Below are 230,686 nucleotides of genomic sequence, written 5' to 3'. Positions count from 1 at the left end.
ACTTTGCTAATACAGTTGCCATTTTGTATTGGCGAAAAACAAAAAACAAAAAGCAACTTCGTGATTGCTATAACTATGCAAAGCAAATGGTAAAACAACTGCCTGATCCCGTACCGGCGGGGGAAGATCCTGTTAAGTTTTTTAATGAGCATTACCAGGAGTTGGGTGCCGACCCTTATAAATATGGCTACTACCAGTTTGCACAGTTTGTTGAAATTTATGGGAACAAAACATTAAAAAACTTTGATGAGTTTATCAGAGAATTCCTGGCTAAATAATTTGAAGTAATTGTTAGGGGTCAATGGTTAATTGAAGATCTTGCTTCTATGTATTCACCTTATGGAACAGGCCTGGTGAGTAGATGCATCAGGTTGCACTGGTTACCACAGCGGCTGTTACAGCAGCTTGTGTTGCGGCCGAGGCTGCCGCAGCCGATTCGTTTGCAACGCCGGCCATACTAATAAAATTATAACCCCATCCTTTCAGTTCGTTTACCCAAAGCAGTGAGCCATCTTTTGCACTTAAGCAAAACAAGATGCCTGATGTGGCAATAAAGAGTTTATCACCTTCAACAGAAATTTGTCCGTAGTTATAGCCGTTGCTGTTCTTATGATATTCTTTCAGTTTAATTTCCCATGCAAGCGAGCCATCTTTTTTATTTACAGCGCCCACTCTTCCTTTCGACAGGATGTATAGATGATTAAGAGGTTTCATGTTTTCGTTTTTATAAAAATAAGGAAATGTGGTGAGGGAAGTTATGGGTTAAGAATTAGGGGTTGTGAGTAGGTCATTAGCCGGTAGTTTATATCCGATAGTTAAGAGCCAATAACATTCCTTCATGGGAACATTTATATTCGCAATGTATATCGCTATCAACATTCATCTACTAAAACAATCACATGAACATACTCTATAAATTTGATGTTGTACCAACACCCGAGCAGGTAATAGAGTTGTACGATGCAGCAGGGTTGCCGAGGCCAACAACAGATAAAGGGCGCATCCGGAAAATGTTTGAACAGTCGAACCTTATTGTTACTGCCTGGCACAATGCTGAACTGGTGGGCGTTTGCAGATGTATCACCGATTGGGCATGGAGTTGCTATCTTGCTGATTTAGCTGTGCATCCCGAACATAAAAAATCGGGAATAGGAAAAAAACTTGTTGACCTCACAAAAGAAAAAGTAGGAGAGCAGGTAATGATCTTACTGCTTTCAGTACCTACTGCCATGGAGTATTATCCGAAAATTGGATTCATCAAAGAAGACAGGGCATTTGCCATATTCCGAAAGAAATAAGAGGGAAGCGCAGGTATAACCGGCAAAAAGCAGCGGGTACTTCCACAGGTTTAAATGTCGTAACTTAACAGTAAAGCAACTGGCATGAGAAAGATCGCTACCTGTGCTGTTGGTCTCTTTCATTTCTTAATTACAGCAAAAGAATATACAGATTGCAGAAGCGTTGAGCTTAGGTATTCGAATTGCTGCAGGCACCGATCTTCGTTATACCAATAACGAACTTTCCATGGCAGATAAAGCATAGTATTTACAAAAAGCAGGGCTGTCTCCAATGAGTGTTGTGTAACTGATCACTTCAGGTTCTGCTACCTGGCTTGGCATTCACAAACGAACAGGCGCTATTAAAAAAAGGACTGGAAGCCGATATCGTTATCGTTTCACAAAACCCATTGCTATCGTTGGAGGCACTCAGCGATATCCGCATGATTGTGAATGATGGAAAAATAGTTTTCAGCAAACTGGATTAACTGATATGCAACGCAGAAAATTTATAAAAAATACAAGCGCTCTTGCTTTCGGTATGGGTGTGTTTGGCAGCATCAATTTTACCGAAGAGGGATTTGTTGGCGATACCCCAACTACTACAGATATTTTAGGTCCGTTCTATCGACCGGGAGCGCCAATCCGTAATAACTTAAATCCAAAGGGGTTTAGCGGCGAAGCATTACACTTGTCGGGAATCATTTACAAAGAAGATGGAAAAACTCCTATGCCCGGCTGCTTAATAGAAATATGGCAGTGCCAGGCCGATGGTTTATACGATAATGTTTCGGAAGAATATGCTTACAGGGCAAGTCAAAAAGTTTCAACTGATGGGAAATATGAATTCATCACAACGAAACCGGTGGCATATCCTGTTGAAGAAAATTCAACCATCTTTCGACCGGCGCATATTCACATGCGTATTTCTGTCAGGGGTATGCAGGATCTCATCACACAAATTTATTTTACCGGTGATCCGCATATTGAAGGCGATCCAAGTACAAAATCAGCATTGGCTGTGAACCGCATCTTATCTGTTCGAAAAAGAAACAGTACCGCAAGTGAAATTAAGTTTGATATTGTTTTGAAAAAGGAATACCTGCCTGCTGATGAAGTATTTCAGAGAGTGTGTGGCGTTTATAAAATGAACAACAATTCGATGATGGAATTTTATCGTGAAGGCGATCTGTTATTTTACAAGATCAACAACCAAATATGGGGTGGTTTATCTTATGCAGGTAACAATACATTCGTGGGTGGCGTTAACGATACAGAAGCCCGCTTTGAATTGCTGCCGCAAGGTAATGCAAAGGTTCAGTTTCACTTTATCAGGAGAAGAAAAACTGAACTGGAAGGAATGAAATTTGTTAAGTATGAAAAACCACAATGAACAAAGTGGTAATACTGCGTTATGAATGCAAACTATTTATTCAGTTTTTATATGATAACGAATAATATCCTGTAGTGCAGCAGTGGTAAACGGCTTTTCGAGCCATGCATCGGCACCGGCTTCCTGTGCAAGACTTGCAAGATTGGGAGAAGCAGAAAGCATGATCACCGGAATGGTTTGTGTTTGGGGATCGGCTTTAAGCTTGCGGCAGATTTCCAGACCGTCGCTGCTTCCTAATTGCCGGTCGAGAAGAAATACTTTGGGAAAGGGTTTTTTAAATGGAATAAGCTTGCTGGTATCGGAGTGAAAATCCAGTTCATAGCCATCGGCTGTGAGCAATAACTCCAAAATTTCATGAATGCTTTGGTCGTCGTCAACAATTGTAATCTTGTGTTTCATACGATATTAACAGGAACGGTAATCAACGGGGGACGTCGCCCGTTTTTTAATTCATCATAATAACTTACCACGAAGGTCCTTTATTGTTCCATAAATCTATTCTTTTGTTTTATTTAAGAGTTAAGGTACCCTTGAATTTGTTCTACAGAATATGTGTACCCCAATCGGTTTACAAAAGATTAATTACGATTATCAGTTAATATTTTGCGCAGGTAAAATTGCACAAACGCATCCATAGAGTCGGTGCGTTTTAAATTATCGGTATAGTTCAATGGTTTTATGATAAAGCCGGCAATACCCATTGCTTCAGCAGCTGATCTGTCGCTTTCATCCGATGAAGTGGTCATGATAAACACTTTCATGTTTTTGAGCCGCTCATCCTTTCGCAAGGATTTCAAAAATTCAAGTCCGTTCATTTTGGGCATGTTTAAATCGAGCAGAATAACATCAGGCGTAAGCATTTCATGTCCCTTCAACACTTCAAGCGCTTCTTTTCCATTATAGGCAACATGCAATTCGTAAGGGCGCTCGAATTTTTTTAACGAACGTTGCACACTTATCACATCCAGCTCATCATCTTCCACCAATAAAATAATATTCTTCTTCATGGTTACATGCGTTTGTGTTTGTTCCAGGTAAAGATAAATTCTGCACCATTCCCAGCAGTTGAATTTAATTGGATGCTGCCATGTTGCTCATCAATTATTTTTTTTACGATGGCCAATCCCACACCCGTACTTTCAATTTGGTTTTTCTCCCGAAGTGTCTGAAATATCTCAAATACTTTTTGATGGTATTCGGGATCAATGCCAATACCGTTATCCTTGATGGAAAACTCATAATGACCGGGAAACTCTTTACAGCTGATAATGATATGACCATTTGCCGGGTTGCTGTACTTAATTGAATTGCTGATTAAATTGGTAAACACCTGTTCCAGTTTAATGGGTTCAGTATACAAGCTTGGCAAATTAATGAGCTCCACTTTAAACTCCCTTGGAATAAAACTATCCCGTATATCGCTTACCATTTTGTGTACATCAACCTGCGCCGTATTTGTTTTTTCACTTATTCTTGCATAATCCAGTAAGCCATTGATGAGGTCTTCCATTCGTCTTGTTCTTTGCTGTATAATGCCGAGGTAGTTTGTTAATTCAGGCGTTAATTGTTTCTCCAGGTCTTCCTCTATCCATTTTACCACATTGTGTATTCCTCTAACGGGTGCTTTCAGATCATGCGATACAACATAAGCAAACTTGTCGAGCTCGGCATTTCTTTTTTCCAGTTCATAAATATTCTTCTGTAGTTTTTCCGACATGATGTTTAATGAATTCGATAAGCCCGTTAATTCATCGTTACGATTATCGGTTACTACTGTGAATTGTCCTTTCGAAATATTTTCTGCCTGCTGAACCATTGACCTGATTCTCTTTGTAATAAGCATGATAATATAGATGGCACTGATGGCACTAAACAAAACAGTAAGCGTGATGAAAATAAACGAAAACGTATGCGTGCGGTTAATAGAAGCGATCAATTCATCGGCACGTGTATTTCTTATTTTGTATTCACTTCTGTCGAAAGCAGCAAACAATGTTGTAATTCGATCATTCAGCTTTTTACCTACTTTGTTTTTGAATTTAGTATCAAACAAGTTGTTGTATAATAATTGCGACTCGGCCGAAAGCCCTTTTTTTGAATTGATCAGAGCATTGGCATATGATACCCATGCAATGTGTAAATTGTAAATAGAATCGAGTAAAGCTGTTTGCGCAGCATTTCCTTTGATATAGTTTTTTTGATTGATGACAAATGGCGTTACAGTCCGAAGCCCTTTATTGTAGTGTTGAAGAAACGTTGTATCGTTGGTAAGCAAAAAACCACGAAAGCCGCTTTGCATTTCAATAATTGTTTTGTGTATCCGGTTAGAGTTCCTGATAATGGCTTCTGATTTTGAAAGGAATTGCGTGTTGCGCTCCACTTTTTTTGTGAGCCTGTAATTGAGATACCATTCCACTACCGAAAAAAGAAGCACCGTGCCAATGGCCAATAGAATTTGAGTTGATAGTTTCATTTGCAAACACCTGGTATAAAAAGTAATGTAGTTTGTTTCCTCAGCAGGAGCAAACAAATCGTTTTTTATAAAGTTAATAAGGTAACCATGAAAACGATGCTGCAACATTCAACTACTTACCAAAAACTCCATTTGGCACCAATACCAATATTAAGGATTTCATAAAAACGGATACTCTTTGTATTGTTTACATAACTTACAATATCCCTGTCGGTGCTGCCCAGTTCGTAATACAAACCGAGTCTGTTTCGTTTTATTCCGCCCCCAACAAATAAACCAATATGTGCTGCCGTAGGGAACCCATAATATTCAAATGCCTCTTCTGAAAAATCATATTGTTTTCCAAATGCGTAATTCACAAGGAAACCGGCAGTAAGTAAATTATAAGTCGTTTTTTTGTGTTCCAGGGAAAGAGGCAACCATGTTAATTTGCCCGTAACCGAATGAATGTTGATGCCGCCGATACGTTCGGGCACATAGCCATAATAAACATCGGCCTGCAATTTCTTTTTTGCAAATTCATAACCAGCACCCGCCGATAAAAAACCAATGGAGCCTGCAAACTGCAGTTTGACATAATGCGGTGCAATGCCTGTTTTCTTTTTTGCTGTTTGTGCCGTTACACAAACGGGTAATGTCAACAAACAAAATATAATGAACCGGGGCAGCATTAATAAAATGTTTCGGTTACAGAAGTTTTTTTACTGTTCACCGTTATTAATGCATAACTACGTTTCTGCGAAGCTGCAACAACAAGGTAGGGCGGACCGCTTTCATAAGGTTGGAGGTACCGGTATTTATGTTCGTGCCCATGCATTGATAATCTTGTTTTTGGTTGCGCTGCAAGTAATGCTGCGTAATCATCTTCAAGGTTTGTGTCATAATCAATACTGAATGGTGGCACGTGTGAAAGAATAAATATGTTTTCAGCATCTTCATCATTTAACTGCTGGCGCAACCAGCTGATATCGGGAAGGCTACCATTATAATTTACTTCTCTTGAATTGGTGTTGAGCAAAATAAATTTGTTGCCGCTGTAGCTGAAAGAAAAGTTTTCGGGCCCAAACATCTCGGCAAAGATCGTTCGTCCGTTGGCCTGCATATCATGATTGCCGATGACAGCTACATAAGGAATTTTCAAACGACCAAATTTTTCAGCTATCCAGTTAAATTCTTTATTCAAACCAAAATCAACAAGATCACCAGCGATTAATACAAAGGAAATGCTGTCGCTTGCATTCACGTGGTCAACAAAATCATCCACTTCATCGTAAAAGCGTTGTGTATCGCCTAAGAGTATAAAGTTGAATGCCTGTTTTTGCGGGAGAGCTTTTATTTTTTCAATATTACGTGCGTTCAATTCTTTTTGTTGCGGCCGTATTTCATTTGGATGAAACATAAAGCGCTTGCACGATAGAAACAAAAGCAATAGCGGTAAATAAAGTAAATGTGTCTTCATTAGCAACTTGTTAGCATAAATAATCTTGCAACATGCATGCCATACAGGTTATCAGCAGCTGGCGGTAGTATGTGCCCGGATGAAAAAAAAATCCCGGTGCCATCATTTGAGAGCACCGGGCTACCAATAATATTTCCTGGCCGTTGCTTAAGAATATTGTTGCTTTGCATTGCCTTTCATTGTAGCAAGCTTTTCCTTTCCTTCATTCAGCAATTCGGCTGAATCATCTTTCACTTCTTCGTATTTGTTCACCACATCATCTTTTACACTACGATATTTATCACCAATACTTCCTTTGAACTTGCTCAATTGATCATTAATTCCATTCATTAAATCGCCGCTGCGTTTTGAAATTGCTTTTCTTGTTTCTGAACCTCTGTCGGGCGCAAATAAAATTCCTAATACCGCACCTGCTGCAGCGCCTACTAAAAAGCCGGCAACTAAATTCTGTGATTTCATAACTGATTAGTTTAAATGTTTATAATAGTGTGTAGTTAAAAATGAAAAAGTCGATAATTGCTTTTGCATAGATGCGACCCAGTATTATAGCTACATCTAACTAAATCCAAATGTTATGCCATACCAGTAAGGCGCTGTTGCAACGAAACATTGCTGTGAAATTTGATGGAGTGTGGTGTAACTGCCCCATTTTTGTGGTTGATGCATCCAGCAACGCATAAAAAAGCCGGCCTGTGAGCAGGCCGGCGTACTAATTGATTCTTATGCCTATTTACGATTACGACAAATCAAAACGATCGAGGTTCATCACTTTGCTCCATGCAGCTACAAAATCGGTTACAAATTTCTCTTTTGCATCTTCTGAAGCATACACTTCGGCCAACGCACGCAATTCTGAATTGCTGCCAAAGATGAGATCGGCACGTGTAGCGGTCCATTTTAAATCGCCTGTTGCACGATCGGTTCCAAAGAAACCTTGTTGTACAGGATCGGCTGCTTTCCAGGTAGTGCCAAAATCAATGAGGTTGGCAAAGAAATCATTGGTTAGCATACCTGCTGTATTTGTAAACACACCATGTTTCGAATTATCATAATTGGTGTCGAGCACACGCATACCACCAAGCAGAACCGTTAATTCAGGTGCTGTTAATGTTAAGAGTTGTGCTTTATCAACCAGCATTTCTTCCTGTGTTGCAGCTGCACGTTTCATATTATAATAGTTCCGGAAACCATCAGCAGCGGGTTCAAGTACCGCAAATGACTCAACATCTGTTTGCTCCTGTGTTGCATCGGTGCGGCCGGGAGTGAAAGGAACTTTCACGGTGAAACCTGCTTTTTTTGCTGCTTCCACAACAGCTACACAACCTCCTAATACAATCAGGTCGGCTAATGAAACTTTTTTATTTCCTGTTTGTGCATTGTTGAATTCTTTTTGAATTGCTTCTAATGCCGCTAACACTTTACTCAACTGCGCAGGATTATTTACGGCCCAATCTTTTTGCGGAGCAAGACGAATGCGTGCACCGTTGGCGCCACCACGTTTATCGCTGCCACGGAATGTGGAAGCAGATGCCCATGCTGTTGATACCAATTGTGAAATGGTTAATCCAGATGAAAGGATTTTCGATTTCAATGCCGCAATATCATCTTCGTTAATCAATTCGTGATTAACGGCAGGAACAGGATCCTGCCAGATCAATTCTGCTGCAGGCACTTCTGGTCCGAGATAGCGGGCTTTTGGTCCCATGTCACGATGAGTGAGTTTAAACCATGCTCTTGCAAATGCATCTTCAAATGCGGAGGGATTTTCAAAGAAGTGACGGGAAATTTTTTCGTATGCCGGATCAACTTTTAATGCAAGATCAGTTGTGAGCATAAATGGTGCATGACGTTTTGTTGCATCATGTGCATCAGGAACGGTAGCATCAACATCACCTTTGGGTTTCCATTGTTGTGCACCTGCCGGACTTTTTGTTAATTCCCATTCATATGTAAAGAGATGTTTGAAAAAGTCGTGGCTCCATTTTGCAGGAGTAGTTGTCCAGGCACCTTCCAAACCACTCGTGATAGTATCGGCACCTTTTCCTGAACCATAACTGTTACTCCAGCCGAGACCTAACTGCTCAATACTTGCACCTTCAGGTTCTGCTCCAACATGATCGGTTGTTGCCGCCCCATGTGTTTTGCCGAAGCTGTGACCACCTGCAATCAACGCTACAGTTTCTTCATCATTCATTGCCATGCGGCCAAACGTTTCACGAATGTCAATTGCTGCAGCTAGCGGATCAGGATTGCCATCTGGTCCTTCCGGGTTTACATAGATCAATCCCATTTGCACGGCACCTAATGGATTTTCCAGGTTTCGTGAATGGATCTGTCCATCTGCATCATCATCGGCTGAAAGCACCGCATGATCTTCCACCACACCCGGCGATCCTTTTGCATAACGGATATCGCCACCCAGCCAAGTTTTTTCACTTCCCCAATACACATCTTCAGCAGCTTCCCACACATCTTCACGACCGCCGGCAAAACCAAATGTTTTAAAGCCCATTGATTCAAGCGCACAATTGCCCGCAAGAATCATGAGATCGGCCCATGAAAGTTTTTTACCGTATTTCTTTTTCACCGGCCAAAGCAACAAACGTGCTTTATCGAGATTGGCATTATCGGGCCAGCTGTTGAGTGGTGCAAAACGCTGCTGACCTGCACCGCCACCACCACGACCATCACTGATACGATAGGTACCTGCGCTATGCCATGCCATACGGATGAAAAACGGACCATAATGACCATAATCTGCGGGCCACCAATCTTGCGAGGTGGTCATCAGTTCAAAAATATCTTTTTTAACGGCAGCAAGATCGAGGCTGTTAAATTCTGCTGCATAGTTAAATGACTCACCCATTGGATTTGAAAGGGGAGAGTACTGGCGAAGAACATTCAGCTTTAACTGGTTTGGCCACCAGTCACGGTTTCTTGTGCCGCCGCCTGCTGTTTGCTTTAATGCGCCACCTTGAAATGGACATTTTGCTTGCGATGTGTTATTGTTCATAATGTAACGATTGATATAAGACAATGATGATTTTATCCGTTTGGGCCTCAAAACTACAGGAGTGTTGTTAATAAGTCAAATTGATTATTTTTATGATCATATAGTTTTTGTCTATGACCTTAATACAGCTCGAATATATTGTTGCGCTGGATACGCACCGGCATTTTGCAGTGGCAGCGGAAAAATGTTTTGTTACCCAACCCACGCTGAGTATGCAGATACAAAAGCTGGAAGAAGAATTGGGGGTGAAGATATTTGACCGTACCAAGCAACCCGTTATTCCAACTGAAGTGGGTGCCGGCATTATTGCGCAGGCACGTGTTACGCTACGTGAAGCGAATATGATCAAACAACTCATCAACGATCAGAAGGATACATTGTCGGGTGAGTTGCGTATTGGTATTATTCCAACACTTGCACCGTACTTGCTGCCTTCCCTTTATAAATCGGTGCGGGAAAAATATCCTAATCTCCATCTTGTGATTAAAGAATCAATTACGGAAGATGTGATTTTTGAATTAAAAAATAATCGTCTCGATTGTTGCATTGTAGTTACACCGTTAAAAGATGCTGCTATAAAAGAGTATGTGCTTTTTTATGAAGAACTGTTTGTGTATGTGTCAGCTAAAAATGCGCTGAGCGATAAAAAATATGTGTTGGCGAGTGAGCTTGATCCAAACCAGATGTGGTTGCTCGAAGAAGGTCATTGCTTTCGTTCTCAGATACTGAATTTATGCGAGCTACGTAAAAGCAGCGATTTTAATTTCAAATACGAAACAGGAAATATTGAAACACTGAAGCGCATGGTGGATAAAAGTGATGGCATTACCATCCTTCCTGAATTAGCGGTAATGGAGTTTGGCAAATCACAATTAAAACTGGTGAAGCAATTGAAGCGGCCAAGTCCTGCACGTGAAATAAGTCTTGTTACTCACCGGGATCATATCAAAACTAAACTCATTAAAACAATACAGGAAGAAATATTAAGTATCGTACCTGTACAAATGCAAAAGCTGCACAACAAGAAAGTAGTGGAAATAAATTATTGATGTATCGCTGCATCATTTTCAAGCGTGGATAAATGCCGGTCATGCTCATTTGCTGGTTTCGGGAGAAGAGACTATCTTTTGCTTACCAACCAAAACTTCTTCCCATGCAGCGTTATAAGAATTTACACAAGTGGATGATCGTACCCATGATTTTTATGCAACTTGGTATTTTCAGAGATTATTGGGGCGATTTTACTGACAATGCATGGGCTGTGCATGTTCATTACTGGACGGGCACGGTTTGGTATCTCTATCTTATTTTTCAGCCTTACTGGGCCACGCATGGTAAACTAAATCTTCATCGTACAAATGGTATCATCGGTATGTTTATCGCCGGTGGTGTTTGCTTAACAGCTTTAGGTATGATGCACAGAGATATTGCAACAACAGAAAAATATGCACAAGATCCTTCACGATTTGGGCCTTTTGAGCCATGGTTCTTTTTCGGCGTAGCGGCCGTGGAAATAGTGATGATGACTGCCTTTGGTTTTGCTATCATTAAAAGTATTATTCACCGCAAGCAAATAGAACAACATGCATGGTGGCTTATAACCACGGTATTTTTAATTATGATGCCGGCACTTGGCAGGGGAGTACAGAATGTGCACATCGGCATGAATATAAAGAAATGGCCCAACGTTGATATTATGTCTTCTTTGTATGTTACGCAGGCCATTATTGTTGGCATGTTGCTTATTGCAGCATGGAAATATGGTAAGCTGAAACATCCTGCTACTTATCTTGCCTTAGCTGTAAACATCTTTATCTTATTTCTTGAACCGATCGGCAGATCAGCTGCGGTGCAGCAGTTTTTAAAAACAATGATCAAGGGATGATAAGAATTCTTGTACTGGTTGCATTGATTTTTGTGTATGCATGTGGTAATGCAAACACTGACAATACTGATCAGCCAATACATTATACGCTGGATGAAGCATGGCCCCAGTTACCTGCAGGTTATGCATTTGGTCAGCCAACAGGTGTGGGTGTTGATAGTAAGCAACATGTTTTTGTTTTTCACCGGGCCGGCAGAAAATGGACAACAGCTTTTCCTGAAACCTTTATTGATAAGAATACGATACTGGAAATCGATGGAGAAACAGGAACCATCATCAATGAATGGGGAGATAGCTTGTTTATTATGCCGCATGGGTTAACGGTTGATAAAAAAAATAATATCTGGTTAACTGATGTGGGGCTGCAACAGGTATTTAAGTTTAGTCACGATGGGCGGTTATTGATGAAACTGGGCATTGCCAAAACCGAAGGAGATGATTCATTACATTTTAATTTACCAACCGATGTTGCTGTTGCCGATGATGGTTCTTTTTATGTAAGTGATGGTTACGGCAACAGCAGGGTGGTAAAATTTTCGGCTGAAGGAAAATATTTGTTTCAGTGGGGCAAGCCCGGGAGCGATGAAGGTGAGTTTGATATTCCTCATGGTATTACACTTGATAAAAATGAAAACGTGTATGTAGCCGACAGGCAGAACAACCGCATACAGGTGTTTGATAAGAATGGAATTTTTCTACGGGTGTTAAAGAACAAAGATTCAGTACCACAACTTCCTTCTGTTGCCATTGATAGTTCTCAACAGATTTACGCTATTGATTTTGATTACGTCATTACTACCGATATTGGTAACAAGGGCTCAAAAGTTTTTCTATACGATTCATCAGGGAATGCCAGTTTTCAATTTGGCAGTACGGGTAAAAATAAACGAACGGCATCCTGGTTTCATGATCTTGCTGTTGATAAACCGGGCAACATTTATGTCGGTGATATCAGGAATGCAAAGCTATTGAAGTTTAAAAAGAAGTAAACTTACCTAATAAATATTCACATTGATTACAGACAGCAGCTTGCCCAAAACATCATCAATACACAATGACTTTTATATTGCTAAAAGTTTGTTGTATGATAAATGTGGGTTTGAGTTAACTGAGCCAACAGCGGAAAAGGAAAGCTATGAATACGGTGCCTGTCGTTTCAAACTTAATGGTAGCGAAATCAGGTTCAGAGTTTCTAAAATTACGCCAACAAAAGACGGACAGTTTGTAACCATCTGGAAGCGGGATACGCATGGTTTAACGCAACCATTTCATGAGCAGGAAGATTTTTCTTTCCTCATCATTTTTTGCAGGAACAACGAAAATTTTGGGCAATTTATATTTCCGAAAAAGGCGCTGGCGGAAAAAGGAATTATTACGGGAAGAGGTAAAAAAGGAAAGTGCGGTATCCGTATTTATCCACCGTGGGACAAACCAACAAGTAAACAGGCAGAAAAAACCCAACTATGGCAAACAAATTATTTCATCCGTACTGATAATGCTCATGAGATCGATTTAGAGCTGGTAAAGAAATTACTAGGCCTAAACATACCTGCATCAAACATCAATTAATTTTATGACGGCTTACTTTTATTGAGTCGCAAATAAATCAAAATATCAAATCATGAAACAATATCGGTTTTTATTTATTCTTTTCATGTTGATTAGTGTACAACAGTTACTGTTTGCGCAATCAAAAGCCAAACCTGTTTACGTTATTGTTCATGGAGCATGGGGTGGCAGCTGGGCATTTAAGAAAGCAGATTCATTAATGACGGAAAGAGATGCTGTCGTTTATCGTCCTTCATTAACAGGTCAAGGCGAACGTGTGCATCTTGCGTCACTTGAAGTAGGATTAAATACGCATATCAACGATGTGGTGAATATGATTCTCTTTGAAGATTTGCACAATGTGATATTGATCGGGCATAGTTATGGAGGTATGGTGATAACCGGTGTGGCCGATCGTGTGCCGGAACGTATCAGCAAATTAATTTACCTCGATGCATTTGTACCGGAGCATGGCGAAAGTGTTGTGAGTATGCAAGGTGCACGTGCCGATTGGGTGATGAAGATGGCAAGCAATGGTTATTTAATTCCTGCCTGGGTGAAATCCGACCAGGCACCGCCGAAAGATGTACCACATCCATTAAAAACATTTACTGATACGATTTCGTTAACTAATACGAAACGTTTGAATTTGCCAACGACTTATATACTTACCGTGGCAAAAGGAGCTGATGCTTCAACCGATGATTTTGCGCCGCAGGCCGAACGTGCAAAGAAAAAAAGCTGGCCTGTTCTGCAAATGGAAGCCGATCATAACCCGCAATGGTCGGCAGTAAATGCACTGGTTGACCTATTATTGAAACTGGGGAACTGATTTTCCTGTAATGTCTGTTTTGTTTTTCATCGTTAATGTTGCAAGTTGTGCAGCCCATTGCTTTGCCCGTTCTGTTTCTCCTTCTTTCAACGGGCCTTCTTTATCGAGCACAAAAAATGTGTCGGCAGTAAGAATCGTTGCGCCTTTTTTCGCCAGTGCATTAGCAATGTGTTTTGCAGCATAGCCCAAAAACTTAATGACAAAGCGAAGGAATGTTTTTTGCCCGGCTTGCGGAATGCCGGTATCAAAAGCTGCAACATTTACATTTTTTAATGAGCCCGAAGGTAGCAGGTTGAAAAAGCTTTTTATTCCTTCCGATGGCCTGCCGGCGTGTGTAGGAGAACCCGCCACGAGTAAATCAACAGCCTCAAGATCTGCTATCGAAAATTCTTTCACAGACATGATGCGTGTTTGCTGTTCAGCAAATCCTTCTGCAATTTTTTTTGCAATGATCTCTGTATTGCCAAACAGTGAATCATACACTATAAGGACTTTCATACCATTTGTATTTAAGTACAGCAATGTAAACTGATAAATGATCCCGGCCAATGACTGCCATCAATGCTAACGGTGATAGCTGTTCACGAGTTTGGGCTAAGTTTCATTTTGAAGGAGTGTAATACGGAAATGTAAAATAAATTTTAGTTATCTTTTCTGCCCGATTCACGTTTCTCCGTGCCGTTGAAAGAACTACCATCACATTGTTAACGATATCTATGTTGTCTATGACTCAATCACCGGGAATCAAATCGATTTGCCATCAATCGTTGTTACGTTTGTTTGGAGAAATGAATGATGATCAGCTCGACTACATTTTAAACGTCACCAGGATACGTGAGTTTGAAGCGGGGCAATACCTGTTTCAGCAAAACGAAAAAGGACATTCTTTTTATATTGTTTTATCAGGTCGTTTTCGTGCAATACAAAATACGGAAAATGGAATTTTAATCCTGGGCGACATTTCTTCGGGCGAACCGATTGGTGAATTTTCATTGTTTACCCGTGAGCCACATAGTGCGTCGGTAGTTGCCTTGCGCCGTTCACTTATTCTTCAGCTGGAAGATGATGATTATAAAACGTTGGTGCAACAGTTTCCTGCATTTGCTAATACGATCACGAAGTTTATTATTGAGCGGATGCGTCGCAACAGCCATCAAACAAAAATGGATGCAGCGCCAAAAAATATTGCTGTTGTCAATCTGCAACCGGTAAATGATGTAAGTGCTTACACAGCATCTATTGAACAGGAGTTGAAGAGAATGGGATTTGGCATCAGCATTTATGATCATACTTTTCATTCAGGTAACGATCATCACCTCACGTTTGATGCAATGGAGAATCAAACGGGACTGAATTTTCTTGTATGCGATGTTGAAAATTCTGAATGGGCACGACAGTGCATTGCGTATTGCGACCTTGTAATTGTTGCAACCGATTTTAATGCAGATAATGATTTGTACGAAATAGAAAAGGTTTTGCATTTGTATTCAGACAATGTGATGAATAAAAAGATCTACCTGTTATTACTTCATGAACAACAGGCAGCTTTTCCGTCTAATACAAGACGTTGGTTTAATAGTCGCTCTGTGAATTTGCATTTACATATGCGAAAAAACCACGGAGCTGATACACGCAGGTTTTGCCGCATAGTTACTCACCAGGGAATAGGGTTGGTGCTGGGTGGCGGAGGAGCAAGAGGTTTTGCCCACATAGGTGTTGCAAAAGCATTAATTGAAAGTGGGGTTGAATTTGATTTTATTGGTGGCACCAGCGCAGGTGCTGTGTATGGTGCAGGTTTATCTTATCTCGACTTCGATTTTGAAAAAGCTGCGGCTATGTGCAGGCTGGCGGCCGATAGCAAACTCACTTCAAATGATCTCACGCTGCCTATCGTTTCACTGATGTCTGGTAAAAAAATCCGTAAGTTTTTACATACCATGTTTGGTGAATCGCATCTGGAAGATCTGTGGGTAAGCACCTATTGCGTGTCAACTAATTTTTCAAACGCAACATTAAAGGTTCACGACAAAGGTTTAACGCAATTGCAGGTGGCAGCAAGTATGGCAATACCGGGCGTGTTTCCGCCAGTAATCATCAATAAACATCTGCATATTGATGGCGGTGTAATTGATAACCTTCCTGTTGAAGCGATGCACAAAAAGCCCGTGCGACATATTATTGCTGTTTCATTGTCGGCAGAAGAAACAGCAATGATCGATCTGCAGGAAGTGCCATCATCGTGGGAATTATTCTGGAGCAAATTAAAAAACACCACCAACTTTCAATTGCCGGGTATTTCATCCATTTTAGTAAACAGTATTACCATTAACAGCAGGCACAGGCAGCAGAGCAGTAAACCAAACGTATCGGTGTTTCTTGAACTCGATCTGAAGAAATTTAAATTTTTAGATTGGAACAGTTGGGAACAATTGGTTGAAAAGGGATACACTCAAACAAAACAAAAGCTGGAAGAAACAGCGCAGGAGATGCAGTTCTGGAAATGAAATGATCTGCTATAGAAATTAGAAAGCGGGTCTTGTAAAACAAAACCCGCCAGATTTACCTTTCCTTATTCCATATTTTACTGTTTAGAATTTATTCATGCATTACCATTACAGGCACGTCGCTGTGAAATATTAATTCTTTTGTATGACTGCCTGAAAAGATTCTTTCGATGAGGTTGTGTTTTTGTGGAACCACAAGCAATATTTCAATGCTGAATTTATTTGTATACTCATTTAGTCCTTCCACCATATCTTCTTTGTCGATGAAATGATATTGTGGATGGTATTGCTGAAACATTGATTCTACCAGGCCACTTTGAAAGGGCGTATCATTAGTCCATTGCCTGTTCTTAAAATCAACATTCAATACATGTAATCTTGCACCGGTTGATTTTATAAGATCACTTACAATGCTGTCAGGTATTGTGTTCACCACATCCCTGAAATCGGTGGTCAATCCAATATCATTTATTCGTGTGAACACAGCATTTTCAGGAACGATCAACACAGGAACTTTACAACTTTTAGCGACAGCAAGTGTATTGCTTCCAATGTATTTTTCTTTTAATCGCCCTGCACCGGTAATACCCATTACTATAAATGCAGCCTGCATGGCATCGGTGAGTGAAGTGATGACATCAACAAGGTCGCCATCGAACATCATGTGTTCTACTTTTATCAACGGTGCCAGTTCCGAAAGTTGGCTGCCTAATAACTCCAGTTCTTTCTTCTTGATCTCACGCATGCCTTCAGGTGATACTTCAACGCCTTGATAGAGCGGATAAAGCAAAGGTTGCTTATAGGCATGAATCAGGATAAGTTTACCACCAACCTGTTTTGCATATTGCAATGCATAGGATGCTGCGTTAAGCGAAGTGGATGAGAAATCAACGGGGACAAGAATCGTTTTCATACACCATGATTTTATATCATAAATGTATTTCGCAATTCCCGTTTTGCCAATGACAGGTATCAGCCGCTATTGAACCGAACGTCATCGTCGTAGCTGATGGGCTTGCCAGCCCTGCATTTCAAGCTGATGCGGCGTTTTTATAGTACACCTTTTGTTGAGGGTAAATAATTACTCAGCGGATCACGCTTTACCGCCATACGGATAGCTTTAGCAAATGCTTTGAAGATCGCTTCAATTTTATGATGCTCGTTATCGCCGTGGCATTCAATATTAAGATTGCATTTTGCAGCATCGCTAAACGATTTAAAGAAATGGAAGAACATCTCTGTTGGCATTTCACCGATCTTTTCACGTTTAAAGGTTGCATTCCAAACAATCCAGTTACGGCCACCAAAATCGATGAGCACTTTTGCATCTGCTTCATCCATGGGTAATGCAAAGCCATAACGTTCCATACCACGCTTATCAGCAAGCGCTTTTCCAAATGCTTCACCCAATGCAAGACCAGTATCTTCAATCGTATGATGCTCATCGATATGAAGATCGCCACTGGTGGTAATATTGAGATCCATTTTGCCATGACGTGCAATCTGGTCGAGCATGTGATCAAAAAAACCAAGACCTGTATGAATGTTGGCTTTACCGCTGCCATCAACATTCAATTCAACACTAATCTTTGTTTCGTTGGTATTACGTTCATGTGTAACCGTACGCAAACCAAGTTTCAAAAATTCATAAATATCTTTCCAGTTGGGTGTTTCTAATGCAATGGTTGACTGGCGCAGCTCTACTACCTTATCCTGTATTTCAGCGGCGCCTAGATTAGCATCATTATTCATCCAGATAGCTTTGCAGCCCAGGTTCTTTGCCAATTGCACATCGGTGATGCGATCGCCAATGACAAATGAATTTGCCAGATCATAATCCTTGTTGTTGAGGTATTTAGTAAACATACCAGTGCCTGGCTTGCGGGTGGGCGCATTTTCATGCGGAAAAGTTCTGTCAATAAGTACATCATTAAACACAATACCTTCATTCGCCAAACTTTTTACGACGAAACTGTGTACTGGCCAAAAAGTATCTTCAGGAAAACTATCGGTACCCATTCCATCCTGGTTAGTTGGCATTACCAATTCGTAATCTAACTCTGTTGCAATCTTGCGTAGGTAAAAGAACACATCAGGATAAAACGAAAGCTTATCAAATGAGTCGAGCTGATATGTAGGAGGCGCTTCATTAATAAGTGTACCGTCTCTGTCGATAAATAGAACTCGCTTCATGTTACTTATTTGATTTTTGCTCTGGCCACTTTTACTTCTGCGGGTGTAACAATACTTGCCTTATTGCCGAAACTATTACGCACATAAGTTAATACGTCCGCAATTTCCTGGTCCTTCAAATGTGGTTGCGAAGGCATTGGATTGAAGTAGGTTTGTCCATTCACAACTGTTTCTTCATCGAGTCCAAGCAGGATAATATTAATGAGTTGGGTTTTGTTGCCCAATACCTGTTTGGTTTTTGTAAGCGGAGGATTCATGCCGGGCATGCCTTTTCCATCGGGTTGATGACAATTTAGGCAATATGTTTCATATACTTTTTTACCACGCTGTATCGATGATTTGAGATCAGGCTGCTGCGTGTGGAATGCAAATGCAGTAACAGCAATCACTAAAACAATTAAACTCTTCTTCATGTACTATTTTTATTTCGGCTTTAAAGTTAACGTTAAACGATAAAATTCTGCAAAGCATTGAGTAATTCATCGTTTTCTTTTTCGGTTCCTACAGTGATGCGTAGAGAACCTTCGCACAAAAGAACTTTGCTACGATCACGTACAACGATCTGGTTTGCGAGCAGGTATTCATAAATGCCCCTTGCATCAACCACTTTTACCAACAGAAAATTTGCATCGCTGGGATATACTTTTTCAACTACTGCAAGCTTTGGTAATTCAACTTCCAGTCGCTTGCGTTCTTTCACTAATTCTTTGATCATCTCGTTCACATCTTCCACATTGTCCAACGCTTTAACCACCAGTTCCTGCACAGCTTCGCTGATGTTGTAAGGTGGTTTGATCTTGTTATAAACGTTGATGATCTCTTCACTTGCAAATGCCATACCTAAACGCAAGCCAGCAAGTCCCCATGCTTTGCTGAGTGTTTGCATCACTACCAGGTTTGGATAATCGGCGAGCAATGTTACCAATGAACGCTGACGGGAAAAGTTGATATATGCTTCATCCACTACAACAATTCCATCAAAATTATTCAGCACCATTTCAATATCAGCAATATTAATACTGTTGCCGGTTGGATTATTAGGCGAACATATCCAGATGAGTTTAGTATGCTCATCCACCAATGTTTCCATGTGTGCAAGATTCAGTTGAAAATCATCAAGCAACGGAGCTTTGCGCAATTCTATATCGTTGATGTTTGCACTCACTTCGTACATGCCATAGGTAGGCGGACAAATGATGACATTATCAACACCGGGATTACAAAATGCACGGTAAAGAAGATCAATACATTCATCGCTTCCATTACCAATGAATATTTGTTTTAGCGAAACTCCTTTGATAGCCGACAACTTTTCTTTGATCTTTTGCTGCTGCGGATCGGGATAACGATTGTACCATTTCACTAATGGAGAACCAATGCTGTTCTCGTTTGCATCAAGATACACTTTTGCTTCACCGTGAAATTCATCACGTGCAGAAGAGTAGGGTACAAGGGCTTTGATATTGGAGCGGAGTAAATTATTTAAATCGAAACTCATGATAATATTGTGAATGGTCAATTGTGAATGGTGAATACAGTAACCGTATAGGGCATTGCTAACTTAGAACTTACAACTCATAACTTTACCTTCTAACTCTAACCGCATTTGCATGCGCCTCTAATCCTTCCGCTTCTGCCATCAGTTCTACTGCTTTGCCTATTTGATGCAAACCTTCCTTACTTAGCTTTTGGAAGGTGATCTTTTTTACAAAACTATCAACGCTTACACCGCTGTACGCTTTTGCATAACCGTTTGTTGGTAAAGTATGATTGGTACCGCTTGCATAATCGCCCACACTTTCAGGTGAATAGTTACCAAGGAAAATGGAACCAGCGTTGATAATCTGTTCAGCAATTGCTTCATCATCTTTACAACTGATGATCAAATGCTCGGCTGCATATTCATTTACCAACTCGATCATTTCATGCAGCGTTGGCACAACGATAGCTTTGCTGTTATCCAATGCTTTTGCTGCAAGTTCTTTTCGTGGTAATGCTTCAAGTTGTGTGTTTGTTTCTTTCACCACCGCATCGATCATTTGCTGCGAAGTGCTCACCAGCAAAACCTGCGAATCAATTCCATGTTCTGCCTGTGATAAAAGATCGGCCGCAACAAACGAAGCATTAGCAGTATCATCGGCCATTACACATACTTCACTTGGTCCGGCGGGCATATCAATGGCAACGCCATCTTTCTGCACCAGTTGTTTCGCAGCAGTTACATATTGATTACCTGGTCCGAAAATTTTATAGACCTGTGGTATAGTGCGTGTGCCATATGCCATTGCAGCAATGGCTTGCGCACCACCTGCTTTAAAAATCTTTGTGATGCCCGCAAGTTTTGCGGTATACAAAATAGCCGCATTGATCTTTCCGTCTTTTCCCGGAGGTGTGCAGAGGATAATTTCTTTGCAACCGGCAATCTTTGCAGGTATAGCCAACATTAAAATAGTTGAGAACAGGGGAGCTGTGCCACCGGGAATATACAATCCCACTTTTTCAATAGCCACAGTTTTACGCCAGCAAACAACGCCTGGCATAGTCTCTATCTTTTCAATTCCGCTTACCTGTTTGCTATGAAATGTTTCAATGTTTTGTTTTGCAATTGCAATGGCTTCTTTCAATTCATTGCTCAATGAAGATTCAGCCGCTGCGATTTCTTCTTTAGCTACCTGTAATTCGGTGACCGTAACTTTATCGAAGATGGTTGCAAACCTGCGCAGTGCCTCGTCGCCACTTGCTTTTACTTCATGCAGGATGTTTACCACGCTTGCTTCCAGCGACGATGCTTCAATAGCCGGCCGCTTTAACAATTTGCTCCAATCACTTTTCTTCGGATGTTTTATGATCTGCATTTCTTTTTTTCAATTTCAAATTTCCTAATCTTCCAATTTTCAAATTCCTCTTACATCACCATCTTCTCAATCGGCACCACCAATATCCCTTCAGCACCTGCGGCTTTCAACTGTTCAATTTTTTCCCAGAACTCATCTTCACTTAAAACACTGTGGACGCTGCTCCATCCACCTTCTGCCAATGGTAATACCGTTGGGCTCCGCATGCCCGGTAATAAAGCAATGATCTCGTTCAGCTTATCATTTGGTGCATTCATCAGCACATATTTATTGCGCTTTGCTTTCTTCACTGCTTTTATGCGGAACAATAATTTATCAAGCAGTATCTCTTGTTCTTTGTTGAGTTTATTGTTCTTGATCAATACAGATTGTGATTGCAGAATGGTTTCGACTTCTTTTAATCCGTTCATGAACAGGGTAGAGCCGCTGCTTACAAGATCAACTACCACATCAGCCAATCCAATGCCCGGTGCAATTTCAACACTACCACTGATTTCGTGCACTTCGCCATTGATGTTATTCTTCTTCAAAAATTCATTCACTAAAAAAGGGTAGCTGGTGGCAATGCGTTTGCCATCGAGACTTTGGACACCTTGATACGTTTCGCTTCTGGGAATTGCCAGGCTCAAGCGACATTTACCAAAGCCGAGCTTCTCAACAATTTCAGCTTGCTTATTTTTTTCGAACAAAACATTTTCACCCACAATACCAATATCAGCAACGCCATCTTCCACATATTGCGGAATATCATCATCACGTAAAAAGAATACTTCCATCGGGAACGTATCGCTTTCTGTTTTCAAACGGTCTTTTACATTGCGTAATTCAATGCCGCATTCGTTCAACAGTTTTACTGAATCATCATACAAGCGGCCGCTTTTCTGAATAGCAATTCTGAGCTTCGATGGCTTTTCTGCATTACCTCCGCTTATTTCGCTTAGTGGAGTGTATTTTTTTTCCTGCATCATATAATCTTTGGTCGTTTGTTCGGTTGAGTTAAGGCAATAAAAAAAGGCCTACTATCCGTAAGCCCCTTTTACAATATTGTTGAACACAATACACATCTGGCTTACCGGTTAGGGCAAGTATGGTGATGATGTGTATGAATGTTTGAAATCATGGCGCAAAAATAAGGGCAGGAAATGAAATCACAAATAATTTGTTGAATTGTTTATTGTTCACGATTGTTAGTAAGAGTCGCATGAAAGAGCAAACAATTTGTTGAGCGGTTGTGGAGATTGACAGGCTATCTGTACATTCGAAATTCCTGAACAAACAGTCATTTGTACACGCTTTTCTTGCAAATGATCGCATCTGTAATCACTAAATAAAGTACGCATGAGAAAATTATCCCTTTTGTTCGCATTAATTATTTCGCTCAACCTGTTTGCACAGGATGCAGTGAATTATCAACTTCCTCCTAAAGACATTATGGACCTTGCTTTGGCAAAACCTACGCCCACTGTAAGTGTCGATAGTAAAGGTCAATGGATGTTATTGATCGAACGAAACATGTATCCGTTGGTTGATGAGTTGGGCCAACCCGAAGTGAGAGTTGCAGGCCTACGTATCAATCCTGCAAATTTTTCGCAAAGCCGCCAGAATTACATCAACAACTTTACGCTGAAGAATATTGCATCAGGTAAAGAATACAAAATCTCAGGTTTGCCGGCTAATCTTTTAGCGAACTCAGTATCATGGAGTCCGAATGAAAAAAAGTTTGCATTCACTAACAGTACTGGTTCAGTTGTAGATCTGTACGTGGTTGATATTGCAACGCAAAAAGCAACCAAAGTAAACAAAACAGCATTGAATGTGGTGTTAGGTGGTGCTTTCAGTTGGATTGATGATAATACCTTGCTTTACAAAACGGCAATAAAATCTCCCGCTGCAATGCCAAAGCGTCCTATTACACCAAAAGGACCTACTGTGCAGGAAAGCTACGGCAGTGCATCGCCACGTCCTACTTTCCAGGACATGATCAAATCTCCCTATGATGAGCAATTGTTTGAATTCTTCGCAACTTCACAATTGGTGAAAAATGTAAACGGCGTTGAAACAAAGATCAATCAGCCTGCCATTTATAGTTTTATCAGCGCATCTCCCGATAAAAAATATTTGTTGGTTCGCACTATTACAAAACCATTCTCGTATGTAGTACCTGCAAATGGATTTAGCACAACAGTGACTATTCATGATGCAAATGGAAAGCTGGTGAAAGAGCTGGCGAAAATTCCTTCATCTGAAACTGCACCAGGCGGTAATGATAATGTGGCTGATGTAATGCGTAGTATTGAATGGCGTGATGATGAAGCTGCAACTATTGTTTGGTGTAAAGCTTTGGATGGTGGATTGATCAAAAACACTGCAGAGTTTCGTGATGCGGTGTATGCATTGGAAGCACCATTCACTTTGCAACCGAAAGAATTGTTTAAAACAAAAATGCGTTACGGTGGTGTTACATGGGGCAACAGCACATTTGCTATTGTACAGGAAATGCTTCGCAGTAAAGTGATAGGCCGCATGAATCGCTGGAATCCTTCAACAGGTGAAATGGAATTGTTGATGGAACGCAGCATGACAGATCTTTATAATAATCCCGGTTCACCCATAACAGAAAAAAACAGTTATGGTCGTGATGTGGTAATCCCCAAAGATGGTAAGTTGCTAATGAATAATACAACAGGTGCATCGCCTAAAGGTGATCTTCCGTTCCTCGCATATTTTGACCTGGCGACAAAAAAGAACGATATTATCTGGCGTTGCAAAGAAGATGAGTACGAAATGGTGATGGAAGTGCTCGATCGTAATAGTTTAACTGTTTTAACACGCCGGGAAACACAATCTGTTGTTCCTAACTATCACATAAAAACATTAAAAGGAATTGTGCCGGAGGGTGGAAAGCAGATCACTGATTTTAAAAATCCTTATCCGCAACTGGAAGGTGTAAGTGTTCAAAAGATCTCCTACAAACGTGCAGATGGTGTTGACTTAACAGGCAATCTCTACTTACCAAAAGGGTATGATGTAAAAAAAGATGGACCATTACCTGTGTTAATGTGGGCTTACCCACGTGAGTTTACGAATGCACGTGATGCAGCACAGGTGCGTGGATCAAAAAATACATTTACCCGTATTGGTTGGGGCGGACCTATTTTTTGGGTAACACAAGGTTATGCAGTTTTGGATAATGCTGAAATGCCGATCGTCAGTACAAACCCCGATAAAAAACCAAATGATGATTTTATTGAACAATTGAAATTAAATGCACGTGCAGCAATTGATAAATTAGCAGCAATGGGTGTGGGCGATAGTACACGTGTGGCAGTGGGCGGGCATAGCTATGGTGCGTTTATGACGGCGCATTTATTGTCGCACACAAACTGGTTTAAAGCCGGTATTGCACGCAGTGGTGCATACAACCGTACATTAACGCCATTCAGTTTCCAGAACGAAGACCGTACGTACTGGCAGGCACCGCAGTTGTATTTTGATATGAGTCCTTTTAGCTATGCACAAAAACTTAAGACACCGATCTTACTGGTGCATGGTGATACAGATGATAATACAGGAACTTATCCAATTCAGAGTGAACGTATGTTCCAGGCATTAAAAGGTAATGGCGGCAATGTGCGTTATGTAAGTTTGCCTTACGAAGCACATGGCTATCGTGGTAAAGAAAATATTCTGCACCTTTTGTGGGAAGAACATATGTGGCTGGAGAAATATGTAAAGGGAAAGAAGTGATGAATGATGAAACCACCGAGCGAAGTCGAAGGGTGGTCCAGTTCATCGAACGTAGTCGAGATGGACGTTGATGAAAGTTAAAATTGATTCGGGCATGAACGAAAGTTTGTGCCCGATTTTTTTTGTCGATACCGCAAACGTTTTCAATGATGAAAATCAGTTGTTCAACAGAAAAAACTTCACCGCCATCATCTCAACCTGTTGTTATTTCATGTTTCAAACAATTAACTTTACGCCCGACTCTTAACAACTATTGATTATGAAACAAACGATTGGCTGCATTGCAGCATTGCTGTTCCTGTGTGTGTATGCGGTTGCACAGGAGCTGCGTTCTCCCAACGGAAATTTAGTTTTACAGTTTAATGTAACAGGTACAGGTGCACCACAGTATCAGCTTGCATATAAAAACAAGGAAGTAATTAAACCGAGCACACTTGGCCTTGAATTAAAAAACGACAAGAAATCACTGCTCAACGATTTTGCAATTGCATCTACACAAACTGCTACGTTTGATGAAACTTGGCAACCTGTTTGGGGCGAAGTAAGTAACATCCGCAACAACTACAACGAACTGGCAGTAACACTGCAACAAAAGGAAACCAACCGGCAGATGATCGTCCGTTTCCGTTTGTTCAACGATGGGTTGGGTTTCCGTTACGAATTTCCTTCGCAGAAAAATTTCAATTACTTCGTCATAAAAGAAGAGCATAGCCAGTTTGCAATGGCGGGTAATCACATTGCCTGGTGGATCGCTGGTGATTATGATACACAGGAATACGATTACACCCGTTCACGTTTATCGGAAATACGTGGATTGATGAAAGGATCTATTTCAAGCAACGCATCGCAAACTCCTTTTTCACCAACAGGTGTACAAACAGCATTGATGATGAAGAGTGATGATGGCTTGTACATTAATCTGCATGAAGCAGCACTCATCAATTATTCCTGCATGCATCTGAATCTTGATGACAAGAATTTTGTATTTCAAAGTTGGCTTACACCTGATGCAGTTGGTGATAAAGGTTACATGCAAACGCCTTCTACATCACCCTGGCGTACAGTCATCGTAAGTGATGATGCACGTGATATTCTGGCATCGAAGATCACCTACAACTTAAATGAACCAAGTAAGATCAAAGAAACTTCGTGGATAAAACCGGTGAAGTACGTTGGTGTGTGGTGGGAAATGATCACCGGTAAAAGTGCATGGTCTTACACCAACGATTTTCCTGCAGTACAATTAGGAGTAAGCGATTTTAGCAAAGCCAAGCCGCATGGTAAACATGGCGCCAATACAACCCATGTAAAAGAGTTAATTGATTTTGCAGCACAACACGGTTTTGATGGTGTGCTGGTTGAAGGCTGGAATGTTGGTTGGGAAGATTGGTTTGGACAGTCGAAAGATTATGTGTTTGACTTTGTAACTCCCTATCCTGATTTTGATGTGATTGGTATCCGTGAATATGCAAAATCAAAAGGCGTGAAAATGATCATGCATCATGAAACATCTTCATCGGTTCGTAATTATGAACGACACATAGATACTGCTTACAAATTCATGAAAGCAAACGGCTACGATGCGGTGAAGAGTGGTTATGTAGGAAACATTTTACCAAGAGGTGAACATCATTATAGTCAGTGGATCGTTAATCATTATCAATACGCTATTGAGCAGGCTGCGAAATACCAGATCATGGTGAATGCACATGAAGCTGTTCGTCCAACAGGTATTGCACGCACATGGCCCAACTTAATTGGTAACGAAGCTGCACGTGGTACAGAGTTCCAGGCATTTGGTGGCAGTAAACCAAATCATGTAGCAGTACTTCCATTTACCCGTTTAATTGGCGGACCAATGGATTACACACCCGGTGTTTTTGAGATGGATATCAGCAAACTGAATCCTGAAAATAATTCGCATGTAAATAGTACGCTTGCAAATCAATTAGGCTTGTATGTAACCATGTACAGTCCTTTGCAAATGGCGGCTGATCTTCCAGAAAACTATATGCGTTTTGCTGATGCATTTCAATTCATTAAAGACGTTGCTGTTGACTGGAGTGAAAGTAAATATCTCGAAGCAGAACCAGGCGCTTATTTGACTGTTGCCCGCAAGGCAAAGAAAACTGGACAATGGTTTTTAGGAAGCGTAGGAGGTGAGGAAGCACGCATTTCGAATATTGCATTTGATTTTTTAGAGAATGGCAAACAGTACATCGCTACAATTTATGCTGATGCACCTGATGCGCATTACAAAACAAAACCGCAGGCTTACAACATCAAAAAAATAGTGGTTACAAATAAATACAAGCTAAAACAATTTGTTGCAGCAGGTGGTGGTTATGCCATCAGTTTTGAAGAAGCAACACCGGAGATGATCAAAGCGCTGAAGAAGAAAAAATAGTGAGAAGAGGAGAATTATAATAACTGGTTAAAAAATGTAGTTGCTGTTTTCAATTGACAATGCAATCATCTTATTCCGTAAATTTGATATTCACCAAAGAAAAGGAGGTATTCATGATATCTACAGATCAATCATGGACGCCATCGGTTATTATCGGGTAACCGGGCTTCTCCAACGAATAATCTGGGCTCGAAGAGAGCCAAAGCCATCAATACATTTGGTGGCTTTTTTATTCACTTTAATAGTTAGTGAAAGTACAAACTTCTGTAGTAAAATTAATCTTCATCGCTATCAACGATCTTTTGCACACGACCAATTTGTCCATCTTCTAAACGCACTTTAATACCACGGTGATGTTTCGGTGCACTGGTGAGCAAATCTTTTACAATGCCTTCCGTAAGTGTGCCTGTGCGTTGATCTTTTTTTAGAATGATGAGTACCTGCATACCGGGTTTTATGTTGGAGCGGATTGTTCCTTGCATATTGTTCGAAGCGTCTATTAGAAGTTAAAAGTGTTGCAAGGTAGCTTTTAAAAAAGAAGCCATGCTATTAGCATGGCTTCTTTTTTAATTCGTCATGAATGGTTATTGATTCTGACTTGTATTTGGATTTGCCTGAATTTCAGTGATGGGAAGTACAAACTCCCATAAATTACTACCGGCTGGCACTTGCATTAAACCACCAGCGGAGGCGGGAACATAATTAGGAACGAGTGTTCTGTCGAGAGGCAGATTCAAACGTTTAAGATCAAACCATCTTAATCCCTCAGCCCAAAATTCTACACGACGCTGGTTCATTATTTCATCGATCAAAGCCTGCCCACTGTTCGTACTTAAAACATAGCTGGGATCTCTGTTTACCGCAAGTGTGTAAAGAGCTTGTCGTGCTTCTACTTCCTTACCGGTTGTTCTGGCATATGCTTCGGCCATTGTCAGGTACATCTCAGCAAGACGAATATATGGCACATCCCCAATGGTTGGCAGAGTCCGGATTTTGAACTTTCTGCTCATATAGGGAGAGTGAGAGTATGTTGAAGCAGGGAGAGGGAAATTTGCAGATGTAGGATTTGGCTCCCACATTTTTTTGCGCACGTCGGTTGCAGTAATTTGATTATACAAAGCAGAGTTTATACGTTTCGGTGTGCCTCTCACGTAGGTAGTATTTCCATCCCATGAAATTTGTCCGAAGTAAGAACCAAAGGTATCGCCCTGGTCATCTTGAACATAGGCACCCCACAGCCATTCGGGATTAGAAAGATCATTAAACCCGGCTTGGTAAGTAGCGTTGCTCATTAGTGAGTGACCACCTAAATCAATAACCTGTTTAGCAAAAGCAGCAGCATTTACGTAATCCTGCATCGTCAATGCAACTTTAGCTCTGATCGCTAAAGCAGCCTTTAAACTTAAATGAGATTTCTGTTGAGGGCCGCTTGGCGGTGCTGACGCTAAACCAAATGCCGTAACTGCATCAGCAAGATCCTTAATTATTTGTGTATACACCTGTTCCACACTGGAACGTGGAAGTTTCGTATCTGTTGCGTTAAGAGGCATAGATACACCGGGTTGTGTATTTTGAGAACCTGCGGCATATCTTTTTGCATAGATCTGCACCAGGTTAAAATAGCTCCATGCCCGCATGGTAAGTGCTTCGGCTTTTAACCTGTTTTTGTCAGCTTCAGGACCAGTTGCATTACCAATATTATCGATTATGCCATTTGCATTACCAATACAACGGTAGTATAATCGAAAGGGATATTCTACATACAAGTAGCTAGAATTTCTGTGATTTACCCATCCGCCAGTTCCATTTCCTGGGGTATACCAGCTAGCTACAGCCTGGTGTACATCTTCTCCCATAAAATCAAACATGAGCATAATACCACCTTGTCCCGGCTGGTTTTGTGCACTATAACGGGAGTAGAGATACCGATAAATTCCATTAATTACGTTTGCTGCATTTCCCGTTGTGGTAAAGATGGCCCCTTCATCAACACTACCTGTCGGGCCCACATCAAAATAATCTTTCTTACAACCTATGAGAAGGCTAAAAAGAGTAATTGCTATTAATATTTTTTTCATATTCCTTAATTTAAACTGAATCTTAATGTTAGAAGTTAATACTTACACCTGCGTTCACTAACCTGTTTGGAACATAAACCGGACTATTAGTTCCATTGAAACTCTCAGCAGGATTCATGCCTCTGCGCTTCGACCAAAGTTGAAGATTTTCACCACCAACATAAAACCTTGCCTGGTCAATACCTATTTTTCCCAACAGTGCCTTAGGAAGCTTGTAACTTAACGTTAAGTTGCGAAGATTCAAATACGAAGCATCGATCAGGAAGCGATCTGATTGTGAATTAAACTGAGATGTTTTATTAATATCTAAACGTGGGATATCTGTAACATCACCTGGTTTCTTCCAGGCACGTAAGTTATCTGTGTGCAATGAACCACCATAGCTAATAGCCAGCAGACCGGCATAGTTTCCATCATAAAACTTACCTCCAACCTGGTAGTTAAGCAAAAATGACAATGAGAAATCTTTCACAGAGAATGTACTTTGTATTGATCCAAAGAATTTAGGAATTGCAGTTCCTGCATAGTCAAATTTGGCATTTGTTGGATTGAAGGTTAAAGTGTCTCCTTTTGCATTAACCCGATAATCTGATGTTGTGCCGGGTGCAGCATAGAATAAACCAACACCATCTGTTGGATCCACACCGTACCATTTCCTTAAATAAAATGCAAAGATGTCTCTGCCAACTTCCAGTCTTTTAGTTCCGCTCACAATTGTTGGAGTAGCAGAGGGCAGTTTTGTGATGGTATTTTTGAGCGATGTGAAATTTAATTGCAGATCCCAGTTAAAAATTTTGGTTTTTACCACATCAAGATTTAATTGCACTTCAACGCCCTTGTTTGACATTGCACCAATGTTTTCGGTTTTTGAAGTAACGGGCGCTGATAAACCTTGAGGAACACCGAACAATAATTCAGACGAACCACGGTCAAAATATTCTGCAGAACCAGAAATGCGATTATTTAATAGACCAAATTCAATACCTACGTTCAGTGTTTTGTTTACCTCCCATGTGAGATCGGGATTTGGTACAGTTGCAAGTAAAGCCCCCGGTTCAGAAGCATTGTTCCATCCCAAGCCATACAATGCCTGGTATTCATAATATGAATCCAAAGCATCGTTTCCTACTGTACCATACGACGCTCTTAATTTAAGGTCGCTTAACCATTTTACATTACTCATGAAAGCCTCACGCATTACAGACCATGAAACGCCTGCGGAATAAAAGTTGCCCCAGCGGCTTTGCGGTGAAAATCTTGATGAAGCATCTCTTCGATATGATAAATCAACAAAATATTTATTATCAAATCCATAGTTGATTCTTGAAAGATACCCTTCTCTTCTCAACCTATCCAATTGACCACTGGCGCTAGCCAACGTTACAAAGTTTGATAATTCGATGTTCCCGTCAAGGTTCATACCTCTTCGTGATCCACTGAATGTTTCGTCGATGTTTTGTTGCGATTCATGACCAAGTAAAACAGACACATCGTGTAATCCAAACTTTTGGTTGTAATTAAGAAGTTGGTTATAGGAAATTGTTTTGTATTCGTTAGATGAACTGCTTGAAGTACCACCAGCTGTTACACCGTCACCAACAATTCTGTTCTGAAAACTTTGGCTACGGAAATTATTTAAATCAATACCGGCGTTAGCAGTAAACGTAAAGTACTTCAAGAATTTTGTTTCAATATAAGTTCTGGCAATAGTACTGTTACGCTTTTCTCTTCTTTCATTTAGTAATGTTTCATAGATGATATGACGACCGGGTGAAGCTCCTGATGGTCTGTTAATTGAACCCGGGTGGGCACCGAAGTCATACCAATGGTTTCCAAACGCATCCATAATTGGAGCACCTGCATTTGTGTATGCATGAACTGGATAAATAGGTCCCATACCTCTTGCAAATACAAAAGGGTTAATAAATGTGTTTGAACCGTCACCAGCTGCCTGGTTAGTATTTACAATTGCACTTGTTAAGTTAATACCCGTTTTCAACCAATCTTTTACCTGTGTATTTATGGCTAACCTGGCGTTGATTCTTTGGAAATCGGATTTAATAATAAATCCATCGTCTTTCAAATAGTTTAAAGAGAAGTAATAATCTGATTTGTTCACTTTTGATGACAAACTAAAACCAACTTCTTTTCGCATTCCATTTCTTTCCAGCGGACTGTACCAGTCAAAATCGTTGTAAACTAATCTGGCATTGGGATTCATTTTTCCTGTTACGTCCACAATTTGGTTATTGGGAACACCAAATGGATTATAAATTAATTGGGATGCAATTGTGTTAGTAGCATTTTGCGATGCAACAGCTTCGGTTTGGCCTGTACCTGAATTTGGAAACATCAATCCATGTTTCATAGCTTGCCACATTAGCGGATAATAATCAAATGCCCCTACACGGTCATATTCCGGAATACCTCTGCTTGAAAAACCGGTATTAACAAACACATTTACTTTTGGGGTAGCTGCTTTACCTTTTTTTGTGGTGATCATAACTACACCGTTGGCGGCACGAGCACCATAGAGTGCTGTGGAAGACGCATCCTTTAATAGAGTTATGCTCTCTATATCATTCGTATTGATATCGCCGATATAACCGCCATAAGGGAATCCATCAACTACATATAGCGGACTCGAACTGGCGTTCACTGAACCAAACCCTCTAATGCGTAGTGCTGCTGAGCTACCGGGCTGTCCATTGCCGGAAGTAGCGGAAATACCGGGGGCAGCACCTGCAAGTGCTTGGGAAATATTAGTGGTCAGTCTCGATTCAAGTTGTGCTGCACCTATTTTCGAAACCGAGCCGGTAATAGACTCTTTTTTTTGTGTGCCATACGCAACAACAACAACTTCTGACAATGCTTTTGCAGTAGATACAAGAGCAATGCTAATGTTATTTTTTGTTCCAATAGATATCTCCTGACTTTCGTAATCGAGCAGGGACACAATCAGTGATTTGGCACTTGATGGAAGGCTTAACCTGAATGTGCCATCGCTGGCAGTTGTAGTTCCAAGTGTAGTACCTTTTACAACAATTGAAACTCCACTAAGAGGGGCGTTGTCTTTTTCATCTGTTACTTTTCCTGTAACAGTTTTTTCCTGGGCTGTTATGTATAATGCACATAACAGCAGAGAAATCAGCAGTACAAATTTTCTCATGCTAGTTTGGTTTAAAAAATAAAAAAATTAGTAGGGGAGTTTCGATAAGGCCATTCAAATATTATGGAAAGCAGTAATTGCAATATATCTTCTTTTGTGAAACCGGCAAAGAAGAATGTATAAACGGCGATTGATAGATAATCTTTTTTAAAGGAAAGCTGCGTGGGCTCTAACTTTTTTTAAAAAAAAATCACACTCGGGAAAGGATTTTCACACGAATGAAATTGAATTCTTCCTTCACTGGCTTGAAATATAAGTTAAGGGTGTCTTCAATCACCAGCATAAGCGTTGCGTTGAATTTATACTTTGGCTAAGTGCGAAATATTTAAACAATCAACGCTTTCTCACTCCGGCCATCCACTCTTATCAATATTAGGTATAATGCGTAGTGCATTTTTGTAATACACTTTCTTTAAAATGGAATCGGGCAGGCCCATGCCATACATGGCCCAGAAGGCATGATACTTTTTGTGATAAGGAAAATATTCGTCTTCTGTTTCTAGCACTCGAAAATAAGTGGCATACTCAGATGGCACCCAACTGTCTTTTCCAAACAAAATGCGATCCTGGTATTTTGTAAAGAATGCTTTGGCCGCTTTTGGTTGTCGACCGAGTTCAGCAATCACTGCCCCAAATTCAACAACAACATTTGGCATGGCATCAAGAATGCTGCTGAGTTTTTGAAGATCGTTGGGATACCATCCAAAATGTGCAGCAATGAAAGTTGTGTTCTTATGTTTCCTGAAAAGATTATGTTGCTCACTGATCAACGTTTCCCAAGGCACAGGATTATCAGCACCACGTTTACGATTTGGATTAATGATCAACTCCAGCCAGCGTTCATTGCTATTATCTAATGGATCCCAAAATGATTTTGGGTCGGCTGTATGAATGATCACCGGTATTTTTAGTTCACCAGCTTTTTTCCAAACTGCATCCAGCCTTGCATCATCAACAGGAACACGATTGCCATTAATATCTTTCACGCTAAAACCAAGACTCTTATAGATTTTTAAGCCATTCGCCCCATTCTTCACATCTTCTTCTAATTGTTTCGCTGCCTTTTCGCCCCAGCCAGCTTCGCCCACGCCTTTAAAATCTACATTCGCAAAAACAATAAAACGGCCAGGCTTATTTTGTTTGGCATTGTCAACAGCTTTTTTCAATTGATCCCCAGTGCCACCACTTAAATTTACCATTACACGCATGTTGAGTTTATCCATTTCCACGGTAAGTGTATTCAAATTCATGGAAGGCATTTGAAATTGATGATTGTGCACATCTATAAAAGGAAATTTCGATTTCGTTAGCGGGTGTTGAGGTACAACCAGGGTAGAGGGCGGATTATAACTTTCAAAATCAATTTTCTGTTGGGCAATTGCAATGGTGGTAAACAATAAATTGCCGATCAGGAAAAACTTACGCATGCTGATGATTGTTTTTGTGCTTCAAAGAAAACAACTAATCGCAAAGCCTTGTTTCCGCTTATCATTTTTTAACAGGCAAAAAAAAGCCCGGACGCAAGCACCCGGACTTTATCAATCAATCATTAGCAACTTATTTTGCCATAGCTGCATTAATTGTTGCACGATCGAGATACTGAATGACACGATCAATTTTATCATTTGCATTAAAGTGCTGAACCGTATGTATCGACTGTATCATTCTTTTTCCTGTTTTATATCTTGCATTTACATTGTACCAGCCAAGGAGCCAAATACCTGCTTCTTCATTGGCCTGGGGTTGATTTACTTTCACAGGCAGCCATATATCATTTGAAAAAGTAATTGAGTCAATGGTATTTGCTCTTCTGTCCTTCCAATACTGAACTACAGCTGTTTTACCTACAATACTATCGCCGTTGTTCCATTGCCAAACAATATTATCGGCCCAGTTATTTGCCCAGGAATCAATGTCGCCCGAAGCCATACTCGCTATGCCACTTTTTCCGATGGCCATATACCTGGTATCAGCAAATTCAGCAGGTTGTGTTGTTGCGTTAGTGGTATCGGCAGAAGTTTCTGCAGTTTCTTCCGGTTTGGGATTGTTGCAGGCAGCAAACAAAAGGAACGACATCATTCCAACAAGAAATTGTTTCATGTGTGATTGTTTTAAAATGTGAATGAAAAGGGCAGAACAAAAATGTGGTTCACATTGTGCGGAAGAGATAAGAAAGCTACTCAATAAAAACGGCATTGTCAACAGCAAGTTTTTCTTTCATAACAACTACAAAAAATCACAAGGAGGTAATGTAGAATTTTAAAAAAAAATAAGCTGCCTTACATCAGTTTATAGTAACAATTCAGTAACCGGCAACTGACGGTGGTAAGTTTTTTTCTTGCGAACAATCATTCTTTGACCAACAGTACCCATCTACTTTTACTTCCGTAATAAATCAAACACACCAGAGGACAAAGCGATTGCCGATTCTTACGCTATTCTACCTCTATAAAATCTTCAATCATGGCAACTGTAAAAAAAGCAAACAAGTATGTTTATTTCTTTGGCGGCGGTAAGGCCGATGGTAATGAATCAATGAAAAATTTACTAGGTGGTAAGGGTGCAAACCTGGCGGAAATGGCGGGCCATCCTAATCTTCGGTTACCTGTACCTCCAGGGTTTACTGTTACTACCGATGTATGTACTTATTACTATAGTAATAAAAAAACGTATCCCAAAGTATTGAAGGAACAGGTGCAGGATGCGTTGAATAAAATGGAAAAGCTTACGAGCAAAAAGTTTGGCGACGTAAAAAATCCGTTGCTTGTTTCTGTGCGTTCAGGTGCCCGCCGCAGTATGCCGGGTATGATGGAAACTGTTTTGAATGTGGGGTTAAATGAAAATACAATTAAAGGTATTATTGAGCAAAGTGGCGATGCACGTTTTGCGTATGATGCCTATCGCCGTTTAATTATGATGTATGCTGATGTGGTAATGGAAAAAGCAGGAGGGGTTGAACCAAAAGGTGGCAAAGGAATACGCAAAGTGTTAGATGAAAAACTGGAAAAAGTAAAGCATGCGAAAGGATATAAATCAGATACTGATCTTACAGTAGATGAACTAAAACAACTGGTGAAAGAATTTAAAGCAACGGTTGCAAAAGTATTGGGCAAGGCTTTTCCTGAAGATCCTTATGAACAATTATGGGGAAGTGTTGGCGCTGTCTTCAGCAGCTGGATGGGAAAACGGGCAATTGAATATCGCCGCATCGAAAAAATTCCTGACGAGTGGGGCACTGCTGTAAACGTGCAGGCAATGGTGTTTGGAAATATGGGAGATGGAAGTGCAACAGGTGTTGCCTTCACCCGCAATCCCGGTAATGGTGAAAATAATTTTTATGGAGAATACCTGGTGAATGCACAGGGTGAAGATGTGGTTGCCGGTATCAGAACTCCGGCGCCAATCAATGATTACTCAAAGAATGGACAGAGTGAACATTTTACAACACTTGAAACATTGATGCCTTCTTTGTATAAAGAACTTGATGGTTATCAAAAACGATTAGAGAAACATTATAAAGACATGCAGGATATTGAATTTACTATTGAGAATGGTAAGCTGTATATGTTGCAATGTCGTGTGGGAAAGCGTAATGGAATTGCGGCAGTGCGCATGGCAATGGACATGTACAAAGCAAAAACTATTGATGCTAAAACTGCTATCCTTCGTGTCAGTCCAAATCAATTGGTGGAGTTGCTGCTGCCTATGCTTGATCCAAAAGCAGAATTGGTTCAACCTGTTATTGCAAAAGGATTACCTGCTGGGCCGGGTGGTGCAAAAGGCCGTGTGGTATTTACATCAGAAGATGCCGTTGAATGGGCATCACGTGGTGAGAAGGTTATTCTAGTTCGTGAAGAAACTTCACCCGAAGATGTAGACGGCATGCATAAAGCGCAGGCAATTCTTACAACCAAAGGTGGTATGACATCACACGCTGCACTTGTTGCACGTGGATGGGGCAAATGCTGTATTGTGGGTTGTGGCGATATTGAAATACATGCCAACACAAAAATGTTTCATGCAAAAAATGATGTCACTATCAAAGAAGGTGATTGGATCAGTTTAAACGGAACCAAAGGTTTGGTGTATGAAGGAAGTATGCCATTGGTTGATATCGACATAGAAAAAAATCTATCCTACAAAGAATTGATGAAGCTGGTTGATAAGACCAAGCAGATGGGCGTTCGTGCTAATGCTGAAACACCCAATGATGCTGCAACAGCTTCTAAATTTGGCGCAGAAGGGATTGGCTTGTTCCGTACGGAACATATGTTTTATGGAGAAGGTAGTGAACAGCCGTTGTTTCAACTGCGAAAAATGATTGTGAGTAAAACGGAAAAAGAACGTCGTGAAGCACTGAATGCGTTGTTTACTTATGTGAAAAAAGATATCAAGAATACATTGGCAGTAATGAATGGCCATCCTGTTACCATTCGTCTTCTCGATCCACCATTGCACGAGTTTGTTCCGCATGATGCAGAAAAACTCCAGGAGTTAAGTAAAGAACTGGGCATTCGCATGAGTGTGTTGAAGCGCCGGGTGTTGGCTTTACATGAAAATAATCCAATGCTTGGTCACCGTGGTGTGCGTTTGGGTATCAGCTATCCCGAGATCACAGAAATGCAGATACGTGCCATTTTTGAAGCAACCGTTGAGTTGTTGCGCAAGGGAATAAAAGCGTTGCCCGAAATTATGATCCCCGTAGTTTGTGGTAAACATGAACTACGTCACCAGCGTGAGATCGTAAACCAAGTGCATAAAGAAACCTGCGAAAAAATGAAGGTGAAAAAAATACCTTATCTCTATGGAAGTATGATAGAAATTCCACGTGCTGCTTTAAAAGCAAACAGCCTGGCAACTGAAGCCGATTTCTTCAGCTTTGGTACAAACGATCTTACACAAATGAGTTTTGGTTTTAGTCGTGATGATATTGGAGGCTTCCTTCCAAAGTATCTCGATCTGAAATTATTGCCTTATGACCCATTCCAAACGATCGATCAGAGTGGAGTAGGTGAGTTAATTAAGATTGGAGTAGATCGTGGCCGTTCAGTTAAACCTAATCTTAAGATCGGTATTTGTGGAGAGCATGGTGGCGATCCTGACAGTGTTGTGTATTGCCACAAAATGGGTATGAACTATGTTAGCTGTTCTCCTTTCCGTGTGCCGATTGCCCGACTTGCAGCTGCACATGCCGCATTAGAGTTCCCCCGAAAAAATTAAGCTATGCAGAACTATTATTGATTATGACCCTAAAGAAAAAGGCCACCGAATTGGTGGCCTTGTTTTATTCGTTTAATTGAGTTGATCTTTTATGTCTTCCATATCAATTCCCATATGGCTTTCGTTGTAAATACATTTGCCGTTTTTGATCACCAGTATTTGTGGCGATTCATGCTCAACCGCAAAACGTTCAGCAACAGAATTTGATAAAGGCCGGTAGGAGAGCAGGTCGAGATAATAAAACTTCGCATCTTCAGGTGACGAAGCTTTTTCAAGCCGGTTCTTTGCAACTGAACTTATGCTGCAACGTGTGCTGTGCTTAAAAATAACCTGTGGCTGATTTTTGCTTAATGCAATAATCTCTTCCAGTTCTTCCTGCGAACGTAAAGGAATCCAATTCATACCGCAAAATTACGGAATGTGTCTCAGGCTCTGAAAGGTTTGTTACTTGCGCTTGTGGGACAACCCATGCCACGTTTGCTGCTGGCACATGAAGTGAAAACGAAAGCTGCAATTACAGCTACAAGAAGAGAGATCATAATTTTTTTCATAAATAAAACGGATTTTGAGAGCCGTAAAATTAATCAAGTTTCCTGAAAAAATGAGATTTTCATCCACATAACGGCAAACAGCCTTATTTCAGTATAAATCGATGCCTTTGTTTTAGTTACTTTTGTTGCATGAGTCAACAGATTTCCATGGGTTTCGACGCCAGCAACCAAAACGGCAGTACTAATATGAGTTTAAATTTGAAACGCCCTTTGGCGGTGATTGACCTGGAAACCACCGGTGTTAACATCAGCAGCGACAGGATTGTAGAAATAGCCATCGTAAAAATAATGCCCGATGGTACCCGCCAGGTAAAGCGGAAGCTCATTAATCCTGAAATGCCCATTCCTCCCGGCTCAACCGAAGTTCACGGTATCAGCAACGAAATGGTGAAAGATGCGCCCACGTTCAAGCAAGCAGCCAATGAAATTAAAATGTTCATGAGCAATTGCGACCTGGCAGGATATAATTCAAACCGTTTTGATATTCCATTGCTGGTAGAAGAGTTTTTGCGTGCTGGATTGGATATTGAATTGAACGATCGCTCTTTACTGGATGTGCAACGGGTATTTCATATGATGGAGCAACGCACCCTTAGTGCTGCTTATAAATTTTATTGCGATAAAATACTGGAAGGCGCTCATAGTGCTGAAGTAGATGCACAAGCAACATGGGAAGTATTGGAAGCGCAGGTTAAACGTTATCCGCAAATGGGTGCCAGTGTTGATGATATTGTGAAGTTTACAGGCGAAGACCAGATCGTTGATTTTGCCCGCAGGTTTGTAATGGAAAATGGTGTTGAAGTTTTCAATTTTGGAAAGCATAAAGGGAAGCCGGTAACATTAGTATTAAAGCAAGAACCTCAGTATTATGATTGGATGATGAAAGGAGATTTTCCGCTGCATACCAAACAGAAGCTCACAGAAATTTTAAATCGCACCCTGTTAAAAAAGAACTAAACGTACCTGTGCAATAAGAAGTTTTGTTGAAGGTTTTTGAAATCAACTAAATTGCAACGCAAACATTCAGATTGGAAAAACTAGTTATCATACCCACATACAATGAAAAGGAAAATATTGAAAATATTATCCGGGCCGTTTTTGGATTAAACGAAGGCTTTCATGTATTGGTGATTGATGACGGTTCGCCTGATGGTACTGCACAAATTGTAAAGCAATTACAGTCTTCTTTTCCCGGTCAACTATTTATTGAAGAACGTAAAGGTAAACTGGGTTTGGGCACTGCCTATATTCACGGTTTCAAGTGGGCCATTGAAAAAGGTTACAAATTTATTTGTGAGATGGATGCTGATTTCAGTCACAATCCAGTCGATCTCCCACGTTTGGTTGAGGCTTGCAAAACAGGAGGCGCCGATCTTGCTGTGGGCAGCCGTTATGTGCAAGGAGGAGCAGTTGCCAACTGGCCCCAAAATCGTATTCTCTTGTCAAAGGGTGCATCACTTTATACACGCATGATCACCTGGATGCCAGTGATGGATCCTACAGCAGGTTTTGTTTGTTACAAACGTGAAACGCTGGAAGCATTGAATCTTGATGGGATCAACTTTGTAGGTTATGCATTCCAGATTGAAATGAAATTTGCAGCCTGGAAATTAAAATTCAAGATCGTTGAAGTTCCCATCACGTTTGTTGATCGTAAGTTTGGCGCAAGCAAAATGAACAAAGGAATTGTGAAAGAAGGAATTCTTGGTGTGCTGAAACTCCGCTGGCAAAGTTTGTTCAAAGATTACCATGCAAGAATGAAAAGCAAAGGAGAGTCTTCTTCAAAATTTTCAGATGAAGTTGTAGCACAAAGTAAATTGTGATCTCTCATACATGCACCCCACCACCAAAGCTTTTCTGCAATTACATGCTGCTGTTTTCTTAGCTGGTTTTACAGGTGTACTCGGGCGGTTAATTGAGTTGAACGAAGGTTGGCTGGTTTGGTACCGGATGTTGCTGTCGGCATTCATCTTGTTACTCCTTTCTCTTTTCCGTAAACAATCCATAAAAATTGAAAAGAAATATTTGTTTCAATGCATTGGCATAGGAGCAATCATTGCTTTGCATTGGGTGTTTTTTTACGGGAGTGTAAAGTATGCTAATGTATCTATTGCTTTGGTATGTTTTGCAGCCACAGGTTCGTTCACCGCTTTTCTTGAACCATTGATTTTAAAAAGAAGGGTAGACCTTGTTGAAGTACTACTGGGCTTATTAGTATTGCTCGGCATCTATTTAATTTTTCATTTTGATGCACAATACAAGATCGGCGTTTTGCTAGGTGTGGCAGCTGCTTTTCTTTCAGCATTGTTTCCCATTTTTAATAAACAACTTATACAACACATACCAGCCGATAAACTTACGTTTTATGAATTGAGCGGCGGCTGGTTGATGTTGAGTTTGCTGTTGCCTTTGTATCTTCAAATTTCTCCTGCAGCAAACCATATTCCTTCCATGAATGATTGGTTTTGGTTGCTCATGCTTTCTTTGTTCTGTACAGTGTTGGCGATGCAATTATCAGTAAATGCTTTAAAGAAAATCTCCGCATTCACTGCAAATCTCACTTATAATCTTGAGCCTGTTTATGGCATTGCATTAGCATTCTTATTGTATCATGAAGAGAAAGAATTGGGCGATGGGTTTGTGTGGGGCATCATGCTCATTGTTGCCAGCGTAGTAATCCAAACTTTACGTGTTTGGAGAGAAAGAAGGGCTATGAAATAAAGTATGAGTTAAGAGCTCTGTGTTTATAATGCTAATCTCTTGTCCTCTGGGGCAAAAATAAGAAAGATACTAAGCCGGGGAATTTGTTTCCAACTTTGCACCTCCTATTTTCAAAATCAGAATTCAAGAATAAATCCAATGGTTGGTGTTACACTTGCATCATTGTTTTTCAGAATTACCGGAATTGCATTGCTGCCATCAAAGGCAATTGGTTTTCCATTTGTAGTAGCAAAGCCACTGTTATCAGGTGTACGTTGGAATGTGTATTGTGGAAACGCCGGACTTTTAGCGACATACCAATTTGTTACATCTAGAAATACATCCAGCGTTAAACGTTTAAAATTCCACTTCTTATCAACACGCACATCGCTTGCATTAAATGAGTTCAAACGGTTTTGATTTAATCTTGCATAATCAAGAATGCCTTCACCCGTGCTTAAATAATTCTGCCTGCTTGCTGTTTCATTAAACGGCGTAAATGGTGCGCCACCCTGGTAGCGGAATTTTAAACCAAGCTCCCAGTTACGTGGAAATTTATAGCCCCATGTTATGCTTAGTAAATGACGGTTGTCCCAGGCACTCGCCACATATTTTTCATTTGCACCACTAAACTGGCTTACAAAAAAAGTATAACTGAAAACTCCATAGAAACGCTTTGTCAGTTTTTGTTGCGCAAAGAATTCAACACCATACGTTCTTCCTTTGCCCGTACTCAACACATCTTCGTTACCAAGAATATTAAAATCGCCGCCTTTATTCGCAAGATTAATTCCGTCACGTACACTCACCGGCATATCGCCATATTGCTTATAAAAACCTTCCACTGTAAAACGTGTAGTGTTCTTCGGTAAATATTCAAACCCTATTACATAATGATCGCTACGTAAATATTTTGCATCACGGTTTACATAATTGCTATTGTTGTCCTGGAATGCAAGTATGGTGTAAGGAGCTAAACGATAATAACGACCAACGCTTGCATTTACCGTCCACTGATCACTTACTACATAACTCAATCCCACACGTGGACTAAATGTTTGAAATAAATTCATACCCTCATCTGTAAATGTATTGCCATCCATACGTAAGCCCGCATTTACCACCAAACGTTCATCAAAGAATCGTTTGCCGGCCTGAACAAATGCACCCAACTTTACAAATGCTTTTGATGTATTAAAATTTACTTTCAATTCCGGTTGCACAAGATTTCCCAATGTATCTCTTACTTCAGCACGTATACGTGCAAAACCTTTGTTGCTAAAGTCAGGATTTTGCACAACAGCGCCATAACTCAGCTTCCATCCATTCAAAGTCTGGTTAACATCAAACCGTAATTTATTTTCTGTTTCGTTTGATGTTATATCAAGCGATTGCTTTGCCGGAGTAGGGTTGAGGTTATCTTCAAAACGTGTGATATTGTTGTTGAATGCATTTCGGCTGAGTGCAAGATTCCAGAAACCATTCCTGATGGTACGCTTCAACGCAGCTCCCACGGTGTAATTCCATTGATTGATATTAGGATTACTGTTGAGGATATATAATTTTTCGGGAGTAGCTTCTGAAGGTGCGGCGAAACTAAATTCATCAATGGCTCCAACACCCAGCAAAGTCAACGTTGTTTTCTTATCAAATTGATGAGTGACTTTATATTGAAAATCCCAATAGTTCGGACGAATGGGAAGATCCAAAGCTTTAAATAAAAACTGCAGGTAGCTGCGGCGTGCACTCGCAAGAAAAGTTGTTTTCTTATTGTTACTCAGTGGTCCTTCTAATGTTGCGGCAAGTTCAGTTGCACTTAAACGTACATTGCCTTGCACACGGTTACTGTTTCCTCTTTTTTGTTTGAATTCGAATACGCTGCTCAATGCATTATCGTAACGTGCATCAAATGCTGATGAGCTAAGTTTCACATCTTCTATAAAACTTACGTTGAGAATACCGGTTGGTCCGCCACCAGCGCCTTGCGTGGCAAAATGATTAATAACAGGAATTTCAATTCCATCTAAATAAAAAACATTTTCACCGGGTCCACCGCCACGAATGATGATATCGTTCCGAAAACCGCCGACACTACCCGCTGTTCCACCAACACCGGGCAGGGTATTGATCACCCGGCTGATGTCGAAATTGCCGCCGGGATTTGCTTTAATCTCTTCTGTTGTTAACCGCTGCACACTCAACGGTGTTTCAAGCGTAGCCACTTTGGCTGTGCGTTTGCCGGTAACAGTAATTTCGCCAATTGATTTTATTTCTTCTTCCAGTTCAACCATTACGCTTGCTTCGTTACCGGAGGTTAGAACGATGTTGTAAATGGTGTAGGGCTTATAACCAACTTTCGAAAACGCAATGTTGTATGTTTTAGGATCGATATTGCTGATGCGGAAACGACCAGCTGAATCGGAAACAGAGCCCCATTCAGTATTTTCAACTTTGATGGAAACTGCATCGAGCGGAAGTTGAGTGGATTTGTCGATAATGGTACCAGTTATAACACCTTTATTTTGTGCGAAAACAGGATAGGCAGAGAGGACGACTAGGAGCAAGCTAACAATAAGTCTATTCATAAGTTTTATATTCCGTTGGTGTAAAACAAGAATACGGCTTAATTGTTTAATTTAACTTGACGAACTTTAAAAATTACTGCGCATGAGAAATTTCATCTGTATTCTTTTACTTGCAGTGCCCATTTTCAGCATTGCACAATCTAAAAAACCTCTTGATCATTCTGTTTACGACCGTTGGCAAAGTGTGCAAGGTGCACAACTTAGTGATGATGGTAAATGGGTGGTCTATTCGGTTAACCCCCAGGAAGGTGATGGCGATATGATCATTCAATCAACTGATGGCAACTACAAAAAAACAGTAGCCCGTGGTTACAGTTCCATTATTACGAATGATAGTCGTTTTGTAATTTTCAAAATCCGTCCATTATTCAAAGACACCCGTGATGCACGGATCAAAAAGAAACGTCCGGATGATATGCCAAAAGATAGTTTGGCCATTGTGGAATTAGGAAAGGATAGTGTTTGGAAAGTGGCCCGTGTAAAAACATTCAAAACACCAGAAAAAGGAAATGGTTGGGTTGCTTATCACCTCGACAAGGCATTACCTGAACCACCAAAGCCGGCAGCAAAACCAGATTCGCTCACGCAGATCAATAAAATGGTTGCCATGGCCGATTCGCTAATGCGTGTGGCAGACAGTTTAAAAAACAAAGCGGCCGAAGCAAAAACAAAAGGTTTAAATGTATTACAGCCAACAAGAGCCGGGGCAAGACCAACAACCCGCCCGGCTGCCGAACCGGTTGAAGAAGGTACGGAGTTAGTTGTACGCAATACACAAACAGGCGAGGAGAAAAGATTTAAACTTGTTAACGAATATTATTTCAGTGAAAACGGGAATGTATTGTTGATTGAAACGTCGAAGAAAAATGCTGATACATTAAGTAAACCTGCAGTGTTGTGGATGAATACTGCCACAGGAAAAGTTGATACTGTATTCAAGGGTTTTAATGATGCAAAAAATTATGCCATGGATGCGGCGGGTACACAAGTTGCATTTGTTGCCGAACGTGACAGCGTGAGCAAAGCGTTACGTAAGTTTTATAAACTCTGGTATTTTAAAACTGGTATGGATAGTGCCCGTTTGCGTGTTGATCAGTCAACTGCATCTGTAAAGACGGGACTAATGGTGAGTCCCGATTATAGTAATAAATTCAGCAAGAAAGGTGATCGCTTGTTTTTTGGATTGGCGCCCATCCGTCAGCCAAAAGATACCAACCTCGTTGATTTTGAGACTGCACGATTAGATATCTGGCACTATAATGATCCTGAACTTCAGCCGCAGCAATTATTACAGGTGCCAAGTGAAATGCGCCGCAGTTATTTAACCGTGTTGCATGGCGACGCTTCAGCAGTTACTCCCTTAGCAAATGAAACAATGGAACGTGTAGTTACTACTGATGAAGATGATGCAGATGTTGCCATTGGTTACGATAGCAAACCTTACCGTAAGCAAAACCAGTGGGAGCAGCATAACTACAACGATCTGTATTTAGTAAATGTTAAGTCGGGAGAAAAAACATTGATCGGTAAGAAGATCCGTAGTGGTGGTATTTCACCAAAAGGAAAATTTGTTGCCTGGTTCGATTGGAAAACACATCAATACATGGTATATGAAGTGGCAACAGGTAAAACCATTGTTGCAACAAAAGATATTAAAGTGCCATTGTTTGATGAAGATGATGATCACCCGGATGATCCGCCACCACATGGCGTAATGGGATGGCATGAAAATGATGCTGCATTGTATGTGTATGATAAATTTGATATCTGGAAAATCGATCCAACAGGAAAAGAAAAACCTGTTTCAATTACAAATGGTATCGGTCGTAAAAAGCAATTAACTTTCCGCAATACAGAGCTTGACCGTGAAGAGCTTTTTGTGAAAGACGGGCAAATACTATTGCTGAATGTGTTTGATAATAAAGAAAAAGGAAACGGTTGGGTAACGCATAAGCTCGGCAGTAGTTTTAATCTCAACGAATCAATTGCTGTAACATACCCAATTGCGGTAAATGCATTTTCAACAATGAAAGCAAAGAACAGCGATGCATTGGTTTACCTTGCAATGACACCACAAATGAGTGGCAGTTTGTTTTCAACTACATTGAGTGCAGCACAGGATCATAAATCAGCAAAACAATTGAGTTTTATCAACGAACAACAAAAAGATTATAACTGGTACACCGTTGAGTTGCATAAATGGAAAATGTTTGATGGTAAAGAATCGGAAGGTTTATTATTCAAGCCTGAAAACTTCGATCCTAATAAAAAATATCCTGTGATCTTTTATTTCTACGAACGTAATTCTGATACACGCTATGGTTACCGCACTCCGGCTCCAAGCGCATCAACCATCAACATCGCTTATTTCACCAGCAATGGTTATCTCGTATTCGATCCAAACATTTATTATAAAGATGGAGAACCTGGTGAAAGCGCCTATAACTCTGTTGTAAGTGCAGGTAAGTACCTTAGCAAAATGAAATTTGTTGACAGCACAAAAATGGCCATCCAAGGACAAAGCTGGGGCGGCTACCAGGTTGCTTATCTTGTTACACGCACGAAAATGTTTGCAGCTGCAGGAGCAGGTGCGCCGGTTGCAAATATGTTTAGTGCTTATGGTGGTATACGTTGGGGAGCTGGTATCAGCAGGCAGTTTCAGTATGAGCGTTCACAAACACGTTTAGGTGCAACACCTTGGCAACGTCCTGATCTTTATACCAAGAACTCTCCATTATTTAAAGCTGATAAAGTAACAACGCCTTTGCTGTTGATGCATAATGACAAAGATGGTGCAGTACCCTGGTATCAGAGTATTGAATTTTTTACGGCATTGCGTCGTTTAGATAAGAAAGCATGGTTCCTGCAATACAACGATGAAGATCATAACCTTGTTGAGCGCAGAAACAGAAAAGATCTTTCGGTTCGTTTGAGCCAGTTCTTTGATCATTACCTGAAAGGTGCTCCAATGCCAAAATGGATGGCAGAAGGTGTGCCCGCAACAAATAAGGGAATTGATTGGGGATTTGATATTGTGAAATAACAAACAGAAGAGATAAAGAAAGGCCGGAATTATGTCCGGCCTTATTATTTATCTTGTCTTGCATAAAATGAGCGGATGTTACAAAAGCCCAAGCTGTCATATTCTATTTCTACAAGTGTTTTGTTTTTATTGATAACGTTAGAAATTCTTTTCACCACTTTTTTTCGCTCAACAATTCTTTCACCGGTTTGGAATGGTTTTTTTCTTTTCCTGTTATCGATGCTCATCGGTGTGTATCCATTAATCATTCATACAAAAACTCCAATTAATAAAACTTCTTTAAGTAAAAGATCAAAAGAGCGGCTGAAATATATCTGGTGGTCTGCTATTGCTGTAGGTTTGGTGTTCTGGGCAAAAAACCTGAACCAGTACCCGGTTAGCATAAAGGATTCGGATGTTATTCCGCAAATAGAAACACTCGTTAAACGCCATCAGCAAGGAACATTTCCCTATCGCATCATAACAGAATGGGGCTACGATTTTTTTCCCACTTACTTGCCGCTTACATGGGGGCCATTTCATTTGACAGAGTTCATGCTGATCGATTACCGTTACCTTGTATTTGCAGGATGGATGTTGCTGTTGCTTACTTTTTCACAAAGATTACTGCAATCGTGTGCCGATGATGTTCTGCATTTGTATTTATTTGTTTTGTTACAATTGATATTCTGGGGCTATCTGTTGTATGCCGATCTATCGCTGATGCGTACGGTGGAGTTGTTGATAGCTGTTTATTACGCCTTCTTTATTTTTAGTTTAGAAAAAGGAAAATGGGGGACGATGGGTGTTGCCTTATTAGTTTGCCTCTTGTCACGCTATTCATTAGTGTTATGGTTGCCCTTTTTCTTTCTCTTATTATGGAAAGAAAAAGGCCTGGCTGTTGTATTGAAATGTCTAGCTGTTATTTTAGTCGGCGTACTCATGTTATATGTTATTCCTTTTGTGAGCAGTGATATGGATATATTTTTTCGTGGTGTAAAGACATACACTATTGCCGGGCTTGGCGAATGGATAGGACAGAGTTGGCAGGCTCCAGGTGAAAAACCATTTCAACTTTTCAGGGGAACAGGGCTCGCCGCAATGTTTTTTGAAAGCTCGTCGGCGCCAGTTGAGCAAAAGCTGGAACGGTTCAAACAAATTCATCTATGGGCTTCACTGCTCACAGTAGTTTTGCTTGCAGCATGGTATTATTTAAAACATCGTAAACAAAAAATGCCGTTGCAATTAGTTGCTGCGGCATCATTGAAAATTTATTTAGCCGTATTTTATGGCTTTGTGTTGATCCCTTATGTTTACCTGTACATTGTTCCACTCATTAGTTCTGTATTTGTGCTGTATTATATCAGGCAGCACTCAGGAACTTCACAAAACTCCGCTTTGCAATAGGCAATAACGTTTCTTCTACCGGGTATGAAAGATTGGTTTCGATACTGTAAACTGCAGGATTGGGAAGTTCTGTTTTGTTGCGGATGAGTTCGCTCTTGATGTTCTCGTACGTATTGGCGAGAGTACTCATCCATGTGTCAACTAAATTTGTTTTTAAAGTTCGGTATTGTTCATCATGGCGTTCAAAAAAGCTGAGCCGGTATTGATACACTTTTGTTTGCCTGGCCATGCTGTTACGCAGAAACAAATAACCTTCAGTTGTATCTAAGGGAATAATCCCGATTGGGGTAATAGAAATACTTTGCTCCACCATTTCATAGATCTCTGTGCCATTAGTAATGGTGGATTTCATGGTGGCAATGGAATAATGCATAATGGTTTCAAGTTCCTGCATCAGTTCGTCATCTTCAATCATTTGTTCATATAGTAACTGAAGCTTTTCAATCTGTATGCCTGTCAGTTTTTTCGGAAACTGTTCCTGCAGGTATTTTTTATTTTCCCTGAAGGCAACAAGATTATTGTAGTGAAAGATCACATCGGCCAGTTGCGGGTAAAGCCTTGCCTCGTTAAAATGTTTATTAACTTCCTGCAGGTAGGCAAGCAGGGTATATTTTTTCAATTCAAAATCAATGAAGCCATCGGCAAACCAGGTTTCGGATAAAGTCTTCATATACGAGGAGTTTTTACTGGGTTTTTGTTCCTTAAATTTACAAAACAGTTTCAATAATTTAAAACCTTCTGTTTATGTCAGTTGCCCGCAAGCAGGTGTTGTCAACAATTTTAACGATCAGTTTCATGCTTATTTTCCTGTCAGCATGTAATCGTAATACTTATTACATCGTTCGGCATGCAGAAAAAGCAAATGCAACAGCTAACATGAGTAGCGATGTACCGTTAAGTGCAGAAGGGGAGCAGCGTGCTCAAAACCTGAAAACATTATTACAAGGCAAATCGTTTACTGCTATTTTCTCAACTCCTTACATCCGTACGCAGTCAACAGTTAAACCTTTGGGTGAAGCTGAAGGCATAGCAGTGCAGTTGTATTCGCCAAGAGATACCGTAGATAAATTTATTGATCGGGTAAAAGCGATTAAGAAAGGAGACGTATTACTTGTTGGGCATTCCAATACAGTTGATGACCTTGTAAACAAATTAATGGGTGAAACATTGTTAACTGATCTTGCAGAAACAGAATATGATAATTTGTTTATGGTGAAACGCAAAGGGAAAAAGTACAGTTTCGAACGCAAAAAATATTAAGGAATAGAATTGCGCTTGTTACAGTGGCCTAACCATTCATGTTATAACTTCTAACTGTAATGGCCACATTAGTAAAAATCAATAAAATATTATTGGGCCAATTTATAGCTACAAAACATCGGTTTTTGCTCTAATCGGTTGAGACTAAAGACTTCCAAAAAATCTACTTGTCAGGTTATCATTTACTTGCCGGTGATACGGTACTGTATTTGAGTATTTTTATTCAGGGAAATGTTTTTTTCGTGGTGTTTGAGTAGCAAGATCAAACTATATGGCTAAATTTTGAATCTGGAATGATAAGTGCACAATCCGTCTTTAAAGAAGAATCTTAATCCGCCAACCATCGATCTAATTTAATTCCCATTTTTTTTACTGATGTATGATGTGTCTGGAGTTTCATAAACTGAAGCACCAATGCATTATAATTATGAACTTTTGAAAAGTTTGAGCGTTGTTATGCAATGCCTGTTTTGAAGTTCAATTAAAAAGCGTTTTAAATTATTATCGAAATATCTTAAAAAAACCAACATGATCTTTTTAAAATTCCGTGCCGGCTTAGTAGCCATGCTCAGTCTTGTACTCTTGTTCACTGCTTGTAAAAAGGAAGTATCTAATCAATCGAATGAACAATTGCAGCCACAACAAACAAGGGCCAGTGGTGCAGTGGAAGATGATCCAAACGTGGTTAGCAAAATCCCTGTGATCATGTCGTCACAATTGCTCAAGAGAGTAACAAGTGATCCTTCTTTATTATCAGCTGCTTTCAAAGGTAAACCCGGTGGTAGTGATGCAACACCTCCAACAATCAGCATCACTTCTCCTGCAAGCGGAGCAACTGTTTCTGGCACTATCAATGTTACAGTAAATGCAACCGATAATCGTGCTGTCAGTTCTGTAAGCCTGAGTGTTGACGGAACATTTGTTGGCAGCAGCAGTATTTCTCCCTTTACTATTTCATGGAATTCAGCAACCGCAGTTAACGGAACGCATACATTAACTGTTACTGCAAAAGATGCTGCAGGCAATAGCGCCTCAGCTTCAAGAATTGTAACCGTAAACACAATAACAAATACGGATGTAACAAGTCCAACAATAACTATTACTTCACCTTCCAATTCGGCTTCGGTTAGCGGCACAGTAGATATTTCGGCAAGTGCATCAGATAATGTTGCTGTCAGCACAGTTAAATTCAGTGTTGATGGAGTAATGGTTGGTAGCGACAATAGTTCACCTTATAGTTTTTCATTAAATACAAGTTCCATTGCTGCCGGTATTCATACGATAACAGCAAGTGCATATGATGCTGCAAATAATAACGGCTCACAATCTATACAAGTAACCGTTAACACAACAGTTATCAATCCTCCAACTCTTCCTACAAGTGCCCAATTGGTGATGCCGCCTGTAAAAAACCAGGGTGGAGAATTTTCTTGCGTTGCATTTGCTGCAGGATATGCTGCAAGATCTGCGGAACAGTTTTACAAGACTGCAGCATCAGGATATAATTTTTCAACCAATGTGTTCAGTTCTGAATTTTTATATAACCAAACTAAGTTTGGCGATTGTGGAGCGGGAACTAGTGTAACAACAGTGCTCGAATTTTTAAAGACTTATGGTATTTGTAGTGAACAATCGATGCCATACAGCGATTTAAATGGATGTTCACTTTTGCCTAACAGTAGCCAATCAGCAGAGGCTACTAATTTTAAAATCAGTTCTTATTCGGTAATTTCTAAATCAGATGTAGCAGCTATTAAAACAATGATTGTAAATAAGCATCCACTCATCTTTACCGTAAATCTTGATGCCAGTTTCACCAATGCGCAACCGGGCTTTATCTGGAAAGCTTATTTTGGTGCTGCCGGTTTTAGCCATGCCTTAGTGATTTGTGGATATGATGATGCAAAGCATGCTTTTAAAGTAATGAATTCATGGGGCACAGGTTGGGCCGATGCTGGTTATTCATGGATAGATTATGATTTCCTTGCACAAACAGGTGGCATGTGGACTTTTGTTATTAATAATTAGCACAAGTAGAACTTTATAAAACGATAACAGGTGCTGATAAAAGCACCTGTTGTCGTTTAGTTTAATTTGTTTTGACATTAAATGTTATCTCTGGTTGATCAGTTTGCCGGATATTTTTTGGTCACCCACTCTAAAAATATAGATAAGGTTTGCTCTTGCTGTTCCTGGAACAACATACTCTTTTGTAAATTCTCTTCCTGCCTGAACAAATCCTTCAAAAACAACTCCTATTTTTTGACCTTGCATATTGTATAATTCCAACACGCCCATGCCTGAAACACCTGATACAAGATTGAACCTGATCTTATCAATGAATGGATTTGGAACTGCTTTCACTTTAGTTGGAGATTCAAGAACTATTCTGTAGGTCTCATCTGTTTTAGGAATTACAGGATCAGTGATTGTGGAAGTAACTTTATCCAATACAGCTTTTGATTCTGTAATAGTGGGGGTTGTGCAACTATTAGTGCTGCCAGCACAATCTGTAGTACCAGTACAACTACCAGTTACGGTAGGATTGCTTACTGTTACTAAGAATCCACCACCAAGAGCAAGTCCTGCAAAGTTTAACGTACCTCCATTGCCAGCTTTTGTTGTGTTGTAACCTGAAGAAGAATTAGGCTGTGTAACGGTATAACTCCAACTGGCGTTTGAATTGGGTATATCGATACTAAAGCTTTGATCTGAACATCCCGGAGGATTATAGATAGCAGATACAGTTGGTTTGCCAACTACATCAACCTCATATTCGCAATCAGCACTAGTGAAAGTTTGTCCATGCTGGTTAGTTACGGTTACTTTCACTACAAAGTCACCTGTGCCCGCTGTAACTGTCACTTGAGTAACATTCACGCTGCCACTGGTGATGGTTGCATTTGCTGCTGGAACAATGGACCATGTGTATGTTAATCCTGCTTCTGGGAAAGGATTTTTAGCCGCTAAAATAGCAGAGCTATAAACAAGACCTGTGGCTCCTTCGCAAACAGAACCCGGTCCTGTAATGTCACCAGGGCAATTTCCACCGGCTGAAACATTTATAAATACCAGGTCGGTTGCTTCGCAACCATTGCCTGCAGATATAGCAGTTACTTTAAATGCGTAGAGACCTTCAACATAACCGCCGCCACCTGCTGTTGGAGTGAATGTTGCACCCCCAGTGCTGGTATTTGCATTTGATAAGTTACCGCTGGTTGCGATATTACCCGGAGCCTCTGTTTGGCTGGCAACTGTCCATGTTAAACTGCTGAACAGAAGATTATCCTGAGTGCCGTTCAAACTGCCAAAAGCTGTTAAGGCTGCGGTTTGATTTATCAGGTTTCCGTTAATTTGGTATGGAGCCAAAGCCGTAGTTGTTCCGTTTCCACCAACCTGGCCATCTACTGATGCTGCATCGATCCTCGTTGCTGAAGATTGTTCGCATGTTGTACTACCGCCTGCACCTGTTACGCAAGCACCTATACGGAAGCTTCCTTGAGTAAATGCAACACCATTGGCTGGAGTAATTGAAATGCTGGCGCTACCGCTCGCATCAGCTAAAACTGAATAAGTGCTGCTGCTGCAATTACCAACAGCAGTTACATCATTGGGCAGTTCAGCGCCGGCTGTATTGGCAGTGAAATAAAATTTAACGGTTGCATTTGCTGCATCAGCACTTGTATAATTTACAGTAAAGCTTGTTGCAGTAGTAACACATCCTGATGATCCATTAGAAAGACCGCATTGAGGAGCAGGAATCTGAATAGCATTTGACATGATCTGGTTGTCCTGGCTACCCATAGACACGCCTGCTTCAGGAGCGTTATCACTTGGGTCATCCACATCGTCAAATCTTAAGAGTGTAACATGGTAAGGAGCACCACTGATGCTGCCTGCACCATTTCCAGATCCATAACCGCAACGACCATTGCCTGGGGCAAGTCGTGTAGCAAAACGAATCATCACCTGGTCAGATGTAGATTCCCATGTAAGCAAGTACTCCGCATAATCCTTACCGCTACCTTGGTAGCCGGTGAATGTTACATTCGCATTTGCAATGTCAGCATTTCCTCGAATTTCAATTGTGCGGTCTCCGTATCGAACGTTTGCTTCGTTAAATCTTTTATAGGTTTCAAAGCAGGTAATATTATCGTCAACATTTGGTGCGCCTATTGTTGGCTTTCCAGGATTTCCGATGACATCGGGAAAAGATGCTGTTTTGACTTTATTACCGGTAACAGCACTCAGTACCCCACACGCAGTTTTTGCCACAGCACTAAATGCATCACCGCATTCCTGGTTGTGCAAATTTTGTAATTCATTAACCGTTCCGCCAATGTCCTCTGCTGTTCTAAATGCCTGCTCCCAGGAAATTGGAAAGTCGTATGCATGCTTACTTCCTTTGCTTGATAAAATCTGGAAACGTATTGAATGTTTACTCTTATTACTATTTGCATTATTCGGAAGGATGCCGGTGAGTACAATTCTTTGAGGCACGCCAATGCCTTCCCAATAGTCGGTATGTGTTGAGTTTAGAGAACCATTTACCCAATCGATGAGGTAAAGCTTGGCGCCATTCCTGTCATTTTGCGCCTGGTGAAAATCAACTGTTGTAAATCCCTGGCTAAACGATGAAGAAATAAATAGAAGATTGATGACGAAGAAGGGAAGAAATGTTTTTATAGCATCCGCAAAAATATTTTTCCATTTAGATCCCTGGGCGTTAGCTGGTAGAATTAGGTTACACATAAATTTGATTTAATGATGTGAAGAAAGTGTTCTGTTCCGGTTGTTGAATAAACGATTCATGCTGAGTGTACAAATAAGTATCCTGCTCACTGCATGTTATGCTGTGAGAAATTGTTTGTCCAGATCCGGAGTAACAGTAAGGAGCAGCAGTCAGTTGTTTTCAGAAGTCGGGCATAGCATTACCCTTAGCAATTCATGATTTAATGAATGCTTTCTGAAACATCACATGTTGGTTGCGTTTAACTGATGGTGGTTACTGCAAGATGCGGCTTGAAAAAGATATAATGTGCATTGGGTTTGGTGTTAAGTGGTTAAAAAAAATGTGTGATGGTTTTTATAGAACAGCCGAATGATCTTTTGTACAAAAAAATAAATACAGCATCAATAACAATCACGGAGTACGTAATCAGTTATCGTTTAAAAAATCAATGAATAAATTAGAACCAAAGCACGGATAGAGGTTGACAGGGGGTATATTATTATGCAGTTAGGAGAGGGCGTTGATTAGAGAAGGTATTCAGTGGATATTTTACAACTGGTTTTGGGAGACTAACTGGATACACAAAATACAAGCTACTTATTAAAAATGCAAGCCTTTTTAAAAAAATATAGCTCCAAGATTAAACAAAAACTGTTGCAATATTTACTACAAAAAAAAATGCCGGTTGAATTGAACCGGCATTTTTTTTACGTATTGATCTGTTTACAAATCTCTGTCAGGATTAAAGTTCTGCAACTCATTTGCCACGGCAGTTAAAAAAGTTGCACCAAGGCTGCCATCAATAATACGATGATCATAACTCATGCTTAAATACATCATGTGCCGAATAGCAATACTGTCACCCATTGGTGTTTCAATAACCACAGGGCGTTTTTTAATAGCTCCAACAGCTAACACTGCAACCTGCGGTTGGTTAATAATAGGAGTTCCCATCAAGCTTCCAAACGTTCCAACATTGGTTAACGTAAATGTGCCACCTGTTGTATCATCAGCTTTCAGTTTGCCGTTGCGTGCACTGTCAGCCAGGCTGTTCACTTGCTTGGTTAAACCAACAAGATTTAACTGGTCAGCATTTTTTATTACAGGTACAATCAGGTTGCCGCTTGGTAAAGCTGTTGCCATTCCAATATTGATATCTTTTTTTACAATGATTCTGTCGCCATCCACAGAGCTGTTAATGAGCGGATATTTTTTAATGCACTTTACAATTGCTTCAATGAATAACGGAGTGAACGTAATTTTTGTTCCTTCTCGTTTTTCAAATTCTTTCTTCATCTTATCACGCCATTGTACAAGATTGGTAACATCGGCTTCGGTAAAACTTGTTACATGTGGGCTGGTGTGCTTGCTTTTCACCATATGATCGGCAATAAGCTTGCGCATACGATCCATTTCAATGATCTCTACATTACCACTATAAACTGTTGGTGCCATTGATGGGGCAGGAGCAGCCTGTTGTGTAGGTTGTTCAACTCTATTCATCGGCACCACTAATACTTCCTCTTTATTTGCAGCTTGTGCCGAATAGCTCGGAGTTCCAGACTTCCTGCTGCTTACATATTGAAGAATATCTTTTTTAGTAACACGTCCTTCATTTCCTGTACCTGGAATCTTTTCCAATTCGGTCATGCCAATTCCTTCCTGCGCAGCAATATTTAATACTAGGGGAGAATAAAAACGAATGCCATTTGTGGCTGCACTTACTTTAGCGCCTGCAGGTTGATAAGGAATATTTTCTTCTTCCACCAATTCAGCTTCTGATTCAACAACCGGCGTATTTGTAACAGGGGTTGAAATCGTTGTTTCAGCAGCACCGGTTTTAATTCGTGCAATCACCGCACCAATTGGCACTACATCATTTTCATTGAACAGAACTTCGCTTAATACGCCTTCAGCAGTGCTGGGCACTTCACTGTCAACCTTATCCGTTGCAATGTCTAAAACAGTTTCATCCATTTTAATACTGTCGCCCGGCTGCTTATGCCAACGCAAAATGGTTGCTTCCATAATACTTTCACCGAGCTTAGGCATTACTAAATCAACTAAAGCCATAATAATTTGATGTTTTTATTTTTTTGTTGACCAGCAACTGAAATTCTGTTCGCCTTTGGTTGCGTCGCACACTTGTACAACATTTCATCCTTCGGCTAATCTGGACAAACAATCGTTAATAGGCGTCAAAGGTAAGGATTGGAGACTTATATATCCGTCCCGGCATTAATAAACTGGAACAACATGAGCAGGGCATTTGTAGCAGTTAATTCTATATTTTTTAAACGGTCGAACCTGAAATGTAATTTTTTTGCGATCATGTTTTCTCTGGAACCAACAGCCACCCAAACTGTACCCACAGGTTTGTCTTCCGTACCACCACCGGGGCCCATAATACCGCTGGTGGCAATACCATAATCGGCGGTTGTTTTATTTAAAAGTCCCTTCAACATTTCTGTAACCGTTTCTTCGCTCACCGCCCCTTTTGTTTCAAGAGTGGAATGCTGCACACCCAACACATCTTCTTTTACATCATAAGCATATGCAACTACGGTTCCTTTAAAGTACGTTGACGAACCCGGAATAGCTGTTATTAAATGAGCAATATAACCGCCACTACAACTCTCTGCTGTAGCCATGCTTTTATTTTTACTCATTAACAGTTTTCCAAGCGCCACCTCAAGCGAAATATCTTCATTAACAATAAGCCATTCTTTTACCTGCATCTGCAATTCAGCAAAAAGCTGATCAAGTTGTTTTTTCAACGCATCATTGTCAGTACCGGTGGCGGTTAAACGTAAACGCACCATTCCGTAATTGGGCAGGTAAGCCAGCTTAATATCATCAGGGAGTGCTTCTTCCCACGCATTTATTTTTTCCGCAAGAAACGATTCACCTATTCCTGCTGTAAGTAATGTACGATGCAGTATAGATGGCATTGTGTACTCACGTTGGAGTAATGGTAATACTTCATCCTGCATAATACCTTTCATTTCATGCGGTACACCTGGCATGGAAATATAAATGCAGTTTCCTTTTCGGAAGAGCATACCCGGTGCAGTGCCACGTTTGTTCATGAGCACGGTACATACGTCAGGTACTTCTGCCTGTTTCATGTTGCGTTCAATAATGGGGCGGTTCAATCGACGAAAGATATTGGTCACATGTTCTAGCACTATTTCATCAACCACCATCTTGCCGCCAAAGTAATCACACAGTAAAGGTTTAGTAATGTCATCGGCAGTAGGTCCGAGTCCGCCAGTGATCAAAATGATTTGCGCCGATTCGCTTTCTTCATCCAATGCCTGCCAAATATCTTCTCTTGTATCACCAACAGCTACACGACGTTTCACCCACACACCGATCTTATTCAACTCCTGCGCCATCCATGCACTGTTGGTATCAATCGTTTGTCCAATTAATAATTCATCTCCAATGGTAATGATGGAGGCGTAGACTGCTTGTTGCTGCATGAAATAAATTTACAGTTTAAATCAGTTGAAATAGGGGGTAAGATGACTTGCCAACTCTTGCGGCATTACAGTTCGAGCCATTGTTTTCGCATCCAGGAAATACAATACAACACGTCCAATGGTCAAAAGTTTACCATCTTCATTATATACTTCATGATGAAACTCGATGCGGTGATCCGCAGGTAATTCACGCAATTGGGTTTTGATCGTTAGCAGATCATCATACTTTGCAGGCCGGAGAAATTTAGTATGCAGTTCTACGATCGGCATCACAACTCCCATTTCTTCCATTTCCTTATAGGTGATGCCCATCTCACGAATTGCTTCAGCTCTTGCCACTTCAAAATACTGGGCATAGTTACCATGATACACCACATTCATCTGGTCGGTTTCAGAATAACGCACCCGTATATTGGTTTCACTGTTAAACATGGTTTCTTTTATTTGATCATTCCATCAACACTTGCTTTGCCCGGTCCGCATAACAGGATAGCAAAGAAACCTGTTAAATATAACGCCGCCACTTCGCCTTTTGCAAACAAGGCACTGTTATGGGAAACAAAAAAAGCATAACTCATAGCAATAATGATGGGCACTACGGTGAAGCGTGTAAATAATCCAATGGCTACAAAAATGGAACAGAAGAACTCCGCAAAAACAACTAACGCCAGTGTGGCCGTACTACCGATTCCAAAGAGATCTACAAAATGATCCTTCCTGTCTGCAAAGTTTACGAGCTTGTCGTAACCATAGTTTACACAAAGGCTAATTCCGAAAACAAGCCTCAATAATAAGAATGAAATGTTAAAAGCAGTGGCGGAGTAATTAATAGATAAGAGTTTCTTCATGTGTCCGTTGTAGTTTTAGCCGCAATGAAAAATGAATTTTTCATTGCAGTTCGTTTCAAGAATATTGATTCCAGGTTGCGAAATTAACGGAACATCAACTTTTATCCACAAAAATCTGGAATGGTGTTTGAAAGGAAAAGGACAATTTACCTTTAGCCCGACGAACGAACTTAAAGCGACAGGTTAAAAATATTTACCAACGATGAACGTTTACCCGGCAATGAACAACCGCATTACTTACATTCTTTCGTTCCTGCTCTTGTGCGTTTCTGTGCAAGTGGATGCACAGGTAACAGCAATTAATAACGATCCCAACGCAAAGTTCAAACAGGCCCAGGAGTATTTTTTAACTGACCAATACAGTTTGGCCATGCCACTGTTACGTGAGTTAAAGCAAGATGTGCAAAGCTCTACTATTCTAAATGCAGGCATCCAGGTGCAGGAGATTGATTATTATCTTCTCGCTTGCGGCTTACAGCAAAACGATGAAAGGGCAGTGCAACCTAGCCGAGAGTTTATTACTGTGGTGCATAATATGCCACGCACACAGCAATTGAGTTTTCATTTGGCTAACTATTATTTCCGTAAGCAACTGTTTACAGATGCATTGGAGTTTTATGAAAAAGCAGAGATTGCCAGCTTAAATAATGAACAGATAGCTGAATCAAAATTCAGAATGGGGTATAGTTATTTTCATTTGAAGCGTTATGCGCAGGCGAAGCCATTGTTCAACAGCATTCGCCAGATGCCTGATGATAAGTACTACCTCGATGCAAACTATTACTATGGGTTTATTGCGTATAACGATAAACAATACAATGAGGCACTGGGAAGTTTTGAAAAAGTGAAAGATCATCCTGAATATGGAAAGATTGTTCCCTTTTACATTGCTTCTATTTATTATTTCCGTGGAGAGAAAGACAAGGCCATTAAAATTGCAGAAGATGCTGTGAAGCGTCCCAATATATTATATGACCTTGAAATGAAACAATTACTTGGTCATGCTTACTTCGAAAAGAAAGATTATGCACGTGCACTTCCTTTACTTGAAGCGTACGTAAACAAAGCGGAGAAAGTAACCCGCCAGGATTTGTATGAACTCAGCTATAGCTATTATCAAAACAATCAACTGGCAAAAGCCATTGAAGGTTTTAAGCAGTTAAGCGGTAATGAAGATTCTCTCAGCCAGAGTGCTATGTATATGCTGGGCGATGCTTATTTAAAAACGAATCAAAAAGAAAATGCACGAAATGCATTTGCATTTTGTGCTGCAAATAACAGCAATCAGCAGCAACGTGAAGTGTCACTATTCAATTATGCAAAGCTTTCGTATGAATTGGGCTACCAGGGTGTAGCCATCAGCGAATTCAAACGCTTTTTGAATGAATACCCACGCAGCACATATAGTAATGAAGCAAAGGAACTGTTAGTTGGCTTGCTCACAGGAACGAGTAACTATAAAGATGCCATTACCTTAATGGAGTCGTTGGTTGATCCTTCAGAAGCGACAAGGAAATTGTATCCACGTATGTTGTATGGTCGTGCTGCAGAGCTGATCAATGATGGTCAGCTGAATAAAGCGGATGAACTCCTGGATAAAATCTTAAAGGATAAATACAATGCACCTGTTCTTCCGTTAACAAATTACTGGAAGGGGGAAATTGCGTACCGCAATGATCGGTTGGATGATGCCATTCGTTTCTATGATAAATTTTTGCAAAGCGGAAACCCTGGCATGGGCGAAGCAACGGTGAAAGAAGCCAACTACAACATGGGTTATTGCTACCTCCGTAAAGAAAACTTTTTAGTGGCGCAAGGATTTTTTCAAAAAGCACTTGGCCGTGTAGCGCTTAATTCAGCACCAATCGACCAGGATGCACATATCCGTTTAGCCGATTGTTATTTTATGCAGAAGAATTATTCTACTGCATTAAATATGTATCAAAAAGCAATTGACTATTCGTGGCCCAATGCAGATTATGCGCTTTATCAAAAGGCAATGCTTACAGGTATCAACAACAGTAAGGGAAAGATCGACCAGATGGGCACCTTGCAGCGTTTGTATCCACGCAGCAACCTTGTACCCGATGCCAATATGGAAATTGCAAAAACATATATGGCCGATGAAAAATTTCAGGCAGCCATTCCATTCCTTACTAACGTGATTAATGCACCGCAGAATACAGGTTATAAGCAAACGGCATTGTTGCAACTCGCCGTTTGTTACAGCAACCTTAATAGGAACCAGGAAGCATTAGATAGCTATAAAAAATTATTACAGCAATATCCTAACAGTGAGGAAGCAGCTTTTGCATTGGAAAACATCCGTGCTATTTATGTTGAAACCGGAAGGCCACAAGAATACGAAGCTTTCATCCGTTCAACCGGTAGAAATGTTTCAGCCAGCGAAGCGGATTCATTAGCCTATGCAGCTGTTGAAGTGAAATTAGAAAATAACGACTGCACTGGTGCTGTTGAACTGATCAATAGTTACCTCACACGTTTCCCCAATGGTGCAAATGCACTGAATGCATACTATAACCGCAGTGAGTGTTATATGCAGCGCAAAGACTGGAAGAGTGCTTTGCCCGGTTATGAATATGTAGCTAAACAAGGTAACAGCCAGTTTGCAGAAAAGAGTGCGTTGATCGCTGCACGTTCTTATTATTTCGAATTACAGGATTATGCAAAAGCGCAACCATATTATGAAATACTGCGTACGGTTGCCACAACAGATGAAAGCAGGTTGGAAGCATTGCGTGGCTTACTTCGTTGTCATTATCAACTGAAAGAATACAAACAAGCTGCCGATGTTGCAAAAGATCTACTGGTAGCTAAAGGAGCAGGTAATGATGACAAGGCATTATCAAATCTCGTAACAGGACGTAATCATCAACTCAATAATACATACGATCTCGCCATTCAATCGTACCGTGCAGTGGTAAATCTTAACAAAGGAGAGTGGGCGGCAGAAGCGAGATATGAAATTGCTAAATGTCAATTCGATTTAAACAGTCTCACCAATGCAGAGAAAGCTGCATTTGAAGTGATCAATAAAAGTGGATCGTATGATTTCTGGGTAACAAAATCATACATTTTGCTGGGTGATATTTACCTGAAACAAAAAGATTACTTCAATGCAAAAGCAACTTACCAAAGTGTGGTTGACAATGCCACCAATCTTCAGTTGAAACAAGAGGCTCAAACAAAGCTGCAACAGGTGACAGAAGAAGAAAAGCGTAATTCAAAAATTGAAGGATAAGAAGAAAGTACGAGATACGATTGAACAACGAACAAACATGCACATGCGCAGATTAACAATATTCACGTTTATATTTAGCAGCCTTGGTTTTTATGCAGCTGCACAGGATACAACAAAGAAGCAGTCGATTGAAATTGTATCGGCATTTAAACCTGTATTGAAAAATGCAGTGAAACTTAATTTTAATGCCACTCCTCCTGCTCCTGAAACAGGTGCACCTAATCTTGCCTACAATATTCCTGTACAGAATTTATATTTTAACCTGCAGCCGGTTGGGTTGAAGCCAATGTCGTTACAAATTGATTCTGCAGGGCAGGCGCATAACAGCAATTATATTAAAGTTGGATACGGTAATTATAATACACCGCTGGTAGATGCAGGGTTTACGCTTGGGGATGGAAAGAAAACAAATTTCACGTTGTTTGCCAATCATCTTTCACAAAGAGGCAAGCTGAGAGTGCAACGTTTCAGCAACACATCGTTTTCCGCCAATATCAATTCAATCGTAAAGAATGTGGAAGTATATGGCAAGGCAGGTTATCAAAACCAATCTTTCTATTTGTACGGTCCCGATCCGGCATTTATCAATTCGAAAGACGATTCATTAAAGAAGCCTTATCAAACCATCAACATCCGTGCAGGTGTGCGCAATGCGTTTGTTAATCGTTTCGGCATTAGCTATAATCCCGATCTCAATATTAATGTGTTTGGCGATACCCGTTCAACTGAAACAAATGGTGCACTCGATCTGCCGGTTGAAGTAAGGTTTGGCAACAGTTTTGGTTTATTGGTGCGTGGCAATGTTGATCTCACAACTTACACTCCCACAGGTGCGGAAACATATACAAACAATGTTTTCTTTTTAAACGCTGCAGCGATGTTAAAAACATCGAGGTTGTTTATTAAAGGTGGTATTCGTCCAACATGGGATCAGGGTAAATTAAATGTGTTGCCCGATGTATTGGTTGATGTTCATTTACAGGAAAAGAAAATCATTCTTACTGCTGGCTGGACGGGCTATGTGCAAAAGAATACTTACCAGGCATTAGCTTCCAAAAATCCATGGATTAATCAGCCATTATCACAATTCAATACACGCATCACTGAATTTTATGGAGGTTTCAAAGGCACGCTGGTTAATTCATTTAATTACCGTGTGCAAACAGGTTTCCTCGAATATTTGAGTTTACCATTATACAGCAATCATGTGCATCCCGCTTTATTTGAAGTGCTGCGTGAAGGAAAGCTGCAGGCATTGCATACACAAGGCGAAATAGGTTTTGTGTTACAGGATCAGTTTAACGCAAGTGCTAAAATGGATATCTACAATTTCGTTAACCAACAGGATGAGAAACGCCCATGGCATTTTGTTCCCATTGAATTAAGTGCTGCACTTCGCTGGCAACCCAGTAAAAAGATTATGGTGAAAGCGGATCTTCTTTCATGGCAGGGTCCGGTGTACCGTAAAGATATGAGTGGAAGCGCTGAGCGTTTGCGTGGTGTTTTCGATTTGAATGCCGGCATGGAGTTTAAAGTACATCCGCACATTAGTGTTTGGGGACAATTCAACAACATCTTCAACAATACCTATCAACGCTGGAATAATTACCAGGTTGTTGGATTTAATCTACTTGCGGGAATTAGACTTACTTTTGACCAAAAGCAACAATAAGGCATGGTTGATTTGGTAGTACGTTATCTTTCTTTTCAAAAAAAAGTTTCCCTGCAGGGCATCGGTACTTTTTCAGTTGAGCAGTTGCCCGCACGTCTCGATTTTCCCAATCGCCTTTTGTATGCATCTGAATACATTTTGCATTATTCGCCCTCCACAGTGGCTGCACCTGATGAACGTTTTGAGAGTTGGCTGCAACAGGAAATAAAGATAAGCAGGGATGAAGCAAAAGACCTTCAACAAAACCTTACTGCAGACTTTGAACGATCGTTAGCAGATAAAGGGCAAATGACGTTGAAAGGTCTTGGAACTTTTACAAGAGATGAACAGAAACTGCTACAATTTTCCTCGCACTACGAAACAGTTAAGGGAAATCCCGTAACTGCAGAAAAGGTTATACGTAAGAATACTTCGCATTCCGTACTCGTAGGTGAACAGGAAAAAACAAGCGAGGAGATGACAGAAATACTAAGCACCAGTAAAAGGAAAACCCTCAATCTTTGGTGGATGATTGCGCTGGCATTGTTCTTGTCTGCTTTAATTGCTATTTTGTACTTCGCTAATTATTCACCGCAATGGAGCAAGCAGGGCAATAACCAAAAACTAAAAGTGAACGAGGCGCCGCCATTGCATAAAATTCAATAATCCATGACCCAGAAACGAACTGCCCCAATTATGAATCTTGAGAAGATGAGTTATGCTAGTTGCCCGGTCTGCAAAAATGAATCGATCAAACCAATATTAACAGCAAAGGATTATACTGTAAGTGGTGAAACATTTACCATTGCCGAATGTGGTATGTGTGGTTTGCGATATACGTTGAATGCTCCATCAGAAGAAAAGATCGCTCCCTATTATCAATCATCATCTTACATTTCACATAGCAATACAAAAAAAGGACTGATCAATCTCCTTTATCATGGCGCACGTTTTTTTACGATGATGTCGAAAGAAAAACTGGTGAAGAAAGCTGCCAAACGCCAGGTAGGAATGTTGTTGGATATTGGAAGTGGAACAGGAGTTTTTTTACATACCATGGAAAAGGCAGGATGGAACGTTGTGGGTTTGGAGCCTGATCCTGAAGCAAGGAAACAAGCAATCAAGAAATATAATTGTGATGTTTATCCTTCCGACGAATTGTTTCGGTTGCCCGATCAGACATACAGCGTTATCACGATGTGGCATGTGCTTGAACATGTTCACCAGTTAGATGAATATGTTGAGCGTATGAGAGAATTGCTGGCTCCAACTGGCAAACTCATAATTGCTGTACCAAACTATAAAAGTAAAGATGCTGCTATTTACAAAGAATTTTGGGCAAGCTATGATGTACCCCGCCATCTTTATCATTTCTCTCCCAACTCTATGCGTATGCTCATGAAACGCCATGGTATGCGTGTAATCGGTACAAAACGTATGTGGCTCGATAGTATTTACATTTCACTGCTCAGTGAAAAATATAAAGGAGGCTTTTTCTTAAAAGGAATCTGGAATGGTCTTTTGTCGAACATCAATGCCTTCATGAAGAAAGAGCAATGCAGTTCACTTGTTTACATTATTGAACGGGAAGATTAAGTCAATTACTCATCGTCTTCGCCCACGCCTTCCGGCACGTGTAGCAAAACTTTATCGATTCGGTGACCATCCATGTCAATGATTTCGAATGTAAATCCTTTCCAGTCGAACTTATCGCCTGCATTAGGAATACGCTCCAGTTCATGCAAAATGAAACCGGCGAGTGTATCAAACTCCTGTTCACCTTCGTTCATCCATTCAGTTTTTTCGAAGCGTGAAAGGAAGTTGTAGAAAGGGATTTGTGCATCAATAAGGTAACTGCCATCGTCACGTTTAATAATTTCGTAATCGTCCTGGTGCGGCTCGGCAATATCACCCACTATAGCTTCAAGAATATCGTTGAGTGTGATCATTCCTTCAACACTTCCGTATTCGTTAACGATAAAAGCGCTATGAATCTTTCCTTGTTTAAATTTTTCCAGCACCTGGTAAGCCGAGTTATTCTCGGGAATAAAAAGGGCGGGCTTCATCAAATCTTTAAATAAAGTAAAATCATCAGACACATACATGTCTTTAATCGAGACAAAACCCTTTATGTTATCAAGATCCCCATCACAAATTGGATAGATGGAGTGGGGTTGGTTGATGATCTTTTCTTTGATGGAGGATTCGTTATCGTTCAGATCGAACCAGATTATGTCGTTGCGATGCGTCATTAACGAAGTGATGTTTCGGTCGCCCAAATGAAACACACGCTCAATGATCTCCTGTTCTGCTTCTTCAATAGTGCCTTGCTCGGTTCCTTCACTAATAATAGCTTTAATCTCTTCTTCCGTTACATGATTATCCGAAACTGTTTTCACATTGAATAAACGAAAAATGAGGTTGGTGCTTTTGTTTAAAAACCATACAAGCGGATGAACTGCTTTTGCAAAAAACTTCATCGGCTTGGCTACAGCCATTGCGATTTTTTCTGCATTCATCAACCCAATACGTTTTGGAATGAGTTCGCCTAATACGATGGAAAGAATCGTAACGATCACAACGATAATACCTGTTGCAATGCCTTCGGCATATTCACTTAAAAAAGAAATATTCGCAATTACGGGAGCAAGGTCTTTTCCAAATTTTTCACCTGAATACACACCCGTAAGAATTGCAATAAGTGTAATGCCAATTTGGGCCGCCGATAAAAAAACTTCCGGATTTTCTGCAAGTTCCAACGCTGTGCGTGCACTACTGCTGCCTTTTGAAGCAAACATTTCAAGGCGGGAACGGCGTGCCGAAACCAAGGTGATCTCAGCAATTACAAATAAGCTGTTGAGAAAAATGAGAACGAGTAGTATAAATATTTCCATGTCGTGAAAGCACAAAGATACAATCCTTTGATTAAGTGCCCGTTTTGATGAAAATACGCAACAATCAGTTAACCTGAAGGCCTCCAAATTGTTTGTTGAAAATAATGGCTGTTCTGTGACCAATAACTAAACCCAGCAAGCCTCCGCCTAATACATCGAGAGGGAAATGTGCACCTACATATACCTGGGCAAAGCTCACGATTGCTGCCCATGCAAATACAATCCAGATCCATCGGTTGCTGAATTGTTTCATGGTCATAAACAGGAACATAGCTATACCGAAATGATTGGCGGCATGTGATGAAACGAAGCTATAACCATAACTGCAGGGTATGAGCATACGCACCGTTTCTGATGCAACAAGATCAACGCAGGGACGTGGCCGTTCAATTAGTGCTTTAATAACCGAAGAACTGATAAGGTCGGTTAACGCAAAGGTGGCAAGAAAGAACAGCACCCACCACCATACTTTTTTTTGAAAATTGACAAACACAAATACAAATAAGAACAGGTAAACCGGCACCCACAAATACTGGTTACGGATAAAGGGCATCACCGCATCAAACGCATCATTACTCCACCTGTTATTGATGTAGTAGAAAAGGGAACGGTCCAGTTGTAAGACTGACTTAAGCATGGTATTGCCAAACGTACTGAAATTTTTCATTCATCGAATACACAATTAATGATGAAAAAATTCCCTGTGCGCCACTTTTGTAAAAAATAAATAGTAATGCTCAGGGGAAATATAACAAACCGTTTATGGAATAAACCTTTCAGCAAAGGAATTCTTTCTACTTTTGCGCATCGCTTAAGGAAATTATGGGTCATCGCTTTCAATTACCACCAACATCCCGTTGGGTGTTGCGCTTGTTTATCTTCTTCATGCTGCTGTTCAGCATCATGCGTGTATGCACCTTTTATGCGTTCCGTCCCGATGCAGTTTCATTTGCCGATGCTGTTCCTTCCTTTTTAATGGGTATGCGTTTTGATTTACGTTGGGTGTGCATTTTACTTGCACCATTGCTCATTGCTGGTAGTTTTAACCGCTTTTCACCCTTTCAAACGGCCAGAACTAAACGTTTCTGGATAGTATATCTCGTGGTAGTTAGTAGTTTTCTCTTATTTTTCTTTGGTGCCGATTTCGGACACTTCGATTATGTTGAAACAAGACTGAATGCAAGCGCACTCAATTTTATCGAAGACTTTACGATATCGATGAATATGCTGTGGCAATCGTACCCGTTGTTCTGGATATTTCTTGTACTGTCGGTAGTGATCTATGGTTTATATCGATTCTTTCAACGTAGCCATTCAAAAGTGAATACCATTCAGCATCCGTTTAAACCAATGCGTACGGTGTGGATGATGTTACTTTTGATTATTGGTGTGGCAGGCAGCAACCCTGCAAAACCGCTGACATGGAAAGATGCATTTAAGCTGGGTGATAATTTTAAAGCTTACCTGGCATTAAATCCTTTGGAGAATTTTTTTACAACCCTCCGGTTCCGCAAACCTTTTACTGATGATGGAAGTGCAAAGGTTCAGTTTGATGCAATGAAAGAATTGCTGCAGCTTCCCAAAGAATCGGCGATGCTTAATTTTCAACGTAGGGAAGTTTTTGCCGAACCGGCAAAACCAATGAACGTTGTGCTGGTGATTTGTGAATCACTGAGCATGTACAAAACAGGATTGAGTGGAAACCCGTTGAATACAACTCCTTACTTGCAAAAGCTTGCAAATGAAGGCTTGTTGTTTGAAAGATGTTTCTCCCCGCATTTTGGAACAGCGAGGGGCGTGTTTGCCTTATTGAGTGGTGTGCCCGATGTGCAGTTGAGTAAATTTTCAACGAGAAATATTGAAGCCATTGATCAGCATACTATTCTTAACTCATTCAGCAACCATGAGAAGTTCTATTTCATTGGTGGTAACAGTGAATTCAATAACTTTAAAGGATTGTTGGTGAACAATGTGAACGGACTTCATTTGTATGAAGAGGGAATGTATAAAAGCCCCAAGTTTAATGTGTGGGGCATAAGTGATAAAAACTTATTTAAGGAAGCCAACGAAGTGTTATCGCAACAAAAAACTCCTTTTTTCAGCATTATTCAAACAGCCGACAATCACCGTCCGTTTGTTTTACCTGAAGAAGATACAGGGGCTGTTGCAGCAAAACAGGTTGATGAATTGCAGTTGAAAAAATATGGGTTTGATTCGCAGAAAGAAATGGAAGCCTTGCTGTATACCGATTACAGTATTCAGCAATTCATGGAATCGGCGAAGCAACAACCATGGTTCAACAATACGCTGTTTGTGTTTATTGGCGATCATGGTGTGAAAGGGAATGCCACGGCTTTATATCCTGATGCGTGGACCAACGAACGTTTGACCGATGAACATGTGCCGTTGTTATTTTATGCACCGGGTTTCATAAGACCTGAAAAGCGTAAAGAAGTGGTAAGCCAGGTAGATGTGTTGCCGACAATTGCCGGTTTATTGAATCAACCTTACACTAATAGCACTATTGGTCGTGATCTGTTGCGTAAACCTGCAGGGAAAGATTTTGCTTTTATTATTCATCACGATGAGGCAAAGATCGGCTTGGTAAATAACGAGTTCTACTATATTCTCAATATGAATTTGCAAAAGGACACGCTTGTTCCTTTGCATTTTAATGCGCCATTGCTATCACAAGAAAAGTACGAGCATACCAAAAAACAAATGGCGGTGGAAACCATTGCGCTTTACGAATCATCACGCTGGATGTTGTTGAATAACAAGAAGGCGAGTGTGAAGCCCTAACTGTTACTTCATCTTCTTCGCAATAATGATCAGCCTTGGTGAATTAGTTACATGGTAAGGCTCAAAATGATAGTCGCCGAAAACTTCCTGCACCTGCAGATCATAAAACGAAAACATATCGTTGAAATCACCTAAAGAAAATTTGGCTACTTTTTCCGTAAACTCAAGCGGCTCTTCCAGGTTGGCTTCATCTTCCACGATGATCTTTTTATAAAAATGCGTTTCATCAAGCCAGCGGGTGATGTTAAAAGTTACATCATCTTTCTGAATTTCACTTTTATACTGCAAATGGTTTTCAACATAATGCGCATTCAGGTAATCGATCACAAATGTGCCGCCGGGTTTTAATGATTGTGCAATAGTGCGAATGGCATTATCATGTTCACGGCGTGTGCGAAAGAAACCAAAGCTGGTAAAGAAATTAAATGCATAATTGTAATAGTTCATCCGAAAGGGCAAACGCATATCATGTACAAAAAATTCCAGCTTTTCATTTTCGAACTGCTTTGCTTCGATAATGCTATCCTCACTAATATCAATACCTGTTACCGTGTAACCTTTTGATGCAAGATGAATACTGTGCCGTCCACGACCGCATGCAACATCTAACATCATTGCATCAACTGTAGGATGAAGTTTTAATAAAAGCCGATCGATAAAGGCAGCGGCTTCTTGTTCGTCACGTTGAAAATATAATTGATGATAGTAGGGGGAATTAAACCAGTTACGATACCATGTTGTTTGATTGTTCAATAGTGTTTCCATTGTTCTTATCTCTCTCTTAAAGTTACTATTTCTTGTTCGTCCAGATATTGTTTAATTCTTCGGGTGTAAGTACACCTTTGTGACGCCACACTTCTTCACCCTTTTTTAAAAGAATAAAGGTTGGTAAACCCTCCGCATTTAATTCTTTCATGAGGTTAGTATGAATACCACCGTCAATTTTTAAAAATGCGATTTCTTTATGCTGTGCCAGGAAATCATTTACAACCGGCTCCATTTTGCGACAGGGTGGGCACCATTCGGCGCCAAAATCAACCAGCACATATTCTTTACCCGCAATTTGTTGTTGATAATCGGCAAAGCTCATTTGTTTTACATCGGGCATGCCTTCAACCGGCTTGCCATTTCTTTTCCAGCCGGCGAAACCCGATTGTAACTCCATTACCTCGAACCCTTTTGCTCTTAACCATTGAGCGGCTGCACTGCTGCGTGGGCCACTGAGACAATAAACATAAACTGGTTTCTGTTTATCGAGTGAGGTGGTTCGATCAGCAAATACCTTTTCATCGTTCCAGTTTGCCTGTAGAGCATTTTTTATATGACCATTACGGTATTCGCTCGCCGTACGCACATCAAGCAACTGTACAGCACCTTGATGCAGATCTTTTTCAAATTGGTCGGCTGATAATTCCTTACCTGTTTGTGCACCGCTGCTGCAACTCACCAACAGAAACAATAAAGCGATAATACCTAAACGCATCTCTTTTTTTTGCAAAGCTACGGTCAAATATGCGTTTATCCGTTTCAAAAGCATGATACAAAAACTAAAGGCCAAATCTTTACCTTTGCCGCCGTCAATGATAAAAACGATAGTTGAATTTATTCATTTAGTGATCGACTGGTTTTACAAGCCATTCAAAAAGATCATGCCTATTCAAACCTTTCGTTACGCAGCATGTGGTGGCGGAAATACGGTACTTGATATCCTGTTGTTTTATATCAGCTACAATTTTATTCTTAATAAGGAAATGGTGCATACGCCATTTATGACGGTGAGCCCGCATATTGCTGCATTCTTAATGTCGTTTATTGTTACGTTCCCTGTTGGTTTTTTCCTGAGCAGATACGTGGTGTTTGAAGGAAGTGCGGTGCGTAAACGTGAACAGTTGCCCAAATACATGATCGTGGTGGCAGGCGCTATTGTGTTGAATTATTTTTTCCTGAAAATATTTATTGAAACTTTTCACATGTATGCTACGCTGGCGAAGATCTGCACAACGTTTTTTGTAGTGGCATTCAGTTATTTTTCGCAGAAGTATTTTACGTTTAGGCCCCCATCCGACTTCCCACAGTAGGGGAAGCCATCTCGTCACAGCCCTCGCTTATCATCCAATCAAATTAAATGTTGTATTTTTTTGATGGAAGACATTCATAAAGCTGATGAGGAAGATAATATGTTTGTTTATTTACTGAAGCTCCGCCTTCTCTCTACCGGAGAGAAGGAAGGGATGAGAAGCTGTAGTTTTAAATACTCGTAAGAATATAATACAGCATAAAAAAGCAGATCACTAATTTCAGGAAACTGCCCGCAAGAAAGCCAACAAAAGAACCCAGCGCTGCTTTAAATGCAACATTTGAATTTTGCTGAGCGATCATTTCACCAACAAATGCTCCCACAAACGGACCGATGATAATTCCCCATGGTCCCATCCAGAACGCAGCAAGGAAACCAAGTGTACAACCCCAAATGCCATACTTTGTTCCTCCGAATTTTTTAGTGCCCCAGATAGGAATAACATAGTCGAGTATAAGCGATACCACAACTATGGCCGCCCAGATCAAAAGGAAATTCGTTGAAAAAGGCTTATCATCACGAAGTTGTTGCAACAGCAGGCCAACATAAGCAATAGGCGGACCGGGAATAAGCGGAAGAACACTCCCGGCAATTGCTACAAGTGCAAGAATAACTCCGATGATGATCCATAACCATTCCATGAACTAAAGATAAAATCATCTCAGGGATTGTTATGGAAGTTAATTTGAAGGCAGATGAATCACTCCAAATCAGTTAGATGACTTGCTGCATTGCAGTAAAAGTGTGCGACGCAAGGAACGATGCCATTTGCAAAACAGCTCACCCAATCATCTGTTTTAAACCCTTATTTTTGTTCTAACGATTAAGCTAAAATAACTGTATGAGTATAGATAGAAGAATATCAACGCTGGACGAATTTACTATTCAACAGCTACGCAACTTTCCACAGGCAACGGGTGAATTGAGTAGCCTGCTTCGTGATCTTGGTCTTGCTGCAAAACGTGTGAACGTGGAAGTAAATAAAGCAGGACTTGTAGATATTTTGGGTGATCATGGAAGCGTGAATGTGCAGGGTGAAGATGTAAAGAAGCTCGACATTTTTGCAAACAACCAGTTTATGAAAGTGCTGCAGCATGGTATTAGTTGTGCAGGTATTGGTAGTGAAGAGCTGGATGATATTGTGGTGTTTGATGATGAGATCAGCAATAATGCAAAATATGTGGTGATGTTCGATCCGTTGGATGGCAGTGGCAATATTGATGTGAACATTTCTATTGGTACTATTTTCAGTGTGTATCGTCGTGTGAGTGAAAGAGGGAAGCCTTGTACCAAAGAAGATTTTCTGCAAAAAGGACGTAACCAGGTAGCGGCGGGCTATATGGTTTATGGCAGCAGTACAATGATGGTGTATGCAACCAGGAGAGGCGTAAATGGATTTACATTAGATCCTTCAATCGGTGAATTTTGTTTGAGTCATGCGGATATTAAATGCCCACCAACAGGAAATATTTATTCGGTAAATCACGGTAACTTTTTCCGCTATGAAAAAGGAGTGCAGGAATACATCAATGCCTGTCAGAAAAAAGATAAATCAAATGGCGGTCCATATACGCAACGTTATATCGGTAGCATGGTAGCAGACGTGCATCGCAGTTTGATCAAAGGCGGCATCTTTATGTATCCCGGAACAATTGATCGTCCGGCGGGCAAGTTGAGATTGGCCTATGAATGCAATCCGTTTGCATTTATAATGGAAGTGGCGGGTGGCAGAGCAACAGACGGAAAAATTCCAATACTTGATGTGCAGCCAACAGAGCTACACCAACGTGTACCAATGTTTATTGGAAGTAAGAATATGATGGATGAATTAGAAACTTATTACAAATAATTGATGTAATTAGTCTTTACATCATGCACAAAAAGTACGCATACTAAAATAAGATGCAGAAAAAAATTATTGTGGTTAAGGATTTAGTGAAAAACTACGGCAGTTTCAAAGCAGTAAAAGGCATCAGCTTTGATGTGTACGAAGGAGAAATATTTGGTTTGCTTGGACCCAACGGTGCAGGTAAATCAACCACGCTTGAGATCATTGAAACATTGCGTGAAAAAACAAGCGGTACTGTTCGTGTAAATGGTTTTGATCTTGATATGCAGGCCAACGATATTAAACAAATCATTGGTGTACAATTACAAACATCAGGTTACTATCCAGGGCTTACATTAGTTGAATTGATACAGCTTTTCAGTGGTTTGTATAATCGTACTCTTGATGCTATGGCATTGTTGAAAACAGTAAATCTTGAAGAAAAAGCAAAGGCGAAATTTAAAGAGTTGAGCGGTGGCCAAAAACAACGGTTTTCTGTTGCTACCACACTTATTAATGAACCAAAGATTGTTTTTCTTGATGAACCAACAACTGGTCTTGACCCACAGGCCAGGCGTAATCTTTGGGATCTTGTGCGCAATATCCAGTCAAGAGGCACAACGGTGATCATTACCACACATTACATGGACGAAGCTGAATATCTTTGCGACCGTGTTGCCATCATCGACAGTGGTAATATCGTTGCAATGGAATCGCCTTCCAAACTTATTGATCATTTGATCGAAACAGGTTTTGAACGACCAAAGCAAATGAAGGCAGCCAATTTAGAAGATGTATTTATTTCTTTAACCGGTCATGCTTTGCGTGACGAATAAATTCTTAATCACTTAATCACATGCGTATTCTTTCTCTAACAGTTTTATCATTATGCTTTGCAATTGCAGCTGCAGCACAAGGCACTAAACCACCTGTTAAAAAAACAACCACTACCACAAAACCAACAACAAAGCCAGCGGTTAAACCTGCAGCAGCAAAACCTTTATTGCGTAACGGGCTCGATAGCTTAAGCTACGCCATTGGTTTAAACATTGGCGGCAATATGCAGGCGCAAGGTATCGAGAACATGAGTTATGTGGCATTGAACAAAGGCATAGCTGATGCGCTGAAAAATAATCCAAACCCATTAATGGACGCAAATACTGCAAATATGACTATACAACAAAAATTACAGGAGTACATGGCGAAGAAGAACTCTGCTGCAAAAGAAGAAGGAAAAAAATTCCTTGCTGAAAATAAAAAGCAGCCGGGCGTTGTTGAGTTACCAAGTGGTGTTCAATACAAAATCATCAGGCAGGGCACAGGTGCAAAGCCATTATTGGAAGATACGATCGTTGCACACTACAAAGGAACTTTGCTTGATGGCAATGTATTTGACGAATCGTATGGCCGTGGTGAACCAATTGTTTATCCATTGAATCAATTAGTTGATGGCTGGAAACAAGTGTTGGTATTAATGCCCGTTGGCAGCAAGTGGCAATTGTTTATTCCAAGTGATTACGGGTATGGTGAGCGTGGAAGCGGAATGATCCCCGGAGGTGCAACACTTATTTTTGATATGGAATTGCTGGAAGTAAGACCAGTGAAAAAATAATAAAGAAGCTGTTAGCTACTAGCCATAAGCTGCTAGTGGCTAACAGCTAACTACTAAAAGCTTTTCAAATGGATCGACGTTATCCCATTGGTGAATACCAGCCAGCTCCTTTCAGTGAAGCATTGAAAGAAGAACGATTGGCAGATATTAAATTTTTACCGGGCTTGCTTGAACAGGCCATCGAAAATTTAGATGAAGCACAGTTGGCTACTCCTTATCGTGACGGTGGGTGGACTTTAAGACAAGTAGTGCATCATGTAAGCGATAGTCACCTGAATGCATTGAGCCGTTTGAAGTTTACACTTACGGAAGATAATCCAACTGTAATGGGTTATGATGAAACGAAATGGGCAGAAACTGCGGAATACAATTTATTACCGGTGAATGTTTCGCTTACAATGCTTCATACCATTCACGCAAAGTTGTATGCATTATTTTCCACGCTTACAGACGAGCAGTGGAAAAGAACCTATATACACTCTCAATCAAAAAAACAATTTGATCTTTGGTATTTGCTGGGCATGTATTCATGGCATGGCAAACATCATGCAGCACATATTACTTCGTTAAGGGAAAGAAAAGGATGGTAAGAATAGTTCATGGTTCATAGCTGATGGTTCATGGCTTTAAGCATGTTTCACTATGAACAATGAACTATTAACAATGAACAAATCATGAACTGGAAAACGATCTCTTCAAAATATTTATTCAAACGAGATTGGCTTACGCTGCGTGAAGATGTGTGCGAACGACCTGATGGAAAGATCATTGATCCTTACTATGTGTATGAATTTCCTGAATGGGTGGCTGCTTTGGCACTTACAAAAGATGGAAAAGTGATCATGGTGCGGCAATACCGTCATGCATTGGGCGAAACGATCATGGAATTGCCTGGCGGTTGTGTTGATGCTTCTGATGCTTCATATGAAGATGCGATTGCAAGAGAGTTGCTGGAAGAGACTGGTTACCGTTTTGATAAAATTGAATATCTCTGTAAAACATCAGCCAATCCATCTACAAATAATAATTTACTCAGGGCTTATCTTGCCACCGGTGGAGAAAAAGTTACGGAGCAAAAATTAGATGATGGCGAGGATATTGAAGTGCATCTGTTGAGTATAGATGAGGTAAAACAGCTTATTCGTGAAAACAAGCTGATGCAAAGCATGCACACCACAGCATTGTTGTTTGGATTTGAAAAGTTAGGTGAACTGAAATACTGATGCCACTTCAGACGAAATTATTTTTACCGCAGAGAAAAGAGAAAGCAGAGTTTGCGTAGAGAGATTTGTCAATTGTCTATTGCTCATTGCTTATTGCAAGAACATCAACTTCCCCAACAAGAAACACACTTCCGCAAACTAAGATCAAGTCATCTTTTGCTGCATGCTGCAAAGCCTTACTGATAGCAGCGTTTACGTTTTCATATGCTTCTCCTTTAAGATCAAATGCAGCAGCTTTTAATTTAAGATCGGGTTCTGGTAAAGCTCTTGGTATATGTGCTTTTGTGAAATAATATTGTGCATCAGTTGGTAACAAGCTTAATACCTTTTCAACTTCTTTATCTTTTACCATACCGATAATGATGTGCAGTTTGTTGTAGCTGCTTTCATTAAGTTGAGCCACAATGTGTTTTATACCATCCTCATTGTGGCCAACATCCATTACTAGTGTCGGATTTTCATGAACAATTTCCCAACGACCATGCAAGCCATTGATTTGTTTGCTTGTTCTTAAAGCGGTTTGTATATGTTCTTCTGAAATGTTCCAGCCTTGTTGCTGCAGTTGCCGCACAGATGAAAGTACAGTAAGTATATTTTTTGTTTGATAAACTCCGGGAAGATCTAGCGTATAATGAAATTTGTTTTTTGTATTCTGCTCTTCCACATCAACTTCCAATTTATGAGCTATTGTTTTTTTATCATTTACTTTAAATTCATCATAAGCAAAATGCAGGGGCGCTTGCATGTCCTTTGCTTTTTGTACAAACACGGGTTTTGTTTCAGGCACTGTCTCTCCAACTACCACCGGAATTTGCTGTTTAATGATACCTGCTTTTTCTCCGGCAATTTTTTCAAGTGAATCGCCCAGTAGGTTCATGTGATCCCAGCCAATATTTGTGATCACCGATAATTCAGGTGTAATAATATTGGTACTATCTAAACGTCCTCCCAATCCCACTTCAATAACGGCAATGTCAATATTTTCATCAGCAAAATATTCAAATGCCATTGCAACGGTGATCTCAAAAAAAGATGGCTCTATTTCATCGATCAATGATTGTACCCGTTTAGTGAAATCAATTACGTATTGTTCGGCGATCATTTCACCGTTCACTTTAATACGTTCTCTGAAATCATGGAGGTGAGGAGAGGTATATAAACCTGTTTTATAACCGGCTGTTTGCAAAATAGCCGCCAGCATATGACTTGCCGAACCTTTTCCATTGGTACCGGCAATATGAATGCTTTTAAATTTTTTTTGCGGATTATCTAATGCATCGCACAAGGCAATCGTATTATGCAGATCCTTTTTTATGGCAGCAGCTCCTATGCGACTAAACATCGGCAGCCGGGTAAAGAGATAATCAATTGTCTCCAGGTATGTCATGCAGCAAAGATAGAAGTTGCATGCACTTGTTCGTAATCATGCACGAGGTAAAGTGAAAGCAAAAGTACTTCCTTTGCCAAGTTCGCTTTCTACATGTATATCGCCGCCATTTTTCTTGAGAAATTCTTTGCAGATCATTAGGCCAAGGCCGGTTCCTGATTCGTTGGATGTGCCTTTGGTTGTGAAATGTTCATCGCCAAACAATTTGTTTTTCGCTTCCTCACTCATACCCGTGCCGGTATCGCTAACTAAAACTTCAATCAGCTCATCATCTTCTTTTACATCAATAATTACCTGGCCTTCTTTTGGTGTGAATTTAATGGCATTGCTGATAAGATTCCGCAGCACTACTTCAATCATTTCTTTGTCGGCATAGATATAAACAGGTTTGTCGGCTTTTGTGGTCAAATACACCTGTTTGTTTTCAGCTTGCAGGCGAACGATTTGTTGCACATCGTGAATCAGTTTGTTCATATCGATCAATTGGGGAGAAAGTGATTCACCTTTCAACTGGCTCTTTGCCCATTGAAGTAAGTTCTCCATCAAATCGGTTGTGTAATGAAGATCTTTCACCACATCAGGTATCAATACTTTTATTTCTTCTGCAGGCAAATCATATTGTTCAACACTTTTAAAAAGGTTACGCAGCCCGTATAGAGGTGTGCGAAGATCATGTGATATTACAGAAAATAATTTCGACTTCAGATTGTTTAGCTCCGCCAGCTCTTCTTTTTGTTTTTCAATTTCCTGGGTGTATTTATACAACTCTTCATTACTATTCAATATCTCCGTTTGGTAATCTTTATTTTCTTTCTTGATCAGAAACAAACCAATAAAAATTAATGCGACCGATAGTACGTGGTTAAATACATAGAAGGGATAGTTGATATCCTTCATTACAAATTCATAATTCTGCTCAATAACAAATACAGCGAAGTAACTGATGAGTGAGAAGCTGATTGCTAATAGAATTAACCGAAGGTTCTGCAAAAAGAACACAGCAAAAACAGCGTAAAGAATAAAGAACAGCTCAATACCCACATCAATACTATCCATATATACAAGCGATGTAATAGAAGGGTACAAAATAAAATACCAGACCATTGCAAAGTTGTATCGGCGATAATAGTTGGCAATTAAAACAACCAAACTGATGAATGCGGGTGATGCGGCAACGATCCATGCTATGGCCGGTAAATAACCTTTGTTGAGAATTGCCAGCAACGGAATAACAATGCCCGTGATGAGTCCAATAAAATTGAGTGTGTTGAATATGCCTAAACGGCGTGCAGCATAACCATCAAGTTCTTCTGTGTATCCAATTTTTTTAATGCGACGAAGTGTATCAACCAACAACGATAACCTGACCATTTTCATAATCCTGCGCTTTTAAAGGGAATAGATAATAACTGGTGGTGTTTTGATCAGTGTCAACTTGGGATAGGAGAATTTCGCTGGCTATGAACATAAACATACGTAGTTAACATACGATACGGATGTTCTGTTTATTTTTTAGTGATGAATAGTGAAAGAAACAGTTGAAGAATGGGGTTTTGGTTGTATAAGACGGTTTAAAATGAAAACGCATCGTGTGTAATACCAAACGATGCGTTTTAAAATTAAAAATATCTTGTTTAATCGTTTACTTTAAAATTGAACTGAACAGTAACTGTTGATTCCTGGGCTCCTTTATCGAACTGGATATTGCGTAGGTATTCAATGATGGCATTTGCGTATGCCTGGCTTACTGAAGTTGAACGTGGGCCAATGCGAACGAAAGTACCACGACCTTCCGGCGACACTTTAATTACAGCATAGATGGTAGCTTTTTCAAGATCACCAGCGAAAGAATAATATTTAATAATCTTACGATTACCGCTTGTTACTCTTGGTCCACCGGAACCGTTGCCACCATTACCATTGTAATTATCACTGTTAGGATTTCCACCAGCTTTACCCTGGTCGCCGGTGCCACCGGCAATACCCTGGTTACGGCTGTTGTTATATTGATCTGAATTATTTCCACCAGTACCTGTCCCGCCACCATAAACCGCTTTTGGTTTGGGTGGAGCTGGTTTGGGATTTACAACGGTAGTAGTTGCCGGTTTTGTTGTTGTAACCGGTGGATTGTCTTTCGGAACAACCTTCGTTGGCTTTGTTACTTTAGCAGGTTTATTTACTTCCGGAGCATCTTCATCATCACGCTCACTCAATTCTTTTTCTGTTTCTTCAACAGCTGCCGCAATTTGTTGTTGAGGAGGGGTAGTGGTTGTTTCAGGAATAGCTTCGGGAGCAGGCTCATCAGGAATAAGCGGTTGCACATCACCAAAACCAATATCACTGTTGCCAAGATTTACTTCAATGCCTTCTTCAACAGGCGGAGGTGTTGGCCCTGTCATTGCAATGGTGATCACAAAAAATAAGATCAGCAATACTGCATGCACCACAAAGGTGATAGCTGCTGCTTTGTATTTTTTCTGTGTGTCTGCTGCCTGCATGGTTGAAATTTGATACATCGAAATTAACTCTTTTACCCCTAACGATGGAAAACCATGCCACATTGCATATGAGTTGTGAAGCTTTTATGAAAATGTTAGCAGTTGACGATTAACCAATTCTCTTGTAGAGAGAATAAGGCAGCCACTTTAACACCCATGCAACCAGCGCCCAACGTTTTGTTACCTGCACTCTTCGCTTCTTGTTTTTGATGGCAGCAATCATTTGTGTAGTGGCTTTTTCGAGAGGCGCCGTCCAGAATAACTTGTTGCCTTTGGCCATATCAGTAAGAACAAAGCCCGGTTGAATATCGGTGATGTGAATAGGTAATTTCATACGGTAAACTTTTATGCGCAAAGCTTCCATATAACTGCTCATGTAAGCTTTACTTGCTCCATAAGCGGGTGCCCAACTGTTACCACGATATGCAGCTATTGATGATATGGATGCAATTTGTCCATGTCCTTGTCTCACAAAATAATTAAATGCATAATTGGTGGTTTCTGCAAAGCCATTTACGTTGATGAGTGTGGTTTTTTTATCCATTTCCCAATCGAGTTCCTTACTTGCTTCGCCATAACCACTGTTGTATATAAAAAGATCCATGCCTTGCAACTGATCAATTAACTGCTGAAGGTGAAGAATGTTTTCTTTACCTGTTACATCAAATGTGGCAGTGAAAGTTTGCTGCGGATATTTATGTTTTATTTCATCGAGCAGGTGAGTGCGTCTGCCGGTAATGCCCACTAAATGACCGGCTTTCAGATAACGCAGAGCCAGCGCTCTTCCGATACCGGAGGTTGCGCCGATGATGATCACTTTTTGCATAAAGCTATTTTCGTTTTAGCAATACACTGTTATCTACCGCAAGTCCTGCCACGATCAACAGGAAACTGATAATGTGAATATAACTTATTTTTTCCCCAAGAATAATGACGGCTTCAATGCTGCTGAAGATGGGAATAAGATTTCCAAACAGAGCGGTGCGACCTGCTCCAAGTTCTTTTATAGAACGGTTCCACATTAGAAAGGAAATTACCGATGTTCCTAAACCTAAATAAAGAATCACCGAGCCTGTTTGCCAAGTCCATTGCACTGGTTTTACATAAGTGGCCTCAATAAAAAAAGCAGGGATTAGTAAAGCTGTGCCGATGCAGAAAACAAAAAACAAAAACCCAATTGCCGAAATTTCTTTTGGTTTTTTGCGTGCAAGAATATTGTAAATAGCAAAGCTCAATGCGCCAAGTAATACCCAACCGTCGCCTTTTGTAAACTGCAGATGCAAAAGATTTTCAAAACTTCCTTTGCTTAATAAGAAGAGAATACCGGCAACACACAACACAATCCCGATAATGCGATGCCATTTTATATGTTCCTTCAAAAAATAATGTGCCAGGATAATGGACATGATAGGAGAGGAAGTGGTGCCAATCAAGGCAAGGTTGATGGCAGTTGAACTATGTCCGGCTATATACACAAATGTGTTGAATAAGCTGATGCCTGTTAAACCTGTCCAGAAAAAATAAGCTTTGTTTTGTTTTACAATTTGCCAGGATGGTTTAATGTGTTTCCATGCAACGGGTAAAAGGAGTACGCAGGCAGTGAACCACCGGAAAAATGCCAATGCGATGGGTGGAATGTCGTTGATGATGGCACGTGCCACAATGAAGTTGCCGCTCCAGATAATCGTGGCGAGTATGGCAAGTGCTATACCCAATACAATTTGATTCTGGTTGGCTGGTTTCATCGTTCAAATATAGCCGCCCCAATAGGTAATGATTGGTTCAGGAAAACTTATTTCACTTAGGAATGATGAGTGGTAGGAACTCTATCACAAACTATCAGTTAAACGTTTTGTGCTTCAACAAAGGCTTCAATTTCCACAAACCAAACAAAGGGCCGGGTGCAAGAATCAATAGAACATAGGGGGATTGCATAAATTGGCCGAACAAACGATTTAAGACATACACGCTGACTACAGTAATCGAAAAACCAATACAGGTCACAATGGTTAATGCTGATCCTTTATTTTCAGCAACGGCAGTTTGTGCAACGATAGATGAAAACTGTGGTGAATCAGCTACTACTGCAAATCCCCAAATCAATAAGAAAAAAAGAAAGAGGAAAGGAGGGAATGCGAAACTAAAAATGGATAGTATGCAACAGCAAAAGGAAACTAACATAGCCGCATAGGCCACTTTTGCACTTCCTTGTTTGAGTGTGATATAACCGCCGGCCACACAACCCACAGCACCTGCAGCAATAATAATGAACGACCATAATGGTACATTCATTCCAGCAGCATTTTGCTTTGCGTATAAATTCAAAATAACAGGAACGAAAGCCCAGAATGCATACAATTCCCACATGTGACCAAAATAGCCGAATGATGCTGCACGAAAGTTGGGAAAGCGAAAACTGTTTTTAAATGCATCAAACGAATAACTGCTGCCTTTTTTATAAAACGGGCCACGTGGCACAAATAGAAAAATTATAAGTCCGCCTGTAGCTGCAAAGGCAGAAGTAAACATCAGTACATGTTGCCAGTTATAATCCCAACCCGATTGTTTGAGCAAATGCGGAAAAGCAGTGCCCATCACCAATGCACCAACAAGATAGCCGAGTGCTTTGCCTAAACCTTTTTCATACCATTCTGCTGCTATCTTCATTCCTACAGGATAAATGCCGGCGAGGAAAAAGCCAACAAAAAATCTTGAAAGCACTAACAATAAAAAATCCTGTTGCGGTAACAGGATGAGCAGGTTGGCTAAAGCTGCAAGCAACGACGAAATAAAAAATACAACTGATGGTTTAAACCGATCAGCAATAGCGGTGATGGCAAACACAAAAGTGCCGATGATGAAACCAATGAGTACTGATGAAGTAACAATGGTCAGTCCGTCTTTTTGCAGTTGAAATGATTTGCTGATCTCTGTAAGTATAGCATTGCCGCTAAACCATAACGATGTGCCTGCAAATTGCGACAGTACAATGAGTGGCAAGATATGGTTGGGGCGTTGCACGAAATGAAAGTCAACTTACGAAATGTAACTTAAAAAATAACGGTTGCCGACCTTCAAAAGGTTGGCAACCGTGTTATATGCATGGTTTGACGGGTTCAACCGTGCCGACCAATATTACCAATGCGCAAAATCAACTTCGTAATTACCTTTGATACGTTCAATTGGGGGATTGAAGTAACCATGCTTCAGATCAGGGAACTCTTCCTGTATCAATTCAATGAATTGTTTTACTCCAAGTAATTCACTTGTTTCAGTAATACCAAGTTTGCCGAGATACCAATCAGGATCAATATTGAAATTTCTCCACTGGATCATCTTCAATCCGGTTTCTTTAATGAGCTTTCGCAATGCTTCGTATTCTTCCACACAATCGGTTATACCAGGGAATACAAAATAATTGATGCTCGTCCAGCCACCATAGCTGTTCATCACTTTCAAACTTTCAACAATATCTTCAAACTGATAATTATTCGGACGATAGTAAGCTTCATATACATGCTTGCGTGCACTGTTTGTACTTACACGAATGGAATTCAAACCTGCTTCACACAATACTTTTACCGCATCAGGTTTTGATCCATTGGTGTTGATATTGATACTTCCTTTTTGTGTATGCTTACGCATTTCAATAATTGCATCACGCATGGTTTCCCACATCAGTAGAGGTTCGCCTTCACATCCTTGTCCAAATGATACGATAGGGTAAGGTGCAGTTTCCAAATGGGGAACAGTGAACTCAACAATTTCTTCAGGCGTTGGCTTAAATGTTAAACGATCCTGCGGACTTTGAATATGTTCTTCCTGCGGTTGAAACGAAATACAACCAATACAGTTTGCATTACATGCCGGTGAAACCGGAATGGGACATTCCCAACGGCTCATGGCAAAATTTCTTGCAGCCGGACAGTTGTACGTATTGCAGCAGTTTTCCATGAGGTGTTTTACCAAACGGTTATGCGGATAAGTTTTAATGAGATGTTCGGCGCCTGTTTCAATTTTCTCATCATTGTATCCAGCACATTCCTGGCGAATATCCTGTTCAATGCGAATAGCAGGCACATAAAATTTATCATCGTGCCAACCTACGGCTGTGTAACAAAAAAGTGGAAGTGTATCGGCGCCGGGTTCGCATTCAAAAGCGGCGATAAATAAGCTGGTATGTGCAGGTGGAATAAACGCCGCAACGGCCCAGCCCTTTTCACACAAACGCATTTCGCCTGTGTTTACATCAATACCAATGCCTTTACGGTCAGGTAATTCATAAAGATTGCCGCCGTCAGGCAATTCCATCCAGTTATCAAGATCAATTGGAAAAGCATCCCATGCTTCACGACCCACTGCATAAAGTGAAGTGTCTTCAAAAATATTTCCGTTCCCGTCGGAGTAAAGTAAATAAGGAGAATGTTGTAAGGCCATAGTGAATTGTCAATTGTGAATGGTGAATGTTCAGGTCAGCTTATTCACCATTGACCATTCACTATTCACTTTTCAGATAATGTCTGCAAAATTCGTGAATTTGTTCCAGTTCGTCGAAAGCAATTGCTTTTTGGAACTCAAAACGATAAGTTTTATTTCGGAATGTGCGGATGCTGATGCTGTGAGGTAGTGCATTAAGCTCCCGGATATCCTCCCAATCAAGCTCCTTATCCTTTGGGAAATTAGAAATTGTAACTCCCAAATGGTGTACCGATACCCGTTCACTGTTGATGGTCTTGCGTTCGCAATGAAATACATAATAATACATGCCCGTTGCCAGTGCCATTAAAACGACAGTTATCCACGACTGGTCGAGAACGGCAAGTATGGTAAGTCCCCCAAAAACAATCACCTCAATTAAGCGAAAGCCGGCGTTCAAATGAGTTGATTCTTCAGCAAAACCACGCATAAAAGCCAGCGTTATCACATCAACCCCTATAATTATCTCGCAAAAAGCGGTAATGCGGTTATCCATCTTAATTTCATAAATGGCGGCAGCAATAAACACCATGCCGGCAAGAAAATGAAGAATGGGGCTAATTTTTTTCAGGTTACTGTAAGCAGGATGCACAATTGAAACGGAGAGTGGTGATGCCATAGCAGTAGGTTTTGATGTGAGATGCCGTTCATAAAAAAATCCACACAAAAGGTGCGGATTTTTTTTCATAACCGGAAAAATGAGCTGTTAATCTTCGGCTTTGTTCTTCAAACTCATTAACACGGTATAAGCACCTTTCCCTACAATTTCTTTTTGCTGCAGTACTTCTGCATTTAAAATTTCAGTTAGTCCTTTTTCACTGAGGCCGATCTGCACTTCGGTTAACTCAAACTGTTTCTGCGATTTTTTTACAAACACATAATGCTTATTTTCAAAACGTACAACGGCATCTTCAGGAACAACCCAGGCTGCTTTATTTTTCACTTCCACTTCGGCATTCATGTACGTGCCGGGAATGAGTGTTTTATCGTAATCATCAAAATGGCAATGCACTTCGGTACTGCGATCAGGGCCAAGATCTTTTCCAATTAAGATGATATCGCCATGATGCTTGTTGCCGGGGTCATTGTTGGTGTAGGATATTACTTTTTGACCGATAAACAATTTGTTGACATCTTTTTCAAATACAGTTAGAGACAGATGTATGTCGGTAGGATTGATCAATTCAAATAATACCTCCGTTGGTGCCACATATTTACCAATGTTAACATTCACTGCAGAAACATATCCATCAATTGGGGAGAAGATTTGTACGCTCCGTGTAATATTCGATTCGTTTAAACGGCTTAAGTTGATACCGGCGAGTTTTAGTTTTTCAGCCAAAGCACTCATCATAACTTTCTGACTTCTGAATTCTGCTTCAGATTGCTGAAAAGTTTTGTCGCTGCTAGCCTTACTTTCGTTCAACTCTTTCTGTCGGTTGTATTCATTTTCAAGGAAAGGTAATTTTGCTTTTGCTGTTAAATAATCTTGCTGCAATTGAATGTATTGCTGATCTTCCACAACGGCAATTACTTCTCCTTTTCTTACATGTAACCCCGGTAATAATTTTGTTGATTTAAGATATCCACCCATTGGTACACTGATCGACACAATATTTTGCGGCGGTACATCAATTTTGCCGTTTAGCTTTAGCACCGATGAAATTTGTTGCTCCTGAACCCGGGTTATTTCGAGTGCAGCATTTTTTAATTGTGCATCCGTTAAAGTCACCAGGCTTTCCGGCACTTGTTCGGTTGTGGCTTCTGCAGTTTTGGTTTTACCATCACAGGCCTGTAGCAAGAATGCAGAAGTAAATAATATGAATGCGTATTTCATGTCGAATATTTTATTGATTGCTGTAATAGTTTAAGTGAATGCTGCTTTCGTTCAGGTTTTTTACAGCATCGAGATAATCGTTTTTGATCGCTGTAGCCTGGTTCACCAACATAAACCACTCAAGGTAATTGATCAAACCACTGTTGAATTGTTTGTTGGCTGTAGTTAGAATGAGTGCAGCATTTTGCAGCCCCGTCCTTTCAAAATAAGCAACAGTTTCTTTGTATTTGAGGTACTGCTGTTGCGCCGATTGATACTGTGTGTTCAGTTCATTCATGCTTAATGTGTATTGATTAGCTGCAAGCTGTTTACTGAATTTTGCACTATTGATCTTTGTCTTTTGTGCTTTTGCAAACACAGGAATACCCACACCGATCTGCATCGATTGAAAACGATACGATGAAGGATAGTATTTATCATTGGCGCCGGTACCACGTATGCTGGTGCTAAACAAACCCAACGATAGATCGGGGAGGAGCTTTGCTTTTTCCACTGCAATAACTGCATCTGCAATTTGTTGTTGCTGTTTAACGAAAGCAATATTCGGGTGATTGCTTAGCTCTACCGGTGCAAGCTGAACCGGATGTTTCAACTCTTTTGCAGTTACATCAAACGCTGTTGTGGAGTTGAGCAATAATTGAAACTGCAACTGCACCAGATCCAGGTCTTTCTGCAATTGCTGACGCTGTAATCGTATTTGCCCCAGCTGTGTTTCGGCTGTTGCTTTTTCTAATATATTGCTTTCACCTTTTTGCAAACGCAATTCGGTTAAACGATAGAATGCACTGAACAAACTATCGGCTTCCTGTAACAATTGTGCTTTCTGCTTTAAGTATAGCAGATGATAAAAAGCTGTTGTTACATCCCGTTTCAATTCAGCTTCCTTTACAGCAACAAACAATGCATTGTTCTTCCATTCTTCTGTTAAAAATGTTTTTTGTGTGCTGTACACTTTCGGAAAATTGAACGATTGCGAAAGTCCGAACCGGGTATCGTTATAAATACTGTTGAACTGTCCAACCTCGGCCGATACCATTGTTTGCGGTACTACTGCAGCAGAAGCAATGAGCATTTTTTTGTACTCGCTTACTAACTTCTCCTGCTTTAGGTTCAGGTTGTTTTTTAATGAAGTATCAATCGCCGATTGTAACGTGATTGGTGTTTGTGCTGTAGCTCCTGCAACAGACAAGAGCAATACGATCAATAACGTTGGTTTCTTCATTGCTTTTCTTTTTTTGCGTTTTTCAGTTCCTTTTTCAAATAGGACATATAAGCTCGGTAACACAAACAGTGTTAGGAATGTTGCCACTAATAATCCACCGATCAACACGGTTGCCAATGGACGTTGCACTTCTGCACCAGCACCTGTGCTGAGAGCCATGGGTAAAATACCGAACGATGCAACAAAGGCTGTCATCAACACCGGACGTAACCTGATCTTAGTACCCATCACAGCGATCTTTCTTGGATCGGTCCATCCTTCATCACGCAGGCGGTTAAATTCGGAGATCAACACAATACCATTCAACACCGCTACACCAAATAATGCAATAAAGCCAACACCTGCTGAAATGCTGAACGGCATATCACGCAATGCCAATGCGAAAATGCCACCTGTTGCAGATAATGGAATTGCAGAATAGATCAACAAGCCTTGTTTAATGGAATTGAAGGAAAAGAAAAGCAGTAAGAAGATGAGCAACAATGCAACCGGAACAGCGATACCCAATCTTGCTTTTGCTGCATTCAGGTTTTCAAACGCACCGCCATAGGTTACATAATAACCTGCGGGCAGTTTCATTTTTGCTTCTACTTTTTGCTGCAGTTCGTTTACGATCGATTGCACATCTCTGTCGCCCACATTAAAACCAACAATGATTCTGCGCTTGGCATCTTCACGTTGTATCTGGTTAGGACCTTCTTTAATTTCTACGTTTGCCAATTGGTATAATGGAACCTGAGCACCACCTTTCACAGGTATCAACAGGTTTTGTATGTCTTCAATGTTCTTACGTTTTTCGCCGCTTAAACGCACCACCATATCAAAACGTTTTTCGCCTTCGTACACAAAGCCCGTGGCTTCGCCGGCCAAACCTGTGTTGATGATGTGATTAACATCGCTGATGTTTAAACCATATTGCGAAATAGCAGCACGGTTGTATTCGATAATGATCTGCGGCATACCGGACACCGGTTCAACATATAAATTTTTTGAACCCTGTACCGATGAAACCAAGTTGCCCAGCTGTTGCGCATAATGTGCCAGCGTATCGATGTTCTCTCCAAATATTTTACATACTACATCCTGCTTGGCACCCGTCATCAGTTCATTAAAACGCATCTGTACGGGAAATTGAAAACTTACGGTAATGCCCGGTACAACAGCAACTGCCTTGCTCATTTTATCAGCCAGCTCGTCAAAGTTTTCAGCTGAGGTCCATTCTTTTTTATCTTTTAAGATCACCATCATATCGGCTGCTTCCATGGGCATCGGATCGGTGGGGATTTCACCACTGCCGATTTTTGTTACGACCTGTTCCACTTCAGGAAACTGCGATTTCAAAATGTGTGCTGCCTTTTGTGTGCTTTCGATAGTGGTTGTAAGATTACTTCCTGTTAATACTCTTGTTTCAACAGCAAAATCTCCTTCTTCCAATGCAGGAATAAATTCGCCACCCAATGTGGTTAATATAAATACAGAAACAGCAAACAGCAATACAGATGCTGCAATTACCCATTTCGAAATGTTGAGGACTTTATTAAGCGCTTTCTGATAATGGAATTCAAAAAACTCCATCATCTTATCAGCAAATGTTTTCTTGTGTGTGAGTTTGCGGCTCATGATCAGCGAACTCATCATCGGCACATAGGTGAGTGATAATATGAACGCACCCAGCAATGCAAACGCAATGGTTTGGGCCATCGGAATAAACATCTTGCCTTCAATACCCTGCAACGTAAATGTGGGAAGGTAAACAATAAGAATAATGATTTGTCCAAACACTACACTCCGGGCCATTTTACCAGATGCTGCAGTTACCTCTTCGTTCATCTGGTGCTGCGAGAGTTTGTTTACATGCGCAAAATGTTTGCTGTGTGTAAGCTGGTGCAACACAGCTTCCACAATAAACACCGCACCATCTACAATCAAACCAAAATCAAGTGCCCCTAAACTCATAAGGTTGCCGATGACACCAAACCTGTTCATCATAATAACTGCAAACAACATTGAAAGTGGTATTACAGATGCCACCAAAAATCCGGCACGTAAATTTCCAAGGAAGAGAATGAGCACAAACAATACGATCAAAGCGCCTTCAATTAAATTTGTCTTTACTGTACCAATTGCATTGTTCACCATTTTGGTACGGTCGAGGAAGGGTTCAATGATTACGCCTTCGGGTAACGACTTTTGTATTTGTGCAACACGCTCTTTTACGTTTTTAATTACTTCACTACTGTTGGCACCTTTTAACATCATTACAACTGCACCCGCTACTTCACCTTCGTCGTTATAGGTAAGTGCACCAAAACGTGTTGCCTCTCCAAAGCGTACATCGGCCACATCACGCACAAACAATGGCGTGCCTGCTGAAGTATTTTTAATAAAGGTTGATTGAATATCTTCCACACTTCCTACTAAACCTTCGCTGCGGATATACAAGACTGTTGGTCCTTTTTCAATGTAGGCGCCACCGGTGTTCTGGTTGCTTTTTTCCAACGCCGTAAACACATCGCTCATAGTAATACCCAGCGACTGCAGTTTATTGGGATCAACAGCAATTTCATACTGTTTTAATCGACCACCGAAGCTGCTTACATCGGCAACGCCTTTTACACCCAGCAATTGACGGCGAACGATCCAATCCTGGATGGTACGCAATTCCATGGCGTCGTATTTGTTTTCGTAACCATTTTTCGGACGAACAGTGTACTGGTATATTTCACCCAACCCAGTTGTTACAGGTCCTAATGAAATGGAACCGATGCCTTCTGGTATTTCATCTTTTACCTGTTGCAGTCGTTCGGCTACCTGTTGTCGGGCCCAATAGATATCTATATCATCATTAAACACAATGGTTACCAGCGAAAGACCAAAGCGTGAGAAACTGCGTATCTCATGCAAGCCTGAAATATTATTATTCGCAAGTTCAATAGGGAAGGTGACCAACCGTTCAATATCGGTAGCACCAAGCGATGGCGCAACCGTAATTACCTGCACCTGGTTATTGGTAATATCGGGAACAGCATCGATAGGAAGTTTGGTAAACTGGTAACTGCCGTAACCAATAAGTGCAGCTACAAACAGACCAATAACGAGTTTGTTATTTACGGAGAAACGAATGATTGCATTCAGCATTACCTGTTTTATTTAATGCATAAGTAATACAGCACTAACTTTTCTTTTGCGTTGAAAAGAAAAGCATACTGAAAAAATAAAATTGATATTACTTAACAAGCTTTTGGCGGCTGCCAGATCGAAGAACGAAATGATGAGCTTATAAATATATCGTTGCTGATTGCATGTGCAACAGGCAAAACGATCTCTGTTTTGGGCACTAAAGAATAAAAAGGAGTCAGTTCAAAAACACTCAACACAGCACCGGTATAACCGCCCTGTGATTTAAATGGCAGCTGTTGATCTTTGCTGTAATCAAGATCAATAATCCCTTCATCATTGTAATGCATGGCGAGGAATTGAAGCAATCCAAGGTTATTGTTTTGTTCTTTATGCTCGGCGTAATGTTGAATAAGCAAAGGAAACTTCAAAAGCTGACGAAGCTCGGTTGAGGAAATAAGATATACTCCCAGGAATAGTATGCAGATGAGTTTCTTCACCAATGCAAAGATATTTTAAAATGGCATAGGGTGGAAGATTTGTGATAAAGGGCGACAAAGACATTCATTTTTTTGTAAACCTCTCCCGGCAAAAAGCATTCATTTCGTCCATTTGTAATTCGCTGAGAACTGCACCGGTTTCGTATTGAATAAATTGATTTTGCACTGTGTTGATGGATACAAAATCATTCTTTACGATCATATTTTCAATATTCTTCCACTCGATCAAACGCTGTTTTAAATTGTCGGGAGTATGCACACCTTTTTCATCAATGGTTACATGACAGGCCGAAAAGATCCTTCGCTCGGTAAAAAATAAAAACAATAATCCGCCTCCCGCAAAAAATTGCAAAGCTGCTCTCATTGATTCATTTAATTCCCAAAAATGCCAGGCTGCATAAAAAAGAACGGCAGCACCTAATAGGCGAAAAAGGCCATTTGTTTTTGATGGTGGTGCCAACCACTTTCTTCCGGTGAATGCATAAAGAATAAGAATTAACGCAGCAGCAATTTGAACGACAATAAAAAATATAGCAGGGGTAGGAGTTTTGTACTCGCCCCATGCATTACCGATCATTAAAAATCCAGCAAGCAAGTGAAGTAATCTGGCTGCTTTTTTTTGTTTTTCAAATGGTTCAAAGAATATGGGAATACGATATGTGTTCATGGCAGGTTAAAGATACGGCATAATGAAATGAAGCGTGGAAAGGGCAATCATAGCCGGTCACTCGTTTATGAAATAATCTACTTAAGAAGCCGGATCGACGTTTATGCACAATCCAATATCAAATATGTGAAAAACCGGAAAACATTACCAATATCATATTTTATACTACAAACTATTATAAGTTTTCGATGTTCTTTTGTGTCATAGGTGTTTTTCATAGGTTAGCAACGGCCGACTCTTTCCAGGGACGGCCTATTTTTTTGCCCTTACTTCATTTGCTAATCATGGTTAGTTTTTTGTGTCTCCCCAATTTCAACCGTATTGTCATTTTTTTCCTGACATAGTTTAAAATGTCTTTTAAAACCACACGCTGAATTGTTTTTTACTCTATATTGCACGTAGGTGTTTTTCATAGGTTAGCAACGGCCGACTCTTTTCAGGGTTGGCTTTCTTTTTTTTAGTACTGCTTCACACCTCGTTTTTGTTTGTTTTCTCCCTTACGTACATAAAAAAAGGTTCATAAAATGAACCTTTAATAAAATAGGCCTATGCATATCAGTTAGGATTGCAGGCCAGGAGCATATTGCTGAGTTTGTAAAGTATTCTTGCGCCTACATTTTCATCCCACTCGGTTGTGCTGATTCCAACTTCATTTAAATCAAATCCAATAAGTTTACGTCCACTGCTAAGAATTTTGCGGAACAAGTAAAATACCTGTTCGGTTTCAAGACCACCCATCACGGGTGTTCCGGTATGTGGACAAAGTTTGGGATCGAGACCATCTGCATCAAAGCTGATATACACATTGGCAGGTAGTTGATCAATAATTTCATCTACCAATTGTTTCCAACTTTGCCCTTCGAACATCCTTTCTTTTAAATCTCTATCGAAATAGGGAATAATGCGGTCAGTGCTTTCGTTTACAATCTGCAGTTCATCATCACCATAATCCCTGATGCCAACCTGTACTAATTTTTTTATTTGGGGAACTTCTTTTAGCGCATTAAACATGATAGATGCATGAGAGTAAACAAACCCTTCATACGATTCACGTAAATCAAAATGTGCGTCTATCTGTAACAAACCGAAATCGCCGTGTTTTTCAGCAATTGCCTTAAAATACCCGAGTGGTGTGCTGTGGTCGCCTCCAAGTAAAGCCACCAACTTTCCTTTATCGAGTAATGCCTTGGTTTGTTCATACACCCAGTTGTTCAGAAATACACTTCCGGCATTCACTTCCTTCAGTGTTTTGCACATGAACTTATTGTCGTTCACGTTCTCGCCCTGTGAAATATAGTTGATGTAGAGCTCGGCTTCTTTACGGAGATAATCACTTTTAAGGAGGATGCTGCGGTCGACATCTTTCATATAAATGCCACGTCGCCATGCATCGCCAGTATCATTATCATGCAAGTCGACCTGGAGACTAGCCCTGAAGACATGCTCTGGTGCCCGGGCGGTTCCGGCTTTATAACTTACAGTTACTTCCCAGGGAACTGGTAAAATGATCAAGTCTGCATCTTCTTCAGAAAATGGGAGCCCGAATATATTATTGTTGGGGTTACCTGCGCTGTTGGGGTCGAACCCCGATAGATCGGCCATGTGTTGTATTTGAAAAAAACTTCGCAAAGGTAATAGACATTCTTACAACCATAAGGGGTTGTTCAGAAAGTTTTTTACATAATACATACGCCTTGTGGTTAAAACAGTTTGTCGTAGTTAGACAATTGATTCACCGGTTTACACCATCTATCCAATAATCTGCGTTTTATGCTTCTCATCACAAAAAGCAACTTGTTTTTGGTCTACCTTTGCGGCTGCATTAAAAAAGCATTGAATGAAGACCTCACACATCCTGATTTTAGTCGTGATTGCAGTGGCCATAGGCATTCTGATCAGCAGCATGGGCGACCTATCAACCTACGACACAATCGACTCCGCTAAAGCCAAACCCGGCAAATTTTTGCACCTGATTGCGAAACTTGACACGACCAACGGAAAGGAAATTGAATACGATGCTCTTAAAGATCCTAATTACCTTGCTTTCCACGTGATTGATTCATTAGGCGGAGCAACAAAGGTTGTGTATATGAAAGGAAAGCCACCAACAGATATGGAGCGTAGCGAACGAATGGTGTTGAAAGGAAAAATGACGGATAGTGCTTTTTTATGCGATGATATTTTGATCAAATGCCCCAGCAAGTACAAAGATGAGAAAGCGAAGATCAGCACGGTCGCTAAATAAATAAGACTGGTGAATCCCGTTGTGAAATAGTTTTTCTGAACCAATTACCAAATCATGCCATTTATAGGTGAACAATTACTGCCCGGACAGATTGGAAATTTCTTAGCTATTCTTTCATTCGTTGCATCTTTACTGGCTACTGTTGCCTACTTCAAAGCCACCCAATCGCAAATACCGAACGTTCAGCAAACCTGGAAACGTATTGCAAGAGTCTCATTCCTTGCAGAGATTATTTCCATCATCGGCATTTTTGCGGTGCTGTATTTTATTATTTCAAATCATCGTTTCGAGTATAAATATGCCTGGCAGCACAGCAATTACCAGCTGCCAATGCAATACATTCTTGCCTGTTTCTGGGAAGGCCAGGAGGGAAGTTTTCTTCTTTGGAGTTTCTGGCATTGCATACTCGGAGGCATCATCATTTTACGAGAAAAGAAATGGGAGGCACCGGTTATGGTGACCATCAGCTTTATGCAGTTTGCATTGGCTACCATGGTGATAGGTATTTATTTCTTCGATTTTAAACTAGGCAGTAATCCATTTGTGTTGATGCGTGATCAGGGGATGCTCAGCCCCGAACAATTCCCAATCGGGTTTGATTCACAAGGTCATTTGCGCAGCGATTACCTCAGCTTTATTCGTGATGGAAACGGGTTGAATCCGTTATTGCAGAATTACTGGATGACGATTCATCCACCCGTTCTTTTCCTCGGCTTTGCCAGTACTATTGTGCCGTTTGCATTTGCGATTGCCGGCCTCTGGAAGAAAGATTTTGGCGGTTGGGTATTGCCTGCCCGGCCATGGGCCATTTTTAGTGCAGGTATTCTTGGGTTGGGAATTATGATGGGAGCGGCCTGGGCCTACGAAAGTTTGACCTTTGGTGGTTACTGGGCATGGGACCCGGTGGAAAATGCGTCGCTTGTTCCATGGCTTATTGCTATTTGCGGCATTCATACATTGATCGCCTATAAACATACAGGTCATTCATTAAGAGCAACATTTCTTTTCTTTATTCTCCAGTTTCTTTTTATTATCTATTCTACATTCTTAACCCGAAGTGGAATTTTGGGTGATACAAGTGTGCATGCCTTTACTGATCTCGGCATGAATACGCAGCTGCTTACCTTTCTTTTGATATTCGTTATTCCGTCTCTGGCTTTGTTTACCATCCGTTATAAACAGATACCCACCATCATAAAGGAAGAAGCAATAAGTTCAAGGGAATTCTGGTTGTTTGTTGGCTCATTGTTATTCTTTATTTCAGCGCTTTTTGTTATTGGAAAAACATCGTTGCCGGTCGTAAATAAAATATTTGGTACCAAGTATGCGCCGGCGCAGGATATAGAATATTCGTATAACAAAGTGCTCATTCTTTTCTCTTTTGTGATTGCGATCCTTACCGCTGTCAGCCAGTATTTAAAGTATAAGCAAACAAGCGGAGCGGCGTTTTTGAAAACGATATGGTTGCCTGCACTTATTGCAATCATTGCTTCGCTTTGCATTAGCATTTTTGGCGACATTAACTACAATAAATACGGTGTTGGATATCTCGCTGTTATTCATCTCAGCATTTTTGCTGCGGTGTTTGGCGTCATTGCAAACGGCATGTACATTGTTACTGGCATTAAAGGAAAAATGATCAAGGCTGGTGCATCTATTGCACATGTTGGTTTTGGGTTGACGTTACTTGGTATTCTTATTTCCTCATCAAAAAAGGAAGTAATCAGTTGGAACACCAGCGGCATCATGGTAAATTTTGGTGAGCAGAGCAAAGAGAACCCTGCTGAGAATTTAACCCTGGTGAAAGGTATAGCTACAGATATGGGCAAGTACATGGTAACTTATCTCGGCGATTCCACTCATCCTTCCGATCCCAAACAATATTTTAAAATTCATTTCCAGTACAAGAATAAAGACGAAGGGTTCACTTTATATCCTGATGCGTTTGTAAACTTTAAAGGCAACGAAGGCATTATGGCTAACCCCGATAGCAAACACTACCTGCATAAAGATGTGTTCACTTACATTACTTCCTTGCCAAACAAAGAAAAAAACAAAGACACCTCTTCGTTCAAAGAACATAAAATAAAACCGGGCGACACCGTATTTTATTCACAAGGGTTTATGGTGTTGGATAATGTTGGTCGTGATATCACACGTAAAGACATTCCGCATGACGTAAGTGATTCAGTATTTGCAGCCCAACTCACCGTTTACGCAAAAGACAGCAGCAAATACGCAGCCGAACCTTTGCTCATCCTTCGTGGCAATAATATTATGCCTGTGGCCGATACGGTTATTTCGCAAAGCCTTGTATTGGCATTCAGCGGTGCTGAAGCTGATGGCATTAAGTTGGGAGTGAAGGAAAGTAATTCAGTGCTCGACTATGTAACGCTGAAAGCCTACCAATTCCCGGCAATAAATGTGCTTTGGTTCGGTATCATACTCATGACATTTGGTTTTTTACTTGCAAGCTGGAATCATATTCAGAAAAACAGGAAATCCGAGTTGAAATCTGTTTGATAGATTCACAGATAAGTGGACAAATAGGATTTTTGGTTTTGCCTGTAGCGAACCACTTGCAGCTTTTTATGAAAATCTTCACAAGGCAGCATCGGTTACATTCTTACTGTCTGTTGTATAAACAGGGTAGAATGCTTAATTTACATGGTCGATGAAGAGTTATAAGTGCATATCATATTTATCTGTACTCCTTTTTTGCTTTTGCTTAAGCACAGCTTCTTTATATGCACAGGAAGTATTGCCACCACATCCTGATTCAAGTTCTCCCAAACGAATTATTAAAGTTGAGTATGGTGCAAATGACACCATTTATGTGAAAGCACTGCTTATTAATGGTGAGATCATTGGTGGTAGAGAAATAAGTGAAGTGTTTGTTTGGGGCGGTAATCCAAAAGAAGCGGAGAAGTATTGGGCAGCGTGGACGAGGTTAAGAAATGCAGTTTATCTCACTTATCCTTATGCACGTTCCGCAGGGGTAGTGATGAATGATGTAAACAAACACCTTGAAAATATCAAAGGAAAATCGGACAGGAAGAAATACATCAAGTCAAGAGAAAAAGAATTGCGTTCAAGCTTTACTGATAAAGTGACTGATCTTTCTATCTATCAAGGCAAAGTGCTGATGAAACTCATCAACCGACAGACTGGTAATAACTGTTATGAAATTGTACATGAAATGAAAGGCGGTTTCACTGCAGGATTTTACCAGACACTCATGTTTTTTGCAGGAACCAGTTTAAAGCAAGCCTGGAATCCAAAAGACGATAAATTCGATAAACAGATCGAAGATATTGTTCTTGAAATTGACCGCATGTATTATGGGTCTCCGGGTTATACAACATCAACTGCGAAAACTTCAGCAGGAAGATAATTGTACAAACTGTTATCCACATAACAGATTGTTAACTGCTGATGCTTCACTTGTTCTTCTCACCTTATTTCCTACTTTCACACTCCAAAATTTAAAGCATGAAATTAGATATACTCGCATTTGGCGTTCATCCCGATGATGTGGAATTAAGTTGTGCAGGCACATTGATGGTGGAAATTAACAACGGGAAAAAAGTGGGTGTTATTGATCTTACACGTGGAGAACTGGGCACAAGAGGTACTGCAGAAACAAGAAAGGAAGAAGCAGCTATTGCGGCAAAGATCATGGGAGTGCATGTACGAGAGAACCTGGGAATGCGTGATGGCTTCTTCCAAAATGATGAAGCACATCAAATGCAGATCGTTCAAAAGATCCGTCAATACCAACCGGAAATTGTTATTTGCAACGCTATGGTTGATCGTCATCCTGATCATGGCCGTTCATCAAAACTTGTGTCTGATGCAAGTTTCTTATCCGGTCTTCGCAAAATAGAAACAAGCTATAATGGTGAAGCACAACAGGCATGGCGACCAAAATATGTGTTTCATTATATTCAGGATCGCTACGCAGAGCCTGATTTTATTTTCGACATCAGTTCAGTATTCGATCGTAAAGTTGAAAGTATTAAAGCATATGGCACTCAGTTTAGCAACCAGCAGTTGAAAACTGACGATGCAGAGCCGCAAACATACATATCCACACCAGCTTATTTTGATACTATCATCAGCCGGCATAAGATGTTCGGCAAACGTATTGGTGTAGAATACGGCGAAGGCTTTATCACCGAGAAACGCATAGGTATCAACACGTTCGATGCATTAATACAGGTGAGCACCTGATGAGTGTTAGTAGTTCATACTGTTAATCTTGCGTCATTCCTTCCACATAGTGCTCAACAAAAGCTGAGATAGGTTACCTTTGCAGCAATTTATTTTAGTTATAATGAGCACTCCTAAATTTGCCGTTACGGCACAATCCTTCCACACGGAATTAAAAAGAAGGGTTAATTCATACTTCGAAGAACAACGTAAAAAACCAACAGGAAATTTCGTTCTATATTTTAAAGCGATTTCTTTTGGTGTTGCGTTAGCAGCAATTTATGTTCACCTGGTTTTCTTTACACCGGTTTGGTGGTTGGGTGTAGTTGAATCAATCGTATTAGGTGGATTGATTGCGGCTATTGGTTTTAATGTAATGCACGATGGAGCACACGGTAGCTTCAGTACAAATAAGGCAGTGAATACGATGGCTGCTTTTTCTTTGAATATGTTAGGTGGCAGCAGCTTTATGTGGAATTTTAAACACAACATTATTCATCATGCCTATACCAATATCGATGGTGTTGATGATGATATCGATATTCAACCGTGGATGCGCATGAGCAGCACACAAAAGAAGTACAAGCTGCACAAATACCAACATTACTACTTCTGGGTTTTATATGCATTGCTTTATATCCTTTGGATATTTGTGATGGACTACCAGAAATATTTCAGCAAGAAGATTGGTAACATGCCATTGAAAAAGATGGAAGTGAAGGATCATGTAGTGTTCTGGACGTTTAAAATTCTTCACCTGGTTGTTTTTATTGGATTACCAATTTATTTTGCGGGATTTGTTCCCTGGTTAGTTGGGTTCCTTGTAACAACTTTGTTTGCCGGTGTAGTGATAAGTATTGTGTTCCAGTTGGCACATACAGTTGAGCATACACATTTCCCAATGCCAAGCGAAGAAGATGGTCGTTTGCAGGATGAGTGGGCTATTCACCAATTAAAAACAACAGCAAACTTTGCTACAAGAAATAAACTGATCTCAATGCTGGTGGGTGGATTAAATTTTCAGGTGGAGCATCACCTGTTCCCGAAAATTTCACACGTACATTATCCTGCTATCAGCCGCATCATTAAGCAAACCTGCCAGGAGTTTAATGTGGAATATATTGAGTATCCAAAGATGCGCATGGCTATTGCATCGCATGTGGCTTACTTGCGTGAAATGGGAAGAGGCGAGGTTAAGCTTTACGCTCAGCACTAAAAAATAGTTCAGCGTCTTTACGTGGAGAAATGGAGTTGTAACACGACTCCATTTTTTTTATACTTAACAGTTTACTGAACAATGTTTGATATTCTTCTTTACTTCCGCCAAATGGTGGCCCGCCATCAAACTCTTTGTTGAATAATACACCAACTAATTTGCCATCCGGTTTTAATAGTTGATGCATTTGGTAAACATAATTCGGTCTCAATATCGGATCAAGTGCACAGAAGAAGGTTTGTTCAAGAATAAGATCGTACTGACCCTTGTGTTCAAAAAAATTGCCAGTGATAATAGTTATGGGTTGATCCTTGAATTTTTTTTTAAGAGCTGCCGTTAGCACTGGAGAAATATCGAGTACAGTTACATTGTTGAAACCATTTTGCAATAACCATTCGGCCTCATATGCATTACCGCAGCCGGGAATAAGGATGGCGATACTTTTATCTTTTATCGTTTGCAGATAGTCAACAAGAGGAGTGGAGCCATAACCAATATCCCAACCTGTTTGATGTTGCAAATAACGGTTGCTCCAATATTCTGCATCGAGTGTTGATTCGCTCATGTGTTACTGCATCTTGAAGTAAAAGATATCGTAGAAGTTTGTGTTAAGCCAAGGCTTTTGTTTACCGCTTGATTTTTCTCTCACTTCACGACCAGTCAATTTAAACACATTCTCCAGTTGCATATTGGGCGATGCAATGTATTTGATCAATGAACCCGTATACAGTCCATTGGTACCTGCAACACCATCACTTGCTACTGAGCCGGGATCCGTCGCAAAAGAAATAACAGTATTATCGGGTGGCGTGATAGAAGCCAATCCTTCATTTGCATCAGACTCGCCAAATGAACCACGATCAAATGGATTGTTGCGACAGGCATCAAGAATAACAATGTTCAACTTAGTTGCTGCATTTTCCATTCTGTTGAGCACCCAGTTGATATTGGGACAATCTTCTTTAATATCTGCTTTTGTTTGTAACCTGAAATCGACTGGAATGATATAGTTGAAATTATCTACCTGCATTCCATGTCCAGAATAATAGAACAAAGCCACATCGGCACCAATGATCTTTGCACCAAAATCACGGATAGCATTTTTCATTTGCGATGCGCTGCCGTCAATCACTTCCAACACTTCAAAACCACAATTCCGCAATACCTGGGCCATTGAACGGGCATCGTTTTTTGGATTACGAAGTGGCGTAGTAAACTGGTAAGACTGATTCCCTATGATCAACGCCATTTTCTTTTTAAAGTTGGTTGTCACCAACCCGCTGGTATTGGTGCCTGTAGTAATAACATTATTATTGTTGTTCGGTGGATTGTTGTTTGGTTTTGTGTTGGTATTTGATGCGTTGGTATTATTCCCACTAGGTTTATTGTTTCCTGTTGTGGTATTGTTGCCAGTGTTATTCGGTTTTGTGTTGGTTTGATTTGTGGTTACGGGCGGTTTATTGTTATTGCTGGTAGTTACCGGATTATTGTTTGAAGCAATGTTCCCGGTATTGCTGCCCGATTGATAATTATTGCGCACCCATGCATCATAGCCGGGAGGGGGAGTTGTTTTATCCTGGTACGTACCTTCTTTCCAATAACCGATTTTTAATGTACCATCGAACTGAACGAGTTCACCTTTGCCATGAGTACGCTGATCTTTCCATTCACCGGTATAACGTTCACCATTGGTATAGTAATAAGTTCCTTTGCCGTTGAATTTATTATCGTCGAAATTGCCTGCATAAAAATCTCCAATGTCGAAATAATATTTACCCTGGCCATTGCGGTAACCATTTTTAAAATTGCCTTCGTAGTAACCGTTGTTGTAAACATATTTACCGTAGCCGTTTTTGCAATCGCCGCTGATACAACCAGTAGCTCCACCTGTTTTTACTAATGATGCTTTTGGCGTAACAAGATTGTTATCGCTCCAAAAACCAATCTTTTTCACACCTGTGTTTGGATCGTAGTTAATACCCCAACCGTTACGCTTGCTATCGATAAAATAACCAACATATTTTTCACCGGTAATAAAAAAGTAAGTGCCATAACCAGTCAGCAGGTTTTGTTCAAACTGGCCCACCCAACGTGTGCCGTCATCCCAATAGTATGCACCATAGCCATCACGTTTTGCATTTTTAAAATAACCGAAGTAGCGATCGTTGCCACTATAATATTTCATTCCGTAGCCGCCTTCACAATCGCCATTTAAACAGCCGGTGGTGCCAACTTCTTTTCCATAATAAGAAATCTTACCAAGGTATTTGCCTTTCTCAAAAATGCCTGTTTTCTTGCTGCCATCGCTCCATGTTTTTTCTCCCTCACCATCAAACTCACCATTCTTAAAATCACCGATGTATTTTGTCCCATCTTTAAATTCCATCACCCCAAAACCGCTAAACACGTTGGCCAGACTTTCGCCAATAAATTTTTCACCGGTCTTCCAGGTGTACACGCCAAAACCTTCACGTTTATCGTCATAGAATTCACCTTCGTAAATATCGCCGTTTTCGTATTGAAATTTACCGAAGCCTGAGCTGCAGTTACCGCTAAGACAAGTTTGAGCGGTGGATTGGAAAGAAAAGATAAGGCTGAAAAAAGAAATGAAAACTAAGGCCTTCATGTCGGGTTATTTTGGGTTGAAAGTTACAATGCACCTTAAAGATACAAATACCCTCAAGTACGTATTTATTTAGTTGCAAAATAACTCTAAAAACTTTCAACTGTTAGTATCCCTTATCTTTGACGCAAATTTTTAAACTCTATATGCACTTCGAATTAACAGAGGAGCAGTTGATGATTCAAAAAGCTGCCCGAGACTTTGCCAAAACTGAATGTTTACCCGGTGTTATTGAGCGTGATGAACTACAGAAATTTCCCAAAGAACAGATCAGCAAACTCGCCGATCTCGGTTTTATGGGTATGATGGTGAAGCCTGAGTATGGCGGATCAGGAATGGACACAGTGAGTTATGTACTCGCAATGGAAGAGATCAGCAAGATTGATGCAAGTGTTAGCGTGGTAATGAGTGTAAATAACAGTCTTGTTTGTTATGGTTTGCAGGAATATGGAAGTGAAGAACAAAAACAAAAATACCTGACACCATTAGCGCAGGGAAAAAAAGATGGTGAACTATTTATTGGAGCCTTTTTATTAAGTGAGCCTGAAGCGGGAAGCGATGCAACATCGCAACGGACAACTGCTGAAGATAAAGGCGATCATTATATCATTAACGGCATCAAAAACTGGATCACAAATGGTAATTCTGCTTCGGTGTATTTAGTGATTGCACAAACCGATGCAGCAAAAGGCAGTAAAGGAATCAATGCATTTATTGTGGAAAAAAGCTGGCCCGGTGTAAGTGTGGGTGCTAAAGAAAATAAACTCGGCATTCGTGGAAGCGATACACACAGCATTTCTTTCCAGGATGTAAAAGTGCCGAAGGAAAACCGTATTGGTGAAGATGGATTCGGTTTCAAGTTTGCAATGAAGACGCTTGCGGGCGGTCGTATTGGTATTGCATCGCAGGCTTTGGGCATTGCAAGTGGTGCGTATGAACTGGCGCTTGCATATTCGAAACAACGCAAAGCATTTGGTAAAGAAATTATGCATCACCAGGCTATTCAATTTAAGCTGGCGGATATGGCGACTAAAATTGAAGCCGCCCGTTTGTTGTGTGTAAAAGCCGCATGGGAAAAAGATAATAACATCGATTATACACTAAGCTCATCTATGGCGAAAGTATTTGCCAGTGAAACGGCTATGTGGACTGCCACTGAAGCGGTGCAGATACATGGTGGTTATGGATTTGTAAAAGAGTATCATGTAGAACGTTTGATGCGTGATGCCAAGATCACTCAGATATACGAAGGAACCAGTGAAGTGCAGCGTATTGTGATCAGCAGAAGTATTTTGAAATAATAACAAAATTTAAAAATTTGTAAATGTGCTGATTGGAAAATGGTCAGCACATTTTTATTTTCAGCAACTTTGCGTTATGGCAGTTAATACGGAAGCATACAAAGCAATTAAAGAGGAACTGGAAGCAAAGAATGTAACGCTGGTAGCAGTGAGCAAGATTCAACCTGTTGAAGCAATTCTAAAATTATACGAATCAGGTCAGCGTGATTTTGGCGAAAACTATGTACAGGAGTTGGTGGATAAACAAGCTCAGTTGCCAAAAGATATTCGCTGGCATTTTATAGGTCATCTGCAAAGTAACAAGGTTAAATATATTGCACCGTTTGTACACTTGATCCATGGAGTTGACAGTTTCAAATTATTAAAAGAGATCAATAAAGAAGCGGCGAAGAATAACAGAACCATTAATGTATTGCTGCAAGTGCACATTGGGCAGGAAGAAACAAAGTTTGGCTTAAATGAAGAAGAACTTAATTTGACAATTAAAGAATTTGAAAATTTGAAAATGGAGAATGTTCGTGTTTGTGGATTAATGGGTATGGCATCGTTCAGTGATGATCTGCAAAAGGTAAGCAGGGAGTTCAGAAATTTGAAAATGTTATTCAATAAAACTGCGGACAAGTTCACCATTCACGATTCACCATTCACTACTCTCTCCATGGGCATGAGTGGTGATTATAAAATTGCAGTTGAGGAAGGTAGCACCATGGTGCGCATTGGTAGTTTGTTGTTTGGTGCAAGAAATTATGCGAAATGAGTAAGCAACCAACTGATTATTAGGAGCCTTCCGGCAATTATGGTTGCTGTTGACGATCGTGTGCTGGATCGGCTTTGTGTATTTCCTGCTCACCGGAGATTCAAGTACCATGTTACAGGTAAGCAGGTATGGCCAAGTTGGTATAGGCACTGCAAATGTTTTTTCTGCACTTATCATTTCACTTTTTTCTACATTAATGTTGATTTTTCTTTTTATTCCTTCCAAAACAAAAAAGAAAGAAAAGAAATAACTTCTGGTCTTACGGTTTTCAACCGCACCACCCAATGAATAAGGTTTAACGATCAACGACAACTACTTCGGATAATTCGGAATATTTTTTCCTAAGTAAATATTGCGTTCAGCTTTTACTAAACTGCCGCCGGGTTTTGTTGTAAGTATACCACTTCCTCCACGATTCTGCAAACGACTTCGTTCTTGCGTTGTTAGAAACGGATCGTTATCAAAAACAAATTCATCGATCCAGTATTCCTGTTTGCCCGGCTCTTTAATAGTGACGTGAATATGTGCAGGGTTTCGGCTGTTGGGATAAGATCCCGGCCGCAGTGTAAAGAATTTATAAAAACCATTCTTATCGGTCTTCATCCAACCACGTAAATAACCATGTCGTTTGGCCCATCCTTTTTCATCACCCTTTTGTGGATACACTCCAGTATGATCTGTGTGATAAATATAAATGATCACGCCTTCGGCTGGAGTTTTGCCATCGGCTTTGTAAACAGTACCATTCACTGCAAGTTTTTGTCCCGGCAAATTCCAATCTGGCAGCCAGAACATCGGCTCTAATTTATCAAGTGGGGTTGGGCTTTCATAAATAGCTTCGCAGCCTTCGCAACCGTCACCAACGTTAATATCTTTTGTTGTTTGCGTTTGTGCGCAGGAACTTACCGGAATATTGGCAAGCAAAATAAATGCGCATGTAATGAGTTTTTTCATACAAAACGATTTAATGCTGTAAAGCTTGTAAAAAGTCGGCGGCTCTCACAATTAGTTTACACCTGTTGCCATTCTTTCTTGACAAACGGTCGAATTGCATTTCGTCAGCAAAAACCAGCATGAACTGTAATCCTTTTTAACAGGTGGATTTTGTACATTTATTTTGAGGTATGCACAACGCAGCATTTTTTTTGAAATATAAATTGCATCATGTCATCATCTGGATACTGGTGTTTGGTACATGGTTCATGTTCCGATACGAAGGGTATAGCTTGGCAGCCACAGCATTTAAAGTTACTCTCATAAAAGTGATTGACCTGGCAGCGCTTGTGTATTTCACCAATTATTTCCTGATTCCTAAGCTACTTTACAAGAAGCGATATGTTGTATTTGCTGTCGTACTCATCGGCATTATCGTGCTGAGTAGTTTGCTAAAGATGAACATCATAGGACGTATGACTAATAACCCGGCGTTATTGAATTTGTCTGGCAATTGGAAGGGAAGAGTGTATGATAATGTTATTCCGCATTTCTTCCTGGTGCTTGGTGGTGCAGCGTTTAAATTAATGTTCGATTATACAGCCATGCAAAAGAAAATGGCTGATATGGCAAAAGAAAAAGCAGAAGCTGAATTGAGTTTCCTGAAATCGCAGATCAATCCGCATTTTCTTTTCAATTCCATTAATGCTGTTTATTTCCTCATCGATAAAGAAAACAAAGAGGCGAGAGAGGCTCTGCACAAATTTTCCGATATGTTACGCTATCAATTATACGAAGCTGGTGGCGATAAAATACCAATTGAAAAAGAGATCGACTTTTTAAACGACTATGTATCGCTGCAGAAACTAAGAAAAGATGATCAATACCTCGTTGATTTTTCTGCAACGCCTGAGGTGAAAGGCTTTTCAATTGAACCATTACTGCTGGTTTCTTTTGTTGAAAATGCGTTCAAACATATTTCACATCACAGCAATGAAACGAATTATGTAAAAGTGAAACTCTCCAAAGCAAACGGCACCATGGATTTTATGGTGGAAAATTCTAAGGAAGATGCTATTGCAATTGAAAAGAATGGCGGAATTGGGTTGCAAAATGTGAAACGCAGATTGGAATTATTGTATCCTGGTAAATATGATCTGCAAATACAAAACGAAACAGAAGTATATTCTGTTCATCTAAAACTGAAAGTATAATGCTGATCAAAGTTGCGATCATAGATGATGAACCGCTTGCCCGTAAAGGATTGAAAGAATACGTGGCTGATGTAGATTTTATGGAATTGGTGGGAGAGTTCGACAACCCGTTGAAAGCTGCCGACCTCATCAGCAAAGGAGAAGTACAGCTGTTGTTGCTCGATATACAAATGCCAAAGATCACCGGCATTGATTTCTTTAAAACATTGCAACAGGCACCCCCGGTTATTTTCACCACTGCATATCCGCAATATGCATTAGATGGATTTGAGTTGAATGCGCTTGATTATTTAGTGAAGCCAATTTCCTTTGATCGTTTCCTAAAAGCTGCGATGAAAGCAAAAGAATATTATGAACTCCGGCAGCAGAATAAAGCTTCAGACAGCAATGAGCAAAAAGATTTTTATATCAAGGCTGATAATCGTTTTGTGAGAATTGCATTTAAGGACTTGCAGTTCGTTGAAGCGTTGCAAAATTATGTGTGCATTTATACAGTGGAGAAGAAATACATCAGTTATCTCACCATGAAATCGGTTGAAGAATATTTGCCTTCATCGCATTTTATCAAAACGCACAAATCGTTTATAGTGAATGCAGCAAAGATAGAAGCGATTGATGGCAATGAAATACGCATAGGTGAGCATCGTATTCCTATCAGCAGGAATGAAAAAGAAGAAGTGATGGAACAGTTGTTGAAGAATAAGTTTTTAAAACGGTAAACAGGTATGCCATGTCTATCAACAACTTTCAATAGCCAAAACAGCTGTGTAGAGATGGCATGCCTAACACAAGAAAAGCCACATCAAAAAGATATGGTTTTTCTTGTGTTATATTTTGGTCTGACGGCCTAAGGGCCGTACCGACCAGAGTTATTTCTTCACTTTTACGTAGTCAAAAACAATATTGCAGAATGCTTTCACACCTACATCAAGCATACTATCATCGATTAAAAAATCAGGTGTGTGATGATTGGTTGGTTGTGCGCCTTTTGGCATACCACCCAAGTTGAAAAAGAAAGCAGGTGCTTTTTCTCCAAAGAAAGAAAAGTCTTCAGCACCGGTTGTCCAGGTTCCTTCGCTTACGTTATCATTACCAGCTGCAGTTTGCAATGATGGTATCATGCTGGTTACTAACGCAGGGGTATTGTAGGTTACCAATGTTTTATTATCGATCGTAACTTCTGCAGTGCCACCCAATGCTTCAGCAATATTGGTAGCTGTGCGACGGATCTTATCGTACACATCCTTTTGCATTGCTGCATCAAGCGTACGAATGGTGCCGCTAAAACTTACTTCTTCAGGAATAATATTTTCACGTACGCCACCATTGAATTTTCCCACAGTAATTACTACCGGCGCTTTGGTAAGATCTTCTGTTCTGCTCACAATGGTCTGCAATCCGTTTATGATCTGTGCAGAGATCATGATAGGATCAATGCCATTCCACGGCGCTGAACCATGTGCACCTTTGCCTTTTACTTTAATCGTAAACCAGTCGCTGCTCGCCATAAACGATCCGCTTTTGTATTTGATCTTTCCAATTTCAAGTCCTGCAGCAATATGCAAACCAAATATGGCATCCACTTTCGGATTCTCCATCACACCTTCTTTTACCATCAATGGAGCGCCACCTTCTTCTGTGCCGGGAGGACCTTCTTCAGCAGGTTGAAAAATAAATTTAATAGTGCCCGGTACATCTTTTTTCATTGATGACAATACTTCGGCAGTGCCCATTAAAATTGCTACATGTGTGTCATGACCACAAGCATGCATCACAGGTACCTGCTGACCAAGATAATCAGCCATCACGTTTGATTTGTAAGGAATGTTTACACGTTCAGCAATTGGTAATCCATCGATATCTGCACGAAGTGCAACAACAGGACCGGGTTTACCACCTTTCAATAAAGCAACAACACCGGTTTTTGCGATGCCGGTTTTAACTTCAAGTCCGAGACTTTTTAAATGATTGGCGATGTACTCCATCGTTTTAAACTCACGGTTACCCAATTCAGGATTTTGATGAAGATGCCTTCGCCACTCAATTACTTTTGGAAGTAAGGCTTTTGCTTTTTGATCGATCAGTTGCTGTATGTTTTGTGCGGATGCCGACGAAACAGCAATACACAAAACAAAAAAGGAAAACAGTTTTCTCATGCTTTATAGTTTAGAAAGAATTTAAAGATTAATTTTTTAGAAATACATAGCCATCATACTCCACAAAATCGGATGCTTTAATTTCAATGGCACTTACTTTATTATTCTTGATCTCGAACGGGACAGCAAACTTTCCATAAGAAGGATGATTCCAGGTGAGTAAGAAATTTTTATTATCGATATACTCCAGCTTACCTTTTAGTTTTGGATGATGACTCATTAAAACTGTTAGTTCATTATTTTCTTTTACGATCTGCATGTTACCATACACATGATTGTAATAAGAACCTACAAATGCATCGGCACTCACAGGCAGCGTTGGTTTTTTCTTTGCACGTTCTTCCCAGCCTTTTATTTTCGATTCATTTAGTACCATATCCTGTTGACGCAGCTGCAATAAAAATTTACTTCTGTCCACATAAGGCACACCTAAATATGCATCCATGATCTGGTAACGCAACGCCTCAAAAAAGTTTTGGTTGTCGTTGTTGGTTAAAATACTGATGCCGAGTTTTTCTTCCGGTATAAAACAAACATTGGTAACAAAACCAAACGCACCGCCGGTATGCCAGTACACTTGACGGCCATTATAGTCGGTCATGTATTCGCCTAAACCATAAGCACGAAAATGCGTAGGGTAGTAAGGTGATTTTCGTGTGCCTGTAAGAATATTCCCATCTCTTGTTTTTTGTAACACCTGCCATGGAATCACTGATTGATTGTTGATCTTGCCACTGTCCAATTGAAACATGAGCCACTTGGTAAGATCATTTACACAACTAACCATACTTGTGGCAGGTCCAAGATTATCAATTTCATCGTAAGGCAACTTGCTTAACGGCCCGAATGAATTAGAATAGGGTACAGCAACATTTTTGCGGGTACCCATGCCTGCAGTATTCATGTGAGTGTTCGTCATGCCAACAGGGTTAAGAATGCGGCTTTGTACAAATTGTTCCCATGTGCTGCCGGTTACTTTTTGTAAAATTTCCCCGGCCACTAAAAAGCCTGCATTGCAGTAACCATAGTTTTGGCGAAATTCTCCTTCGGGTTTGAGTAAACGCATTTTCCAGATGATGGAATCTTTAGGAAGATTGCTGTTCCAGAATGTAAAATCACCCTGGAATGTTTTTGTTCCTAAACGATGACACAACATGTCTTTAACCGTCGCCAGTTTTGTTGAGGTAGAATCGTATAATCGAAACCAGGGAATGTAATTTGTTACTTTATCATCAAGCGATAATTTCTTTTCATGTTCTGCCAATGCGAGACTGGTACCTGTAAATAGTTTTGAATTAGAAGCGATGATGAATAACGTGTTTGCATCAACTTTTTCAGGCTTTCCAACTTCTTTTACACCATAGCCTTTAATGAAAACAATTTTTCCATCTTTTACGATCGTAATGGCAAGACCAGGAATATTCCAGTCTTTCATGCCACGCTCAATATAGCGTTCAAGACTATCTTTTATAAAGGCCGGCGGTTCCTGGGCATATGCGGAAGTAGTAACTAAAAGCAGAAGAGTAACTAAATATTTCATCGAAGAGTTTGTTTGAAGAAAGATACAGAAAAATGGTTGACCAGAGATTTGTGAGATTTTTGTTTTGTACAGAAGAAAATAAAAAAGCGGATGCATCACCTGCACCCGCTTTCAAATAGAATAGGTTTTCTTTATCGCTCCCACAACAATTTCTTTCCAAAGACGAGTGTATTGTCGGTAAACTTTATGCGACTTATTTCAATTACCCATATCTCACCACGAAACAGTCCCGCCACAGGAAATTTCTTGAGATAGGTTTCCTTTGCTTTGCTTCCAATACTGCCTTCGGCTTTCATGAACTTCCCATTGAACTGAACTCCTTTCACTTTTGCTTTCACAATTTTATCGGGCAAAATGGTACCAGCCACGAGATCGTTCTTCAATGCATTTTCAATATGCTTTGTGTCTGAATCAGATTTAAACACGAGCAGGTTCTCATTTGGTTCAAATGCATAATAACAGGATGCGCAATAAGGCTCATCATTAACGGTAGTGGCAATGGAGATAACAGATTGCTCTTTCAGGAAAGCAACAATATGCTCATTCATTACCGGTGAGGCAGAAGTATTGGTAGAGGTCATAATTGAAAAATTTAATTAAAGATGTATGAATATACAAACTGTAGGGCTAACCTCGATTAGCCTGGGAACTGATTGTGATATGCTATCCCTTATTTATACTCGCCATAAACAGCCCTCAGTTCATCTGCAATTTCACCCAGTGTACATTTATTTTCAACTGCGGTAATAACAGCAGGCATCAGGTTTTCGCCATTGCCAGCCCGATCGTTGATTTCCTGCAGGCATTGATCCACTTTGCCGGGATCACGGTTGTTCTTAAGCTGTTGTAATTTTTGTGTTTGGATAGTGCGTATACTGTCGTCGATCTTAAAGACAGGCGTATCGTTTTCTTCTTTCACCTGGAATTTGTTTACCCCCACAATGATCTTCGATCCATTTTCAATGTTACGTTGATATTCGTAGGCGCTGCGTGCAATCTCATCTTGTATAAAACCTTCTTCAATAGCCGAAACACTTCCACCCATCACATCAATTTTTGAGATCAGATCCCAAGCCTTCTGTTCAATTTCATTGGTAAGTGTTTCTACATAATAACTACCTGCCAGCGGATCAACAGTGTCAGGAGCACCACTTTCAAATGCAACGATCTGTTGCGTACGCAACGCAATGCGTGCAGCTTCTTCTGTAGGTAAGCTCAACGCTTCATCAAAACCATTTGTATGCAATGATTGTGTGCCACCCAATACGGCTGCCAGTGTTTGAATAGTTACTCTTGAAATATTATTCATCGGCTGCTGAGCCGTTAACGTGCTGCCTCCAGTTTGGGTATGGAATCGAAGCATCATGGCTTTGGGATCAGTTGCACCTAGTTCTTTCATCATGTGTGCCCACATGCGTCGTGCTGCACGGAACTTCGCAGCTTCTTCAAACAAATTATTATGCGAATTAAAAAAGAAGGAGAGTCGTTTGCCAAACACATTAATATCTAATCCTTTTTCCAACGCAGCTTTTACATATGCTTTACCATTAGCCAATGTAAACGCAATTTCCTGCACCGCTGTACTTCCTGCTTCTCGAATGTGATAACCACTGATAGAAATCGTATTCCACTTCGGTAATTCATGACTGCACCATTCAAAAATATCGGTGATGATGCGCATGCTGGGCTTTGGCGGATAAATGTAAGTTCCTCTTGCAGCGTATTCTTTCAAAATATCATTCTGAATTGTTCCGCTGATCTTTTTCAGATCGGCACCTTGCTGTTTTGCCAAGGCAACATAAAAAGAGAGTAGAATAAAACCTGTAGCATTGATGGTCATCGAGGTGGACACATCTTCCAGCTTAATGCCGTTGAAGAGTGTTTGAACATCTTCAATACTGTCAATAGCAACCCCAACTTTACCCACTTCACCTTCGGCTAATGCATGATCACTATCGTAACCAATTTGCGTGGGCAGGTCAAATGCCACACTCAAACCACTTACTCCTTGTGACAATAAATAATGATAACGTTTATTGCTTTCTTCAGCTGTGGAAAAGCCAGCGTATTGCCGCATGGTCCACAGTTTACCACGATACATGTCAGGTTGCACGCCTCTTGTAAAAGGAAACTGTCCGGGCATTTCCTGGTCCTCAGCTCCAGAGTAAATAGGTTTTATTTCAATTCCCGAGTCAGTGTAAATCTTCTTTTCTTCCATAAGCAGGCAATCGTTAATGATGTTTAGGACATCAGTTGTTTGGCTTCGTTGTTGATGAGTGTCGACACAATGTTTTGCAAGGATACATGTTCATCATGCGACAACAACTGCACAATCTTTTTACTTAGGTCAACACCTGTTGCTTGTGCTGGCAATGTTGATGCAAGTTCGTTGATGATAAAAATATTCTGCTCTTTCAGATTCTTTACGCCATCCCATGCAGCTGCAGAAACATATAATTGTTGACTCACATTATATTCAAATTCTGTTTTGATCGACTGAATCATCAAGTTCTGCAGTTCAGTTGCAGAGAGTTGATTCACAGGTAAACGTCCAAGTAAATTATTGAGACCGATCCGTTCGCATAAAATGGTCATGCGTTCGTAGGCTTGCAATTGTAAGCGCAACATTTCAGGATTTGCTGCAGATGTTCTGCGTGGTTGTGGCGGTGCCGTTGCTTGTTGTTCTCTTACCACCTGTTCTTGTAATGCGGCCTGGCGTTGTTCTTCAATTAATTCTTTTTTGCCTTTCACCCGCAGGTAGTAGGCCAAGGCAATAAAAACGAGGATAGCAGCACCAAATACGTAATAATAAATTGTGTCCATAAAGGTTGAGTTGAAGCAAAAATAGGTTTTTGCAGTTGAAAACAAAGGACATAGAAGCTTTGCACACCAAAGGCATTAACTGCGTAAATTTGCAGTAAATAGATTTGTATGGAAACAATCAGCATAGCACCAGTTACATTCACTGCAACTGCAATGCAGGAATTAAAACGATTAGCTGCGCAACAACCAGAAGGTAAATATTTACGTGTTGGAGCAAAGGGTGGCGGTTGCTCAGGCCTGAGTTATGTACTTGAGTTTGACGAGAAAAAAGAAAACGATGAAGTTTTTGAAATAGATGGTCTTACCTGTATCATGGAGAAGAGTCATGGTATGTACCTCTATGGTATGCAGATCGATTGGGACAATGGGTTAAATAACCGGGGTTTTACTTTTAGTAATCCCAACGCCAGTAAAACCTGTGGTTGCGGTACCAGTTTTGCCGTGTAATCAAAACGAATTTCAGATCTTACTATTTCAACTCCCGGCAGGGAGTTTTTTGTACCCAATACACGGTATTGAAAAAAGAAATAAATTGCTGTAACTAGCATAAAAAAGTTTTAATGAAAAAAATATTCATTCCCTTATTCGTACTTGCGCTTGTAACGGGCAGCGATAGTTTGGCGCAGAAGAAAAAATCAGCAGCTGTATCAGGTTTAATTGGTAATGAATCAACACAAGATGAAAAGACCAGTGGCAACAAAGAGCTCAAAATTATTTCCGCAGAAAAAGTAATGGACATGACCATTCCTGCCGGTGGTGCTAATGGTGCTTCGGTTGCTTACAATCCAAAGGAAAAATTATACTATGCCGCACAGGCTGGTAATGGCGAATTCCCCTTGGTGATTTTTAATGCAAACGGAAAAGTAGTTTCAGAAGAAGGTCAGAAGACGTTGATTGATGTGCGTGGCCTTTGGTATAACCCCAAAACAAAGCAACTGGAGGGAAATGGTTATAATGAATTCGGATGGTTTTCATACGATTTGAATAAAGATGGCATTCCTGAAAAACTTAAAATGAAAAAGGAAGGGCTTTATCAACCCGATCAAAACAGTGCTGGTGTATTAAACACAGAAGATAACGAAGTGCTGTTTCTTGATGGACTGAATATAGTTTGCTATTCTACTGAAGGAACAGATAAACGAAAGTCCATTCAAGTACATTTTGGTGCAATGAATGCAAACGATGCAACTACATTATCGGTTAGTGATTTTGAGCAGACGTATAATACACGCTCCATTGTTTACACAGGAACAAAGGGCGCTGAAATTGGTTTGTTGAACGTGGCAAAGAAGCAAGTGGAGTTGTATGATATTAAGAGCGGCTATATGAGCCAGATCGTTAAGTTGCCTGCTAAGTTTGAAGTGGAAACTTATTTTAATTTCTCTTATTCAAATGGCATCTATTGGTTGTTTGATAAGCAGAGTCGTCAATGGAATGGATATAGATAAGTTGTAAGTTGATTTAGTTTTATAAAAGAAGAACCCCGATCAATTGATCGGGGTTCTTTTATGGAATGTGTTCTGAAATTATTAGCTGATAGAATGTCTTGCTTTAGCTAGTGTTTTATCCTTTTCAGGTTCACCCAAAGGTTTGTCTTTTGCAAAATCCATAAGGATAGGAGCAGCAACAAACACAGATGAATAAACACCGGTAATAACACCAATCAACATTGCAAAGGCAAAACCTCTTGTTACCTCACCACCAAAGATGAAGAGCGCCAACAAGGTTAAGAATACCGTTAATGAAGTCATTACTGTACGGGCCAATGTATCATTGATGGCTTTGTTAAGGATAACACCTTTAGGCTGGCCAAACATTTTTGCACTGTATTCACGCACACGGTCAAATACTACAACCGTATCGTTCATAGAGAAACCAATTACAGTCAGGATCGCTGCAATAAAGTGCTGATCGATCTCTAACGGGAACGGAACAATATTGCGGAGGAACGAGAATACAATTAATGTTACCAATACGTCGTGCAACAATGCCACGATAGTACCAACTGAATAGCGCCAGTCACGGAAGCGGATAAAGATGTAAAGTGTAATTACCAACAAACCAAGAATGGTTGCCCATAATGCACCTTTCTTCAAATCATCCGAAATGGTAGGCTGTACTGTTTGTGAACTTTGTTTGAAACCTGTTTTAAACTGCTCGTAGCTTGTACCAGCAGGCAAGAATGTTTTTAAACCTTCAAACAATTTTGTTTCAACCTGCGCATCCACGTCCTGGCCAGGTTGTTCAATCATGTAATCAGTTGTAATATTCAATTGACGTGGAGTTCCAACTGTTTTAATGATCGGGTATTTGCCAAACACTTTATTTAACTCATCTGCAACTTCCTCATTCTTCATTTCACGATCGAACTTAACAGTGTAGCTACGACCACCACGGAATTCAACACCATAATCAAAACCATTGATCAAAGTACCAATACCCAACAATAACACAACGCCGGAGATCATATAAGTTACTTTGCGGAACTCAATGAATTTATAAGCAGCGTGTGCAAAGATGCGTTTTGAAACTGCAGTGAAATATTCGAAGTGACGTTTCTTGTTCGTCCACATGTCAGTGATAAGTCTTGATACCAGGATGCCGCAGAACAAGCTCAACAAAATACCAATGATCTGTGTTGTTGCGAAACCTTTTACAGGACCTAAACCAAAGTATAATAGAATAAACGAAGTCAACAGGGTAGTGATGTGACCATCAAGTACAGGAGCCAATGAACGCCTGTAACCGTCTTCCACAGCCACCTGGTAACTCTTGCCTTTCGTTAACTCCTCTTTAATACGTTCAAAGATGATTACGTTGGTATCAACCGCCATACCAATGGTAAGAACCAAGCCGGCAATACCAGCAGCAGTTAACGTTGCACCAAACGCACTTAAAATACCAACAGTAAACAAGAGGTTTAAGATAAGTGCAATATTAGCGATCCATCCACCGGTGTTATAATACACCAACATGAGAATGAAGATGATCACGAATGAAATAATAAACGATAATGAACCACCTTTTACTGCTTCAGCGCCAAGTGTTGGTCCTACAACTTGTTCCTGAACAATTTTAGCAGGAGCAGGAAGTTTACCTGTACGTAATACACTTGAAAGATCCTGTGCTTCCTGGATAGTGAAGTTTCCGCTGATTTGGGAAACACCGCCGCTGATAGCACCGTTGTTTACACCCGGGGCAGAATATACATAGTTATCAAGTGCAATTGCAATTGCATATTTACCATTGAATGCATCGCCTGTCATTTTTTCCCAAATACCTGCGCCTCGGCTATTCATTTCCATTTGCACCTGAACTTCGTTGTTACGTTGATCAAAGTCCTGGCGTGCATCGGTAATAAATTCACCTGTGAGTTTTGGTTGATCAGAACCTGCTACCGTTTTAATGACGTAGATCGGCAACATGCTTTCGCCACTCTTATTCTTAGCTTCAGCTTTTGCGCCATACATGAAACGCATTGTTGCAGGGATAGAATTTTTTACAACATCGAGATTCGCATATTTCGAGAACAATGCCGTATCTGAAATACGGACCATACCAATCATGGCAGAACCATCGGGTTGGTTTGGTGCAAAGAGAGAAGTAAACGGATTGCTGTTTGCACCTCCGGTTACAGTTGTATCAACTTTTGGCACTCCTGATGTATCGGTTGAAGTTGTATCAGTTGTAGCACCATTCAGGTAAGCTTTTACTTTCTGATCTATCTGGGTAATGCTTTGTGCTACTACAGGATCAGCATTAGAATAGGTATCCCAGAATTCAAGGTTTGCAGTTGCCTGTAAGAATTTACGAACACGTTCAGGATCGTCGATACCAGCAAGTTCAACATTGATGATTCCTTTGTTTTCATCAAAGCTGATATTAGGCTGAGCCACACCAAATTGATCGATACGTGCAGTTAAGCGATCGTATGTTCTTTTAATGGCATCTCTTGCTTCAACACGAATGGCATCTGCCACTGTGCTGTTATCATCACCTATCTTAATCGATTTATTTTTTCCACCGGCAAAAAGAGGAGCAAGTCTTCCGTTAGAAGAAGCAGTTTTGTATGCGTCGAGAAACAGGGAAACAAAATCAGCATCGCTGTTTCTTTTCAATTCAATTGCTTGTGTTAAAGCTTTGTTGAGCGTTACATCTTTTGGATTGTTACTCATTGAACGGATCAAACCATCCAAACCAACTTCAAGCGTTACGTTCATACCACCCTGCAGATCCAAACCAAGGTTCAGTTCCTGTTCAATTGCTTTTTGATAAGTGAGTTTTGGATAAAGAACAGGAACATCAAGTAATTCCTTTTCTTTCAGGCTGTCGATATACCTGCGGTAGACAGCATTGGTTGCAGAGTCTTTCGTTTCTTTAGATGCAGTTCCGAAATTGTTCTTGACAAATTTCTCAGCTCTGGCTTTTTGTTTACGCTCAAAATTGTTGACGATCCAAGTGAAGCTTAATTGCCAAATGGAAATCAGGATGAGCATAATTGCAAAAAACCTTACCAAACCTTTCAGTGCCATAGTAGATTAATAATTTGGGTTCTTATTTTTTAAGGAGGGCAAAGATAGGGGTTTCGTTTCGAAAGCGAACAGGCCCCAAATCACTGTTATCCACTATTCTAAAGCATTTTACGGTTGGGGTTTATACCTTATTTTTGGCCATGTTCAAACCTGTCATTTTTGCCAGTTTCAGCTTTGCACTGTTGCTCATATTGAACGGCTGTAAACCTGCTAAAACAGTGGTTGCCAACGAAAATTTTCTTGAAAACCTGATGCAACAGCATCCGAAACAGTTTACTAAGGTGCTTGCCAACCGTGATTCCATGCGGGTAAAGATCATGTACACCCGTATCGACAGGGACAAAAACAACCTCCCCCGTTTTACCGATTATAGCTTTAACCTGAAACCCGGTGATTATTTCTACCCGGCGTCAACAGTAAAAATGCCGGTGGCTTTCCTGGCTTTGGAAAAACTAAAAAAGCTGGGTCTAAATCGTTCGGCCACCATGATCACCGAAAAAGGAGTGGATGGACTGACAGCTATTTATAACGACCCTACTTCAATCGATGGGCGACCAACTGCAGAGCATTACATTAAAAAGATATTTTTAGTTAGCGACAATGATGCAAATAACCGTTTGTATGAATTTTTAGGTCAGCAGTATTTGCACGACCAACTTAAAACCAAAGGTTATCCGGATGTGCAGATCATTCGTCGTTTGGCGATCAGCATGCCGGAAGAACTTCATCGCACAACTAATCCCGTAAGCTTTCGTGATAGTACCGGTAAAATAATGTTTGAGCAACCATTGTTGAAAAGCAATTACAACTACATCACCAGGAATGATTTTCTTGGCAAAGGTTATCTCGATGAGAAAGATCAACTGGTGAATGCTGCAATGGATTTCAGCCGGAAGAACCGGGTTTATTTGCAGGACCTGCACAATATCTTACGCAGTGTATTGTTTCCTGAAGCTGTTGCTGAGGAGAAACGTTTCAATTTAAACGAAGGCGATTATCGTTTTCTTTACCAATACATGAGTCAGCTGCCAGGTGAAACAAAGTTTCCCGAATATGATACCTCTGTGTTTTATGATGCATATTGTAAGTTCCTGTTATTTGGAACGCAGAAACATAAACCGCTGCCAAAACATATCCGCATTTTTAACAAAGTCGGTTGGTCATACGGATTCTTAACGGACGTAGCTTACATTGTTGATTTTGAAAAGAACATTGAGTTTATGTTGAGTGCAACAATATATTGCAATGAAGATGGCATACTAAACGATGATAAATATGATTACGATTCGGTAGGGTTACCATTTCTTGAAAATCTTGGTAAGCTTATTTATGACGAAGAAGTAAAACGTAAACGAAAATATCAACCCGATCTTTCGAAATTTAAATTGAGCTACGATAAATAAATTTGAAGCGTTGTGAACTTTAAGTGTATGAAGTATAATCGTGTTATTTTAGTTAGCCTTTTTTGCATAACCTGTATTTTTCAATCCTGCAAAAAAGATCCCGTGAAAGGAATACAAATGCAGGTGAATGTTGTTCACGCATCAGCAGGGGCGGGCAGTGTTGATCTGTTGCAAAACCTTCGTTCGGTTGGTACATTTAATTACCTGACTGGTTTAACCACATCCGCCAATTATGTGAATGTTGATAGCGGCTTTAATAATTATCGCTTGCAAGTTGGTTCGGTTCAGTTTGCCAATTGGTTTTTCAATAATTCTGCCAACCGGTTTTCTTTTTTCCTGTTTGATACTGCAACAGCAGATAAGCTCAAATACTTTTTTGTGGAAGATAAACTTGACACAACAGGTTTAGGAAAGCAATCAAAAATCCGGCTGGTGCAGTTAAGTCCTGATGCTGATTCGCTGCGATTGCTTACAAATCGCCCATCCAACATAGCACAGGATTCTGTTGTTATTGGTTCAACAGCTTACGCTGGTAAACTCCGCCAAACTGATCTGCTTTCTTCAGGTGCATTTCAAAATTTTTACGCCGATTCTCTTGTGAACATAAAAATATTGTCGACTGCAAACAATCGGATTGTGCTGCAATATCAATTTCAATTTGCGAAGGGTGGCATTTATTCGCTTGTAACGAAAGGCTACCTCGCTAAATCAAATGCAGATTCGCTTTCTCTTTTAATTATCAAACATAACTAACAAGCAATAGCCGCAGATGCGGTAAATTGCGGCGAACAATTAATTAATTCAGTAATAGCACATGAAACTTTCTTCCCTGTTAAGCAGGTTCAGTGAACCCGAAACGTTGAAAATGGCGAAGCTCGGCCGAGAATTAAGAGCACAAGGAATAGATGTAATTGATTTAAGTTTAGGTGAACCCGATTTCGATACACCTGAACATATTAAGATTTCAGCTAAGAAGGCGGTTGATGAAAACTACAGTCACTATACGCCAGTACCCGGTTACCTGGACGCACGTGAAGCAGTTTGTGTAAAGTTGAAACGGGATAACAATCTTGATTATAAACCTGAGAATATTGTATTGTCAACTGGTGCTAAACAAAGTCTGGCAAACATCATTCTTGCAACAGTTGACCAGGGCGATGAAGTAATTATTCCAGCACCGTTTTGGGTTACGTATTCTGAATTGGTAAAGATTGCCGGCGGTGTGCCTGTTATTCTTACCACCACAATGGAAAAGAAATACAAGATCACAGGTGCTGAGTTGGAAGCAGCGATCACTCCAAAAACAAAAGTGTTCCTGTTTTCATCACCTTGTAATCCGTCTGGCTCTGTTTATAGTTACGATGAGTTGAAAAGTCTTGCGGATGTATTTGCAAAGCATCCTGAAATTTTCATTATCTCAGATGAGATTTATGAATACATCAATTTTGTTGGCAAGCACGAAAGCATTGCACAGTTCGATGCAATAAAAGATCAGGTGATTATTGTAAACGGATTGAGTAAAGGTTATGCAATGACGGGTTACCGTCTGGGTTATATTGCGGCAAATGTTGATGTAGCAAAAGGTTGCGAAAAATTACAGGGTCAGTTTACAAGTGGTACAAATGCTGTTACCCAACGTGCAACAATTGATGCGTTGGTGGGTGATCAAACGCCAACACAGGAAATGACCAAAGAATTCGAACGCAGGAAAAAACGGGTGATGCAGCTCGTTAGCGAAGTTCCCGGTTGGAAATTAGCTGAGCCTGATGGTGCGTTTTATGTGTTCCCTCAAGTAAGCGCTTACTTTGGCAAAAGCGATGGAACCAATACAATCAATGATGCTGATGATCTTTGTATGTACCTGTTGAATGTTGCACATGTGTCTACAGTTACAGGTCGTGCATTTGGTACTCCCGATTGTATCCGTTTATCGTTTGCCAACAGTCTTCCAAAAATTGAAGAAGCTTACAGAAGAATTAAAGAAGCATTAGGGAAGTTGAAATAAATTTTAAAACGATATAAAGAAAAAGGGAGCAACTGCTCCCTTTTTCTTTATTGTTAATGAACAAAGACCCATTGTGCTGAATAAGTGACTCCTGAGACTGTCATTGAATAGTCTAATGAAAGTTTATTGCTGCTTAATTCAACAATAGTAAAGATTTGCCCATCAATGGAGAATTTTGTTTCGCTATCGATCAAAGCCCAGGTACCGTTATCTATCACTTGTGGATCACTAGAGTTACACTTGGTTGGGCCTTCATTATATTCATAATCGTTATTTGTTTTAAACACGTATCGGTCATCGAGATTGCAAGCCGGTTCACCCGCTAACTCATCGGTCCAATTAGTGGCTGGGCTGATTTTGGTTCTAAATTCAGAAACCCGCCAATCTTTTTCTGTGATCAACTGAGTCTTCGATTTCTGATCATTCTTTTTCTTACAGGAATTTGCGGCAAATAAAACCAGCAAAAGGAAGGGGAGAAGCTTTACTGTTGATCTTAACATGGTATTGTTTTTTGGTTATACCACAAGCTACAATAAAAAGGAGCAAAAAACGAATTAATAAGATTCTGATTCGTTCGGGAAATCACCACTCTTTACATCTGTGATATACTGCTGAATGGCACCGTTGATTTGCTCATGAAGGTTCAGGTATTGACGTAAAAATCTCGGCTTGAATTCGGTGTTAATTCCTAGCATATCATGCATTACCAGTACTTGGCCATCGCAATAATTTCCTGCGCCAATACCGATGGTTGGTACATGCAGGCTTTCAGAAACTTCCTTTGCTAACTGTGCCGGTATTTTTTCCAGCACCATGGCAAAGCAACCAACTTCCTGCAAAAGCAAAGCATCTTTCTTTAACTTATTTGCTTCTTCTTCTTCTTTTGCACGAACGGTGTAAGTTCCGAACTTATAAATTGATTGCGGCGTTAATCCCAAATGTCCCATAACCGGAATACCGGCATTTACAATTCGCCTGATCGATTCCAGCGCTTCTTCACCACCTTCCAGCTTTATAGCATGCGCTCCCGTTTCTTTCATAATTCGGATGGCAGAAGCTAAAGCTATATCTGAATTAGACTGATAAGTTCCAAACGGTAGATCAACCACCACCAAACAACGACTAATACCTCTTAACACAGATTGTGCATGGTAGATCATCTGGTCAAGTGTGATGGGTAACGTTGTTTCATGCCCCGCCATTACATTGCTGGCACTGTCGCCAACAAGTATCACATCAATACCAGCTGCATCAAATAATTTACCAAATGAAAAATCATAAGCGGTGATCATAGAGATCTTTTCGCTTTTCGATTTCATCTTTTGAAGCGTATTGGTGGTAATGCGTTTTACTTCCTTGTTTACTGACATGGGACGATAGAATTTTAAGTTGGGAGTCGAAGTTACAATACCAGCGTTGAAGGATTGAGTTTTTTATTCTTCACTTCATCGTACAGCATATGCACCAGTCCATCGGCTAAACCAATTTTTGGTACAAATATTTCTTCTATATCGGCCCACCGCATCACGTTAATGTAAATCTGGATGGCTGGCAGAATTACATCGGCACGGTCTTCACGCAACTTGTATTGTTTCATTCGATCCTCCAATGAAAAACTGCTTAATTCTTTATGGTAATCACGTAACAGTTCAAGTGTAAGCGGCTTGCCTTCTTTTCGTTTTGATAAAGAAAATACTTTGTTAATGTTGCCGCCCGATCCAATGGCAATGATATCGCTTTTTCCTTTGGTGCCAAGCTTTATAAAATCTTTCATTTCGTTCCATTGCGATTCGGCAACCTGGCCTTTCAGCAATCGGATTGTTCCAATGTTAAACGATTCTTTAAACACCAGTTTACCAGCTGTAAAAAACGTGAGCTCAGTACTGCCGCCACCAACATCAATATACAGGTAGGAGTGATTTTTGTCGAGGTTTTCGGCTATATGATTTTCGTATATAAAAGACGCTTCTTCATCACCGCTAATAACACGTATTTCAATACCTGTTTCCATTTTTACTTTGCGGATAATGTCTTCTGCATTTTTTGCATCACGCATGGCCGATGTAGCACATGCTTTTAAATACTTTACTTCGTAAATACTTAAGAGATGTTTATACGCTTTAATAGTTTCAACAACCTTATTGATCTTGGTTTTCGAAATATCGCCTGTTTCAAATACATCAAAGCCTAAACGTAATGGCACACGTACCAGATTGAGTTTATTGAACAGAGGCATCCCTCTCTCATTTTCCTCCACTTCGGTAATGAGTAGTCTTGCTGCGTTACTTCCTATATCAATTGCGGCCAGTTTCAAGTTGCTTCGGAATTTTTTGATGTAGGAAATTATAGATCTCCACCTGCGAACGCACCGTTTTTCCTCTACGTTTTACATATGCGTTCTGCAAATGGTTATCAAGTATCCTCGCTTTTACATTATCTTTTAACTGGATGTTGATGCATTCCTTCAATTCCTGTTGAATGGCTTTGTTGGTAATTTCTACTGCCGCTTCAATTCGATGATCAAGATTGCGTATCATCCAGTCAGCCGAAGATAAATAAACTTTCTCTTTGCCATTATTGTGAAATATCAACACTCGGCTGTGTTCTAAATATTGATCAACAATACTGATGGCATATGGTTTTATTTTGAATTTGTTGCTTTCGGTAAGCATGCAGAAAATGCCACGGATAATGAGTTTTATTTCAACACCAGCTTTCGCTGCATCGTATAATTTGGCAATGAATTGTTCATCGCTAAAACTATTCATTTTTAAAATAATGGAAGCGGGTAAACCTTTCTGAGCATTTTTGATTTCATTATCGATATGATGGAGAAACTGTCTGCGCATTCCTGTTGGACAAACCACCAATGTTTTGCATTGACGCAGATATTTTAGTCGACTTAATACCGGAAGTTCCAGGTAAGTAAAGATGCGGTTGATATCGGCCATGATCTTACGGTTAGATGTAAGCAAACAATGATCGCCGTAAACCCTCGACGTATTTTCATTTAAGTTACCCGTGCTTACAAAACCATATTGAATGGTTCTGTTGTTCACACGTTTTTTAATGACGCAAAGTTTTGCATGCACCTTCATATTGGGCACACCCAGTAAAACACGTACTCCTTCTTCTTCCAGTTTTTCTTTCCATTCAAGATTGGCTTCTTCATCAAAACGTGCACGAAGCTCAAGCATAACTGTGACGGCTTTTCCATTCCGGGCTGCATTCACCAACGCATTAATGATCTTAGAATTTTCTGCTAACCTGTAAGCCGTAATCTTGATTTCTTTTACATCCGGATCCATGGCCGCTTCACGCATTAATTCAATTACCACATCAAATGAATGATAAGGGAAATGCATTAGCAAGTCCTGGCGAATAATTTCATCCGTTACACGAATCGTTTGTCGTAACACCGGGTGCGGAAATGGTTTTTTGCGTTCATGTTTCACAGAGAAAACATCACTTGGGAAATCCATAAAGTGACGAAAGTTATGGATACGTCCGCCGGGAATAATGTTATCTCTTCTTGACAGATTCAATCGACGGATAAGATATTCAAGCAAACCAGCATCAATCTCTTTGTCATAAATAAAACGTACAGGTTTTGCTTTGCGACGATTCTTTAATCCTTTTTCAATTTTTTGAATAAGTGAAGTGCTCACATCGGCATCAAGATCTATTTCTGCATCCTTTGTTACTTTAATGATATGAGCGCTGTATTCATCAAAACCCATGAATGAAAATATTTTGGGTAAACAATGACGAATAACATCTTCCATTAAAATGATATGGTGCTGACCTGCTGCCGTAGGAAGTTTTACAAACCGGCGTTTGTACTTAGCCGGAATTTCGATCAACGCATATTTCTTTTTGTACGCATTGGCCTGATTACTCATCACAACTGCGAGGTATAAAGACCGCTCACGCAGGTAGGGGATTTGCGGGCTGCTTTCAATCATCAAAGGAATCACTTCCTGCCGCACTTCTTCATCAAAAAAAGTCTCTACATATTTTTTTTGTTCCCGGCTTAATTGCTTTTCAGTAATGAGAAATATCTTTTCTTTCTTTAATTCCTGCTGCACCTGGTTCCAGATGCGGTTGAATTCGTTTTGTTGCTGCAACACCACATCTTGTATTTGCTCAAGAATGAGTTGCGGATTTTTTTCCATGTGCATCTTACTCTTGGCTTTATCGCCAAACTCGGCCATGCGTTTGAGCGTAGCCACACGCACACGAAAAAACTCATCTAAGTTGTTGGAAAAAATGCCGAGAAAACGTACCCGTTCCCGGAGTGGAACCGAAGGATCATTTGCTTCCTGCAGCACTCTCGCATTGAAAGATAACCAGCTGATATCACGAACAATCGTCTTGCGTTTTTCTGATGCCATAACTATCGGGAATACTTACCCTAAAATTAAGAAGGCGTGAACAGTTGTAAGATTAAGTTTTTGTATCTGTTCCAGTGGCACTTTGGACGGACAAATATTTAATCCTAAAGACAGTTAGATGTTTACTCTTACAAGAAAACAATAAAATTTGTTTTTCTATTCGTATTCTTTACTTTTCATCCTAAACCCAAAATTTAATAAGTATGAATTTTATTGAAGCTGTAAAAAGTGTATTGACCAAGTATGCTGATTTTAATGGAAGAGCACGTCGAAGTGAGTATTGGTGGTTTTTCCTGTTCAATGTGATTTTAAGTATTGTAGCAGGAGTCGTTGATGAGTCAACCGATCCTGGTGGTTTAGGAGTTGTTGGGATGGTAATTTCCCTGGGATTGCTTATTCCCGGTATTGCAGTGGCTGTAAGACGAATCCATGATGTTGGAAAGAGTGGTTGGTTTGTTCTCATCCCGATTTATAATTTGATTCTGGTTTGTACAAATGGCGATGCCGGTACCAATGAATACGGACCAGATCCTAAAATGCATCCGTTAGAAGACGACATAAACGCAATTGGTCAAAATTAAATTGATTACTTGTTTAAATTAGAAAGACCCGTCACTAACAGCGACGGGTCTTTTAGTTATTATAACTCTGCCGGATTTAAAGTTTAAGAATTAGTTCTCCAAGTTTTGTTGATGATAAACCAGGTACTAGGGGAATAATTTCAACCTTACCTCCATTGCCCATTACTTCTTTGGCGCCAACAATAGTATCAACTGTATAATCACCGCCTTTCACAAGTACATCGGGCATAACAGAAGTAATCAATTCGTAAGGGGTGTCTTCATCAAACAAAACAACAGCATCAACCATTACCAATGAAGCAAGAAGCAAAGCACGGTTCTCTTCATTATTAACCGGACGGTTTTCTCCTTTTAAACGCTTGGTGGAACCATCACTGTTTAAACCTACAACCAGCACATCAGCAAACGAAGCCGCCTGCGCCAGTGAATGTATATGACCAGCATGCAGAATATCGAAACAGCCATTGGTGAAAGCGATCTTTTTATCAAACTTCCGCCAACGCATCAGTTCCTGCTGCAAATGATGAGCGTCAAGTATTTTCTGTTGAATGTGTTTGGTTGCTTTCATTACGTTTACGATTAATAACTGGTAAAAGAATAAAGCAGATCAATCCGCCTAATAAGATCACAAGAGTTTGAGCGATCCACAAAATCCACCCAAAAGTAAAACCGGTAATTTGGGAAAGACCATACAACATTAATATTTCCTGTACAATAAACTGGTAAGCGCCAATGCCACCTTGTGTAGCAATCATACCAATACTACCAAATGATAAAATGGAAAATGCTTCTCTTGTACCGAGATGAGAAACTTCTTCCATGGCATAAAAACCAACACGGCTGCTAAGGAAATATAAAGTCCAGATAAGAATTGTATGAAGAAGAAACAAGCGACGTTGTTTAATAAAACGCACACTGTTTAAACCATGCCAAATGCCCTTGATCACATTTTTGATACGATCGATAATACGGATGTGCGCAAAGCGGGTGAGTATCCAGTAACAAACAAGGATAAACGAAATGGTTATACCAATCACCATTCCTAAACGAAGCCAGGAAAAATCATCGCCTTTGCCTTTAAATATGCTTTGCAACATATCCAATGCGTAGTTACCCACAGTATCGATTTGCAAAAGAATTGTGATGACAAAAGCTGTGATGAGACAAACAAGATCAATGGCACGTTCAGCTACAATGGTGCCAACAAGTTTATCGGGGGCAACTTTTTCGTAACGGGCAAGTAGCGTACATTTTAATACTTCACCCAAACGGGGGAAAGCAAGATTGGCAAGGTAACCGATCATCACTGCATTGAACACATTAAAAGTTCCGGGTTTGTAACCAAGCGGTTCCATCAATATTTTCCATCGCAGGGCACGCACATAATGACTAAGAAGCAGCATCGCAAAAACCGGAACAAAAAGCCAGTAATTGGCTTGCTGCAAAGAAAGTTTTATCTGAGCCCAACCTTTTTCATCAATACCACGGGCCATCCACCAAACAAGAAACAATCCAAGCCCGAGGAAAAATAAAAACTGTACAGCGAGGATGATTCTTTTCTTCAGCATAAAGTAGTGGCCTGTCTAAAGTTTATTTGATTCTTTTGGAAACACAACCCATGGTTTGAAACTTTTGGCTTCATCAAAATGCATGGTGGCGTAAGATATGATAATTACCACATCTCCAACAGAACCTTGTCGTGCAGCAGGACCGTTCAAACAACAAACGCCGCTTCCACGTTTACCTTTTATAAGATAAGTTTCCAAACGGTTGCCATTATTTACATTCACAACCTGGATCTTTTCATATTCAATCATGTTGGCTGCATCCATCAGATCCTCATCTAACGTAAGACTGCCTACATAGTGAAGGTTGGCTTCTGTAATAGTTAATCGATGAATCTTCGACTTTAAAACTTCAATTTCCATTTGGCAAAGTTATAAGGAAAGTTTTTAATGGTTTTATCATGCAGTTAACTGCATGTTATCAATCAGGCGCACTTCGCCTAAGTAGGCTGCTATTAACGCAACAAGCGAATCTGTTCCATTCCAATTTTCAACGATCTGCAATGTTTGCGCATGTGCTATTTCTGTATAATCAACTTTAAATCCTTTTGATGAGAGAAATTCTTTTGCTCGTTCTTTTATCTTCAACAAATTCCCCGGCTTCAATTGCTTTTTCATTTCTTTCAATGTTTGAGAAATGGCGACTGCTGTTTGCCTGTCTTCCTTTGTCAAACGCATATTGCGGCTGCTCATGGCTAAGCCATCGGTTTCACGAAGGGTAGGCGCTATATGAAGTTTGGTAAAAATTTTCTCCGCTTGAATAAGGTGGTTGATGACCATGCATTGCTGGTAATCTTTCTGGCCCATAAATAAATGATCAGCATTTACAATCGTCAACAGCAGTTTCATCACCTGGTAAACGCCTTGAAAATGCCCAGGCCTGAATTTGCCTTCCAGCACGGTTTCTAAAAAGCCCAGATCGTAATGAGGTCGCTCAACTGTTCCAGCGGGGTAAATCTCTTTAACTGATGGCAGAAAAAGCACATCCACACCAGCCTTCAACAACAATTCAACGTCGGTACTAATGGTAACCGGGTATTTTTCAAAATCCTTCGGATCGTTAAACTGGGTGGGATTTACAAAAATGCTGCAGATTGTAAGGTCGGTCGCTTTTTTACTTTGGTCGACAAGTGATAAATGGCCCTGATGCAATGCTCCCATGGTGGGAACAAAGCCGGTTGATAAACCTTTGCTTTTTTGCTGACCGAGATATTTCTGTAGCTGCTTAACTGTATGAAAAATGAGCATGAACGTTGTTTTTTGTGGGCAAAACTTGCTAAATACAAGCCTTTTGCCTAAAATCCATTACCTTTGCACACCTTATTTAACAGGTAACGATTCTTTAACAATCAGTAATGGTAGCAGCAAAGAAAAGAATTTTATTTATTGCCAGTGAAATGTCGCCTTATCTGGAAGAAACAGATTTTTCTTCTATTGTCAATCAACTGGCGATCAAAGCAAATGATAGTGGTTTCGAAATCCGTTGTATTATGCCCCGCTTCGGTGTCATTAATGAGCGTCGCCACCGCTTACACGAAGTAGTTAGGCTCAGCGGTATCAACGTTTCTGTTGATAATGATGATTACCCACTTCAAATCAAAGTTGCTTCTTTACCCAACGCCCGTTTGCAGGTTTATTTCCTTGAGAACGAAGATTTTTTCAAACGCAAATTCATTTATCATGATGAAAATGAAAAGTGGTTTGATGATAATGACCTTCGTACCATCTTTTTCTGCAAAGGCGCATTGGAAACTGTAAAGAAATTCGGCTGGCCTCCGGACATTATTCATTGCAGCGGCTGGATGACAGGTTTAATTCCAATGTATTTGCAAACTGCTTATAAAAAAGAGCCGGTTTTCGGTAACAGCAAACTCATCTACACTGTTGGTCAAAATACATTTAAAGAGAAACTTGGTGCTAAGTTTTTAAAGCTGGCAAATATTCATGCAAGCATTAAGGATAAAGATCTTGAACCTTATAAGGATGTAAACAACACGGCTATGTTCCGTGGTGGCGCAACTTATGCTGATGCAATTACATTTGGTGCTGAAAAGGTTGATAAAAAATTATTGGAAGAGTTCAATAAAGTGCGTGGAAAGAAAGTGTTGCCTTTTAAACCAGACGGTGATTTAACAGACTATTTACAACTATATACCGACCTTTCGTCGAAATAATATTGTCATCATTCTATGAGTTTTCTCACACCGGAAATGCGCAGAAAAAGTTCCTTTTTAGTTGTTTCTGTATTTATTTTATTTTTTATCAGCAGTTGTACAAAGTTAGAACGTACAACTTTAGGAGGTGACTTGTTACCCGGTACTGATCGTTTGGTAACTGACACGATGATGCTTCCGGTTGTAACTACAAATTATTTTGAGGTTGATTCGAGTTATATATCTAAAGCTGATCAGCATCTTTTAGGTTTTGTAAACGATCCGATGTTTGGTACAACAACTGCGTCGATGTATTTGCAGTTACTCCCAACACTTTACCCTTTTACTTACGCCGTTTCAAAAGACAGTTTGTTTCTTGATTCATGTGTACTTTCGTTGGCTTATGCCGGTACTTATGGCGATACGTCGGCCGTTTCAAAAGTAAATGTGTATAAGATCACAGATCCTACTTTTAAATCGAACAGAGTATATCGCATTACAGAAGCGCCTAATTTTTCTACAGGTGATTTTTTGGGAACTGCTTCTGTTACCACCAGCGACATCAGGAGACCATATCGTGCAGCTTATAAAGCCGACAGCGTCATTAATCAATTACGTATTCGTTTGAGCGATGCATTTGGCCGTTTATTATTGGATCAGGATAATGTCAACGGAGCGTTTAAAAACGATACAACATTCAAAAATTTCCTGAACGGTTTTGCTATTGTTGCCGACTCCTTAACAAGTGGGAATGTGATCAACTATTTTCAGCTTACAGGTGAAACAACAAGATTGAATCTTTATTACCGCCAACGTAACCGTGAAGGAAAAGACGATACAACTGTTGCCCGTTTTACGTTTGTGAACGATACCATCCGTAGTGCTAATGCAAACAAAATTCATCGCAATTATGCGGGCAGCACTGCTCAACCTGTAATTAATGCAGGAACGCCAAGCAGCCTTGTATACGTACAGGCAGCGCCGGGTACAGCAGTTCGTGTTTCAATTCCCGGACTTGATACTTTAAATAATCGTCCATACATCATTCACCGTGCTGAGTTAGTTGCTCAGCAGGTTTACCAGGGGCCATTAAATATTGAGAATATGTTTGTGCCGCCTTTTCTGCACATGTCAAGTTTCTCAAGTACTGGTGCTGTAGAACCGATTCCTTTCGATCAGCAATATTACATGACTCCGGCAAATACATTAAATCTGCAATCCGATACGATGTTCACGATGGATTTTGATTATACAGGCGGAGGAACCAATTTTGTGCGTGATGCAGCCAATAACCTTATTGCTGAATACCGCATGAACATGACCAGCTATCTTCAGAACCTGGTCAATAACAAAGCAACAAAAAGAGATTTCAAATTATCAGCTCCATACATCGTTCACTTCACTGCTAAAAAAGCCAGTGCCAGCTATCTTAATCCTTTAGCTTACGGTCGTGTGCAACTCGGCGGGGGATCGCATCCTACACAAAAAATGTATGTGCGCATCTATTACTCAAAGCAGTAAGTTTTGAATTGTTTCACAGCTTATCTTTGCGCCTTTCCGAACTTAAAATAACGGAACATCTAAACTCATTACTATGCCTTATTTATTTACATCTGAATCAGTTTCTGAAGGTCATCCTGATAAAGTTGCAGACCAGATCAGTGATGCATTAATTGATAATTTTCTTGCGTTCGATGCACAAAGTAAAGTTGCATGCGAAACATTGGTTACTACCGGCCAGGTTGTTTTAGCTGGCGAGGTTAAGTCGAAAGCTTATCTTGATGTACAGGAGATTGCCCGTGGTGTAATTAAGAAGATCGGTTATACTAAGAGTGAATATATGTTCGAAGCTAATTCATGTGGTGTGCTAAGTGCCATTCATGAACAAAGTGCGGACATTAACCAGGGTGTTGACCGCAAGAAAAAAGAAGAACAAGGTGCAGGTGACCAAGGGATGATGTTTGGTTATGCAAGTAACGAAACAGAACATTATATGCCATTGGCGTTGGATCTTGCTCACAACCTGCTGATTGAATTGGCAGCTATCCGTCGTGAGAAGAATTCGAAAATGCCTTACCTGCGTCCTGATGCTAAGAGCCAGGTAACATTGGAATATGATGATAACAACCGCCCTGTTCGTATCGATGCGATCGTTATCTCTACTCAGCACGATGATTTTGATGCTGAGGCAAAAATGTTAGCGAAGATCAAAGCTGATGTGATCAACATTTTGATCCCACGCATCAAATCAAAATATAAGAAATATGCTAAGTTGTTTAACAGCGATATTAAATACCATATCAACCCAACAGGTAAGTTCGTAATTGGCGGACCTCACGGTGATACTGGTTTAACCGGTCGTAAGATCATTGTTGATACTTATGGTGGTAAAGGTGCACACGGTGGTGGTGCGTTCAGCGGTAAAGATCCTTCTAAGGTAGATCGTTCTGCTGCTTATGCAACACGTCACATTGCAAAGAACCTTGTTGCTGCTGGTTTGTGTGATGAAGTGTTGGTACAGGTTTCTTATGCCATTGGTGTAGCAAAACCAACTTCTATTAACGTAAATACTCACGGAACTGCAAAAGTTGAATTGAGCGATGGTGAAATTGCAAAGATCGTTGAAGGTATCTTTGATATGCGTCCTTACTTCATTGAGCAACGTTTGAAATTGCGTAACCCTATATACAGCGAAACTGCTGCTTATGGTCACATGGGTCGTGTTCCTGAAGTGGTTGAAAAAAGTTTCAAGAGCCCCGATGGTAAAGTGAAGAAAGTAAAAGTTGAATTGTTTACCTGGGAGAAATTAGATTATGTATCGAAAGTGAAGAAAGCTTTCGGTTTAAAATAACCCAAACAAAACCATCAATGTGGTTCAACCCATAAACCGAAAGGTTTGTGGGTTTCTTTTTTATGTTTCTTTGCAACGTGAAACAGTTTCGTCAAAAACAGCAGCAGCATCGTCCAAAAAAATCCTCATTGGTTATCGGCCGCATTCCCGTGCTTGAAGCATTACAGGAAGGCAAGCAACTCGACCGTATCTACATGCAAGGCAATTTGCATGGCGATGTTGCAGAAGAGATACAAAAGCTTGCGTTTAAACAACAGGTGCCCGTAAACAAAGTGCCTGCTGAAAAACTAAACAGCTTTAACGTGGGCGATCACCAGGGAGTGGTTGCACAGCTATCGAAAATTCGTTACCAGGATCTGCAACAGGTTATTGATTGGGTGGTGAGCAAAGGCGAAGTGCCGATGTTTGTTATTCTAGATGGCGTTACTGATATCCGGAACATTGGTGGTATTGCACGCACTGCTTTGTGTTGTGGGGCACAGGCACTCATTATTCCTGATAAAGGAGTAGGAGCGTTAAATGAAGATGCTATTCTTACAAGTGCTGGTGCATTAGAATTGATTGCTGTTTGCCGAGTAAACAGTTTAATGAAAGCTGTAGATGATCTTCACTTAAACGGCATTCGTGTATTCGCCAGTGAAATGACAGCGAAGACAAATATTTATGATTGCGATTTCAAAGAACCCTGCGCCATTGTAATGGGTGGTGAAGAGAAAGGTGTGTTTCCCGGCTTAATGAAGATCTGTGATGAAACTTTCAAAATCCCCATGAAAGGAGATTTTGAAAGTTTGAATGTAGGTGTAGCAACGGCCATGATTTTGTATGAAGCAATGAAGCAAAGGGGCTAGTATCAAAAATCTATCTGGTAACTCAACACCGGAACAATGCCCGACTGTTGTTTGAATGTCCATTGATTAGTTGTTGGGTCATATCTTCTGCCTAACGGATCAATATTCTTTTGTGCAAACAGGTTTTGAATATCGAGTGCCAACTGCCAGCTGATCTTCTTTTTATCTTTTCTTAAAGAGATACGTCCATCGGTTCTGAAGTATGCACGTGTATATTCAGAGAAAGGCCTTGTCTCATCTAACACGGGTTGCCTTGAATTATTCTGCACAGCAGCAAGAGGAGAGAGAGGAACGCCACCATTGTACAACATCTTCCAGCCAACCTGTAATACTTTGTTTTTCTTCAGTTGCCATTCTTTTGCACCAACGAATGAACCGCTGGTACGTGAATTAAAACGTGTGTTGTATTCTTTTCCATTAAGTGCCGAATATTTCGAATCGAATACAGAGAAAGATGCGATCATGAATAATCCTTTCGAAAAGAACTTTTCGAGCGAAAGATCAAGGCCCGTATTCGTTCCTTTTCCTTTACTTACTAAAGCTTCATTTGCGTAGCCTTCCATTTCATTCAGTATCCAGAATGTGCGGTTCACATCATTCGCAACGGGTACCTGGAACAACTGCTGGTGGTAAGCTTCTGCATGAAAGCGCCATTTGTTACCCAGCAACTGATCATAAGCAATGATGTAGTGATGCGACCGCATCATCTTCAGATCCTTGTTTGGAAACGAACCGCCTCCATGATAGAAATAAGAACCAAGCGGAAGCAATTTGCTATGTAATCCGTAGGCGAGTGTGACATTGCTTTTTGCTGAAAAGCGATACTGCATCGAAAGTCTTGGGTCAACAACAAACTGTTTGTTGAGCGCAAAATACATGCTGTGCACACCGGGATTAATGTGTAAACGACTCGAAGGTTTTATACCAAATTGTAGATATGGTTGCAGCAGCCAACTGTTTCCCTCTCCTGCAATAACATTCGGCTTATAACTATTGCTTCCGTAATTCCATTCACCTTTATTGAATTCATAATTCAGTAAGTTAACGTATACGCCGGTTTTCATATTCACCACATTATTCATTTTTAAATTGTATGAAGTAGTGAATGAAACACGGCTGTTGTTATACAATTCATCGTTCACTTTTGTAGGCTCTTGCCGTGTGGTTAGCGTATCATCAACCCAGGTAACTTTTTGCGCCATTACAGCCAGCGATGTTTTCAAAAAAGATTTGCTGTTGAGTTTTATTGTTTGGCCAACACCTACGGCACCCATCCATGTGCGGCTGTCGTAAATTGCATAATCATCATATTGTTTCCATTGTGCTGTATCTTCAACAGCAAGAAAAGTTTCTTTGCTATAGCCGCCCATTCCCCAAACATTTGTTTGAACCGTATTCTTTTTATTGTTGAAGGCAACATTGAATGATACATCAGTGAATTTGTTCCGTTCACGTTCATCAACAAGGTTTAATCCAAACGCATTCAGGATATCAAGAAATGAATAACGATAGTTTACGAGGTAGGAGCTTCTTCCTTTTTGAATGGGCCCTTCGGTTGAAAACTCCAGACCGATCATACCTGCTTTAAATGTGTGTTCTGCTTTTTGCTGGTTACCTTTCCGAAAGCGTACATCAAATGCACCGCTCAACACATCACCATATTCAGCAGCTAAGGCACCGGTATAAAAATCGGAGTTATCCAACACGCTCAAACTAAAAATAGTAATGCCTCCGCCACTGCTTCCCCTACGTGCAAAGTGATTTGGGTTTGGTATATCTAACCCTTCAAGGCGCCAGTTCATAACTACAGGATTGTTTCCACGAATGATGATGTCGTTGCGGCTATCCCTGCTCGGCTGCACACCCGGAAAACCCATGGCCATGCGGCCGGGATCATTGGCACTTGCTGTAAACCGTTGTGTTTCTTCAGCAGAAAAAGAACGTCCACTTGCCAATGCATATTTATTCACAGGTAATTTTGGATTTCGTATGCCCGTGATCGTTATCTGTCCAAGGCTTTTCTTTTCTTCAATAAGCATGATCTGCATTTCCTGTTCTTTCGCAGAATTGAGAATAAAATAATCGGATAAATAAACCTGGTATCCCACAAAACTTACCTGCACACGCTGACGACCAACCGGAATTTTTGTAAGAATAAAATTGCCTGATGAGTCGGTGACAGTTGAAAATTGACTTTCGGCAATGGTGATGGTTGCGCCTTTAACCGGTGATTGTGATTCAGCATCAACCACACGACCCCGAATGTTTTGTGTGGGCGTTATAACTTGTGCTTTTACTTCTGTCTTTAACCATACTGCGGCAACAATGAATAAATGTGAAAGTCGCATTGTGATTTTGGTTTGTTGGTGATAGTATTGGCGTTTCGGTTAATAAAAGAATTCAAAAAGTACGGGAAAAGTGAGCTTCAGTTGGTCGGTGCGTATTGGGCGTTTCAGTAAACGTACAAAAATCCATGTCCAGAAACAGGCATATCGTTTTGGTTTTTTTGAAACCGGGAGAGCGTTCACTACCCCGGTTTCTTTACGCTCTTGCTCTTCAAGAATGTATTTGTAATCGCCTTTGTATGGGTTGAAATTGTGTTCCATTGATAGTAGTGATTTTGTGATTCTAGTTTCCAATTATCCAACCGATCTTGAAGGAGTAATAGTTGAATTTCATTGATAAATCACCTGCATCTTTTCCGGGTGTGAGGTTCAAAAGACCAACGTTGTAATTTGCCGAAAAGAACAAACCGTTTTTCATTGTAAAGCCAGCCAACATATTTGCACCAATATCGAACGGACGCATATCATCTTCTTCGGAATTGCCGAATTCAATTTTGCGATCAACGGGCTGTTCACCAGTAACGTCAATTTTAGTTCTTCCGTTCAACGCTAAAGTGAATGTTGGCCCTGCACCAACAAAGAAATTTCCATTTTTGGCGTTCGTATTATAAAGCAATGGCAAACCTAATTCAAGACAATTTGCTCTAGCCCATACATTGAACCTATATGTTTCACCACCCCAGTCGTCGTACGTATCTGAATCTTTCGAACCTTTTTGAATAAAATTGATGCCGGGATTAAAAGAGAAATGTTTTCCAACAGGTATTGCAGCAAATACTCCAATGTTTAAACCAGTTATAGGATCATAAGTTTCCTTTTCATTTTCTTCTTTATAATTTGAAATTCCATATGAAACTGCTAACCCGGCATTAAAGCCAACTTTTGTTTGAGCATATGCTTGACTCACACTGAATACCATAACTGCGATGTAGAAAAACTTTTTCATTGTTTTGGTTTTTGATTGTCAGGAATAAGTGAGAATGGTTGCAGATAAAGAAGCAAAAAGGTCAGTGACTAGCGATTGAAAAAATATCCAATTCTAAAGCCTGCATAACTGGACCTAACGGTGCCATAATCGCTATCACCACCGGGCAAAAGATTGAGTAAACCAATATTGTAATTGGCTGCGATGAACAAACCACCTTTAAATTCGAAACCGATCATGCCATTTAAACCTAGGTCAAAAGCACGATAATCATCTTCCATTTCATCGTTGCCAAATTTTAATTTGATCTTTTCAGTGTCGCCATCCATTTTTTCAATTGTCTTTCCAGCTACGGCAAATGATAAAGACGGGCCAGCACCAACAAAGAAGTTACCATAGCTTCCGTTTGAATTGAAAAGCACATTCACTGGAATTTCAATATTATTAATACGCTCAATGGCTTCATAATCGGAACCGTAGATGTCGTCATCTTTCATTTTCATTCCTTTTTGAACGAAATTTATTCCAGGTTGAAGCGATATATGTTTGCTGAGTTGGAAGTCTGCTACTAACCCCGCCTGAATACCAACGCTTGATTGTGGAGAGTAGGATATATTGTCCTCTTCATATTTCATATTGGCAATAGATGTACCGGCGTGAATACCAAACTTAATTTTAGGGCTTTGAGCTTTACTTGCATTTGCGATAAACAAAAATGCTGAGGCGATGAGTAATGTCTTTTTCATGTTTGTAAGTTTTAGTTGTTACTGATTAAATCATCAATTGACAACACAAACCTAGTTTCACTAACCGGCTGTTCATAATTGCAATGCACTACGTACTGGCAGGCATTGGCACAAATACCACAAAAAGGGTATGGTAAGGTGAAAACACAGTTGTGATTTGCAATAAATGTTGCTACCTTAAAGGACATAACTACTTTCTGCAAAACAGAATCGCTCGTTTTGCAGGAAACCCCAAAACCAATTGACATGGATACGACTCATCCCCAGGTACTGTTATTCCAGTACATCAAAACTTCATTACCATCTCATATTTCATTGGTTGATCAGGTAGCTGATTTACTCAATATCAGTAACGATAGTGCTTACAGGCGTATACGGGGAGAGAAAGAAGTTTCGCTTTCTGAGTTAAAAACACTCAGCCAGCATTTCAAAATATCCATCGACCAGGTGTTACAATTACAAAACGAATTGATTGTTTTTCGTGCACCGGAAATAAATGAAGAACGTGTTGCATTTAGTGATTATTTGAAAGCAATGCTAGAATACATGAAGTATTTCAACACGTTTACCACTAAGAAAATGCATTACTTCTGTAAAGACATTACTTTTTTTCATTTTTATCTATATCCTGAAATTGCTGCATTTAAAACTTTTTTCTGGAGTAAAACTATTAAAGATTCGCCTGAATATAAAGGCAAGTTATTTTCACTTGAAGAGTTTCCGTTATTGGATTGTTACCTCCTGGGTCAGGAAATTATTCGGGAGTATAACAAAATTCCCTCGCTTGAATTATGGAATGCAGAGAGTATCAATAGCACACTCAGCCAATTGAAATATTATAAAGAAGGCGGCTATTTTAAGCATCCTGAAGATCTCAATATTGTTATTGATTCTTTCCAGAAATGTCTTGATCACATTGAACTGGAGGTTGAAAAGGGAATTAAGTTTATGCCCGGCGATTCAGAAATCGTTTACCGTGCGCCTCTCCAGTTTTACGTAAACGAGGTGATTATCGGCAGCAACACTATTCTGCTTGAATTGAATGAGGAGAAACTTTCATTTGTTACGTATAATGTGCTGAGCTATCTCATTACCAAAGATCCCCGCTTTAATGAAAAAGCATTTGCAAATTTTTATACATTGGTGAGTCGCTCAACGCAAATAAGCGCTACCGGCGAAAAAGACCGTAACCGATTTTTTAATGCCATGCGGGAGAAGGTAAATGCGTTAAAAGTTTAATACCAACCGCATCGCTTAATTTTGTGCCGGTTATGGCGCAAGAATCAATTAAACTTATTGAATGTCCACGTGACGCTATGCAGGGTTGGAAAACGTTTATTCCAACCGAGCAAAAGGTCAGGTACCTGAATTCATTGCTAGAAGTGGGTTTTGATACAATTGATTTCGGGAGCTTTGTATCGCCCAAAGCTATTCCGCAAATGGCGGATACAAAGCTGGTAGTACCTCAACTTAAATTGACGGATTCAAAATCGAAGTTATTGGTAATCATTGCAAATGAAAGAGGTGCAGAGGATGCAGTTTTGTTTGATGAAATAAGTTATCTCGGCTTCCCTTTGTCCGTTTCAGAAACATTTCAGCAACGGAATGCAAATAGCTCGATCCAGGAATCGCTTAAAAGGGTAGAGGCCATCCAGGAACTTTGCATTAAAAACAACAAGCAGTTAGTAGTATATCTTTCCATGGGTTTCGGCAATCCATATGGCGATCCGTGGTCGGAAGAGATTGTTTTCAAATATGCGGATCAATTAGTGGAGTTAGGTATTGAAACAATTTCACTGGCTGATACAGTAGGATTGGCGGCAGCCGAGCAGGTAAAACGAATGATGGGTTATCTTGTTCGACAATTGCCCGATACTGAAATTGGCGTGCATCTTCATTCAACCCATATTAACTGGCGGGAAAAGCTGGCTGCAGCTCATGAAGCTGGTTGCCGACGATTTGATGGTGCCCTAAAAGGAATTGGAGGTTGCCCGATGGCTGATGATGAATTGGTGGGAAACATGGATACAGAAAAGGTGATCGGTTATTTTGAAACGAAAGCTCCATTGAATCTTAACAGAGATGCTTTGCAAAAAAGCCTTTTAATAGCAGGCGAAATATTTAACTCATGAACTTCATTGCCAATATTGACATACGGCCATTACCGGAACCCGTTACACATGAGCAATCCATTTTATTGGTGGGAAGTTGTTTTACGGAGCATATTGGAAATAATTTAAATGATTTGAAATTCAATGTGCTGCAAAATCCAAATGGTATTCTATTTGAGCCGATAAGTGTTTGCCGGAGTTTGATTTCCTATATACAAAATAGGGAATATACAGCATCAGATTTGTTTCAATATAACGAACTCTGGCAAAGCTGGAATCACCACAGTCAATTCTCAAGGCCAAACCAGGAACAAGCTCTGGGGCAGATCAACCAATGGCAGCATACGGCACATCAATTTTTGAAAAACGCTGATTGGTTAATTATCACCCTTGGATCATCGTTCGTTTACAAACTATTGGACAATGGTCAGTTTGTAGCCAATTGCCACAAAGCTCCTGGCCAATGGTTCGAAAAATACCTGGTTCCGATAGATGAGCAGATCGCCGAGTTGGATAATACCATTCACCAACTATTTCATTTTAATCCGAAACTCAAGATCATTTTCACCATCAGCCCGGTAAGACATTTAAGGGATGGCGTGGTTGATAATAACCGAAGCAAAGCACGTTTGCTGGAAACGGTGCACCATTTGGTTAATAAGTTCGACCGGTTGTTTTATTTCCCGGCTTACGAGCTGGTGATCGATGTGTTGCGTGATTACAGGTTTTATGATGTTGATCTTGCACATCCGAATTATGCGGCCACGCAATTTGTAATGGAAAAGTTTTCTGATTATGCATTTACAGAATCTACAAAACAGCTGATCAAAGAGATCCGTCAGCTTGTAACTGCACGAAATCACAAAGCGTTTCATCCAGCATCCCAGCAACATAAACAGTTTCTGATGAAGCATTATCAATTAGCCGAACGGCTTCAGGGCGAATATCCGCACCTTAACCTGACCGCTGAGCTAGAATACTTTGGATAATAAGTAGTCGTATAATTAACATTATGTTAAACAGCCCGCCACCAAAAGCCCACGCACTCGTGGGAACTAGTACCAGCCCGATTAAATAATAACTAAAGCTCCTATTATGAAGGATTATAAAGTGAAGGATAAGATACTTAGAAAGCTGTCAGAAATCGAACCCCAGAAACCCACTATTAGCACAATGGAGATGGCGGCTTTTTTAAAAGTATCACATGAGCAAGTTTATGCATGTTGTTTTGAGATGGCTAAAAGAGACCACATTAACGCAATGAACATAGCAACTAAAGGTGCGAAGTTTGCATATGAAATATACTCTCACCCTGTAGGCGAAAACTTCATAACAAATAACGGAGGCTACACAAGGGAATTAAATAAAGAAAGATGGGATTCGTTTCCGCAAAGAAAATGGTGGCTAATAGCCATCTTCTCTTTTTTAGTTGGGTTTATCGTTGATGTAGCCAAACCCCTAATAACTGCATACATACAAGAAAAAGCGCAATACCTGCAAAAAGATAAAGCCACTCAAACCAAATTTGATACTCCCAATAAAAGCGAATAAATCTCTTGCGCAAGATTCATTGTAATCGGCAGGCATTAATAAAAGCTGAATCATCGTAAGCCAGCCCTTGCGGGCTATTCCCTCGGAGTTTTTGGTGAGCCATCCGAGCGGTATTAGTTATTCAAAACTTACTAATCCCGCTCCACAAACCAACCTGTTTAGACATAATGTTATGTTATCAGACGTTCTCACCTAAACCGCATTCTTCCAATTCGCCGTGGGAAGCAAAACATAGCTAACACACCACCCTTGCCATTATGTTTTGCTTCCCACGGCGAAAAGTCAGAAAGCTACATACTGCGTAATGCAAGAGCGAGCTTGTGAGAAGTCTTATAACAAATCTTTATGTTAAACAGACATAAGGCAATTTTATTTTGACATTTGCTGCTTTTCAATGATGAACGGAATCAGAGTCTCCAAATCAATACCCGCCCTGTTTAATGCATCCATAATTTCATCACGGTTCACATTTGCTGCAAAGCTTTTTTCTTTCAATCGTTTCTTAACTCCTTTCAATTCCATACCTGCATAACCTTCGGGTCGCATTAGACTGTATGCATGAATTAATCCGCTGAGTTCGTCAAATGCATACAACATTTTATCCATCCTCGTTTCCGGTTCAACACCAAAATGGTTTGGTCCATGACTGGCAATTGCTCTAATAATTTCGGGATCAATATTCCTGGCTTCAAGTTCCTCAATGATCTTTCTGCAGTGTTGGTCTGGCCATTGATCCCAATCGGCATCGTGTAATAAGCCAGCCATTTCCCAGCGCCATTGATCAGCTTCCGACAAATGCTCTTTTTCCTGTGCCCAGCATTTCATCAAATGACCAACCTGCCTCATGTGCAGCTGCAGTCGCTCGTTTTTAACCCAATCTGTAAACAGGTTAAATGCTTCATCTCGACTTAAAACATTGCCTTTATTTTGCGGATTACCAAAGCTTGTTCTGTTCAATTTCAACGACATAGCTTATTGTTTCTTTTTATTAAATGTAATAAAAAAAGACCGTCCTTTTGAGACGGTCTTTCCAGTTATGCAAAACTGAGTCTATTGATTCAAGGCTTGGTATTTTGCATCAAATTCTTTCTCTTTATCCTTGTTACCGAGGAAACGGTGTGCTTCTGTTAACAGGTATAAAGTTGATTTGTATTCGTTCTTTGTACGCTTGTCTTTCAACTGATCTGCTGTCATTGCAGTATAAATAACCAATGAATTATCAAGGTGCGGAAGTGCTTCCTTCATCTTGTCTTCCATTTGCTTCTTCATTTCAGTCTTCTTTTGCGTATCTGCAGGAGTTGTTCCTTTGATCTTCTTCATTTCGTCTTGCAGGAATGCGGCTTCGTTGAAGTAAGTTTTACCCAGCAATAAATGAGCATCCGGTTGCTTAGGATCAATTTCGATAGCATTTTTCAAAAGAGAAACGATCCTAGCGAAGTGTTCAGGTTTTTGTTCTGCTGTTGCTTTTGAATCCATGTAGAGCCAGTTAAAGATCTCAGCTGCGTAATCGTAACGCAGTTCATAATCTTTTGCATCGGCCGCAATTACGGTTTCATATTTTTTAAACACTTCTAACGGATCGGCTCCATTCTTACGCATTTTATCGAGCTCGATGCGATCGTAGTAAGTATCTTTTGGATAAAGCTTACGGCCTGTTTCTGCATATTTCTTTGCAGCTTCTGCATCTTTTTTCTGATCGTAATAATATGTGAGGTAGCGATAAACAACATCGTAACCTTCGCCACCAATATTCGCATCAGCAATTTTCTTAAAGAAAGAAACTACTTCTTCTTTATTTTCCAGTTGCATTGCTGCTGCACCGGCATAATAATAAAGAATGGTATCAACTTCACTCAACGCCCACTTGTTGGAATAAATAAACCGACCAACCTGGTCAGCTTTTTTATAACCATCTAATGCACCCTGGTAGTTACCACTATTGTAAAAAGTGTTTGCTTCTTTTTGTAGCTCCAGGTAGTTTTCAAACACCGGGTACTGGCGGGTCATCATAAAGATTTCCGCTTGTTTTTTATCAAGCTCCATTGATTTTTTGTAAGCTTCAAATGATTGCATCCACGCATCAGGAACTGTGGCTTTTAAATTAGCATCTTTTGCAATTTGGCCATAGATCAATCCTTTATAATACCAGGCTTCCCAATTCGCTTGTTCTTTTTCATTTGCCAATGCAAGGTCAACTGCCTCTTTTGCTTTTACCCAATCTTTTTTATCGTATGCGTTACGGATCTTCTTTACATCCTGTGCAGAAAGACCCAGGCAAAACAGTACAGCAACCGCTGAGAAAAGAAATTTTTTCATCTCTTTATTTTTTGTGTTTTATTGTTTTTTACTGATTGTCTGTTGATTCTGGTGTTTCGTCGGTCGTTGTTGTTGTGTTGTCAGTAATATCAGTACTATCAGATGCTTCTGATGTTACATCAGTTGCATCAATAACTTCAGCTACTTCTTCTTCATCTAATCGTGTGATCGCTGCAATTTCATCGCCATCATCTACTCTTATCAGCTTAACACCCTGCGTTGCACGGCCTTGTTCACTGATCTGGTTCACTTTCATACGAATGGTTATACCGCTCTTACAACTGATCATCAGGTCTTCTTTCTCGGTTACTTCCAGCATACCAACCAATGAACCGGTTTTATCTGTAACGTTAATGGTTTTAACACCTTTACCACCACGATTAGTGATACGATATTCATCAACAGCGGTACGTTTTCCATAACCTTTTTCACTCACTACCAACACAGTTCGGGTTGTGTCCTCCCTGTTAACACAAATCATACCAACCACTTCATCATTCTCGTCATCCACTTCAATACCTGCAACACCTATTGCACCACGACCTGTTGGTCTTACTTTTTCTTCAGGGAAACGAATTGCACGACCGCTCTTAACAGCCATCATGATCTCACTATTACCGTCGGTCATTTTAGCTTCCAGCAACTCGTCGCCTTCTACGATGGTGATGGCATTTACACCGGTTGCACGACGCCTGCTAAAGTCTTCCAAAAGAGTTTTCTTAATGATACCCTTTCTTGTACACAATACAATGTAATGATTCTTCACAAATTCTTCATCTTCAATATTGGCTACATCAATGATAGCTCTCACCTTATCATCGGGCGGTAATTGCATAAGGTTTTGAATAGCTCTGCCCTTACTTGTTTTATCGCCTTCAGGAATTTCGTAACTCTTCAGCCAGTACACTCTTCCTTTTTCGGTAAAGAATAAAAGGGTGTGATGAGTAGATGCAACAAATAGATGTTCTACATAATCTTCTTCCCTGGTTTTACTACCAATAGCTCCCCTGCCACCTCTGCGTTGCTGACGGTACTCTGTAGCCGAAGTTCGTTTAATGTAACCATGATGTGAAATGGTAATCACCACATCTTCTTCTTTAATAAGATCTTCAATACGTACTTCGTTATCTAAATAAGTGATCTCGGTTTTACGCTCATCACCAAACTTATCTTTTATTTCGAGTAACTCTGTTTTGATGAGTTCGAAACGCATGGTTTCGTTTGACAAGAGTTCGTTGAGGTGGGTGATGAGTTTCATTAACTCATCATATTCACTCTTGATCTTATCACGCTCCATTCCGGTTAAGCGCTGAAGACGTAACTCCAGAATTGCTTTCGCCTGTATTTCATCAAGGCCCCAACCTGCATTGATCAGATTATCTTTTGCAATATCAGGCGTTGCTGAACTGCGGATGAGTGCAATCACTTCATCAAGATGATCTAATGCAATGAGGTAGCCTAACAAAATATGGGCTCTTTCCTGTGCTTTACGTAATTCAAATTTTGTACGACGGACAACAACTTCGTGACGGAACTCAACAAATTCAGAGATAAGCTCTTTGAGGTTGAGTGTTTTCGGGCGGCCTTTTACAATCGCCACGTTGTTGATACCGTAAGATGTCTGCAGTTCTGTATACTTGAATAACTGGTTAACAATTACGTTAGCAACAGCATCACGTTTCAAATCAACAACAATACGGGTACCTTCTTTCTGGTTACTTTCATTGTTAACGTGAACAATACCTTCGATCACTTTATTATTTACCAATTGACCGATCTTATCAGTTAATGCGTCACGATTTACCTGGTAAGGGACTTCGGTAATAATGATCTGTTCACGACCACTTGTTTTGGTTTCGATGGTTAGTTTGCCACGTAACACAACCCGGCCACGTCCGAAATGAGCACCTGCTTTAATGCCTTCCATACCGTAAATAGTTCCTGCTGTTGGAAAGTCAGGAGCTTTTACAAACTGCATTAATTCATCAATGGTAATTTCCCTGTTATCGATATAAGCTATACATCCATCAATTACTTCGCTCAGGTTATGCGGCATCATGTTAGTAGCCATACCAACCGCAATACCACTTGAACCGTTTACTAATAATTGAGGAATACGAGTAGGAAGAACAGATGGTTCTTTTTCTGAATCATCGAAGTTGTTGCTGAAGTCAACTGTTTCTTTATCGATATCATTCAACATACTTTCGGTAAGACGTTCCATTCTTACCTCGGTATAACGCATGGCGGCTGGTCCGTCACCGTCCTGGTTACCAAAGTTACCTTGTCCATCAACCAACGTATAACGCATGCTCCATTCCTGTGCCATTCGTACCATTGCATCGTATACAGATCCATCGCCATGAGGGTGATACTTACCAAGCACCTCACCCACCACTCTTGCACTTTTCTTATAGGCTTTATTGTATTGCAAACCCAGTTCGTTCATGGCATATAAAATGCGGCGGTGAACGGGTTTTAAACCATCTCTAACATCAGGCAAAGCACGGCCGACGATTACCGACATCGAATAATCGATGTAAGCGGTTTTCATTTGCTCTTCGATATTTACGGGTATGATCTTACCGTTATTATCCTGCCCGTTTTCCATTGTATTTTCTGTTTGATCCATAGCTTAAAATGTCGCTTAAATTGAAGCGGCCAAAGATACCGAAAAGCACACGGAACCCGATGGAAAAACAGGCTTTATTTTCACTGTTTTTCAACAATTTATTGCAGTTTGTGGATAAGAAAATGAAGGTGATTTTTTGACTCGAAAAACGGATCAGAAAACGTTGGTTGGGCATCCCAAACCTGAACGTTTTTTGCTGCCACGACCACCACCGCCCGAACGACCTCCTGAACGGTCGCCACCGGTGATACGGTAAGTGAATGTTAAACCAAGAAAGTAGTAATTGTCTTTGTATTCGGAACCACCTCTTTTTTCAAGATCAACCGGGTATGGATCTATGGAGTGACCTGGTAACTCAGGTGTACGGAAAGCCATCTCAACAGCTTTTGGTCCACGTGATGCAAACAATACGTTTTCATCAACATAAGAACGACTCACATCATCAATGTAATCGGTAAATGTTTTGCGATAGCCAAATTCAGCACCAACATCAATTCTATCGGTAAGCACCATGCGAACACCAATACCTAATGGAATGGCGAACTGAACTAAACTATACGGCTGACGATCTGGATAACCAGCTAATCCTTGTCCTTCGGTTGAAAGCGGTTTCAGGAAAACTTTATTACCAGCTTGATCGTATGCATAAGGATTGAAATGAAAACCTGCAAGCCCACCAAACACATAAGGCGAAAACACCCTGTCGGTCATTCCCAGGAAATGATATTCTGCAGCAGCATGTAATTCGATGATATTAGTTGAGAAACTGAGGTTGCGTAATACGTTGGCTGGATTTTCCTGGAAACGATCCTCTGCTCTTAATTCAGCAAAATGAAATCCGCCACGCAACATCACATAAGGATTAAGGTCGTAACTGGCCCAAAGTCCTACACTATACCTGGCTTGTTTAAAATTGATGGGCTTTGACTGCAGATCGCCATTGTAATTGGCCATACCGCCAAAAAGGTTTAAACGTAAATCTTGTGCTGATAGGGCTGTAATTGATACCGCAGTAAGTAGGGTTAAGATGAATTTCCTTTGCATAGTAATTTGTTTTGCAAAAATAAAGCCAGTCTTACAAGGATACGTCAATGGTTAAACGTTTAAATAATTGAATTCGTATGGCAAAGTAACTGTTGTTTCATTATAAGTTCATGAAATTTCTTAACCTTGCCGCCGTATAAAAAGCATATTCAATGAAACAAGATAACGGTCAATACTATCCTTCTTATTTGCAATTGGAAAAAATTCTCGACAGCCAGCATCCGTTAAGTTTTGCTGAAGGACAACAACCGGCGCATGATGAAATGCTGTTCATCATTATTCACCAGGCTTATGAATTATGGTTCAAACAAATTTTGTTTGAACTGGAGTTTGTAAAAAAAGTATTCAGCAAGGAAAAAGTGGACGATAATAGTGAAGACCTGAATCTTTGCCGCCATCGGTTAAAACGTGTAACAAGTATTCTTGCTTTGATCAATCAGCAGGTGACGATCCTCGATACAATGACGCCGATGGATTTCCTGGAATTTCGTAACCTTCTGACTCCTGCTTCGGGTTTTCAAAGCAAACAGTTCAGGTTAATTGAAGCAACGCTTGGTTTGAAAATGGAAAAGCGTCATCAACATGATTATTACAAACGCACCAACGAAGGTGGTTTTGCTGAAAAGGATTTTAACGACATCAATTCTATTGAATCAACTCAAACAATTCTTCAACTGATCAATCAATGGTTGGAACGTATGCCTTTCTTTGATGAAAAATTCTGGAAAGGTTACGCTGCAATATATCCCTCAACAGAACTCCATCCATTCTGGAATGATTACCGCAGCATTTATGAAAACAGTTTAACGGAACGGGAACAACAGAAGCTGGCTGATTTTGATGCACAATTCATCGATTCAAAAACTGCAGATGGATCGCTCAGCGATGCAGCGATGCGTAGTGCATTGTTCATTATGTTGTATCGTGACTTCCCCGTGTTTCAAACTTCGTTTCAGATATTGGATACGCTTATTGAAATTGATCATTGGCTGGCCGGCTGGCGACACAAACATTTTGTAATGGTGCGTCGTATGATCGGTATGCGTGTGGGAACCGGCAATACAAGTGGTGCAGGGTATTTGGAAGGTGCAGTGCAACAGCATTACATCTTTAAAGACCTTGCTGCACTTTCTACTTACTTAATTGAACGTAGAAAACTGCCGAAGCTGCCTGATGAGTTGATCAAGGCATTAGGATTCATTAGCTAAGAGATAACGAATAAAAAAAGTAAAAGAGGGAATACAGTTATTGTATTCCCTCTTTGTTTAAAAGTAAATAAGAAAGGCTATCGCTGCAATCGATAACATCAAAAGCAAATAGCCTGTCCAGAAATTTCTGTCTTTGTTTTCATCAACAAGTTGTTCGTTGTATTTCCCTTTAAAGCCACTAAAACACCAGAAGACAAATCCTCCGATCATCATAGGAACAAGAAAAGCAAGATGTTTATCTCCTGTCATTTTTCATCAGTATGAATACACCAAATAACCCCAAGGTGCCAATGCAAAATCCTGCCCATCGGTTAAATGTTCATGCTGGTTGGCAAATACATTTTGTGTTTCACCGGCAATAGCACCTTGCAATTTTGTTGTTTGTGGTTTGTTTGAAAGATTAAGGATAACCAATACTTTCTTTCCTCCCTTTTCTCTTGTATATGCAAATATTGCATCATCGTTAGAAGAAACCAGTTTTGTATAAGCTGCATCAACTGCTAATGCTGCTGTGCTCTTTCTTAAACCAAGTAATGTTTTGTAAAAAGCTGCACGTTGGTATTTGCCAAACGCAATGGTGTCTTTGTAGAAAAATGAAATTGAATCAAGGAAAGGTTCTTCTTGTCCGCTGTAAATTAAGGGCAATGTATTTTTCCATGTTTGACTTAACACGGCAAACGGAGCATGCACTGCGCCGGGCATTGTTTCATAGTCGGCTTTGTTCCAGCTGTTCTCATCGTGGTTGCTGGTAAAGTACATTTTAATATAGTTAGGGTTATATGTTTCATCTAAATGGCGGATGACTGTATCGAGAACCTTTGCACTTGCTTCACCTTTTGCAACTTTCTTCATCTTCGCAAAACCATCCCAGCCATAGGTTGCATGAAAACCTGCATCATGCAACCAGGCAACATCACCTTCGGCCAACATAAAAATATCAGGCTTTACTGTTTTTAATTCCGTAATACATTTTTGCCAAAAGCTGCGTGGCACTTCCATTGCCACATCGCAACGGAAGCCATCGATCTTTGTTTCTGTTAACCAGAACTTCATGGCATTGATCATACTATCGTGCAAAACAGGATTCCAGAAGTTGAGATCACGTGTATCACTCCAATCAAATGCAAAGGCCAATGTTCCATCAGCTTTCTTTACAAAAAAATCAGGGTTGCTTTGCATCCAACGATTATCAGCACCGGTATGGTTGGCCACCCAGTCGGTAATAACTTTAAAGCCCTGTTCATGTGCTTTATTCACTAAGTTTTTCCAATCATCCATTGTTCCAAATTCCGGGTTCACAGCTGTATAATCTGCCACTGCATAATAACTTCCCAACACACCTTTACGATCTGTTTTGCTGATGGGTGTAATGGGCATGAACCAAAGTATCTCCGCTCCCATTTCTTTTAAACGTGGAAGGTTGGCTTCGAATGCCTTGAACGTGCCTTCTGCAGTGTATTGACGCACATTGACTTCGTAAATATTTGATTGCAAAACATAAGATGGCACAGTGTGTGCAATTGTCTGTTCAGTTGTTTGGCTGGGTTTATTTTTACATGAGCTAAATAACAAGGCAAGTGCAGTTATTGCACCGGTGAATTTTTGGAGAGTCATAATCATTAGTTTGAAAAGGAAATTTAGAAACTTTTTGTTTATGGTCCGGAAAAACCTAAAGATTTTAATTCATGCCCCTGTCCTGTTTTATTAAACTTAAAATCATGATATATGAAACATCTGTTTGCTGCAGTGTTGGCCTGTATCCTGTTTTCGGTTGCAGGCGCACAACATATTATTTCAATCAATGGAAATTCTTATTTGCCTAATACTTTAACCGTAAATGTGGGCGATGAAGTAATTATTGAAGCCAGTAAAATATATCCGCTAACAGAAGTAAATCCTGATAGTTGGCATGTGAACCGACTCACCCCTCAAAACAATGGATTTTCTTCCTCATCGAATTACCGGATTCTTATAACAGCTGCTATGGCTGGACAAACAATATACTTCGGTTCTGCAAGTAGTATTGCTTCAGGCATGAAAGGCCGGATCGTTGTTAACGCAGTGCCGGGAATTTTCAACAATGATAGCCGGGATTTTAATTTTACCGTGTATCCTAACCCGGTGAAGACCGATTCATGGATCAACATCGAGTTGATCCGATCGGAACGTATTTCCATACAGGTATATGATATGAACGGCCGTATTGTGCGTACGTTTATTGATCAGCAAATGAATGCTGGTAATATTAAAATGCCGTTCACGTTAAATCAACTTGAAAGCGGAAATTATATTGTGCAAATGCGCAGTGGTAACAGGCGCATCACTAAACAGATTCTTGTGCAATGATCAGATCAGCGTTTTTAATTTTTCAACCACCACATCCACTTCTTCTTTTGTATTGAATTTGCTGAATGAAAATCGAACAGGAATTTGGTTGGGGTTAGTATTGATGGCACGAATGACATGCGAACCTTGTTGTGCGCCGCTTGTGCATGCACTACCACCCGATGCACAAATGCCATCCATATCCAGATTCATCAGCAGCATTTCTGATTTTTCTGATTTTGGAAAACTTGCATTCAATACGGTGTAGTTGCTGCGGCCCATTGGATCGCCGTTAAAGCTTACTCCTTTCAGATTTTTCTTTAACTGTTCGATCATATAATATTTGATGCTTTGGATATAAGCACTTTCGTTATCCATTTTTTCAGTTGCAAGTTGTAATGCTTTTGCAAATCCAACAATGCCGTATACATTTTCAGTACCTGCACGCATGTTACGTTCCTGTCCGCCACCATGAATATATGGTTTGATGTGTACGTTCTCGTTGATGTATAACAAACCCGCACCTTTTGGCCCATGGAATTTATGCGCTGATCCGCTAATGAAATGCACCGGAGTATTACGTAAATCAAAATTGAAATGCCCGATGGTTTGTACCGTATCAGAATGAAAAATGGCACCATACATTTTACAAAGGTTTCCTACAGCAAACAAATCAGTAATGTTGCCGATTTCGTTATTTGCATGCATCAATGTTACCAATGTTTTTTCTTCAGTTGAAGCCAGCAGTTGTTCAAGATGTTCAAGATCGATGTGACCATTTGGCAATACATCAACGTAACTTACTTTGGCTTCATCACGGTTATCAATATATTCAACTGTATGTAAAGTAGCGTGGTGTTCAATTTTTGAAGTGATGATGTGTTTGCAACCAAGATCACGAACTGAAGCCGTAATAGCTGTGTTGGAACTTTCGGTGCCACCACTTGTAAAAAAGATTTCGGCAGGATGTGCATTCAGAATCTTCGCCACCGATTTGCGTGCATTTTCAATCGCCAATCTTGTTTCTCTTCCGAACGAATAAATTGAAGAAGGGTTGCCAAATCCGTTTTGCAGATAAGGCAACATCGCATCTAATACCTGTGGATCGATGGCAGTTGTGGCGGCGTTGTCGAAATAAATGCGGGTCATATCCAAAAAATGAGCTGCAAAGATAAGGTGTTGTAACCGATGAAAGTTAATGCAGGTGAGTTACCGGATTTTATTTAAGGGTGCTTCAACGGACTGGTTACATTAAACTTTTAATTGTGTTCATTACTTCTGTAGCCAATGCATCTGCTTTTTCAATTGTTGATGCTTCAGAATAAACCCTGATAATAGGTTCGGTATTGCTGCTACGCAAATGCACCCAGCTTTTATCAAATTCAATCTTAACACCATCAACCGTGTTAACAGGCTGTGCTGCATACTGCTCTTTTACTTTTGCCAGCAATGCTTTTACATCTGTTTCTTTCGGCAGATCGATCTTTTGTTTGCTCATGAAATAATCGGGATAGCTTTTACGTAACTCGGCAGTTGTTTTACCCGATTGTGCAAGATGTGTCAGGAATAAAGCAATACCGATCAATGCATCTCTTCCGTAATGCAATTGCGGATCAATAATGCCGCCGTTACCTTCGCCACCAATCACTGCATCTACTTCTTTCATCATTTTTACCACGTTCACCTCGCCTACTGCGCTGGCAAAATATTCACCACCATGTTTTTCGGTAACATCTTTCAATGCACGTGTCGATGATAGATTGGAAACTGTATTTCCTTTTTGTTTTGATAAAATGTAATCAGCAACAGCCACCAACGTATACTCCTCACCAAATAAGCTTCCATCGTTGCTTACAAAACACAAACGATCAACATCAGGATCAACAGCAATACCCAGATCAGCTTTTTGATCAACTACTGAACTGCAAAGTTCAACGAGGTTTTCAGCTAGTGGTTCGGGATTGTGTGCAAAGTTGCCATGCATATCAGCATTAAGAACCGTAATATCAGTTACACCCAGCGCATGCAATAACGCCGGCACAGCTTCAGCTCCTGAACTGTTGATGGCATCAAGGACTACTTTAAATTTCATATCAGCAATAGACTGCTTGTTCACCAACGGATGATCAAGGATTGCTTCAATGTGTTTTTGCAAAAGATCATTATTGAACGAGTAAGAACCAAGTTCATCTACTCCTGCAAAATTAAATGCTTCTTTTTCAGCAATGGCCAGCATTTGCTGTCCAAGTTCAGCACTGATGAATTCTCCTTTTTCATTCAGCAGTTTTAATGCATTCCACTGTTTTGGGTTATGCGATGCCGTTAGGATAATGCCACCATCTGCTCCTTCAAATTTCACCGCCATTTCAACGGTAGGTGTGGTGCTCATGCCCAAATCGATCACATGTAAACCCATGCCCAGCAAAGTATTTACAACAAGACTACGCACCATTTCACCGCTCATACGTCCATCACGACCAACAATTACTTTTTTGCCTTTGCCCAGTATAGTTGCGTATGCTGCTGTAAATTTTACAATATCAACAGGAGTTAAATTGTCGCCGGGTGCACCGCCAATGGTACCACGAATGCCGGAGATGGATTTCATTAAAGCCATGAACTATTTGAATATTTAGTATTAAAAAATTGGAAGATCGATTGCGAAGGTAATGGTTGTTGATTGTTTGAAGTGTTTTGATGCAACCGTATGCGTGAGGTCCTGAGCGGAGTCGAAGGATGATTAGTGTATCTCGACTTCGTTCGATACACACAAACCGCCCTTTCGACTCCGCTCAGGGTCTTACATCATCATCTTATAGATCATTTCTTTTAGCAGCGATGCATCTTCGGTGCCGGCATCACCCACCCCAACGCTTCGCAGGTTATAATGATGCATGAGTAATAAAGCCGATTGCACACCTTCAAATCCGTATGAGTTAGCGGTTACTTTATAATCTTTCAGGAACCAGGCGTTAATGCCTGTTTGTGCTGCAACGGTCTTGTCATCGCCCTGCACGCCAAACAACATAAACACCTTTGAGAAATAACTGTAAAGCGAGGGTAATACCAATTGAATGGGCGCAGCTTTGGGATTGCTTTCGAAATATTGAACGATCTGAAGTGCTTTGGCTAAGTTCTTTTTACCAACTGCATTTTGCAATTCAAACACATTGTATTCTTTGCTGATGCCGACAAAATTTTCAATATCATCATCGGTAATTGTTGTACGGGTGCCAAGGTTAAGGATCACCTTATCAACTTCATTAGCAATACGACTAAGATCATTGCCAATATGATCAACTAAAAGTTGAACAGCCTTTTGCGTGGGCTGGTATCCTTTGCCCTCTATAAAATTTTGTGTCCAGGCCGGCAGTTCATTGTCATACATTTTTTTTGTACTCAACACTTCGCCTTTATCTTTCAACAGCTTTGCAAGCTTACTACGACCATCAACTTTCTTTTCTTTATGGCCTACCACAAAAATGGTTGAAGCCAGCGGATTGTTGATATAAGCTTCCAGCTTATCAATATCCTTCATTTGCTGAGCTTCTTTGAGTATTACCACCTGCTTGTCCGAAAACATGGGATAACGCATGCAGGCATTCACTACGTCGCTCCATGCTGCATCTTTGCCATAAAAAACAGAAAGATTAAAGCCAGCCTCAGCGTCAGATAAGATCGTATGCTCTGCAGCATCCACTAACTGATCGATGTAAAAGTCTTCTTCCCCTTCAAACCAGTAAACAGGTTTAAAATTTTTCTTTTTCCAGTCGCCAAGAATTTTTGTTACACTCATACTTATTCAGCAATAAAAATATTTTCAGTCGGGAGCAAAGGTAATTGTTGCAGCTTTAGAAAAACTTGTGCTGTTGCAATTACATCTTTCTGGCAATACGCAACTATACGAGGGAGATCTTTTTGTATATAATAAATTTCTTTTACCTGACTGCCGTCAATACCTTCTTTGGGTGTTGGTATTCCTAAACAACTTGCAAGCAGGTTAAGCGAAGTGTAATTCTTATAGTCGCCAAACTTCCAAAGCTGCATGGTATCTACCAGGTTTGTTTCCCAAGGTTTTTTACCAAGCAATTGCAGGTACGACGGTAGTGTTAGTCCGTTGATGAGTAAACGCCGGCTGATGTAAGGAATATCAAACTCTTTAATGTTATGCCCGGCGAAATGCATAGCAGGTAAATTTTTATAAAACTTATTAACAGATTCCGTAAACTCCACTAACAGCTGTTTTTCATCGTGACCTGCATATGATTTCAAGCGAAAGCATAATCTTCCACCTTTATCGGTATAAAAATAACCTGTGCTTATGCAGATTATTTTGCCAAATTCAGCCTGTATTCCGGCCCTTTGTTCATACATTTCAGCAGCCGAAAAATTTTCTGGCATGGTTTTGGAAATTTTGTCTGCCCAGAGAACTTTCCATAGTTCCGGCAGCTCTTCAAACGATGCAAATTGTGGTACTGTTTCAATATCAATTACCAGAATAGAATCGGGTTGAATATGTTGTTGGTTAGCCATAGCTAAATATAAATTTTAAAACTTAAAAATCAAACAGTATGTCTTATTCAAACTATCCTTCCGCAGCCCCTCAGGATAACCCACCTTCTACACAGAAGAACAACAGTAACCGTGGTTTAATTTACGGCTTATTAATCGCCGCATTACTCGGTACTTGGGGATACATCATTTGGGACAAATCAAAAAGTAAAGAAGTAACTACACAGTTACAAGCACAGTTAAGCACCAGCGATAGCAGCAAGAGTGCAATTCAAAGCGAATACAATTCAGCTTTACAACGTCTTGATGAATTAACAAGCATGAACGCAAGTATGGACAGTCTTGTTAAAACAAAAGACAGCGATATTGGTAACATGAAAAAGCGTATTCAGACTTTACTGAATAAGCAAAATAAAACCGCTGCTGATCTTGCTGAAGCAAAGCGTTTAATTAACGAGCTGAATGAAAAAATCAGTGGTTATGTAGTAGAAGTTGAAACATTGCGTGGTGAAAACCTTCAGTTGAAAACTGAAAAACAAGAAATCACGGTTCAAAAAGAAGCATTGCAAGTTCAGTACGATCAAACATCAGCTGAAAAGAAAGTAGTTGAAGAAAAACTGGATGTAGCGTCTACATTGAATGCTTCAAACATCAATATCGTTACAATTGACGAACGTAAGAACGGTAAAGAAAAAGAAAAAGATGTTGCGAAGCGTGTTGACAAAATCCGTTTATCATTTAACGTATTCAACCGTGTTGGTGAAGAAGGAACTACAAAAGATGTTTATGTAGTGATTACTGATCCTACAGGACAAGTAGTAAGCAACGAAGCTTTAGGTAGCGGTCGTTTCACAACAAGAGAAGAAGGTGAAAGAGTGTTTACAAAAATGTCAACTCTTACTTTCGCAGCAGGTAAAACAACTCCTGTTTCAATTGAATGGAAGCCAGGTGCCAAATTTGTTGAAGGTGCTTACAAAGTAGAAATCTACAACAATGGTTTCAAAATTGGTGAAGGTTCAAAAACATTACGTAAAGGCGGCTTATTTAGCTAAGCATACATACACGTTGATGGTTTATTTAAAAAGCGGTGGATTCTTCCACCGCTTTTTTTATTGGTCGGTACAGTTGCAAACCGGCAAAACTCTTGAGGCTGTTGTCAGGTCGACTATGTAGGCATTTCTAACATATAAGAAAGTCGATAAAATGTAATTAACTAAAACAACGCTCTTACACTTGCCCTTCCCGTATGAATAGCTTTCGCTTCACCGGGCTTTCGACCTTCGTAGGTAAAATTAATTTCCATGTTATTGGCAAGTCTTCTGGTGAAATCAATATTCCATAAAAAGTTTTTACCTGGCAATAAAGCATCGAGCATAATAAATGCAACAGTAGAGTTTGTAGCACCATTGAACTTGATATTGCTGAATTGAAATTTTCCATTGATGGTGCTGCTGGAAAGTACATTGTAACGCATTTCGGTAATAATAGAGTTAATGACAGCACGCTCTTTTTGTCCTTCTTCATTTTGCTTGTCTTCATATTTATAATTCAGAGAGAAGCGATATTTTGTTCCGCTCTGGAAACTGATAGACGGCTCAGTAACCCATTGTGCAAGATCATAATTGCGGTTGCCAAACTTGGGTGTTTCCAATTGATTGCTGATCATTTTTATTAGAACGTTCGTTGAAAATTTCTTGCTGAGGTTCCAGCGAATACGACCGGAAAGATCACGGAGAGTTCTTGTTTCCAAACCATAAGTAAGAATAGAACGACCAACGTTTTGTATATGCGTAAGATCAATACCCCATACACTGCTTGTACGGTTAAAAAACAATGTGTTTGTTAGCACAGAACTCAACGAAATTAAACTTGTATCAACTTTTGGTTTTGAAAACGGGTCGAGGTTGATATTTTTATCAGAGATCTCTTTTTTAAATATCTGCAAACCCGATTGAACTGTGAAACGGGTTAAAAACTTTGGAAATCCTTTTGCCTTATTTGGATCGATCAATGCTCTCGGATTTAAATTAACACTGTAGTTAAACTGGTTGTAATTTGCACGAATAAAATCAAGCGTTGGCGTAAACACACGAATGTACCGTGCCTGGTCTTGATAAAGCGCTATTTCAAATTCATTCAACTGCGGAATGCCATCTGTATTGTAATCGTTCCATGTATATTCGCCTTGCCCGGCAGGTACTTCAAGGAAAGAATAATCACGGCGTTGCTCCTGCCCACTTCCGGCTTCATATAATACATTACCTGTGAGCATTCCTTTCCATTCGTTCACAAAATATTCTGCACGACCTAATACTGTGCGTTCAGGCTTTTGTCCTGTGAGCTGACTGTTGTACACTTTCAATTCACGTATAGTTGCATTTAAACGGAACTGGTGTTTTTCACTACTCATCAATTCAACATAGGCATTGTAGTTAAAGCTTCTATCGGTTTGCTCAAGCTGTTTTCCTAATGGAAGTTTATCACGACGTGTAAAAAAATTCAAACCCCATTTATTTGAAGCTTCTTTTGAACGGAGATAAAGTGTCCATGTATCCCACATGAAAGTCAGTGGAGATAGTGTATCGGTGATGCGATTCCGTATTTCACTATGTTCTAAATAATATTGCCCGCCAATCTCAATTTTATCAAGTTTGTCAAATCTTCTCTTGAGATCAACAGTTGGTCGTAAAAAGAAACCTTTGTTGCTGCCGCTGTCAGTTGAGGAGTAATTAAGGTTACCAACCCATGTCCACCCTTTGTTTGAGTAGCCATGCTGCACTATATGACGAAGACCTTTGAACAAGGAACCACGTTGGTAATTTTGTATGTTATAATTAAACCGGTGATTAGTTGTACGCATCAATTCAATACCTGCAGTAATGATCTGTTCTTTTTCCTGTTGCAGGAAAACTGGTAAGCCCCACTCTCTCGTAAATTCAACGGGACGCAAACGTTCCAATGGCCTGAAACTTTCCTGCACATATTCATAACTGCTGGTGAGTTTATATGTCAATGGTTTTTGCGGATTGCCTTTAAACTGGTTGTTGTATTGCAAAGCAATGCGGCCGGCAACTCCATCATCATTCGTTTTATCTTTTCGTGAAAGCGTATTAATATCAAAACGGCTGATGGCTAATTCTGTTTTTACTAAAAATGATTTGCTTACCTGGTAGTCTGTGCCCACAGTCATCATTTGTTGCGTGCGTGGAGCAATCAATCGCACAGCTGGCGCATAACGCCCCTGTCGTATTCCATTCAGCGGCGCAATCCATTTGTATGTACGACCATTTGCTCCTGCTTCTTCTAACACATAATCGCCATTACCAATGCCAACATCAGTAAATGAAGCCGAATGAACATCAGGCTGATCAATGGTTGTGTACACCAACACAGAATCGTAAGTAATGCTGTTCACAGTTGAATCAACCAAACGATACACGATCTTATTGGCAGCGAAGGTGTCTTTTACAATGGATGGATATAATGCTGTTTCAACTCTATCGCCAATATCAAACAAGAATTGCTTTTGCTCCGTTGTTAAAAATTGGTTTACTGAACTGTTCTTTGAATCAGCATTCGAAAATGCATTGACACGGAAAGTAAGTTTAGGATTAACTTTTAATTCATTACCGACAAAGAATTGAGAGTTTAAAAAATTACGATCAGCATATTCAAATTCTACTTGTATACGGCGATCTTTTGTGATCATGCGCCGAGGCGTGAATGTTATTTCAGCGGTGTTGTAATTGATCACATAATCCTGGTCTTCGCCACGCTGCATCAATTCACCATCAATGAACACACGCTCCGTACCTGCTAGTACGATAAAGAATAATTCACCATTTGGTCCTTGTAAACGATAAGGCCCCTGGTTTCCTTCCTGCCCCTGGAATACATAACGATTAAACTTCCCTTTCGCAATGGCGCCTGATACCAGTGTTGTGTTTTTCCCTTGCTTAAATACATTTGCTTCATTTTGAAAAGCGATACCCTGGAGGCGTTTAAAAAAACTAAGAAAGTAAGCGTCGTTTCTTCGCACATCAATATCACCAAGATTCAATTGCCAGCCTTTCTTTTTTAATTGGATCCACACACGGTCAAATTCATTCAACTGTTGTGTGTTGCCTTCAGCCTGCACCGGGATATTATTGTCGGTCAATGCAGCGGAAAGCATCATACTATCGCCGATCATACCATTGATCTGCAAATTCAATACTCCATTCACCACTGCATCCTGGTTATTACCAAACGAAATACCACGACCAAAGCTTCCATTGTAATTCACATTACCAAAATCAAACATGCCTTTGCCGAAGCCGGTTGTTTGATCAACAGTAATAGGCTCGGTAAGGAAATTGTTTTTAATGTCTTCGAAATTCATCCGTTGTACCTGGGCGTTCAACTTGTAAGGAAACACACGGTAAGTAACCATAACGGAGTCCATCATTGGAGGAGTTACCCAAAACAATCTCCCGTTTACTTCGTCAATTGTGAAACTTTCATTTCCGATACCCGGAATAATGACCGATTTTGGAACTAGACTTAAGCTGTCTAATATGACAGAACTGGTTTTCGTACTGATCTTTTTACTCCGCAGATTGGATAAGGAAGACGGCTGCTGTGCAAGTGCAAGCAGGGAGGAAAGCAGCAGCGTTATGACAAAAACAAGTTTTCGGATAAGTCAGTGGTTTTCAGGATAAGAATGCGTAAAAATAGAATTTATTGTGCAATGAACAGTAATATCGGTATCTGTATGCCGGAATGGTGACTGAATAACAGCTTAACTAAAAAAAGAAAGACCTCCGCAAGGAAGTCTTTTCTTTATTTGATGTTGGTCAGTCACCTTGCAGGTGAACAGACAACTTTATTTCGTAGCTGTTAAGCTCGCCACTGCATATTCTGCATTCAGGCGGGCAATATTGGTCAATGAAATTTCTTTGGGACAAACTGCTTCACAAGCGCCGGTATTTGTACATGCACCAAATCCTTCTTTGTCCATTTGAGCCACCATGTTCAGTACACGTGTTTTCTTTTCAGGTTCACCCTGTGGCAATTGGTTGAGGTGTGCAACTTTTGCACTCACAAACAACATAGCAGAAGAGTTTTTACAAGCAGCAACGCAGGCACCGCAACCGATGCAGGCTGCAGCAGCAAAGGCAGCATCTGCTTTTGCTTTATCAATAGGCAATGCATTTGCATCAACCGCATTACCAGTGTTTACGCTGATATAACCTCCAGCCTGGATCACACGATCAAATGCAGTGCGATCTACCATCAGATCTTTGATCACAGGAAATGCATTTGCTCTCCATGGTTCAACTACAATGGTATCGCCTTCGTTGAAAGCACGCATGTGCAATTGGCAGGTTGTGTTGGCTTCCCATGGACCGTGCGGACGACCATTGATGTACATGCTGCACATGCCACAAATACCTTCACGGCAATCATGATCGAAAGCAATGGGGTCTTTTCCTTCACCGATCAGCTCTTCATTCAACACATCAAACATTTCAAGGAAACTCATTTCCTGTGAAATATTCTTAGCATCGTAGGTTTCAAACGAACCTTTGTCGTTGCTGTTCTTCTGACGCCAAACCTTCAGTTTTACATTGATATTTTTATGTTCCATAAAATCAAAAGTGATTTTAAAATTATTTGTATGAGCGTTGACTTGGTTTCACCACCTCGTAATTCAGATCTTCCTTGTGCAACTGCCATTCATGATCACCTTTCATTTCCCAGGCGGCTACATACATAAACTGATCATCATGACGCAATGCTTCACCTTCTTCAGTTTGTGATTCTTCACGGAAGTGACCACCACAACTTTCTTCACGGTTTAAGGCATCAAGGCACATCAATTCGCCTAACTCAATAAAGTCGGCTACTCGATTTGCTTTATCCAGTTCAGGATTCATTTCGTTGATGTCACCAGGAATACGTACATCGCTCCAGAATTCATTTTTCAACTGCTGAATTTCTTTGATGGCTTGTTTCAGCCCTTCTGCATTACGGGCCATACCACATTTATCCCACATGATCTTACCCAGACGCTTGTGAAAACTTTCAACGGTTTTTGTACCCTTGATGTTCATAAGCATATGAATACGGTCACGCACTTTGCTTTCTGTTTCAGCAAATGCAGGATGATCAGTTGGAATTGCTTTGGTTCTGATCTCATCTGCGAGATAGTTACCAATCGTGTAAGGAATAACAAAATATCCATCAGCCAACCCCTGCATCAACGCACTTGCACCTAAACGGTTTGCACCGTGGTCGCTGAAGTTTGCTTCACCTAAAGAATATAAGCCAGGAATATTTGTCATTAATTCATAATCAACCCAGAGACCACCCATGGTATAATGCACCGCAGGGTAAATGCGCATAGGCACTTCGTATGGATTTTCACCTGTGATCTTTGCATACATGTCAAACAGGTTACCATACTTTTCTTTCACCACTTCCTTACCCATTTGCGTAATGGTTTCAGCATCGGCATTAATGCCACGCTTACCTGCTTCAATTTTTCCATAACGTTGAATGGCTGCAGCAAAGTCGAGATAAACGGCTTGCTTACTAGTACCAACACCGTAACCGGCATCGCAACGTTCTTTCGCTGCACGGCTTGCCACGTCACGGGGAACAAGGTTACCAAATGCAGGATATCTTCTCTCTAAATAATAATCTCTTTCTTCTTCTGGAATATCGATCGACTTTCTTGTATCGCCTTGTTTTTTCGGAACCCATATACGTCCATCGTTACGAAGTGATTCACTCATCAACGTAAGCTTACTTTGATGATCGCCACTTACAGGAATACAGGTTGGGTGAATTTGTGTAAAGCAAGGGTTGGCAAACATCGCTCCTTTCTTATGTGCTTTCCATGCAGCAGTAACGTTACTACCCATGGCATTTGTAGAAAGATAAAATACGTTACCGTAACCACCGCTGCATAACAGTACTGCATGACCGAAATGACGTTCCAGTTCACCAGTGATTAAGTTACGTGCAATGATCCCACGTGCCTTACCATCGATCATGACAATATCCAGCATTTCATGACGTGAATATTGCGTTACGTTTCCTAGTGCTACTTGGCGTTCCAATGCCTGGTAAGCGCCTATCAATAACTGCTGACCCGTTTGGCCTGCAGCATAAAATGTACGTTGTACTTGTGTACCACCAAAAGAACGGTTGCTCAGCAAACCACCATATTCACGTGCAAAAGGAACACCTTGTGCAACACATTGGTCAATGATGTTTGCACTCACTTCAGCTAAACGATGTACGTTTCCTTCACGTGCACGGTAGTCGCCACCTTTAATGGTATCATAAAACAAACGATAAGTGCTGTCACCATCGTTCTGATAATTTTTTGCAGCGTTAATACCACCTTGCGCAGCAATTGAGTGTGCACGGCGTGGGCTATCCTGGAAACAAAATGTTTTCACTTTATAACCAAGTTCACCTAAAGCCGCAGCAGCCGATGCACCGGCCAAACCAGTACCAATCACAATCACTTCAAGACTGCGTTTGTTGGCAGGGTTCACCAGTTTACAGCTGTTTTTATAATTTTCCCATTTAGAATCTAGCGGACCGGCAGGAATTTTTGAATTGAGCATATCGTATCAAATTCGGTTATGGTACAAGTTAGAGGTAGTTTTTCTGGTAGTCAGCTTTTGTGTTATCTGTTCTGCTTTTGTTGCGTCGCACACTTGAACAAAAGTGCACGCTTCAACATTTCATCTTATTCCACCCATTTCAGGTAAACAGCAACGGGCATCAACGCAAACAATAAACTTACAATCACAGAAAAACCAATACCAATTGTGTTTAACAATAAGAGGTAACGGTTATTACTTACACCCACTGTGCGAAATGCACTTTGGAAACCATGCATTAAATGCCAGAACAGCGAGAAACATCCCAGCAGGTAAACAATTACAACCCACAGTTGGCTGAAGGTTACTTTCATTAAACCAAACATATCGTGCATGTCTTTGCCGCCATAATTAGCTGGCATATCTAAACCGGCATGAGTAAACCGTGCAGGTATCCAGAAATGAGTGAAGTGAAGAACGAGAAATAATAAAATGAGTGTGCCCAGCAAACCCATGCTGCGGCTATACCACTTGCTGCCATCGTTACCCATTGGCTTATCGTAACCAACAGATCTTGTTTGTTTATTCTGCACCATCAGCATGTAGCCTTGAATAATGTGCAACACAATGCCCGCCATTAAACCTACTTCCAAAATGCGGATGAGAACCGTTGCTCCCATGAAGTGAGCAGCTTTATTAAACATTTCACCGTTATCCTCGGGATTAAACAGATCGGCAAAAATGCAGGCATTAATGCTGACGTGAATGATTAAAAATGTAATAAGGAATAAGCCTGTAAGGCCCATCACTAATTTTTTTCCAATAGAAGAAGTAAACATCTGCTTGAACGTCATAAAAGTTGTTTTGGAGAGCCGCTGCAAATTTAGGGGAGGAACAGTTTCAAAATACAGTGAACAATGATTAATGTAATAAAAAAAGCCCCTTTAGCAGGAGCTTTTAGAAATATGATTATTTATTGTAATGATTAAAACTTAATACCAATAGTTAGTCCGGCTCTTACACCAGCCCAAGGTCCATCAACCAATGCTTTAACGTTATTAGCACTTACCTGGGCAGAAATTTTAGTTAATGGCAGGTCAATGTCTTCAATTGTTTGTCGCAATTCATTTTGTTCGTTTGCAGAAAGACTAGAAGACGGAACACCATTTAATGTTCCTTTACTTGTGCCGTAATGAGCACCAAGTATCCACCAATCTAGTGTAACAACTTTGCCGAGGTGCCATTGCGCACCAAACATTAAACCTCCGCTATGGGTTACGATATCGCCTTTTAGTTTGATCGTTTTGTCTCCTCCATCTCCCTCAAAAGTAACCGGTAATTCATCGGAGTTAAACTTTGCATAACGGTAATATGGGGCTATATAGAATCCACGGCCATATCCTTTTTTATTCAGGTAGAAACGAACTTCCGGAGTGATAGCAAAGTTGCCCACCTTCAAAGCACGAATATTTGCTTCGAGATCCGGATCGCCATCTCCTATCTGATCAGCAAATTGATCCTGGAAAGGTAAATTGCCCGTTGGCATTGTTCTTACACCAACTGCCAGTGATATTTTCTTTGTAAGGATACGTTCATACTGGAATGAATAGTTTTTTAAACCCAATGCCATCAGGTTTACTTTAACGATATTCATTTTGGGTTTGTCATCACCCTTTTTTTCGGGTGCTTTTTTTGTTGGAGCAGGACTGCCTCCCGACTGTTCATCGAGGGTTGACTGTGCAACTAATGAAGTAATGCTGAAGGCACAAATAAGCAGTGTGGAAAAGATCTTTTTGTTATGCATACAATTTGGTTTGGGGATTGGAAACAAAATACCAGTGCAAATCTTATTTAAAAAAACAACAAATGCTATACCTCCTAAAGGGTATTTTACCCGCCCGTTTAAGTTAGTAAGCGCTGGTTGAGTTCGGTATCAATTTTTTTGAAGAGGTGATATGGTTTATAAACACGCCAGTCACTGATCTGCATCAGCTCAAGGTAGCGGTTGAGTTTAAGTTTTTTGAAATCATACTGCGTTTGCTCCGGCATATTAAGAATAATGGTCCAGCCGTTTTCATCAGCACAGTTTTCATACCACTCTTCGTAATAATCTTTTTCGCTGCTATGGAAGTTAAGTACGTTTTCAGCAATAAGAATGAATTTGTAAATGCCTTCACTCATCAGCTTTTCGATCACTTCCCGCTTCAGTTCCATCACGTCATTTTCAATGGCATCATTCCACTCGCCTATCATTTCAATAATGGCGTACTGCTCAGCATAATCGGCCATTAATATTTTAAGGTACAAAGTGCGGCTGCCAAACTCATCCCATTGCGGGTGGATATAATAATTATAAACCGTTTGAGAATATTCAAACTCGGAGTATTGACGACCATAGAATGGGGAGCGTTCGTCTTCCTCACTCACATATATATGGCGCCAGTTGTAAAAAGGTTCAATATCATGCATACTTCGCACAGCATCTTTCAGGAGATAGCTGCTGCAAATTTCAAACTTGAACCGATAAATAAAAAATCAATTATCGCTGCCGTCATCGAAATAACTTACCATTTGCAACACCGTGCAGGGATGAACGTAGTTGAGCAGTGTTGATTGGATGAGATGTTGAAGCTCCGTGCGGCTCATGCAATATGCCTGGTTCTGCAAAGAAAGTTTGTAAGCATTGATCTTGTGAAAAGCTAATAAGGCCAGCTGGCTGGTATGATCTTCAACAATTGTGAATTGCTCGGCAATATGTGCCTGATCATCGAAGAATAGTGGCTTTTTCATGTGGATACAAATTTGGTTTTAGATATTGGGATATTGTCTGAAGTAAATGTAAGACCAAAAACGGATTGTTTATGTAGTAAAACCACCCGTTGTTTTGTCATTATTACTGTTGCTGCTGGGCTGCTTCTTCGGCGGCAATTCGCTCGGCTTCTTTGGTTGATTCCGTGACCTGCATCTGCACATCATTCAACTCTTCAAACACATGTCCATCTTCGTAACCCACAGATACATAAACTGAAAGCGTTTGCTTAGATACACCTTTAAACGTTCCTCTTATGGGCGAACAGTCGTTGAAATCACGGCCCACCGCCAGTTTAATATGATGTGTTGTAACCCATACATTATTGGTTGGATCAATGCCGGCCCAACCCAGTTGAGGAATATATGCTTCCACCCAGGCATGTGTTGCACCTTCGCCACGCATGCCATTTTTATTTGGACAGATATAACCACTCACATACCTGCTGGGAATGCCCATGCTTCGCAATAACTGCAGCAACACATGAGCAAAATCCTGGCATACACCACTACGATGATCCAGTATTTCATCAACTGTTGTTTCAATATTGGTGATGCCTTTAATGTATTTGAATTCAGAAAAAATATACGATGAGCATGCTTCAACGATCTGCATCACTGTTTTGTGTTCGCAATCAAGATCATTGACAATTTCCTCTAAGGCTTTTGCCGAAAGTATTTCTTCCGGTCGGGATAATTCAAGCAATTGAAAATCCGCTGCCACAAGTTGTTGCAATTCTTCTCTTGTACTTTCAATAACCGGTAGCGTTTCTTTGCCAATGGTGCGCACTACCACCCTGCTATCAATAACCAATAAAGTGTGTGCTGCCAGCAAACTGAAATCGGCACAACGGTTTCCCCAATAATCCAGGAAGAAAAATAATTCCGGATCGGTGCTAATGTTTACTTCGTGTTGTAAAATTTCCTGTTGATCGGAAGCAACGGGATAAATACGTAACTGGTTCACACTTTCCTTTACAGGCCTGTTGTAAGTATATTTTGTTACGTGATGGATCTGAAAAACGGGCATCCTGTTTTATTACTATGCGTACGAGAAAAATTGTTGACCTAATACATGCGAAAATTTCAGCAGGTCCTGTTTGGTATCCTGGAGAAAGCGTTGCAATGTAACCTGTTTGATGGAGCTTTCATCTGCAAATTTTACACGGCTGTAAATACGACCGAATTCACGGTACATCATTTGTTTTTGTGGAGGTTCGTTTTCTTCCAACACTTCGGTTAAATGCGTCTCAGTGCGTGAGAGAGAATAAACAACTGAATGCGGAAAATGATGATTGAAAATGGCCTGGTGCAATACGTTCATGTTTGTTGCGCTGCCCTGGTAATTTTTCATATGCAGCTCGTAACCCGAAAGTGATAACAAGAGATTGCGCCAATAAAGAATATCCTTGTGATCATCAAGATCAAAATCTATTTGTTGAAATTGTTTGTAGGTAACGTCGGCTGTAAGTACTGCACGTTCAATAAGCCTGCCGATATTCATAAAGTTCCAACCCATACCTCGTGGCATCGTGGTATCAATAACGCCAACATAAGTTAATGACAGTTTCAATAATTTATCCATAAGGGGCAATGCTTCTGCTCCTGATAATTTTTTTTCTAACCCCTGTTGATTAACCGTGTGATAGATGAGGTTTACTTCTTCCCAAACTTCTTTGGTAATGTGATCCTGCATACCTCTTGCATTCTCCCTTGCTTTATTAATGATGCAGCGTAGTGAATTACTGTTCGACCTGTTAAGTATAAGATACTGCAATGTATTGGCTGAGGAATATTCGATCTCTTTCATTTCCTCATCGGATAGATTACCAAAAGTTTCCAGTACAGGCCGCCATGAATGAACACCATAGGGTCCTTTATCAAGCGACAAAACATAGTTCGTGAGCAAAACACGCAGCAAACCTTCGGCACGTTCCATATAACGGTTCATCCAGAACATTGAATCGGCAACACGAGATAACATGTATGAGTTAAGATTTTTAGATTTAGAATTTTTTGGTTTTTAGTTCTGAGTTCTGAATTCCTAAGTTGGTCTTTGCATTTTTGCCAATTGCCTGTTGCTAATTGGACTTCGTACTTCCGACTTTGCACGTCTTACTTAGTCTATCACCCATGTGTCTTTACTTCCTCCACCCTGCGATGAGTTTACAACAAGCGAACCTTCTTTTAACGCCACTCTTGTTAATCCACCCGGCACGATCTTAATGCCGTCAGGTCCGCACAACGCATAAGGACGAAGATCAACATGTCTTGCTTTTAGTTCACCGTCAACAAAACAAGGAACCGTTGATAATTGAATAATTGGTTGTGCAATAAATTCTCTCGGACTTTTTAAAATCGCTTCTTTAAACAAACGCATTTCTTCTTCTGTTGCTTTGTTACCCATCAGCATACCATACCCACCACTTTGATTCGTACGCTTCACCACCATCTTGTGCATATTATCGAACACATGATTGCGTTCATCTTCATTGCTCATCTGATAAGTGGGCACGTTGGGCAGAATTGGCTCCTCGTTCAAATAGTATTTAATCATTGCCGGCACATAAGCATACACTGCTTTATCATCTGCAACACCATTGCCTACTGCATTAGCTAATGCAACAGTTCCTTTACGATAAGCTCCCATAATGCCCGGCACACCCAACATACTATCAGGACGGAACAACAGCGGATCCATAAATTCATCATCAATTCGGCGGTAGATCACGTCAACCTGTTGTAAACCGCTGGTTGTTTTCATATACACTTTGTGATTATCGATCACAAGATCTCTTCCTTCCACCAACTGGATACCCATCTGTCGTGCAAGGAATGTATGTTCGTAATAAGCCGAATTATAAATGCCCGGAGTTAACAATACAACGGTTGGATTAGAAACAGGCCTTGGTGATAGCGCCATTAAATTGTTATGCAACATCAGCGGATAATTATTCACCATCCTCACACTTGCATTTGATAAGAGATCGGGAAATAAACGTTTTGTTACTTCCCTGTTCTCTAGCATGTATGATACACCTGACGGGGTGCGAAGGTTATCTTCCAGGATGTAAAACGTTCCGTCTTCGCCTCGAATGAGATCAATACCGGAAATGTGTACATAAATATCATGCGGCACTTTTATGCCTGCCACTTCACGCAGGTAATGCGGACAGGAAGCGATCAGTTGCGGAGGAATAACTGAATCCCTGATGATCTCCTGTTTGCTGTAAATGTCTTTCAGAAAAAGATTCAAGGCTTTCAAGCGTTGCTGAATTCCTTTTTCTACATGAGCCCATTCTGCAGCGGTAATGATCCGTGGAAGAATGTCGAAAGGAAAGATGCGTTCAATACCTGCATCATCGCTATACACAGTAAATGTAATGCCCTGGCTCATGAACAGATCTCCAGCCAGTTTGTGTTTGAGATGAAGATCGTCAATGTTGTGCTGTTTCAGTTCCTCGACCAGCTTTTGATAGGGCAGCCTTATTTGGCCGCTGTCCTGCATTTCGTCAAATAATGCAGGGCCGGTCTGATAGTTTTGTATCAGTAGTTCGCTGTCCATATTGATTTTGAGTGTTAATAAAGCAAAAAGAGTTGCGTTCGTACTGTCAACTGTACGGCAGGCAACTCTTTGCTCAATTTAGGAAAAACAGCTTAGTTGATGAAATAAATTATACTGCTTTCAACAAAAACTCTTTCAACGCTTCAAATGAAACATTCATTTGTGTTGACTGTTTGGGACGATCAATAATTTGTTTTACTGCATCCGGAAGTTCTATTGTTTGTTCCAACACGGGTTCAACCACATCATAAAACTTAACCGGATGAGCTGTTTCAAGGAAAATACCTTTATCGGTTGAATGTTGTTGCAGGTAATGTTCTAACGCAAGAAAGCCAACCGCTCCATGAGGATCGAGCGTGTAATTGAATTCATTATACACACGTTTCATGGTTTGTTTTGTTTCTTCATCGGTAACACTTACACTGCTGAATTTTTCTTTCAGTTGTGGAAACTGTTGATGAAACAATTCAAGTATGCGAACAAAATTGCTTGGATTGCCAACATCCATTGCATTGCTGATAGTTGCTACAGCAGGCTTTGGTTGATACTCCTGCGATTGCATAAAGATGGGCACAATATCATTTGCATTGCACGCTGCTATAAAATGTTTTACTGGCAAACCACTCATGTGCGCCAAAATACCAGCACAGATATTACCGAAGTTGCCACTTGGAACAGAAATAACCGGTGGTTGATCTTTTTCCTTCCATTGTTTGTAAGCAAAGAAATAATAGAATTGCTGCGGCAACCACCTTGCAACATTTATAGAATTAGCTGACGTAAGAAATAATTGCTTGTTAAGTTCTGCGTCTGTAAATGCTTGTTTCACCAACTGCTGACAATCATCAAAGGTTCCATTTACTTCCAATGCATGAATATTATTGCCGAGTGTTGTCAATTGTTGTTCCTGCACGCTACTTACTTTACCACTTGGATAAAGAATTACAACTTCCACTCCTTCCACATTATAAAAGCCATTGGCAACAGCACCCCCTGTATCACCACTTGTTGCAACAAGCACAGTCACTTTTTTATCAGCGCTCTTTACAAATTGACCAAGACAACGACTCATGAATCTTGCGCCTACATCTTTAAACGCCAATGTTGGGCCATGAAATAGCTCAAGCGAAGAAATATGCTCACTCACTTTTACAAGTGGAATTGGAAAGTTCACAGTTTCAGAAACAATACGGTACAGTTCGTCTTCAGCAATTTCATTACTGATGTATGGTTTAATAACACGAAAAGCAATTTCTTCGTTGCTGATGTCTTCGATATTGGCGATAAGATCATTATCAACCTGGGGAATGGATTCAGGAAAATACAAACCTTTATCAGGTGCTTGTCCGAGAATAGTTGCTTCTTTAAATGAAGCAATCGGTGATTGTTTATTTAAACTGTAGTAGTTCAATTTGAAAATTTAAGAATTTAAAAATCGTCAATAACTATTGACCATTTACCTTCACTCCTTCCTGCGAAATAGTTGTAACATAAGTTTTATAATCAATACCCAGGCGTTGAAACACTTCCTGCATAATGGCTTCGACATTTTTTGCAGTAGTTTCATCAGTGCTCAACATGAAGATTGATGGCCCGCTGCCAGAAATACCACCACCTAATGCACCGGCTTCTTTACTTCTCGTTTTAATTTCATCGAAGCCGGGAATTAAAATACTTCGTACGGGTTCAATGATCACATCTTCAAGACTTCTTCCAATAAGACCGGTATCGCCTTTTTCAAAACCGGCAACAAGGCCAGCAATATTGCCCCACTGTTTGATAGCATCTTTCAGTAATACTTCTTTACGCAGAATTTGTCGTGCGTCACTTGTCTTTACTTCAATTTGCGGATGTACAACCGTTACAAACAAAGAAGGGGAATTGAGCGTAACAATATCCAGCGGATGAATTGAACGTATCAATGTAACGCCCCCCATGATGCATGGCGTAATATTATCCGCATGTTTTACACCGCTGGCCAGTTTCTCGCCATTCATTGCAAACTGTACTAACTCATCATTTGAAAAACGATTTTCTAACAACATGTTGGCGGCAACGGCTGCGCCCGCTGCACTCGCTGCACTCGAACCAAGACCACTACCCGGCTTAATATGTTTTTCAATTTCAACTTCAAATCCAATGTTGCCGTCCAGCTTTTCCATCATGGATAATAACACAACACCCGCAACATTTTTTTCAGGATCCGTCGGCAGATCGTAATCATCTTTATTGGTGATGATTATTTTAGGTTCATTGATCAATCTCAGCTTCATGATATCGTATGGTTCGCTTAACGCCATACCAAGAATATCGAAACCACAAACAAGATTGGCAACAGTTGCCGGGCATTTTACTTCTACTTCTTTCATCGGTTTATTTTTGAGCTGCTCTTAAAATATCTGCAAACACGCCGCTTGCTGTTACTTCTGCACCGGCACCCGCACCCTTCACCACCATCGGTTGTTCTTTATAACGATCGGTATAAAAAAGAACGACATTATCTTTTCCGTACAAATGATAAAGATCGTGTTGCGAGGGGATGTGTTGCAGACCAACACTTGCTTTACCATTGTTAAAGCTTGCAACAAATTTCAACTTGCAATTATCTGCGTGTGCCTTTTCATAGATGGCTTTGAAATGTGCTTCTTCTTTTTTCATCGCCTCATAAAAATCAGCAACACTACCTTTCATACAGCTTTCAGGTAAGAAACCGTTGCAGGTAATTTCTTCCATTTCCATTTGTACGCCTGTTTCACGTGCAAGGATCAAAATCTTACGCATCACGTCAGTTCCACTCAGATCAAGACGTGGATCAGGTTCAGTATAACCTTCATCCTGTGCTTGCTTCACCACATCTGCAAAAGGTCGTGAACCGTCGTAATGATTAAACACAAAATTGAGTGTGCCACTCAACACTGCTTCCATTCTGTGCACTCTGTCGCCACTACGCATCAGATCGTTCAATGAACCAATGATCGGTAAACCTGCACCCACATTTGTTTCAAACAGGAATGGTGCATTGAATTCGGTTGAAAGATGTTTTAGTTTTTTATAGTTGCTGAGTTTAGATGAAGCTGCCACTTTATTACATGCAACAACTGCAATACTTTTTTCTAACAATGATGCATACACATCAGCGATCACTGCATTGGCAGTAACATCAACAAAAACAGAATTTCGGAGGTTACGTTTAATGATCGATTGTACAAACTGTTCAAGATTTGCTTCTTCACCTTGCTGAATTGCTTCTTCCCAATTACCCAGATCAATACCAGCTTCGTTAATGAGCATTTTGCGACTGTTACTCAAACCAACAATGGTTACATGCAAACGCAAATGCTGCTCAAGAAAAGCTTGTTGTTGTTTTAACTGTGCTAATAATCTTTTGCCTACATTACCTGTACCAACAATGAAAAGGTTTACTTGTTTCTGAATGGTTTCAAAAAACTCTTCATGCAAAACGTTCACAGCTTTGCGTACATCATCGGTTGCAACTACTGCAGAAATATTTCTTTCTGTTGATCCCTGTGCAATGGCACGGATATTAATACCATTTCGACCTAAAGCAGAAAACATTCTTCCGCTTACACCAGTGTGGTGACGCATTTGATCACCCACCAGGGCAACAATGGAAAGTTTTTCTTCGATCTCTAAAGGATCAACTTTGTTGGTAGCGATTTCATATTCAAATGTTTTGTCTACTACTTCTTTTGCTCTTGCAGCAGAAGCCCCATCTACACCCACGCAAATGGAATGTTCACTTGAACCTTGTGTAATGAGAATAACATTGATCTGTGCATTTGCTAATGCCGCAAACAAGCGACTGCTGAAACCAGGGATGCCGATCATACCACTACCTTCAAGACTTAATAAAGCCAATGAATTGATACTGGAGATGCCGGTGATAATATTGCTTGATTCAGATTTATGTTCAATAACAGTTCCGTGATCATTCGCTGCAAAGGTATTCTTTACCCATACCGGAATATTTTTCGATAGCACCGGTTGGATAGTGGGTGGATAGATAACCTTTGCACCAAAATGCGAAAGCTCCATTGCTTCCTGGTAAGAAATAGAAGGAATAATTTTTGCATTGGGAACCCAGCGTGGGTCGGCGGTCATCATACCGCTTACATCTGTCCATATTTCCAGCGCACTTGCATCAACAGCTGCTGCAAGAATTGCTGCGGTATAATCAGAACCACCACGACCTAATGTAGTCGTAACATTATCTGCATCACTTGCAATAAAACCGGGAACAACAATGATCTTGTGCGCTGCTGCACTTACATAATCTTTTATCTGCTGATTGGTGATGGCAAAATCTACAATTGCATTACTGTAATTAGAATTACTACGAATAAGTTCACGTGCATCTTTCCAAACAGCACTTGTGCCATTTGAATTGAATGCAGCATTAATAATTGTTGAAGAAAGCAGTTCACCATAACTCACCAGTTTGTCTTTGGTGCGCAATGAAGATTCGTTCAACAGGTAAATACCATTGCAGATGTCTTCAATTTCATTGCAAAGTTTTTTCACCATACTCAATACGCTGCTTTGCTGTTGCACAGGAATCAAAGACTTCACCGTATCAAGATGTCTCGTTTCAATCTGCTTCAGAATTTCCTTGTATGATTCATAGTCGTTTGCAGCTTTTGTACCGCAATTGAGCAACAGATCTGTTGTGCCACTCATTGCACTTACTACAAGTATTACGGAAGAGTTTTTTGTTTTGTCTTTTACAATATCAACAACCTGTTTGATTGCCTCGGCGCTTCCCATTGAAGTGCCACCAAATTTTAAAACCAGCATAAAAAGTATTCGTTAAAATGATCAGAAGATGTTTCCTGTTCTGCAGCATTAAAGCCCTTGGGGTAATATGGTAATATACAATCCGCTTAGCGGATTGTTGTTGTAAACGTAGTTGTACCAGTAGCCGATGAAGCTATGGAGGAGGAATAAATATGTACAACTGTCTTTATCATTATGGGTGTGAAGTTAAACAGTGACTTTGATGAAACAAGCGTTAGCCTGAAAATAATTTTTGATTATATACAACAAGAGCGGCCATTACGCCGCTCTTGTTATCTTAAAAGCCCGCCAGCTATTGCATCACAAATTTTGATGTATAAATAGTTTTTGATTCGCTGTTCAACACTTTCACCATGTACATTCCTTTGGTCATAGTTTCCTGGAGTTGGACTCCTTCATATTGACCAGGACCACTGATGTTTACAATCTTGTTGAGTAATATTTTTCCTGACAGATCTAATACTTGAATGGTATGAACGCCTTTACCGGTTTCTTCAAAACTTAGTTGAAAACGATGTTCGGTAACTGGATTTGGATACATCGCAATTTTTTGATTGGCTGTGGCAAATGGAGAACGACCTGTTATGTATTGGCCATTGTTGATAGCAGCACGTGAAGCAAGGTTTCCACTTGCAAGGTCTGATGCATTGATTCGTTTGTCAGTACCAAATGCCATGTCAGCTTTGAATGTTGTAAGATCAAGATAGTAATAGGGTTGATTGCCATAGCTGCAACTGATAACAACACGACCTTCATTATCTGCAGCTGCACCATTCACGGTAAAGTTTTCAGGTAAACCTTGGATGGTTCCAATGTGTGTAGCAAATCTTGTGGATGGATCGATGCTGAATACGTTTCGCATTTGTGTGATGAGATATAATAAACCATCCGTACCTGCAACAAGATCGCCACCCCAACTGCTGCATTGGCTATGTATTGATAACGCACCATTCGTTGCTGCATCAACAATATTTCCGAGATCAGTTAATACGGGTTTCTTGCCTGTACTGAAACGATAAAGGTGATTGCCATCGTTTGTTGCAGCATAACCATAACCATCAGCAGCAATGGTCATACGTGTAATATGATTTGCCGGATCTTTCATATCCAGTTGACTCAATAAGGGTGAAGTGAGTGTATAAAATTTTGGAGACGACGGCTCTTTAACATCGGCCCAGCGTAATTCAGGAATACGCATCGGTACATAAAACATGCGTTGGTTCGACGCATCGAATGCAGCCGCAGCAACCGTAGTAGCTGTTGGCCATGCATTGATATTACGGTCGGTTGTTGCATCGAAAATCGCAACATATTTTTTTGCCGGATCAAATACTGTTTGTACAATGTCGCCTTGCTTGCTGTTCATCATTTGAATACTCACCCAGTTGCTTTGGTTTTCAGGCGAGCTGATGGCATAAATAAAGGAAGACTTTTGTGCAGAAATGGTAATGTTGATCAAAAGGAAAGCGCTGAGTAGAAATTTCTCTTTCATAATGTGCAGTTTATTGGTGTTTACTAATTCGGCTTTAAAAGTTACAACCAATTACCAGCAAATGCAACCTTTTGCTGTTACATTTTTATGAACGGGAAAGGGACAGAAAATTGGCAATAATCAACAGTCAACTGGCAATCGAAAATGATTTTTGCCTATTGCTTATTGGCCGTTGCTTATTGTGTAAAGCTATTGTCCGATAGAGGTCAATGCTTTTCTAACAGTACCATGGGTAAGTAAGAGATCCCTGGCTTCATCGTAGTTAGTAAGTCCGCTGCGAAGCATGAGCATTTTCACACCACGGTCAACCAGTTTTTCATTGCTAAGCTGCATATTCACCATGCGGTTGTCTTCTACCCTTCCAAGTTGAATCATGATAGAAGTAGAGATCATATTCAACACCAGCTTTTGCGCTGTTCCGCTTTTCATTCGGGTGCTGCCAGTTACAAATTCGGGGCCCACTACCACTTCAATGGGATAATCGGCTGCAGCAGAAACCGGTGAACCCGGATTACAACTGATGCTTCCCGTAATGATGTTTCGTTTGCGGCATTCTTCTAAAGCGCCAATCACATATGGTGTGGTTCCGCTGGCAGCAATGCCAATCACGACATCTTTTTCCGAAACATTGTGGGCTTCAAGATCAGCCCAGCCTTGTTCTTTATTGTCTTCTGCAAACTCAACTGCATTTGTAATGGCTTTTTCGCCACCTGCAATAATACCGATCACCAATCCATACGGTACGCCGTAAGTGGGAGGACATTCACTGGCATCAACAATACCCAGGCGACCGCTTGTGCCGGCACCGATATAAAAAAGCCGGCCACCCATCAGCATTTTATCGGTAATGGCGGTAACCAAAGGTTCAATTTGTGGAATGGCTTTTTCGACAGCGGCAGGCACTGTGCTGTCTTCCTTATTAATGTTTTGCAGCAATTCGGCTGCGGTCATATTCTCTAAATGATGATAGTGCGATTCCTGTTCAGTAATTCTCACAAATTGTTCAGCCATGCTGCAAAATTAGTTATGATATTCGATTAATCCCTGCATGGGGTTTTTAAGGATGCGGCCACATTGCAACTCGTAAGCATGACACATCGATTTCAACACATCTCGAAATGCGTAGGCAACACCGCCGGTGAAATGGATGGGATACAACCAACTTTCACGGAATTTATAAAGGTGGTTGAAGAAAAAATCGTTGAACGAATCTTCAATAATGTTCTCAACCATGTAATGTCCCCTGTTTTCAGCAAGGAATAACGCAAAGGAAGCCATATACCTGTTGGGTAATGGCTTGCGGTACACATTATCAAGTATCTCTACCCGATCGGTTTTGTATTTCGAAATAAATCTTGCCTGGAGCTCTTCATCAAACGTATTGTACAAAAAATGCTGAATTACTTTGCGACCCAGGTAAGCGCCACTGCCTTCATCGCCCAAAACATAACCAAGGCCTGGACTATTTTTTGAAATTCGGGTGCCCGTAAAATAGCAGGCATTTGATCCTGTACCCAAAATGCAGGCTACACCTTTTTCATGACCACAAAGTGCTTTTGCAGCACCCATCATGTCATGATCAACTTTGATCTTTGAGGCGGTAGGAAACGTTTCTTTCAACGCTTTTTTTACACTCTTAATATTGTGCTCGCTGCTGCAACCAGTGCCATAGAAATAGATTTCACCAATGCGTTCTTTTGCAAGCTTTTGTTTCAACTCTTTTTTGAGCATTGTACTGATCTGCTCACTGGTCATTAAAAACGGGCTGATACCTTGTGTAAAGATTGTTTTTTTCTTTTTCCCCTTCAGTAAACACCATTCTGCTTTGGTTGCTCCGCTGTCTGCTATTAGTTTGATCGAACTCATACCGCTATTACGTTTTTCAGGCCTTTTCTGTAAATTATAAAAATTTGGAACAAAACCGAGAGGGCAATATGCTTTATTTTCGTGAAATTCGCCCCACTTTTTACCAGTAACAAGTTCATGAATAAAAAGAAAGTACAAGTTTGGCTGCCTCTTCTCTTATCCGTATCACTTATCATTGGGATGTTTTTTGGATACAAGCTCCGGGACAATATGGGCAGTTATGCACCTTCTTTTTTTGGCCGGTCGAAGCCAAACCCTGTGCAGGAGATCCTCGAATTAGTAAAGCAGAAATATGTTGATACGGTGAGCACCGATTCTCTAGGGCAATTTGCTATACAAGATGTACTGAACCAGCTCGACCCCCATTCTATCTATATTCCGCCGGTAGAAGTGCAAACGGTAAATGAAGATATGCAAGGCAATTACCAGGGAGTTGGATTAGAATTCGGAATGCTGAATGATACGTTGCATGTATTGTTTGTGATGCCGAGGGGGCCGTCCGAAAAAGCAGGCTTACAGGTGGGTGACCGCATTCTTTCAGCAAATGATTCTATTATCTCCGGTAAAAAAAGAAAGACAGAAGATGTACGTAAATTCTTCCGTGGACCTAAAGGCACAGATGTAAAAGTGAAGTTGATTCGTGGAGATAAGCCCATAGAATTAACGATACAACGTGGCATCATCCCCATCAAAAGTGTGGATGCAGCTTATATGATTGAACCGGGCATTGCTTATATCCGTGTGATTAAGTTCTCAGCCACTACCTACGAAGAGTTTATGCAAAACCTGGAGCGTTTGCAAAAAGAAGGCATGAAGAATTTAATTCTCGATCTGCGGGGAAATGGTGGTGGTATGCTGGATGATGCTGTGCAAATGGCTGATGAATTTCTAAGCGACGATAAAGAGATTGTATATACCGAAGGTAAATCTTATCCCAGGCAAAGTTATGCGGCACGCAGGCCGGGTTTGTTTGAAGAAGGAAAGCTTATTCTGTTAATTGACGAGGGATCGGCTTCTGCAAGTGAAGTGCTGGCAGGTGCATTGCAGGATTGGGACAGGGCCACTATTCTTGGCCGACGTTCGTTCGGAAAGGGATTGGTGCAGGAGCAATTTGCCTTGAGTGATGGTAGTGCAGTCCGTTTAACTGTATCACGCTACTATACCCCGATCGGCCGTAGTATTCAGAAGCCATACAACCGTGGAGATAAAGCAACTTATCGTTCAGAAGTCAGTGATCGTTTAACAAATGGTGAATTATTTCATGGAGATTCGGCGGCACACAACGGCAAAAAATACAAAACCAAAGGTGGGCGTATTGTTTATGGTGGCGGTGGTATTTCACCAGATATTTATGTGGCAGTTGATTCAGCCGATCAGTTGCCGAAAGCCAATCGCATGATCATTCGTGAACAGGTAAGCGATGCAGCTTATCTTTATTTTATCAAGAACAAAGCCGCACTTAACAAATTAAAAGATCCGGCAGCGTTACAGCAATACGTAAATACCGATGCTTCGATCAATAACTATATCAGTACTTCTTTAACAAAAGACAGTACCCGTTTTTCAGCTCTTACAGAAAAACAACAATTAACCGTGAAGAAGAATTTTATTAATTCACTGAGTCGTTTTATCTGGCATACCGAGGGTTATGTGAAAATGCGCAACTTCTACGATCCTCTTGTAAACAGGGCTTTGCTCGAGCTAAAAAAATAAACGAGAAAGCCTCCGGCAATAACGGGAGGCTTTCTTCTTCTGATAAGGTTGTTGCTTGTTATAATTAATCCAGCGTTTCTTTTTTCTCGATACGGTATGAAAGGATAAGGCCAAGCCCTCCAAAAATGCCGATCATTGAAAAGTACATCACCGGGTTTTCTTCGTCGATCTTTAAAACATACGTGTGGAGAACATAAGCAAGGAATAATCCAATACCTGCACCCACCAGCAACAAACCCCACTTCAGGTTACGATATGGTGCAGGGCGGTTGGCGAATTCTTTCGGATTCATCCCTTTTTCGATCATCGACATGTTTTCTTTATTCCTTAAGTAGAACAGACCAAATGCCAATGCCATTGCTCCCAGCGGAACCAGTATCGGAATTAAAACTTCAGCAGGACCCATAATAATTGATTTTTCGTTTTTAAAATGTGTACAGCATCTATGACTACAGCTTATTTTGCCCGGTTACAGATTTTTGAGAAAATTTTTAAAAGCACCGATTCAAAAAATCTTTTCAACTTTAATAAAGAACTGTAACCGGCAGGTTTAAGCAGGCGTCTAAATCAAGGATATGGACAATGGCTCAACGGATAAGGAGATCATCACCCGGGTGCTCAAGGGCGACCAACGGGCATACGAGGTTATCGTTAACCGTTACCAGTCGTTCGTATTTACCATTGCCCTGCGATATACAAAAAACCGTGAAGATGCGGAAGAGCTGGCGCAAAATGCGTTTGTGAAAGCCTATCGTTGTTTGAATGATTATCGTGGCGATGCAAAATTCAGCACATGGTTATATACCATTGTAACATCGTTGTGTTTAACTTTTCTGCGAAAGAAAAAATTGCAGGTGCATTCCATCGATCAGGATCATGTATTTGAATTCGCCGATCAGCAGGATGCAGGTATGAAGGCAAATATGGTGGAAGAAAAATCGAAGATCAAAATGGTGAACGATGCGATTGCCCTTCTCCCACCCGATGATGCAAAACTGTTGATGCTGTTTTATAAAGGCGAACAAAGCCTTGAAGAAATTGGTTTGATAATGGGAATACAACCGAACAATGCAAAAGTGAAGCTGCATCGTGCCAGGCAAAAGCTAAGAGAAAAGATGGAGCAGCATTTTGCGGTTGAAGTGGAAGATTATATTCATTCTTAAAAATCGTTTGTATGGATACGCAACAAATGGAAGAAAAGATCTGGGGTTATATTGATGGTACTTCTTTAAAAGAAGAAGTAGCGTTTGTGGAGCAAATGATCGCTACCGATGCAATATGGCGTGCAAAGTACAGTGAGCTGAAAGAGATCAATCAGCTGTTGAAAGCAGATCTGGAACTCGAACAACCATCCATGCGTTTCAGTATGAATGTAATGGACCAGTTAAAAGGATTGCAACCGGCACCTGCAACAAAACAATACATCAATAAAACCATCATCCGCTCAATTGCAATATTCTTTATTGTTACCATCATTGCATTTCTTGTTTATGGTTTTACATTGATCGATTGGTCTTCTACAACTTCTTCAAATAACAATTACCAGTTGCCTTCTTTCGATTATAAACCTCTTCTGAACAGCACCTGGATCAATGTGGTATTAATGTTAAATGTTGTTATGGGATTACTGTATCTCGATAGTTACCTGCGTCGTAAGAAGAAGGCAGTGTAACTACAGTCGGGTATTATCGTAACTTCGCCACCTAAAAAGCATGGTTGCGATATGAATATAAAAAACAACATTCTCGAAACAATCGGGAACACACCTATCATCAGGTTAAATAAAATTACCCGTCAACTTCCCTGCACAGTAACTGCTAAAGTTGATTATTTCAACCCCGGCAATTCCATTAAAGATCGGATGGCGTTAAAGATGGTTGAAGTTGCAGAACAGGAAGGACGACTAAAACCTGGCGGCACTATCATTGAAGGCACAAGTGGCAACACAGGAATGGGACTTGCACTAGCGGCCGTGGTGAAAGGTTATAAATGCATTTTTGTAACTACCGAAAAACAATCGAAAGAGAAAGCTGATATTTTAAAAGCTGTTGGTGCCGAAGTGATCGTATGCCCAACAAATGTTTTACCTGAAGATCCACGTAGTTATTACAGTGTAGCAGCAAGGCTGGCGAAAGAGGTTCCCAATTCTCTGCACATGAATCAATATGATAATCTTGCAAACAGGTTGGCGCATTACGAATCAACTGGTCCAGAAATTTGGGAACAAACGGAAGGAAAGATCACGCATTTTGTTTGCACCGCAGGAACAGGGGGAACTATTACCGGTGCAGCAAAATACCTGAAAGAAAAAAATCCGAACATTCAAGTATGGGCAATTGACGTGTACGGTTCATTGCTTACAAAGTATTTCCGCACAGGAGAAATTGATATGGGTGAAGTGCATCCTTATATCAGTGAAGGTTTTGGGGAAGACTTTGTGCCAAAGAATTATGATATGAGCGTGATCGATCATTTTGAACAGGTAACTGATAAAGATGGAGCCATCATGGCTCGTCGCCTGGCAAAAGAAGAAGGTTTGTTCTGTGGTTACAGTGCAGGTAGTTGCTTGCAGGGATTGATGCAATTAAAAGATCGTTTAAAGAAGGATGATCTTGTGGTTTGTGTATTTCACGATCATGGCAGCCGCTATGTTGGGAAAGTATATAACGATCAGTGGATGATGGAGCGTGGTTTCCTCGACGTAAAAACATTTAAGGATATAGTTTCTTCACGTGCACATAATCGTTTGATCAGTATTGAACCTACGCACACAGTTGCTGAAGCGGTAGACCTGATGAAGAAATATGATATTGAACAGATACCTGTAATTAACGGCAGCGGAATGGTTGGTTCTATTTCTGAAAATGGATTATTTAATAAAGTATTCTCTAACCCTGAGATAAAACACGCCAGTGTTGAAGCAGTCATGGAAGCCCCATTGCCTATCGTTGCTTTTGATACTCCAATTGAGCGCTTAAGTACGCTTATCAGCAAAGAAAACGGTGCAGTATTAAGCAAGGATGAAGGTGGAAATTTCCACATCGTTACCAAATACGACATCATTCAATCGCTGGCTAAATAAAATTTATCATAGCATTAAGCAATAAACAAGCCGCTGATTATAGCGGCTTTCTTGTTTTTTAAGGTGATGGAATGACTGTTTTTTACAAAATCGACACAACCACAGGCTGAAAAACGTAAGTACACGGGTTGAAGTTGCGTAGTTCTACGTATGCGGGGGTAAATACCGATGTTGCGAAAAAGAGAAATACTGCTCTTGTTAAGTCTTAACAGTCCCTTTACTTTTGTCTCGGAAGTTGATTGAAAACAATCACACTGCTGACTTAAGAAAAACACTTAGACTTGATATCCAAATCCATTAAAAAACCAGAATTATAAATCCAATATCAATTGACTTCCATTTTGAAAAACTATTTTTAATCCAAACCTGTAAGAAAACCAAAAACCGTTGAAGAATCCAATGAAATCCTAACTGAAGAAACCACCAAGAATCCTAAAGAAGAACCAAAGAAGTCCAAACGTCCGAAGAAAAACCAAAGAAAAATCCAAACATCCTAACCGAAGAGCCGCCTATCCTAACGTCCGAAGAAGAACCAAAAGCCACCGACTCAGAGTAATCTGTTGCGGAAACCAAGAGACCAAAAAAGGCTTTATTAAAAAGATCTGGATCCTAAGAAAACCAAGTAAAATCCAAACCAACATCCTTTGAAATCCAGATCTTTTTTTCTTTTTATCTGCTCCTAACAAAGAGATATTCTGAAAGAAAGACAGTACAGGGTTCCAAAATCCTTTGAATTAGTAAAATTGAAAATTTCGTACCAAGGAAAACCATCAAACACCAAAGGAACCGCTGAATTAATTTAAATTGCCTGTTTGAAAATGAAATGAAACAAGTTCAGGACCAAACAGGCAATTTTGTATCTATCCCTTTCCCACCCCAACGGATCATTTCCCTTGTTCCATCACTCACCGAATTACTATTTGATTTTGGCTTAAACACTGAAGTGGTAGGCATCACGAAATTTTGTGTGCATCCTGAAGAATGGTTCAGAACCAAAACTAAAATTGGTGGAACCAAACAATTAGGTCTTCCCTTAATTGAATCCTTAAAACCCGACCTGGTGATTGCCAGTAAGGAAGAGAATGTAAAAGAACAGGTCGAAGCTGTGCAACTGTTTTGCCCGGTGTATTGCAGCGATATAAGTAACCTGCAGCAGAGTTATGAAGTAGTTGAGCAGCTGGGTTTTCTTACAGATCGAATGGGGAAGGCAACAAATCTCATCAACTCAATTCAGAAGAGTTTCAAAAAACTGGCACCTGTTGGAAAGCCAATACGAGCTGCATATCTTATCTGGCAACAACCTTACATGACTGTGGGTGGCGATACATTTATTCATCACATGATGCAGTTAGCAGGATTTGAAAATGTATTTGCAACAGAACAACGATATCCTGTGCTAACTGTTGAAGAATTAATACAACTAAATGTCGAAGTTGTATTGTTCTCATCAGAACCTTTTCCCTTCAAACAAAAGCATTTGGATGATTTCCAGGAGGAATGGATAAAGCATAACCATTTTCAACTGCCGTTATTGAAAATTGTTGATGGAGAATTATTCAGTTGGTATGGCAGCCGGACTTTATATGCAGCCGATTATTTCAGGAAACTACGAGAAAGCCTATTTTTAAGCGATGAACCTACTGCATAAACAACGTCTCCCGTTTTCACTTGGCTTGTTCTGTATCCTGTTTGCTGTTACATGGCCACTTTATCAATACGTATCAGACCTTGATGCTATTGGTTATATGGAAGTGGCACATCATTATTTAAAAGGTGAATGGAAGCTGGCGGTGAATGGTTTTTGGAATCCATTGCATTCATGGTTAGTTGTTCCTCTTCTTAAGCTTGGCTTAAATGATTGGAGTGCATTTAAGATCAGCAATCTTATTTTTTCGTTAGGTTCATTGTGTGCTTTGCATTCATTGCTTAATAAGTTTAATTTAGATAATTGGTTAAAGACAGCAATTCAGTTTGTAAGTGTGATCATCTTGCTTCATTATTGCTATTTTGAATTAGCAGCTGATGCATTACTTGTGTTTCTTTTACTGACCTATTTTAATCTTACTAAGCAGGATGATTTTTTTGAAAGCATACCAAAGAATTTATTGGCAGGCTTTATTGGTGCGCTATTCTATCTCGCCAAATCATACGGTTTTCCTTTTTTCATTTTTAATTTTCTTATCATTCATATTTTTTTGAATCCAAGTCGAAGCAATGCTGTTAAGCAACTGGCTGCAGGTTTCTTTACTTTTTTTCTTTTCACGTTTCCCTGGCTTATGGCTTTGCATTGGAAATACGGTGAATGGATGATTGCCTTTGGTAAGTTCAATGCACATTGGAATTTCACCGGTGAACGGGTGCCCGGTCCTGTTTTTCAAACACCACCGCATGAAGGATCATCGTCGGTGTGGGAAGATCCATGGCATGTAAAAGTTGATAACCTGCAATCCGTTCCTTTCGTTACAATTGCATTACACCAGGTGAGAGTTGTATTGTTCAATTTCCAGGCATGGTTGAAATGCATTCATGAACTTTCTTTTTTATCGCCGGCAATTTTGTTTGTGAGTGGATTTATGTATTTCAAACACAAAACAAGAGAATGGTTGTATTTGCTGATTGGCATGATTGCATTGCCTTCGGGTTATTTGTTATTGCACCTTGAAACAAGATTTATCTGGACAACATCATTTATCTTTTTTATTTCTGGAGCTTTGTTAATGAAACAATTGTTTCTTCAAGTGCAGATCAAAAATTGGCAGCGCCTCATCGTGTGGCTGTTTTTCTTTGGAAGTTTTATGCTTGAGCCAATTAATCAATTAAAAGACCAGGTGTATAGTCACAAAAGCATTTTTGATACTGCTGAACAAATGAAACAACAGCAGGTTATTGGTTCATTTACATCAAACAGCAAAGTGGATGAATGCATGGTGATTGCCTATCTCACCAAAAGCCCATATTACACAATTACAAAACCTTCTTACTACAACAAAGAATTACTGACAGAAATCAGCCAGTATCATATCCGTTACTATTTTTTTTATTATTCCTCACAACAACAGAAAGAAGCATTTCTTGAAAGTTCCATTGCAAAAGCAGCAGTAAAACAAATTGAATTGCAGCCGGGTCTCTTGGTGTTCAGTTTTTACTAATGCATGTTTGTAAAGCTGTAAAAACTTGCCATTACGAAAAGCTGCTAACCAGTATTTAAGTATCTTAGCGGCGCTTAATACGGATCTTGATCCGTGTATTTTTCAACTACTATTAATATTTAATTATGAGCAAGTACAGAGCCGGCGTCCTTTTTGGTGAAGAACTCGAAGCCTTATTAAAAGATGCAAAAGACAATGAGTTTGCATTACCAGCAGTAAATACAATTGGTACAAATACAATCAATGCCACGCTTGAAACAGCAGCGAAAGTAAATTCTCCTGTTATCGTTCAGTTTTCAAATGGTGGTGCACAGTTCATTGCCGGCAAAGGAATGCCAAACGATAAGTTGCAAGGAAATATCAGCGGTGCTATTTCCGGGGCTCTGCATATTCATAATGTAGCAAAGCATTACGGCGTTCCTGTCGTGTTACATACAGATCATGCTGCAAAGAAATGGTTGCCGTGGATCAGCGGATTGATCGATGCAGGTGAGCAATTCAAAAAAGAAAAAGGTCAGCCCCTCTTCTCCTCTCATATGCTTGATTTGAGTGAAGAACCAATTGAAGAAAACATTCACACATCAGTTGAATATTTTAAACGCATGGCTCCATTGGGAATGGGTATTGAAATTGAATTGGGTGTAACAGGTGGTGAAGAAGATGGTGTTGATAACAGCGATATTGACAATGCAAAACTTTATACCCAACCCGAGCATGTAGAATATGCTTATACCGAATTGAGCAAAGTAGGTAAATTGTTTACTGTTGCGGCTGCTTTCGGAAATGTACACGGCGTTTATAAATCAGGTAACGTGCAATTAACGCCAATCATCTTGCATAACAGCCAGGTGCATATCGAGAAAAAATTAGGCACAGGACCTAAGCCTGTTTACTTCGTATTCCATGGTGGTAGTGGTTCGCCTCAACAGCAGATCCGTGAAGCTATTAGCTACGGTGCAATTAAAATGAATATTGATACTGATCTGCAATGGGCATTCTGGGAAGGTATTCTCGAAAATTACAAAGCAAAAGAAGGCTATCTCCAAGGTCAGTTAGGCAATCCTGAAGGACCAGACAGCCCTAATAAAAAATACTACGATCCCCGTGTTTGGTTACGTAAAGGCGAGGAAGCATTTATCAAACGTTTGGAGGTTGCTTTCGAAGATTTGAACTGTGTGAATAGAAACGCTTAATTGCTTACTTTTACCCACTTTTCAAATCAAAGAACGATGGCTAAAAAAGACGAGGATATTGAGAAAAACCTGACGGGCGACGATCTTCCAAAAGAAGATGCATTGCGTTCGTCGTGGTTTAAACGGGTACAGAAAGGAATTCTTACATCCACTTCAGAAAAGAAAGAGATTCAGGAAGGTTTGTGGACCAAATGCCCTGAATGTAAACATACTGGCACTTCAACTGAGCTGGCGGAGAATAATTACGTATGTCCAAAATGTAATTATCATCATCGCATAGGTAGTGCTGAGTATTACGATATTTTATTTGATGGTGATGAATACAATGAACTGTTTGATAACATCCGTTCAAAAGATTACCTCGGCTTTACCGATCTGAAACCTTACCAGAAACGTTTGGAAGATATCTGGAAGAAAACTGATCTGCACGACTCTATTCGTGTTGCCTCCGGTAAAATTGAAGGACATGGAGTTGTCGTTTGCTGTATGGATTTCGATTTCATTGGCGGATCATTAGGAAGTGTAATGGGTGAAAAAATTGCACGTGCTGCCGATTATTGCATTGAGCATAAACTACCAATGTTGCTCATTTGTAAAAGCGGTGGCGCAAGGATGATGGAAAGCGCTTTTTCACTGATGCAGTTAGCGAAAATATCGGGTAAGCTTTCACAATTGAGCGATGCGAAACTCCCCTACATTACTTTGTTAACCGATCCAACCTTTGGCGGTGTTACTGCCTCCTTTGGTATGCTGGGTGATCTCAATATAGGTGAACCTGGCGCCCTGATCGGTTTTGCCGGTCCACGTGTTATCAAAGAAACCATTAAGAAAGATTTGCCCGAAGGTTTTCAACGCAGCGAATTCTTGTTGGAGCATGGTTTTCTTGATCTCATCATCGACCGCAAAGAGATGAAACAAAAGTTCGGTGTATTGTTCACGTTATTCAAGAACTAAAAGCCTTCTATATTTGCAATCAATAGAAGTTCATAACTTTTATTGATTGCATTTTTATTTATAGCCTGCTGAGGTATGCCATACTTACAGCGGTTTACAGAAATATAAGATGAATTAATAAGTATGGCATACCTATCGCAGCATTAATTATAACATGGAACTAAAAAACCGATCAGCCTTTCACGAATACTATTTTGAAGACAAATTAGTAGCCGGGATGGTATTGGTTGGAACGGAAGTAAAATCGATACGAGAAGGAAAAGTAAGCTTCAGCGATTCATATTGTTTCTTTCACAAACACGAGTTATGGATCAAAGGCCTGCATATTGCCGAATATAAATTTGGCACAACCAATAATCATATTGCTGTTCATGATCGTAAGTTGCTGCTGAACAAACGTGAAATAAAAAAGTGGGAAAACAAGCTGAAAGAAAAAGGTTATACGGTTGTTCCACTCCGCATTTTCTTTACGGAAAACAATTTAGCCAAACTGGAAATTGGTCTGGGTAAAGGAAAGAAACTGCATGACAAACGAGAAACAATACGCAGTCGTGATGTTGAACGGGAAATGAAGCGATACGTAAAATAATTTTACAAATGGATGGCCGCTGTTACAGCAGGCCATTTTTTATAAACGAAATACTATGACAAAAGAACAACTACTTCACGAACTAAAACATGATACATGGGTGATGATGAAACCCTCTCCCATTCATGGCAATGGTGTGTTTGCTTTGCGAACTATTCCCAAAGGTCAGCGTGGATTGTTTTCCAAGAACATAGGCGAATGGATAAAGATAGAACGTAGTGAAATTGATGCACTGCCTGCACACAGCAAAGAATTAGTGGAGACTTATTGTTTGTTTGATGATGACTTTTATTACGTTCCTGATTACGGATTTAAGGTGATGGACATTGTCAACTTTTTAAATCATGATGATTCACCAAATATCATTTCAATTAATGACGGAGAAGATTTTGAAACTCTCCGTGAAATAAAGGCAGGCGAAGAGTTACTGATTAACTACGGTGAAATTGTTAACAGTGAAGAATAATTGATAAACAAAGAAAACCGATAATGCCGGGTACTGCATCATCGGTTAAGGTTTTCATAGCTGATATATTTTAGACTAATTAAAACCGGAATGTTAAGCCTGCCTTATAGCCTTCGTTATATGCTTTAAAATTCTGGTTCTTGTCGAGGCGTTGAAATCCTCTTTCGTAAGAAGCACTTAGGCCAATACCGCTTGCAAATTCATAACCGATACCGCCAGTCACACCCACATCCCAACGGTTGAATTGTTCGGTTATATCCCACTCGTTATTGATGAGCGAAAATCCAAGTACAGATACATCAGCTCTCAAATTATTTTTTACTAAGTAAGATACCTGCGGACCAGCAAATATTTGTAAACCTGCAGCTGGCTTTATTTTCAACAGTACAGGTAAATCGATGTAATTCATTTGTGAAGTTGCTCTCGCATCCAATGCATCAATCTTCATATCGTTTATGGTAAGATTTCCTTTAATACCGTAACCACGTTGGCTGTAAACAAGTGAAGGCTCAATAGAAACGATTTCACTTAACGGAATATCAACACCAGCACCAACATAAAACGCTGTGCGGTTTCTTGTGGTAATATAGCCATCTGTTTTATCGATCAGTTGGGTGAACGATTCTCTTGCTTCACCTTTCCAGGTTGATTGCATCACACCTGCTTTAATTACAGGTTTCACTTGTGCGTTGGTTGTTATGGCTGCCGTAGTAAATACGAGTAAGCTTAAGTATATAGTCCTCATAAAAATGGTTGCAGGGTTTTTAGTAACTGCTTGTTCATTCAGATGAAGAAATATTTTGCACGGATGTATGATAGTTTCTAATCTTTTGTTAACGGACAATGTTCTTAACAAACTGTTTTAAATGCGAACAGCGATTGCAAAGCAATCGCCGTTCAGTTTTTATTCTTGACTCACTACTTATCCAAACAACTCGGGTTGTGCTTTCGGGTCTTCTTTCACCCATTCCATTTCAATGCTCTTATTAAAGTCGGTGAGCTTTGCTCCCACTGCTTTCCATCCCATTACCTCTGCCACCTTCGCCAGTTTTATTTTTGCACTACGTACCTGCGTGCCTTTACCGCTTTTAACCGATAACACGGGTTCTTCATCGGTAGTAACCGCTTCAAGATAATTCTTTGCACCTTCTTTTATGAAGAAGAATTTATTCTTTAAAGTTGTGGTTTCAATTTTGAAACGTTTCACATTGTACTGAAGTTTATCATGATCCAGATAAATCGCTGTAATAATGCGATCAGGACGGAAAAGCTCGATCAGTAAGATATTTTCAGGATCAAATTTCTGCGTCATCTCCTGGTCTGTGATTTCGTAGTTGCCGTCTTTATAGATCACCAGTACACGATCATCTGGTTCAAACTTACCAAGGTATTCGCCTTTCTCTTCGGTGTTAAGACGACCGAACTTATCATCAAACCACATTTTCTTTCCGCTCAATGTTGCTCTGCCCTTTTCTTTAAACTTCACACTCTTCACCGCATACTTTGTTACCTGGTTACCCATGCTGCTTCGGCCTTTGATATCAAGTTCTTCAAAATAAAAATCAAATTCTTTAATGCGGGCACTGGCACTTGGACTCAGTAATATTTTCACCACTTCCGCTTCACCATTTGGATTCACAGTGAAATAATGCACCTTGCTCTTTGGGTCACCTTTGGTAAGATCGTATTCCTTATCACGTGTAACACCCGTTACATTAAAACGTTTGGCGTAGCTGATGCCTGTTTTTCCATCGGCATAGATCATATTATACGTTGTACGTTCATCATTCTTTTGGAACACAGCTGCATGAATGATGTCTTTACCGATGTAAGCTTTATCGCTCACCTTCACCACCTTCATTAAACCACGTTTGGTAAATACGATGATATCATCAAAGTCAGAACAATCGGTTATAAACTCATCTTTCTTGAGCGATGTACCAACAAAACCATCTTCACGGTTCATGTAAAGTTTGGTGTTGGCAATCGCTACTTGTTTTACCTGTATTACTTCAAACGGCTTGATCTCTGTTTTACGTTCACGACCTTTACCGTATTTCTTCAACAGGTTTTCATAATACGCAACAGCATAATCAACAAGATTATCCAGGTCGTGTTTCACTTGTTTGATATCTGCTTCCAATCCTTTGATCTGTTCGTTCAACTCAGCAATATCCAAACGATAGATGCGGCGTACTGGCTTCTCTGTCAGTTTAAGAATATCTTCTCTTGTAACATCACGCTTCAACTGTTTCTTAAATGGAACAAAGGCTTTGTCTATAGCTGCAATTACTTTATCCCATGTTTCATGTTTCTTCTCCAGCTCTTTGTAGATCTGTTCTTCAAAGAATATTTTTTCCAATGAAGTATAATGCCATTTCTCCTGCAACTCACCAAGTTTTATCTCCAGTTCTTTCTTCAGCAACTCCTTTGTTTGCTCTGCGGAAAATTTCAACAAATCACTTGCTGATAAGAATTGCGGTTTGTCATTGACAATGACACATGCATTGGGCGAAATAGAAACTTCGCAGTCGGTAAATGCATACAATGCATCAATAGTAATATCGGGTGAAATGCCGGGAGCAAGATCAACCTGTATCTCTACTTCAGCAGCGGTATTATCCGTTACCTTCTTGATTTTAATTTTTCCTTGGTCGTTTGCCTTTACAATACTCTCCATTAAACCAGTAGTGGTAACACCATATGGAACGTCTTTTATGATCAACGTTTTCTTGTCAAGTTCTTCGATATGTGCACGCACTCTTACTTTACCACCACGCTTGCCATCGTTGTAATTTGCTGCATCGATCATGCCGCCCGTTTGGAAATCAGGTAACAGTTCAAAACGTTTACCACGCAATGCTTTGATTGAAGCTTCAATTAATTCACAAAAGTTATGCGGAAGAATTTTTGTTGAAAGACCTACCGCAATACCATCCGCACCCTGCGCAAGCAACAACGGAAACTTCATTGGCAATACAACCGGTTCGTTCTTGCGACCATCGTAACTCAATTGCCATTCCGTTGTTTTATTATTGAACGCAACATCTAATGCAAACTTTGATAAGCGAGCTTCAATGTAACGTGCGGCTGCCGCATCATCACCGGTGCGTACATCGCCCCAGTTACCTTGCGTTTCAATCAGCAGATCTTTCTGTCCCATGTTTACTAATGCATCACCAATACTTGCATCGCCATGCGGATGATATTGCATCGCTTGTCCGATGATGTTCGCCACTTTATTAAAGCGACCATCATCCATTTCTTTCATGGCATGAAGGATACGGCGTTGCACCGGCTTCAATCCATCTTCAATGGCAGGCACGGCACGCTCAAGAATTACATACGATGCATAATCGAGGAACCAGTTTTTGTACTGTCCCTGCACACCACCGTCATTGTCAAAAACATTTTCTTTCTTTTTAGCAGCACTCATAATTTATTTCTTTCCTATTTCACCTAAATGAGTAAACTTAAAACCGTTTTCATATTTCAAACCATAACCAAATAACCTGTCCATACTGGAATGACCAAGTAGAACTGCTCCAATATTGTACAGCCATCTGTAGTCATTAAACAAATAATCGCTCATCACAAGAATTCCCGATAGTAATACTAGAGCTGCAATTCCTTTATGATGAAACAAGTTGTAAAGAAATGCCCCTACCTTATTGTTTATCGCATAACCTGCCATACTTATATCTGGGCCAATAAACATTAGTAAATACCACCACCACTCTGCATGAACAATGTACAAAAGCACAATGCAGAGTAGCAGTAGACCAAGTTCTTCTAGTCTTAAAATAAGTTTCATGTTCAATCTTAATGACAAACATTACTGAGCCGGCTGTGCTGCTTCAAACAACTGTCCCGATTTTTTCTTCAACTCAAAATCTTTCATGTTCTTCAATTCGCCTTGCACATCATACAGATCTGTAGCAATGAGTTGTTTCAAACGCCACAGCAAATACATGTCGCCGGTTGTATGTTTGTTCTTACTTAAAAACTGGTTGATGACCTTGTTTGCTTTTTGCCAATCACCGGAAATAAAATTCTTGAGATCAGCATCATAGTAATCATAATCTTTTTGTCCAAGCTTTTTACCGCCTTCGAGTAAACGCACACCTTTTTCTTCGTTGCAAAGTTTCGTCCATTCATCAGGGTCAACTTCAAACTCACTCGGTGTAACCAGGCGTGCAAGTTTTTTCGCTTTGGTCATTTCCTTTGGTTGAATTGTGCTGATCCACTCCGGATAAAACAACTGCCCTTTTTCATTAATGAACGGCAGGTTGTTTAAATACAAAATATAAATGCGGCCCTGAAAATCTTTCAGCTGACTAATGAGCCAGTAATAACCACTTACGTCGTGTTTATTTTGCGCAGCCCAGATCCACACTTTTTCTTCTTCATCTTTTTGCAAACGTTCAATGATGAAAGCGATGAGTTTGTTATCATCCACTTCACCTTCGTCTACTTTCTTTTCAAGATCGGTTCCTGCAAGTACTTCTTTCCACCATGCACGGCGTGCGGCAATTCCTTCTTCGGTATAAATATCTTTTAAAGGTCCAACTGCATAATCATCTTCCACCTGCAATACTTCACCCTGCAATGTTTCATCGAGCTCAATTGCTTTTTGCAGTACATCAATATCAGCTTCGTTAAAAACAATATGTATCATAAAATCTAATTCTGTTTTACCTGTATCAAATAATAAACACAAGTGGTGAAAAAGTTCCGTACAAACGGGATAGCTTTCACAAAGCCAAACTGTTCTTTTGGTTTCCAGCCAAACTTGTATTCATAAATCGGGTTAATTAAAAAATGTGTTTTGTTGATAAGGTTATAACCTTTCTTTTTACAGATACGTTCAAACCGTTCAATTGAAATTCCTGTTTCTTTTATCTCCAGCATCTCTTCCCAGTTCTCGCCATTCGATTTCAATAACCATTTATAAACCGGTGTGGGCAGCAAATGATAATAAGGCAACTTACTTAACCATTTACCTTTGTTGATTTGCTGATGACCGCCAAACGGCATGTACCATGGCGGAAAGCCAAAGAATATCACCCCATTTGTTGTCAAAAAACTTTTCATCCATTCAATCAACTTTGGTTGATCATGAATATGTTCAATTACATCTTTCAAAACAATAACGTCAAACGCACCACCAAAATCTGCTTCCGTTGCTTTGTAAATATCTTTTGAGTGAAAAGTTACTTTGCCTTGCTGCAGTTCATCTTTCATCCATTCTCTTGCATTCACTAATCTGCTTTCATCCAGTTCAATTCCAACACCTGTACAACCCTTGTCAATGAATGCTTTCAACACTCCACCTTCACCACAACCAATTTCCAATACACGCATGCCCGGCTTAACGGCAAATACTTTTTCAATAAAGGGCAACACATACTTTTCAGTATTGAGCACCTGTATATCAAAATAACGTTTTCTGTCGGCGTGAAATTCAAACATGTCTGCTTTGTATTATGCTTCTTCCTCTACTTTATCCAGTTCCACTTTCAGATTATCAATGATGAACTCCTGCCGATCGGGGGTGTTCTTGCCCATATAATATTCCAGCACTTGCTGTATATGCGTTTCAGGTAATAACATCACTGGTTGCTTGCGCATTTCGGCCCCAATGAAACGACCAAACTCATCGGGACTAATCTCGCCCAAACCTTTAAAGCGTGTGATCTCTGGCTTACCGCCGAGTTTTCTTACTGCAGCCTGCTTTTCACTTTCATCATAACAATAAATGGTTTCCTGTTTATTGCGCACACGGAATAATGGTGTTTCTAAAATGAACACATGCCCGTTCTTCACCAGGTCAGGGAAGAACTGCAGGAAGAATGTCATCAACAATAAACGGATATGCATACCATCAACATCGGCATCGGTAGCAATTACAATGTTGTTATAACGCAGGTCTTCATAATTGTCTTCAATGTTCAATGCATGTTGCAAAAGATTAAACTCTTCATTTTCATACACCACTTTCTTTGTTAGCCCATAACAGTTGAGTGGCTTACCACGCAAACTGAATACCGCCTGTGTTTCTACATTGCGACTTTTGGTTATACTTCCACTCGCACTATCACCTTCGGTAATGAAGATGGTAGTTTCTTTTTGCTTCTCAACAATCTTATCCTTGTCTTTGCCACTTGCTTCATCATTATAATGAAAGCGACAGTCTCTCAGTTTCTTATTGTGAAGATTGGCTTTCTTGGCCCGTTCGTTTGCCAGCTTTTTAATACCTGCTAATTCCTTTCGCTCTTTTTCATTTTGCTCGATCCGTTTTTTCAACGCATCAGCAACTGATGGGTTTTTATGGAGGTACAGGTCAAGATCACGTGCAAGAAAATCGCCCACGAAATTTTTCATGCTTGGTCCACCTTCATATACTACACTCGAACCGAGTTTTGTCTTCGTCTGACTTTCAAATACTGGCTCCTGCACACGCACACTCACCGCTGCACAAATACTTCCTCGTATATCTGCTGCATCATAATCTTTCTTATAAAAATCACGGATGGTTTTTACATAACCTTCACGGAAAGCTGCAAGATGAGTACCACCCTGTGTAGTAAACTGTCCGTTTACGAATGAATAATATTCTTCGCCGTATTGATTTTCGTGTGTAATGGCAACTTCAATATCCTCGCCTTTTAAATGAATGATGGGATAACGCAATTCATCTTCATTCGTCTTGCGTTGCAGCAGATCAAGCAAACCATTCTTCGAAATATATTTCTTGCCATTGAAATTGATCACCAATCCCGCATTCAAATAACAATAATTCCAGAACTGGTTATCGAGGTATTCGTGTATGTAATGATAATTTTTGAAAACACCGTTATCAGGAACAAAAGAGACTTCAGTACCATTACCTTCTGTTGTTTTTTCTTCCTTATGCTCTTTAATTAAGATACCTTTTTCGAATTCAGCCGTTTTCTGTTTGCCTTCACGAAAAGCCGTTACTTTAAAATACTGGCTCAATGCATTTACTGCTTTGGTACCCACACCATTCAAACCAACTGATTTCTGAAACACTTTGCTATCGTACTTGGCACCTGTGTTGATCTTGCTCACCACATCAACCACTTTACCTAAAGGAATACCCCTGCCATAGTCACGAATGGTTACGGTACCTTTTTCAATGGTTACATCCACAGCTTTACCATAGCCCATCGTGTGTTCATCAATACAGTTGTCCAGCACCTCTTTCAACAACACATAAATGCCATCGTCGGCACTGCTGCCATCGCCCAGTTTACCGATGTACATACCCGGACGGAGACGGATATGCTCCTGCCAGTCGAGGGTTTTAATCGAGCTTTCATCGTAATCGAACAGGTTCTTTTTTTCTTCAGCCATTGATCAGTTTATAGTTTTCAGTTTTAGGTTATTGGCAGTCGCATTTTAAATCAACTGCATTGGCGTCGCACTCTTGTACTTCAGTTCAATGGCGATCAAAGCCCGGCACCGTACTCTGCCCATCTATTTCCATTTCGGAACGGGCAAATATAATGAAACGGGCCTCCCGTCCCATTCCCTTATTTGTTCACAGCCCTGTGAATAATTTTTGGCCTGTAACTGATTATTTCTCAATTTCGCATCACTAATATTGCAAGCATGGACAAAAAGATTTATACCCTCCTAACCATCTATATTGTTTACCTGGTAATTGCATTGTCAATGGTTTTGTCTGTTGGTGCACAAAAAGTGTTGACAGCACTCATCTTCGGTGGCTTGGGTATTTTCGTTTTCTTCGGCGCTTACCTCATCTGGATGCTTAACCGCAAGCACGAAGAATAATTCCTTCACATGGCAAGGGTTGTCGACAGCCTTCCCTCATTTTATCCCAAAGACCGTAAGGTCTGGCGTAGCTGGCTGCAAAAGAATTTCGACAAATCGAAAGGGATCTGGCTTATTTATTACAAAGTTGGAATGAGCAAACCCCGTCTTCCGTACAGTGAAATGGTGGAAGAGGCACTTTGTTTCGGATGGATCGATAGCTTGCCCCGCAAGCTGGATGATGAACGTTCGATGCTGATGTTTACGCCCCGCAAACCAAAAAGTGTCTGGAGCGATGTAAACAAAATGCGGGTCGATCAGCTGATACAAAATGGCCTCATGACCGAAGCAGGTCTTGCAAAGATCAATGCCGCAAAGCTTAATGGAAGTTGGAACACATTGAACGCTTCGAACCATGCAGCTCTCACCAATGAATTACCCAAAGATGTTCTTCTCGCATTCAAAGGGAAAAAAGCCGCTCTCACTAATTACAAGTCATTTAGTCCTTCTATTCGTAAACAATTTATGTATTGGATTGAAAGTGCTAAAACTCCCGAAACAAGGGCCAAACGAATTGCGCAAACCGTACTTATGAGCGAAGCGAATAAAAAACCGGGATTGCAAGGTTTCAAGTTGTGAGTGGGTTCATTGCTTAATTCCGCCCTAATGCTATAAGCTTTATCTTTGCTGAATGAAAACATGCTTATCCTTTATCCTATTCTTCATGGCAATTACTGCCAACGCCCAGCAACAACAAGAAGTTTATAAACTCGACAGCTGCCTGCAATTCGGCGCCAATCCATTTGATGATATTTATGTTCGTGTGCAGCAAACGGCTAAATGGAAAAGTAAAAAGCCAAGCCTTGAATCGCATATTGAAAAATTCTTCGATCAATACACTCAAAAGAAAGCAGGTGGAAAGATCACCATCAGTTTGCTTATTGATAAAGACGGAAAGGTTTGCACTTACGAGGCACGCCCAAATAGTAATGTTCGTCCCGACTATAACCAGCTAAAAGCCTGGATAGACCAATACCCCTGGGAGCCGGCTATCCAAAACGGCCAACCTGTACGTTCGGTCAAGATCCTACAGGTGAACTTTGAGGGCAAAAAAATCTCCATTGTCGAGCTTGACTAATCTCAAGCAGTTGGTTTTCAATCAGCCTTATTAAATTTTTGTAAAAAGCCTTTTCGGTTGACTTTGGCCGGCCCAATTCACCGAAATGATGCTACATTTGTTTCAACACTAACCTGGTACTACAACCCCCGATTCCATCTCCTACTACCCCATTACAATTCGCAGGACAAGTATTATTGAAGTTTTAAAATTTGTGAAGTATGTACACGTATGATTTGTTGGAAGCCGGGTGTAATTATCTCATCCAGGAAAAAGAAGCAGATGCCTTGCAGTTGATCAAAGTACATTTTAAGAGTGATCATGCACTGTGCATCTCCACTTATACGGAAGGCGAAGAGATCGTCTGGAAAAAGAAAGAAGCCTCCATTCATGATATTGTTGAATGCCTCGATGATAAAGCAGTGGCTGCATGGGAAAAGTTATACTACAGCCAGGATGCTTTTTACGAAGAGGATGATGAGGAATAGTTTCAATTGGCAATGGGCAATTTGCAATAGGCAATGAGGAGTGATCTGTTCTTTTCCAATTGTTTATTGTTCATTGCTTATGTTTTTACAGGAGTCTATCTTTTACAAAAGTGATCTCGGTTTTTCCATGAGGCACTGGTCTGCCTTCTCTGTCAACATTTACAAACACGATTTTTTCGATTCTGAGAATGGGCTCACGAGTGAGCTTGTTCCTTACTTCGCAACGCATGGTTAAGGATGTATTGCCAAAGTGAATGGCAAGAATGCCGATCTCGATGATATCACCTTGTTTCGGTGCTGAAATAAAATTGATCTCGGAAATAAACTTGGTGACCACGTGTGGGTTTTCAAGTTGCACCACGGCATAAAGTGCTGCTTCCTCATCGATCCATTGCAGCAGCCTTCCTCCAAATAACGTGCTGTTAGGGTTCAGGTCTTCGGGCTTCACCCACTTGCGGGTATGAAAATTCATGTTGTTATCGGCCATGGTATTTATTATTGATCGTTCTAAAATTACAGCGCTGCTTCCACATCTTTTGTTTTTTCCGTTCAGCAAAAAATGCTTTTAATCGTGGTACCTATTTTGTAACTTCTCTATCTAAATCTCCGGTTATGAAAAGAGCATTTATCATTACGTTGTTGCTGGCATTTATTGCATTTGTTGCTATTGCCAACATCAACAGAAGAACTGGAACAAAATCAGAAAAACAAACCGAGCAAAAAACAGAAAAGAAAAAAGAATGTAAACACTCCTGTTTGTTTTCCTGAACAATATAATCCCGCTTCCCAGAGGCGGGATTATTGTATCTGGCAACTTTTTTATTCGCTGATTGAGGAAAAGAGTAAACAATCATCGGGAATATTTGTAATATTTACGGTGTTAACAAAAAAACACTACCATGCAACAACTAAAGCAACCATTGAAAGCCTTAATCTTTATTCTGAGTTTCTTTATTTTTTCCTGTAACAATGAAACAGAAAAAGCAAGTGTTGAAACAGATACTCTTACTGTCCTCCCTCCCTCAACTGATGACCCTACCCATTTTTGTTACGAGTATATTGCCAACCAGGATACTGTTCAGCTTGAACTTGTTGTTGGCCCTGATGATATGATAAGTGGCGATTTGCTTTACCAGCTTTCCGGTAAAGACCGCAACAAGGGAACATTGAAAGGTGTAATGGACATGGACACTATTCTCGCTGATTATACATTTATGTCGGAAGGTGTTAAATCTGTTCGGGAAATTACTTTTCTCCGGAAAGATAGTTCGCTTACGGAAGGTTATGCTGCAATGGAAGAAGCAGATGGCAAATTACAATTCAAAGCAGGTGTGGTTCCCGATTACAAAGGCATGAAGTTAATCCTAACAAAATGTAAAAACTAAGCGGTACGCTCCTTTCCATTATGTAATGGAATCTACTTCATCATCAGGAACAAAACTTATGGTATGAAACAGATATTCTTTACACTCTCAATTTCTATGTTTTTGTTACAGGCATTTTCCTGCAAGAGCAGTAAGCCCGCAGCTGGTTCGCCAACAACAACAGATTCAACTGCTGTTGCTGATAAAGGACAAGCAGTAACAGGAGGCAGCGAATTGCTTTATATGTATCGCTGGTATCTTTCAGAAGTAAATGGAAAACCTGTGCGCCCAGAAAATGGAAGGACTGCTCATTTATCATTTTCACCCGGTCAAGTGAACACCGTGACTGGCTTCACCGGTTGTAATCGTTTATCAGGCACATACACGATCAATGGAAATTTCGAGATTAAATTTTCTCCATTGGCTGTAACAAAAATGGCTTGTTTGAATGATGATAAAACGGAAAGTCTTTTTTTGCCGGCTATTTCTCAAACCAACAGGTGGAAAATAGAAAATAATGTGCTTACATTTTTCAATGGTCAAACTGCAGTAGCAAAGTTTACCGCAGTGGAAGCAACCAGCAGCAAACTCGAAGGCAATTGGGAGCTGAATTATATTTCAGGAATCCGTATTGCATTTGATGGTTTGTACGCTGAAAAGAAACCTTTTATTCGTTTTGAACTGGGTCAATCAATGATCGGCGGTAACACCAGCTGCAATGGATTCAGCAGCAAATACACAATGAATGGTAATGCAATCAAGTTTGCCCCACCACTTGCAACAATGATGGCTTGCCCCGGCAATGGAGAAAAAACATTTACCGACATGTTGCAGAAGGTAAACAAGTATGCATTGAGCGATGATAACACGCTCAACTTCCTGATAGATGATGTGGCTGTGATGCGTTTTGTGAGGAAATAAGCAATTCACTAAACCAACAAATATGAACCTGAAAAAACTAACCGCCTCCTTTGCTGTATGCCTGGTTTTGTTTACGCAAAACTTATCGGCGCAATCAAACGAAAAGAAACTGGTGATACATTCAATTGCCGGATTTAATTCACCCCAGCTAAATGAGTTTAACAAAATTCTTGCTGCCGAAGGATTGCCTCAGTTCCGTGATTTTTATTTTACTCGTGGTGGCGGCTTTTACACAATTTTCCCAAAAGCAAGGCTCGCCTCTCTTTTCAATTTTGCAACTTTTAGCGGCAACAAAAAGACTGGTGATGAAAGTAACTGGTTGCGTTCAACACAAGTTGGTACTTCACTTGGTTTTGTTGCAACACGTAGTGAAAAGACACAGATCATCCCCTATGCAGGCGTTGTGTATTCTTTCTTTGGTGCACGTGTTTCCGGCGATGATGTTGACAACGTTTCAGTGTCGGATTATTTTGGAGGCGACGCTAATCAATTTCATGTTTCATCAAATCAATTTATGGGGCATGTTGGATTACATATCAGCAAAGTTGGTATTGGTGATCAGCGATTGCTGCAAAAATTTGTTATTGGACTTCGTGCAGGTTATTACATACCGCTTGGCGACAGTAAATGGAAATCTAACAACAATAAGTTAACCGGCGGCCCCAATATTAATCCCGGTGGTTTCTATGCAACATTCTTATTAGGCTTGCAACAATAAACTGCATCATCAATATCGCACTACAATCAAAACTACTTATGGTAAAACATTTTTTTTTGTTTGCTGTATGCATCTCAGTCATGCTAACAGCTAACGCTCAATTAAAACCAGGCTTTGATAAAGCCGAATATATTGAACTAATGAAATTGTCGGCCCGCACTTCTGCGGTTGAAGAGTATTACAAAAAAATAGCGGAGCCACAACGATTTAAAATGATCTATCAATCTGCTGTTATTGGCCTGGATAATTTATGGGATCTGTGGAATGATGGTAAAGGGACAGCTGTATTGAGTATACGTGGTACTACCACCAATGCCACAAGCTGGTTAGCTAATTTTTATGCTGCAATGGTTCCTGCAAAAGGACAGCTGCAGTTATCGGCTAGTGATGTGTTTGATTATGAACTTTCATCAAATCCAAAAGCTGCAGTGCATGTAGGTTGGTTGGTGAGCACAGCTTTTATTACAAGAGATATGATGCCGAAAATTGATTCAACATATAAAAGTGGAACAAAGAACATGATCATTGTTGGCCATAGCCAGGGCGGTGGCATTGCTTATCTTGTTACAGCTTATTTGTACAATCTTCAAAAAACCGGAAAACTTCCTGCTGACATACGTTTTAAAACTTATTGCAGTGCAGGACCAAAACCTGGCAACCTTTATTTTGCTTATGAGTATGAAGCAATGACTCAAAACGGTTGGGCTTACAATGTTGTAAATGCTGCCGATTGGGTTCCGGAAGTTCCTATTTCTATTCAAACTCTAACAGACTTCAATTCTTCCAATCCATTTATACATGCAGAAGGGATTATTAAGAAACAGAAATTCCCGACCAGTCTCGCTTTGAAATATATGTACAACCAATTGAGCAAGCCACCCAGCAAGGCACAAAAAAGATATCAGAAATATCTTGGTTCAATGACGTCGAGAACGGTTCAAAAAACATTGCAAGGCTTTGTTTCGCCGAATTATTATTCCAGTAGTCATTATGTACGCACAGGAAATATGATCGTATTGCTGCCCGATGATGAATATTTCAAATTATATCCCGACAGTCAGTCGCCGGATAATTTGTTTCCACATCATTTGCATCCGCAGTACATGTACCTGGCAGAAAAATTAAAGTGATCACTTTTTTATGCTCTTCAGCACATCCACTGTTTTACGTTTAACAGTGGATGTTTTATTGAAGTTATAACTGAGTGTTACACGATAGTTTCTTGTTTGTGTGCGATTATAACTTTCTAAATTAAAATTGGGTCCATAAGTAAACACTCTGTTCTGTTGTTGAATGAACGGATCAGTTGTATTCACACTAATGATCACTTTCTTTTTAAAGAGTTTGTATTGCACACCCATGTTCATTGATACATTACTGCGTACAGTTCCCTGCGGGTTTGCAAAACGGTTAAATGAAAATGCCCCGGTAAATGTCCACAGATCTGTTGGGTTGTAATTGGTGCTGAAGTTTGATGTAAATGATCCTCCATCACGAAATTTGCGCACTTCTTTATCAAATGTGCCGTATTGATTGTACGTGTAACTCGCACTGAAATTACTTCTCAACTTACGGCTTATCGTAAGGCCAGCCCATGTACTTGCTTCATACTCCTGCCTGTTGCTCACATTATCCCAGGTGATGGTTGTTTTGCCATCAGTTTGCAAAGTGCGTATCTGGCTGAAAACATCTTCCACCAAATTATATCCTACACTGATGTTGGCGAAGTATTTACTTTTCGTTTTACCTGCTACAAGATCGAATGTATGCGATTGTGAAGGCAACAGATCAGGATTGCCATAACGCAAATTGTAAGGATCACCATAATCAATGGCCGGGTTTAATTCACCAATGCCCGGCCTGCGCATGGTACGACGATAAGAAAATGTAAGATTGGTTCCATCTTTCCAACTGCGGTTAAGATTGGCGAATGGAAGAACATTGAAGTAACGGTTATACTCTGTTTTATTATCTCTGAATAATTCAAAAAGGAAGTTTGTTTGTTCAAATGCAGAACCTGCAGTAAAAGAAAAGCCCGGCAGAAAAATATGCTTAATGGAAACACGTGTGCTAATAACATCCTGGTGAAACTTAAAGTTGTTACTCAACAGATCAGCTTTCTGGAAAATGTTCTCCGGCTTTTTCATGAACTCAGTTGTGAGTACAACATGGCTATTATTCCGATAATACGCTGCGCCAGTTGATAAACTCGTTTTCTTATTGCTGAATGGACGGTTATAAACAATGTTCACACTATAACCATTCGACCTGTTGTTATTTGTTTGGCGTTGCGTACTGTCAACGCCTGAGGGTGTATTATCAGCATTTAAAAACTCCTGGAAAAAATTACGTACGCTTTCACTTATGCCGAGGTTCAATGCATAGATCATACGTACACTTTCACCGGGCCGTTTTGTTTTGTGTAAATAAGTTAAGTTGATGGATGGATTATAACTCGTTCCTTCCGATGCAACTGTTCGCTCACTTAGTCTTGCTATTTCATCAAAGCGATTGATGTTGGTATAGCGATTGAACCCGGTATTGTTTGTATTGCCCTGGTTATACTGCGCTACGAAATTGAAACTGTTTCGTTTGTCCATTTCATAATCAACATTCAGCCGCAGATTGGGGCGAATACTTTTATTGAATGAACTGTTGATGATGTTGAGCTGGTTGCTTGAATCTTTATAAATATTGGTTCGGTTGCTATAACCATCCGATTGAAATTCGTTGTACGCTACTCCTGCATTCAAATTGACAGCAAAGCCTTGCTTACGATAATTAAAGTTCGTGCTTATACCGGTTTGCCCTCTTGATCCTGCATACAGATTTACTCTTGCACCAAAACCAACTCTCCCCTTTTTTGTAACAATGTTGATCACCCCACCTTGCTCATTTGCATATTGTGGTGGCGGATTAGTAAGCACTTCTATTTTTTCGATCATACTGCCGGGCATACTCTCAAGTAAGTCCTGTAATTGTTGAGCATTCAACTCAACCGGCTTGTCATCGATCAATATTTTAGGCTCTTTACCACGCACTGCAATTTTTCCATCGGCATCAGTGGTCACCAGCGGTGTTTGTTTCAGCAGTTCAGTTGCATTGCTTCCATTACTCAATGCACTTTCGCCAACATTGAACGTGATGTTGCCATCTTTCGATTCGATCAAAGGTTTTTCTACGAATATGATCACTTCGGCCAGTTCTACGGATTGATTGCTGAGTGGTATATCATTCAAATTAAAATCGGCCCTGTCGTTACGCAAATGAATGCTGTCGATATTTAGCGGCCGGTAACCTACTGCACTTATTCGCACCCGGTAATAACCAAAAGGAAGATTGGTTAATGCAAAACCGCCATTTTTATCGGTCAAAAAGAAAGACTGTTTCGTGGTGTCTGCCATGAAAATTGCAGCAACAGTAGCACCCATCACCGTTTTTTGATTACTGGTGTCAATGACGGTTCCAATGATCACCCCATCTTTCTTTGCTTGCTGTGCCGAAACATGAATGAAACTAAAAACGCTGAGAATCAATAAAGGAAGGATAAGCCGGGGTTGCAAAGAATTCAATTTTAAGGTCAAATGTACTTTCAAAGATTAGACGGCAAGCTTCAATTTCCACCAGCGGTGCTGCTTGCTGTCAATCTGTCACAAAATAGATTTGTTTCACTAACTTTGCCTGCTCAATTTGCGAAAGACTATGATGGATTTGATGACTGATACCAAAGTTCACGACGAAAGCAGGCAAGGTGAAGCCTATGCTCCTTTTGCGAACGATCCCAACCAATACAAGAAGAAATTTTATATCGAAAGCTATGGCTGCCAGATGAATTTCAGCGATAGCGAAATTGTAGCCAGCATTCTCAATGGTGCTGGTTATGGTGCCACCCGTGATACCGAAGAGGCCGACCTGGTGTTGCTGAATACCTGCTCAATCAGGGAAAAAGCGGAACAAACAATACGTAAGCGTTTAACTGAATTCCGCAAAGCGAAGAAACGCAGACCCGGTTTATTGGTGGGTGTGTTGGGTTGTATGGCCGAACGTTTAAAAGCCAATTTACTGGAAGAAGAAAAGCTGGTTGATATGGTGGTTGGCCCTGATGCTTACCGCACACTGCCCGGTTTAATTGAAGAAGCGGAAGGTGGACAAAAAGCAGTGAACGTTCTTCTTAGTCGTGATGAAACCTATGCTGATATTTCACCAGTTCGTTTGGAAAGTAATGGCGTGAGCGCATTTATTTCCATTATGCGTGGTTGTAATAATATGTGCAGTTTCTGCGTGGTGCCTTTCACAAGAGGAAGAGAACGTAGCCGTGATGCTCAATCGATCGTTGCAGAAGCAAAGGATTTGTTTGATCGTGGTTTCAGAGAAGTAACATTACTCGGCCAGAATGTGGACAGCTATTATTTTGTTGATGAAAAAAGTAATGAGACGGTTTCATTCGCCATGCTTATGGAAAAAGTAGCATTGGTATCTCCCCTTTTACGTGTGCGTTTCTCCACATCACATCCAAAAGATATTACCGATGAGGTGTTGTATACCATGGCGAAGTATGAGAACATCTGCAACTATATTCATCTTCCTGTGCAAAGTGGTAACACCCGCATCTTACAGTTGATGAACAGAACATACACCCGTGAATGGTATATGAAAAAGGTTGACCGTATCAGGGAAATTCTTCCTGATTGCGGTATCAGTTCTGATATCATTACCGGTTTTTGTTCTGAAACGGAAGAAGAACACCAGGATACATTAAGCATCATGGAATACAGCCAGTACGATTACGGCTATATGTTCTTTTACAGTGAGCGTCCGGGTACATTAGCTGCACGCCGCTACAAAGATGATGTGCCGGAAGAAGTGAAGAAAAGACGTTTGCAGGAAATCGTAGATAAACAATATTATTTATCACTTGACAGCAATAAAAGAGATGTGGGTAAAACATACCAGGTGTTGATCGAAGGTGAAAGTAAAAAAGATGAGAACAGCTGGATGGGTCGTAATTCACAAAACAAAGTGATCGTATTCCCGAAAGAAAACTACCAGTTACAGAAAGGCGATTATATAATGGTAAAGGTGAATGATTGTACAAAAGGCACCTTGCTTGGCACAATTGCAAATCAATAACAATGGATCTACAAAGTATAAAAAACAGGTTTGGCATTATTGGCAACTCTCCTGCTCTCAATCATGCATTGAATGTAGCAGTACAGGTGTCTGGTACGGATTTAACAGTGTTGATCAATGGTGAAAGTGGTGTTGGTAAAGAGGTGTTTTCACAGATCATTCATTCTCTGTCGGCACGCAAACACAATCCGTTCATTGCGGTGAACTGTGGAGCAATTCCTGAAGGCACCATTGATTCGGAATTGTTCGGTCATGAAAAAGGATCGTTCACGGGTGCTGTTGATGCACGTAAAGGTTATTTTGAAACAGTAAACGGCGGAACAATTTTCTTGGATGAAATTGGTGAAATGCCATTGGGTACACAGGCACGTTTGCTTCGTGTGTTGGAAACAGGTGAATTTATTCGTGTAGGTTCATCAAAAGTGCAAAAGACGGATGTGCGTGTAATTGCAGCTACGAATAAAGAATTATTTGAATTCACACAAACAAATAAATTCAGGGAAGATCTGTATTACCGTTTAAATACAGTTCCTATTCGTGTGCCTTCTTTACGTGACCGTAAAGAAGATATACCTCTCTTATTCCGTAAATTCTCAGTTGATTTTGCTGAGCGTTATAAAACAACACCTGTGCAGTTGGAAGATGATGCAAAAAATCTGTTAATCAGTTATCCCTTTCCCGGTAATGTGCGGGAATTGAAGAATATTGCAGAACAGATATCAGTTCTTTCAACCAATAAAATTGTAACCGGAAAAGACCTTGCTCCTTTTTTACCTGAACGGAGTTTTAACCGTTTACCGGTATTAGCACATCAGCCGGCTGCTGCAGGCAGTGGTACTGAGTTTGCCAATGAGCGTGAAATTCTGTACAAGCTCTTTTTTGATATGAAGCGTGATGTAACCGAGCTGAAGAAAATGTTTTTAGAAGTATTGCAACATGGCGGAGGTTCGGTGCAAATGCCGGGCAACTTCTTTAATGATGCCATGCTAAATGAACATAAAACATTGGAGGCAACACAGCCTGTGTTGAATACAGTGCAACCAAATCAACCGATGATCATTGGAAACAATGGTGATATTCATGATCATGTTGAAGTGGAAGAAAGTCTCAACATCATGGACAAAGAAAAAGAACTGATCATTAAAGCACTGAAGAAACATAAGAGCAAACGCAGAGATGCAGCACTTGATCTCGGCATCAGCGAACGTACATTATATAGAAAACTGAAGGAGTATGATATTGAAGAACTTTGATAAGAAGCCGGTAGTGGTTAGTAGTAAGTTGGTAGTGAAAAGCTTTTGGCTATTGACTATTGGCTATTGGCTATTGACTCTCTCCGCATGTTATTCCTTCAAAGATGTTTCTATTCCTGCCGAAGTAAAAACGGTTAAGGTGAATTACATTGAGAACCGTGCAAGAATTGTAAACCCGCAGTTGAGTCAGCGTTTAACAGATAAGCTTCGTCAGAAGATAGTGAATCAAACACGTTTATCGCAAACAAACAGCGATGATGCGCATTATGATATCAGCGGACAGATCACCGATTACTATGTCACAACTTCCGGTATATCTAATCAGCAGGCTGCAACAAACCGTTTGAATGTAACTGTTCATCTTATTTTTAAAAACAGGTTAGATTCAAAGAAAGATTTTGAAGCTGATCTTACACGCAACTTCGATTTCTCTGCATCAAAATCACTTTCTGTAGCTGAAGCTGAACTCACTGACCTGATTGTACAGAATATGACCGACGAAATTTTTAACCGCATTTTCTCCAACTGGTAACTTTTTCTATTACCTTGCCCCAATGATAAATGCAGATGTTTTGAATCGATTGCTGCAGCAACCTTCATTGCTGCAAGAAACAACTGTTGCCGATCTGGAAATGATGGCTTATCAATACCCATGGTTTGGAACTGCACATCTGCTGCTCGCCGCAAAGCAAAAACAAACAGGAGCTGTAACTGCCGATATGCAGCTGCAGAAAGCAATGATCTATTTCAATGAACCTTTATGGGCAACTGTACAGTTGAACAAATTCGGTGATGTTGAATCAAAAAATGTTGAAACAGTTCTGCCCACACAAACATTTGCCGAAATGGATGAAAGCGATGCGTCACTTGATGCAGAAGCAACTGTTGAAGTTGAAGATATTCGTGATGTGCAGGAGGCTAATATTCTTACCGATACTGAACTTGATGCTGAATATGTTTTACAGGCCGAAGCGGATAAAGAAGCGGATCAGTTGTTGAAAGATGCAGAACTGGAATCGCAGGCGGAGGCTATGATCGAGGCAGATGCCCAACGTGAAGTAGCAGATTTCATGACCAATGCCGATGCCGAGCTTGCAGCCGAAGCAACCATTGGTTCAGATTTTGCAAAAGAGGAATTAATGAATGCAGAAAAACCAGTGCAGGCGGAAGTGAAGCCGGTAGCGGTTGAAGAGAAGCCGGTTTTTACGTTTGAGCCGTTCCATACAGTCGATTATTTCGCTTCCCAGGGTATCAAGCTCCGTGAAGAAAAGCTTGGTAACGATCAACTAGGTCAGCAGGTCAAAAGCTTTACCCAATGGCTTCGTTCCATGAAAAAGATATACGTGGAAGAACAGAAAGAATTAGGCGCTATCGAAGAAAAAGAAGTGCAATCCATAGCGATAGAAAGCAACCAGCAAACCGAGGTGGTTACTGAAACCATGGCCGAAGTGCTGGTAAAACAGGGAAAAAAAGCACAAGCCCTTGATTTGTACCGCAAATTAAGTTTGCTGCATCCCGAAAAAAGCGTTTATTTTGCCTCCCGAATTGATGAATTAAAACAATAAACAATGATTTGGTTATTTATCATACTGGTAGTTTTGGCCAGTGCTTTATTAGGATTTGTAGTGTTGGTTCAAAACCCGAAAGGTGGTGGTTTAAGCGGCTCTGTTGCAGGTTTCAGCAATCAGTTCATGGGCGTTAAACAAACAACAGATGTATTGGAAAAAGGTACCTGGTTGTTTGCAGCCATCATTGGTATTCTTTGCCTGGTTTCATCTTTGTTTATTTCAGATACTGCCGGCTCTAACGGATCGGGTAATCTTGAAAAAGCAACCAACCAGCCGGTACAAACTGCTCCTGCGCAAAATACGCCGCAGCAAGTACCAGCTCCAGCTCCTGCAAAGTAATCAGCTAAAAATATTTTCTCAAACCCCGGCCATGCGTCGGGGTTTTTGTTTTATTTTGAAATCAACAGTTGCACAATCATCGGCTGCATTGGCGTCGCATGCCGAAGTTTACATTCGGCATCGAGACCAAAAGCGTCTCGTCACTTCAACAACAGAATAAAGTCGAGCCCGGTTGTATTGGCACAATAATTTCACTAATACCAATTCTTTCGAATAAACCATCCTCTCTCAAATGAAAAAAATCCTCGGTTACAGTTTTCTTATTCTTTGTCTTTTTGCATTATTTTTTGCCTGGAGATTCTTTGGCAGCGCCACCACGTTTAAAGAATCGAAAAAATATCTCTATATCTATACTGGCAATGCCAATCAAAAAGCAGTAATGCAATCTTTAAACGATTCAGGCTTTTTAAAGAATCCTGGTTTGTTTGAAATGGTGGCTCGTCGTTTAAATGTTTGGGAACGGCTTCGCCCTGGTAAATATGAAATTGAAAAAGGCAGCAGCTTGTTTACGCTTGCACGTAAGCTGCGCAATGGGTCACAAACGCCGGTGAATCTTGTGATCACTAAGTTGCGTACCCGTTACGACCTCGCCGCTCTCATCGGTCGTAAATTCGAAACAGATTCAGCAATGATGATGAGTTACCTCATCAATAACGATTCGTTGAGAAAATATAACCTGGATACAAATACCGTTATGACGGCCGTCTTTCCAAATACTTATTCACTTCTTTGGAACTCGGGTCCGCAGCGCATTTTTCGAAAGCTGGATGAGCAACGCACGAAATTCTGGACAGCCGAACGAAAACAAAAAGCAACTGCATTAGGTTTAGCTCCTGCGCAGGTACATGCGTTAGCTTCTATTGTTGAAGAAGAAACATTGCGTAACGATGAAAAGCCAACTATTGCCAGCGTTTATCTTAACCGTTTAAACAAGGGAATGAATCTTGGTGCTGATCCCACAGTGAAGTTTGCTGTTGGTGATTTTACAATCAAAAGGGTATTGTTTGGTCATATCAATTCAACGGCTTCATCGCCTTACAATACCTACCGGAACAAAGGTTTACCCCCCGGTCCTATTTGTACGCCATCCGAAAAAACCATTGATGCAGTATTGAATGCAGCTAAAACCGATTACCTTTTCTTTTGTGCAAAACCTAACGGTAACGGCTATCACGCATTTGCATCAAATGAAACCGATCATTTCAAAAATGCCAAAGTGTATCAGCAATGGCTCGATAGTTTAAACATCCGGTAAACAATAAATAAAGTATTTTCGATTTACATGACGATCGAAGAATTCATTTACAGGTTACCTCTTGTGCGGACGATCATCCGTTTCAGTAAACGATTTCGCCCCTACGGATTTGAGGGAATCTCTTTGTATGAAGTCAGTCGGTTTTTTATTCAGCAAATTCAAAAAGGAAGTTTAACGCAACGTGCAGCAGCCATCTCTTTTAATTTTATTATGGCATTGCCACCGGCCTGCATCTTTTTATTTTCGTTGGTGCCCTTGTTTCCTGTGGCCGACCAGTTTTACAATGAAGTAAATTCATTTGTAAGAGAGATTACGCCAAATGAAGCCACACGTGATGCGGTGGAAAATTTTCTCGCCGATTTTTTTAAACGTCCAAAGAACAGTTTGTTATCAATAGGTTTTATTACCTCATTGTACTTTTCTTCAAATGCTGTGTTAGGGATCATTCATAGTTTCAATCAGTCGATTCGTGAAACAGAAATAAAAAATATTTTTGCCTATCGCTGGAAAGCGATCCGATTAACCTTTGTTATCATACTTATTTTTATTTCGAGTATACTGCTGCTTATTACACAAGGTGCGTTATTCAATTGGCTCTTGCTGTTATTGAAGATCGACAGCGTGTTTATCAAATGGCTGATCATTATTGTGCGGTGGGTGGTAATTGTAGGATTGTTTTTTTATTCCATTGCGTTCATTTATCGCCACGCTCCTTCTGTGGAGAAAAAATGGAAATTGATTTCCCCGGGCTCAATTGTTGCAAGTGGCCTCATCATACTGTTTACCTTCCTCTTTTCCTATTGGATAAATAATTTCGCTACCTACACTATCTACGGATCAATTGGTACCATCCTGATCCTGATGATCTTTGTCAATTTCATCTCACTTGTTTTATTAATTGGTTTCGAATTAAACCTGAGCATTAAACTTCTGAAACGGCAGAGCGATAAAAGGCTGAATGAAGAGATGAGCGGTGCAGAAAAACAAAAAGAAGCTTCGTAACTTTAAGAAACACACTTAAAAAATACACAAATGAAAAAGATCCTTTTTTCATGTGCTGTTTTACTGGCACTGTTTGCATTTAGTGCATTGCCTGAAGAATTAACCATCGGCAGCAGCATTCCAAATTCAACCAAGAAAATGAAAGATATTTCCGGCAAGGAATATTCATTCAGTGATGTGAAAAAGAAAAACGGACTGCTGGTAGTATTTAGTTGCAACACGTGTCCATGGGTAGTAAAAAATCAACAGGTTGCTGCCGAAGGATATGGATATGCACTCAGCAAAGATGTGGGTGTCATCGTACTCAACTCAAATGAAACATCACGTGGCAGCGATGATTCGCAGGAACGTATGAAAGAATATGCAAAGGCACAGGGTTATAAATATCCTTACGTGATGGATGATAACAGTGCTATGGCCGATGCGTTTGGTGCACGTGTTACGCCGGAGTGCTATTTGTTTGACAAGGATATGAAACTGGTTTATCATGGAGCAATAACTGATAATCCTAAAACGCCTTCAGAAAGTACACGTGACCATTTAAAAGTTGCGATTGATGAAATAGTAAGCGGAAAAGATGTAAGCATGAAAACATCAAAGGCAATGGGCTGCGGTATAAAACGAAGATCTTAATCACCTACCAATTTTAATAAAAACAAAACCCCGCACCAGGCGGGGTTTTGTTTTATGGATCAACTTGTCCTAATAATAATTTGATTTCTTTCTCTAAATCTTCCGGCTTCATCTCCGCTTCCACGAATTTTCGATAACCTGTTTTTTTATTGATGAATAAGGTAGCCGGCATCGAGCCTGTCCATTTAGGATCTATACGTGGACAAAAATCATCGGGCTTTTCTTCATCAAGCCAAACGATCTCGGCAGTGTATTTTCTTTTGTTGGCAAAATCACGGATACGTTTGGGATAATATTCTTTAAAATCAAGACTCACCAATAACAATTTTACATTTTGCTTTTTATACTTGTTGGTGATACTATGAAAATATGGAATCTCGGCAATGCAGGGCCCGCAGAAAGTAGCCCAGAAGTTAATGACCAATATTGAATCATTTGTATCGGCATATTGCAACAGATCATCCATCTTCCATCGTTTGATGGGTTGTGCATCAGCGACACTTATAGTGAAGAAGAGGACGGATATAAACAACAATCGCTTCATATCTTAAAGTTACAATTCTTCTTTGTTTATGGCATCCAGGTCATCGGCTCGAAATCCCCATTCATCCAATAGTGTATTGAAGGTGCCATCATCCAATCGTTGCTTGTCGTAATGGCCTGCATTTTTCTTTTGCCGCATAGCTTCATAAATACTTACGGCACAGGCTACAGAAATATTGAGCGATTGAATAATGCCCATCTGCGGAATAATAAAATTTCCATCGGCCATGGCAATAATTTCTTCGCTTACGCCAGCATGCTCATTGCCAAATACCAGCGCCACACTTTCGGTGAAATCAATTTGGTGCAGGCTCACTGCGTCGCTGCTGAGATGTGTCGTATAGATTTTTTTATACTTCTTACGCAAAGCTGCAAAACATTCATCGGCGCTTTCAAATTGGTGAACTGTTAACCACTTCGCCGCACTCGATGAACTTCTTGCTCCCCATTTTTTATGGCGGGGAATTTTATTCGTCAACACATAAATTTCCTGGATACCAACAGCATCGCAGGTACGCATCACTGCAGAAATATTATGAGGATCAAAAACATTTTCCAGCACCACTGTTAAATCGGGCTGGCGTTTACGTAACACGGATAATAAACGTTCTCTGCGTTCGGTAGTCATGCCACGAAAATAAGGGAAATGATTTTTTATGAAATGAATACGCCTCTACTCTGTGCGATCATACTTTTTAAAAGGCCGGAGATACCTGGGTCCTTTTCGGGTTTGAAAACGTGTACCGATTTGCCGCCAGTTACCCGTTTCCGATTTCCAGACAATAAAATGCAAATGCGGAAAAGCTGTATATCCCGTGTTGCCGCTGTAGCCAATGTGCTGACCTTGATGAACTGTGTCGCCTACATTTACCAGGACACCATCATGTTGCAAATGCCAATAACCCGCTCTTGTTCCATCCTCGTGGTTAATGATGATATTATTGCCGTATTGCCGGTACTTTCCTTTAAGCCCACCTCTATGTCCATCTTCTTTTACACGAGCCACCACACCACCTCTTGCTGCATAAATGGGTGTTCCAACTTTCATTTTAAAATCGAGTGCTGCCCGGTTGCGATGTGTGAACCTGCTGAAATAACCCTGCACAAGAAAATGATGATCGCCTTTGGCATAGGGCAACGAATAAACAAAACTGCTGTCGTCTTTCATTCGTCCTTTTTGCAGGGCACGAAAACGAACAGCTTCAGTGCTTTTGTTTACGGCGCAGCTGCTCAACAGGATTAATAATGAAACAAGAAGGTACAAGTGTTGTTTGTACATATTGTACAAAATTACAGTATGGAAAACGTTGGCATTTAATTTATGCCGGTCTTGACTTCTTTTTCCTGTTATGGTGATTCGTAGATCCATAAAAGCACAGGGTATTTTGACTGATTGATCATTGTTTTCAACTGTTGCAAAAATGTTGTTGAGACAGTTGGACAACCATCACTCTGGCAAATTTCCGACCAAACTTCTTTTTCCGGCACGCATTCATGACCGTGTAAGACCACATACCGTTTAAATGCATTGCTGTTCGATGGATCAAGGCCGTGCAGTTTATATGCCAGGCCGAAACGACCGTTGTAAGCCTGCCCTATTTTATATTTTCCCAATGATGTGCAGCCACAGCCGGGTTCGTTTCCATACCTGCGACCCACCAGCCAGTTTTCATTGCAACGGCCATGTGTAACAACTCCCGTTGTAATAACAGAATCTGCTTTAAGATCGTATACAAAAAAACGCTCGGCCCCCGATCGTAGTTTCATATCAACCAAAAAACAAAACTGCTGGTTATACTTGTTTGTGTTGACAAAGGTTTTTGCGGTGATGGCTTTTGCATGCAATGCTTTTATAGCACTGTTTTCCGGTTTCTCTTTATTAAGTTCTTTATTGATGTTAACAGGAGACGCTCTTTTATAAAACATTTTGTAGAAGTAATAAATAGTCGTCGCCAACAACAACAAAAAAAGCAGCAGGATGCTGGTCTTCTTCATGTTTTTATTTGGGGAATAGATGCGGTTGTTCCGCATTTCCATAGCATGAAACGCATGTTAAAAACAGAACAGCATTTGTAAAATGCTTTTTCACAAAAGCTTTACAAATGCTGTTCAGGACAAGAAGATTGATCAGGTTTCTATTTCAATTCTATTTCTATAATTGTATCAATTTCGTTCCAGGCTATATTATTGAGATAAATAAATGTTCCTTCAGGTTGTTGTTTGAATTTTACTTCTGTCTTATTATCAAACGTTACCGCTTTTTTCAACTTTTGTTTTAGCTCCGGCACAAAAAGAAAATCGCCTTCCGGTTTTTGAAGCAGGTGCAGGTAGAGTTTATTATCCTTTCGTGTAAACCCTCCCCAACTTTGTGGAATTTTTACCGCACCTCTAGTACCATACACGGTGGCACCATATCGCTGCAGCCATCTACCCATGATTGCAAGTGTATCGGTAAACTCCGGTTGAATGGTGCCGTCAGGCATAGGGCCAACATTCAATAAAAAATTAGCATTATAACAAGCTGCTTTTACCATATACTGTATTAAATTCTTCGAGGTTTTATAGTTACGATCGGTAATATTAAAGCCCCAGCTGTCGTTCATGGTTTCGCAAGTTTCTAATGGAAGTTGCGAAACAGATTGTCCGCCAAAACCTGTAGTGTTATGACCGGGCAGATCTTTTTCAAACGCCTGGAAATCTTCGCCGGGAATTGGTAATAGGTGATGGTTATTACTGATAAGACATTGTGGTTGCAAGCGATGAATGAGTTCGTAAATTTCATCGTAATGCCAGTTCACTTTTGATTTGAGTGTTTTGTCAACATCATTATCCAATTGATCCCAATGGCCGTCGAACCAGATGCCGGAAATTTCACCATAGTTGGTGAGAAGTTCGGTCAATTGCGCTTTCATAAAGCGGATATAACTTTCCCACTCGCTTTTTTGTTTGCGGCCGGTACCCTTTCCTGTTTTACCTGTTTCGTATTGATAATCGCTGCGATACCAATCAAGCAGCGAATAATAGCAATAGAGTTTCATGCCTTGTTTGTGACATTCTTCCGCCAGTTGTTTTAACGCATCTTTTCCGTAAGGCGTTTTGGTGATCTTCCAATCGCTTTGCTTCGTATCCCAGTTACTGAATCCATCGTGATGACGTGTGATGAACGTGATGTATTTCATTCCAGCAGCTTTTGCAGTGGCCACCCATTTGGCTGCATCAAAGTTCTGCGGATTAAAAATGTTGATGAGACGGTGGTATTCCTTTACCTGTATGTTACGTTGGTTCATCACCCATTCGCCATGACCAAGCACGCTTGATGCTCCCCAATGAATGAACATACCAAACTTATCGTTTTGGAATTCTTCCCTTGCTGCAAGATTTGCAGCAGAAGGCGTATACGTTTGAGCAATAGAACTATGGGCTATGCTCAGCAATGCACAGCCGGTAAGAAGCAATCGAAACAGTTTCATTTTTTATTATTTAGGGTTGAAATGAATACAGAAAGCAAATTTGCCACGAAGGCACAAAGTCAGAAAGCAGCACTAAGAAAACCAATACGGTGTTTCAGTTGCAATTGTTTTCAACAGATAAAATAGACTTTATTCTTCTTTGTGTTGCTTTGTGCCTTACCGTCTTAGTGATAATGTTTATTTATCACGCATTCGCCATTGCCCTGTCCAGATGCACATAACCACCATCAACATAAATTAACTGACCCGTGGTGTGACTTGAAACAGGCGATAATAAAAACACGGTCATGTTCGCTATTTCCTCAGCGGTGGTAAAGCGTTGTTCGAACGGAATTTTTGAGGTGATCTCTTTTAATTTCTCTTCAGGGTTTGGTAATGTTTTGATCCATTTATCATACAACGGCGTATAACATTCGGCTACTACCAAAGCATTCACACGAATAGAATATTTTGCTAACTCTACAGCCCACTCTCTTGTTAATGCATTCCGTCCGCCATTTGCAGCAGCGTATGCAGAAGTGTTGCCTTGTCCTGTTTCCGCAGTTTTAGAAGTGATATTAACGATGCTGCCTTTTGATTTCTTCAGCTCAGGCAATGCAAAATGCGCCATCAAATAATAATGCACAACATTCTTGTGCAAACTTTCCATGAAACGTTTGTAATCGCCGCTTTCTAAACCAACACCGTCATTTACGCCGGCATTATTAATGAGTCCATCGATACGGTTGAATTTTTCGATCACTGCTTTTACCGCCTTTTCACATTCTTCGGGTTGCGATAATTCCGCAACCACCTGCCATGCTTTACCACCTGCAGCTTCTACTTCTTTTACTGCTAGTTGATTGTCTGCTTCACTACGGCCAACAATAATAGGTATAGCACCTTCTTTTGCCAATACATCTACAATGCCTTTGCCGATGCCTTTTGCACCGCCTGTTACAATCACTATCTTATCTGCTAACTGGAGATTCATATGCGTAAGTTATGAGTTGAATGTTATGAGTAATGAGTTTAGTTGTGTACTTCGTGCTGTGTTTTCTTTATGCCCGCCGCCCTATGTTTTTATCACAAAGAACACAAAACAGATTTTACAAATAAGCACCAAGTTTTATTTGTAGATTGTAAAACCTTATAGCGTTGCCACTAAAAACTTTTTCCTGGTCTTCTTCGCTGTATGATTCAAAATAATCCTGAACTGTTTGAAGCCATTTGCTATAGGATGAAGCAATTAAGCAAACCGGCCAATCGCTACCAAACATGATGCGATCAATTCCGAAATTTTCTACCACCACATCAAGACAAGGTTTCAATTGATCAGCAGTCCAGTTGTTCCAATCGGCTTCTGTTACCATGCCGCTTATTTTGCAAAATACATACGGATGCTTAGCCAGCTTTTCTATTCCTGCTCTCCATTCATCCATAGCACCATCTTTAATGTTGGGCTTGGCAACATGATCAACAACAAAACGTTGAAGAGGAAATTGTTGTACCAGTTGTAACGCAGCTTCAAGATGATGGGGAAAAATAAGAATATCATAAGCAAAACCATATTTATCAAGTTTGCTGATGCCATTCAAAAAATCTTTTTGCAACATGAAAGAAGGTTCTTCGCCCTGCAATACGTGACGAAATCCTTTCATTTTTGGGAAGTGCCTGTAATGTTGCAAACGCTCTTCTATTTTATCGCTGCGCAAATCCACCCATCCCACAATTCCCTCAATAAAATCATTCTTTGCTGCGAATATGATTAAGCCGTCGGTTTCGTCTTCCGTTTGATCCGCCTGTACCGCAATACAACCCTGCACTTTGTTTTCGCTTAATTCAACTGCAAGGTCTGCAGGCAAAAAATCTCTGCGTATGACCTGCATATCGTCGTTGATCCAGCTATAGTTTACAGAATCGTACTTCCAGAAATGTTGATGAGCATCTATGATCTTCATTATACTATTTTAAATCAAATATTTTTTTCATCAGCAACCACTTTTCACCTTTTTTCGCTGTAGGTAAAGCCTGTTGGTAATTCCACATCAGGTTTTCCCACTCCTGCACTTTATCATTTGCTATATCGGCTGCTGCTTTTGATTGGAAGCTGAAGGTATCATTTGTTTCCATGATCATGAACAAACGATTTTCGATGCGGTAAATCTCCATACCTACTATGCCTGCACCTTTGATAGACGCTTCTATCTCGGGCCATATGTATTCATGGTATTGTTCATATTCAGCAATGAGTTTTGGATCGTTCTTTAAATCAACAGCAAGGCAATAACGTTTCATGCGGCAACAGTTTTTTCATTGTTCACAACTTTATAACCACTCCATCCGAACAACAGAATTACAACAAAGCAAACTAAAGGAACGACGTATCCATATTGAATGTTACCTGTAGAGTCGGCAATCATCCCAAAAAAACGTGGAAGGATAGCGCCACCAACAATAGACATGATAATTAAGCTGCTGCCATATTCTGTATCGCCTTTTAAATCTTTAATTCCAAGTGAAAAGATAGTAGGGAACATAATTGACATAAAAAAACAAATGCCGATTACAGCATAGACGGTGATGATTCCTGTGGCAAAAATAGCAACGGCGGAAAGCAGAATGCACGCTGCTGCATATAAGGCGAGTAATCGTTCCGGCGAAATAAATCGCATCAGGAATGTGCCGAGAAAACGTCCAATCAGAAATGCAATGCCACATGCACCTAAATAATCTGCTGCTGTTACTTGTGGAAGCAAGGCCGATTTTTCTGCATAGAGAATAAATAAACTAAACACGCAAACCTGTGCGCCTACGTAAAAGAACTGAGCAATTACTGCCCACGTTAAATGCTTGTGTTTAAAAGCATGAAAAATATTTTTACTGGGCGTGTGAGCCGGATCTGTATTTAGTTTTGGCAAATGCGTAATTGCAAACAAAATCGCTACAACAACCAGCACAATACCAAGGATCATGTAAGGCATTTTAACTGATGCTGCCTCTGATGCCAGTGCCAGCTTTCTTGCTGTGTCGGTCATAGCGCTTAACTCCGCATCAGTATGTCCTTTAGTTAAAATGATTCTTGCGCCAATAACCGGAGCTAAAGCAGCAGCAAGCCCGTTAAAAGATTGTGCAAAGTTGAGTCGTTGTGTTGAAGTTGCCGGATCGCCTAATACAGCGGCATACGGATTAGCTGCTGTTTCAAGAATAGTTAGGCCACATGCAATAATAAATAAAGCTATAAGGAAATAATTATACGATTGATAGTCGGCTGCGGGTAAAAACATGAACGACCCGAGTGCAAATAAAAGAAGTCCGGAGATGATGCCGATCTTGTATCCGAATTTTTTCATGATAAAACCTGCAGGAAGCGCCATAACGAAATAGGCAACATATACTGCGAAGTCGATCAACGTTGATTGTGTGGTAGTTAATGTGAATGACTTCTTTAAATGTGGAATGAGAATTGGATCGAGATTATGTACAAATCCCCAGAGGAAAAACAAACTTGTTACTAATGCAAACGCAAAGAGATACGGCTTATTCTTTTGATCAGTCATTGGGCAATCGTTAATATTTGGTAAGAATGTTTGTGTAGAACTAAACCCGCCCGATGCTTTCATCGGGCGGATTTAATTTATTTCTTAAAATCAACTACAGTTTGTTTTGATGTGCCAAGTCCATCAATACCGAGTTCCATTACATCTCCCGGCTTTAGGTAGACCTGCGGATTCATTCCCAGGCCAACACCCGCAGGTGTGCCCGTAGAAATAATATCGCCGGGTAACAAGGTCATGAAATTGCTCACATAAGAAACAAGAAAAGGAACATTGAAAATGAGATTTGATGTGGATCCATCCTGCATTTTTTCTCCGTTTAATGTTAACCATAAGCGGAGTGAATGCACATCGGCCACTTCATCTTTTGTAACAAGCCATGGGCCTATTGGTGCAAACGTATCGCAACCTTTTCCCTTATCCCATGTGCCGCTACGTTCTAATTGAAATTCACGTTCGCTGATATCGTTGTGCAAACAATAGCCCGCAACATAATCCATTGCTTCGGCTTCTTCAACGTAAGAAGCTTTCTTACCGATCACTACAGCCAGCTCCACTTCCCAATCTGTTTTCAGAGAATAACGTGGAATCATCACTTCGTCGTTGGGACCAATGATGGCTGTTGTTGCTTTAAAGAAAATCACCGGCTCCGGTGGCGGTGTAGCTCCAGTTTCTTCTGCATGATCGCTATAGTTTAAACCAATACAAACAATTTTCGACGGACGTTTTACAGGGCAACCATAACGCTCAACATTTACCACAGGTAGTTTAGTTGTTGCAACAAGCTGTTCTAATTTCTTTAAACCATCATTGGTAAAAAAATCTTCGTCGTAATCGTTAATATGCGCAGATACATCGTAACAAATGGTGCTTAACATTACACCGGGTTTCTCTTTACCTGCTTCACCAAAGCGGATCAGTTTCATCTCTATTCAGTTTATGTGTTTAAGTGTTGTATGCTTTGCGTTCTTTGCGTGCCTCTCTGTGAACTTTGTGTGACAAACACCACCACAAAGTTCACAGCGTATTTAACTAAGTACACAAAGGATAAATTCCTAATTATTCAATTTAACGAAGCCGCCATCCAACGGGTAATCGCAACCGGTAACAAATCCTGCTTCATCACTGCAGAGATAAAGTGCTAAGTGTGCCACTTCATCTGTTGTGCCCATACGACCTATTGGTTGACTCTTCGATAACTTGTCAAATATTTCTTCTTCTTTACCGGGATAATTTTTTGCAATGAATCCTTCTACAAACGGTGTAAATACACGTGCAGGCGAAATACAATTCACACGGATATTGTAAGCAAGATAATCACGGGCAGATGAAAGTGTCATTCCCAATACAGCACCTTTGGTCATGCTGTAGGCAAAACGATCGGTAATACCAACAGATGCGGCAATAGAACACATATTCAGCACCACACCTTTCTGTTGCGCTTTCATAAACGGAATGATCTCGTGTAAACAATTGTACACTCCCTTTACATTGATATTAAAGAGACGTGTAAAATCCTCTTCAGTTGTTGAATCGGCAGTGCCCACATGGGCAACTCCTGCATTGTTCACGAGAATATCAATACGCTGATGTTGATCAACGATCTTTTGCACCGCTTTTTTAATGGCCTGCTGATCGGTAATGTTCAGGATCACCGCTTGTGCCTTGCCCCCCTTTTCTTCAATTTCGGTTACGGTTGCAGCAGCACCTTTTTCATCTACATCGAAAATAAAAACAACAGCACCTTGTTTGGCAAACATGGAGGAGATGGCACGACCAATACCACTGCCGCCACCGGTTATAATTGCTGTTTTGCCTGTTAGTTGAAACATACTTGAAACTATAATTAAAGTGAACCCTGAAAGTGAAGTGATCAATCGTTGCAGGGTTAATTTTAGTGCATAAATGTAGCTAATCGTTGGCTAAACTGCTTTTAGTTTTATTTGCATTCTGCTGTAATATTTTAGCAAGTTGATGGCATAAATAACTATTTCGTCCGCTTACTCCAGCACCACAACAAAACCACCTGCCTCCTTCATTACCACCGTTTGTTTTTTCTTTGCATTGAATGCTTTTTGTGTGAACGATAAGGAGGTTTCTCCTTCAGTAATGATACTCGCTTTTTGCTTTTTAAATACTGAAGGATCAAGCTCAATCGTTTGCGCAGATTGCTGGCCATTGATGCCTGCGATATACCATTTGTTCTGATGTTTCCGTGCAATCACCACATACTTTCCGGGAAAGCCATCAATGAATTTTACATCATCCCATGAAGTGGGAAGATCTTTTAAGAATTGCTGAATGTTGGCAGGAACATGCTGCATACCTTCAGGTGATTCAGCAAAATGTTGAATTCCTGAAAGAAATAAAACTGATGTTGCCAGTTCAAATGCCGAAGTTGTTTTGCGTTGAACCTTGGTTTGAATCTTATACAAATTCATTGGTGTAAAATCCATCGGGTCGAATGCATTACGTGTAAACGGCAGCATTGCACAATGTGTTGCTTCTTTATTTGCATCATCCTGTCCGAATGTGATCATTTCAAAACCACGTACTGCTTCAGTGGTCATCAAATGCGGATAAGTGCGGGCCCATCCTCTTGGCAACGTGGCACCATGAAAATTTATCAGGAGTTCATATTTGGCAGCATCTTTTAAAATGCTTTGATAATATTCAATCACTGATTGACCATCACCTGCAAAGAAATCAATCTTTACACCTTTAATGCCGATATCTTTCAATCGTTGAAATTCTTTTGCACGGCTTTCTGTAGTGAGCAATAAATTTCGTGGTGTATACTTCACCGTATTCCAATCGCCAGCCGAATTATACCAGAGCAGTAAACCAACATTTTTTGTCTTTGCATAATCAGCCAGCTCTTTTATTTTTTCATAACCGATCTTCCTGTCCCAATCTGCATCAACTAAGCAATATTGCCAGTTCATGGCTGCTGCATAATCGATGTATTTCTTTTGTTCATCATACACAATAAAATCATCTTTTGAATTGATCCAGCTCCAGGATGATTTACCCGGCTTAATGAAAGCTGTATTTTTTATAATGGAAGATTTTGCAAGATCAGTTCCTGCAGTTGACTCAATGATTGTTGCAAGACTACCAATAGTAATGATGCGCCATGGCGAAACATATGATGACTGAAAAACAGGAAGTAATCCTTTGCCGGTGATGATCTCACGTGGATCGGGATAACCAATGCTGTATTCACCATCGGGTGATGTTGATTTTAATCTTGTTGCACAATCATTTGTTCCCAATGATGCTTCTGTAATTAAAGCCCATTGATCATTTGCACGAAACAATGCCGGGTAAACCCAGCCAGCAGCAGTTGGTGCTGCTGTGCCTACTGAAATATCCTGCATATAATGTTCTTCATACGCAGGATTGGTTTGCTCCCATCCTGTTTTTGAAACCTGCATAGGTTGTAACCATGCTTTTGCAGTTGCAGGAAAATGAAAACTTGTTAACTCAGAAGTTATGTTTTCTGTATTGTTATTATTCTTTTTTAACTGGTAACGAAATGCAACAGCATCGTTCGATACCTGGAAAACAACTTCCAGTATTTGTTTGTCGCTGTTTTGAAAACGGATTGTTCTTTTATTGGCTTTGTAAACGTTTTGTTTTTTCTTACCATGGATCATGTTGTAAGCATCACTCACCGGTTGCACCGGAGTTGCTTCTAACAAAGTGTTTGCTTTGCTGAAATCAGCCGAGTTGCTGATCAAACCTAATGAAGAGGAACGAAGTACTTCCTGCTGGTTGGCACGTATGCTGTAACGGATAGCACCATCAGCATTTACTGCAACCTGAACAGTTATTTTTTTATCGGGACTTGTAATACCCACTTGTGCAATTGCACCCGAGCTTAAAAAAGTAAGGAGAAGAAAAGCAATCAAATTACGCATGAACAAAGGATTAAGAGTTTAAAGCAATTTTGCCACAATGGTAAGGAGACGCAAAGAAACAGAAAGATTGTTTGCGAAGAAAAATTAAAACCCTAACGAATGTTGTGCTGCTTTGCAGTGCTAGAGATCAAATAATATAAACGATCAAGCTTCTTGCACCATGTGCACCGATCACAAGCGATTGCTCAATGTCGGCAGTTTTAGACGGGCCAGCAAGAAAAACACCAAAACCTTCTCTGGCACTTTCAATTTGCTGGTAAGCATGATGCATGGTTGCAACAATGTTTTTCTTTTCAATAACAATTACCAAATGCTGGCAGATGAAAGGCAGCAAGCGATTACCCATATTACTTTCATACAACCAAATGGCTCCGTTTTCAGCCACCGCAACATTCCCTTGAATATAAGCTGTATCAACGGCCGCAAGATCAGCGGCAGTAAATGATTGCAATGAATCATTTACTTCTCCCAAAGCATCAATGCGATTCACAACAAAATCGCCATTTGCTTTTTTTGCTTCAAACTCCTGTTTCAATGAAGAAAGATTCTGCAAGTCTACAGTGCCACCGCCAATACTTTGCAATACGCTTTTATATTGTTGCACAAGATCATTGTATTGTATCACGGCATCAAGATCAATAGAAGGCAGATCAACCAACTGTGGTTTATTGGATGTAATATTTTTCAGTATCGTATCTCTTGCACTCATTTCTTCTTGTTTTGAATATACCAGTCACGGAAACTTACTTTTGGCGGAGCAGGCATTTCCCGTTGTTTATACCAGGGATTGAATTTGTTGTTGAGTAACCAAGGGAAAATTTGCATTACTGCACGTCCTGCTTTACCTGCAAAACGATATAAGCCTGGTCTTGCTAACACAAATGCCATTCCTTTTAAGCCAATCTTCTTTGCTGAATCAACATAACCTTCTGCAACCAATACCTGACGCCATTTCCACAACTGATCGTGTATATCAATCTTCACCGGGCATACATTGCTGCAACTGCCACAAAGTGTTGATGCAAATGGAAGATCAGCATTTGCACGCATATCAATATTGGGATTTAGAATAGAACCAATTGGCCCTGCAACCGCTGTATGATAACTATGTCCCCCACTTCTTCGGTAAACAGGACAAGTATTGAAACATGCAGCACAACGGATGCACTTCAATGAGTTTCTGAAATCGGCACGACCAAGTTGCCTGCTTCTTCCATTGTCAACGATAATAATATGCATCTCCTGTCCTTGCCTTGGTTTATAGAAATGACTGGAGTAAGTTGTTATTGGTTGACCTGTAGCACTTCGTGCAAGCAAACGAAGAAACACAGAAAGATGTTCTGCTTTTGGGATCATCTTTTCAAAACCCATACAGGCAATATGAATTTTTGCGGCATGCGCACCCATATCGGCATTGCCTTCGTTGGTACAAACCACAAAACCACCTGTTTCAGCTACGGCAAAGTTTACTCCGGTGATTGCCAGTTCTGATTCAATAAATTTTTCACGGAGGTGTAGTCTTGCAGCTTCAGTTAAATATTGCGGATCGTTGTTGCCTTTTTCAGTATGGAGATGTTCATGAAAAGTATCGCTTACATCCTGCTTCTTTAAATGAATGGCAGGCAATACAATATGACTTGGGGCTTCCTTGCGCAATTGAACAATACGTTCGCCGAGATCGGTATCAACTGTTTCAATTCCTTTCGCATGCAGAAATTCATTCAATCCACATTCTTCGGTGAGCATGCTCTTGCTCTTCACAATCTTTTTGATCTTATGATGCGCAATGATGTCGTAGATGATCCTGTTATGTTCTTCACCATCAGCAGCCCAATGCACAATAACTCCGTTATCCTGCGCCTTACTTTCAAACTCTTTTAAATAAGTATCAAGATTTGAAAGTGTATGATTTTTTATTTGTGAAGCCCACTCTCTCAGTTGTTCCCATTCGGGCAAACCATGTGCAGCTTTATCTCTTTTTTGGCGGACAAACCAAAGCGTTTCATCGTGCCAGTTAGTGCGGGCCTCGTCTTTAATAAACTGTTCGGCAGCTTCGGCATGATTTAATGTACTGTTGTTGTTCATGCGTTACTGTTTAAAATTTCCGCAATATGAACAGTTTTCACCTTGCTGCCATTACGTTTCAGAATACCTTCTAAATGCATGAGGCAACTTACATCGCCACCGGTAATATATTCAACATCATTTGTTGCATGATCGGCAATGCGATCTTTGCCCATCTTCACACTCACGGCTTCTTCAAACACGCAGAATGTACCACCAAAGCCGCAGCATTCATCACTGCGAACCGGCATTTTTAATTCCAAACCTTTCACCATGCCGAGCAGTTGCTGTGGTTTTGAAAATGCAGGCAGATTACGTTCGCTCATGGATGAAAGATGCAAACCACGTTGGCCATGACAACTATTGTGCAAACCAACTTTATAAGGAAACGAAGCGTTGAGCTTATCTACTTTCAATATATCAACTATAAATTCGGTGAGTTCGTAAACGTGTTTACGGATATGTTCTGCTTCGCCGGGATTATGCTCATCATGCAAATGTTCTTTCAAATGCAACACACAACTGCCCGAAGGACCAACGATATAATCGAAGCCACGAAAATTGCTTACAAAATTTTTATCGCAGGATTTGCTTAGCGAGGCGAAACCACTGTTAGCCATTGGCTGACCGCAACATGTTTGGTTAAGCGGAAAAGAAACTTCACAACCTAATTTCTCCAGCAATTGAAGTGTTGCAATGCCTACCTGCGGGTAAAACTGATCAATATAACAGGGAATGAATAAACCAACTTTCATGTGCTCATTTTTATTGCCCATTGGCCACATTGTATAACGCATTAAAAATTATCATCGTTGGTTATGAAAAATTGCCGGATAATTTTTAATGGTTATTTCATACTTCAACACCTCATCGTTTCTGATGTTCAGAGTAATATTTCAATTCTATGATGTCGGTTGGCAAGGTTTTTTTGTTCCAATGTTTGTGCATAACCAAAGCAGCTCCCAAAGCAGATGCTTGCGCAACAGACGCTGCGTAAACTTCAATGCCATGAAATACTTCAGCCATCATGTGCATAAAAATTGGATTTTTTCCAAAGCCACCGTCAACAAAAATACGTTTAACAGGAGTTCCTTTCAAAACAAGGTTGGTACTGTATAATTGTTGTGTAATAATATCGGCGATCAATTGATGATATGCCTGCTCGTATGATTTAAATTTCTTCAGATCTCTTTTCCCAAATACTGATTGCTGGATCATTACATCATCAGCAGCTTTTTTCATTGCAGTTTTGCCCAGGTCAAGTTGATCGATCAACTTCTGATCGCTCTCCACTGTTTTGTAATGATCTTCTGCAACTTTGAAAAATGCGGCTAACCGTTTTGTTTGCTGCTCGTGTTCGTAACCAGCAAACAAACGTGATGCTTTTACAGGTTTGCCTTCGTATGAAAGATAACAAAGACAATCCTGGTGCAATTCAAGATCACTCAGCTGCGATTGGTTGAATGGATTCAAAGTAATACACCACGTGCCAGTTGATAACAGTATAAATGGCTCGTGAAAAGATGCGAGGTAAGGAATGAGTGCCGATGAACTATCGTGCAAACCACCGCCAACTGGAATTTTTTGAGCCGTATGACCAGCGATAGCATTACTTTTTAAAACAGGCGCAAATTTTTCTGCAACGCCTTCTTCTTTTACCCAATCATGATAATGTTTTTCCTGGAAGTCCCAGAGGTTTGTATGACAGCCTATGCTTGTAATATCAGTATGCAACTTCCCCGAGAGAACAAAACATAAATACTGTGGCAGGTGCAATGCATATTTGATCTTTGCAAACAATTCGGGTTGTTCATTTTTTAACCGGTACAACTGCATACCTGAATTAAGATTGCCTAAAACAGGTGATGCTGTTTCTTTCGATACACGACTTTCGCCGCCGTAGGTTTCGTAGAATTTTTTCTGTAATGCAGGTGAGTAAGGTTTCAGGTAATTATATAATGGAGCAATGATCTTTTTCTCTTCATCAAGGTAAACAAAGCTTGCTCCGTATGCAGAAAAATTAATGGCTTTAATTTGAAAACGATCATCTTTCAATAAGATTTCAAATGAATCGTTCACCCATTGTGTAAGCAACTCCACATCTTCGCATGCAAATCCATCTTCATCTTTTATTTCATTCAACTGGCGGCTTTCTTCATGAACAACAGTATAGTGCTCATCAAAAAGCAAAAGTTTTTTGTTTGTTTTGCCAATGTCGAAAATTGCTATTACGGGAATCTTGCTCATTACAATCCTGTTGCCACAGTCTTACTGCCTCTTTCTTTGATCAATTGTTCTCTCAGTTTCTGCTCACGGAAGAATTGTAATGGATACAATGCTGCTCCGCTTCTCAATCTTGCTTCAGCAACTAATGCACGGAGATCGGTACGGAAAGTGTTTTGCAATACTTCCTGTGCAGCCACCACATCATTTGCTTCCTGTGCAGCGTTGAGTTTTTTACGATCAACAGTTAATGCCTGTGCATAAGCGATCATAATCGCTTCAACTGATTGTAACAAATCTTCTAGTGGATCTTTTACATTATGACTTGCATCGATCATCCAACCTAAATCAGTTGTATGATCCATACCTCTTGCATCCATCCCTTCAACCAGTTCATTAAAAATCAAGAACAGTTGATAAGGTTTGATGCTGCCCACCGTTAAATCATCATCGCCATATTTACTATCGTTGAAATGGAAACCTGCAAGCTTGCCTTCCATCAGTAACAATGAAACAATTTGTTCGATGTTTGCATTTGGAAGATGATGACCAAGATCAACTAAGGTATATGCTTTAGGACCAAGTTTGTTTGCATAGAGTAAGGACTGTCCCCAATCTCCTACTGTCATTGAGTAGAAGTTTGGTTCAAATGCTTTGTATTCAACAAATACTTTCCAATCTTCCGGTAAAGCTGCATAAATTTCCTGCAGACTTTCCAACGTATTCTGAAATGCTTTACGGAAATTCAACTGACCAGGGAAACAGCTACCATCACTCAACCAAACTGTCAAGGCTTTTGAACCGAGTTCAACACCATGCTTAATTACTTCAATATTATGTTCAATAGCTTGCTTGCGGATTGCTTTATTTACATTTTGCAGTGATCCGAATTTGTAAGTCAGTTCCTGGTCTTTCTGATCCTGGAAGGTGTTTGAGTTTACCGCATCGAACTGCAAACCAAGTTGTGCGGCCTGTGCTTTAATTGATGCATAGTTCTCAGGAATATCCCAGGGAATATGTAACGAAATGGCACCGCTTGATTGGTTGAGTGCATGCAACAAACCAACGTCTTCCAGCTTTTGCTCAAGACTACCCGGCTCACCTGCTCCTGCAAAACGTCCAAAGCGTGTGCCACCTGTGCCCAATGCCCAGCTTGGGATTGCCACCTGGAAATCGATGAGCTTTTGCAACACCTCTTCTACATTATTTATTTCGGATGAAACGAAATCGAATTTGCGTTTGTGATCTGCTGCGTGTAAACCGTTAAACTCAGCGATCCTGTTTTTTTCTAACAACATAAAGCAAGTTTGTATACTAAGTTACTCTTTTTAAAAATTGGGTCGATAGAGAACTATCAACCCTTTAACTACTATTGATTATGAGAAAATTCTTAGCGCACAAATGCATTGGCAACACCGCCATCTACATTTAATACGTTACCGGTTGATTTGCTCAATAAACCTCCTGCAAAAGCAAAGCAGGCATTAGCAATATCTTCAGGTAAAATGATTTCATTTAATAATGTGCGTCCCGCATAGTAAGCAGGCAATTCTTCAATGGTAATGCCGTAAGCTTTTGCACGACCTTCGGCCCAGCCACCGCTCCAGATATTACTACCCGCAATAACTGCATCAGGATTTACCACGTTCACACGGATCTTGTCTTTACCAAGCTCAGCAGCATTTAATCTGCTCAAATGAAGCTGTGCAGCTTTTGCTGAACCATAACCTGCATTGTTAGGACCACTCACCAAAGCGTTCTTGCTAACGATGTTCAACACATCGCCACCAATGCCTTGCTTGCGCATTACTTCCACTGCTTTTTGTGTTACCACAAATTGTCCTTTCACTAATACATCGTAAAGGATATCCCAATCTTTTTCGGTATGATCTTCAATTGACTTCGAGATCGATAATCCTGCATTGTTCACTACAATATCAACACCACCAAAAGCAAGTGCAGATGTTGTTAATGTGTCAAGGATTGTATCTTCTTTGGTTACATCAAGTATATCAGCTGCAACCACATCTTTACCGAATTGTTTTACAAATTCTTCCTTTGCTTCTGCCAAACGCTCTGCATTCATATCATTCAGGATCACGCATGCGCCTTCTTCCGCAAAACGTTTTGCAATGGCTTTACCAATACCACCACCACTACCGGTGATAAGTGCAACCTTACCACTCAATGCTTTTGGCTTCGGCATACGTTGAAGCTTTGCTTCTTCTAGCAACCAGTATTCAATATTGAATGCTTCCTGGCGTGGTAATGAAGTGTATTCAGAAATTGCTTCAGCACCTTTCATTACGTTGATCGCATTGATATAAAATTCAGCAGCTACTCTTGCAGTTTGTTTATCCTTTGCAAAAGTGAACATACCAACACCAGGATAAATGATCACCACCGGGTTTGGATCACGCATAGCAGGACTGGTCGGGTGTTTGCAGGTATTGTAATACTCTGCATACATTTCACGATAAGCCTCAAACAACGGAGAAATTTTTTCTTTGATTTTTTTTACATCGCTCAAATCTTCACCTGCTTCAAGATTCAATACCAACGGAGAGATCTTTGTGCGCAGGAAGTGATCAGGACAGCTTGTTCCCAAAGGAGCCAAACGCTCCAGATCATTTGAGTTGATGTATTCCAACACACGTGCATCATCAGTAAAGTGACCGATCATGCGGTTTTGTGAAGAACAAAAACCACGAAGAACAGGAGCTAATGCAGCTGCTTGTTTCTTACGATCAGCTTCTGGTAATGATTCTCTTTTTGCACCATCAAATACTGCTTTTTGTTTAGCAATATTGTCTTGCAAATATTCTGCGCAACGCTCAATTACTTCAAGCGTGTTGATGTATGATTCGTAAGCTGTATCGCCCCACGTAAATAAACCATGTGAGCCGAGCATGATGCCACGAATGCCGGGGTTTTCATCCAGACATTGCTTTAACATCAAACCCAATTCAAATCCTGGTTTCTGCCATTTTACCCAACCAATTGTTCCGTTGAATAATTCTTTGGTGATCTTTTCACCATCTTTTGCTGCTGCAATTGCAATTGCTGCATCAGGGTGTAAGTGATCAATATGTTTGAACGGAAGAAAACCATGCAATGGTGTATCGATAGATGGTGCTTTTGAAGCAAGATCATAAATACAATGGTTGAAGAGTTCTACCATTTCATCTTCATGCTCAATACCACGATAAATATTTTTCAAGCTGCGTAAACGATCAACATACAATGCAGCCAATCCACTACGTTTCATTGTGCCGAGATCGCCACC

204 protein-coding genes (1 of these 204 cut by a window edge) are annotated in these 230,686 nt (G+C 40.3%); 84 read left to right on the top strand and 120 right to left on the bottom strand.

What is annotated here, in order from left to right; genetic code table 11:
- Positions 1-278, top strand: the final stretch of a protein-coding gene (locus ACO1QW_RS04350) for a hypothetical protein (protein ID WP_486256039.1). Its footprint begins 424 nt before the window's first position; the window shows 278 of its 702 coding nt (coding positions 425-702); its start codon lies off the left edge, out of view; its stop codon occupies positions 276-278.
- A gap of 88 nt (positions 279-366) precedes the next feature.
- Here the strand turns inward: ACO1QW_RS04350 and ACO1QW_RS04345 are convergent, their stop codons facing one another.
- Positions 367-714 (bottom strand): outer membrane protein assembly factor BamB family protein, encoded by a 348-nt coding sequence (locus ACO1QW_RS04345; RefSeq protein WP_486256037.1) that lies wholly within the window; start codon positions 712-714, stop codon positions 367-369.
- Between the two features lie 185 nt (positions 715-899).
- Between ACO1QW_RS04345 and ACO1QW_RS04340 the strand changes: the two genes are divergently transcribed.
- The 3 genes from ACO1QW_RS04340 to ACO1QW_RS04330 all read left to right on the top strand — a co-directional run bounded on the left by ACO1QW_RS04340 (position 900) and on the right by ACO1QW_RS04330 (position 2,670).
- Positions 900-1,298, top strand: coding sequence for a GNAT family N-acetyltransferase (locus tag ACO1QW_RS04340; protein WP_486256035.1), 399 nt, complete (start codon positions 900-902; stop codon positions 1,296-1,298).
- Positions 1,299-1,612: 314 nt separating this feature from the next.
- Positions 1,613-1,765 carry a hypothetical protein gene (locus ACO1QW_RS04335; protein WP_486256034.1) on the top strand — a complete coding sequence of 51 codons (153 nt, stop codon included), beginning with the start codon at positions 1,613-1,615 and terminating at the stop codon, positions 1,763-1,765.
- A gap of 5 nt (positions 1,766-1,770) precedes the next feature.
- Complete coding sequence (locus ACO1QW_RS04330) at positions 1,771-2,670, top strand: dioxygenase family protein (protein WP_486256033.1); 900 nt, start codon at positions 1,771-1,773, stop codon at positions 2,668-2,670.
- A 36-nt stretch (positions 2,671-2,706) separates the two neighbouring features.
- On the opposite strand, the gene ACO1QW_RS04325 is transcribed toward ACO1QW_RS04330, so the two are convergent.
- The 7 genes from ACO1QW_RS04325 to katG all read right to left on the bottom strand — a co-directional run bounded on the left by ACO1QW_RS04325 (position 2,707) and on the right by katG (position 9,615).
- Positions 2,707-3,069, bottom strand: a complete 363-nt coding sequence (locus ACO1QW_RS04325; protein ID WP_486256031.1) for a response regulator — start codon at positions 3,067-3,069, stop codon at positions 2,707-2,709.
- Between the two features lie 179 nt (positions 3,070-3,248).
- Complete coding sequence (locus ACO1QW_RS04320) at positions 3,249-3,677, bottom strand: response regulator (RefSeq protein ID WP_486256030.1); 429 nt, start codon at positions 3,675-3,677, stop codon at positions 3,249-3,251.
- A 2-nt stretch (positions 3,678-3,679) separates the two neighbouring features.
- Entirely contained in the window at positions 3,680-5,143 is a 1,464-nt protein-coding gene (locus ACO1QW_RS04315) for an ATP-binding protein (protein ID WP_486256028.1), read from the bottom strand.
- Positions 5,144-5,259: 116 nt separating this feature from the next.
- Entirely contained in the window at positions 5,260-5,814 is a 555-nt protein-coding gene (locus tag ACO1QW_RS04310; RefSeq protein WP_486256026.1) for a hypothetical protein, read from the bottom strand.
- A complete protein-coding gene (locus ACO1QW_RS04305) occupies positions 5,814-6,602 on the bottom strand; it encodes a metallophosphoesterase family protein (protein WP_486256024.1) in 789 nt (262 codons plus the stop codon). The genes ACO1QW_RS04310 and ACO1QW_RS04305 overlap by 1 nt, the downstream gene beginning before the upstream one ends.
- Before the next feature lie 147 nt (positions 6,603-6,749).
- Positions 6,750-7,061, bottom strand: a complete 312-nt coding sequence (locus ACO1QW_RS04300; RefSeq protein ID WP_486256022.1) for a YtxH domain-containing protein — start codon at positions 7,059-7,061, stop codon at positions 6,750-6,752.
- Positions 7,062-7,338: 277 nt separating this feature from the next.
- On the bottom strand, positions 7,339-9,615 hold the full coding sequence (katG, locus tag ACO1QW_RS04295; RefSeq protein WP_486256020.1) for a catalase/peroxidase HPI: 2,277 nt from the start codon (positions 9,613-9,615) through the stop codon (positions 7,339-7,341).
- A gap of 113 nt (positions 9,616-9,728) precedes the next feature.
- Between katG and ACO1QW_RS04290 the strand changes: the two genes are divergently transcribed.
- The 5 genes from ACO1QW_RS04290 (at position 9,729) to ACO1QW_RS04270 (ending at position 13,880) form a co-directional block, all read left to right on the top strand.
- The gene (locus ACO1QW_RS04290; protein ID WP_486256018.1) at positions 9,729-10,664 is read left to right on the top strand and encodes a hydrogen peroxide-inducible genes activator; all 936 of its coding nucleotides are present in this window, start codon (positions 9,729-9,731) and stop codon (positions 10,662-10,664) included.
- Positions 10,665-10,768: 104 nt separating this feature from the next.
- A complete protein-coding gene (locus ACO1QW_RS04285; protein ID WP_486256016.1) occupies positions 10,769-11,500 on the top strand; it encodes a hypothetical protein in 732 nt (243 codons plus the stop codon).
- Positions 11,497-12,489 (top strand): peptidyl-alpha-hydroxyglycine alpha-amidating lyase family protein, encoded by a 993-nt coding sequence (locus ACO1QW_RS04280; RefSeq protein WP_486256014.1) that lies wholly within the window; start codon positions 11,497-11,499, stop codon positions 12,487-12,489. The genes ACO1QW_RS04285 and ACO1QW_RS04280 overlap by 4 nt, the downstream gene beginning before the upstream one ends.
- A gap of 22 nt (positions 12,490-12,511) precedes the next feature.
- The gene (locus tag ACO1QW_RS04275) at positions 12,512-13,069 is read left to right on the top strand and encodes a MepB family protein (protein ID WP_486256013.1); all 558 of its coding nucleotides are present in this window, start codon (positions 12,512-12,514) and stop codon (positions 13,067-13,069) included.
- A 52-nt stretch (positions 13,070-13,121) separates the two neighbouring features.
- On the top strand, positions 13,122-13,880 hold the full coding sequence (locus ACO1QW_RS04270; RefSeq protein WP_486256011.1) for an alpha/beta fold hydrolase: 759 nt from the start codon (positions 13,122-13,124) through the stop codon (positions 13,878-13,880).
- Here the strand turns inward: ACO1QW_RS04270 and ACO1QW_RS04265 are convergent.
- Positions 13,860-14,378: a flavodoxin family protein gene (locus ACO1QW_RS04265; RefSeq protein ID WP_486256009.1), complete on the bottom strand. Its 519-nt coding sequence runs from the start codon at positions 14,376-14,378 to the stop codon at positions 13,860-13,862. The two genes, ACO1QW_RS04270 and ACO1QW_RS04265, sit on opposite strands and share 21 nt — an antisense overlap.
- A 227-nt stretch (positions 14,379-14,605) precedes the next feature.
- Here ACO1QW_RS04265 and ACO1QW_RS04260 point away from each other — a divergent pair, with 227 nt between their 5' ends.
- A complete protein-coding gene (locus ACO1QW_RS04260) occupies positions 14,606-16,384 on the top strand; it encodes a patatin-like phospholipase family protein (RefSeq protein WP_486256007.1) in 1,779 nt (592 codons plus the stop codon).
- A 91-nt stretch (positions 16,385-16,475) separates the two neighbouring features.
- Here ACO1QW_RS04260 and ACO1QW_RS04255 read toward each other — a convergent pair whose 3' ends face one another.
- From ACO1QW_RS04255 to hisG, 6 genes are all read right to left on the bottom strand, one after another.
- Positions 16,476-17,297 (bottom strand): universal stress protein, encoded by an 822-nt coding sequence (locus tag ACO1QW_RS04255; protein WP_486256005.1) that lies wholly within the window; start codon positions 17,295-17,297, stop codon positions 16,476-16,478.
- A gap of 137 nt (positions 17,298-17,434) precedes the next feature.
- Positions 17,435-18,577, bottom strand: coding sequence for a bifunctional histidinol-phosphatase/imidazoleglycerol-phosphate dehydratase HisB (hisB, locus tag ACO1QW_RS04250; RefSeq protein WP_486256003.1), 1,143 nt, complete (start codon positions 18,575-18,577; stop codon positions 17,435-17,437).
- A gap of 5 nt (positions 18,578-18,582) precedes the next feature.
- Positions 18,583-18,990, bottom strand: coding sequence for a c-type cytochrome (locus ACO1QW_RS04245; RefSeq protein ID WP_486256001.1), 408 nt, complete (start codon positions 18,988-18,990; stop codon positions 18,583-18,585).
- 32 nt (positions 18,991-19,022) lie between these two features.
- On the bottom strand, positions 19,023-20,075 hold the full coding sequence (hisC, locus tag ACO1QW_RS04240) for a histidinol-phosphate transaminase (RefSeq protein ID WP_486255999.1): 1,053 nt from the start codon (positions 20,073-20,075) through the stop codon (positions 19,023-19,025).
- Between the two features lie 85 nt (positions 20,076-20,160).
- Positions 20,161-21,432, bottom strand: coding sequence for a histidinol dehydrogenase (hisD, locus tag ACO1QW_RS04235; protein ID WP_486255997.1), 1,272 nt, complete (start codon positions 21,430-21,432; stop codon positions 20,161-20,163).
- Between the two features lie 50 nt (positions 21,433-21,482).
- The gene (gene hisG, locus ACO1QW_RS04230; RefSeq protein ID WP_486255996.1) at positions 21,483-22,400 is read right to left on the bottom strand and encodes an ATP phosphoribosyltransferase; all 918 of its coding nucleotides are present in this window, start codon (positions 22,398-22,400) and stop codon (positions 21,483-21,485) included.
- 370 nt (positions 22,401-22,770) lie between these two features.
- Here hisG and ACO1QW_RS04225 point away from each other — a divergent pair, with 370 nt between their 5' ends.
- Both ACO1QW_RS04225 and ACO1QW_RS04220 read left to right on the top strand, forming a co-directional pair.
- Positions 22,771-25,179 carry a S9 family peptidase gene (locus ACO1QW_RS04225; RefSeq protein WP_486255994.1) on the top strand — a complete coding sequence of 803 codons (2,409 nt, stop codon included), beginning with the start codon at positions 22,771-22,773 and terminating at the stop codon, positions 25,177-25,179.
- A 259-nt stretch (positions 25,180-25,438) separates the two neighbouring features.
- Positions 25,439-27,586: a glycoside hydrolase family 97 protein gene (locus ACO1QW_RS04220; RefSeq protein ID WP_486255992.1), complete on the top strand. Its 2,148-nt coding sequence runs from the start codon at positions 25,439-25,441 to the stop codon at positions 27,584-27,586.
- Positions 27,587-27,861: 275 nt separating this feature from the next.
- Here ACO1QW_RS04220 and ACO1QW_RS04215 read toward each other — a convergent pair whose 3' ends face one another.
- The 5 genes from ACO1QW_RS04215 to ACO1QW_RS04195 form a co-directional block, all read right to left on the bottom strand.
- The gene (locus ACO1QW_RS04215) at positions 27,862-28,068 is read right to left on the bottom strand and encodes a YwbE family protein (RefSeq protein WP_486255990.1); all 207 of its coding nucleotides are present in this window, start codon (positions 28,066-28,068) and stop codon (positions 27,862-27,864) included.
- Positions 28,069-28,170: 102 nt separating this feature from the next.
- The gene (locus ACO1QW_RS04210) at positions 28,171-29,664 is read right to left on the bottom strand and encodes a RagB/SusD family nutrient uptake outer membrane protein (RefSeq protein WP_486255988.1); all 1,494 of its coding nucleotides are present in this window, start codon (positions 29,662-29,664) and stop codon (positions 28,171-28,173) included.
- Positions 29,665-29,692: 28 nt separating this feature from the next.
- The gene (locus tag ACO1QW_RS04205) at positions 29,693-32,833 is read right to left on the bottom strand and encodes a SusC/RagA family TonB-linked outer membrane protein (RefSeq protein ID WP_486255986.1); all 3,141 of its coding nucleotides are present in this window, start codon (positions 32,831-32,833) and stop codon (positions 29,693-29,695) included.
- A 344-nt stretch (positions 32,834-33,177) separates the two neighbouring features.
- Positions 33,178-34,260, bottom strand: a complete 1,083-nt coding sequence (locus tag ACO1QW_RS04200) for an amidohydrolase family protein (RefSeq protein WP_486255984.1) — start codon at positions 34,258-34,260, stop codon at positions 33,178-33,180.
- A 130-nt stretch (positions 34,261-34,390) separates the two neighbouring features.
- Positions 34,391-34,933, bottom strand: a complete 543-nt coding sequence (locus tag ACO1QW_RS04195; RefSeq protein WP_486255982.1) for a nuclear transport factor 2 family protein — start codon at positions 34,931-34,933, stop codon at positions 34,391-34,393.
- Between the two features lie 363 nt (positions 34,934-35,296).
- Between ACO1QW_RS04195 and ppdK the strand changes: the two genes are divergently transcribed.
- Positions 35,297-38,053 (top strand): pyruvate, phosphate dikinase, encoded by a 2,757-nt coding sequence (ppdK, locus tag ACO1QW_RS04190; protein WP_486255981.1) that lies wholly within the window; start codon positions 35,297-35,299, stop codon positions 38,051-38,053.
- Between the two features lie 72 nt (positions 38,054-38,125).
- Here the strand turns inward: ppdK and ytxJ are convergent, their stop codons facing one another.
- Positions 38,126-38,455 carry a bacillithiol system redox-active protein YtxJ gene (gene ytxJ, locus ACO1QW_RS04185; RefSeq protein ID WP_486255980.1) on the bottom strand — a complete coding sequence of 110 codons (330 nt, stop codon included), beginning with the start codon at positions 38,453-38,455 and terminating at the stop codon, positions 38,126-38,128.
- A 278-nt stretch (positions 38,456-38,733) separates the two neighbouring features.
- On the opposite strand from ytxJ, the gene ACO1QW_RS04180 reads away from it, so the two are divergent.
- From ACO1QW_RS04180 to ACO1QW_RS04170, 3 genes are all read left to right on the top strand, one after another.
- Positions 38,734-39,561, top strand: a complete 828-nt coding sequence (locus ACO1QW_RS04180; RefSeq protein ID WP_486255978.1) for an exonuclease domain-containing protein — start codon at positions 38,734-38,736, stop codon at positions 39,559-39,561.
- A 71-nt stretch (positions 39,562-39,632) separates the two neighbouring features.
- Positions 39,633-40,427 (top strand): polyprenol monophosphomannose synthase, encoded by a 795-nt coding sequence (locus ACO1QW_RS04175; RefSeq protein ID WP_486255977.1) that lies wholly within the window; start codon positions 39,633-39,635, stop codon positions 40,425-40,427.
- A 10-nt stretch (positions 40,428-40,437) separates the two neighbouring features.
- On the top strand, positions 40,438-41,325 hold the full coding sequence (locus ACO1QW_RS04170) for a DMT family transporter (RefSeq protein WP_486255975.1): 888 nt from the start codon (positions 40,438-40,440) through the stop codon (positions 41,323-41,325).
- A gap of 116 nt (positions 41,326-41,441) precedes the next feature.
- On the opposite strand, the gene ACO1QW_RS04165 is transcribed toward ACO1QW_RS04170, so the two are convergent.
- Complete coding sequence (locus ACO1QW_RS04165) at positions 41,442-43,889, bottom strand: TonB-dependent receptor (RefSeq protein WP_486255973.1); 2,448 nt, start codon at positions 43,887-43,889, stop codon at positions 41,442-41,444.
- Between the two features lie 82 nt (positions 43,890-43,971).
- On the opposite strand from ACO1QW_RS04165, the gene ACO1QW_RS04160 reads away from it, so the two are divergent.
- On the top strand, positions 43,972-46,932 hold the full coding sequence (locus ACO1QW_RS04160; protein ID WP_486255971.1) for an alpha/beta hydrolase family protein: 2,961 nt from the start codon (positions 43,972-43,974) through the stop codon (positions 46,930-46,932).
- Positions 46,933-47,007: 75 nt separating this feature from the next.
- Complete coding sequence (locus tag ACO1QW_RS04155; protein WP_486255970.1) at positions 47,008-48,318, top strand: hypothetical protein; 1,311 nt, start codon at positions 47,008-47,010, stop codon at positions 48,316-48,318.
- Here ACO1QW_RS04155 and ACO1QW_RS04150 read toward each other — a convergent pair.
- On the bottom strand, positions 48,275-48,988 hold the full coding sequence (locus ACO1QW_RS04150) for a hypothetical protein (protein ID WP_486255968.1): 714 nt from the start codon (positions 48,986-48,988) through the stop codon (positions 48,275-48,277). The two genes, ACO1QW_RS04155 and ACO1QW_RS04150, sit on opposite strands and share 44 nt — an antisense overlap.
- 74 nt (positions 48,989-49,062) lie before the next feature.
- Between ACO1QW_RS04150 and ACO1QW_RS04145 the strand changes: the two genes are divergently transcribed.
- Positions 49,063-49,578, top strand: a complete 516-nt coding sequence (locus tag ACO1QW_RS04145) for a SixA phosphatase family protein (protein ID WP_486255966.1) — start codon at positions 49,063-49,065, stop codon at positions 49,576-49,578.
- Between the two features lie 528 nt (positions 49,579-50,106).
- The gene (locus ACO1QW_RS04140) at positions 50,107-51,606 is read left to right on the top strand and encodes an Ig-like domain-containing protein (RefSeq protein ID WP_486255964.1); all 1,500 of its coding nucleotides are present in this window, start codon (positions 50,107-50,109) and stop codon (positions 51,604-51,606) included.
- Between the two features lie 84 nt (positions 51,607-51,690).
- On the opposite strand, the gene ACO1QW_RS04135 is transcribed toward ACO1QW_RS04140, so the two are convergent.
- From ACO1QW_RS04135 to ACO1QW_RS04115, 5 genes are all read right to left on the bottom strand, one after another.
- Positions 51,691-54,330 (bottom strand): hypothetical protein, encoded by a 2,640-nt coding sequence (locus ACO1QW_RS04135; RefSeq protein ID WP_486255962.1) that lies wholly within the window; start codon positions 54,328-54,330, stop codon positions 51,691-51,693.
- 703 nt (positions 54,331-55,033) lie between these two features.
- Positions 55,034-56,383, bottom strand: coding sequence for a dihydrolipoamide acetyltransferase family protein (locus ACO1QW_RS04130; protein WP_486255960.1), 1,350 nt, complete (start codon positions 56,381-56,383; stop codon positions 55,034-55,036).
- A gap of 146 nt (positions 56,384-56,529) precedes the next feature.
- Entirely contained in the window at positions 56,530-57,795 is a 1,266-nt protein-coding gene (locus ACO1QW_RS04125) for a CinA family nicotinamide mononucleotide deamidase-related protein (RefSeq protein WP_486255958.1), read from the bottom strand.
- 21 nt (positions 57,796-57,816) lie between these two features.
- A complete protein-coding gene (locus tag ACO1QW_RS04120) occupies positions 57,817-58,227 on the bottom strand; it encodes an acyl-CoA thioesterase (RefSeq protein ID WP_486255957.1) in 411 nt (136 codons plus the stop codon).
- 8 nt (positions 58,228-58,235) lie between these two features.
- On the bottom strand, positions 58,236-58,643 hold the full coding sequence (locus tag ACO1QW_RS04115) for a DoxX family protein (protein WP_486255955.1): 408 nt from the start codon (positions 58,641-58,643) through the stop codon (positions 58,236-58,238).
- A gap of 202 nt (positions 58,644-58,845) precedes the next feature.
- Between ACO1QW_RS04115 and ACO1QW_RS04110 the strand changes: the two genes are divergently transcribed.
- The 4 genes from ACO1QW_RS04110 to ACO1QW_RS04095 are packed head-to-tail and all read left to right on the top strand — an operon-like array spanning position 58,846 to position 65,152.
- A complete protein-coding gene (locus tag ACO1QW_RS04110) occupies positions 58,846-61,905 on the top strand; it encodes a tetratricopeptide repeat protein (protein ID WP_486255953.1) in 3,060 nt (1,019 codons plus the stop codon).
- A gap of 43 nt (positions 61,906-61,948) precedes the next feature.
- Positions 61,949-63,577 (top strand): hypothetical protein, encoded by a 1,629-nt coding sequence (locus tag ACO1QW_RS04105; protein WP_486255951.1) that lies wholly within the window; start codon positions 61,949-61,951, stop codon positions 63,575-63,577.
- Between the two features lie 3 nt (positions 63,578-63,580).
- Positions 63,581-64,222: a hypothetical protein gene (locus tag ACO1QW_RS04100; RefSeq protein WP_486255949.1), complete on the top strand. Its 642-nt coding sequence runs from the start codon at positions 63,581-63,583 to the stop codon at positions 64,220-64,222.
- A 3-nt stretch (positions 64,223-64,225) separates the two neighbouring features.
- Positions 64,226-65,152: a class I SAM-dependent methyltransferase gene (locus tag ACO1QW_RS04095; protein ID WP_486255947.1), complete on the top strand. Its 927-nt coding sequence runs from the start codon at positions 64,226-64,228 to the stop codon at positions 65,150-65,152.
- A gap of 5 nt (positions 65,153-65,157) precedes the next feature.
- On the opposite strand, the gene ACO1QW_RS04090 is transcribed toward ACO1QW_RS04095, so the two are convergent.
- A complete protein-coding gene (locus tag ACO1QW_RS04090) occupies positions 65,158-66,450 on the bottom strand; it encodes a hemolysin family protein (RefSeq protein WP_486255945.1) in 1,293 nt (430 codons plus the stop codon).
- Positions 66,451-66,514: 64 nt separating this feature from the next.
- On the bottom strand, positions 66,515-67,117 hold the full coding sequence (locus ACO1QW_RS04085) for a phosphatase PAP2 family protein (protein WP_486255943.1): 603 nt from the start codon (positions 67,115-67,117) through the stop codon (positions 66,515-66,517).
- Positions 67,118-67,272: 155 nt separating this feature from the next.
- Between ACO1QW_RS04085 and ACO1QW_RS04080 the strand changes: the two genes are divergently transcribed.
- On the top strand, positions 67,273-69,252 hold the full coding sequence (locus tag ACO1QW_RS04080; protein WP_486255941.1) for an LTA synthase family protein: 1,980 nt from the start codon (positions 67,273-67,275) through the stop codon (positions 69,250-69,252).
- A gap of 3 nt (positions 69,253-69,255) precedes the next feature.
- On the opposite strand, the gene ACO1QW_RS04075 is transcribed toward ACO1QW_RS04080, so the two are convergent.
- A complete protein-coding gene (locus tag ACO1QW_RS04075) occupies positions 69,256-70,017 on the bottom strand; it encodes a class I SAM-dependent methyltransferase (protein ID WP_486255939.1) in 762 nt (253 codons plus the stop codon).
- Positions 70,018-70,042: 25 nt separating this feature from the next.
- Complete coding sequence (locus ACO1QW_RS04070; RefSeq protein ID WP_486255937.1) at positions 70,043-70,735, bottom strand: rhodanese-like domain-containing protein; 693 nt, start codon at positions 70,733-70,735, stop codon at positions 70,043-70,045.
- 97 nt (positions 70,736-70,832) lie between these two features.
- Here ACO1QW_RS04070 and ACO1QW_RS04065 point away from each other — a divergent pair, with 97 nt between their 5' ends.
- Positions 70,833-71,330 carry a GtrA family protein gene (locus ACO1QW_RS04065; protein ID WP_486255936.1) on the top strand — a complete coding sequence of 166 codons (498 nt, stop codon included), beginning with the start codon at positions 70,833-70,835 and terminating at the stop codon, positions 71,328-71,330.
- A gap of 169 nt (positions 71,331-71,499) precedes the next feature.
- Here the strand turns inward: ACO1QW_RS04065 and ACO1QW_RS04060 are convergent, their stop codons facing one another.
- On the bottom strand, positions 71,500-71,970 hold the full coding sequence (locus tag ACO1QW_RS04060; protein ID WP_486255935.1) for a DUF456 domain-containing protein: 471 nt from the start codon (positions 71,968-71,970) through the stop codon (positions 71,500-71,502).
- Positions 71,971-72,170: 200 nt separating this feature from the next.
- Here ACO1QW_RS04060 and fbp point away from each other — a divergent pair, with 200 nt between their 5' ends.
- The 5 genes from fbp to ACO1QW_RS04035 all read left to right on the top strand — a co-directional run bounded on the left by fbp (position 72,171) and on the right by ACO1QW_RS04035 (position 75,992).
- Complete coding sequence (gene fbp / locus ACO1QW_RS04055; protein WP_486255933.1) at positions 72,171-73,178, top strand: class 1 fructose-bisphosphatase; 1,008 nt, start codon at positions 72,171-72,173, stop codon at positions 73,176-73,178.
- Positions 73,179-73,231: 53 nt separating this feature from the next.
- Positions 73,232-73,993: an ABC transporter ATP-binding protein gene (locus ACO1QW_RS04050; RefSeq protein ID WP_486255931.1), complete on the top strand. Its 762-nt coding sequence runs from the start codon at positions 73,232-73,234 to the stop codon at positions 73,991-73,993.
- Between the two features lie 20 nt (positions 73,994-74,013).
- Positions 74,014-74,769 carry a BamJ family beta-barrel-assembly machinery protein gene (gene bamJ / locus ACO1QW_RS04045; RefSeq protein ID WP_486255929.1) on the top strand — a complete coding sequence of 252 codons (756 nt, stop codon included), beginning with the start codon at positions 74,014-74,016 and terminating at the stop codon, positions 74,767-74,769.
- Positions 74,770-74,837: 68 nt separating this feature from the next.
- Positions 74,838-75,359, top strand: coding sequence for a YfiT family bacillithiol transferase (locus tag ACO1QW_RS04040; protein WP_486255928.1), 522 nt, complete (start codon positions 74,838-74,840; stop codon positions 75,357-75,359).
- A gap of 84 nt (positions 75,360-75,443) precedes the next feature.
- On the top strand, positions 75,444-75,992 hold the full coding sequence (locus ACO1QW_RS04035) for an NUDIX hydrolase (RefSeq protein WP_486255926.1): 549 nt from the start codon (positions 75,444-75,446) through the stop codon (positions 75,990-75,992).
- A gap of 76 nt (positions 75,993-76,068) precedes the next feature.
- On the opposite strand, the gene ACO1QW_RS04030 is transcribed toward ACO1QW_RS04035, so the two are convergent.
- From ACO1QW_RS04030 to ACO1QW_RS03970, 13 genes are all read right to left on the bottom strand, one after another.
- A complete protein-coding gene (locus ACO1QW_RS04030; protein WP_486255924.1) occupies positions 76,069-77,379 on the bottom strand; it encodes a bifunctional folylpolyglutamate synthase/dihydrofolate synthase in 1,311 nt (436 codons plus the stop codon).
- 36 nt (positions 77,380-77,415) lie between these two features.
- Complete coding sequence (locus ACO1QW_RS04025) at positions 77,416-78,756, bottom strand: sensor histidine kinase (protein ID WP_486255922.1); 1,341 nt, start codon at positions 78,754-78,756, stop codon at positions 77,416-77,418.
- A 257-nt stretch (positions 78,757-79,013) separates the two neighbouring features.
- A complete protein-coding gene (locus ACO1QW_RS04020) occupies positions 79,014-79,940 on the bottom strand; it encodes a hypothetical protein (protein ID WP_486255920.1) in 927 nt (308 codons plus the stop codon).
- Positions 79,941-79,986: 46 nt separating this feature from the next.
- Positions 79,987-80,703 (bottom strand): SDR family NAD(P)-dependent oxidoreductase, encoded by a 717-nt coding sequence (locus ACO1QW_RS04015; protein ID WP_486255918.1) that lies wholly within the window; start codon positions 80,701-80,703, stop codon positions 79,987-79,989.
- 4 nt (positions 80,704-80,707) lie between these two features.
- Entirely contained in the window at positions 80,708-81,622 is a 915-nt protein-coding gene (locus tag ACO1QW_RS04010) for a DMT family transporter (RefSeq protein WP_486255917.1), read from the bottom strand.
- A 94-nt stretch (positions 81,623-81,716) separates the two neighbouring features.
- Positions 81,717-82,877: an MFS transporter gene (locus ACO1QW_RS04005; RefSeq protein WP_486255915.1), complete on the bottom strand. Its 1,161-nt coding sequence runs from the start codon at positions 82,875-82,877 to the stop codon at positions 81,717-81,719.
- Between the two features lie 135 nt (positions 82,878-83,012).
- The gene (locus ACO1QW_RS04000) at positions 83,013-84,314 is read right to left on the bottom strand and encodes a radical SAM family protein (protein WP_486255912.1); all 1,302 of its coding nucleotides are present in this window, start codon (positions 84,312-84,314) and stop codon (positions 83,013-83,015) included.
- Positions 84,315-84,375: 61 nt separating this feature from the next.
- Positions 84,376-84,972: a hypothetical protein gene (locus ACO1QW_RS03995; protein ID WP_486255911.1), complete on the bottom strand. Its 597-nt coding sequence runs from the start codon at positions 84,970-84,972 to the stop codon at positions 84,376-84,378.
- Positions 84,973-85,059: 87 nt separating this feature from the next.
- A complete protein-coding gene (locus ACO1QW_RS03990) occupies positions 85,060-86,190 on the bottom strand; it encodes an efflux RND transporter periplasmic adaptor subunit (protein ID WP_486255909.1) in 1,131 nt (376 codons plus the stop codon).
- Between the two features lie 10 nt (positions 86,191-86,200).
- Entirely contained in the window at positions 86,201-90,550 is a 4,350-nt protein-coding gene (locus ACO1QW_RS03985; protein WP_486255908.1) for a CusA/CzcA family heavy metal efflux RND transporter, read from the bottom strand.
- A gap of 92 nt (positions 90,551-90,642) precedes the next feature.
- A complete protein-coding gene (locus ACO1QW_RS03980; RefSeq protein WP_486255906.1) occupies positions 90,643-91,029 on the bottom strand; it encodes a hypothetical protein in 387 nt (128 codons plus the stop codon).
- 64 nt (positions 91,030-91,093) lie between these two features.
- Positions 91,094-91,696: a hypothetical protein gene (locus tag ACO1QW_RS03975; RefSeq protein ID WP_486255905.1), complete on the bottom strand. Its 603-nt coding sequence runs from the start codon at positions 91,694-91,696 to the stop codon at positions 91,094-91,096.
- A gap of 555 nt (positions 91,697-92,251) precedes the next feature.
- Complete coding sequence (locus ACO1QW_RS03970; RefSeq protein WP_486255903.1) at positions 92,252-93,298, bottom strand: agmatinase family protein; 1,047 nt, start codon at positions 93,296-93,298, stop codon at positions 92,252-92,254.
- A 235-nt stretch (positions 93,299-93,533) separates the two neighbouring features.
- Here ACO1QW_RS03970 and ACO1QW_RS03965 point away from each other — a divergent pair, with 235 nt between their 5' ends.
- The 5 genes from ACO1QW_RS03965 (at position 93,534) to ACO1QW_RS03945 (ending at position 99,369) form a co-directional block, all read left to right on the top strand.
- Complete coding sequence (locus ACO1QW_RS03965) at positions 93,534-93,941, top strand: cytochrome c maturation protein CcmE domain-containing protein (protein ID WP_486255901.1); 408 nt, start codon at positions 93,534-93,536, stop codon at positions 93,939-93,941.
- Positions 93,942-93,995: 54 nt separating this feature from the next.
- Positions 93,996-96,464, top strand: a complete 2,469-nt coding sequence (gene ccsA, locus ACO1QW_RS03960) for a cytochrome c biogenesis protein CcsA (RefSeq protein WP_486255899.1) — start codon at positions 93,996-93,998, stop codon at positions 96,462-96,464.
- Positions 96,465-96,615: 151 nt separating this feature from the next.
- Positions 96,616-97,335 carry a DUF4294 domain-containing protein gene (locus ACO1QW_RS03955; RefSeq protein WP_486255897.1) on the top strand — a complete coding sequence of 240 codons (720 nt, stop codon included), beginning with the start codon at positions 96,616-96,618 and terminating at the stop codon, positions 97,333-97,335.
- Positions 97,336-97,433: 98 nt separating this feature from the next.
- A complete protein-coding gene (bshB1, locus tag ACO1QW_RS03950) occupies positions 97,434-98,174 on the top strand; it encodes a bacillithiol biosynthesis deacetylase BshB1 (protein WP_486255895.1) in 741 nt (246 codons plus the stop codon).
- Positions 98,175-98,277: 103 nt separating this feature from the next.
- The gene (locus ACO1QW_RS03945) at positions 98,278-99,369 is read left to right on the top strand and encodes a fatty acid desaturase family protein (protein ID WP_486255894.1); all 1,092 of its coding nucleotides are present in this window, start codon (positions 98,278-98,280) and stop codon (positions 99,367-99,369) included.
- On the opposite strand, the gene ACO1QW_RS03940 is transcribed toward ACO1QW_RS03945, so the two are convergent.
- Both ACO1QW_RS03940 and ACO1QW_RS03935 read right to left on the bottom strand, forming a co-directional pair.
- Positions 99,347-99,934, bottom strand: a complete 588-nt coding sequence (locus tag ACO1QW_RS03940; protein WP_486255893.1) for a methyltransferase domain-containing protein — start codon at positions 99,932-99,934, stop codon at positions 99,347-99,349. The two genes, ACO1QW_RS03945 and ACO1QW_RS03940, sit on opposite strands and share 23 nt — an antisense overlap.
- A 3-nt stretch (positions 99,935-99,937) precedes the next feature.
- Positions 99,938-101,995 (bottom strand): caspase family protein, encoded by a 2,058-nt coding sequence (locus tag ACO1QW_RS03935; protein ID WP_486255891.1) that lies wholly within the window; start codon positions 101,993-101,995, stop codon positions 99,938-99,940.
- 143 nt (positions 101,996-102,138) lie between these two features.
- On the opposite strand from ACO1QW_RS03935, the gene ACO1QW_RS03930 reads away from it, so the two are divergent.
- Together ACO1QW_RS03930 and ACO1QW_RS03925 are read left to right on the top strand one after the other, a co-directional pair.
- The gene (locus tag ACO1QW_RS03930) at positions 102,139-103,293 is read left to right on the top strand and encodes an acyl-CoA dehydrogenase (RefSeq protein WP_486255889.1); all 1,155 of its coding nucleotides are present in this window, start codon (positions 102,139-102,141) and stop codon (positions 103,291-103,293) included.
- Between the two features lie 76 nt (positions 103,294-103,369).
- A complete protein-coding gene (locus tag ACO1QW_RS03925; protein WP_486255888.1) occupies positions 103,370-104,050 on the top strand; it encodes a YggS family pyridoxal phosphate-dependent enzyme in 681 nt (226 codons plus the stop codon).
- 312 nt (positions 104,051-104,362) lie between these two features.
- Here ACO1QW_RS03925 and ACO1QW_RS03920 read toward each other — a convergent pair whose 3' ends face one another.
- Positions 104,363-105,004 (bottom strand): dioxygenase family protein, encoded by a 642-nt coding sequence (locus ACO1QW_RS03920; RefSeq protein ID WP_486255886.1) that lies wholly within the window; start codon positions 105,002-105,004, stop codon positions 104,363-104,365.
- 191 nt (positions 105,005-105,195) lie between these two features.
- Between ACO1QW_RS03920 and ACO1QW_RS03915 the strand changes: the two genes are divergently transcribed.
- Both ACO1QW_RS03915 and ACO1QW_RS03910 read left to right on the top strand, forming a co-directional pair.
- Positions 105,196-106,197: a sensor histidine kinase gene (locus ACO1QW_RS03915; protein ID WP_486255884.1), complete on the top strand. Its 1,002-nt coding sequence runs from the start codon at positions 105,196-105,198 to the stop codon at positions 106,195-106,197.
- The gene (locus ACO1QW_RS03910) at positions 106,197-106,916 is read left to right on the top strand and encodes a LytR/AlgR family response regulator transcription factor (protein ID WP_486255883.1); all 720 of its coding nucleotides are present in this window, start codon (positions 106,197-106,199) and stop codon (positions 106,914-106,916) included. Before ACO1QW_RS03915 ends, ACO1QW_RS03910 begins: the two co-directional genes overlap by 1 nt.
- Positions 106,917-107,066: 150 nt before the next feature.
- On the opposite strand, the gene ACO1QW_RS03905 is transcribed toward ACO1QW_RS03910, so the two are convergent.
- The 5 genes from ACO1QW_RS03905 to ACO1QW_RS03885 all read right to left on the bottom strand — a co-directional run bounded on the left by ACO1QW_RS03905 (position 107,067) and on the right by ACO1QW_RS03885 (position 112,716).
- Positions 107,067-108,353, bottom strand: a complete 1,287-nt coding sequence (locus tag ACO1QW_RS03905; RefSeq protein WP_486255881.1) for an amidohydrolase — start codon at positions 108,351-108,353, stop codon at positions 107,067-107,069.
- A gap of 28 nt (positions 108,354-108,381) precedes the next feature.
- The gene (locus tag ACO1QW_RS03900) at positions 108,382-109,893 is read right to left on the bottom strand and encodes a serine hydrolase (RefSeq protein ID WP_486255879.1); all 1,512 of its coding nucleotides are present in this window, start codon (positions 109,891-109,893) and stop codon (positions 108,382-108,384) included.
- A 131-nt stretch (positions 109,894-110,024) separates the two neighbouring features.
- Positions 110,025-110,474, bottom strand: a complete 450-nt coding sequence (locus ACO1QW_RS03895; RefSeq protein WP_486255877.1) for a hypothetical protein — start codon at positions 110,472-110,474, stop codon at positions 110,025-110,027.
- 89 nt (positions 110,475-110,563) lie between these two features.
- Positions 110,564-112,111, bottom strand: coding sequence for an acyl-CoA mutase large subunit family protein (locus ACO1QW_RS03890; RefSeq protein ID WP_486255875.1), 1,548 nt, complete (start codon positions 112,109-112,111; stop codon positions 110,564-110,566).
- A gap of 23 nt (positions 112,112-112,134) precedes the next feature.
- Positions 112,135-112,716, bottom strand: a complete 582-nt coding sequence (locus ACO1QW_RS03885) for a DUF7935 family protein (RefSeq protein ID WP_486255873.1) — start codon at positions 112,714-112,716, stop codon at positions 112,135-112,137.
- A gap of 108 nt (positions 112,717-112,824) precedes the next feature.
- Between ACO1QW_RS03885 and ACO1QW_RS03880 the strand changes: the two genes are divergently transcribed.
- Positions 112,825-113,163 carry a HesB/IscA family protein gene (locus ACO1QW_RS03880; RefSeq protein ID WP_486255871.1) on the top strand — a complete coding sequence of 113 codons (339 nt, stop codon included), beginning with the start codon at positions 112,825-112,827 and terminating at the stop codon, positions 113,161-113,163.
- A gap of 113 nt (positions 113,164-113,276) precedes the next feature.
- Positions 113,277-114,164, top strand: coding sequence for a hypothetical protein (locus tag ACO1QW_RS03875; protein WP_486255869.1), 888 nt, complete (start codon positions 113,277-113,279; stop codon positions 114,162-114,164).
- An 81-nt stretch (positions 114,165-114,245) separates the two neighbouring features.
- Here ACO1QW_RS03875 and secDF read toward each other — a convergent pair whose 3' ends face one another.
- Positions 114,246-117,248, bottom strand: coding sequence for a protein translocase subunit SecDF (secDF, locus tag ACO1QW_RS03870; protein WP_486255867.1), 3,003 nt, complete (start codon positions 117,246-117,248; stop codon positions 114,246-114,248).
- 140 nt (positions 117,249-117,388) lie between these two features.
- On the opposite strand from secDF, the gene ACO1QW_RS03865 reads away from it, so the two are divergent.
- The 3 genes from ACO1QW_RS03865 (at position 117,389) to ACO1QW_RS03855 (ending at position 120,656) form a co-directional block, all read left to right on the top strand.
- Positions 117,389-118,651, top strand: a complete 1,263-nt coding sequence (locus tag ACO1QW_RS03865; protein WP_486255865.1) for a serine hydrolase — start codon at positions 117,389-117,391, stop codon at positions 118,649-118,651.
- Positions 118,652-118,753: 102 nt separating this feature from the next.
- Positions 118,754-119,404: a DUF4397 domain-containing protein gene (locus ACO1QW_RS03860; protein WP_486255863.1), complete on the top strand. Its 651-nt coding sequence runs from the start codon at positions 118,754-118,756 to the stop codon at positions 119,402-119,404.
- A gap of 61 nt (positions 119,405-119,465) precedes the next feature.
- On the top strand, positions 119,466-120,656 hold the full coding sequence (locus tag ACO1QW_RS03855) for a pyridoxal phosphate-dependent aminotransferase (protein ID WP_486255861.1): 1,191 nt from the start codon (positions 119,466-119,468) through the stop codon (positions 120,654-120,656).
- A gap of 53 nt (positions 120,657-120,709) precedes the next feature.
- Here the strand turns inward: ACO1QW_RS03855 and ACO1QW_RS03850 are convergent, their stop codons facing one another.
- From ACO1QW_RS03850 to ppk1, 4 genes are read right to left on the bottom strand one after another with little or no spacing between them, the layout of a single operon-like run.
- Positions 120,710-121,156 (bottom strand): lipocalin family protein, encoded by a 447-nt coding sequence (locus ACO1QW_RS03850; protein ID WP_486255859.1) that lies wholly within the window; start codon positions 121,154-121,156, stop codon positions 120,710-120,712.
- A 54-nt stretch (positions 121,157-121,210) separates the two neighbouring features.
- Positions 121,211-122,026, bottom strand: coding sequence for a 3-methyl-2-oxobutanoate hydroxymethyltransferase (panB, locus tag ACO1QW_RS03845; protein WP_486255857.1), 816 nt, complete (start codon positions 122,024-122,026; stop codon positions 121,211-121,213).
- 32 nt (positions 122,027-122,058) lie between these two features.
- Positions 122,059-122,970 carry a Ppx/GppA phosphatase family protein gene (locus tag ACO1QW_RS03840; protein WP_486255855.1) on the bottom strand — a complete coding sequence of 304 codons (912 nt, stop codon included), beginning with the start codon at positions 122,968-122,970 and terminating at the stop codon, positions 122,059-122,061.
- Positions 122,951-125,050, bottom strand: a complete 2,100-nt coding sequence (gene ppk1 / locus ACO1QW_RS03835) for a polyphosphate kinase 1 (protein ID WP_486255853.1) — start codon at positions 125,048-125,050, stop codon at positions 122,951-122,953. The genes ACO1QW_RS03840 and ppk1 overlap by 20 nt, the downstream gene beginning before the upstream one ends.
- Positions 125,051-125,253: 203 nt before the next feature.
- Between ppk1 and ACO1QW_RS03830 the strand changes: the two genes are divergently transcribed.
- Complete coding sequence (locus tag ACO1QW_RS03830) at positions 125,254-125,631, top strand: DUF805 domain-containing protein (RefSeq protein ID WP_486255851.1); 378 nt, start codon at positions 125,254-125,256, stop codon at positions 125,629-125,631.
- 76 nt (positions 125,632-125,707) lie between these two features.
- On the opposite strand, the gene rfaE2 is transcribed toward ACO1QW_RS03830, so the two are convergent.
- The 4 genes from rfaE2 to panC are packed head-to-tail and all read right to left on the bottom strand — an operon-like array spanning position 125,708 to position 128,444.
- Positions 125,708-126,199 (bottom strand): D-glycero-beta-D-manno-heptose 1-phosphate adenylyltransferase, encoded by a 492-nt coding sequence (gene rfaE2 / locus ACO1QW_RS03825; RefSeq protein ID WP_486255849.1) that lies wholly within the window; start codon positions 126,197-126,199, stop codon positions 125,708-125,710.
- Positions 126,162-127,199, bottom strand: a complete 1,038-nt coding sequence (locus ACO1QW_RS03820) for a lysylphosphatidylglycerol synthase transmembrane domain-containing protein (RefSeq protein ID WP_486255847.1) — start codon at positions 127,197-127,199, stop codon at positions 126,162-126,164. The genes rfaE2 and ACO1QW_RS03820 overlap by 38 nt, the downstream gene beginning before the upstream one ends.
- A gap of 15 nt (positions 127,200-127,214) precedes the next feature.
- A complete protein-coding gene (panD, locus tag ACO1QW_RS03815) occupies positions 127,215-127,559 on the bottom strand; it encodes an aspartate 1-decarboxylase (protein ID WP_486255845.1) in 345 nt (114 codons plus the stop codon).
- Positions 127,560-127,595: 36 nt separating this feature from the next.
- On the bottom strand, positions 127,596-128,444 hold the full coding sequence (panC, locus tag ACO1QW_RS03810) for a pantoate--beta-alanine ligase (protein ID WP_486255843.1): 849 nt from the start codon (positions 128,442-128,444) through the stop codon (positions 127,596-127,598).
- 107 nt (positions 128,445-128,551) lie between these two features.
- On the opposite strand from panC, the gene ACO1QW_RS03805 reads away from it, so the two are divergent.
- The 4 genes from ACO1QW_RS03805 (at position 128,552) to rlmB (ending at position 133,048) form a co-directional block, all read left to right on the top strand.
- Positions 128,552-129,370, top strand: a complete 819-nt coding sequence (locus ACO1QW_RS03805; protein ID WP_486255842.1) for a glycogen/starch synthase — start codon at positions 128,552-128,554, stop codon at positions 129,368-129,370.
- Between the two features lie 15 nt (positions 129,371-129,385).
- The gene (locus ACO1QW_RS03800) at positions 129,386-130,870 is read left to right on the top strand and encodes a DUF4270 family protein (RefSeq protein ID WP_486255840.1); all 1,485 of its coding nucleotides are present in this window, start codon (positions 129,386-129,388) and stop codon (positions 130,868-130,870) included.
- A 73-nt stretch (positions 130,871-130,943) separates the two neighbouring features.
- A complete protein-coding gene (gene metK, locus ACO1QW_RS03795; protein WP_486255839.1) occupies positions 130,944-132,200 on the top strand; it encodes a methionine adenosyltransferase in 1,257 nt (418 codons plus the stop codon).
- Between the two features lie 77 nt (positions 132,201-132,277).
- Complete coding sequence (gene rlmB / locus ACO1QW_RS03790) at positions 132,278-133,048, top strand: 23S rRNA (guanosine(2251)-2'-O)-methyltransferase RlmB (protein ID WP_486255837.1); 771 nt, start codon at positions 132,278-132,280, stop codon at positions 133,046-133,048.
- Positions 133,049-133,050: 2 nt separating this feature from the next.
- On the opposite strand, the gene ACO1QW_RS03785 is transcribed toward rlmB, so the two are convergent.
- The 4 genes from ACO1QW_RS03785 to ACO1QW_RS03770 form a co-directional block, all read right to left on the bottom strand.
- Entirely contained in the window at positions 133,051-135,396 is a 2,346-nt protein-coding gene (locus ACO1QW_RS03785) for a carboxypeptidase-like regulatory domain-containing protein (protein WP_486255835.1), read from the bottom strand.
- A gap of 39 nt (positions 135,397-135,435) precedes the next feature.
- The gene (locus tag ACO1QW_RS03780) at positions 135,436-135,654 is read right to left on the bottom strand and encodes a hypothetical protein (RefSeq protein ID WP_486255833.1); all 219 of its coding nucleotides are present in this window, start codon (positions 135,652-135,654) and stop codon (positions 135,436-135,438) included.
- Positions 135,655-135,676: 22 nt separating this feature from the next.
- Entirely contained in the window at positions 135,677-136,339 is a 663-nt protein-coding gene (locus ACO1QW_RS03775; RefSeq protein ID WP_486255831.1) for a porin family protein, read from the bottom strand.
- Between the two features lie 68 nt (positions 136,340-136,407).
- Positions 136,408-137,064, bottom strand: coding sequence for a porin family protein (locus ACO1QW_RS03770; protein ID WP_486255829.1), 657 nt, complete (start codon positions 137,062-137,064; stop codon positions 136,408-136,410).
- 246 nt (positions 137,065-137,310) lie between these two features.
- Here ACO1QW_RS03770 and ACO1QW_RS03765 point away from each other — a divergent pair, with 246 nt between their 5' ends.
- The 4 genes from ACO1QW_RS03765 (at position 137,311) to ACO1QW_RS03750 (ending at position 140,726) form a co-directional block, all read left to right on the top strand.
- Positions 137,311-138,303, top strand: a complete 993-nt coding sequence (locus ACO1QW_RS03765) for a hypothetical protein (protein WP_486255827.1) — start codon at positions 137,311-137,313, stop codon at positions 138,301-138,303.
- Positions 138,304-138,335: 32 nt separating this feature from the next.
- Positions 138,336-139,196 (top strand): hydroxymethylglutaryl-CoA lyase, encoded by an 861-nt coding sequence (locus ACO1QW_RS03760; RefSeq protein ID WP_486255825.1) that lies wholly within the window; start codon positions 138,336-138,338, stop codon positions 139,194-139,196.
- Positions 139,193-140,164 carry a GSCFA domain-containing protein gene (locus ACO1QW_RS03755; protein ID WP_486255823.1) on the top strand — a complete coding sequence of 324 codons (972 nt, stop codon included), beginning with the start codon at positions 139,193-139,195 and terminating at the stop codon, positions 140,162-140,164. Before ACO1QW_RS03760 ends, ACO1QW_RS03755 begins: the two co-directional genes overlap by 4 nt.
- A 106-nt stretch (positions 140,165-140,270) precedes the next feature.
- Positions 140,271-140,726, top strand: coding sequence for a hypothetical protein (locus ACO1QW_RS03750; protein ID WP_486255821.1), 456 nt, complete (start codon positions 140,271-140,273; stop codon positions 140,724-140,726).
- Positions 140,727-141,095: 369 nt separating this feature from the next.
- Here the strand turns inward: ACO1QW_RS03750 and ACO1QW_RS03745 are convergent, their stop codons facing one another.
- The 4 genes from ACO1QW_RS03745 to ACO1QW_RS03730 all read right to left on the bottom strand — a co-directional run bounded on the left by ACO1QW_RS03745 (position 141,096) and on the right by ACO1QW_RS03730 (position 146,718).
- Positions 141,096-141,695, bottom strand: coding sequence for an HD domain-containing protein (locus ACO1QW_RS03745; protein ID WP_486255820.1), 600 nt, complete (start codon positions 141,693-141,695; stop codon positions 141,096-141,098).
- Positions 141,696-141,776: 81 nt separating this feature from the next.
- Positions 141,777-143,042: a hypothetical protein gene (locus ACO1QW_RS03740; protein WP_486255818.1), complete on the bottom strand. Its 1,266-nt coding sequence runs from the start codon at positions 143,040-143,042 to the stop codon at positions 141,777-141,779.
- A 28-nt stretch (positions 143,043-143,070) separates the two neighbouring features.
- Complete coding sequence (gyrA, locus tag ACO1QW_RS03735) at positions 143,071-145,674, bottom strand: DNA gyrase subunit A (RefSeq protein ID WP_486255816.1); 2,604 nt, start codon at positions 145,672-145,674, stop codon at positions 143,071-143,073.
- 153 nt (positions 145,675-145,827) lie between these two features.
- A complete protein-coding gene (locus tag ACO1QW_RS03730) occupies positions 145,828-146,718 on the bottom strand; it encodes a DUF6089 family protein (RefSeq protein ID WP_486255815.1) in 891 nt (296 codons plus the stop codon).
- 152 nt (positions 146,719-146,870) lie between these two features.
- On the opposite strand from ACO1QW_RS03730, the gene ACO1QW_RS03725 reads away from it, so the two are divergent.
- Positions 146,871-147,926 carry a tryptophan 2,3-dioxygenase family protein gene (locus ACO1QW_RS03725; protein WP_486255813.1) on the top strand — a complete coding sequence of 352 codons (1,056 nt, stop codon included), beginning with the start codon at positions 146,871-146,873 and terminating at the stop codon, positions 147,924-147,926.
- A gap of 57 nt (positions 147,927-147,983) precedes the next feature.
- On the opposite strand, the gene ACO1QW_RS03720 is transcribed toward ACO1QW_RS03725, so the two are convergent.
- Both ACO1QW_RS03720 and ACO1QW_RS03715 read right to left on the bottom strand, forming a co-directional pair.
- Entirely contained in the window at positions 147,984-148,175 is a 192-nt protein-coding gene (locus tag ACO1QW_RS03720) for a hypothetical protein (RefSeq protein ID WP_486255811.1), read from the bottom strand.
- 6 nt (positions 148,176-148,181) lie between these two features.
- Entirely contained in the window at positions 148,182-149,540 is a 1,359-nt protein-coding gene (locus tag ACO1QW_RS03715) for an alpha-amylase family glycosyl hydrolase (RefSeq protein WP_486255809.1), read from the bottom strand.
- A gap of 111 nt (positions 149,541-149,651) precedes the next feature.
- Between ACO1QW_RS03715 and ACO1QW_RS03710 the strand changes: the two genes are divergently transcribed.
- Complete coding sequence (locus ACO1QW_RS03710; RefSeq protein ID WP_486255807.1) at positions 149,652-150,272, top strand: T9SS type A sorting domain-containing protein; 621 nt, start codon at positions 149,652-149,654, stop codon at positions 150,270-150,272.
- Here ACO1QW_RS03710 and ACO1QW_RS03705 read toward each other — a convergent pair whose 3' ends face one another.
- The 4 genes from ACO1QW_RS03705 to ACO1QW_RS03690 all read right to left on the bottom strand — a co-directional run bounded on the left by ACO1QW_RS03705 (position 150,273) and on the right by ACO1QW_RS03690 (position 154,784).
- The gene (locus tag ACO1QW_RS03705) at positions 150,273-151,400 is read right to left on the bottom strand and encodes a cysteine desulfurase family protein (RefSeq protein ID WP_486255805.1); all 1,128 of its coding nucleotides are present in this window, start codon (positions 151,398-151,400) and stop codon (positions 150,273-150,275) included.
- Between the two features lie 97 nt (positions 151,401-151,497).
- Positions 151,498-152,859, bottom strand: a complete 1,362-nt coding sequence (gene glmM, locus ACO1QW_RS03700) for a phosphoglucosamine mutase (RefSeq protein WP_486255803.1) — start codon at positions 152,857-152,859, stop codon at positions 151,498-151,500.
- Between the two features lie 192 nt (positions 152,860-153,051).
- Positions 153,052-154,047 (bottom strand): DNA polymerase III subunit delta, encoded by a 996-nt coding sequence (gene holA / locus ACO1QW_RS03695; protein WP_486255801.1) that lies wholly within the window; start codon positions 154,045-154,047, stop codon positions 153,052-153,054.
- A 2-nt stretch (positions 154,048-154,049) separates the two neighbouring features.
- Positions 154,050-154,784, bottom strand: coding sequence for a 3'-5' exonuclease (locus ACO1QW_RS03690; RefSeq protein ID WP_486255799.1), 735 nt, complete (start codon positions 154,782-154,784; stop codon positions 154,050-154,052).
- Positions 154,785-154,822: 38 nt separating this feature from the next.
- Between ACO1QW_RS03690 and ACO1QW_RS03685 the strand changes: the two genes are divergently transcribed.
- On the top strand, positions 154,823-155,815 hold the full coding sequence (locus tag ACO1QW_RS03685) for a hypothetical protein (protein WP_486255797.1): 993 nt from the start codon (positions 154,823-154,825) through the stop codon (positions 155,813-155,815).
- 161 nt (positions 155,816-155,976) lie between these two features.
- Here the strand turns inward: ACO1QW_RS03685 and ACO1QW_RS03680 are convergent, their stop codons facing one another.
- From ACO1QW_RS03680 to ACO1QW_RS03605, 16 genes are all read right to left on the bottom strand, one after another.
- On the bottom strand, positions 155,977-159,210 hold the full coding sequence (locus tag ACO1QW_RS03680) for a hypothetical protein (RefSeq protein WP_486255795.1): 3,234 nt from the start codon (positions 159,208-159,210) through the stop codon (positions 155,977-155,979).
- Between the two features lie 417 nt (positions 159,211-159,627).
- Complete coding sequence (locus tag ACO1QW_RS03675) at positions 159,628-160,392, bottom strand: succinate dehydrogenase/fumarate reductase iron-sulfur subunit (RefSeq protein WP_486255793.1); 765 nt, start codon at positions 160,390-160,392, stop codon at positions 159,628-159,630.
- A gap of 22 nt (positions 160,393-160,414) precedes the next feature.
- On the bottom strand, positions 160,415-162,385 hold the full coding sequence (locus ACO1QW_RS03670) for a fumarate reductase/succinate dehydrogenase flavoprotein subunit (RefSeq protein ID WP_486255792.1): 1,971 nt from the start codon (positions 162,383-162,385) through the stop codon (positions 160,415-160,417).
- 125 nt (positions 162,386-162,510) lie between these two features.
- Positions 162,511-163,218 carry a succinate dehydrogenase cytochrome b subunit gene (locus ACO1QW_RS03665; RefSeq protein ID WP_486255790.1) on the bottom strand — a complete coding sequence of 236 codons (708 nt, stop codon included), beginning with the start codon at positions 163,216-163,218 and terminating at the stop codon, positions 162,511-162,513.
- Positions 163,219-163,349: 131 nt separating this feature from the next.
- On the bottom strand, positions 163,350-164,168 hold the full coding sequence (locus ACO1QW_RS03660) for a DUF3575 domain-containing protein (protein WP_486255788.1): 819 nt from the start codon (positions 164,166-164,168) through the stop codon (positions 163,350-163,352).
- 98 nt (positions 164,169-164,266) lie between these two features.
- Positions 164,267-164,833: a hypothetical protein gene (locus ACO1QW_RS03655; protein WP_486255787.1), complete on the bottom strand. Its 567-nt coding sequence runs from the start codon at positions 164,831-164,833 to the stop codon at positions 164,267-164,269.
- A 66-nt stretch (positions 164,834-164,899) separates the two neighbouring features.
- Positions 164,900-165,154, bottom strand: coding sequence for a hypothetical protein (locus ACO1QW_RS03650; protein ID WP_486255786.1), 255 nt, complete (start codon positions 165,152-165,154; stop codon positions 164,900-164,902).
- 103 nt (positions 165,155-165,257) lie between these two features.
- Positions 165,258-166,202 (bottom strand): transglutaminase family protein, encoded by a 945-nt coding sequence (locus ACO1QW_RS03645; RefSeq protein ID WP_486255785.1) that lies wholly within the window; start codon positions 166,200-166,202, stop codon positions 165,258-165,260.
- Between the two features lie 12 nt (positions 166,203-166,214).
- Positions 166,215-167,156 carry an alpha-E domain-containing protein gene (locus tag ACO1QW_RS03640; protein WP_486255783.1) on the bottom strand — a complete coding sequence of 314 codons (942 nt, stop codon included), beginning with the start codon at positions 167,154-167,156 and terminating at the stop codon, positions 166,215-166,217.
- Positions 167,157-167,291: 135 nt separating this feature from the next.
- Positions 167,292-168,737, bottom strand: coding sequence for a circularly permuted type 2 ATP-grasp protein (locus ACO1QW_RS03635; RefSeq protein ID WP_486255781.1), 1,446 nt, complete (start codon positions 168,735-168,737; stop codon positions 167,292-167,294).
- Between the two features lie 109 nt (positions 168,738-168,846).
- The gene (gene thrC, locus ACO1QW_RS03630) at positions 168,847-170,148 is read right to left on the bottom strand and encodes a threonine synthase (protein WP_486255779.1); all 1,302 of its coding nucleotides are present in this window, start codon (positions 170,146-170,148) and stop codon (positions 168,847-168,849) included.
- Between the two features lie 34 nt (positions 170,149-170,182).
- Positions 170,183-171,106: a homoserine kinase gene (locus ACO1QW_RS03625; protein WP_486255777.1), complete on the bottom strand. Its 924-nt coding sequence runs from the start codon at positions 171,104-171,106 to the stop codon at positions 170,183-170,185.
- Between the two features lie 4 nt (positions 171,107-171,110).
- A complete protein-coding gene (thrA, locus tag ACO1QW_RS03620; protein ID WP_486255775.1) occupies positions 171,111-173,552 on the bottom strand; it encodes a bifunctional aspartate kinase/homoserine dehydrogenase I in 2,442 nt (813 codons plus the stop codon).
- Positions 173,553-173,844: 292 nt separating this feature from the next.
- The gene (locus ACO1QW_RS03615; protein ID WP_486255773.1) at positions 173,845-175,044 is read right to left on the bottom strand and encodes a T9SS type A sorting domain-containing protein; all 1,200 of its coding nucleotides are present in this window, start codon (positions 175,042-175,044) and stop codon (positions 173,845-173,847) included.
- A 189-nt stretch (positions 175,045-175,233) separates the two neighbouring features.
- A complete protein-coding gene (murQ, locus tag ACO1QW_RS03610) occupies positions 175,234-176,055 on the bottom strand; it encodes an N-acetylmuramic acid 6-phosphate etherase (RefSeq protein ID WP_486255771.1) in 822 nt (273 codons plus the stop codon).
- Positions 176,056-176,064: 9 nt separating this feature from the next.
- Positions 176,065-176,910, bottom strand: a complete 846-nt coding sequence (locus ACO1QW_RS03605) for an N-acetylglucosamine kinase (RefSeq protein WP_486255769.1) — start codon at positions 176,908-176,910, stop codon at positions 176,065-176,067.
- A 117-nt stretch (positions 176,911-177,027) separates the two neighbouring features.
- On the opposite strand from ACO1QW_RS03605, the gene ACO1QW_RS03600 reads away from it, so the two are divergent.
- Positions 177,028-178,623, top strand: coding sequence for a S41 family peptidase (locus tag ACO1QW_RS03600; protein ID WP_486255767.1), 1,596 nt, complete (start codon positions 177,028-177,030; stop codon positions 178,621-178,623).
- Between the two features lie 64 nt (positions 178,624-178,687).
- Here ACO1QW_RS03600 and ACO1QW_RS03595 read toward each other — a convergent pair whose 3' ends face one another.
- On the bottom strand, positions 178,688-179,029 hold the full coding sequence (locus ACO1QW_RS03595; RefSeq protein ID WP_486255766.1) for a DUF6249 domain-containing protein: 342 nt from the start codon (positions 179,027-179,029) through the stop codon (positions 178,688-178,690).
- Between the two features lie 169 nt (positions 179,030-179,198).
- Here ACO1QW_RS03595 and ACO1QW_RS03590 point away from each other — a divergent pair, with 169 nt between their 5' ends.
- From ACO1QW_RS03590 to ACO1QW_RS03550, 9 genes are all read left to right on the top strand, one after another.
- Positions 179,199-179,786, top strand: a complete 588-nt coding sequence (locus ACO1QW_RS03590; RefSeq protein ID WP_486255764.1) for an RNA polymerase sigma factor — start codon at positions 179,199-179,201, stop codon at positions 179,784-179,786.
- Positions 179,787-179,797: 11 nt separating this feature from the next.
- Complete coding sequence (locus tag ACO1QW_RS03585; RefSeq protein ID WP_486255763.1) at positions 179,798-180,295, top strand: anti-sigma factor family protein; 498 nt, start codon at positions 179,798-179,800, stop codon at positions 180,293-180,295.
- Between the two features lie 51 nt (positions 180,296-180,346).
- Positions 180,347-181,705 carry a pyridoxal-phosphate dependent enzyme gene (locus ACO1QW_RS03580; RefSeq protein WP_486255762.1) on the top strand — a complete coding sequence of 453 codons (1,359 nt, stop codon included), beginning with the start codon at positions 180,347-180,349 and terminating at the stop codon, positions 181,703-181,705.
- Between the two features lie 823 nt (positions 181,706-182,528).
- The gene (locus tag ACO1QW_RS03575) at positions 182,529-183,353 is read left to right on the top strand and encodes an ABC transporter substrate-binding protein (RefSeq protein WP_486255760.1); all 825 of its coding nucleotides are present in this window, start codon (positions 182,529-182,531) and stop codon (positions 183,351-183,353) included.
- Positions 183,337-184,854 carry a hypothetical protein gene (locus ACO1QW_RS03570; protein ID WP_486255759.1) on the top strand — a complete coding sequence of 506 codons (1,518 nt, stop codon included), beginning with the start codon at positions 183,337-183,339 and terminating at the stop codon, positions 184,852-184,854. Before ACO1QW_RS03575 ends, ACO1QW_RS03570 begins: the two co-directional genes overlap by 17 nt.
- A gap of 125 nt (positions 184,855-184,979) precedes the next feature.
- Positions 184,980-186,047: a class II fructose-bisphosphate aldolase gene (gene fbaA / locus ACO1QW_RS03565; protein ID WP_486255757.1), complete on the top strand. Its 1,068-nt coding sequence runs from the start codon at positions 184,980-184,982 to the stop codon at positions 186,045-186,047.
- A 36-nt stretch (positions 186,048-186,083) separates the two neighbouring features.
- Complete coding sequence (accD, locus tag ACO1QW_RS03560; RefSeq protein ID WP_486255755.1) at positions 186,084-187,001, top strand: acetyl-CoA carboxylase, carboxyltransferase subunit beta; 918 nt, start codon at positions 186,084-186,086, stop codon at positions 186,999-187,001.
- 154 nt (positions 187,002-187,155) lie between these two features.
- On the top strand, positions 187,156-187,590 hold the full coding sequence (gene smpB / locus ACO1QW_RS03555) for an SsrA-binding protein SmpB (RefSeq protein WP_486255753.1): 435 nt from the start codon (positions 187,156-187,158) through the stop codon (positions 187,588-187,590).
- Between the two features lie 55 nt (positions 187,591-187,645).
- A complete protein-coding gene (locus tag ACO1QW_RS03550) occupies positions 187,646-188,056 on the top strand; it encodes an SET domain-containing protein (RefSeq protein WP_486255751.1) in 411 nt (136 codons plus the stop codon).
- 79 nt (positions 188,057-188,135) lie between these two features.
- Here ACO1QW_RS03550 and ACO1QW_RS03545 read toward each other — a convergent pair whose 3' ends face one another.
- From ACO1QW_RS03545 to ACO1QW_RS03520, 6 genes are all read right to left on the bottom strand, one after another.
- A complete protein-coding gene (locus ACO1QW_RS03545; protein ID WP_486255749.1) occupies positions 188,136-188,801 on the bottom strand; it encodes a porin family protein in 666 nt (221 codons plus the stop codon).
- Between the two features lie 177 nt (positions 188,802-188,978).
- Positions 188,979-191,492 carry a DNA gyrase/topoisomerase IV subunit A gene (locus ACO1QW_RS03540; protein ID WP_486255747.1) on the bottom strand — a complete coding sequence of 838 codons (2,514 nt, stop codon included), beginning with the start codon at positions 191,490-191,492 and terminating at the stop codon, positions 188,979-188,981.
- 3 nt (positions 191,493-191,495) lie between these two features.
- Positions 191,496-191,870, bottom strand: coding sequence for a DUF4260 domain-containing protein (locus ACO1QW_RS03535; RefSeq protein WP_486255745.1), 375 nt, complete (start codon positions 191,868-191,870; stop codon positions 191,496-191,498).
- Between the two features lie 21 nt (positions 191,871-191,891).
- On the bottom strand, positions 191,892-192,734 hold the full coding sequence (locus ACO1QW_RS03530; protein ID WP_486255743.1) for a DUF1835 domain-containing protein: 843 nt from the start codon (positions 192,732-192,734) through the stop codon (positions 191,892-191,894).
- A 5-nt stretch (positions 192,735-192,739) separates the two neighbouring features.
- Positions 192,740-193,528: a class I SAM-dependent methyltransferase gene (locus tag ACO1QW_RS03525; protein WP_486255741.1), complete on the bottom strand. Its 789-nt coding sequence runs from the start codon at positions 193,526-193,528 to the stop codon at positions 192,740-192,742.
- 12 nt (positions 193,529-193,540) lie between these two features.
- Positions 193,541-195,433, bottom strand: a complete 1,893-nt coding sequence (locus ACO1QW_RS03520) for a DNA topoisomerase IV subunit B (protein ID WP_486255739.1) — start codon at positions 195,431-195,433, stop codon at positions 193,541-193,543.
- A 258-nt stretch (positions 195,434-195,691) separates the two neighbouring features.
- Here ACO1QW_RS03520 and ACO1QW_RS03515 point away from each other — a divergent pair, with 258 nt between their 5' ends.
- The 4 genes from ACO1QW_RS03515 (at position 195,692) to ACO1QW_RS03500 (ending at position 197,458) form a co-directional block, all read left to right on the top strand.
- Positions 195,692-195,874: a hypothetical protein gene (locus ACO1QW_RS03515; RefSeq protein ID WP_486255737.1), complete on the top strand. Its 183-nt coding sequence runs from the start codon at positions 195,692-195,694 to the stop codon at positions 195,872-195,874.
- 9 nt (positions 195,875-195,883) lie between these two features.
- A complete protein-coding gene (locus ACO1QW_RS03510) occupies positions 195,884-196,492 on the top strand; it encodes a YdeI/OmpD-associated family protein (protein WP_486255735.1) in 609 nt (202 codons plus the stop codon).
- Positions 196,493-196,577: 85 nt separating this feature from the next.
- Positions 196,578-196,991, top strand: coding sequence for an energy transducer TonB (locus ACO1QW_RS03505; RefSeq protein ID WP_486255733.1), 414 nt, complete (start codon positions 196,578-196,580; stop codon positions 196,989-196,991).
- Positions 196,992-197,191: 200 nt separating this feature from the next.
- Positions 197,192-197,458 (top strand): hypothetical protein, encoded by a 267-nt coding sequence (locus tag ACO1QW_RS03500; RefSeq protein WP_486255731.1) that lies wholly within the window; start codon positions 197,192-197,194, stop codon positions 197,456-197,458.
- Positions 197,459-197,543: 85 nt separating this feature from the next.
- Here the strand turns inward: ACO1QW_RS03500 and ACO1QW_RS03495 are convergent, their stop codons facing one another.
- Complete coding sequence (locus ACO1QW_RS03495; protein ID WP_486255730.1) at positions 197,544-197,945, bottom strand: acyl-CoA thioesterase; 402 nt, start codon at positions 197,943-197,945, stop codon at positions 197,544-197,546.
- 125 nt (positions 197,946-198,070) lie between these two features.
- On the opposite strand from ACO1QW_RS03495, the gene ACO1QW_RS03490 reads away from it, so the two are divergent.
- The 5 genes from ACO1QW_RS03490 (at position 198,071) to ACO1QW_RS03470 (ending at position 201,591) form a co-directional block, all read left to right on the top strand.
- Positions 198,071-198,226, top strand: coding sequence for a hypothetical protein (locus tag ACO1QW_RS03490; RefSeq protein WP_486255728.1), 156 nt, complete (start codon positions 198,071-198,073; stop codon positions 198,224-198,226).
- A 131-nt stretch (positions 198,227-198,357) separates the two neighbouring features.
- On the top strand, positions 198,358-198,843 hold the full coding sequence (locus ACO1QW_RS03485) for a hypothetical protein (protein WP_486255726.1): 486 nt from the start codon (positions 198,358-198,360) through the stop codon (positions 198,841-198,843).
- 63 nt (positions 198,844-198,906) lie between these two features.
- A complete protein-coding gene (locus tag ACO1QW_RS03480; protein ID WP_486255725.1) occupies positions 198,907-199,743 on the top strand; it encodes an META domain-containing protein in 837 nt (278 codons plus the stop codon).
- Positions 199,744-199,765: 22 nt separating this feature from the next.
- The gene (locus ACO1QW_RS03475; RefSeq protein ID WP_486255723.1) at positions 199,766-200,461 is read left to right on the top strand and encodes a hypothetical protein; all 696 of its coding nucleotides are present in this window, start codon (positions 199,766-199,768) and stop codon (positions 200,459-200,461) included.
- An 80-nt stretch (positions 200,462-200,541) separates the two neighbouring features.
- Complete coding sequence (locus ACO1QW_RS03470) at positions 200,542-201,591, top strand: lipase family protein (protein WP_486255721.1); 1,050 nt, start codon at positions 200,542-200,544, stop codon at positions 201,589-201,591.
- Here the strand turns inward: ACO1QW_RS03470 and ACO1QW_RS03465 are convergent, their stop codons facing one another.
- The gene (locus ACO1QW_RS03465; RefSeq protein WP_486255719.1) at positions 201,592-204,024 is read right to left on the bottom strand and encodes an outer membrane beta-barrel protein; all 2,433 of its coding nucleotides are present in this window, start codon (positions 204,022-204,024) and stop codon (positions 201,592-201,594) included.
- Between the two features lie 139 nt (positions 204,025-204,163).
- Between ACO1QW_RS03465 and miaB the strand changes: the two genes are divergently transcribed.
- The 8 genes from miaB to ACO1QW_RS03425 all read left to right on the top strand — a co-directional run bounded on the left by miaB (position 204,164) and on the right by ACO1QW_RS03425 (position 211,641).
- A complete protein-coding gene (gene miaB / locus ACO1QW_RS03460; RefSeq protein ID WP_486255717.1) occupies positions 204,164-205,591 on the top strand; it encodes a tRNA (N6-isopentenyl adenosine(37)-C2)-methylthiotransferase MiaB in 1,428 nt (475 codons plus the stop codon).
- Between the two features lie 2 nt (positions 205,592-205,593).
- Positions 205,594-206,844: a sigma-54 interaction domain-containing protein gene (locus tag ACO1QW_RS03455; protein WP_486255715.1), complete on the top strand. Its 1,251-nt coding sequence runs from the start codon at positions 205,594-205,596 to the stop codon at positions 206,842-206,844.
- Positions 206,825-207,376 carry an LptE family protein gene (locus ACO1QW_RS03450; RefSeq protein ID WP_486255713.1) on the top strand — a complete coding sequence of 184 codons (552 nt, stop codon included), beginning with the start codon at positions 206,825-206,827 and terminating at the stop codon, positions 207,374-207,376. The genes ACO1QW_RS03455 and ACO1QW_RS03450 overlap by 20 nt, the downstream gene beginning before the upstream one ends.
- A 22-nt stretch (positions 207,377-207,398) precedes the next feature.
- On the top strand, positions 207,399-208,409 hold the full coding sequence (locus ACO1QW_RS03445; RefSeq protein WP_486255711.1) for a hypothetical protein: 1,011 nt from the start codon (positions 207,399-207,401) through the stop codon (positions 208,407-208,409).
- A gap of 3 nt (positions 208,410-208,412) precedes the next feature.
- Positions 208,413-208,751, top strand: a complete 339-nt coding sequence (gene secG / locus ACO1QW_RS03440) for a preprotein translocase subunit SecG (RefSeq protein WP_486255709.1) — start codon at positions 208,413-208,415, stop codon at positions 208,749-208,751.
- 232 nt (positions 208,752-208,983) lie between these two features.
- Positions 208,984-210,006, top strand: a complete 1,023-nt coding sequence (gene mltG, locus ACO1QW_RS03435) for an endolytic transglycosylase MltG (protein ID WP_486255707.1) — start codon at positions 208,984-208,986, stop codon at positions 210,004-210,006.
- Positions 210,007-210,033: 27 nt separating this feature from the next.
- Positions 210,034-211,008 carry a YihY/virulence factor BrkB family protein gene (locus ACO1QW_RS03430; protein WP_486255705.1) on the top strand — a complete coding sequence of 325 codons (975 nt, stop codon included), beginning with the start codon at positions 210,034-210,036 and terminating at the stop codon, positions 211,006-211,008.
- Positions 211,009-211,038: 30 nt separating this feature from the next.
- Positions 211,039-211,641, top strand: a complete 603-nt coding sequence (locus ACO1QW_RS03425; RefSeq protein ID WP_486255703.1) for a redoxin family protein — start codon at positions 211,039-211,041, stop codon at positions 211,639-211,641.
- A 52-nt stretch (positions 211,642-211,693) separates the two neighbouring features.
- On the opposite strand, the gene ACO1QW_RS03420 is transcribed toward ACO1QW_RS03425, so the two are convergent.
- From ACO1QW_RS03420 to ACO1QW_RS03335, 18 genes are all read right to left on the bottom strand, one after another.
- Entirely contained in the window at positions 211,694-212,185 is a 492-nt protein-coding gene (locus ACO1QW_RS03420) for a redoxin domain-containing protein (protein ID WP_486255701.1), read from the bottom strand.
- 9 nt (positions 212,186-212,194) lie between these two features.
- A complete protein-coding gene (locus ACO1QW_RS03415; protein ID WP_486255699.1) occupies positions 212,195-212,812 on the bottom strand; it encodes a TrmH family RNA methyltransferase in 618 nt (205 codons plus the stop codon).
- Between the two features lie 45 nt (positions 212,813-212,857).
- Positions 212,858-213,463, bottom strand: a complete 606-nt coding sequence (locus tag ACO1QW_RS03410) for a M23 family metallopeptidase (RefSeq protein WP_486255697.1) — start codon at positions 213,461-213,463, stop codon at positions 212,858-212,860.
- A 68-nt stretch (positions 213,464-213,531) separates the two neighbouring features.
- A complete protein-coding gene (locus ACO1QW_RS03405; protein ID WP_486255695.1) occupies positions 213,532-214,179 on the bottom strand; it encodes a murein L,D-transpeptidase catalytic domain-containing protein in 648 nt (215 codons plus the stop codon).
- Between the two features lie 140 nt (positions 214,180-214,319).
- The gene (locus tag ACO1QW_RS03400; protein WP_486255693.1) at positions 214,320-215,654 is read right to left on the bottom strand and encodes an alpha-L-fucosidase; all 1,335 of its coding nucleotides are present in this window, start codon (positions 215,652-215,654) and stop codon (positions 214,320-214,322) included.
- 184 nt (positions 215,655-215,838) lie between these two features.
- A complete protein-coding gene (locus ACO1QW_RS03395) occupies positions 215,839-216,627 on the bottom strand; it encodes an SDR family oxidoreductase (protein WP_486255692.1) in 789 nt (262 codons plus the stop codon).
- Positions 216,628-216,742: 115 nt separating this feature from the next.
- Entirely contained in the window at positions 216,743-217,594 is an 852-nt protein-coding gene (locus tag ACO1QW_RS03390) for an amidohydrolase family protein (protein WP_486255690.1), read from the bottom strand.
- A 4-nt stretch (positions 217,595-217,598) separates the two neighbouring features.
- Positions 217,599-217,931 (bottom strand): L-rhamnose mutarotase, encoded by a 333-nt coding sequence (locus ACO1QW_RS03385; protein WP_486255688.1) that lies wholly within the window; start codon positions 217,929-217,931, stop codon positions 217,599-217,601.
- Positions 217,928-219,256: an L-fucose:H+ symporter permease gene (gene fucP, locus ACO1QW_RS03380; RefSeq protein WP_486255686.1), complete on the bottom strand. Its 1,329-nt coding sequence runs from the start codon at positions 219,254-219,256 to the stop codon at positions 217,928-217,930. The genes ACO1QW_RS03385 and fucP overlap by 4 nt, the downstream gene beginning before the upstream one ends.
- A gap of 14 nt (positions 219,257-219,270) precedes the next feature.
- Positions 219,271-220,116 (bottom strand): fumarylacetoacetate hydrolase family protein, encoded by an 846-nt coding sequence (locus tag ACO1QW_RS03375; protein ID WP_486255684.1) that lies wholly within the window; start codon positions 220,114-220,116, stop codon positions 219,271-219,273.
- 129 nt (positions 220,117-220,245) lie between these two features.
- Positions 220,246-221,022 carry an SDR family NAD(P)-dependent oxidoreductase gene (locus tag ACO1QW_RS03370; protein ID WP_486255682.1) on the bottom strand — a complete coding sequence of 259 codons (777 nt, stop codon included), beginning with the start codon at positions 221,020-221,022 and terminating at the stop codon, positions 220,246-220,248.
- Positions 221,023-221,190: 168 nt separating this feature from the next.
- Positions 221,191-223,113, bottom strand: coding sequence for a glycoside hydrolase family 97 protein (locus ACO1QW_RS03365; RefSeq protein WP_486255681.1), 1,923 nt, complete (start codon positions 223,111-223,113; stop codon positions 221,191-221,193).
- A gap of 127 nt (positions 223,114-223,240) precedes the next feature.
- Positions 223,241-223,822, bottom strand: a complete 582-nt coding sequence (locus ACO1QW_RS03360; RefSeq protein ID WP_486255679.1) for a LutC/YkgG family protein — start codon at positions 223,820-223,822, stop codon at positions 223,241-223,243.
- Positions 223,819-225,198: a lactate utilization protein B gene (locus tag ACO1QW_RS03355; protein ID WP_486255677.1), complete on the bottom strand. Its 1,380-nt coding sequence runs from the start codon at positions 225,196-225,198 to the stop codon at positions 223,819-223,821. The genes ACO1QW_RS03360 and ACO1QW_RS03355 overlap by 4 nt, the downstream gene beginning before the upstream one ends.
- A complete protein-coding gene (locus ACO1QW_RS03350) occupies positions 225,195-225,932 on the bottom strand; it encodes a (Fe-S)-binding protein (protein ID WP_486255675.1) in 738 nt (245 codons plus the stop codon). The genes ACO1QW_RS03355 and ACO1QW_RS03350 overlap by 4 nt, the downstream gene beginning before the upstream one ends.
- Before the next feature lie 112 nt (positions 225,933-226,044).
- Positions 226,045-227,424 (bottom strand): FGGY-family carbohydrate kinase, encoded by a 1,380-nt coding sequence (locus ACO1QW_RS03345; protein ID WP_486255673.1) that lies wholly within the window; start codon positions 227,422-227,424, stop codon positions 226,045-226,047.
- Positions 227,424-228,698, bottom strand: coding sequence for a sugar isomerase (locus tag ACO1QW_RS03340; RefSeq protein ID WP_486255671.1), 1,275 nt, complete (start codon positions 228,696-228,698; stop codon positions 227,424-227,426). The genes ACO1QW_RS03345 and ACO1QW_RS03340 overlap by 1 nt, the downstream gene beginning before the upstream one ends.
- 92 nt (positions 228,699-228,790) lie before the next feature.
- The coding region (locus tag ACO1QW_RS03335) for a bifunctional aldolase/short-chain dehydrogenase (protein ID WP_486255669.1) at positions 228,791-230,686 on the bottom strand (1,896 nt) is incomplete at its 5' end.

The sequence above is a fragment of the Lacibacter sp. genome (assembly GCF_057361365.1).
Note: the sequence above shows the minus strand (reverse complement) of the source record. Positions and strands in the feature narration are given on the sequence as shown.

Coding starts and splice junctions, on each gene's coding strand:
- ACO1QW_RS04345 (WP_486256037.1), bottom strand. CDS start 714: ATGAAACCTCTTAATCATCTATACATCCTGTCGAAAGGAAGAGTGGGC.
- ACO1QW_RS04340 (WP_486256035.1), top strand. CDS start 900: ATGAACATACTCTATAAATTTGATGTTGTACCAACACCCGAGCAGGTA.
- ACO1QW_RS04330 (WP_486256033.1), top strand. CDS start 1,771: ATGCAACGCAGAAAATTTATAAAAAATACAAGCGCTCTTGCTTTCGGT.
- ACO1QW_RS04325 (WP_486256031.1), bottom strand. CDS start 3,069: ATGAAACACAAGATTACAATTGTTGACGACGACCAAAGCATTCATGAA.
- ACO1QW_RS04320 (WP_486256030.1), bottom strand. CDS start 3,677: ATGAAGAAGAATATTATTTTATTGGTGGAAGATGATGAGCTGGATGTG.
- ACO1QW_RS04315 (WP_486256028.1), bottom strand. CDS start 5,143: ATGAAACTATCAACTCAAATTCTATTGGCCATTGGCACGGTGCTTCTT.
- ACO1QW_RS04310 (WP_486256026.1), bottom strand. CDS start 5,814: ATGCTGCCCCGGTTCATTATATTTTGTTTGTTGACATTACCCGTTTGT.
- ACO1QW_RS04305 (WP_486256024.1), bottom strand. CDS start 6,602: ATGAAGACACATTTACTTTATTTACCGCTATTGCTTTTGTTTCTATCG.
- ACO1QW_RS04300 (WP_486256022.1), bottom strand. CDS start 7,061: ATGAAATCACAGAATTTAGTTGCCGGCTTTTTAGTAGGCGCTGCAGCA.
- katG (WP_486256020.1), bottom strand. CDS start 9,615: ATGAACAATAACACATCGCAAGCAAAATGTCCATTTCAAGGTGGCGCA.
- ACO1QW_RS04290 (WP_486256018.1), top strand. CDS start 9,729: ATGACCTTAATACAGCTCGAATATATTGTTGCGCTGGATACGCACCGG.
- ACO1QW_RS04285 (WP_486256016.1), top strand. CDS start 10,769: ATGCAGCGTTATAAGAATTTACACAAGTGGATGATCGTACCCATGATT.
- ACO1QW_RS04280 (WP_486256014.1), top strand. CDS start 11,497: ATGATAAGAATTCTTGTACTGGTTGCATTGATTTTTGTGTATGCATGT.
- ACO1QW_RS04270 (WP_486256011.1), top strand. CDS start 13,122: ATGAAACAATATCGGTTTTTATTTATTCTTTTCATGTTGATTAGTGTA.
- ACO1QW_RS04265 (WP_486256009.1), bottom strand. CDS start 14,378: ATGAAAGTCCTTATAGTGTATGATTCACTGTTTGGCAATACAGAGATC.
- ACO1QW_RS04260 (WP_486256007.1), top strand. CDS start 14,606: ATGACTCAATCACCGGGAATCAAATCGATTTGCCATCAATCGTTGTTA.
- ACO1QW_RS04255 (WP_486256005.1), bottom strand. CDS start 17,297: ATGAAAACGATTCTTGTCCCCGTTGATTTCTCATCCACTTCGCTTAAC.
- hisB (WP_486256003.1), bottom strand. CDS start 18,577: ATGAAGCGAGTTCTATTTATCGACAGAGACGGTACACTTATTAATGAA.
- ACO1QW_RS04245 (WP_486256001.1), bottom strand. CDS start 18,990: ATGAAGAAGAGTTTAATTGTTTTAGTGATTGCTGTTACTGCATTTGCA.
- hisC (WP_486255999.1), bottom strand. CDS start 20,075: ATGAGTTTCGATTTAAATAATTTACTCCGCTCCAATATCAAAGCCCTT.
- hisD (WP_486255997.1), bottom strand. CDS start 21,432: ATGCAGATCATAAAACATCCGAAGAAAAGTGATTGGAGCAAATTGTTA.
- hisG (WP_486255996.1), bottom strand. CDS start 22,400: ATGATGCAGGAAAAAAAATACACTCCACTAAGCGAAATAAGCGGAGGT.
- ACO1QW_RS04225 (WP_486255994.1), top strand. CDS start 22,771: ATGAGAAAATTATCCCTTTTGTTCGCATTAATTATTTCGCTCAACCTG.
- ACO1QW_RS04220 (WP_486255992.1), top strand. CDS start 25,439: ATGAAACAAACGATTGGCTGCATTGCAGCATTGCTGTTCCTGTGTGTG.
- ACO1QW_RS04215 (WP_486255990.1), bottom strand. CDS start 28,068: ATGCAAGGAACAATCCGCTCCAACATAAAACCCGGTATGCAGGTACTC.
- ACO1QW_RS04210 (WP_486255988.1), bottom strand. CDS start 29,664: ATGAAAAAAATATTAATAGCAATTACTCTTTTTAGCCTTCTCATAGGT.
- ACO1QW_RS04205 (WP_486255986.1), bottom strand. CDS start 32,833: ATGAGAAAATTTGTACTGCTGATTTCTCTGCTGTTATGTGCATTATAC.
- ACO1QW_RS04200 (WP_486255984.1), bottom strand. CDS start 34,260: ATGCGTAAGTTTTTCCTGATCGGCAATTTATTGTTTACCACCATTGCA.
- ACO1QW_RS04195 (WP_486255982.1), bottom strand. CDS start 34,933: ATGAAACAATTTCTTGTTGGAATGATGTCGTTCCTTTTGTTTGCTGCC.
- ppdK (WP_486255981.1), top strand. CDS start 35,297: ATGGCAACTGTAAAAAAAGCAAACAAGTATGTTTATTTCTTTGGCGGC.
- ytxJ (WP_486255980.1), bottom strand. CDS start 38,455: ATGAATTGGATTCCTTTACGTTCGCAGGAAGAACTGGAAGAGATTATT.
- ACO1QW_RS04180 (WP_486255978.1), top strand. CDS start 38,734: ATGAGTCAACAGATTTCCATGGGTTTCGACGCCAGCAACCAAAACGGC.
- ACO1QW_RS04170 (WP_486255975.1), top strand. CDS start 40,438: ATGCACCCCACCACCAAAGCTTTTCTGCAATTACATGCTGCTGTTTTC.
- ACO1QW_RS04165 (WP_486255973.1), bottom strand. CDS start 43,889: ATGAATAGACTTATTGTTAGCTTGCTCCTAGTCGTCCTCTCTGCCTAT.
- ACO1QW_RS04160 (WP_486255971.1), top strand. CDS start 43,972: ATGAGAAATTTCATCTGTATTCTTTTACTTGCAGTGCCCATTTTCAGC.
- ACO1QW_RS04155 (WP_486255970.1), top strand. CDS start 47,008: ATGTTACAAAAGCCCAAGCTGTCATATTCTATTTCTACAAGTGTTTTG.
- ACO1QW_RS04150 (WP_486255968.1), bottom strand. CDS start 48,988: ATGAAGACTTTATCCGAAACCTGGTTTGCCGATGGCTTCATTGATTTT.
- ACO1QW_RS04145 (WP_486255966.1), top strand. CDS start 49,063: ATGTCAGTTGCCCGCAAGCAGGTGTTGTCAACAATTTTAACGATCAGT.
- ACO1QW_RS04140 (WP_486255964.1), top strand. CDS start 50,107: ATGATCTTTTTAAAATTCCGTGCCGGCTTAGTAGCCATGCTCAGTCTT.
- ACO1QW_RS04135 (WP_486255962.1), bottom strand. CDS start 54,330: ATGTGTAACCTAATTCTACCAGCTAACGCCCAGGGATCTAAATGGAAA.
- ACO1QW_RS04130 (WP_486255960.1), bottom strand. CDS start 56,383: ATGGCTTTAGTTGATTTAGTAATGCCTAAGCTCGGTGAAAGTATTATG.
- ACO1QW_RS04125 (WP_486255958.1), bottom strand. CDS start 57,795: ATGCAGCAACAAGCAGTCTACGCCTCCATCATTACCATTGGAGATGAA.
- ACO1QW_RS04120 (WP_486255957.1), bottom strand. CDS start 58,227: ATGTTTAACAGTGAAACCAATATACGGGTGCGTTATTCTGAAACCGAC.
- ACO1QW_RS04115 (WP_486255955.1), bottom strand. CDS start 58,643: ATGAAGAAACTCTTATCTATTAATTACTCCGCCACTGCTTTTAACATT.
- ACO1QW_RS04110 (WP_486255953.1), top strand. CDS start 58,846: ATGAACGTTTACCCGGCAATGAACAACCGCATTACTTACATTCTTTCG.
- ACO1QW_RS04105 (WP_486255951.1), top strand. CDS start 61,949: ATGCGCAGATTAACAATATTCACGTTTATATTTAGCAGCCTTGGTTTT.
- ACO1QW_RS04100 (WP_486255949.1), top strand. CDS start 63,581: ATGGTTGATTTGGTAGTACGTTATCTTTCTTTTCAAAAAAAAGTTTCC.
- ACO1QW_RS04095 (WP_486255947.1), top strand. CDS start 64,226: ATGACCCAGAAACGAACTGCCCCAATTATGAATCTTGAGAAGATGAGT.
- ACO1QW_RS04090 (WP_486255945.1), bottom strand. CDS start 66,450: ATGGAAATATTTATACTACTCGTTCTCATTTTTCTCAACAGCTTATTT.
- ACO1QW_RS04085 (WP_486255943.1), bottom strand. CDS start 67,117: ATGAAAAATTTCAGTACGTTTGGCAATACCATGCTTAAGTCAGTCTTA.
- ACO1QW_RS04080 (WP_486255941.1), top strand. CDS start 67,273: ATGGGTCATCGCTTTCAATTACCACCAACATCCCGTTGGGTGTTGCGC.
- ACO1QW_RS04075 (WP_486255939.1), bottom strand. CDS start 70,017: ATGGAAACACTATTGAACAATCAAACAACATGGTATCGTAACTGGTTT.
- ACO1QW_RS04070 (WP_486255937.1), bottom strand. CDS start 70,735: ATGCGTTTAGGTATTATCGCTTTATTGTTTCTGTTGGTGAGTTGCAGC.
- ACO1QW_RS04065 (WP_486255936.1), top strand. CDS start 70,833: ATGATAAAAACGATAGTTGAATTTATTCATTTAGTGATCGACTGGTTT.
- ACO1QW_RS04060 (WP_486255935.1), bottom strand. CDS start 71,970: ATGGAATGGTTATGGATCATCATCGGAGTTATTCTTGCACTTGTAGCA.
- fbp (WP_486255933.1), top strand. CDS start 72,171: ATGAGTATAGATAGAAGAATATCAACGCTGGACGAATTTACTATTCAA.
- ACO1QW_RS04050 (WP_486255931.1), top strand. CDS start 73,232: ATGCAGAAAAAAATTATTGTGGTTAAGGATTTAGTGAAAAACTACGGC.
- bamJ (WP_486255929.1), top strand. CDS start 74,014: ATGCGTATTCTTTCTCTAACAGTTTTATCATTATGCTTTGCAATTGCA.
- ACO1QW_RS04040 (WP_486255928.1), top strand. CDS start 74,838: ATGGATCGACGTTATCCCATTGGTGAATACCAGCCAGCTCCTTTCAGT.
- ACO1QW_RS04035 (WP_486255926.1), top strand. CDS start 75,444: ATGAACTGGAAAACGATCTCTTCAAAATATTTATTCAAACGAGATTGG.
- ACO1QW_RS04030 (WP_486255924.1), bottom strand. CDS start 77,379: ATGACATACCTGGAGACAATTGATTATCTCTTTACCCGGCTGCCGATG.
- ACO1QW_RS04025 (WP_486255922.1), bottom strand. CDS start 78,756: ATGAAAATGGTCAGGTTATCGTTGTTGGTTGATACACTTCGTCGCATT.
- ACO1QW_RS04020 (WP_486255920.1), bottom strand. CDS start 79,940: ATGTGGCATGGTTTTCCATCGTTAGGGGTAAAAGAGTTAATTTCGATG.
- ACO1QW_RS04015 (WP_486255918.1), bottom strand. CDS start 80,703: ATGCAAAAAGTGATCATCATCGGCGCAACCTCCGGTATCGGAAGAGCG.
- ACO1QW_RS04010 (WP_486255917.1), bottom strand. CDS start 81,622: ATGAAACCAGCCAACCAGAATCAAATTGTATTGGGTATAGCACTTGCC.
- ACO1QW_RS04000 (WP_486255912.1), bottom strand. CDS start 84,314: ATGGCCTTACAACATTCTCCTTATTTACTTTACTCCGACGGGAACGGA.
- ACO1QW_RS03995 (WP_486255911.1), bottom strand. CDS start 84,972: ATGGCATCACCACTCTCCGTTTCAATTGTGCATCCTGCTTACAGTAAC.
- ACO1QW_RS03990 (WP_486255909.1), bottom strand. CDS start 86,190: ATGAAATACGCATTCATATTATTTACTTCTGCATTCTTGCTACAGGCC.
- ACO1QW_RS03985 (WP_486255908.1), bottom strand. CDS start 90,550: ATGCTGAATGCAATCATTCGTTTCTCCGTAAATAACAAACTCGTTATT.
- ACO1QW_RS03975 (WP_486255905.1), bottom strand. CDS start 91,696: ATGAACACATATCGTATTCCCATATTCTTTGAACCATTTGAAAAACAA.
- ACO1QW_RS03970 (WP_486255903.1), bottom strand. CDS start 93,298: ATGGCCGATCTATCGGGGTTCGACCCCAACAGCGCAGGTAACCCCAAC.
- ACO1QW_RS03965 (WP_486255901.1), top strand. CDS start 93,534: ATGAAGACCTCACACATCCTGATTTTAGTCGTGATTGCAGTGGCCATA.
- ccsA (WP_486255899.1), top strand. CDS start 93,996: ATGCCATTTATAGGTGAACAATTACTGCCCGGACAGATTGGAAATTTC.
- ACO1QW_RS03955 (WP_486255897.1), top strand. CDS start 96,616: ATGAAGAGTTATAAGTGCATATCATATTTATCTGTACTCCTTTTTTGC.
- bshB1 (WP_486255895.1), top strand. CDS start 97,434: ATGAAATTAGATATACTCGCATTTGGCGTTCATCCCGATGATGTGGAA.
- ACO1QW_RS03945 (WP_486255894.1), top strand. CDS start 98,278: ATGAGCACTCCTAAATTTGCCGTTACGGCACAATCCTTCCACACGGAA.
- ACO1QW_RS03940 (WP_486255893.1), bottom strand. CDS start 99,934: ATGAGCGAATCAACACTCGATGCAGAATATTGGAGCAACCGTTATTTG.
- ACO1QW_RS03935 (WP_486255891.1), bottom strand. CDS start 101,995: ATGAAGGCCTTAGTTTTCATTTCTTTTTTCAGCCTTATCTTTTCTTTC.
- ACO1QW_RS03930 (WP_486255889.1), top strand. CDS start 102,139: ATGCACTTCGAATTAACAGAGGAGCAGTTGATGATTCAAAAAGCTGCC.
- ACO1QW_RS03925 (WP_486255888.1), top strand. CDS start 103,370: ATGGCAGTTAATACGGAAGCATACAAAGCAATTAAAGAGGAACTGGAA.
- ACO1QW_RS03920 (WP_486255886.1), bottom strand. CDS start 105,004: ATGAAAAAACTCATTACATGCGCATTTATTTTGCTTGCCAATATTCCG.
- ACO1QW_RS03910 (WP_486255883.1), top strand. CDS start 106,197: ATGCTGATCAAAGTTGCGATCATAGATGATGAACCGCTTGCCCGTAAA.
- ACO1QW_RS03905 (WP_486255881.1), bottom strand. CDS start 108,353: ATGAGAAAACTGTTTTCCTTTTTTGTTTTGTGTATTGCTGTTTCGTCG.
- ACO1QW_RS03900 (WP_486255879.1), bottom strand. CDS start 109,893: ATGAAATATTTAGTTACTCTTCTGCTTTTAGTTACTACTTCCGCATAT.
- ACO1QW_RS03895 (WP_486255877.1), bottom strand. CDS start 110,474: ATGACCTCTACCAATACTTCTGCCTCACCGGTAATGAATGAGCATATT.
- ACO1QW_RS03890 (WP_486255875.1), bottom strand. CDS start 112,111: ATGGAAGAAAAGAAGATTTACACTGACTCGGGAATTGAAATAAAACCT.
- ACO1QW_RS03885 (WP_486255873.1), bottom strand. CDS start 112,716: ATGGACACAATTTATTATTACGTATTTGGTGCTGCTATCCTCGTTTTT.
- ACO1QW_RS03880 (WP_486255871.1), top strand. CDS start 112,825: ATGGAAACAATCAGCATAGCACCAGTTACATTCACTGCAACTGCAATG.
- ACO1QW_RS03875 (WP_486255869.1), top strand. CDS start 113,277: ATGAAAAAAATATTCATTCCCTTATTCGTACTTGCGCTTGTAACGGGC.
- secDF (WP_486255867.1), bottom strand. CDS start 117,248: ATGGCACTGAAAGGTTTGGTAAGGTTTTTTGCAATTATGCTCATCCTG.
- ACO1QW_RS03865 (WP_486255865.1), top strand. CDS start 117,389: ATGTTCAAACCTGTCATTTTTGCCAGTTTCAGCTTTGCACTGTTGCTC.
- ACO1QW_RS03855 (WP_486255861.1), top strand. CDS start 119,466: ATGAAACTTTCTTCCCTGTTAAGCAGGTTCAGTGAACCCGAAACGTTG.
- ACO1QW_RS03850 (WP_486255859.1), bottom strand. CDS start 121,156: ATGTTAAGATCAACAGTAAAGCTTCTCCCCTTCCTTTTGCTGGTTTTA.
- panB (WP_486255857.1), bottom strand. CDS start 122,026: ATGTCAGTAAACAAGGAAGTAAAACGCATTACCACCAATACGCTTCAA.
- ppk1 (WP_486255853.1), bottom strand. CDS start 125,050: ATGGCATCAGAAAAACGCAAGACGATTGTTCGTGATATCAGCTGGTTA.
- ACO1QW_RS03830 (WP_486255851.1), top strand. CDS start 125,254: ATGAATTTTATTGAAGCTGTAAAAAGTGTATTGACCAAGTATGCTGAT.
- rfaE2 (WP_486255849.1), bottom strand. CDS start 126,199: ATGAAAGCAACCAAACACATTCAACAGAAAATACTTGACGCTCATCAT.
- ACO1QW_RS03820 (WP_486255847.1), bottom strand. CDS start 127,199: ATGCTGAAGAAAAGAATCATCCTCGCTGTACAGTTTTTATTTTTCCTC.
- panD (WP_486255845.1), bottom strand. CDS start 127,559: ATGGAAATTGAAGTTTTAAAGTCGAAGATTCATCGATTAACTATTACA.
- panC (WP_486255843.1), bottom strand. CDS start 128,444: ATGCTCATTTTTCATACAGTTAAGCAGCTACAGAAATATCTCGGTCAG.
- ACO1QW_RS03805 (WP_486255842.1), top strand. CDS start 128,552: ATGGTAGCAGCAAAGAAAAGAATTTTATTTATTGCCAGTGAAATGTCG.
- ACO1QW_RS03800 (WP_486255840.1), top strand. CDS start 129,386: ATGAGTTTTCTCACACCGGAAATGCGCAGAAAAAGTTCCTTTTTAGTT.
- metK (WP_486255839.1), top strand. CDS start 130,944: ATGCCTTATTTATTTACATCTGAATCAGTTTCTGAAGGTCATCCTGAT.
- ACO1QW_RS03785 (WP_486255835.1), bottom strand. CDS start 135,396: ATGCGACTTTCACATTTATTCATTGTTGCCGCAGTATGGTTAAAGACA.
- ACO1QW_RS03780 (WP_486255833.1), bottom strand. CDS start 135,654: ATGGAACACAATTTCAACCCATACAAAGGCGATTACAAATACATTCTT.
- ACO1QW_RS03775 (WP_486255831.1), bottom strand. CDS start 136,339: ATGAAAAAGTTTTTCTACATCGCAGTTATGGTATTCAGTGTGAGTCAA.
- ACO1QW_RS03770 (WP_486255829.1), bottom strand. CDS start 137,064: ATGAAAAAGACATTACTCATCGCCTCAGCATTTTTGTTTATCGCAAAT.
- ACO1QW_RS03765 (WP_486255827.1), top strand. CDS start 137,311: ATGGATACGACTCATCCCCAGGTACTGTTATTCCAGTACATCAAAACT.
- ACO1QW_RS03760 (WP_486255825.1), top strand. CDS start 138,336: ATGGCGCAAGAATCAATTAAACTTATTGAATGTCCACGTGACGCTATG.
- ACO1QW_RS03755 (WP_486255823.1), top strand. CDS start 139,193: ATGAACTTCATTGCCAATATTGACATACGGCCATTACCGGAACCCGTT.
- ACO1QW_RS03750 (WP_486255821.1), top strand. CDS start 140,271: ATGAAGGATTATAAAGTGAAGGATAAGATACTTAGAAAGCTGTCAGAA.
- ACO1QW_RS03745 (WP_486255820.1), bottom strand. CDS start 141,695: ATGTCGTTGAAATTGAACAGAACAAGCTTTGGTAATCCGCAAAATAAA.
- ACO1QW_RS03740 (WP_486255818.1), bottom strand. CDS start 143,042: ATGAAAAAATTTCTTTTCTCAGCGGTTGCTGTACTGTTTTGCCTGGGT.
- gyrA (WP_486255816.1), bottom strand. CDS start 145,674: ATGGATCAAACAGAAAATACAATGGAAAACGGGCAGGATAATAACGGT.
- ACO1QW_RS03730 (WP_486255815.1), bottom strand. CDS start 146,718: ATGCAAAGGAAATTCATCTTAACCCTACTTACTGCGGTATCAATTACA.
- ACO1QW_RS03725 (WP_486255813.1), top strand. CDS start 146,871: ATGAAACAAGATAACGGTCAATACTATCCTTCTTATTTGCAATTGGAA.
- ACO1QW_RS03720 (WP_486255811.1), bottom strand. CDS start 148,175: ATGACAGGAGATAAACATCTTGCTTTTCTTGTTCCTATGATGATCGGA.
- ACO1QW_RS03715 (WP_486255809.1), bottom strand. CDS start 149,540: ATGACTCTCCAAAAATTCACCGGTGCAATAACTGCACTTGCCTTGTTA.
- ACO1QW_RS03710 (WP_486255807.1), top strand. CDS start 149,652: ATGAAACATCTGTTTGCTGCAGTGTTGGCCTGTATCCTGTTTTCGGTT.
- ACO1QW_RS03705 (WP_486255805.1), bottom strand. CDS start 151,400: ATGACCCGCATTTATTTCGACAACGCCGCCACAACTGCCATCGATCCA.
- glmM (WP_486255803.1), bottom strand. CDS start 152,859: ATGAAATCCATCTCCGGCATTCGTGGTACCATTGGCGGTGCACCCGGC.
- holA (WP_486255801.1), bottom strand. CDS start 154,047: ATGAGTGTAACAAAAATTCTTGGCGACTGGAAAAAGAAAAATTTTAAA.
- ACO1QW_RS03690 (WP_486255799.1), bottom strand. CDS start 154,784: ATGGCTAACCAACAACATATTCAACCCGATTCTATTCTGGTAATTGAT.
- ACO1QW_RS03685 (WP_486255797.1), top strand. CDS start 154,823: ATGTCTTATTCAAACTATCCTTCCGCAGCCCCTCAGGATAACCCACCT.
- ACO1QW_RS03680 (WP_486255795.1), bottom strand. CDS start 159,210: ATGATGGACTCCGTTATGGTTACTTACCGTGTGTTTCCTTACAAGTTG.
- ACO1QW_RS03675 (WP_486255793.1), bottom strand. CDS start 160,392: ATGGAACATAAAAATATCAATGTAAAACTGAAGGTTTGGCGTCAGAAG.
- ACO1QW_RS03670 (WP_486255792.1), bottom strand. CDS start 162,385: ATGCTCAATTCAAAAATTCCTGCCGGTCCGCTAGATTCTAAATGGGAA.
- ACO1QW_RS03665 (WP_486255790.1), bottom strand. CDS start 163,218: ATGACGTTCAAGCAGATGTTTACTTCTTCTATTGGAAAAAAATTAGTG.
- ACO1QW_RS03660 (WP_486255788.1), bottom strand. CDS start 164,168: ATGCATAACAAAAAGATCTTTTCCACACTGCTTATTTGTGCCTTCAGC.
- ACO1QW_RS03655 (WP_486255787.1), bottom strand. CDS start 164,833: ATGCATGATATTGAACCTTTTTACAACTGGCGCCATATATATGTGAGT.
- ACO1QW_RS03650 (WP_486255786.1), bottom strand. CDS start 165,154: ATGAAAAAGCCACTATTCTTCGATGATCAGGCACATATTGCCGAGCAA.
- ACO1QW_RS03645 (WP_486255785.1), bottom strand. CDS start 166,202: ATGCCCGTTTTTCAGATCCATCACGTAACAAAATATACTTACAACAGG.
- ACO1QW_RS03640 (WP_486255783.1), bottom strand. CDS start 167,156: ATGTTATCTCGTGTTGCCGATTCAATGTTCTGGATGAACCGTTATATG.
- ACO1QW_RS03635 (WP_486255781.1), bottom strand. CDS start 168,737: ATGGACAGCGAACTACTGATACAAAACTATCAGACCGGCCCTGCATTA.
- ACO1QW_RS03625 (WP_486255777.1), bottom strand. CDS start 171,106: ATGAAAGAAGTAGAAGTAAAATGCCCGGCAACTGTTGCCAATCTTGTT.
- thrA (WP_486255775.1), bottom strand. CDS start 173,552: ATGCTGGTTTTAAAATTTGGTGGCACTTCAATGGGAAGCGCCGAGGCA.
- ACO1QW_RS03615 (WP_486255773.1), bottom strand. CDS start 175,044: ATGAAAGAGAAATTTCTACTCAGCGCTTTCCTTTTGATCAACATTACC.
- murQ (WP_486255771.1), bottom strand. CDS start 176,055: ATGGCTGAACAATTTGTGAGAATTACTGAACAGGAATCGCACTATCAT.
- ACO1QW_RS03605 (WP_486255769.1), bottom strand. CDS start 176,910: ATGAGTTCGATCAAACTAATAGCAGACAGCGGAGCAACCAAAGCAGAA.
- ACO1QW_RS03600 (WP_486255767.1), top strand. CDS start 177,028: ATGAATAAAAAGAAAGTACAAGTTTGGCTGCCTCTTCTCTTATCCGTA.
- ACO1QW_RS03595 (WP_486255766.1), bottom strand. CDS start 179,029: ATGGGTCCTGCTGAAGTTTTAATTCCGATACTGGTTCCGCTGGGAGCA.
- ACO1QW_RS03590 (WP_486255764.1), top strand. CDS start 179,199: ATGGACAATGGCTCAACGGATAAGGAGATCATCACCCGGGTGCTCAAG.
- ACO1QW_RS03585 (WP_486255763.1), top strand. CDS start 179,798: ATGGATACGCAACAAATGGAAGAAAAGATCTGGGGTTATATTGATGGT.
- ACO1QW_RS03580 (WP_486255762.1), top strand. CDS start 180,347: ATGAATATAAAAAACAACATTCTCGAAACAATCGGGAACACACCTATC.
- ACO1QW_RS03575 (WP_486255760.1), top strand. CDS start 182,529: ATGAAACAAGTTCAGGACCAAACAGGCAATTTTGTATCTATCCCTTTC.
- ACO1QW_RS03570 (WP_486255759.1), top strand. CDS start 183,337: ATGAACCTACTGCATAAACAACGTCTCCCGTTTTCACTTGGCTTGTTC.
- fbaA (WP_486255757.1), top strand. CDS start 184,980: ATGAGCAAGTACAGAGCCGGCGTCCTTTTTGGTGAAGAACTCGAAGCC.
- accD (WP_486255755.1), top strand. CDS start 186,084: ATGGCTAAAAAAGACGAGGATATTGAGAAAAACCTGACGGGCGACGAT.
- smpB (WP_486255753.1), top strand. CDS start 187,156: ATGGAACTAAAAAACCGATCAGCCTTTCACGAATACTATTTTGAAGAC.
- ACO1QW_RS03550 (WP_486255751.1), top strand. CDS start 187,646: ATGACAAAAGAACAACTACTTCACGAACTAAAACATGATACATGGGTG.
- ACO1QW_RS03545 (WP_486255749.1), bottom strand. CDS start 188,801: ATGAGGACTATATACTTAAGCTTACTCGTATTTACTACGGCAGCCATA.
- ACO1QW_RS03540 (WP_486255747.1), bottom strand. CDS start 191,492: ATGAGTGCTGCTAAAAAGAAAGAAAATGTTTTTGACAATGACGGTGGT.
- ACO1QW_RS03535 (WP_486255745.1), bottom strand. CDS start 191,870: ATGAAACTTATTTTAAGACTAGAAGAACTTGGTCTACTGCTACTCTGC.
- ACO1QW_RS03530 (WP_486255743.1), bottom strand. CDS start 192,734: ATGATACATATTGTTTTTAACGAAGCTGATATTGATGTACTGCAAAAA.
- ACO1QW_RS03525 (WP_486255741.1), bottom strand. CDS start 193,528: ATGTTTGAATTTCACGCCGACAGAAAACGTTATTTTGATATACAGGTG.
- ACO1QW_RS03520 (WP_486255739.1), bottom strand. CDS start 195,433: ATGGCTGAAGAAAAAAAGAACCTGTTCGATTACGATGAAAGCTCGATT.
- ACO1QW_RS03515 (WP_486255737.1), top strand. CDS start 195,692: ATGGACAAAAAGATTTATACCCTCCTAACCATCTATATTGTTTACCTG.
- ACO1QW_RS03510 (WP_486255735.1), top strand. CDS start 195,884: ATGGCAAGGGTTGTCGACAGCCTTCCCTCATTTTATCCCAAAGACCGT.
- ACO1QW_RS03505 (WP_486255733.1), top strand. CDS start 196,578: ATGGCAATTACTGCCAACGCCCAGCAACAACAAGAAGTTTATAAACTC.
- ACO1QW_RS03500 (WP_486255731.1), top strand. CDS start 197,192: ATGTACACGTATGATTTGTTGGAAGCCGGGTGTAATTATCTCATCCAG.
- ACO1QW_RS03495 (WP_486255730.1), bottom strand. CDS start 197,945: ATGGCCGATAACAACATGAATTTTCATACCCGCAAGTGGGTGAAGCCC.
- ACO1QW_RS03490 (WP_486255728.1), top strand. CDS start 198,071: ATGAAAAGAGCATTTATCATTACGTTGTTGCTGGCATTTATTGCATTT.
- ACO1QW_RS03485 (WP_486255726.1), top strand. CDS start 198,358: ATGCAACAACTAAAGCAACCATTGAAAGCCTTAATCTTTATTCTGAGT.
- ACO1QW_RS03480 (WP_486255725.1), top strand. CDS start 198,907: ATGAAACAGATATTCTTTACACTCTCAATTTCTATGTTTTTGTTACAG.
- ACO1QW_RS03475 (WP_486255723.1), top strand. CDS start 199,766: ATGAACCTGAAAAAACTAACCGCCTCCTTTGCTGTATGCCTGGTTTTG.
- ACO1QW_RS03470 (WP_486255721.1), top strand. CDS start 200,542: ATGCTAACAGCTAACGCTCAATTAAAACCAGGCTTTGATAAAGCCGAA.
- miaB (WP_486255717.1), top strand. CDS start 204,164: ATGATGGATTTGATGACTGATACCAAAGTTCACGACGAAAGCAGGCAA.
- ACO1QW_RS03455 (WP_486255715.1), top strand. CDS start 205,594: ATGGATCTACAAAGTATAAAAAACAGGTTTGGCATTATTGGCAACTCT.
- ACO1QW_RS03450 (WP_486255713.1), top strand. CDS start 206,825: ATGATATTGAAGAACTTTGATAAGAAGCCGGTAGTGGTTAGTAGTAAG.
- ACO1QW_RS03445 (WP_486255711.1), top strand. CDS start 207,399: ATGATAAATGCAGATGTTTTGAATCGATTGCTGCAGCAACCTTCATTG.
- secG (WP_486255709.1), top strand. CDS start 208,413: ATGATTTGGTTATTTATCATACTGGTAGTTTTGGCCAGTGCTTTATTA.
- mltG (WP_486255707.1), top strand. CDS start 208,984: ATGAAAAAAATCCTCGGTTACAGTTTTCTTATTCTTTGTCTTTTTGCA.
- ACO1QW_RS03430 (WP_486255705.1), top strand. CDS start 210,034: ATGACGATCGAAGAATTCATTTACAGGTTACCTCTTGTGCGGACGATC.
- ACO1QW_RS03425 (WP_486255703.1), top strand. CDS start 211,039: ATGAAAAAGATCCTTTTTTCATGTGCTGTTTTACTGGCACTGTTTGCA.
- ACO1QW_RS03420 (WP_486255701.1), bottom strand. CDS start 212,185: ATGAAGCGATTGTTGTTTATATCCGTCCTCTTCTTCACTATAAGTGTC.
- ACO1QW_RS03415 (WP_486255699.1), bottom strand. CDS start 212,812: ATGACTACCGAACGCAGAGAACGTTTATTATCCGTGTTACGTAAACGC.
- ACO1QW_RS03410 (WP_486255697.1), bottom strand. CDS start 213,463: ATGTACAAACAACACTTGTACCTTCTTGTTTCATTATTAATCCTGTTG.
- ACO1QW_RS03405 (WP_486255695.1), bottom strand. CDS start 214,179: ATGAAGAAGACCAGCATCCTGCTGCTTTTTTTGTTGTTGTTGGCGACG.
- ACO1QW_RS03400 (WP_486255693.1), bottom strand. CDS start 215,654: ATGAAACTGTTTCGATTGCTTCTTACCGGCTGTGCATTGCTGAGCATA.
- ACO1QW_RS03395 (WP_486255692.1), bottom strand. CDS start 216,627: ATGAATCTCCAGTTAGCAGATAAGATAGTGATTGTAACAGGCGGTGCA.
- ACO1QW_RS03390 (WP_486255690.1), bottom strand. CDS start 217,594: ATGAAGATCATAGATGCTCATCAACATTTCTGGAAGTACGATTCTGTA.
- ACO1QW_RS03385 (WP_486255688.1), bottom strand. CDS start 217,931: ATGAAACGTTATTGCCTTGCTGTTGATTTAAAGAACGATCCAAAACTC.
- fucP (WP_486255686.1), bottom strand. CDS start 219,256: ATGAAAGCATCGGGCGGGTTTAGTTCTACACAAACATTCTTACCAAAT.
- ACO1QW_RS03375 (WP_486255684.1), bottom strand. CDS start 220,116: ATGAAACTGATCCGCTTTGGTGAAGCAGGTAAAGAGAAACCCGGTGTA.
- ACO1QW_RS03370 (WP_486255682.1), bottom strand. CDS start 221,022: ATGTTTCAACTAACAGGCAAAACAGCAATTATAACCGGTGGCGGCAGT.
- ACO1QW_RS03365 (WP_486255681.1), bottom strand. CDS start 223,113: ATGCGTAATTTGATTGCTTTTCTTCTCCTTACTTTTTTAAGCTCGGGT.
- ACO1QW_RS03360 (WP_486255679.1), bottom strand. CDS start 223,822: ATGAGTGCAAGAGATACGATACTGAAAAATATTACATCCAATAAACCA.
- ACO1QW_RS03355 (WP_486255677.1), bottom strand. CDS start 225,198: ATGAACAACAACAGTACATTAAATCATGCCGAAGCTGCCGAACAGTTT.
- ACO1QW_RS03350 (WP_486255675.1), bottom strand. CDS start 225,932: ATGAAAGTTGGTTTATTCATTCCCTGTTATATTGATCAGTTTTACCCG.
- ACO1QW_RS03345 (WP_486255673.1), bottom strand. CDS start 227,424: ATGAGCAAGATTCCCGTAATAGCAATTTTCGACATTGGCAAAACAAAC.
- ACO1QW_RS03340 (WP_486255671.1), bottom strand. CDS start 228,698: ATGTTGTTAGAAAAAAACAGGATCGCTGAGTTTAACGGTTTACACGCA.